At 68.8% G+C, this 227576-nt stretch carries 235 protein-coding genes, 3 tRNA genes, 5 pseudogenes and 1 riboswitch; of the genes and pseudogenes, 187 read left to right on the forward strand and 56 right to left on the reverse strand.

From position 1 onward, the window contains the following. Positions 1 to 208: hypothetical protein (locus tag K6U06_RS05545; protein WP_262320915.1), on the forward strand; the 208-nt coding region annotated here is incomplete at its 5' end. Positions 209 to 269: 61 nt separating this feature from the next. Here the strand turns inward: K6U06_RS05545 and K6U06_RS05550 are convergent. From K6U06_RS05550 to K6U06_RS05570, 5 genes are all read right to left on the reverse strand, one after another. After that, entirely contained in the window at positions 270 to 1823 is a 1554-nt protein-coding gene (locus tag K6U06_RS05550; RefSeq protein WP_262320916.1) for a hypothetical protein, read from the reverse strand. 213 nt (positions 1824 to 2036) lie between these two features. Then, positions 2037 to 3857, reverse strand: a complete 1821-nt coding sequence (locus K6U06_RS05555) for a recombinase family protein (RefSeq protein WP_262320917.1) — start codon at positions 3855 to 3857, stop codon at positions 2037 to 2039. After that, on the reverse strand, positions 3854 to 4126 hold the full coding sequence (locus K6U06_RS05560) for a hypothetical protein (protein WP_262320918.1): 273 nt from the start codon (positions 4124 to 4126) through the stop codon (positions 3854 to 3856). The genes K6U06_RS05555 and K6U06_RS05560 overlap by 4 nt, the downstream gene beginning before the upstream one ends. Beyond that, on the reverse strand, positions 4123 to 4599 hold the full coding sequence (locus K6U06_RS05565; RefSeq protein WP_262320919.1) for a helix-turn-helix domain containing protein: 477 nt from the start codon (positions 4597 to 4599) through the stop codon (positions 4123 to 4125). The genes K6U06_RS05560 and K6U06_RS05565 overlap by 4 nt, the downstream gene beginning before the upstream one ends. 157 nt (positions 4600 to 4756) lie before the next feature. After that, complete coding sequence (locus tag K6U06_RS05570) at positions 4757 to 5188, reverse strand: Y4bD/Y4pK family protein (protein WP_262320920.1); 432 nt, start codon at positions 5186 to 5188, stop codon at positions 4757 to 4759. Position 5189: 1 nt separating this feature from the next. On the opposite strand from K6U06_RS05570, the gene K6U06_RS05575 reads away from it, so the two are divergent. From K6U06_RS05575 to K6U06_RS24620, 13 genes are all read left to right on the forward strand, one after another. Beyond that, positions 5190 to 6065, forward strand: a complete 876-nt coding sequence (locus K6U06_RS05575) for an IclR family transcriptional regulator (protein ID WP_262320921.1) — start codon at positions 5190 to 5192, stop codon at positions 6063 to 6065. Continuing rightward, positions 6016 to 6924, forward strand: coding sequence for an HpcH/HpaI aldolase/citrate lyase family protein (locus tag K6U06_RS05580; protein ID WP_262320922.1), 909 nt, complete (start codon positions 6016 to 6018; stop codon positions 6922 to 6924). The genes K6U06_RS05575 and K6U06_RS05580 overlap by 50 nt, the downstream gene beginning before the upstream one ends. Then, positions 6921 to 8585, forward strand: a complete 1665-nt coding sequence (locus K6U06_RS05585; RefSeq protein WP_262320923.1) for an AMP-binding protein — start codon at positions 6921 to 6923, stop codon at positions 8583 to 8585. The genes K6U06_RS05580 and K6U06_RS05585 overlap by 4 nt, the downstream gene beginning before the upstream one ends. 136 nt (positions 8586 to 8721) lie before the next feature. Next, positions 8722 to 9981: an ABC transporter substrate-binding protein gene (locus K6U06_RS05590; protein ID WP_262320924.1), complete on the forward strand. Its 1260-nt coding sequence runs from the start codon at positions 8722 to 8724 to the stop codon at positions 9979 to 9981. A 59-nt stretch (positions 9982 to 10040) separates the two neighbouring features. Beyond that, a complete protein-coding gene (locus K6U06_RS05595; RefSeq protein WP_262320925.1) occupies positions 10041 to 11297 on the forward strand; it encodes an amidohydrolase family protein in 1257 nt (418 codons plus the stop codon). 44 nt (positions 11298 to 11341) lie between these two features. Continuing rightward, the gene (locus K6U06_RS05600; RefSeq protein ID WP_262320926.1) at positions 11342 to 12211 is read left to right on the forward strand and encodes a branched-chain amino acid ABC transporter permease; all 870 of its coding nucleotides are present in this window, start codon (positions 11342 to 11344) and stop codon (positions 12209 to 12211) included. A 64-nt stretch (positions 12212 to 12275) separates the two neighbouring features. Beyond that, a complete protein-coding gene (locus K6U06_RS05605) occupies positions 12276 to 13346 on the forward strand; it encodes a branched-chain amino acid ABC transporter permease (protein ID WP_262320927.1) in 1071 nt (356 codons plus the stop codon). Next, complete coding sequence (locus tag K6U06_RS05610; protein WP_262320928.1) at positions 13343 to 14134, forward strand: ABC transporter ATP-binding protein; 792 nt, start codon at positions 13343 to 13345, stop codon at positions 14132 to 14134. Before K6U06_RS05605 ends, K6U06_RS05610 begins: the two co-directional genes overlap by 4 nt. Then, positions 14127 to 14945: an ABC transporter ATP-binding protein gene (locus tag K6U06_RS05615; protein ID WP_262320929.1), complete on the forward strand. Its 819-nt coding sequence runs from the start codon at positions 14127 to 14129 to the stop codon at positions 14943 to 14945. The genes K6U06_RS05610 and K6U06_RS05615 overlap by 8 nt, the downstream gene beginning before the upstream one ends. Positions 14946 to 14981: 36 nt before the next feature. After that, a complete protein-coding gene (locus K6U06_RS05620) occupies positions 14982 to 16190 on the forward strand; it encodes a CaiB/BaiF CoA transferase family protein (protein ID WP_262320930.1) in 1209 nt (402 codons plus the stop codon). Between the two features lie 63 nt (positions 16191 to 16253). Beyond that, positions 16254 to 17426, forward strand: a complete 1173-nt coding sequence (locus K6U06_RS05625; RefSeq protein WP_262320931.1) for a CaiB/BaiF CoA transferase family protein — start codon at positions 16254 to 16256, stop codon at positions 17424 to 17426. Between the two features lie 38 nt (positions 17427 to 17464). Next, on the forward strand, positions 17465 to 18661 hold the full coding sequence (locus K6U06_RS05630; RefSeq protein WP_262320932.1) for a thiolase C-terminal domain-containing protein: 1197 nt from the start codon (positions 17465 to 17467) through the stop codon (positions 18659 to 18661). Next, the gene (locus K6U06_RS24620; protein ID WP_410050991.1) at positions 18658 to 19065 is read left to right on the forward strand and encodes a Zn-ribbon domain-containing OB-fold protein; all 408 of its coding nucleotides are present in this window, start codon (positions 18658 to 18660) and stop codon (positions 19063 to 19065) included. The genes K6U06_RS05630 and K6U06_RS24620 overlap by 4 nt, the downstream gene beginning before the upstream one ends. Before the next feature lie 711 nt (positions 19066 to 19776). Here K6U06_RS24620 and mobF read toward each other — a convergent pair. Continuing rightward, a complete protein-coding gene (gene mobF, locus K6U06_RS05635; RefSeq protein WP_262320933.1) occupies positions 19777 to 23427 on the reverse strand; it encodes a MobF family relaxase in 3651 nt (1216 codons plus the stop codon). A 295-nt stretch (positions 23428 to 23722) separates the two neighbouring features. Between mobF and K6U06_RS05640 the strand changes: the two genes are divergently transcribed. The 11 genes and pseudogenes from K6U06_RS05640 (at position 23723) to K6U06_RS05690 (ending at position 31299) form a co-directional block, all read left to right on the forward strand. Further along, complete coding sequence (locus tag K6U06_RS05640) at positions 23723 to 24196, forward strand: hypothetical protein (RefSeq protein WP_262320934.1); 474 nt, start codon at positions 23723 to 23725, stop codon at positions 24194 to 24196. A gap of 104 nt (positions 24197 to 24300) precedes the next feature. Continuing rightward, the gene (locus K6U06_RS05645) at positions 24301 to 24597 is read left to right on the forward strand and encodes a hypothetical protein (protein WP_262320935.1); all 297 of its coding nucleotides are present in this window, start codon (positions 24301 to 24303) and stop codon (positions 24595 to 24597) included. Further along, positions 24594 to 25091: a hypothetical protein gene (locus K6U06_RS05650; RefSeq protein WP_262320936.1), complete on the forward strand. Its 498-nt coding sequence runs from the start codon at positions 24594 to 24596 to the stop codon at positions 25089 to 25091. The genes K6U06_RS05645 and K6U06_RS05650 overlap by 4 nt, the downstream gene beginning before the upstream one ends. Beyond that, positions 25088 to 25483, forward strand: a complete 396-nt coding sequence (locus K6U06_RS05655) for a hypothetical protein (RefSeq protein WP_262320937.1) — start codon at positions 25088 to 25090, stop codon at positions 25481 to 25483. Before K6U06_RS05650 ends, K6U06_RS05655 begins: the two co-directional genes overlap by 4 nt. Continuing rightward, positions 25480 to 26337, forward strand: a complete 858-nt coding sequence (locus K6U06_RS05660; protein ID WP_262320938.1) for an AAA family ATPase — start codon at positions 25480 to 25482, stop codon at positions 26335 to 26337. Before K6U06_RS05655 ends, K6U06_RS05660 begins: the two co-directional genes overlap by 4 nt. 26 nt (positions 26338 to 26363) lie before the next feature. After that, positions 26364 to 26774: pseudogene (locus K6U06_RS05665) on the forward strand (plasmid pRiA4b ORF-3 family protein); the annotation flags it as partial. 266 nt (positions 26775 to 27040) lie between these two features. Then, entirely contained in the window at positions 27041 to 27337 is a 297-nt protein-coding gene (locus tag K6U06_RS05670) for a hypothetical protein (protein ID WP_262320939.1), read from the forward strand. After that, a complete protein-coding gene (locus K6U06_RS05675; protein WP_262320940.1) occupies positions 27298 to 28185 on the forward strand; it encodes a tyrosine-type recombinase/integrase in 888 nt (295 codons plus the stop codon). The genes K6U06_RS05670 and K6U06_RS05675 overlap by 40 nt, the downstream gene beginning before the upstream one ends. Beyond that, on the forward strand, positions 28182 to 28823 hold the full coding sequence (locus tag K6U06_RS05680; protein WP_262320941.1) for a hypothetical protein: 642 nt from the start codon (positions 28182 to 28184) through the stop codon (positions 28821 to 28823). The genes K6U06_RS05675 and K6U06_RS05680 overlap by 4 nt, the downstream gene beginning before the upstream one ends. Further along, a complete protein-coding gene (locus K6U06_RS05685) occupies positions 28793 to 30751 on the forward strand; it encodes a tyrosine-type recombinase/integrase (protein WP_262320942.1) in 1959 nt (652 codons plus the stop codon). Before K6U06_RS05680 ends, K6U06_RS05685 begins: the two co-directional genes overlap by 31 nt. Continuing rightward, positions 30748 to 31299, forward strand: a complete 552-nt coding sequence (locus K6U06_RS05690; protein ID WP_262320943.1) for a DUF6262 family protein — start codon at positions 30748 to 30750, stop codon at positions 31297 to 31299. The genes K6U06_RS05685 and K6U06_RS05690 overlap by 4 nt, the downstream gene beginning before the upstream one ends. 491 nt (positions 31300 to 31790) lie before the next feature. On the opposite strand, the gene K6U06_RS05695 is transcribed toward K6U06_RS05690, so the two are convergent. After that, on the reverse strand, positions 31791 to 32339 hold the full coding sequence (locus K6U06_RS05695; protein ID WP_262320944.1) for a hypothetical protein: 549 nt from the start codon (positions 32337 to 32339) through the stop codon (positions 31791 to 31793). An 84-nt stretch (positions 32340 to 32423) separates the two neighbouring features. After that, the gene (locus K6U06_RS05700; RefSeq protein ID WP_262320945.1) at positions 32424 to 33068 is read right to left on the reverse strand and encodes a hypothetical protein; all 645 of its coding nucleotides are present in this window, start codon (positions 33066 to 33068) and stop codon (positions 32424 to 32426) included. A gap of 152 nt (positions 33069 to 33220) precedes the next feature. On the opposite strand from K6U06_RS05700, the gene K6U06_RS05705 reads away from it, so the two are divergent. After that, a complete protein-coding gene (locus K6U06_RS05705) occupies positions 33221 to 34402 on the forward strand; it encodes a UvrD-helicase domain-containing protein (RefSeq protein ID WP_262320946.1) in 1182 nt (393 codons plus the stop codon). Between the two features lie 266 nt (positions 34403 to 34668). Further along, positions 34669 to 34816 (forward strand): annotated as a pseudogene (locus tag K6U06_RS24625) (haloacid dehalogenase); the annotation flags it as partial. Between the two features lie 49 nt (positions 34817 to 34865). Here the strand turns inward: K6U06_RS24625 and cutA are convergent. Together cutA and K6U06_RS05715 are read right to left on the reverse strand one after the other, a co-directional pair. Continuing rightward, complete coding sequence (cutA, locus tag K6U06_RS05710; RefSeq protein ID WP_262320947.1) at positions 34866 to 35204, reverse strand: divalent-cation tolerance protein CutA; 339 nt, start codon at positions 35202 to 35204, stop codon at positions 34866 to 34868. Then, positions 35201 to 35812 (reverse strand): helix-turn-helix transcriptional regulator, encoded by a 612-nt coding sequence (locus K6U06_RS05715; RefSeq protein WP_262320948.1) that lies wholly within the window; start codon positions 35810 to 35812, stop codon positions 35201 to 35203. Before K6U06_RS05715 ends, cutA begins: the two co-directional genes overlap by 4 nt. A 559-nt stretch (positions 35813 to 36371) precedes the next feature. On the opposite strand from K6U06_RS05715, the gene K6U06_RS05720 reads away from it, so the two are divergent. The 8 genes from K6U06_RS05720 (at position 36372) to K6U06_RS05755 (ending at position 45201) form a co-directional block, all read left to right on the forward strand. Further along, the gene (locus tag K6U06_RS05720; RefSeq protein ID WP_262320949.1) at positions 36372 to 36941 is read left to right on the forward strand and encodes a hypothetical protein; all 570 of its coding nucleotides are present in this window, start codon (positions 36372 to 36374) and stop codon (positions 36939 to 36941) included. 151 nt (positions 36942 to 37092) lie between these two features. After that, positions 37093 to 38145: an AAA family ATPase gene (locus tag K6U06_RS05725; protein ID WP_262320950.1), complete on the forward strand. Its 1053-nt coding sequence runs from the start codon at positions 37093 to 37095 to the stop codon at positions 38143 to 38145. Between the two features lie 347 nt (positions 38146 to 38492). Further along, positions 38493 to 39584, forward strand: a complete 1092-nt coding sequence (locus K6U06_RS05730) for a C40 family peptidase (protein WP_262320951.1) — start codon at positions 38493 to 38495, stop codon at positions 39582 to 39584. A 79-nt stretch (positions 39585 to 39663) separates the two neighbouring features. Continuing rightward, positions 39664 to 39963, forward strand: a complete 300-nt coding sequence (locus K6U06_RS05735; RefSeq protein ID WP_262320952.1) for a DUF6112 family protein — start codon at positions 39664 to 39666, stop codon at positions 39961 to 39963. A 2-nt stretch (positions 39964 to 39965) separates the two neighbouring features. Continuing rightward, on the forward strand, positions 39966 to 40787 hold the full coding sequence (locus K6U06_RS05740) for a hypothetical protein (protein ID WP_262320953.1): 822 nt from the start codon (positions 39966 to 39968) through the stop codon (positions 40785 to 40787). A gap of 33 nt (positions 40788 to 40820) precedes the next feature. Continuing rightward, positions 40821 to 42104: a hypothetical protein gene (locus tag K6U06_RS05745; protein ID WP_262320954.1), complete on the forward strand. Its 1284-nt coding sequence runs from the start codon at positions 40821 to 40823 to the stop codon at positions 42102 to 42104. An 11-nt stretch (positions 42105 to 42115) separates the two neighbouring features. After that, a complete protein-coding gene (locus K6U06_RS05750) occupies positions 42116 to 43570 on the forward strand; it encodes an SCO6880 family protein (RefSeq protein ID WP_262320955.1) in 1455 nt (484 codons plus the stop codon). Positions 43571 to 43695: 125 nt separating this feature from the next. Further along, the gene (locus K6U06_RS05755) at positions 43696 to 45201 is read left to right on the forward strand and encodes an ATP-binding protein (protein ID WP_410050995.1); all 1506 of its coding nucleotides are present in this window, start codon (positions 43696 to 43698) and stop codon (positions 45199 to 45201) included. Positions 45202 to 45321: 120 nt separating this feature from the next. On the opposite strand, the gene K6U06_RS05760 is transcribed toward K6U06_RS05755, so the two are convergent. Both K6U06_RS05760 and K6U06_RS05765 read right to left on the reverse strand, forming a co-directional pair. Then, the gene (locus K6U06_RS05760) at positions 45322 to 45642 is read right to left on the reverse strand and encodes a helix-turn-helix domain-containing protein (RefSeq protein ID WP_262320957.1); all 321 of its coding nucleotides are present in this window, start codon (positions 45640 to 45642) and stop codon (positions 45322 to 45324) included. An 11-nt stretch (positions 45643 to 45653) separates the two neighbouring features. Next, on the reverse strand, positions 45654 to 45983 hold the full coding sequence (locus K6U06_RS05765; protein ID WP_262320958.1) for a type II toxin-antitoxin system RelE/ParE family toxin: 330 nt from the start codon (positions 45981 to 45983) through the stop codon (positions 45654 to 45656). Between the two features lie 154 nt (positions 45984 to 46137). On the opposite strand from K6U06_RS05765, the gene K6U06_RS05770 reads away from it, so the two are divergent. The 11 genes from K6U06_RS05770 to K6U06_RS05820 all read left to right on the forward strand — a co-directional run bounded on the left by K6U06_RS05770 (position 46138) and on the right by K6U06_RS05820 (position 54907). Continuing rightward, a complete protein-coding gene (locus K6U06_RS05770; protein WP_262320959.1) occupies positions 46138 to 46488 on the forward strand; it encodes a hypothetical protein in 351 nt (116 codons plus the stop codon). Next, positions 46488 to 46976, forward strand: coding sequence for a hypothetical protein (locus tag K6U06_RS05775; RefSeq protein ID WP_262320960.1), 489 nt, complete (start codon positions 46488 to 46490; stop codon positions 46974 to 46976). Before K6U06_RS05770 ends, K6U06_RS05775 begins: the two co-directional genes overlap by 1 nt. Continuing rightward, complete coding sequence (locus K6U06_RS05780; protein ID WP_262320961.1) at positions 46976 to 48766, forward strand: type IV secretory system conjugative DNA transfer family protein; 1791 nt, start codon at positions 46976 to 46978, stop codon at positions 48764 to 48766. The genes K6U06_RS05775 and K6U06_RS05780 overlap by 1 nt, the downstream gene beginning before the upstream one ends. A gap of 151 nt (positions 48767 to 48917) precedes the next feature. Then, on the forward strand, positions 48918 to 49124 hold the full coding sequence (locus K6U06_RS05785) for a hypothetical protein (RefSeq protein WP_262320962.1): 207 nt from the start codon (positions 48918 to 48920) through the stop codon (positions 49122 to 49124). 118 nt (positions 49125 to 49242) lie between these two features. Then, positions 49243 to 49506, forward strand: a complete 264-nt coding sequence (locus K6U06_RS05790) for an HNH endonuclease signature motif containing protein (protein ID WP_262320963.1) — start codon at positions 49243 to 49245, stop codon at positions 49504 to 49506. Then, positions 49503 to 50060 carry a hypothetical protein gene (locus K6U06_RS05795; RefSeq protein WP_262320964.1) on the forward strand — a complete coding sequence of 186 codons (558 nt, stop codon included), beginning with the start codon at positions 49503 to 49505 and terminating at the stop codon, positions 50058 to 50060. Before K6U06_RS05790 ends, K6U06_RS05795 begins: the two co-directional genes overlap by 4 nt. An 88-nt stretch (positions 50061 to 50148) precedes the next feature. Beyond that, on the forward strand, positions 50149 to 50655 hold the full coding sequence (locus K6U06_RS05800; RefSeq protein WP_262320965.1) for a hypothetical protein: 507 nt from the start codon (positions 50149 to 50151) through the stop codon (positions 50653 to 50655). 86 nt (positions 50656 to 50741) lie between these two features. After that, positions 50742 to 51398, forward strand: a complete 657-nt coding sequence (locus K6U06_RS05805; protein ID WP_262320966.1) for a hypothetical protein — start codon at positions 50742 to 50744, stop codon at positions 51396 to 51398. A 17-nt stretch (positions 51399 to 51415) separates the two neighbouring features. Continuing rightward, on the forward strand, positions 51416 to 53047 hold the full coding sequence (locus K6U06_RS05810) for a CHC2 zinc finger domain-containing protein (RefSeq protein ID WP_262320967.1): 1632 nt from the start codon (positions 51416 to 51418) through the stop codon (positions 53045 to 53047). Beyond that, complete coding sequence (locus K6U06_RS05815; protein WP_262320968.1) at positions 53044 to 53241, forward strand: hypothetical protein; 198 nt, start codon at positions 53044 to 53046, stop codon at positions 53239 to 53241. The genes K6U06_RS05810 and K6U06_RS05815 overlap by 4 nt, the downstream gene beginning before the upstream one ends. After that, positions 53228 to 54907, forward strand: coding sequence for a recombinase family protein (locus K6U06_RS05820; RefSeq protein ID WP_262320969.1), 1680 nt, complete (start codon positions 53228 to 53230; stop codon positions 54905 to 54907). Before K6U06_RS05815 ends, K6U06_RS05820 begins: the two co-directional genes overlap by 14 nt. 399 nt (positions 54908 to 55306) lie before the next feature. Here the strand turns inward: K6U06_RS05820 and K6U06_RS05825 are convergent, their stop codons facing one another. The 7 genes from K6U06_RS05825 to K6U06_RS05855 form a co-directional block, all read right to left on the reverse strand. Continuing rightward, positions 55307 to 55627, reverse strand: a complete 321-nt coding sequence (locus K6U06_RS05825; protein WP_262320970.1) for a helix-turn-helix transcriptional regulator — start codon at positions 55625 to 55627, stop codon at positions 55307 to 55309. 7 nt (positions 55628 to 55634) lie between these two features. Further along, complete coding sequence (locus K6U06_RS05830; RefSeq protein ID WP_262320971.1) at positions 55635 to 55961, reverse strand: type II toxin-antitoxin system RelE/ParE family toxin; 327 nt, start codon at positions 55959 to 55961, stop codon at positions 55635 to 55637. 480 nt (positions 55962 to 56441) lie between these two features. Beyond that, the gene (locus K6U06_RS05835; protein ID WP_262320972.1) at positions 56442 to 57212 is read right to left on the reverse strand and encodes an SDR family NAD(P)-dependent oxidoreductase; all 771 of its coding nucleotides are present in this window, start codon (positions 57210 to 57212) and stop codon (positions 56442 to 56444) included. Beyond that, a complete protein-coding gene (locus tag K6U06_RS05840; protein ID WP_262320973.1) occupies positions 57209 to 57781 on the reverse strand; it encodes a TetR/AcrR family transcriptional regulator in 573 nt (190 codons plus the stop codon). The genes K6U06_RS05835 and K6U06_RS05840 overlap by 4 nt, the downstream gene beginning before the upstream one ends. 44 nt (positions 57782 to 57825) lie before the next feature. Next, positions 57826 to 58107 (reverse strand): acyl-CoA dehydrogenase family protein, encoded by a 282-nt coding sequence (locus K6U06_RS05845; protein WP_262320974.1) that lies wholly within the window; start codon positions 58105 to 58107, stop codon positions 57826 to 57828. Beyond that, on the reverse strand, positions 58104 to 58514 hold the full coding sequence (locus K6U06_RS05850; protein WP_262320975.1) for a Zn-ribbon domain-containing OB-fold protein: 411 nt from the start codon (positions 58512 to 58514) through the stop codon (positions 58104 to 58106). Before K6U06_RS05850 ends, K6U06_RS05845 begins: the two co-directional genes overlap by 4 nt. Before the next feature lie 15 nt (positions 58515 to 58529). Further along, positions 58530 to 59345 (reverse strand): enoyl-CoA hydratase/isomerase family protein, encoded by an 816-nt coding sequence (locus K6U06_RS05855; RefSeq protein WP_262320976.1) that lies wholly within the window; start codon positions 59343 to 59345, stop codon positions 58530 to 58532. A 619-nt stretch (positions 59346 to 59964) separates the two neighbouring features. Here K6U06_RS05855 and K6U06_RS05860 point away from each other — a divergent pair. From K6U06_RS05860 to K6U06_RS05905, 10 genes are all read left to right on the forward strand, one after another. Next, complete coding sequence (locus K6U06_RS05860; RefSeq protein WP_262320977.1) at positions 59965 to 61119, forward strand: thiolase C-terminal domain-containing protein; 1155 nt, start codon at positions 59965 to 59967, stop codon at positions 61117 to 61119. A 384-nt stretch (positions 61120 to 61503) separates the two neighbouring features. Then, positions 61504 to 62007: a MaoC family dehydratase gene (locus tag K6U06_RS05865; protein WP_262320978.1), complete on the forward strand. Its 504-nt coding sequence runs from the start codon at positions 61504 to 61506 to the stop codon at positions 62005 to 62007. 3 nt (positions 62008 to 62010) lie between these two features. Beyond that, positions 62011 to 63183 (forward strand): ATP-grasp domain-containing protein, encoded by a 1173-nt coding sequence (locus K6U06_RS05870; RefSeq protein ID WP_262320979.1) that lies wholly within the window; start codon positions 62011 to 62013, stop codon positions 63181 to 63183. Then, the gene (locus tag K6U06_RS05875; protein ID WP_262320980.1) at positions 63180 to 64064 is read left to right on the forward strand and encodes a succinate--CoA ligase subunit alpha; all 885 of its coding nucleotides are present in this window, start codon (positions 63180 to 63182) and stop codon (positions 64062 to 64064) included. The genes K6U06_RS05870 and K6U06_RS05875 overlap by 4 nt, the downstream gene beginning before the upstream one ends. After that, entirely contained in the window at positions 64061 to 64786 is a 726-nt protein-coding gene (locus K6U06_RS05880; protein ID WP_262320981.1) for an enoyl-CoA hydratase/isomerase family protein, read from the forward strand. Before K6U06_RS05875 ends, K6U06_RS05880 begins: the two co-directional genes overlap by 4 nt. A 14-nt stretch (positions 64787 to 64800) precedes the next feature. Then, positions 64801 to 66045: an ABC transporter substrate-binding protein gene (locus K6U06_RS05885; protein WP_262320982.1), complete on the forward strand. Its 1245-nt coding sequence runs from the start codon at positions 64801 to 64803 to the stop codon at positions 66043 to 66045. 14 nt (positions 66046 to 66059) lie between these two features. After that, entirely contained in the window at positions 66060 to 67994 is a 1935-nt protein-coding gene (locus tag K6U06_RS05890) for an ABC transporter permease (protein ID WP_262320983.1), read from the forward strand. Further along, positions 67991 to 68707: an ABC transporter ATP-binding protein gene (locus K6U06_RS05895; RefSeq protein WP_262320984.1), complete on the forward strand. Its 717-nt coding sequence runs from the start codon at positions 67991 to 67993 to the stop codon at positions 68705 to 68707. The genes K6U06_RS05890 and K6U06_RS05895 overlap by 4 nt, the downstream gene beginning before the upstream one ends. Beyond that, positions 68704 to 69408 carry an ABC transporter ATP-binding protein gene (locus tag K6U06_RS05900; RefSeq protein WP_262320985.1) on the forward strand — a complete coding sequence of 235 codons (705 nt, stop codon included), beginning with the start codon at positions 68704 to 68706 and terminating at the stop codon, positions 69406 to 69408. Before K6U06_RS05895 ends, K6U06_RS05900 begins: the two co-directional genes overlap by 4 nt. A gap of 42 nt (positions 69409 to 69450) precedes the next feature. Then, positions 69451 to 70617 carry an acyl-CoA dehydrogenase family protein gene (locus tag K6U06_RS05905; RefSeq protein ID WP_262320986.1) on the forward strand — a complete coding sequence of 389 codons (1167 nt, stop codon included), beginning with the start codon at positions 69451 to 69453 and terminating at the stop codon, positions 70615 to 70617. A gap of 75 nt (positions 70618 to 70692) precedes the next feature. Here the strand turns inward: K6U06_RS05905 and K6U06_RS05910 are convergent, their stop codons facing one another. Both K6U06_RS05910 and K6U06_RS05915 read right to left on the reverse strand, forming a co-directional pair. After that, positions 70693 to 70977 (reverse strand): hypothetical protein, encoded by a 285-nt coding sequence (locus K6U06_RS05910; RefSeq protein WP_262320987.1) that lies wholly within the window; start codon positions 70975 to 70977, stop codon positions 70693 to 70695. A gap of 162 nt (positions 70978 to 71139) precedes the next feature. Next, complete coding sequence (locus K6U06_RS05915; RefSeq protein WP_262320988.1) at positions 71140 to 71514, reverse strand: transposase; 375 nt, start codon at positions 71512 to 71514, stop codon at positions 71140 to 71142. A 76-nt stretch (positions 71515 to 71590) separates the two neighbouring features. Between K6U06_RS05915 and K6U06_RS05920 the strand changes: the two genes are divergently transcribed. The 9 genes from K6U06_RS05920 to K6U06_RS05960 all read left to right on the forward strand — a co-directional run bounded on the left by K6U06_RS05920 (position 71591) and on the right by K6U06_RS05960 (position 77884). Further along, a complete protein-coding gene (locus K6U06_RS05920; RefSeq protein ID WP_262320989.1) occupies positions 71591 to 72064 on the forward strand; it encodes a DUF6788 family protein in 474 nt (157 codons plus the stop codon). Between the two features lie 18 nt (positions 72065 to 72082). After that, a complete protein-coding gene (locus tag K6U06_RS05925; protein WP_262320990.1) occupies positions 72083 to 72871 on the forward strand; it encodes a CpaF/VirB11 family protein in 789 nt (262 codons plus the stop codon). Continuing rightward, positions 72868 to 73845, forward strand: coding sequence for a type II secretion system F family protein (locus K6U06_RS05930; RefSeq protein WP_262320991.1), 978 nt, complete (start codon positions 72868 to 72870; stop codon positions 73843 to 73845). The genes K6U06_RS05925 and K6U06_RS05930 overlap by 4 nt, the downstream gene beginning before the upstream one ends. A gap of 161 nt (positions 73846 to 74006) precedes the next feature. After that, on the forward strand, positions 74007 to 74744 hold the full coding sequence (locus K6U06_RS05935) for a type II secretion system F family protein (RefSeq protein WP_262320992.1): 738 nt from the start codon (positions 74007 to 74009) through the stop codon (positions 74742 to 74744). 38 nt (positions 74745 to 74782) lie between these two features. Next, the gene (locus tag K6U06_RS05940) at positions 74783 to 75031 is read left to right on the forward strand and encodes a hypothetical protein (RefSeq protein WP_262320993.1); all 249 of its coding nucleotides are present in this window, start codon (positions 74783 to 74785) and stop codon (positions 75029 to 75031) included. A gap of 17 nt (positions 75032 to 75048) precedes the next feature. Beyond that, positions 75049 to 75486, forward strand: coding sequence for a hypothetical protein (locus K6U06_RS05945; protein ID WP_262320994.1), 438 nt, complete (start codon positions 75049 to 75051; stop codon positions 75484 to 75486). Then, complete coding sequence (locus K6U06_RS05950) at positions 75483 to 76004, forward strand: hypothetical protein (protein WP_262320995.1); 522 nt, start codon at positions 75483 to 75485, stop codon at positions 76002 to 76004. The genes K6U06_RS05945 and K6U06_RS05950 overlap by 4 nt, the downstream gene beginning before the upstream one ends. Before the next feature lie 29 nt (positions 76005 to 76033). Next, complete coding sequence (locus K6U06_RS05955; RefSeq protein WP_262320996.1) at positions 76034 to 76486, forward strand: hypothetical protein; 453 nt, start codon at positions 76034 to 76036, stop codon at positions 76484 to 76486. Positions 76487 to 76516: 30 nt separating this feature from the next. Continuing rightward, a complete protein-coding gene (locus K6U06_RS05960) occupies positions 76517 to 77884 on the forward strand; it encodes a hypothetical protein (protein WP_262320997.1) in 1368 nt (455 codons plus the stop codon). A gap of 454 nt (positions 77885 to 78338) precedes the next feature. Here K6U06_RS05960 and K6U06_RS05965 read toward each other — a convergent pair whose 3' ends face one another. Next, positions 78339 to 78614 (reverse strand): hypothetical protein, encoded by a 276-nt coding sequence (locus K6U06_RS05965; RefSeq protein ID WP_262320998.1) that lies wholly within the window; start codon positions 78612 to 78614, stop codon positions 78339 to 78341. A 361-nt stretch (positions 78615 to 78975) separates the two neighbouring features. Between K6U06_RS05965 and K6U06_RS05970 the strand changes: the two genes are divergently transcribed. Both K6U06_RS05970 and K6U06_RS05975 read left to right on the forward strand, forming a co-directional pair. Continuing rightward, positions 78976 to 79131 carry a hypothetical protein gene (locus K6U06_RS05970; RefSeq protein ID WP_262320999.1) on the forward strand — a complete coding sequence of 52 codons (156 nt, stop codon included), beginning with the start codon at positions 78976 to 78978 and terminating at the stop codon, positions 79129 to 79131. A 61-nt stretch (positions 79132 to 79192) separates the two neighbouring features. Continuing rightward, positions 79193 to 79732 carry a hypothetical protein gene (locus K6U06_RS05975; RefSeq protein ID WP_262321000.1) on the forward strand — a complete coding sequence of 180 codons (540 nt, stop codon included), beginning with the start codon at positions 79193 to 79195 and terminating at the stop codon, positions 79730 to 79732. 116 nt (positions 79733 to 79848) lie between these two features. On the opposite strand, the gene K6U06_RS05980 is transcribed toward K6U06_RS05975, so the two are convergent. The 3 genes from K6U06_RS05980 to K6U06_RS05990 form a co-directional block, all read right to left on the reverse strand. Further along, positions 79849 to 81063 carry a GGDEF domain-containing protein gene (locus tag K6U06_RS05980; RefSeq protein WP_262321001.1) on the reverse strand — a complete coding sequence of 405 codons (1215 nt, stop codon included), beginning with the start codon at positions 81061 to 81063 and terminating at the stop codon, positions 79849 to 79851. Between the two features lie 400 nt (positions 81064 to 81463). Then, positions 81464 to 82597, reverse strand: coding sequence for a radical SAM family heme chaperone HemW (gene hemW / locus K6U06_RS05985; RefSeq protein WP_262321002.1), 1134 nt, complete (start codon positions 82595 to 82597; stop codon positions 81464 to 81466). 140 nt (positions 82598 to 82737) lie between these two features. Continuing rightward, positions 82738 to 83232: a transcriptional regulator gene (locus K6U06_RS05990; RefSeq protein WP_262321003.1), complete on the reverse strand. Its 495-nt coding sequence runs from the start codon at positions 83230 to 83232 to the stop codon at positions 82738 to 82740. 214 nt (positions 83233 to 83446) lie between these two features. Here K6U06_RS05990 and K6U06_RS05995 point away from each other — a divergent pair, with 214 nt between their 5' ends. From K6U06_RS05995 to nucS, 5 genes are all read left to right on the forward strand, one after another. Next, a complete protein-coding gene (locus K6U06_RS05995; RefSeq protein WP_262321004.1) occupies positions 83447 to 85834 on the forward strand; it encodes a xanthine dehydrogenase family protein molybdopterin-binding subunit in 2388 nt (795 codons plus the stop codon). A 112-nt stretch (positions 85835 to 85946) separates the two neighbouring features. Beyond that, positions 85947 to 86408 (forward strand): universal stress protein, encoded by a 462-nt coding sequence (locus tag K6U06_RS06000; RefSeq protein WP_262321005.1) that lies wholly within the window; start codon positions 85947 to 85949, stop codon positions 86406 to 86408. An 81-nt stretch (positions 86409 to 86489) separates the two neighbouring features. Next, complete coding sequence (locus tag K6U06_RS06005) at positions 86490 to 87293, forward strand: oxygenase MpaB family protein (protein WP_262321006.1); 804 nt, start codon at positions 86490 to 86492, stop codon at positions 87291 to 87293. A gap of 288 nt (positions 87294 to 87581) precedes the next feature. Further along, positions 87582 to 89288 carry an MFS transporter gene (locus tag K6U06_RS06010; RefSeq protein WP_410050996.1) on the forward strand — a complete coding sequence of 569 codons (1707 nt, stop codon included), beginning with the start codon at positions 87582 to 87584 and terminating at the stop codon, positions 89286 to 89288. A 26-nt stretch (positions 89289 to 89314) separates the two neighbouring features. After that, the gene (gene nucS / locus K6U06_RS06015; RefSeq protein WP_262321008.1) at positions 89315 to 89974 is read left to right on the forward strand and encodes an endonuclease NucS; all 660 of its coding nucleotides are present in this window, start codon (positions 89315 to 89317) and stop codon (positions 89972 to 89974) included. A 23-nt stretch (positions 89975 to 89997) separates the two neighbouring features. On the opposite strand, the gene K6U06_RS06020 is transcribed toward nucS, so the two are convergent. Together K6U06_RS06020 and K6U06_RS06025 are read right to left on the reverse strand one after the other, a co-directional pair. Next, a complete protein-coding gene (locus K6U06_RS06020; protein WP_262321009.1) occupies positions 89998 to 91296 on the reverse strand; it encodes a hypothetical protein in 1299 nt (432 codons plus the stop codon). Beyond that, positions 91293 to 92024 (reverse strand): SAF domain-containing protein, encoded by a 732-nt coding sequence (locus K6U06_RS06025; protein WP_262321010.1) that lies wholly within the window; start codon positions 92022 to 92024, stop codon positions 91293 to 91295. Before K6U06_RS06025 ends, K6U06_RS06020 begins: the two co-directional genes overlap by 4 nt. Before the next feature lie 164 nt (positions 92025 to 92188). On the opposite strand from K6U06_RS06025, the gene K6U06_RS06030 reads away from it, so the two are divergent. Then, a complete protein-coding gene (locus tag K6U06_RS06030) occupies positions 92189 to 92437 on the forward strand; it encodes a helix-turn-helix domain-containing protein (protein WP_262321011.1) in 249 nt (82 codons plus the stop codon). 60 nt (positions 92438 to 92497) lie between these two features. Here the strand turns inward: K6U06_RS06030 and K6U06_RS06035 are convergent, their stop codons facing one another. Beyond that, complete coding sequence (locus tag K6U06_RS06035; protein ID WP_262321012.1) at positions 92498 to 93079, reverse strand: hypothetical protein; 582 nt, start codon at positions 93077 to 93079, stop codon at positions 92498 to 92500. A gap of 27 nt (positions 93080 to 93106) precedes the next feature. On the opposite strand from K6U06_RS06035, the gene K6U06_RS06040 reads away from it, so the two are divergent. The 5 genes from K6U06_RS06040 to era are packed head-to-tail and all read left to right on the forward strand — an operon-like array spanning position 93107 to position 97230. Continuing rightward, positions 93107 to 93454, forward strand: a complete 348-nt coding sequence (locus tag K6U06_RS06040) for a histidine triad nucleotide-binding protein (protein ID WP_262321013.1) — start codon at positions 93107 to 93109, stop codon at positions 93452 to 93454. 11 nt (positions 93455 to 93465) lie between these two features. Continuing rightward, positions 93466 to 94527: a PhoH family protein gene (locus K6U06_RS06045; protein ID WP_410050997.1), complete on the forward strand. Its 1062-nt coding sequence runs from the start codon at positions 93466 to 93468 to the stop codon at positions 94525 to 94527. Positions 94528 to 94532: 5 nt separating this feature from the next. After that, positions 94533 to 95078, forward strand: a complete 546-nt coding sequence (ybeY, locus tag K6U06_RS06050; protein ID WP_262321015.1) for an rRNA maturation RNase YbeY — start codon at positions 94533 to 94535, stop codon at positions 95076 to 95078. Next, entirely contained in the window at positions 95075 to 96400 is a 1326-nt protein-coding gene (locus tag K6U06_RS06055) for a hemolysin family protein (protein ID WP_262321016.1), read from the forward strand. The genes ybeY and K6U06_RS06055 overlap by 4 nt, the downstream gene beginning before the upstream one ends. Further along, complete coding sequence (gene era, locus K6U06_RS06060; RefSeq protein ID WP_262321017.1) at positions 96397 to 97230, forward strand: GTPase Era; 834 nt, start codon at positions 96397 to 96399, stop codon at positions 97228 to 97230. Before K6U06_RS06055 ends, era begins: the two co-directional genes overlap by 4 nt. A gap of 389 nt (positions 97231 to 97619) precedes the next feature. Here the strand turns inward: era and K6U06_RS06065 are convergent, their stop codons facing one another. Further along, positions 97620 to 98552 carry an LLM class F420-dependent oxidoreductase gene (locus K6U06_RS06065; RefSeq protein WP_410050998.1) on the reverse strand — a complete coding sequence of 311 codons (933 nt, stop codon included), beginning with the start codon at positions 98550 to 98552 and terminating at the stop codon, positions 97620 to 97622. Between the two features lie 58 nt (positions 98553 to 98610). Between K6U06_RS06065 and K6U06_RS24500 the strand changes: the two genes are divergently transcribed. The 8 genes and pseudogenes from K6U06_RS24500 to rpoD all read left to right on the forward strand — a co-directional run bounded on the left by K6U06_RS24500 (position 98611) and on the right by rpoD (position 110094). Then, on the forward strand, positions 98611 to 100782 hold the full coding sequence (locus K6U06_RS24500) for an ATP-dependent DNA helicase (protein ID WP_316044692.1): 2172 nt from the start codon (positions 98611 to 98613) through the stop codon (positions 100780 to 100782). 50 nt (positions 100783 to 100832) lie between these two features. Continuing rightward, positions 100833 to 101570, forward strand: coding sequence for a polyprenyl diphosphate synthase (uppS, locus tag K6U06_RS06080; RefSeq protein ID WP_262321019.1), 738 nt, complete (start codon positions 100833 to 100835; stop codon positions 101568 to 101570). A 3-nt stretch (positions 101571 to 101573) separates the two neighbouring features. Continuing rightward, positions 101574 to 102347 carry a DNA repair protein RecO gene (gene recO / locus K6U06_RS06085; protein ID WP_262321020.1) on the forward strand — a complete coding sequence of 258 codons (774 nt, stop codon included), beginning with the start codon at positions 101574 to 101576 and terminating at the stop codon, positions 102345 to 102347. A 44-nt stretch (positions 102348 to 102391) separates the two neighbouring features. Further along, on the forward strand, positions 102392 to 103732 hold the full coding sequence (locus tag K6U06_RS06090) for a glycine--tRNA ligase (protein ID WP_262321021.1): 1341 nt from the start codon (positions 102392 to 102394) through the stop codon (positions 103730 to 103732). Between the two features lie 52 nt (positions 103733 to 103784). Beyond that, positions 103785 to 106466 (forward strand): pyruvate, phosphate dikinase, encoded by a 2682-nt coding sequence (gene ppdK / locus K6U06_RS06095; RefSeq protein WP_262321022.1) that lies wholly within the window; start codon positions 103785 to 103787, stop codon positions 106464 to 106466. Positions 106467 to 106486: 20 nt separating this feature from the next. Continuing rightward, the gene (gene dnaG, locus K6U06_RS06100; protein ID WP_262321023.1) at positions 106487 to 108430 is read left to right on the forward strand and encodes a DNA primase; all 1944 of its coding nucleotides are present in this window, start codon (positions 106487 to 106489) and stop codon (positions 108428 to 108430) included. Then, positions 108430 to 108618, forward strand: a pseudogene (locus K6U06_RS24630) (RNA polymerase sigma factor region1.1 domain-containing protein); the annotation flags it as partial. The gene dnaG and the pseudogene K6U06_RS24630, both read left to right, overlap by 1 nt. A gap of 417 nt (positions 108619 to 109035) precedes the next feature. Beyond that, positions 109036 to 110094 (forward strand): RNA polymerase sigma factor RpoD, encoded by a 1059-nt coding sequence (gene rpoD / locus K6U06_RS24505; RefSeq protein WP_410050999.1) that lies wholly within the window; start codon positions 109036 to 109038, stop codon positions 110092 to 110094. Positions 110095 to 110127: 33 nt separating this feature from the next. Here the strand turns inward: rpoD and K6U06_RS06115 are convergent, their stop codons facing one another. Continuing rightward, a complete protein-coding gene (locus K6U06_RS06115; RefSeq protein WP_262321024.1) occupies positions 110128 to 110427 on the reverse strand; it encodes a 4a-hydroxytetrahydrobiopterin dehydratase in 300 nt (99 codons plus the stop codon). A gap of 61 nt (positions 110428 to 110488) precedes the next feature. Between K6U06_RS06115 and K6U06_RS06120 the strand changes: the two genes are divergently transcribed. Together K6U06_RS06120 and K6U06_RS06125 are read left to right on the forward strand one after the other, a co-directional pair. Next, positions 110489 to 110564 (forward strand) — tRNA-Asn (locus K6U06_RS06120). A 77-nt stretch (positions 110565 to 110641) separates the two neighbouring features. Further along, positions 110642 to 110714 (forward strand) — tRNA-Ile (locus K6U06_RS06125). 221 nt (positions 110715 to 110935) lie between these two features. On the opposite strand, the gene K6U06_RS06130 is transcribed toward K6U06_RS06125, so the two are convergent. After that, positions 110936 to 112072 carry a sensor domain-containing diguanylate cyclase gene (locus K6U06_RS06130; protein WP_262321321.1) on the reverse strand — a complete coding sequence of 379 codons (1137 nt, stop codon included), beginning with the start codon at positions 112070 to 112072 and terminating at the stop codon, positions 110936 to 110938. Between the two features lie 427 nt (positions 112073 to 112499). Between K6U06_RS06130 and K6U06_RS06135 the strand changes: the two genes are divergently transcribed. From K6U06_RS06135 to K6U06_RS06145, 3 genes are read left to right on the forward strand one after another with little or no spacing between them, the layout of a single operon-like run. Continuing rightward, positions 112500 to 113003 carry a DUF2510 domain-containing protein gene (locus tag K6U06_RS06135; RefSeq protein ID WP_262321025.1) on the forward strand — a complete coding sequence of 168 codons (504 nt, stop codon included), beginning with the start codon at positions 112500 to 112502 and terminating at the stop codon, positions 113001 to 113003. After that, positions 113000 to 114214: a hypothetical protein gene (locus K6U06_RS06140; protein WP_262321026.1), complete on the forward strand. Its 1215-nt coding sequence runs from the start codon at positions 113000 to 113002 to the stop codon at positions 114212 to 114214. Before K6U06_RS06135 ends, K6U06_RS06140 begins: the two co-directional genes overlap by 4 nt. Continuing rightward, positions 114211 to 114825, forward strand: a complete 615-nt coding sequence (locus K6U06_RS06145; RefSeq protein ID WP_262321027.1) for a discoidin domain-containing protein — start codon at positions 114211 to 114213, stop codon at positions 114823 to 114825. Before K6U06_RS06140 ends, K6U06_RS06145 begins: the two co-directional genes overlap by 4 nt. A 42-nt stretch (positions 114826 to 114867) precedes the next feature. On the opposite strand, the gene K6U06_RS06150 is transcribed toward K6U06_RS06145, so the two are convergent. Beyond that, the gene (locus K6U06_RS06150) at positions 114868 to 115185 is read right to left on the reverse strand and encodes a DUF677 domain-containing protein (protein ID WP_262321028.1); all 318 of its coding nucleotides are present in this window, start codon (positions 115183 to 115185) and stop codon (positions 114868 to 114870) included. Between the two features lie 133 nt (positions 115186 to 115318). Further along, entirely contained in the window at positions 115319 to 115519 is a 201-nt protein-coding gene (locus K6U06_RS06155; protein ID WP_262321029.1) for a hypothetical protein, read from the reverse strand. A gap of 151 nt (positions 115520 to 115670) precedes the next feature. On the opposite strand from K6U06_RS06155, the gene K6U06_RS06160 reads away from it, so the two are divergent. Continuing rightward, positions 115671 to 117758: an alpha/beta hydrolase family protein gene (locus K6U06_RS06160; RefSeq protein WP_262321030.1), complete on the forward strand. Its 2088-nt coding sequence runs from the start codon at positions 115671 to 115673 to the stop codon at positions 117756 to 117758. A gap of 151 nt (positions 117759 to 117909) precedes the next feature. Here the strand turns inward: K6U06_RS06160 and K6U06_RS06165 are convergent, their stop codons facing one another. Further along, positions 117910 to 118779: a DMT family transporter gene (locus K6U06_RS06165; RefSeq protein ID WP_262321031.1), complete on the reverse strand. Its 870-nt coding sequence runs from the start codon at positions 118777 to 118779 to the stop codon at positions 117910 to 117912. Between the two features lie 148 nt (positions 118780 to 118927). Here K6U06_RS06165 and K6U06_RS06170 point away from each other — a divergent pair, with 148 nt between their 5' ends. Beyond that, positions 118928 to 119650 carry a hypothetical protein gene (locus K6U06_RS06170; RefSeq protein WP_262321032.1) on the forward strand — a complete coding sequence of 241 codons (723 nt, stop codon included), beginning with the start codon at positions 118928 to 118930 and terminating at the stop codon, positions 119648 to 119650. Between the two features lie 49 nt (positions 119651 to 119699). Here K6U06_RS06170 and K6U06_RS06175 read toward each other — a convergent pair whose 3' ends face one another. Then, positions 119700 to 120575 carry a phosphatase PAP2 family protein gene (locus tag K6U06_RS06175; protein WP_262321033.1) on the reverse strand — a complete coding sequence of 292 codons (876 nt, stop codon included), beginning with the start codon at positions 120573 to 120575 and terminating at the stop codon, positions 119700 to 119702. 22 nt (positions 120576 to 120597) lie between these two features. Continuing rightward, a riboswitch (TPP riboswitch) is annotated at positions 120598 to 120710 on the forward strand. On the opposite strand from K6U06_RS06175, the gene K6U06_RS06180 reads away from it, so the two are divergent. Continuing rightward, positions 120704 to 122116, forward strand: coding sequence for a purine-cytosine permease family protein (locus K6U06_RS06180; protein ID WP_262321034.1), 1413 nt, complete (start codon positions 120704 to 120706; stop codon positions 122114 to 122116). (Overlaps the previous riboswitch by 7 nt.) Next, the gene (locus K6U06_RS06185; RefSeq protein ID WP_262321035.1) at positions 122113 to 123207 is read left to right on the forward strand and encodes a phosphotransferase; all 1095 of its coding nucleotides are present in this window, start codon (positions 122113 to 122115) and stop codon (positions 123205 to 123207) included. Before K6U06_RS06180 ends, K6U06_RS06185 begins: the two co-directional genes overlap by 4 nt. A 31-nt stretch (positions 123208 to 123238) precedes the next feature. Here the strand turns inward: K6U06_RS06185 and K6U06_RS06190 are convergent, their stop codons facing one another. After that, a complete protein-coding gene (locus tag K6U06_RS06190) occupies positions 123239 to 123613 on the reverse strand; it encodes a DUF952 domain-containing protein (protein WP_262321036.1) in 375 nt (124 codons plus the stop codon). 127 nt (positions 123614 to 123740) lie between these two features. On the opposite strand from K6U06_RS06190, the gene K6U06_RS06195 reads away from it, so the two are divergent. Further along, complete coding sequence (locus tag K6U06_RS06195) at positions 123741 to 123872, forward strand: hypothetical protein (RefSeq protein WP_262321037.1); 132 nt, start codon at positions 123741 to 123743, stop codon at positions 123870 to 123872. Positions 123873 to 123896: 24 nt separating this feature from the next. Here the strand turns inward: K6U06_RS06195 and K6U06_RS06200 are convergent, their stop codons facing one another. Continuing rightward, complete coding sequence (locus K6U06_RS06200; RefSeq protein ID WP_262321038.1) at positions 123897 to 124460, reverse strand: hypothetical protein; 564 nt, start codon at positions 124458 to 124460, stop codon at positions 123897 to 123899. A 12-nt stretch (positions 124461 to 124472) separates the two neighbouring features. After that, a complete protein-coding gene (locus K6U06_RS06205; RefSeq protein ID WP_262321039.1) occupies positions 124473 to 124928 on the reverse strand; it encodes a GNAT family N-acetyltransferase in 456 nt (151 codons plus the stop codon). 23 nt (positions 124929 to 124951) lie between these two features. Here K6U06_RS06205 and K6U06_RS06210 point away from each other — a divergent pair, with 23 nt between their 5' ends. From K6U06_RS06210 to K6U06_RS06225, 4 genes are all read left to right on the forward strand, one after another. Then, complete coding sequence (locus tag K6U06_RS06210; RefSeq protein ID WP_262321040.1) at positions 124952 to 125740, forward strand: inositol monophosphatase family protein; 789 nt, start codon at positions 124952 to 124954, stop codon at positions 125738 to 125740. Positions 125741 to 125882: 142 nt separating this feature from the next. Next, positions 125883 to 126089, forward strand: coding sequence for a hypothetical protein (locus tag K6U06_RS06215; protein ID WP_262321041.1), 207 nt, complete (start codon positions 125883 to 125885; stop codon positions 126087 to 126089). A 136-nt stretch (positions 126090 to 126225) separates the two neighbouring features. After that, on the forward strand, positions 126226 to 126558 hold the full coding sequence (locus K6U06_RS06220; RefSeq protein WP_316044694.1) for a WhiB family transcriptional regulator: 333 nt from the start codon (positions 126226 to 126228) through the stop codon (positions 126556 to 126558). 63 nt (positions 126559 to 126621) lie between these two features. Continuing rightward, positions 126622 to 126694, forward strand: a tRNA-Val gene (locus K6U06_RS06225). A 1650-nt stretch (positions 126695 to 128344) separates the two neighbouring features. Here the strand turns inward: K6U06_RS06225 and K6U06_RS06230 are convergent. Continuing rightward, positions 128345 to 129418 carry a P63C domain-containing protein gene (locus tag K6U06_RS06230; protein ID WP_262321042.1) on the reverse strand — a complete coding sequence of 358 codons (1074 nt, stop codon included), beginning with the start codon at positions 129416 to 129418 and terminating at the stop codon, positions 128345 to 128347. A gap of 419 nt (positions 129419 to 129837) precedes the next feature. Between K6U06_RS06230 and K6U06_RS06235 the strand changes: the two genes are divergently transcribed. From K6U06_RS06235 to K6U06_RS06245, 3 genes are all read left to right on the forward strand, one after another. Further along, positions 129838 to 130023, forward strand: a complete 186-nt coding sequence (locus K6U06_RS06235; RefSeq protein WP_262321043.1) for a hypothetical protein — start codon at positions 129838 to 129840, stop codon at positions 130021 to 130023. Between the two features lie 87 nt (positions 130024 to 130110). Continuing rightward, positions 130111 to 130374: a hypothetical protein gene (locus tag K6U06_RS06240; RefSeq protein WP_262321044.1), complete on the forward strand. Its 264-nt coding sequence runs from the start codon at positions 130111 to 130113 to the stop codon at positions 130372 to 130374. A 384-nt stretch (positions 130375 to 130758) separates the two neighbouring features. Then, positions 130759 to 132141, forward strand: a complete 1383-nt coding sequence (locus K6U06_RS06245) for a DUF4263 domain-containing protein (RefSeq protein WP_262321045.1) — start codon at positions 130759 to 130761, stop codon at positions 132139 to 132141. A gap of 1092 nt (positions 132142 to 133233) precedes the next feature. On the opposite strand, the gene K6U06_RS24635 is transcribed toward K6U06_RS06245, so the two are convergent. From K6U06_RS24635 to K6U06_RS06260, 5 genes and pseudogenes are all read right to left on the reverse strand, one after another. Further along, complete coding sequence (locus K6U06_RS24635; protein WP_410051000.1) at positions 133234 to 133548, reverse strand: tyrosine-type recombinase/integrase; 315 nt, start codon at positions 133546 to 133548, stop codon at positions 133234 to 133236. 15 nt (positions 133549 to 133563) lie between these two features. After that, a pseudogene (locus K6U06_RS06250) lies at positions 133564 to 133858 on the reverse strand (transposase); the annotation flags it as partial. Between the two features lie 106 nt (positions 133859 to 133964). Then, a complete protein-coding gene (locus K6U06_RS06255) occupies positions 133965 to 135197 on the reverse strand; it encodes a HipA domain-containing protein (protein WP_262321046.1) in 1233 nt (410 codons plus the stop codon). Continuing rightward, on the reverse strand, positions 135184 to 135420 hold the full coding sequence (locus K6U06_RS24640; RefSeq protein ID WP_410050992.1) for a helix-turn-helix domain-containing protein: 237 nt from the start codon (positions 135418 to 135420) through the stop codon (positions 135184 to 135186). The genes K6U06_RS06255 and K6U06_RS24640 overlap by 14 nt, the downstream gene beginning before the upstream one ends. Positions 135421 to 135524: 104 nt before the next feature. Then, positions 135525 to 135893, reverse strand: coding sequence for a hypothetical protein (locus tag K6U06_RS06260; RefSeq protein WP_262321047.1), 369 nt, complete (start codon positions 135891 to 135893; stop codon positions 135525 to 135527). A gap of 297 nt (positions 135894 to 136190) precedes the next feature. On the opposite strand from K6U06_RS06260, the gene K6U06_RS06265 reads away from it, so the two are divergent. The 8 genes from K6U06_RS06265 (at position 136191) to K6U06_RS06300 (ending at position 143824) form a co-directional block, all read left to right on the forward strand. Beyond that, positions 136191 to 136976, forward strand: coding sequence for a 2-keto-4-pentenoate hydratase (locus tag K6U06_RS06265; RefSeq protein WP_262321048.1), 786 nt, complete (start codon positions 136191 to 136193; stop codon positions 136974 to 136976). Positions 136977 to 137004: 28 nt separating this feature from the next. Next, positions 137005 to 137898 (forward strand): acetaldehyde dehydrogenase (acetylating), encoded by an 894-nt coding sequence (locus K6U06_RS06270; protein WP_262321049.1) that lies wholly within the window; start codon positions 137005 to 137007, stop codon positions 137896 to 137898. Positions 137899 to 137902: 4 nt separating this feature from the next. Further along, the gene (dmpG, locus tag K6U06_RS06275) at positions 137903 to 138946 is read left to right on the forward strand and encodes a 4-hydroxy-2-oxovalerate aldolase (protein ID WP_262321050.1); all 1044 of its coding nucleotides are present in this window, start codon (positions 137903 to 137905) and stop codon (positions 138944 to 138946) included. Continuing rightward, on the forward strand, positions 138943 to 139725 hold the full coding sequence (locus K6U06_RS06280; protein WP_262321051.1) for a 2-keto-4-pentenoate hydratase: 783 nt from the start codon (positions 138943 to 138945) through the stop codon (positions 139723 to 139725). Before dmpG ends, K6U06_RS06280 begins: the two co-directional genes overlap by 4 nt. A 55-nt stretch (positions 139726 to 139780) precedes the next feature. Next, positions 139781 to 140602: a N5-glutamine methyltransferase family protein gene (locus tag K6U06_RS06285; RefSeq protein WP_262321052.1), complete on the forward strand. Its 822-nt coding sequence runs from the start codon at positions 139781 to 139783 to the stop codon at positions 140600 to 140602. Positions 140603 to 140691: 89 nt separating this feature from the next. Continuing rightward, entirely contained in the window at positions 140692 to 142107 is a 1416-nt protein-coding gene (locus K6U06_RS06290; RefSeq protein WP_410050993.1) for an aldehyde dehydrogenase family protein, read from the forward strand. 20 nt (positions 142108 to 142127) lie between these two features. Continuing rightward, a complete protein-coding gene (locus tag K6U06_RS06295) occupies positions 142128 to 143216 on the forward strand; it encodes an acyl-CoA dehydrogenase family protein (RefSeq protein WP_262321054.1) in 1089 nt (362 codons plus the stop codon). An 83-nt stretch (positions 143217 to 143299) separates the two neighbouring features. Next, entirely contained in the window at positions 143300 to 143824 is a 525-nt protein-coding gene (locus tag K6U06_RS06300; RefSeq protein WP_262321055.1) for a hypothetical protein, read from the forward strand. A 58-nt stretch (positions 143825 to 143882) separates the two neighbouring features. Here K6U06_RS06300 and K6U06_RS06305 read toward each other — a convergent pair whose 3' ends face one another. Further along, positions 143883 to 144701, reverse strand: coding sequence for a PspA/IM30 family protein (locus K6U06_RS06305; protein ID WP_262321056.1), 819 nt, complete (start codon positions 144699 to 144701; stop codon positions 143883 to 143885). Positions 144702 to 144870: 169 nt separating this feature from the next. On the opposite strand from K6U06_RS06305, the gene K6U06_RS06310 reads away from it, so the two are divergent. The 3 genes from K6U06_RS06310 (at position 144871) to K6U06_RS06320 (ending at position 148238) form a co-directional block, all read left to right on the forward strand. Beyond that, a complete protein-coding gene (locus tag K6U06_RS06310) occupies positions 144871 to 145542 on the forward strand; it encodes a DedA family protein (protein ID WP_262321057.1) in 672 nt (223 codons plus the stop codon). 72 nt (positions 145543 to 145614) lie between these two features. Then, on the forward strand, positions 145615 to 146871 hold the full coding sequence (locus tag K6U06_RS06315) for a cytochrome P450 (RefSeq protein WP_262321058.1): 1257 nt from the start codon (positions 145615 to 145617) through the stop codon (positions 146869 to 146871). A 95-nt stretch (positions 146872 to 146966) separates the two neighbouring features. Continuing rightward, entirely contained in the window at positions 146967 to 148238 is a 1272-nt protein-coding gene (locus K6U06_RS06320; protein WP_262321059.1) for an acyl-CoA dehydrogenase family protein, read from the forward strand. A gap of 396 nt (positions 148239 to 148634) precedes the next feature. On the opposite strand, the gene K6U06_RS06325 is transcribed toward K6U06_RS06320, so the two are convergent. After that, positions 148635 to 149264 (reverse strand): TetR/AcrR family transcriptional regulator, encoded by a 630-nt coding sequence (locus tag K6U06_RS06325; RefSeq protein WP_262321060.1) that lies wholly within the window; start codon positions 149262 to 149264, stop codon positions 148635 to 148637. Between the two features lie 111 nt (positions 149265 to 149375). On the opposite strand from K6U06_RS06325, the gene K6U06_RS06330 reads away from it, so the two are divergent. Both K6U06_RS06330 and K6U06_RS06335 read left to right on the forward strand, forming a co-directional pair. Then, a complete protein-coding gene (locus K6U06_RS06330; RefSeq protein WP_262321061.1) occupies positions 149376 to 150572 on the forward strand; it encodes a thiolase family protein in 1197 nt (398 codons plus the stop codon). 173 nt (positions 150573 to 150745) lie between these two features. Continuing rightward, a complete protein-coding gene (locus K6U06_RS06335; RefSeq protein WP_262321062.1) occupies positions 150746 to 152251 on the forward strand; it encodes an acetyl-CoA acetyltransferase in 1506 nt (501 codons plus the stop codon). A 27-nt stretch (positions 152252 to 152278) separates the two neighbouring features. On the opposite strand, the gene K6U06_RS06340 is transcribed toward K6U06_RS06335, so the two are convergent. After that, the gene (locus K6U06_RS06340) at positions 152279 to 153040 is read right to left on the reverse strand and encodes an SDR family NAD(P)-dependent oxidoreductase (protein WP_262321063.1); all 762 of its coding nucleotides are present in this window, start codon (positions 153038 to 153040) and stop codon (positions 152279 to 152281) included. Positions 153041 to 153277: 237 nt separating this feature from the next. Between K6U06_RS06340 and K6U06_RS06345 the strand changes: the two genes are divergently transcribed. The 5 genes from K6U06_RS06345 to ppc all read left to right on the forward strand — a co-directional run bounded on the left by K6U06_RS06345 (position 153278) and on the right by ppc (position 159849). Beyond that, entirely contained in the window at positions 153278 to 154048 is a 771-nt protein-coding gene (locus K6U06_RS06345; protein ID WP_262321064.1) for a VIT1/CCC1 transporter family protein, read from the forward strand. Positions 154049 to 154059: 11 nt separating this feature from the next. After that, positions 154060 to 155481 carry a hypothetical protein gene (locus tag K6U06_RS06350; RefSeq protein ID WP_262321065.1) on the forward strand — a complete coding sequence of 474 codons (1422 nt, stop codon included), beginning with the start codon at positions 154060 to 154062 and terminating at the stop codon, positions 155479 to 155481. Between the two features lie 45 nt (positions 155482 to 155526). Further along, positions 155527 to 156234, forward strand: a complete 708-nt coding sequence (locus tag K6U06_RS06355; protein ID WP_262321066.1) for a vWA domain-containing protein — start codon at positions 155527 to 155529, stop codon at positions 156232 to 156234. Between the two features lie 94 nt (positions 156235 to 156328). Beyond that, positions 156329 to 157069 (forward strand): protein phosphatase 2C domain-containing protein, encoded by a 741-nt coding sequence (locus K6U06_RS06360; RefSeq protein ID WP_262321067.1) that lies wholly within the window; start codon positions 156329 to 156331, stop codon positions 157067 to 157069. A 23-nt stretch (positions 157070 to 157092) separates the two neighbouring features. Continuing rightward, positions 157093 to 159849, forward strand: coding sequence for a phosphoenolpyruvate carboxylase (gene ppc / locus K6U06_RS06365; protein WP_262321068.1), 2757 nt, complete (start codon positions 157093 to 157095; stop codon positions 159847 to 159849). A gap of 12 nt (positions 159850 to 159861) precedes the next feature. On the opposite strand, the gene K6U06_RS06370 is transcribed toward ppc, so the two are convergent. Beyond that, complete coding sequence (locus K6U06_RS06370; RefSeq protein WP_262321069.1) at positions 159862 to 160986, reverse strand: putative zinc-binding metallopeptidase; 1125 nt, start codon at positions 160984 to 160986, stop codon at positions 159862 to 159864. Positions 160987 to 161026: 40 nt separating this feature from the next. Here K6U06_RS06370 and K6U06_RS06375 point away from each other — a divergent pair, with 40 nt between their 5' ends. Continuing rightward, complete coding sequence (locus tag K6U06_RS06375; protein WP_262321070.1) at positions 161027 to 162694, forward strand: CYTH and CHAD domain-containing protein; 1668 nt, start codon at positions 161027 to 161029, stop codon at positions 162692 to 162694. Positions 162695 to 162719: 25 nt separating this feature from the next. On the opposite strand, the gene K6U06_RS06380 is transcribed toward K6U06_RS06375, so the two are convergent. Next, positions 162720 to 163919 (reverse strand): acyl-CoA dehydrogenase family protein, encoded by a 1200-nt coding sequence (locus K6U06_RS06380; protein ID WP_262321071.1) that lies wholly within the window; start codon positions 163917 to 163919, stop codon positions 162720 to 162722. A 125-nt stretch (positions 163920 to 164044) separates the two neighbouring features. Here K6U06_RS06380 and K6U06_RS06385 point away from each other — a divergent pair, with 125 nt between their 5' ends. From K6U06_RS06385 to K6U06_RS06400, 4 genes are all read left to right on the forward strand, one after another. Then, entirely contained in the window at positions 164045 to 166270 is a 2226-nt protein-coding gene (locus tag K6U06_RS06385; RefSeq protein ID WP_262321072.1) for a transglycosylase domain-containing protein, read from the forward strand. A 7-nt stretch (positions 166271 to 166277) separates the two neighbouring features. After that, positions 166278 to 166997 (forward strand): zinc ribbon domain-containing protein, encoded by a 720-nt coding sequence (locus K6U06_RS06390; RefSeq protein ID WP_262321073.1) that lies wholly within the window; start codon positions 166278 to 166280, stop codon positions 166995 to 166997. A 133-nt stretch (positions 166998 to 167130) separates the two neighbouring features. Continuing rightward, positions 167131 to 168561 (forward strand): MFS transporter, encoded by a 1431-nt coding sequence (locus K6U06_RS06395; RefSeq protein ID WP_262321074.1) that lies wholly within the window; start codon positions 167131 to 167133, stop codon positions 168559 to 168561. Then, a complete protein-coding gene (locus K6U06_RS06400; protein ID WP_262321075.1) occupies positions 168494 to 169078 on the forward strand; it encodes a histidine phosphatase family protein in 585 nt (194 codons plus the stop codon). The genes K6U06_RS06395 and K6U06_RS06400 overlap by 68 nt, the downstream gene beginning before the upstream one ends. On the opposite strand, the gene K6U06_RS06405 is transcribed toward K6U06_RS06400, so the two are convergent. Continuing rightward, the gene (locus tag K6U06_RS06405) at positions 169047 to 169412 is read right to left on the reverse strand and encodes a multiprotein-bridging factor 1 family protein (RefSeq protein ID WP_262321076.1); all 366 of its coding nucleotides are present in this window, start codon (positions 169410 to 169412) and stop codon (positions 169047 to 169049) included. The two genes, K6U06_RS06400 and K6U06_RS06405, sit on opposite strands and share 32 nt — an antisense overlap. A 75-nt stretch (positions 169413 to 169487) precedes the next feature. Here K6U06_RS06405 and K6U06_RS06410 point away from each other — a divergent pair, with 75 nt between their 5' ends. The 48 genes from K6U06_RS06410 to K6U06_RS06635 all read left to right on the forward strand — a co-directional run bounded on the left by K6U06_RS06410 (position 169488) and on the right by K6U06_RS06635 (position 204753). After that, positions 169488 to 169685, forward strand: a complete 198-nt coding sequence (locus tag K6U06_RS06410) for a hypothetical protein (protein WP_262321077.1) — start codon at positions 169488 to 169490, stop codon at positions 169683 to 169685. After that, positions 169685 to 170188: a hypothetical protein gene (locus K6U06_RS06415; protein ID WP_262321078.1), complete on the forward strand. Its 504-nt coding sequence runs from the start codon at positions 169685 to 169687 to the stop codon at positions 170186 to 170188. Before K6U06_RS06410 ends, K6U06_RS06415 begins: the two co-directional genes overlap by 1 nt. After that, positions 170185 to 171129 carry a hypothetical protein gene (locus K6U06_RS06420; protein WP_262321079.1) on the forward strand — a complete coding sequence of 315 codons (945 nt, stop codon included), beginning with the start codon at positions 170185 to 170187 and terminating at the stop codon, positions 171127 to 171129. Before K6U06_RS06415 ends, K6U06_RS06420 begins: the two co-directional genes overlap by 4 nt. 292 nt (positions 171130 to 171421) lie before the next feature. After that, positions 171422 to 171730 carry a hypothetical protein gene (locus K6U06_RS06425; protein WP_262321080.1) on the forward strand — a complete coding sequence of 103 codons (309 nt, stop codon included), beginning with the start codon at positions 171422 to 171424 and terminating at the stop codon, positions 171728 to 171730. Then, the gene (locus K6U06_RS06430; protein WP_262321081.1) at positions 171727 to 172041 is read left to right on the forward strand and encodes a hypothetical protein; all 315 of its coding nucleotides are present in this window, start codon (positions 171727 to 171729) and stop codon (positions 172039 to 172041) included. The genes K6U06_RS06425 and K6U06_RS06430 overlap by 4 nt, the downstream gene beginning before the upstream one ends. 258 nt (positions 172042 to 172299) lie before the next feature. Next, positions 172300 to 172668 (forward strand): hypothetical protein, encoded by a 369-nt coding sequence (locus K6U06_RS06435; protein ID WP_262321082.1) that lies wholly within the window; start codon positions 172300 to 172302, stop codon positions 172666 to 172668. Beyond that, entirely contained in the window at positions 172665 to 172871 is a 207-nt protein-coding gene (locus K6U06_RS06440) for a hypothetical protein (RefSeq protein ID WP_262321083.1), read from the forward strand. Before K6U06_RS06435 ends, K6U06_RS06440 begins: the two co-directional genes overlap by 4 nt. Further along, positions 172868 to 174481: a ParB/RepB/Spo0J family partition protein gene (locus tag K6U06_RS06445; protein ID WP_262321084.1), complete on the forward strand. Its 1614-nt coding sequence runs from the start codon at positions 172868 to 172870 to the stop codon at positions 174479 to 174481. The genes K6U06_RS06440 and K6U06_RS06445 overlap by 4 nt, the downstream gene beginning before the upstream one ends. Then, complete coding sequence (locus tag K6U06_RS06450) at positions 174478 to 175623, forward strand: hypothetical protein (protein WP_262321085.1); 1146 nt, start codon at positions 174478 to 174480, stop codon at positions 175621 to 175623. The genes K6U06_RS06445 and K6U06_RS06450 overlap by 4 nt, the downstream gene beginning before the upstream one ends. Positions 175624 to 175661: 38 nt before the next feature. After that, on the forward strand, positions 175662 to 175838 hold the full coding sequence (locus tag K6U06_RS06455; protein ID WP_262321086.1) for a hypothetical protein: 177 nt from the start codon (positions 175662 to 175664) through the stop codon (positions 175836 to 175838). Beyond that, entirely contained in the window at positions 175835 to 175990 is a 156-nt protein-coding gene (locus K6U06_RS06460; RefSeq protein ID WP_262321087.1) for a hypothetical protein, read from the forward strand. The genes K6U06_RS06455 and K6U06_RS06460 overlap by 4 nt, the downstream gene beginning before the upstream one ends. Beyond that, positions 175987 to 176157, forward strand: coding sequence for a hypothetical protein (locus K6U06_RS06465; RefSeq protein WP_262321088.1), 171 nt, complete (start codon positions 175987 to 175989; stop codon positions 176155 to 176157). The genes K6U06_RS06460 and K6U06_RS06465 overlap by 4 nt, the downstream gene beginning before the upstream one ends. A 511-nt stretch (positions 176158 to 176668) precedes the next feature. Next, positions 176669 to 177199 (forward strand): hypothetical protein, encoded by a 531-nt coding sequence (locus K6U06_RS06470; protein ID WP_262321089.1) that lies wholly within the window; start codon positions 176669 to 176671, stop codon positions 177197 to 177199. Continuing rightward, on the forward strand, positions 177196 to 178203 hold the full coding sequence (locus K6U06_RS06475) for a hypothetical protein (RefSeq protein WP_262321090.1): 1008 nt from the start codon (positions 177196 to 177198) through the stop codon (positions 178201 to 178203). Before K6U06_RS06470 ends, K6U06_RS06475 begins: the two co-directional genes overlap by 4 nt. Beyond that, complete coding sequence (locus K6U06_RS06480) at positions 178200 to 178331, forward strand: hypothetical protein (protein ID WP_262321091.1); 132 nt, start codon at positions 178200 to 178202, stop codon at positions 178329 to 178331. The genes K6U06_RS06475 and K6U06_RS06480 overlap by 4 nt, the downstream gene beginning before the upstream one ends. Next, positions 178332 to 179138 (forward strand): hypothetical protein, encoded by an 807-nt coding sequence (locus K6U06_RS06485; protein ID WP_262321092.1) that lies wholly within the window; start codon positions 178332 to 178334, stop codon positions 179136 to 179138. Beyond that, positions 179135 to 179275 carry a hypothetical protein gene (locus K6U06_RS06490; RefSeq protein ID WP_262321093.1) on the forward strand — a complete coding sequence of 47 codons (141 nt, stop codon included), beginning with the start codon at positions 179135 to 179137 and terminating at the stop codon, positions 179273 to 179275. The genes K6U06_RS06485 and K6U06_RS06490 overlap by 4 nt, the downstream gene beginning before the upstream one ends. Next, positions 179272 to 179730: a hypothetical protein gene (locus tag K6U06_RS06495; protein WP_262321094.1), complete on the forward strand. Its 459-nt coding sequence runs from the start codon at positions 179272 to 179274 to the stop codon at positions 179728 to 179730. The genes K6U06_RS06490 and K6U06_RS06495 overlap by 4 nt, the downstream gene beginning before the upstream one ends. 2 nt (positions 179731 to 179732) lie before the next feature. Continuing rightward, complete coding sequence (locus K6U06_RS06500; RefSeq protein WP_262321095.1) at positions 179733 to 180059, forward strand: hypothetical protein; 327 nt, start codon at positions 179733 to 179735, stop codon at positions 180057 to 180059. Continuing rightward, positions 180052 to 180369, forward strand: coding sequence for a WhiB family transcriptional regulator (locus K6U06_RS06505; RefSeq protein WP_262321096.1), 318 nt, complete (start codon positions 180052 to 180054; stop codon positions 180367 to 180369). The genes K6U06_RS06500 and K6U06_RS06505 overlap by 8 nt, the downstream gene beginning before the upstream one ends. Beyond that, positions 180366 to 180764, forward strand: coding sequence for a helix-turn-helix transcriptional regulator (locus K6U06_RS06510; RefSeq protein WP_262321097.1), 399 nt, complete (start codon positions 180366 to 180368; stop codon positions 180762 to 180764). The genes K6U06_RS06505 and K6U06_RS06510 overlap by 4 nt, the downstream gene beginning before the upstream one ends. Before the next feature lie 312 nt (positions 180765 to 181076). After that, entirely contained in the window at positions 181077 to 181241 is a 165-nt protein-coding gene (locus tag K6U06_RS24645; protein ID WP_410051001.1) for an HNH endonuclease, read from the forward strand. A gap of 388 nt (positions 181242 to 181629) precedes the next feature. Further along, positions 181630 to 182118 (forward strand): phage terminase small subunit P27 family, encoded by a 489-nt coding sequence (locus tag K6U06_RS06515; RefSeq protein ID WP_262321098.1) that lies wholly within the window; start codon positions 181630 to 181632, stop codon positions 182116 to 182118. Between the two features lies 1 nt (position 182119). Next, on the forward strand, positions 182120 to 183703 hold the full coding sequence (locus K6U06_RS06520) for a terminase large subunit (protein ID WP_262321099.1): 1584 nt from the start codon (positions 182120 to 182122) through the stop codon (positions 183701 to 183703). A gap of 9 nt (positions 183704 to 183712) precedes the next feature. Beyond that, the gene (locus K6U06_RS06525) at positions 183713 to 184015 is read left to right on the forward strand and encodes a hypothetical protein (protein WP_262321100.1); all 303 of its coding nucleotides are present in this window, start codon (positions 183713 to 183715) and stop codon (positions 184013 to 184015) included. Positions 184016 to 184036: 21 nt separating this feature from the next. Further along, positions 184037 to 185413, forward strand: coding sequence for a phage portal protein (locus K6U06_RS06530; RefSeq protein WP_262321101.1), 1377 nt, complete (start codon positions 184037 to 184039; stop codon positions 185411 to 185413). Positions 185414 to 185433: 20 nt separating this feature from the next. Further along, positions 185434 to 185949: a DUF6527 family protein gene (locus tag K6U06_RS24650; protein ID WP_410051002.1), complete on the forward strand. Its 516-nt coding sequence runs from the start codon at positions 185434 to 185436 to the stop codon at positions 185947 to 185949. After that, complete coding sequence (locus tag K6U06_RS06535) at positions 185946 to 186185, forward strand: hypothetical protein (protein WP_262321102.1); 240 nt, start codon at positions 185946 to 185948, stop codon at positions 186183 to 186185. The genes K6U06_RS24650 and K6U06_RS06535 overlap by 4 nt, the downstream gene beginning before the upstream one ends. 20 nt (positions 186186 to 186205) lie before the next feature. Beyond that, positions 186206 to 187315 carry an HK97 family phage prohead protease gene (locus K6U06_RS06540; protein WP_262321103.1) on the forward strand — a complete coding sequence of 370 codons (1110 nt, stop codon included), beginning with the start codon at positions 186206 to 186208 and terminating at the stop codon, positions 187313 to 187315. A gap of 28 nt (positions 187316 to 187343) precedes the next feature. Next, positions 187344 to 188657: a phage major capsid protein gene (locus K6U06_RS06545; RefSeq protein ID WP_262321104.1), complete on the forward strand. Its 1314-nt coding sequence runs from the start codon at positions 187344 to 187346 to the stop codon at positions 188655 to 188657. 11 nt (positions 188658 to 188668) lie between these two features. Continuing rightward, positions 188669 to 188911 carry a hypothetical protein gene (locus K6U06_RS06550; RefSeq protein WP_262321105.1) on the forward strand — a complete coding sequence of 81 codons (243 nt, stop codon included), beginning with the start codon at positions 188669 to 188671 and terminating at the stop codon, positions 188909 to 188911. 93 nt (positions 188912 to 189004) lie between these two features. After that, positions 189005 to 189817, forward strand: coding sequence for a hypothetical protein (locus K6U06_RS06555; RefSeq protein WP_262321106.1), 813 nt, complete (start codon positions 189005 to 189007; stop codon positions 189815 to 189817). Positions 189818 to 189894: 77 nt separating this feature from the next. After that, on the forward strand, positions 189895 to 190299 hold the full coding sequence (locus K6U06_RS06560) for a hypothetical protein (protein ID WP_262321107.1): 405 nt from the start codon (positions 189895 to 189897) through the stop codon (positions 190297 to 190299). Then, positions 190299 to 190643 carry a hypothetical protein gene (locus K6U06_RS06565; protein WP_262321108.1) on the forward strand — a complete coding sequence of 115 codons (345 nt, stop codon included), beginning with the start codon at positions 190299 to 190301 and terminating at the stop codon, positions 190641 to 190643. Before K6U06_RS06560 ends, K6U06_RS06565 begins: the two co-directional genes overlap by 1 nt. A 2-nt stretch (positions 190644 to 190645) precedes the next feature. After that, positions 190646 to 191632, forward strand: coding sequence for a phage tail tube protein (locus K6U06_RS06570; RefSeq protein ID WP_262321109.1), 987 nt, complete (start codon positions 190646 to 190648; stop codon positions 191630 to 191632). Next, positions 191632 to 192060 (forward strand): hypothetical protein, encoded by a 429-nt coding sequence (locus tag K6U06_RS06575; RefSeq protein ID WP_262321110.1) that lies wholly within the window; start codon positions 191632 to 191634, stop codon positions 192058 to 192060. Before K6U06_RS06570 ends, K6U06_RS06575 begins: the two co-directional genes overlap by 1 nt. A 32-nt stretch (positions 192061 to 192092) precedes the next feature. Then, the gene (locus K6U06_RS06580; protein WP_262321111.1) at positions 192093 to 192275 is read left to right on the forward strand and encodes a hypothetical protein; all 183 of its coding nucleotides are present in this window, start codon (positions 192093 to 192095) and stop codon (positions 192273 to 192275) included. After that, positions 192265 to 192744, forward strand: coding sequence for a hypothetical protein (locus tag K6U06_RS06585; RefSeq protein ID WP_262321112.1), 480 nt, complete (start codon positions 192265 to 192267; stop codon positions 192742 to 192744). Before K6U06_RS06580 ends, K6U06_RS06585 begins: the two co-directional genes overlap by 11 nt. Further along, on the forward strand, positions 192741 to 196058 hold the full coding sequence (locus tag K6U06_RS06590; RefSeq protein ID WP_262321113.1) for a phage tail tape measure protein: 3318 nt from the start codon (positions 192741 to 192743) through the stop codon (positions 196056 to 196058). The genes K6U06_RS06585 and K6U06_RS06590 overlap by 4 nt, the downstream gene beginning before the upstream one ends. 20 nt (positions 196059 to 196078) lie before the next feature. Then, positions 196079 to 196447 carry a hypothetical protein gene (locus tag K6U06_RS06595; protein WP_262321114.1) on the forward strand — a complete coding sequence of 123 codons (369 nt, stop codon included), beginning with the start codon at positions 196079 to 196081 and terminating at the stop codon, positions 196445 to 196447. A 31-nt stretch (positions 196448 to 196478) separates the two neighbouring features. Next, positions 196479 to 199997, forward strand: coding sequence for a LamG domain-containing protein (locus tag K6U06_RS06600; protein ID WP_262321115.1), 3519 nt, complete (start codon positions 196479 to 196481; stop codon positions 199995 to 199997). A gap of 28 nt (positions 199998 to 200025) precedes the next feature. Beyond that, positions 200026 to 200499, forward strand: a complete 474-nt coding sequence (locus K6U06_RS06605; RefSeq protein ID WP_262321116.1) for a hypothetical protein — start codon at positions 200026 to 200028, stop codon at positions 200497 to 200499. Beyond that, positions 200499 to 200933 carry a hypothetical protein gene (locus tag K6U06_RS06610; RefSeq protein WP_262321117.1) on the forward strand — a complete coding sequence of 145 codons (435 nt, stop codon included), beginning with the start codon at positions 200499 to 200501 and terminating at the stop codon, positions 200931 to 200933. The genes K6U06_RS06605 and K6U06_RS06610 overlap by 1 nt, the downstream gene beginning before the upstream one ends. 83 nt (positions 200934 to 201016) lie before the next feature. Next, entirely contained in the window at positions 201017 to 201775 is a 759-nt protein-coding gene (locus K6U06_RS06615; RefSeq protein WP_262321118.1) for a hypothetical protein, read from the forward strand. Between the two features lie 4 nt (positions 201776 to 201779). Next, positions 201780 to 202115: a hypothetical protein gene (locus K6U06_RS06620; RefSeq protein ID WP_262321119.1), complete on the forward strand. Its 336-nt coding sequence runs from the start codon at positions 201780 to 201782 to the stop codon at positions 202113 to 202115. Further along, positions 202112 to 202426 (forward strand): hypothetical protein, encoded by a 315-nt coding sequence (locus K6U06_RS06625; protein WP_262321120.1) that lies wholly within the window; start codon positions 202112 to 202114, stop codon positions 202424 to 202426. The genes K6U06_RS06620 and K6U06_RS06625 overlap by 4 nt, the downstream gene beginning before the upstream one ends. Positions 202427 to 202456: 30 nt before the next feature. Beyond that, complete coding sequence (locus tag K6U06_RS06630) at positions 202457 to 203002, forward strand: hypothetical protein (protein WP_262321121.1); 546 nt, start codon at positions 202457 to 202459, stop codon at positions 203000 to 203002. Positions 203003 to 203010: 8 nt separating this feature from the next. Continuing rightward, the gene (locus K6U06_RS06635) at positions 203011 to 204753 is read left to right on the forward strand and encodes an SGNH/GDSL hydrolase family protein (RefSeq protein WP_262321122.1); all 1743 of its coding nucleotides are present in this window, start codon (positions 203011 to 203013) and stop codon (positions 204751 to 204753) included. A gap of 138 nt (positions 204754 to 204891) precedes the next feature. Here the strand turns inward: K6U06_RS06635 and K6U06_RS06640 are convergent, their stop codons facing one another. Together K6U06_RS06640 and K6U06_RS06645 are read right to left on the reverse strand one after the other, a co-directional pair. Continuing rightward, the gene (locus tag K6U06_RS06640) at positions 204892 to 205263 is read right to left on the reverse strand and encodes a hypothetical protein (protein ID WP_262321123.1); all 372 of its coding nucleotides are present in this window, start codon (positions 205261 to 205263) and stop codon (positions 204892 to 204894) included. Between the two features lie 120 nt (positions 205264 to 205383). Further along, positions 205384 to 206265: a tyrosine-type recombinase/integrase gene (locus tag K6U06_RS06645; RefSeq protein WP_262321124.1), complete on the reverse strand. Its 882-nt coding sequence runs from the start codon at positions 206263 to 206265 to the stop codon at positions 205384 to 205386. Positions 206266 to 206461: 196 nt separating this feature from the next. On the opposite strand from K6U06_RS06645, the gene gabT reads away from it, so the two are divergent. Further along, entirely contained in the window at positions 206462 to 207817 is a 1356-nt protein-coding gene (gabT, locus tag K6U06_RS06650; RefSeq protein WP_262321125.1) for a 4-aminobutyrate--2-oxoglutarate transaminase, read from the forward strand. A 3-nt stretch (positions 207818 to 207820) separates the two neighbouring features. Here the strand turns inward: gabT and K6U06_RS06655 are convergent, their stop codons facing one another. Next, positions 207821 to 208717: an LLM class F420-dependent oxidoreductase gene (locus tag K6U06_RS06655; RefSeq protein WP_262321126.1), complete on the reverse strand. Its 897-nt coding sequence runs from the start codon at positions 208715 to 208717 to the stop codon at positions 207821 to 207823. Between the two features lie 63 nt (positions 208718 to 208780). On the opposite strand from K6U06_RS06655, the gene K6U06_RS06660 reads away from it, so the two are divergent. Both K6U06_RS06660 and K6U06_RS06665 read left to right on the forward strand, forming a co-directional pair. After that, positions 208781 to 208972: a ferredoxin gene (locus tag K6U06_RS06660; protein ID WP_262321127.1), complete on the forward strand. Its 192-nt coding sequence runs from the start codon at positions 208781 to 208783 to the stop codon at positions 208970 to 208972. A gap of 84 nt (positions 208973 to 209056) precedes the next feature. Next, positions 209057 to 209959: a hypothetical protein gene (locus K6U06_RS06665; protein ID WP_262321128.1), complete on the forward strand. Its 903-nt coding sequence runs from the start codon at positions 209057 to 209059 to the stop codon at positions 209957 to 209959. 16 nt (positions 209960 to 209975) lie between these two features. Here the strand turns inward: K6U06_RS06665 and K6U06_RS06670 are convergent, their stop codons facing one another. Then, entirely contained in the window at positions 209976 to 211076 is a 1101-nt protein-coding gene (locus K6U06_RS06670; protein ID WP_262321129.1) for an ABC transporter substrate-binding protein, read from the reverse strand. Positions 211077 to 211145: 69 nt separating this feature from the next. Beyond that, positions 211146 to 211970, reverse strand: coding sequence for a hypothetical protein (locus tag K6U06_RS06675; protein ID WP_262321130.1), 825 nt, complete (start codon positions 211968 to 211970; stop codon positions 211146 to 211148). A 138-nt stretch (positions 211971 to 212108) separates the two neighbouring features. On the opposite strand from K6U06_RS06675, the gene K6U06_RS06680 reads away from it, so the two are divergent. From K6U06_RS06680 to K6U06_RS06725, 9 genes and pseudogenes are all read left to right on the forward strand, one after another. Next, the gene (locus tag K6U06_RS06680; protein WP_262321131.1) at positions 212109 to 212294 is read left to right on the forward strand and encodes a hypothetical protein; all 186 of its coding nucleotides are present in this window, start codon (positions 212109 to 212111) and stop codon (positions 212292 to 212294) included. A gap of 364 nt (positions 212295 to 212658) precedes the next feature. Continuing rightward, positions 212659 to 214305, forward strand: coding sequence for a putative bifunctional diguanylate cyclase/phosphodiesterase (locus K6U06_RS06685; RefSeq protein ID WP_262321132.1), 1647 nt, complete (start codon positions 212659 to 212661; stop codon positions 214303 to 214305). A gap of 140 nt (positions 214306 to 214445) precedes the next feature. After that, positions 214446 to 216701 carry a phosphoenolpyruvate synthase gene (gene ppsA / locus K6U06_RS06690; protein WP_262321133.1) on the forward strand — a complete coding sequence of 752 codons (2256 nt, stop codon included), beginning with the start codon at positions 214446 to 214448 and terminating at the stop codon, positions 216699 to 216701. 1 nt (position 216702) lies between these two features. Beyond that, the gene (locus K6U06_RS06695) at positions 216703 to 217284 is read left to right on the forward strand and encodes a 2-oxoacid:acceptor oxidoreductase family protein (RefSeq protein WP_262321134.1); all 582 of its coding nucleotides are present in this window, start codon (positions 216703 to 216705) and stop codon (positions 217282 to 217284) included. Then, a pseudogene (porA, locus tag K6U06_RS06700) lies at positions 217277 to 218472 on the forward strand (pyruvate ferredoxin oxidoreductase). Before K6U06_RS06695 ends, porA begins: the two are co-directional and overlap by 8 nt. A 1-nt stretch (position 218473) precedes the next feature. Continuing rightward, positions 218474 to 219484: a thiamine pyrophosphate-dependent enzyme gene (locus K6U06_RS06710; protein ID WP_262321137.1), complete on the forward strand. Its 1011-nt coding sequence runs from the start codon at positions 218474 to 218476 to the stop codon at positions 219482 to 219484. After that, a complete protein-coding gene (locus K6U06_RS06715; protein ID WP_262321138.1) occupies positions 219481 to 221106 on the forward strand; it encodes an NAD(P)-binding protein in 1626 nt (541 codons plus the stop codon). Before K6U06_RS06710 ends, K6U06_RS06715 begins: the two co-directional genes overlap by 4 nt. Before the next feature lie 212 nt (positions 221107 to 221318). Beyond that, on the forward strand, positions 221319 to 222350 hold the full coding sequence (locus K6U06_RS06720) for an aldo/keto reductase (protein WP_262321139.1): 1032 nt from the start codon (positions 221319 to 221321) through the stop codon (positions 222348 to 222350). A 50-nt stretch (positions 222351 to 222400) separates the two neighbouring features. Beyond that, positions 222401 to 223225, forward strand: a complete 825-nt coding sequence (locus K6U06_RS06725; RefSeq protein ID WP_262321140.1) for an NAD(P)-dependent oxidoreductase — start codon at positions 222401 to 222403, stop codon at positions 223223 to 223225. Positions 223226 to 223672: 447 nt separating this feature from the next. Here K6U06_RS06725 and K6U06_RS06730 read toward each other — a convergent pair whose 3' ends face one another. Further along, positions 223673 to 226165: a CaiB/BaiF CoA transferase family protein gene (locus tag K6U06_RS06730; RefSeq protein WP_262321141.1), complete on the reverse strand. Its 2493-nt coding sequence runs from the start codon at positions 226163 to 226165 to the stop codon at positions 223673 to 223675. A gap of 241 nt (positions 226166 to 226406) precedes the next feature. Here K6U06_RS06730 and K6U06_RS06735 point away from each other — a divergent pair, with 241 nt between their 5' ends. Further along, entirely contained in the window at positions 226407 to 227576 is a 1170-nt protein-coding gene (locus K6U06_RS06735; RefSeq protein WP_262321142.1) for an acetyl-CoA C-acyltransferase, read from the forward strand.

Here is a 227576-nt window from a genome sequence, read left to right on the forward strand (position 1 = left end):
GATCCTCGACGACGCCAGCCGAAGCCACCGCAAGTTGGACCCGGCCGAAGGGCTCCAAGACGCCCAGCTCGACACCGGCGCCCGGCTGCACATCGTCCACTCCGACATCGGTCGAGACGGGCAGGTTTCAGAACGAACTCATGCGGGAGTCGGGGGGTCGATCGAGCCGCCCGGGAGGGGGATGGAGGCGTGTTGGATGAGTGGGTGACTGTGCTACTCCTCCGCAGGATTTGCGCGGTCCGCGAGAATGTTGGAGGTGTAGAGATGGCTCAGGCAGCGGCTTGCTGAAAAGCGGCGGGAAAGTGCTGGTCGTGGACGGCGAGGGCTGCTGACATGAAACGCTGGCCGTAAGGGGTGACACGGTAGAGCCGCCGCCGGGGGACCTTGGCGACCAGCCCGTGGCCTCGGAGCTTGACGATGAGCCGGGAGGTTCGGGCGCAGCGGCGCTTGACCTCGACGTCGTCGCGTGCAGGTCGGGGGTAGAGCCGTGCTTGGAGATGAGCGTTGCGGAAGCCGTTGATCAGGTGCTCGCCGGCGAGGGCGGCGCGGAACAAGGCCAGGTCGTCGTGGCCGATCGGGTTGAGCCGGGGGTGTTGTCTTCCCCGGTTGCGTATGGGCCGGCAGTGCCGGTCGAGGACGCGGATGGCGTCGGTGTTGTAGTGAGCGGCGGCGAGGGCCTCCAGGTAGCGTTCGTTGGCGCCCCGGCCGACTTGGTAGTAGCGAGCAAGGTTGGCCACCCCCTTGCGCATCGGGCACCAGACGCGGTGCCCGTTTTTGTTCCGGAGTACCCGGAACTGGGTGGGGTCGTTGATGGTGGTCTCGACCCGAAGCACGTTGGCCTTGTCGTAACACTTGATCGAGTTGCGGGCCATGGTGTGCTTGACTCGCCACCCCTCCGGGCGCCGCCGGGCGGAGCTGGTCACCTCGCAGGCGAGCTGTGGGGTGAGCTTTCGCCCGAGGAAGCGCAGGACATCCTCCGCACTGAACGCGGAGGCGGCGTGCGCGAACAAGGTGGGCAGGACTGCTTCGAGGTCCCGGCGAGAGCGGAACGCCACGTCGGTGGCCACCTCGGCTTGGTCCACGACCCACCAGTACGGTCCGTAGCCAGCCTTGCGAAGCATCGCCAGGTGCGGGTTGACCTGGCGGGCCAGGCCATCGAGCAGGCGACTCCAGCGTCGGCTGGCCCACCGCTCGGCCAGGCGCTGCGCCAGGGACCAGCTCGCCACCGAGACGATGGCGTTGAGGTATCGGGTATGACGCACCCCTTTGGCGGCCAGCGACGTGGACAGGGCTTCGCGGCCGTTGACCCAGATCTGCACCTCGAAAGGAAGCCACCCCTGAACCCGGACGTGGCAGAACCCGAGCTCGGGGTGGACGAAGTACCAGTAGTAGTGCAGGCACTTGCGCCGGCGGCGGATGATCTCGCGGCGTTTGGTCTGCTTGTTGCGGAAGATGTCAAAGCTGCTGCACGGCTCCACCGCGGCCAGCACGCAGATCAGCCCGGCGACGACACCGTCACGGGCCATGATCGAGCGCGCCAGGTCCTCCTTGCCGTTCCCCTTGGCCTTGGTGTGGGTCTCCGCCAGGTACAGATACGGCCTGCCCGCCTGGGCAGCCGCGCCCTGGGCGTGCGCTTTCACCTGGTCCGAGAGCCGCTTCGCCCAAGTGCCGAAGTCCTTCAGCAGCACGCCGTGGCGGTCCAAGAACGCCTTCATCCCACCCTTGGGGTAGAAGCGGGTCAGGTGCCCCTTGAAGATGAGCCGGTCGAAGCCGACCAGCTTGCCAACGACAGCGTCTTGGTGCACCATCTCGAACGCGGACACGGCCCGGCCCTCCTGCGGCAACTCGGTGGAGACGACCAGAAGTTCACCGCAGAACCGGGCCGGTCCGCACCTCGCTGCGGCCTCCTCGGTGAGCCACCACCGACCCGTTCGCATAGGGCCGGCTTCGCCGGCCCGGAACCCGACCCTCGTCACCACGAGGCGGCGCCCACCCGCAGACTCCGACCGCCCCCCGCCCGTCACCCCGGTCTCGGCTCACCCCAGGCGTTCGGTTGCGGCCGGAGGCTGCGGTAGGAAGCAATCGCCTACTGGCGGCTGATACCCGGCGGCGTCGAGAGCGGCAGCGATCTGCGAGTCGGTGTGGTCGTCGATGAGGCGATCGACCTCGGTGACGACGGCGGGGTCGAGCTTGGCGAGGTCGACGATCGATCTGGGCCGGGGTAGTTGGAAGCTGCGGGTGTCGCCGCCTCGGAAGCGGACGTGGACGTCGAGCACCTGGTTTCCGAGGCACAGGGTGACGTCGTCGATGATCAGTCGGGCCATACGCTTGCGCTCGCGCGCCGGTGTCTCCGGGTCGGCCCAGAGCCGCGGGAAGTCGGTGGCCAGAGCCAGGATGGCCTGGCGTTTCTCGTCGTCGAGGAGGACGTCGGTTTTCCGTTGACGTTCGTAATGCTCCTGCGCCGTGTCCAGGGCCCGGAGCTTGTTGTTCCACTCTGCTTCCAGGGTGACGGCGACGAGACGGTTGTCGGGGTCGACGCGCAGATAGCGTCGCTGGGCCAGTTCGGCCTCGTAGCGGGCCCGTTCCACGGACTGGCGGCGGAGGCGGTCAGCCTCGTCGGCCCGCGAGGCCAGCTCGTCTTGCACCGAGAGAGCCACCTCCAAGGCCAGTGGGGTCATCGTCTCGATCAGAAGCTCTCCGATGGCCCGGTCGACATCGGCGCCCACGATCCGCTGGCACGGTGATTCCGCCCGCTTGATGCCCTCGACCTGACAGGTGTATTGGGGCACGGCTTTGCCGTGGCGCATGTAATAGCGGATCGTCATGCGTCCGCCGCAGCGACCGCAGACAGCCAAGCCCTGGAGGAGGGCCGGGCCTTCTCGTGGGGGTCCGTGACGGCGGTCGCCGCCATAGGCGGCGGAGTTGGCTCGCAGTTGGGTCAGGTTCTGTTCGTGCTCGGCCCAGGTGATGTAGCCGGGATGGGCGTCGAGGATGAGGGTGTGCCAGTCTTCGCGGGGAAGGGTCTGGCGGATCCCGTTGGGCTGGGAGGTCTTCTTGGCCCGGGTGCGCCCATAGGCGAACGCCCCGGCATAGCGGGGGTTCTTCAACACGTTGAGGGCCCGATAGTGCAGCAGCGGCCCCCAGGCCAGTTCACCCTTGTGGGCACCGGACTGAACGCGACGGGGGAAAAGCCACCCTGCCTCGCGGAAGGCCCGAACGGTGGCAGTCGCCGACGTCGTGCGCCGGAAGGTCTCGAAGAACTGGCGGACGGCTTCTTGCACGGAGACATCCGGGTCGAGCACCACACGGCCAGCGGTGTCATAGACAAGCCCGACCGGGAGGGGCACTTCCAGCTCGCCCCGGCGGGCCTTGGTCAGCTGGCCGCCGATGAGCCGGGCCCGCAGCACGTGCAGCTCCGCCTCGGACATGGTGCCCTTCATCCCCAACAGCAGCCTGTCGTTGAAGTGGCTCGGGTCATACAAGCCGTCCTCGTCGAGGATCAGCGTGTCGGCCAGCGCGCAGATCTCCAAAAGCCGGTGCCAGTCCGAGGAGTTGCGGGCGAGGCGGGAGACCTCGAGGCCCAGCACCACGCCGACCTCTCCGATGCCGACCGCGGCCACGAGACGCAGGAAGCCTGCCCGGTCGGTGTCAGCGCCGGACTGGCCGAGATCGGAGTCGATCACCACTACTTGCTCCGGCTTCCAGCCCAGTGCCACCGCCCGTTCGCGCAGCGCGTACTGACGTTTGGTCGACTCGGTGTTCTCCAGCACCTGGCGCAGGGTCGACTGGCGGACATACAGGCATGCCTGGCGGGCGAGGTGAGCGGCCGTGATCTTGTTGCGGGCCTCAAGGTTCATGACACCACCAGCGGGGTGCGACGTCCCAGCGCCATCTCGGTCAGCACGCGCACCACTTCGGCCCCGACTCCGGCCGCCACCGGTCGCTGACTGGCCGCAACGACGGGCGAGGTCGCCGGGAGCGGGCTCCAGGCCCGCATCCACGCCGGCAGGCCCTGGCTCAGCATCAGCGTCAGCCCGCGGGGCGTGTCGCAGGCAACCTGCCCGGTCACCGCTGCCCTCAGGGCCTCATAGCCGGCGCAGAGCTCGTCGGCTGGCCTGCCGCTCATAGGTTCGGGCCGCTGTGGTCTTTTGGGCGGCGGGCGAGGGCGCGTTCAACGCTTCTGGGATGCACCCGCAGCCCGAACTCGGCTTGCGCCAACTCGACAAGGTCAGCGGAGGACAGCACCGGATCAGCGGCTGCTGCCTGCGCGAGCCGCTCCACGACCGCCTCGGTCAGCTTGTGAGCCCGTCTCGGCCCGGGCCGCTTCGCCAACAGCCCGGGGAGGCCAGCGGCCTCGAAGGCCGCCTTGGCCTCATAGAACGACGGTCTGGAGAAACCGAAGGTCGTGGCCGCGTCGCTCACCGTCGATCCGTCCTGGCGGGCCCGGCGCAGCATCTCGTATTTCACCTGCACCAAATCCCGTGCGTCGAAGAACTCAGAAGCGGTGAACCCTGCGTCGCTCACAGCCTCCGGACGGGGATTGAGCGCCCTTGCCGCCCGCAGCGCCTCCTCCTTCGGATCCGGCCTCTTCTTAGCCATCGCACCTCCTGATAATCACAAACGTGTAAGGCATATTATGCCGACACTGCACGACGGCTGTCAACGACCGCCATGAGATACGCCTGCAACAGAGGAACGTTCTGGCGTGACATGGCGGCCAGAGCGGGCATCCGACCCACCACCGGCAGAATGCACCTTACATACCCGGCATAGTTCGCCTTACACCCCGGGCGCGTGTCGGCGGGCGCAGACCATCAAGCAGATCCGCCAGCGCAAGAAGATCCGCCGGGCGGAACACCGACCGCCCAGCCGACATCACCACGAACGCGTCGGGAGCTTCGACGTCGGTCCAACTCGCCGGCAGCGAGAAGACCCGCTGGTCATCGGGCTTGCGGAAGAACACCCGGTGCTCCCCCCACGTGTGGGCGAAGCCCACCATCTCGTACTCCTCGCCCACCAACGGGTGAAACGGGTGGGTGATACGGAACCGCTGCGGATCGCTGCCCTCACGAGCAGTTGACGGTGGACGATAAGCCGCGGGTCGAACGCCAGGTGCCGATTCAGCGAGCCGGGGTTTCTCAGCCGGAAATCCCTTGCGTCCGCTACATCGTGGTGTTAGGGTCCACATTGTGGCAGCGGCCGAGCAGGACGACTCCGACCCAACCCGTCGGTCTGATGACAGCGAGATGCCCAGGGAGCTTGTTGACGGTGTCTCTCGTATTCTCGTGCTTTCCAAGGCACGCGTCTTGCTCGATGCGTTTTCCCCCGCGAACTCCGAGGTTACGCTGCAGGCACTCGTGGCTCATTCAGGTTTCCCGGCGACCACGTGCCTGCGCCTTGTACGTAACCTTGTGCACGAGGGCTTTCTCGAGCGAATAGGCGACCGCTATCGGATAGGGATGAACGTCGTGCGGTGGGCCTCCTGCGCCTTGGATGGTCGGGATCTTGTGGTCGCCGCGCGCCCAGTGCTTGAGCAACTTCGAAATAAGACCGGCGAAAGCGCACACTTGTGTGTGCGGCAAGGGGACTTTCGAGTGATGGTTGCTGTGGCCGAGAGCAACCACTCTGTCCTCCGCCTCCTGCGGGTTGGCGAGGTTGTTCCACTCCACGTTGGTTCGACCGGCAAGGTCTTCCTTGCGTTTGACCAGGCGGCTCCTATGCCCGGTGCGGCAGACCTCATCGCTTACACGCCCAACACTAAACTGGATGCCCGTGATCTGGAAAGTGACATCAACAAAATCAAAGATCTCGGATATGCAGTAAGTTTTGAGGAGCGTGACATCGGTGCAGTTGGGATTACGGCGCCAGTCTTCGATCGTCAGAACGACATGGTCGGGGCTATCGGGATTTCAGGACCGATCCAACGACTCGATGTTGAGCGGGCGCACGATCTCGTACCCTTTGTTCGTGCTGCCGCCTACATGCTCTCAGAACAGCTCGGGTACGAGGGTAATCTTGGCCGCCCCACAGGAGATGAGAAGGGAAGCGCATATGTCGGAGGCTGATCCACTGGGAGGAGTTCGGAGCCTGCTTGAGACTCCAATTCTCGATGAGCACAAGTGGCAGAAGGTGCCACAGATCCCGGCTGATGGCATCCTCCTCGACATGGAGGATTCGGCCCCACCCAACCGCAAGGCAGACGCCCGCGAGAAGGTGGTCGAGTTTCTCTCAAGGCCGGACTATTTCGCAGGGCGGCCTGTACTACCTCGTGTGAACTCTCTCGAGACACCGTGGGGAGAAGAGGATCTGCGTGCCCTCGCCGGCAGTGGCGCCGAAGTCGTTCTCTATCCGAAAGTTCGTACCTCTGGCGAGGTACGTGAGGTCGAGGCCATACTGCGAGACGGTGGTTCGCGGGCGAAGCTGTTCGTCATCGTCGAGACTGCTGCAGCGGTCATCAATTTGGCGGACATCGTCGGCACGGGGGCAGTCGCAGGTCTACTTTTTGGGCCTGCGGATCTTGCCCTCGACGCTGGTTTCGCCCACTTTGCCGATGGTGACCTTTTCGAGGAGCCGTACTATTATGTCCGTTCCAAGCTGATTCTTGTCGCCGCGGCGGCCCGCATCCCCGTATTTGGGATTCCTTTCGTCCCTGACATGCGGGATCTGACGAGGGTGAAACAGGAGGTCATTCGTGCACGCCGGCAGGGGTTCACTGGGCTGGCGACCTTCTATCCGCCGCACGTCGACATCATCAATGCGGTGTTCACGCCCTCGGGTGAAGAGATCGCCGAGGCTCGCCGCATTGTGAGTATGTACGAGGCTTCGCTGGCCTCGGGCGAAGCAGCGCTCTCAGAGGGTGGACACGCCGTTCTCGTCCACGATTACGAACGATCCCGCCGGATGCTCCGGCGCGCAGACGCATGAGCCAGGCCTTTACGACCGACCGCCGCTCACTTGTCCATGACTCCCTCAATCCGTTCGCGGGTCTGGATGTCAACGGGCTCCTCGAGGCAAGGGCGAATGCGCAAGGTTCTCGCACTTGGCTCGTCTGGCGCGACTTCGGAGGCTCTCGACGCGAATGGAGCTACAGCGAGTTCCTTGAGGACGTATGTTCCGTCGCGTCGGGACTGACCGAGCGAGGTGTCGTCGAGGCGAGTCGGGTCTGCATGTTCGTCGAGAACTGCCCCGACTTCCTTATTATGTGGTTCGCAGTCATGCGGCTCGGTGCAGTGATGGTTTCAATAAATGCTCGGTACAAGGCCAGCGAGTTGGCTGATGCCATCGAGCGTGCAGAACCGGCCGTACTCCTGACGTCCCTTGCCCTAATGCCTACGGCCGTCGAAGCCTTGGCAAGGCTAAAAGGGCGCGCTCAAAGTGGCCGCCAATCCAACGGCCCTCATTTGGTCGTTGCCGACATCGCAACAAGTCCCTCGACTGGTGCCGGTTGGATGCCGGTAGAGGGCTTGTCCGCGCTGCAACAAGCTCATGGAGCCAGTGGGGCAGCGAGTGCACGGGCAGGCGTGGTTCGCTCTCTCGCACCAGCGGGCGTCCAGTTCACCTCTGGGACGACGGCTCGACCTAAGGCAGTGGTGTGGACCCAGGCGAACTATCTCTGGGGAGCGAAGGTCTCGGCCAGTCACGAGAGTCTCACCGAGAGTGACCGACATCTCGTGCATCTTCCACTGTTTCACACGAACGCTCAAATCTACTCGGTCATGGCCACGTTGTGGGCCGGTGGCAGCCTCGTCTTGGTTCCGCGCTTCTCGACGAGTCGCTTTTGGCAGGTTGCCGTCGAGGAAAGGGTCACGTGGTGTTCGATGGTGCCGTTTACCGTGAAGGCCCTGCGGCGGCAGCCGGTGCCGGATCACGCCATCCGCGCTTTCGGCAATGCCCTGCTTGTGCCGAGTTGGGATCGCTATTTTGGCGTGTCCACGGTTGCGTGGTGGGGTATGACCGAGACGGTCACACATCCCATCGTGAGCGACCCGAGTATGGAAGGGCATGCTCTCGCCATCGGCAGGCCGGCTTGTGAATATGAGATCCGAGTTTCTGATGACGAGGGTCAGTCGTTGGATCGGGGCGTCGGATCGCTAGAAGTGCGTGGAGTAAGGGGAGTATCGCTTGCTCTTGGATACCTCGACGACCCGGCAGCTACAGCGTCGGTCTGGTCCGCCGACGGGTGGATGCGTACCGGTGACCGAGTCGAGGTCCACGATGATGGGTGGCTCAGCTTTGTCGAGCGGCAGGGAGACATGTTGAAGGTGGGCGGTGAGAATGTTGCGGCACTCGAAATTGAGCGGGTTGTGGCAGCGGTGCCTGGTGTTGAGGAAGTTGCCGTCGTTGCTGCGCCGGATCCGATGTTGGACGAGATTCCGGTTGCTTTCGTCGTCGTCGATGCAGCTGTCTCACCGGCCGAATCCGAAATGATACGAGCGCGGATTCGCGAAGCGTGTTCTCAGGAGCTGTCCAGTTTCAAGGTGCCCCGAGAGATCTACCTCGTTGAGGAGATGCCTAGGGCGACGCTTGAGAAGGTCGCCAAGGCAGAGTTGCGCGAATACGCGACGCGATTGCGCGATGGTGCATGACAGTGACAGTACGGAATGGACCTTCAGGAATGTTCCGGAAGCGCCAAGTGAGGATGCCTTAGAGATACGCCATGTAGCGAGTATGTCAGTATCACTGGCGTAGTAAACTAAACATGTTCCAATCAAGGGGGGATAAGTGAATTTCAAAAAGTCATCCAAACACATCCGGCAGAACCGGGTACGGCGCTGGCAGGCGCCGCTGATTGTCGCAGTAGCTGCAGTGCTTGTCGGGGCCTGCTCTTCATCGAGCAAGAATTCGGCGTCCGGTGGTGGCGGCGTTGTGAACAAAGGGGGGAACTCTAGTGGCGACTACGTCGTCGGGGCCACGCTCGGCCTCACCGGCCCCCTCGCGGAGGTCAGTAATGGGTACCGGCAGGGCATAGCCGCGTACTTCGACTCCGTCAACAAGGCGGGCGGGATTAATGGCCACAAGGTCAAATTCATCCCCCTTGATGACAGCGATGACGTCACCACCGGGGTGGCGAACGCACGCCAGCTGGTCAACTCAGACCACGTGTCGCTAATGTACTACATCCTGAGCAACATCCAGGCTGCGAACGCCTCGTTCTTGGCGCAGAACCAGGTCGTTACGCTCAGCCAGGCGGTGGACTCTGGCATTCTGAACCCGCCGCAGCACCTGGTCTTCGCCGGCGGGGTCGTCGAGCCGGACGAGGCGGTGCCGATGCTGAGCTTTGGCGAGTCCAAGCTCCCGCATGGAGCCAAGGGCTCTAAGGCCGCCGTCATCGTCGGCGAGAGTGCCGCCCTTCAGCAGCTCGCTACGCAGTTGGGCAAGGGTGCCAAGGCCCGGGGCATGACGGTCACCAGCAGTCAAGTGGTCCCGTTCTCCAGCACGGATCTATCGAGCGAAGCTGACACGTTCGCTTCGCAGAAGCCCGACATCATCTATTCGGGCCTGATTACCACGCAGGAGGCGTCTTTTGTTAGGGCACTCCGCCAGCGCGGCTTCACCGGCCCGATCGTCCAGTACGACGGTGGATCGTCCTACCCGCTCATGAAGCAGCTTCAAGACCCCCGGCTTTACATGCTATTTTCGCTATCATTTGGCCACAATGCCGGGCCTCAGGTGGGCGCCATGACTGCCGCTGCGACGGCCGCAGGTACAACGGCCTCAGCCTATTTCTTCCCACAGGGGTACGTGCAGGCGTATATAACAGCCCAAGGGCTGAAGAAGTGTGGCTACCCGTGCCCCGGCTCGAGCTTGGCCAACGGCCTTGAGTCCCTCGGGTCCATTGACACCGGTGGCTTGACCTTCGGTCCTTGGAACTACTCGAAGACGGACCACTCGGGAATCCAGGATGTCGCCTTCTTCAGCTGGTCCGGCGCCAAGGGCGACGCTGTGCAGGACGGAGGCAACTTCAAGATTCCGAGCAACTAGATGGCGCTCGAATAGCTGTTAGACCAACCGGAACCAAATAGACATATGGAGGTGGAGTTATGACCGCTACTGCAGTATCCACAAGGGAACAGGATTCTCTGGCAGACGTGAGAATCATCGACTGCGATTCACATCTCACTGAGCCGCCGGACCTTTGGTCGTCACGGGTCGGCCCAGAGTACCGGGACAAGATTCCCGTGCAGCAGACCGTCGACGGCCACACGGGTTGGTATCTCCACGATCGGCTGTGGGCCAGCACTGGGGGAAACACGATCGCCCAGGGTCCGGCCAAGCGTCTCGGGACGCACTTGGTCCAACCCTTCTCCGACATCGATCCCTCAGCCTGGTCGGTCAAGGAACGCCTCGCCGTGATCGATGAATTGGGCATCTGGGCCCAGATCCTTTACCCCAACGGCATCGGCTTCGCATCTAACCATCTGTTCGCTATCGAGGATGAAGCGGAGCGGACGCTTATCCTGCAGGTCTACAATGATTTCTTGATGGACACCCAGTTGGAGTCTGGCGGCCGCCTGCTGCCGCAGGGCGTGGTGCCATTCTGGGACATGGACCTTACGGTCAAAGAGATGACCCGCCTAATTGACAAGGGAATGAGGGGCTTCACCCTCTCCGACAAGCCTGAGATGATTGGGCTTCCCGAGCTAGTCGACCCATACTTCGACCCGATGTGGGACCTGTTCGCAGAGTCGGGGACAGTGGCAAACTTCCACATCGGGGCCGGGAACCGCCGCGAGGATATGGAGAGCCTGCGCTCGGGCTCCCCAGCCAAGCTATCGCGAACTGACGGCGCGCCCATCCCGTATCCCGTATGGGATGTCTTCGGCCGGCAACGCCGCTTGGCCGTCGGCGCGGCCCAGCTGTACATGAGTAACGTCAGAATCATCGTCAACCTTTGTATGAGCGACATCTTCGACCGGTTCCCCAAGCTCAAGATCGTGTCCGCTGAGAGCGGGATCGGTTGGGTGCCTTTCATCCTTGAGGCGATGGAGTACCAGCTCGACGAGATGGTGACTGACCCCGATGAGGTCGGGCTTCAGAAGCTCCGCCCAGCCGAATATTTCCGGGAACACATGTATGTCATGTACTGGTTCGAGAAGGTCGGGGCGGAGAAACTGATCGAGGACATCGGAGTAGGTAACGTCCTCGTGGAGACCGATTTCCCTCACCCGACCTGCCTGTACCCGAATCCCAGGGAGCACTTCGCCAAGGTGATGTCCGAGCTTTCCCCCGAGATACAGCGGCGGGTTCTGCAGGACAACGCGGCGGAGCTATACAAGCTTGAGCTGCCGTCTACCTGACGATCAAGCCGTTATGGTCGAGTGCGGTAGGGGAGGGAGGGCTGGTGGGCCAGATACTTGTAGGTCAGCTGGTGGTTGCAGCGCTGTATGCGCTCGTGAGCGTCGGCTTCGTACTCGTATATAAGAGCAGTAAGGTGCTCAACTTCGCCCAAGGCCAGTTCGTCTTGGTCGGGGGTCTGATCGCTTACAGCCTGGCTGTTGCTTTCGGCAGCCAGGCTGCGCCGACCATTATCGTTGCTACCGTGACGTCGTTCGTTCTCGGTCCGCTCGTCTATTGGCTAATTTTGCGACCATTGCTCAATGCCGGCGCGCTGGTCTTGGTCATGCTAACCATCGCGCTATCAATAGTCATGGCTGCGGTGGCTGCCATCATCTGGGGGCCGGGGACCAAGTTCGTCCCCATCGGCGTCAGCAAGTCGACGGTACATCTCGGTGCTGGCATCACGGTCAGCTGGCTGGACGTGGGCACGATTATCGTGGCGGTCCTGGTGCTTGGCGGCCTCTCGCTGGTCTTGCACTTCACCCGTTTGGGAGTGGCGACGAGAGCCGCAGCCGAGAACCCGGCTCTCGCCGGCTACCGAGGTGTCAACGTAACGAAGGTGACTGCTCTCACGTGGGCGTTCGCATTCGCCACAGCCACCCTGGCGGGCATCTCCTTCAGCATGCGGACCGGGCTTTCCGTCAGCAACGCCGACGTGCTCGGCTTCGCTGCCTTCCCGGCGGTGATGGTCGGTGGCCTGGACAGCGTCCCGGGAGCCCTAGTGGGAGCCGTAATCCTGGCCGAGATCCAAGGGCTCGGCGTTCGATATGTGGGCGCTAACTTTGGCGACGCCATCGGTTATTTGCTCCTGCTGGCTCTTTTGATCGTGCGACCAACAGGGATCTTCGGAAGCAGGGACATTCTTCGTGTTTGATTGGCGGTTTACTAGCAGGGGGCATAGAGGACCGTGGCCGCAGCGGTTTGTGGGTCTCGCCGCGGTGGCTGCCATCCTCGTTATCTTCCCGTTCGAGGTCAGCGACCAGTATCTCTACATCGGTGACAGCGCCTTGCTCGCTGCGATCGGCGCCATCGGGCTGAACGTCCTGACCGGCAACGCCGGTCAGATGTCGATCGGCAACGCGGCATTCCTTGGTATCGGTGCCTATACGGTGATCCTGACTGAGAGCAAGCTATCGTTCCTCCCCGCCATTCTGCTCGGGGGGATCATCTCTGGTGCCGTCGGGCTAGTCATCGGCGTGCCGTCGCTCCGGCTGCGGGGTCTATACCTAGTGTTCTCGACGCTGGCCTTGCAGTACGTCGCGTACTTTGTCTTCCAGCAGTACGACCACCACTCCAACGCCTTGTCTGGACATAACATCAAGGAAGCGAAAATCGTATCGGTCGTTATAACCACCGACAAGCAATGGTACGTATTCCTGGTCATTGCCGTGGTGATCGTTGCCATTGTCACCTACAGCATCCTTGCTGGACGACCGGGACGCGCATGGGAGGCGACCCGGGCCAACGAGGCATCGGCTGCTATCATGGGCATTGACGTCAGGCGAACTAAGCTGACTGCCTTCGTGTACAGCTCGTTCTGGGTGGGCCTAAGTGGAGGAATTACAGCTTACTTCTTGAAGAATATTACCAGTGACTATTTTACGCTCTCTCTGGCAATTAGCTATGTGGCAATTATCCTCGTAGGTGGAGTGGGATCGGTAGGAGGAGCGGTTGCCGGTTCCATCGTAATCACCTTTCTGCCCACCGTCGTGACCAACGCCGGTACCGGCATCTTCGGCGCTTCCAGCGGTACCGGCTTCTTGTCCACAAATCTGTCGGCCATCGACTCTGGGGTATATGGACTGTTGGTGCTGGTGTTCATGTTCGCCGAGCCTCGGGGATTGACCGGCCTGGTGAGGCGTATCGAACGGCTTATGACCCATAAGGGCACTCAGACGCCGCCGGAGCGTTCTCAAGCCGGGACTGCGGCCGTGGGTGTCGAGGATGCGAACAGGGCTGGACTCACCGACGTAGCGGACGCCAGAGTGATCCCAGGGAGCCGGCAATGACCGACGAGACACTGCTCAGCGTCGGTGACTTGTCCGTGCGCTACCCCGGGAACGCGCTCGGGATTGGCCACATATCGCTTAGCCTGCGGCCGGGCCAGATCGTCGCGCTTGTCGGCCCCAATGGTGGCGGAAAGACTTCCACCCTCGGCGGTATCGCCGGGTTCGGGCGTCGCGGCGTGGCCCGCGCCTATTCCAAATCGATGGTCCTACGAGGCAGGAGCATCAGCCACCAGCTTCCGCTCGAGCGGGTGAAGGAGGGCGTGGTCCTCGTCCCGGAGCGCGACAAGATCTTCACCGGATTGACGGTAATGGAGCAGCTGAAGCTCTCATGGCAGCCTCGCGCAGGCAAGTTCGCCACTTGTTTGGCGTCGGCGCTTGACCTGCTCCCGGAGATCGAGCCCCATCTCAATCGGAGGGGGGGATATCTTAGTGGCGGCCAGCGCCAGATGGTCGGCCTGGCGTCGGCTCTGTGCGCGGCACCGTCGGTCCTGCTCATCGACGAGGTCACCCTCGGCCTGGCCCCCGCCTTGGTCAATCGCATGGCCGGCATCCTGCGCCGGCTCGGCGGTGGTGATATCGGCCTGCTGATCGCCGAGCAGAGCCTCGGCCTCGCCTTCGAGATTGCCGACGTCATTCATGTCCTCGACGCCGGACGAGTCGTTGCCGACGGAACCCCCGACGAACTCCGACACCGTCCCGACATCATTGACACCTACGTGGGTCGCCACGCCAGCGGCACTGCGGCGAGGAATACTATCTCGGAGAAGGCCGCCACAAGCAATGACTGATATCGCGATCGATATGGCGGCCGCAAATGCCGTGACCATCACTGACATTTCGATGCAGTTCCAGGGGCTGGTCGTGCTGGACGGGGTGAGCGCCACAGTCGAGCGGGGACAGGCGGTCGCTGTGATCGGCCCCAACGGATCCGGGAAGACGACCCTCCTCAACGTGATCAGCGGTATCTACCGACCGGTGTCGGGCACTGTGCACGTGGGCCGGGAGCTAGTCACGGGATTCAGGCCGCACCGTGTTGCTCAACTGAGGGTAGGCCGTACCTTCCAGCACCTGGAGTTACCCAAGGACCTCACCCTCCTGCGCGTCGCGTTGCTCGGCAGGCATACGGTCATCAAGAGGGGCGTCTTCTCGTACGCGCTCGGCATTCCGCATTTCAACAGCACCGAGAAGGTCAACCGCCAGGCGGCCATGGATGCGCTGAGATCGGTCGGACTCGATCACCTGGCCCAGCACCAGGTGCAGGACCTATCCTACGGGCAGGCAAAGCGGGCTGACCTGGCCAGGGCGCTTGCAGCGGATCCGACGGTCCTCCTCCTAGACGAGCCGGCCGCTGGTCTCAACGACCAGGAGCGCGAGGAGCTCCTCGCGCTCCTCCAGCGGATCCAGAAGGAACGCCAGGTCGCTCTTGTCGTCATCGAGCACGACATGTCCTTTGTAACAGGGTTGTGCAGCAAACTGGTCGTGTTGAGCAGCGGCCGCAAGATCTACGACGGCGACAGCACGCACCTACGCCAGGACCCCACGGTCATGCAAGTGCTCCTCGGCCCCGCCGCTCAAGAGTTCGGCACCACCACCATCTAGGTACGCCAGCCACCCACTGATCAGGGAGATGTATTTATGAGTCCGACCCAACGTCGGGGTCGACCGGTATTCGAGGGATTGAAAGTTGTCGAATTCGCCCACGTCATCGCAGGCCCCCTAGCGGGCACGCTCCTTGCCGACCTCGGAGCAGAGATTGTGCACGTCGAGGACCCGTCGGCTGGGGATCCCTCCCGTCAGATGGGGCCGACAAAGGACAACAAGTACCTGTGGTGGAAGGTATCCGCCCGCAACAAGCGTTCCATTACTCTCAACCTGCGCAGCCAAGCGGGGCAGGATCTAGCTAGACGGCTGGCCGCTTGGGCGGACGTGGTGATTACCAACTTCCGCGTGGGGACCCTTGAAAAGTGGGGCCTCGATTGGCCGTCCCTGCATGAAGTCAACCCGAAGCTCGTTATGTTGCAGGTGTCTGGTCACGGGACCAACACCACGGCCCGCAACATGCCAGGATTCGGCAAGGTCGGGGAATCCATGAGCGGCGTAGTTAACATCACCGGGTTCCCGGACGGCCCTCCCGTGCACACCGGGTTCTCCCATGCCGACACCGTTACCGCTCTCATGGGGGCGTACGCTATAAGCGCTGCTTTGACCATGCGCGACCGCCCCGACTTCGACGGCGAGTGGATCGACCTTGCCCTGTTCGAGAGCCTCTTTCGCCTGATCGAGTGGCAGGTCATCATCTATGACCAGTTGGGCATCGTCCCACAGCGTGCCGGCAACCAGTTGGCTGTCGCCCCTGGAGCGGTAATCAACACGTATCTCTCGTCGGACAACAAGTGGATCACGGTCACGTCAGCGACGCCCCGCTCAGTGCAGAACGTCGCGGCCCTCCTCGGGCTGCCGCTGGAGGAGTATGAGACGGTGCCCCAGCAGCTAGCCCGCCGGCGCGAGCTTGATGACGGACTGCGGGACTGGGTCTCGAAGCGGCCCGCCGAGGAATGTCTGGAGGAGATGAAGCGTCTCAGCGTCGTGGCGGCACCCATCTACGACATTGCGCAGATACTCGAGCATCCGACCATCGTCGAGCGCGAGGACGTCATCACCGTCGAGGACCGTGAACTGGGCGATGTTCGGATGCAGGCGGTCGTGCCCAAGATGATGAACCATCCCGGGAAGGTCTGGCGTACCGGTCCATTCTTAGGTGAGGACAACGACCTTGTGTACCGGGAGTACCTCCATTTGCCAGCGAAGCAGGTGGATGAGCTACGCGAGAAGGGCACTATCTAACTATGACTGGAGATGACCATGACTGACGGGGCGGCTAGCCCGGCTAAAGCTACGCTTCACGGCTTGAAGGTCTTGGAGCTGGCGCACCTTCTGGCCGGCCCGTTCGCGGGGACTCTTCTCGGAGATCTCGGAGCAGATGTCATCCATGTTGAGGCTCCTGGCACCGGCGATCCTATGCGGAACATGGGCCTCCCCAAGGGCGACGAGTACCTTTGGTGGCGAGTGACGGGCCGCAACAAGCGCTCCGTCACGCTCGATCTGCGCCAAAACGAAGGTCGGGACGTAGCCCGGAAACTCGCCGCGTGGGCAGATGTCGTGATCACCAACCTCCGGCCTGGCACTCTCGACGAGTGGGGGCTCAGCTGGGAGGACCTGCACACAGTCAAGCCGAAGCTCATCATGCTGCAGGTGTCCGGCTACGGCGCCCAGGCAACAAAGCGCAACCTCCCCGGCTACGGGAAAGTCGGCGAGGCTCGTAGCGGGATCGTCCACATAAGCGGCTTTCCTGACGGACCCCCCGTTCACGCTGGCTTCTCTCATGCCGACACCGTCACCCCCCTCATGGGGGTGTTCGGTGTCATGTGCGCGGTATACCGCAAGCTGACCGATCCCGACTTCCGCGGCGAGTGGATCGACCTTGGAATCGACGAGTCGCTTTACCGGCTCATCGAGTGGCAGGTGGTGATGTACGACCAGCTCGGAATCGTCCCCGAACGGGTGGGCAACGGCATTCCAGGCTCGCCCGGTGGGGTGGTCAACGCGTTCAAGTGTTCCGATGGCCGCTGGCTGACCGTCACCTCTGGGACCATCCCCTCGATCCAGAACATCGCCGCTCTCGTTGGAGAAAACGTGGAGGAGTTCTCCACCCGGCCGCTGATCATCAAGAACCGCGAACGGCTCGAGGCGGTCTTGGCTGATTGGGCCGCGCAGAGGACTGCGGACGAGTGCATGGAGGCCACGCTCGCCAGCGGTGTTGTGGCCACGCCGGTCCTCGACGTGTCCGACATCGTCGCTGACGAAACTTTCCAAGAGCGGGGCAATATAGTAACCGTTGACGACCCCATCCTCGGGCCGCTGCGAATGCAGGGAGTCATTCCGAGGCTTGCCAATCACACTGGGGGTATCTTCCGCCAAGCGCCTCTGGTGCCGGGGCAGGACAACGACGAGGTCTATCTGGACGTACTCGGCCTAGGTAAGGACGAGTACTCGAAACTGAAAGCTCACGATGTTATCTAGCCTCATTCATAACTGGATAGCAGGTTTAGGGGGTTCTGTTGAAGCAGGGCGAGTATAGTCACCAGGACAAGTGTGGAATCGCTGGAGTCGGTTGGACGAAGTTCTCCAAGAACTCAGGCCGTTCCGTCTTGAGCCTGGCCACGGAGGCGTCCCTCAATGCTATCCGTGACGCGGGGCTTCAACCTGACGATATCGACGGCATTGTGCGTTGCGACTTCGATGTCGTCGCCCACAATGACCTGGCCAATTCTCTCAACTTGAGCAACCTAACCTATTGGGGTTACAGCGGCGCCGGCGGCGCCGCTCCTGCCGGGATGGTGGCGCAGGCGATCGGTGCGATCCTCTCGGGACAAGCCAAGACGGTACTGGCATTCCGCTCGCTCAACGGGCGTTCCGGCTTCCGGCTCGGCAAAGGGCGGACCCAGGCGAGCTCAGGTGCCATCGGCGGCAATGGGAGCTACGAAGAGTTCTTCGTCCCCTTCGGGATGGTCTCGCCGGGCCAGGTATGGGCAATGCTCGCACAGCGGCACATGCACCAGTTTGGGACCAAGCCAGAGGATCTCGGCCATATTGCTGTCACGTCCCGGGAACGAGCCAATTCCAATCCCAACGCCCAGATGCACGGGCGCACCATGACGCTCGACGACTACCTTGCGTCGCCCATGATATCCTCACCGTTGCGCCTCGCCGATTACTGCCTTGAGACCGACGGAGCCTGTGCGCTGGTTGTGACTAGCGCCGAGCGGGCGGCGGATACAGCGAAGCCACCAGTGCTCATTCGGGCGGTCGCCCAAGGCGCGGTAACCGGCATTCAGCCCGGTATGGTAGGGCCCGTCTTGTCGCGGCCCGATCCCATGACCTTGCCGTCGGTCAACATCGCTAAGACCCTCTACGCCCGCGCCGGCCTAGGGCCGCAGGACATAGACGTGGCGCAGCTCTACGATTGTTTCACGATTACGGTCTTGGTCCAGTTCGAGGACTACGGGTTCTGCGCGCGGGGTGAGGGCGGCCCGTTTGCCGCGAGCGGAGCCATCAAAATGGGTGGTTCGCTCCCCATCAACACCTCTGGCGGGAACCTCTCCGAGGGCTACATCCACGGAATGAGCCATATTGTCGAGGGCGTCCTGCAGTTGCGGGGCGAGTCGACCTCCCAGGTTGAGGGTGCCGAGACCTGCCTGGTGACATCTGGCCTGCCCGTAGCTACCGGCGCAATGATCCTGAGGAGGGGCTCGTGAGCTATGCCGAGCGTCCGCCGCCGGTAACGACGGACTACGACACCGCCGGCTTTTGGGCTGCTGCGAGCGAGAAAAAGTTGGCAGTCCGGACCTGCTCTGACTGCGGGCAGTCACTCCATATGCCCAAGGCATACTGCCACTCGTGCGGTGGATGGGAGACTGAGTGGAAGGTGGTTCCTCCCACTGCGACGCTTTACACGTGGACCACTACGGAACGGGAACTGCGCGCCGGTTTCAAGCCCCCCTACACCATAGTCTGTGTCGAAGTCGACGAGGCCCCCGGGGTGCGCATGGTTGGGTACTTGCCCGGACGTCCGCACCTGAAGGTTGGGATGGCCATGCACGCACGCTTCGAACCGACAGCGGACGGCACTCTGCTGCCGCAGTGGTATCCTACCCCGTGAACATCGAAGCGCTCAGTTGTAGGTAGCGAGGCGTCACAAACGCGGAGGGAGGTATGCATGCAGGGGCCGACTCTCTTGATGCGGTGCTGTGCGAGAGATGAAGGATCGTTGGCCCTTCGGTGTCGATCTACGCGGTAACCATTCATCTTGTCACCTGGGGGTGGAATGCGTTCGATGGCGGGGAGCGTGTGGGCGCGTCGGGCTGGGGTGGATGGTCCAACACGGCGGCCGGTCCGTGAAGGTGGTAGACGGCTGCAATTGCGAGCGGGACGACGCCCGGCCCGTACCACCGGACGGGCCGGCCGGGAAGCGGTGGGTCGAGACGTACGTACTCGCCGTCCGCTGCGAGATCGACTTGGACGCCGACGACCGTGGTCCATTCCCACCAACCGAGCGTGTCGGAGTAGAGCCGTCCGGCGATTCGGTGGCTGGTGATGAGCCAGTCCGTGATGCGCGGCCGGGGCGGCCCGGCGCTTCGTCGTGGATGGCCGCCCCGGACTGCAACGGGCGTGTCTTCGGAGCACCTGGCGGGTAGCTGGCCCCACACCTGCTCGTGTCGCGACTCCCAGAGGACGACGCCGACAGTGTAGGGCCGGATCGGCACTTCGTGTCCGCGGTGAAGGTCGACAGCGAGGCGACGCCCGGCGTCTGCGGCCCACTGGCGTGTCGCCGTCTCCCAGCGTGCGAGTTCCCGCTTCTGCTTGCGGATGCTCATAGTTCAATTCCTTTCGACTGTTCGACAGCAGCCGTCAGCTCTTCGGGCTCGCGGTGCCTATGCTGCTGCCTGACCTGTCGGGAGATCGTCAGTGCCCGTTCGGCGGCGGCTTGCGCTCGTTTCTGATGCCCGATCTGCTCGATGCTTGACGCCCGGTCCCGCTCGTCGACGGGCGCGGCTCCGGCCAGGTTCCACCGTTCGCGGTAGGCCGCGACGACTCGCACCTGATGTATCCAGGCGGCGCGTGCGGCCGGATCGTCGGGCGGGCTTCCGAGTCGGCGCACCCACGGTGGTTTGCGTTCGACGGCCCGCTCCGCGAGTGCAGCCGCCCGCCGTTCCATCGCCTCGTCACGCTCGTGTAGGGCTTTGGCCATGTCGGGGTCGGTGACGCCTTTGGCGCGTGGGACGAGACCGGCGATGAGGTCTGCGGTGGCCTGCCGTTTCGATCCGGCGGCTTCGACGTACCGGTCGAGACGACCGTGAAGGACGGCGGCAACGTCGTCGGTGTCGGTCAGGTCGCGGGCTGCGACCAGGCGGGGAATGACCGTCTCGGGGTCGATCCCGCGGGCTTCGGCTTGGGTGAAGGCGTGAACGAGAGGGCCGTACGCTGCGCTTCCGCGGACCTGCTCGACGTGGTCTTCGTCGAGTCCGGCGTGTTCGATGAGGGTGTCCCAGCGTTCGCGTTGTGCTTCGCGGGCCAAGGTGAGGTATTCGGCGGAGAGCTGCCCGATGCTCTCGGCGGCATCCCAGGAGGAGCGGATCGTGTCGGTAGCCGACTGCTCGACACCCTCGTTGGCGAGCACCCCTGCGAGCACCTCGTGGGCGGTCTGGGGCTCGGCTACCCCGTCGTGGGAGGTTGGCGGGTCGGGGTCGTAGGCGGTGTCCACGTACAGCCAGTTGCCGGCGCGTCCGCGGCTGGCGGCGACGTAGAGGACTTCGCGGGTGGTGGTCGGCGAGATGATCGCGTGCGCGGTGTCCACGGTGCGTCCCTGCGCCCGGTGGGCGGTGGTGGCGTAGCCGAGTTCGACGTGCTCTGCGACGTAGTGGGCGGGTAGCACGACCGATCCTCCACCTCCGGCGCGCTGGACGACCATGCTCCCATCGTCGTTGGTGGCTGTGACCGTCCAGCGGTCCCCGTTCTTCACGAACCCCTTGGCGGTCGCCAACCTGCGGTCGTTTTGGCGTGTGACCACCTCGTCGCCGACCCCGGCGGTCTGCCCGTCGGCGACCGCCAGACCGTGCTCTGCTACCTTTCCGGCGGCTATCCGATCTGACCTGGCACGCCGGTTCAGGTCGGAGACCGTCGCCGAGTCGGCAGCGACCATCAAGCTGCGCTTACCGTCCTCCACATCCTGTTTCCATGCCTTATAGAGGGCGTCGAGGAGTGTTTCGCGGTCGCCTTCTTCGATCCGGTCGTGCTTCTCGTAGGCGTCGATGGCTGCTTCGGACCCGACTCGCAGCTCGACCGAAGCGGTCTTCTCCCACCCGTTGGCGAACCGGCGGACATCTGAGAGTTCGGGGGCGATGTCGTCGCGGTCGCGCGCGAGGGTGCGAAACATGCCTCCTGCGTCCACCGCCGAAAGCTGGTAGGGGTCGCCTACCAGCAGGACTTTTGCTCCGGCCCGGCCGGCGGCGTCGGTGAGTTCGTCCAGGGCGAAGGTTCCGGCGAGGGAGGCTTCGTCCACGATGACCAACTGGCCGGGCCGGAGCTGCCAGCGGCTGATGCTGTCGCGCAGCCGGCGCGCCTGTTCCAGCAGCTCATCAGGAACCGGTTTGTCGTGCGGGATAGCGTCGATCCTCGCCTGGAGAGCGGCCAACTGTTCGCCGCGCTTGCCGGTTTGGCGGTGCTCGTGCAGCCATTTGGCCGTGTTCTCGGTGTCGATGCCAAGCTCGTCGCCGAGCACCTCCGCCGCGGATGCGGAGGGGGCGAGCCCGACGACGCTGCCGTGCCCGTGCTCGGATTCCCACGCTGCCCGCAGTCCCGCCATAGTCGTGCTCTTCCCGGTCCCGGCCGGCCCGACGAGAACGTCCAGCTGGCGACCTGAGGTGGCTATCTTCTCCACCGCGACCGCCTGATCGGTGCTCATCGTGTAGTCCTTGTCGGGCAAGTTCCGCTCCACGACGGCGGCGACCGCGGCGACGGGGACAGTCGCCGCTGTGATGTCCCGCCCGGCGGTGAGGAGACGCTGTTCGGCGTCGAGAAGGCTCTCGGTCGTGTAGAGGTGATGGCCGGCGGGGCGCAGCCGCGATGTGCCGTCCTGGCGCTGGTAGCGCCGTGGGGTGTGGTGCAGCTCGGGGGCGGTGACCTGTACGACCTCGCCCAAAGCGAGGTCGGTGGCCCGTTCGATGATCGCCATCCGATCGTCGGGCGACGCGCAGCGCAGACCCTCTAACTGGCGGGCCGCCTCGGCCATGATGTTCGCCCGGCTGAACGTGGCGCGCCGTTCGGCCTGCCAGGCGACCGCCAGTTCGGCGACCTCGCTGAGCATCTCGTCGGTCAGGTCGTCGGCTCGCAGCAGCGGTAGGTCGTTGCGGTTCCGCAGCGTGCTCACCCACGCCTCCGGCCGCACGCCGATGTGGTCCATGGCCCGTTCTCGCCATTCGGCGGACATGTCGGCCAGGCTGCGATGGGTCTTGTCCTGGCGTGTCGCCAGGTTCGCCTGCTGGTTCAGGCGCATCCTTTCGACTTTGCTCGGCTCGCGGCCGTGTTCGGCGACGAACTGTGACTCGAGCCGGTCCCGGTGCTCTTCGATCATGTCCCGCCGCTGGGAGAACTCCCGTATGAGAGCCTCGGGAACGCCGGTCATCTCGTGCTTGCGCATACCTTGCCGACTGCTGCCTGGCTCCCAGCCGACACCGAGCGCCTGGGTGAGCATGTCGGCCAGGACGCCTTGGTGTATCTCGCTGATCGTGACGACCGACTTGAACAGGCCGCGGCTGTCCAATGTCCGCCACTCGCCGTCGGAGACGGACTTCGCCCGGTTCCAGACGACCACGTGGTCGTGCAGCTGCGGGTCACCTGAGCGGGTGTCGTAGTGCGTGAACGCGGCGGCGATGGTGCCTTCGATGTCCTCTTGGACGACGCCGTTCTTGCCTGAACGGGAGTGAAGTAAGTTCCGCTCCGCGTAGGCCAGGGTGTAGGCGATGGCCCGCATGTGGCAGTCGTAGATGACCGCTTTGGTGCCCTCGTCGGCCAGAGCCCAGGCGGCGGACACCGACTTGGACGGGCTGAATGTGAGGTCGAACGCGGCGACCGGCGCCCGCAGCGTGCGTCGTCGCTCGGCGGGTTCCGCGTCGGCTCGTGCCGCTTCCCGCTCTCCCGCTGGGAGCCGGGCGAGGCGCGCCTCTACGCGCTCCTTCAACGAGGATTGAAGCGGAGGGGGACGCTGCCGGCCGAGCTGGTCACCTGTGGCCGGGTTGGTTACCTCCATCAGCATCCGGTAGAGGTGCTCGTCGGTTACCTGCTGCCCGTGATCGAGCCCCAACGCCGCCAGCCCACCTCCCGCGAAACGGCCCGGCGGTGTGCCCGACTGCTCGTAATAGCGGGTTAGTGGGGAGGACTGGTCGGCCGCGCCGTCACCGCGGGCGATCGAGGAGATCAGATACTTGTAGCCCGTGCCGGCCGTCAGCCGGCGGATCGTGAGCACCCGGTGGGCACCTCCAGCGGCCCCACCTCGGGGGCCTCACCCCTAACCCCGCCGGGGTGACACTCACGGAAATCCGTATATGCGAGATAGCGAGATAGCAGGAAACTAACGGGCAGGCACGAGATAGCTGACCGGCTGTCCTCGGATGCCAGCGGTCTGGACCCCGGTAGGGGTTGGTTGTGGCTGGAGGGGCGAGATCGTGGAGGGGGTGCGTGTGGCTGCGTGGGTGTCGCAGCGCTGTGGTATGGGTTCAGGCGTGGCTGATGGGGGGGATTGCGAGGCGGCGAGGCTTAAGGTGGAGGCGCTGGTGGAGCGCGAGCAGGAGGTCCTGCTGCGTCTGGATGCCGCTTTGCGCGAGTTCTACTGGTGGCAGGACCAGGTGGCCGATCTGGCGGAGCACCGGGACCGGCTCGTCGCACGGCTTTTGCGCGAGATCGGGATCACGCCCCGCCAGCGCAAGGCCATCGAAGCACGGCGCAGGCTGACCGGCCGTGCGTCAGATGGCCGGGTCAGTCGAGAGGCCCTACGCCGCCGGCAGGTATGGATACGCAAGCAGGAGAAGGTCTTGGCCGTCGAGGACCTGTGGGGTGAGCGAATCGATGCCGCCCGGCAAGACAAGGCCGACGCACGAGAGCGATTAGCGAGCGCTGTCCGGGAAGCTCTGGACCTGTGGCGCGACCCGACGATCTTCCAGCGGCGGACCGGGTTCACCCGCCAGGAGCTATCCCTCATAGCCAGAAAGCCGCGAGGCGCAACCGCAACACGGTAGGCAAGGCAGACAGGTCATCGGCGGTGCCTGGGCGGTCCGGGCCTCCGTAACTGTCACCCCGCCTTCCTTCTAGGTGAAGCCCGACGTTCGCCTAGGAGGTAGCGATGCCCCGCCCGTCCCGCCGGAACATCCCGGCCGACCAGCTCACCCAAGCCCGAGCGCACCAAGCGGCGCTGCTCGACGCGCTCGCCCAGCGCACCCTCTACGCCTCCCGCCTCGCGTTGGCCGAGGAGAAGCGGGACAAGACGCTCGCCGAACTGGAGGCCGCCATCATCGGCGCCCGCCACGACCTGACCGTGGCCGAGTTGCGTCTGGTCGATCTCCTCGGCGTGGAAGCTGCAGCGGAGATGACTGGCACGCCGCTGGCGGACCTGCGCCGGGCAGTCAAGGAGGCCCAGTGACCGCTCCCATGTCTGGACAGCCGCGCCTGGTCGACTTCACATCTGGCTCGACGGTCCGGGTCGAACCGAGGGCCGCCGTCGGCCACAATCTGCGTTCCGCGTATGTCGAGACGTTCTGGCTGCCCGTGATCGGCCCGACCAGCATCGCCCTTGTCCGCCACCTCGGGATCCGCTTCGCCGCCCAACGCGCCGGCCTAGATCTCGACCTCGCAGAGTGCGCCGCCGCCCACGGGGTGGGCGCGCCCGTCGGGCGGAACAGCCCGATCAACCGGACCCTCAACCGGCTCGTACAGTTCGATGTGGCAGTCCTCGCCGATGACAGGCTGCTTGTCCGCACCGCCTTACCCGAGGTGTCGTTCCGTCACCTGGCAAGGTTCACGCCCTCGATGCGTGCAGCCCATTCCCGCTACCTGGCATCGACCGGCGGGGAGGGTCGGGATCTATCTTCGACGCCGGAAGTCGCCGGCGTCCGGCCCTACCTCTCGCTGCGATGACATCCGCCCAGGGCGCCACGCCGGTTTTCGACGGGCTCAGCATCACCGAGCACGCGCAACGAGTAGCCGAGTCGATCCGGGCGATCAACCACCTGTCCATGCATTCCGAGTCCACACCTGACCCGGCGGTGATCTACCGGGTAGTCATGGAGTTGCACATTGCTGCCAGCCGGCTGCCGCAGGCGTTCCAGCAGCTCGACCGTCGCCTCCGTTACCTGGCCCGCACCCGAGGCATCGACGGCTGCGACGCCGGCCGCGGCGGTATCGCACCTCTCGCCGCCTGCTTTGCCGCCGACCACGCCGACGCGCTGTCCGATGCTCTCCAGATAGCCGCCCGATACCTCGGCACCCTCTTCCTCCGCGACCAGATCGAGGAGGAGGCCGGGCGGTGACTGCGCTGAAGCCCACTCCGGAGCAGCAGGCGATCCTCGACGCTTCTGGCACGGGAGGAACCGTCGCGATATCCGCCGCGGCAGGTTCGGGGAAGACCTCGACGTTGCGGATGGTCGCCGCCACCCGACCGAAGACCCGGATGCTGTACCTGGCGTTCAACAAGGCGATCCAGCGCGAAGCGGAAAGCTCCTTCCCGTCGAACGTGACCGCCAAGACGGCTCACGCCCTCGCGTACGCCGAGTTCGGCAAGCCGATGCGCGACAGGCTGAACGGGCCTCGCATGACCGGCCGCGACAACGCCCGGGTCCTCGGCATCACCAGACCGCTCGGGTTGGACGCCGACCGGTTCTTCAAGGAACCGACGTTGGCGTCGATGGCGCTGGGGATGGTCGCCCGCTTCTGCCGGTCCGACTCGCCTGACATAACCGTCGGCCACTTCCGGGCGCCCGAAGGGCTCTCCGAGGCCGAGGGGCGGCACATCGCCGGCTACCTGCTGCCGTACGCGGCCCGGGCGTGGCAGGACCTGACCGCCGGGCCGAGAGGGAAGCTGAAGCCTTCCCATGACGTGTACCTCAAACAGTGGGCGCTCTCGGGGCCGGCCCTCACCGGTTGGGACGTGATCCTCTACGACTTTTCTTCTCGGCCTCCGAGCGTCGTCGTTGTCGGTTTGGTGCTCCCGGAAGGCGTGTGGCGTACGTCTGGGCGGGGAGTGTCGCCGACGCCGACCGGGCCAACCGTGGCGAACGGGGCGGCCCTGTCGCTGGGCGACGTCGAGCCGAGAGATTCTGGCAGCGGACAGGTGCGCTCCGCGGTGTCGGGTCCACCGATGGTTGTCCGGTGGTGGCTACGTTGAGGTAATGGGTACTTCAGTTCGACGTCGGAGGCGTCTCCTATGGCGTCGATGACGGTGCGGGTTGGGGCCCGGCGCCCAGGGACGAGCGTCGGGCCAGGCTGGACCGTGTTGCCGCCAAGGGTTCCCGGTTCGTGTACGAGTACGACTTCGGGGACGGGTGGGAGCACGACATCAAGGTGGAGGATGTTCTCGTGGCGCAGGAGGGGCAGACGTACCCCACTTGCATCGGAGGGGAGCGGGCCTGCCCGCCCGAAGACTGTGGGGGGATCTGGGGTTACGAGGAGTTCCTGGCCGCCGTCGCCGATCCGGACCCTGAGGAGCACGACAGCCTGTTGGAGTGGGCGGGGAGCGAGTTCGAACCCGACCGCTTCGATCTGGATGGCGTCAATCGGGCGCTGGCTGCCGCGCCCCGGCGCCGCAGCGCGTCACGAGTCTGAACCTCGACCGCGGCGGTCAGTACTCGTCGATTCCATTACTCGTCGAGGCGCTCCGGCGAAGGTACGCGTGGGCGGCGTCGGGTGGGGAGCCACCGGACTTCGCGGTGGCGCCCGGCGTGTGACGATCCTGAGAGTTGGCGCTGATCGGGCGTCGTGGGGTCGGCGAGCATCCCTGGCGGGCATCCCTGGCGGGCATCCCTGGCGGGCGGGCCTCGATGGGCTAGACAGCGATAGCCATGGGCTCAACGGCGTCAGACGATCTTCGGGTGCAGGTCGTCAATCACGGGGACGGGTGGCGCTCGTACCTGGTGCTTGATGGCGTCACCGGCTCGGTTCACCGTCGCGCCGACAAGTTCCTGGCACCCTACGGGGAGGGAACGCAGCGGACGTACGCCTACCATCTGGTCGACCACCTTCGCTGGCTGGCCGTCAACGGCTACCGGGAGGACGTCGTCGGCGTCGATGATCTCCGGCGGTACATGGCCCTGTGCGGCACAGAGCAGGCCGGGCCGTGGGGGTCACCGTGGGGGACAGGCCCCTCAGCGACAGCGCCCAGGGGGTGAGAGCGGCGTGCCTCAAGGGCTACTACCTCGATGTGACCGCTCGTGAGAACGTCAACGCCCCGTTGCGCGCAGCGCTGTCGGCCACCCGCTCGGTCACCGCCCGGGACCGGGACCGCTCCGTGTTGGGCCACCTGGCGACGTCGATGACCTCGAACCCGCTGTCACGAGGAGCGGTGGCGCGCCGACACCCGCGGATGCTCCCGGACGGGACACGGGAGGCGATGCTCGAGGCGGTGGGAACGGCTCGGGACCGGATGATCGTGACCTGGTTGGCCGACTCGGGCATGCGGATCGGGGAGCTGTGCGGGTTGTGGTTTTGCGATCTGCATTTGCGCAGCGATCATCGCTGCGGGGAGCGTAGGGCGCCGCACGTGCATGTGGTGAAGCGGGTCAACCCCAACAGGGCCGCGGCCAAGCGGGGATTCCCGGCGGCGGTGGTCGACGGTGTGGTCACCGGTGGGATCGTGCGGCGGGCGAGCCCGGCGATGGTCACCACCTACCACGAGTACCTGGCGGAGGACTACCACCGTTTGCGGGCGCTGGCCCAGACCGATCTGGTGCTGGTGCAGCTGGGCGGTGAGCGGGCGGGGGTGCCGCTGAGCACGCACGGGGCGCTCCAGATGATCGAGCGGGCCGGTCGGCGGGCCGGTCTGGGTCGTATCAGGCCGCACGCGTTCCGCCACTCGTGGGCGACGGCGCTGGCCGAGGCGACCGGCGGGAACATCAAGGCCGTCGCGGACGAGGGGGGCTGGGCCAGCTCGCAGACGGTGGAGGAAACCTACGCCCACCTGGCCGGGACCCCCACGTTGGAGGCCGCGCTTCGACAGGTCTGGGGAGAGCAGCTGTGAGCGCGTTGTTGCGCCCGGTCGCCTCGGTCGACGACCTGGTGCGGCTGGCCCCGCTGGACCGGTTCCGGGCGCTGATCGACGGCGAGAACTTCGCTCCTCGGTTCCGCGCCGAGCCCCTGGTGTTCGACATCGACGACCCCATCTACGGCTACGGCTGCGGCGTCGAAGGCTGCCTCGGCCACGTCACCCGGATGGCGGGGTGGTGCACGCCTCACGGGCTCGAGCGGCGGGATGTGCTGCGGGCGGGGATGGGCGAGGCGGCGTGGAGGGCCGGGGCTCTCGCGTTGCCCGACCGGGCCAGGCCGGCGCCCCGGGCCCGGCGGCCGGCCTGTCGGTTCTGTCCTGACCGTGACGCCGGCCGCGACGGCCTGTGCCTCCGCCATTCGACGTCGCGCCGGCGTGCGCTGGGGGTCGCCGGGGACGGTTGGGACGAGTCGGCCTGGGCCGCCCGCCAGGATCGTCTGCCCGGTGCGGGGGCGTGCGCGGTGGAGGCCTGTGCGGGCCGGGCCGAGCTGGCGCCGCCGTTGTGCCCCGCGCATCGCATCGCATCGCGTGGCGACGCGTCGGCTGTCCTGACGGGGCCGAATGGGAGCGGTGGCTGGCGGTCGTGCGAGACCGCCTGTCGCCGGGGGCGGTGACCCTGGTTGGCCTGTCGCCGCTGCTGGCGGCCGAGATCCGCTACGGGCTGTGGGCGCATACCAAGAGCCGGGCACCGGCGAGATGGTTCCCGATGTGCCTGCGGACATTGGTCCGCTCCTGCCTGTCGGCGGGGGCGGCCTCGCTGCTCGACTTGGACCTCGACGCCGGGGGGTGGACCCCCCAGCCCGCCGCGGTGAACCGCATCGTGCGAGAGATGCTCAAAGACGTCCAGGCCGTGCATCGCAACCGGGCCGACACCCGCCGGTTGGGCTACATCGACACCAACTATTGGGGGTTCCGGTTCGCGGACCGCCGTTCCCCGTTCGACCTGACCGCGATCACCCAGCCCTGGCTGCGCGAGCTGGCCTGGGACTACCTGGCCGCGACGTTGGACGGCCCGAGGCGTCCCCGCCGGGCGGGAACCTTCGAGCAGGCCCGCCGTTCGCTGGTGTGCTTGAGCGCCTACCTGTCCGATCGAGACCCCTACCGGGGGGAGAGGCCGGCCGCGCTGAGCGAGGCGACGGCCAGAGAATTCGTGGCCGATTTCACCGCCCGGGTGGCGGGTCACGAGCCGGTGCTGGGGGTGTTCAACGTCGACGGGTCACCGTCGCCGGCCACGACCACCACCTACGCGTTGTACATGAACGCCCTGCGCCGGGTGTTGCGTTGGGCCATGGAGACCGCCGCCGCCGAGGCGGCCGGGCTGCCCCGGGAGTTCATCGTGGCCGTCCCCGCCGGCGGGGCGGTGTCGTTCAAGAACCCACGGCCGTTCAGCGACGCGGTGCTGCGGGAGGTGAGCGACCCGGCCAACATCGCCCTGCTGGCGGCCATGGACCCCAACGACGGCGGCCTGGCCGACATGTGGTCGATCCAGGTCAGATGCGGGCGTCGGATCAGCGAGGTGATCGGGCTGCGCTTCGACTGCGTGAGCGAGCATCTGGGCCGGACCTGGATGTGGGTGGACATGACCAAGGTCGGCAAGCTCGACTACGCCACCCAGGTCCCCCGCGACGTCTACGACGTGATCGTGGCCCGCCAGGCCAAGACCGAGGAGAAGTTCCGGCTCAAGCACGGGGTGGAGCTGACCGCCGGCCAGCGGAGGACGATCGCGCTGTTCCCCAGCCGGATAGCGAACCCGAGCTTCGAGCGGTCGGTGTCGACCCAGTCGTTCACGGTGGCGTTCAAGGCGTGGCTCGAATCCGACCAGATGCGCCTGCCGGGGCACACCACCCACCAAGCCCGCCACACCCTGGCCACCAGGTTGGTCAACGCGGGGGCCAGCATGGCCCATGTCAAACGGGTCCTGGGCCACGTATCGGAGCGGATGAGCGACTCCTACGTCCTCATCGCCGGCTCCCAGGTGGAGCCGTTCCTGCAACAGGTGTGGGTCACCGGGCCCGGCAACCACAACCCGGGCCAGGTGGTGCTGACCCCGACCGCGGCGGAGACGACCACCGCCGAGCAGCTGATGATCGACCTGGCCGCGGTGCCCACCGAACACGGCCTGTGCACCTTCAAGCCGGTGGTGGGCGGCCACGACTGTCCCTTCGATCGCCAGTGCCACTCCTGCGAGCATTTCGTGTTGACCGGGGCCGACTACGGCTACTGGAGGCGCCAGGAGCAGCGATGGGCGGCGATGGCCGAGGGCGCCCCGGACCCGACCGCACGCGACTACATCTACGGGGCGTTCGAGAAGAGCTCGCAGGCTCTCGCCGGACTGGAGAAAGCCCTGCTGGCGTTGGGCCTGCTCGACCAGGCCAGGGAGCTCGACTTGCGCAGTCCCCACCAAGACTTCTTCGACCCCGTCTGGAGACAGGGCTGGCGGGCCGATGACCTGGTCCACCTCGGCGCCGCACAACCGGCAGCAGAGGCCCCTGGGAGCCCTGTCGACGGCGGCGACGGCGAAGAGGGGGCGGTCGCATCATGACCGATGTCGCGGCCACGCCCGAAGCGGAGGGGAGACCGGCGCCGCGCCAGGCCATCGACGCCCGCCGGCGAGACACGGCCATCAAGGTGACCGCGGTCGGCAAGGCCGTCAAGGCGGTGGGTCGCACCGGCGTTCCCGTCACTCGTGCGGGGGTGGCCCGCCTGGCCGGGGTGTCACGTTCGTTCACCTACGAGAACCATGATGCGGACACCATGATCACCGCGGCGCAGTCAAGGACCCAGGCCCTCGCCGGCGACCGGGACGAGAAGCTGACCGCCCAACAACAAGCGGCATGGCAGGAACGAGCCCTCAACGCCGAGGACCAGGTGCGCCACTTGCGCCGCGAGCTTGGCACGCAGCACCAACTGGTGGGCGACCTGCTCGGGCAGCTGCGAGAACCGAACGGCACATGGATCCAAGAGGACCGGGACCGGCTCCGCCAAGACAACGAGCACCTTCGCTACGAGCGGAACCAGTTCCTGCGAGACCGCGACGACCTGCACCGCAAGCTCGACGGCGCCCGAGCAAACGTTTCCCGGCTCACCTAGCAGCGCGTCACGACACTGTTCCCCGACGGCCCGGCAAGGACGGCTCCGTGATCACCCCCGCTTATGGTCGTGGCACCTGGAGGCCAGCAGGGTGAGCCGCCGGTGTCACCGCCATGGCAGGCAGGCCCGTGCCATCGGCCCCGTCCCGGGCTCTTGCGACGATGGCCGTGGCCTCGGCTGGGTTGAGTGGTGCGGCCACCGGATGTTCGTCGTCGACCACACACCCGCCGGGTTCCCGATCGGAGTCTTCGAAGACGAGATCGACCGCGACTGGATCGACGATCCCGACAGGCCGGATCGATGAGGAGTTCTCGTGACCACGAGGTCACGACCATAGCGAGGCCCCTCGGCCGGCGCTCCACCGAGCGCACCCGTGCAGGCAGGCGGACCGATGACATGGGCGTGGCCCGACTCCGACGATGCTGTCGTCGAGTCCGTCTCGCCATATCGCCCGCCGGCCCGGCCCGGTGGCGCCGGCGGGTGCCGAACGTTCAGGCAGTGATGTCGATGACGCTGACCCCATCGGCGTCCGCCTGCCATGCCGCCAACTGCTGGCCGGGCTCGCCGCTGTAAGCCATTGCCCTGGCCACCACGACCCCGCCGTAGTGGGTGGCGAGGTTCAACAGGTCGCAGTTCAGCTGCGGAGTCGACGAGCACACCCGGGTACCGTGGCGGTGCAACTCGAAGGGGACCGTCCACCGCTGAGCCCGGCGCAACTTGCTCATCGGTTCCAGGCCCCATCGGTCCCCGCAGTCCACCTCGGTGTCGAACAGCTCACCGGCGGCGAACACGATGACCCCTTCACTCCAGCCGCAACCCTCGATCAAGCCGTGCAGCTCGCCGTGCCGGGCGTTGAGCCGATCGAGAAGGTAGTCGCTGTCGGAGCCGAAACGGTGGACAGTCCAGTGCCTAAAGTGACCGAGGGCGAGGCGAACCTCGTCCTCGTCGAGATCGCTCAGCGCCTGGAAGTAGCCGGGCGTCGCCTCCCGGCGGGCGGGTTCCCGATCAATGGGGCAGCCGATCGTCTGCGTTGTGACCACCTCCCGACGATACGACCTGATCGAGCGCGGACCGGGGATGGCCCAGCGTGGTCGCCAGCGAGATCGGGCCTTGACGGCGTGCGTCTATCGGCGACGAGGCCGATGACGGTTGCTCGGCTTGCGCCGGGGCGGCGTCCCGGGGGGTGTGAACCTCCCGGTCCCACCCTTGGCCGGCACGGGGCGGGCTGGGGGGCCCAACACGGCCTCCCGTTCGGCGAGGGGGGATGCGTTGAAAGCCTGGATGAAGTCCTGCATCGCCTCCCAGTCATCGAGGCGGACACCCCGGGCGGTGGCCTCCATCAGCACACGTTTGCCCATGCTGTAGCGGACCGCGTCGGCCATGTGGAGGTGGAAGCGGGGCCCGATCTGTTCGAGGTGGTCGTAGAGGACCTCGGGATCCTCGCTCGCAGGGTCCAGCAGGCCGGTGTCGGCCAAGAAGCGGACGAACGTCGCTGCCTCAACGAGAACCTGGTCCAGTTCGCCGTCGTCGACGATCATCTTGGCCGGGTACATCTCCAGGAACACGGCGTCCAGATCGGATCGGGTCCAACGGGTCAGGTGCCGGTCGAGATAGCCCCACTTGTAATGGAGCAGTTCCTCCCCGACATCGGGAGCAAGGATGGCGCCGGAGGCGGTGGACCAGGCTGCAAACCGTTCGCGCAGCTGCAGTCGGACCTCCTCGTAGCCGGACTCGGTCTCAGGGCTGACGTCAATGGGGGCGATCGGCATAGCCATCCCCTCATCATCGCCGACGCTCCACCGCAGAACGGTGGACCCCCCTCCCGGCGCAGCTCTCCTCATGCTCTCGGCGCGGCCGAACCAGCCAATCTCCGCGCCTGCCAGCTCGCCTCGCCATGGGTAGCGAACGTCCCGTCTCCGACATGTACGCCACAGAGGAAACGGCCGCCTGCAGCAGAACTACGCTTGAGTGTCCCGCTCCGAGAAGTGAAGTCGACGAGGCTCAGGACGCGGACCCCTGCATCGCCGGCGTCGTCGAATCCCAACATCACGCGCAGTTGATCGCGGTCGGCGACTCCGCCCAGGCCATCTACGGGTGGCGCGGCGCCGGCGACTTCCTCGCCCGCGTGGACGCCCACCACCGTCTGCGGCTTACCCAGTCCTGGCGGTTCGGGGCCGCCGTAGCGGAGGAGGCGAACACCTGGCTCGGTGTCGTCGGCACCGAGCTTCGCGTCGTAGGCAACCCCAACCTCGATTCGACCCTCGGCCCGCTCGACCAACCGGACTCCGTGCTGTGTCGCTCCAACGGCGGCACCATCCAGCAACTCCTCGACGCCCACGACAAAGGCGTGAGAGTGCATCTCGTCGGCGACGGGAAGGAGATGCTCGCCCTGGCCCAGGCAGCCGAACGGATGCAGGACGGCCGGGCCGCCGCCCACCCCGAGCTGGTTGCGTTCAACACCTGGCAGGAGGTGGTGGACTACGCGGAGAACGACCCCGGCGGTAGCGACCTCGCCGTAGCTGTGCAGATGATCGAACGCTACGGTCCGTCGGAGGTGATCCGGGCGATCAACGGCACCGTCCCCGCCGACCGGGCCGAGCTACGAGTCTCGACCGCGCACAAGAGCAAGGGGCTCGAATGGGACCGGGTGCGTATCGGTTCCGACTTCCGTGAACCGCTCGACAAGGTGACCGGCCAGCCGCTGCCGATCCCAAGAGAGGACGCCATGCTCGCCTACGTGGCGGTCCCCCGGGCAAAGCTCGTGCTCGACACAGGCGGGCTCGGATGGATCCACGACCATCTCGCTGCACTGGCCAACCCCGGAGGCTGGACCGTAGGTCGAGAGCACACCCCAGCCGTCGAGGCCATCGCGGAGTCCCCCCGTCCCTCGTCGTCCCCCTCCGTCCTCCAGCGACCCCGGAACACGCCCCGGCGCCGGCGGTGCACCTGGAGGACAGCGGCGCTGGCGGTCGCGGGCCAGCCCAGCCTGTGGCACCTCCCGTCCCCTCCGTCGTGGACGACCCCGCTGCTGAGTATCTCGCAGGGTGGGGGCTTCACATGGGTGATCCGGTTCTCGTTGCCGGGGAACGCGGTGTCTACGTGATCCAGTCGGTAGCCCGCGATGGCAGCCTCACCGTCTACCGGGAGGACAAGACCGGCGGCGCCCGGAACTTCCGACCCGAATGGTGCAGCCCGGCGATCCGGCAAGGAAGAGGCGGCCAGCCGGTGAGGGTCCGCGCTGTGTCTCCGGAGGCCCGCGCCGCACGAGCCGCATGGCAGGGGGAATCGCAGCAACCGCTCCTCGACGAGCTTCCCGGCACCGGCCTCGGAGGTCTCGGAGCGCGCCTCGCCCGTTAGACTCGGCGGGCGGTGACTGTCAAGGCTGTCGTGTTCGATGTCGGCGACGTGCTCGCTGACGAGAGCCGAGAGCACGGGACGTGGGCGGACTGGCTCAGGGGTGCACGCCACACGTTCCCCGCCGTGTTCTGAGGGGGTGATCGCGTCCGGCCGCGGCTATGCTGGCTTGCGCTCAGACTCGACGGCCGGCAGTCCGCCCGGCGTGGCGCTCATGGGGTGCTGGGAGCATCTGGGCTGGTCTCCTTCCGGACCCAGTTGGCGTAGTCGGGATTTGCATCGACTATCGGTACAGCCAGAATGCAAGGGACGTCGTAGGGGTGCTCCTGCTTGATTCTGTCGATGAGGGCAGGGACGAGGTTGGCCCGGGTGTGGTAAGCGACTCGAACCTCAGGATCGTCGTGAAGTGCCCCCTCCCATCGGTAGATCGAGCGTATTGGGGTGATGTGCTGACCGCAGGCGACCAAGCGTTCCTCCACCAGCTTGCGGCTGAAGCCTTGGAGCCAGTCGGGGTTGTCCGCGGTGACGATGACTTCGACGATGTCGGTCATGATGTTGGACCTCCTTGTGCCTTGAGATCGTCCATGACGGCGAGGACTCCTTCTTCGCTGCGCGCCAGAGCGGCCCAGCCGGTGACGAGCGGGCCGTCGTAGGACAGACCGACCCATCGGCCGGTGGCGTGGATGCCGTGCTGATGGAGGACGAGGAACATGACACCCTTGGAACGGACGGCAGCCTCGGAAGCCGCGTACCAGCCCATGAGGATCTCGTTGTCCCAAAGACGCAGCTCGCCCCGCCAGAGGTAGCCACCTTCTTCCAGCGTCGTGCCCCGGGTAACAGCGACGATTTCGGCTAGGTCGCCGTGCTGGCGTATGTGGACCTGGTGGGGATTGATGACTTCCTGGCCGTCCTTCCAGGTTTGCCAGCACGCCCACCAGTCGCCCGTCATGTCGGCTCGGTGCGTGTCTTCCCCGGCCAGTTCTTCGAGCGTGATCTGCAGCGCCTTGGCGAGGGCGACCGCGATTTGGAAGCCGGGCTCGACGTCGCCCGCCTCCCAGCGGCGCACTTGCCGCCCGCTGACTCCAACTGCCTTGGCTAGGTCGTCCTGGCTCCATCCAAGTGATTCTCGTTGACGTCTAATGACTTCCGCGATCAGCATGGGGTTCCCTGTGGGACGCTATGGTCCTTGACATAGGTCACTATGGTCCGGTAGGACTTAGAGGAAAGGACTTATGTGGCCTCAGCATAGGACGCCATGGTCCCGAACGGAAGCCACCTCTGACTCCTCCTCTATCGCCTCCTCACCGAAGGAGCGCCGTGCCTACCTCGCCCAAACACAGGAGGTCGTAGCAGATGACCATCTCGTCGAGTTCCGCGGTCCTGACGGGATCTCAGGCGAGCCGCCCCCTGACTCGCGCATGAGCCTCGTCACCGAAATCCTCGGCTCCCACCCGCCTGCGTCCATCGCTGGGGTCACCTCGATACGTGCCGCCCGGTCCATCATGGGGGACCATCTGGACGAAGTTCGTTCCCACCCGTCCTTCCAGCTCGGGCTGAGCTGGGCCCTCCAGCACCTTGCGACGGGTGACCCGTACCAGGCGGCGCTGGCAATCGTCGCTCACATACCCGCCTACCAGGCCGGAAAGGTCCAGTTGGCGCAGGTTGAGGCCAGCGCGCGAGGTAACGCTCTTTTGGAACGCGACCGACGCGGTCCTCCAATGAGGAAGCCGGTCGGGAGGCCGATCGAGTGGGGCTCCGCGGTGTGCGAGGAGAGCCTGATGCGTCTGGTGTCGGGCCAGTTGGCTGATCTGACCGGCCGGCTACCGAGGCGGTGTCACCCGTCGCCGGGGGGCCGGGAGTTGGTTGTCGCGGCATGGTGCCTGGTCCATCTGCGTTGCTGTCGGCTGGGCGTCCCCGCGGAGGCGTACCTGTCCCGGATGGCCGGGCAGGCGGTCGAGACGGCCCGCAAGAAGTGGTGGCCGGCGGATATCGCCCCCCTGCTGCCGGGCATGAGCAGCGGGCAGATGTCCGCCTTGCGCAGGCTGACGATCGGTACTCCATCAAGCCTCGGCTACTTGCCGGCCTGGTATCGGTGTGCCCCCTCGTCGCTCGCCAGGGTGTCGTCGTGGGCGTGGGCGCTCATGCAGTGCGACCCGGCGAGGGGCCCGCTGCCGGACCGTACGTGTGTGGTCGGGTGGGTCCGAGCCCATCTGGCCTGCCAGCCCGACACTCTCGCCGACCTGGACGTGATCGGCCGTTCGCGTGCCGTGCTGGGGATAGCTGGTTGAGCGAGCCGGTAGCGATAGCGGACCCGCGCCCACCGCCTGTAGCGAGAAAGCGCCGCCGGTCTCCCTAACCGTCACCCCTCACCCCTTGGGTGGACGCGTGGTGCCGGCACTCCGCGACGGCCCGCGAGCACTTCTTCTGCCGAGGAGATCGATGAGCGACCTGATACCTCAAAGTGAGCCCGGCCGACCAGGCCCGGGGGCTCGTCTGCTCGCGGAAGTAGAGCGGGAGCCGGTTCGTTGGCTGTGGCCGGATCGCATCCCGTTCGGCAAGCTGACGGTGGTCGAGGGGGACCCGGCGGTGGGGAAGTCCACTCTCGTCTACGACCTGGCTGCGAGGTGCAGCTCGGGCGCCGAGTGGCCAGACGGCCAACAAGGAGGGGGTGGGGGACGGGTGGTGTTGCTCTCCGCGGAGGACGACGCCGCAGACACGATCGTCCCCCGGCTCATGGCGGCCGGCGCCGATCTCTCTCGCATCTGCCTGTGGGACCGGGCGGTGGTGTGGGACGAGGACGGGGAGCGGTCCGTTCCGATCGTGTTCCCCGACCACCTCCCCTACTTGCACGGCCAGGTCCGCAGCTTCGCCGCCCGGCTGGTGATCGTGGACGTGCTGATGGCCTACCTGTCCGCGCAGGTTGACTCGCACAAGGACCAGTCGGTGAGGGTGCTGCTGTCGCGCATGTCGGACCTCGCCGCCGCGACCGGCGCGGCCATCGTGCTGGTCCGCCATCTGAACAAGGGCGGGTCCGGTCCGGCTATCTACCGGGGCGGCGGGTCGATCGGGATCATCGGCGCGGCCCGCGCCGGCTTCCAGGTGATCGCGGACTCCGATGTCCCCGAGCGCCGCCTGTTCACCTGCGTGAAGAACAACCTGGCGACCAAGGCGCCCACCCTCGCCTATCGGCTCGAGCCGGTGGCCGGCCTGGATGTGGCCAGGGTCGTGTGGGACGACCGGCCAGACCCGCGCTCAGCAGACGAGCTGCACGCCGCCACCGCGGCCGCCCCGACGAAGTTCGCGACCGCGGCCGAGTGGCTGGACCTGTACGGGGCGACTCACGCGTGGGAGGCGCAGTCAGCCGAGGTGATCCGCGACGCCGCCGAGAACGGCATCGCTCGCGCCACGTTGTACCGGGCAGCGGAGCACGCTGGGATCGTCCGCTCGACCCGGGGCGGTTCGGGACGCTGGAGTTGGCCCCGACCCGACTGACAACCTCTCGCCTCTGCCCCTCCTTGCCGCCCCCGCTTTGACGGGGGCGGTTTTCGCGCCCTCCGACGATTGTCTCGAACTCTCGCCGCGTCCCACATGGAGCGGCATGAGACAGCAGGAGGTGCGGTCATTGTCTCAAGGCTGGGAGGTCGTTGAGATTTTCCATACACCCCCTGACCTGCGTTTTCTCAAAATCTCAAAATCTCAACGCGGTGCCCGAGGGGAGAGGCTTGAGACTTTGAGACTTTGAGATTTGGCTGTCCGCCTCGCTGCGCTGCGCCTGCCGGCCCCCGTGGGTCTCTTCCGTGTGGAGTGCTCCCTAACTGTCACGTCGCTCGCCTACGGGTGTGGAGAAGAAACTGCTTCCGCTGGGCGCTGCTGTCGCGGCGGCCGGTCTGGTGTTGGGTCTGGTCGTGCTGGCCGCCGCGTCGGGGTCTTCCTCGGCCGTGTCGGCCGCGAGCGCCGACGCGATCTTGACGGCGCTCGATCAATCGATGTGCCAGAGCGCGGCTGCGGGTGCGTCGGGGTCGTGGTCGGCCCCGGAGATGTCGAACGCCGTCAAGATCGTGTCGGTGTCGGACACCCTGTCGGGGGAGAACCCGCGGGTCGCGCAGATCGCGTTGATGACCGCGATCACCGAGTCCGGGCTGAACGACGATCCAGGCGGGATGGGCGGGGCGGTCGGGTTGTTCCAGCAGACCCCGCCGGCATGGGGGACGGACAGCCAGATTCTCGATCCTGCCTACGCGGCCGGAGCGTTCGTGAAACGGCTGCTCGCCGTGCGCGGCTGGGAGAAGCTGCCCCTGTGGCAGGCGGCGCAGGCGGTGCAGGCGTCGGGGGCGGGCGAGCCGAGCTCGCCGCTGAACCCGCTGCCGGGGCAACTCGGCGGGAACTACGAGGTCAACTGGTCGAAGGCCTTGGGCGTCTATTCGGCGGTGACCGGCGTGTTCACCGCGTCGGGCTGCGGCGCCGGCCCGACCGGCGGTGTGGCAGGTCCCGCTGGCCGTCACGGCCTTCCCGTCGGCTACCAGGTGCCTGCCGGCACCCCGAACAAAGCGAAGACCGCTATCGACTACGCCATCTCGAAGCTCGGCGACGCCTACGTGTGGGCGGCTGCCGGGCCGAACCAGTTCGACTGTTCCGGGTTGACGATGGCCGCCTGGGCGAAAGCTGGGGTGACGCTCGTGCATTACACGGTCACCCAGGAGCAGGAGGGCCGAAAGGTTCCCGCCTCGCAGATCGCGCCGGGCGACCTGGTGCTGGTCCCCGGTTCCGACCCGCCCGGGCCGGGTCTGCCCGGCCATGTCGGCATCTACCTGGGCGACTCGCTGGTGCTCTCGGCGATCGACCAGCAGTACGGGGTCGCGGTCCAGTCGTGGAAGACCTTCACCTCGGGCGGCCTCGACGCGATCGTCGATCCGAGCCGTCCGCCGGCATGAGTCAGAGCGGGTCGTGCTCCGTATCTGGCACCCGGCTCCCTTCAGGTAGAGACCCCTTTCGAGGCAAGGAGCCCATGCCATGTTTCCTACTGGTTTTCCCGGCGCTACCGGGGTGAACATCACCCCGAACGGTACCGGCCTGCCGGGCATCCCCGCCCTGTCGAAGATCGTCGGCGCGCTGATCACGATCGGCGTGATCGCTGCGGTCGCCGGGCTGCTGCTCGCCGCGATCACCTGGGCGGTAGGGAACCACTCCTCGAACCCGCAGCTCTCGTCACGTGGAAAGACCGGCGTGCTGGTAGCGGCGGTGGCCGCGGTGCTCTGCGGCGGTGCCATGGTGCTGATCAACTTCTTCTTCAACGTCGGGTCGGGGCTGTAGCCGTGCTGGGGGACCTGTGGGCATTCCACCGCCGTGCGGTGCTCTCGACCGCGGCGGGTCTCGTGGCCGTCGTGGTGCTCGTCGGGCTCGCCGCTAGCAGCTCCTCCGAGTCCAATGGGAGGGGCCCGGTGCCCTCGGCGACGACGGTGCCCGCATCGCCGGGCACGTCCCTCCCGCCGGGCACGGTGGACCCGAAGTACCACCCGACCTACATATCGGTTCCCCCGCCGTCACCGGGCTCACAGGTGCCCGAGAACCAGGTGAAGGCGCTCGAAGCCGTGAAACCTCCTGCTCCGCTCTACTCCCCCTCCATGCCGGCGCTGTCGGACACGCAGACCGTCAATGCCGAGAACTTCGCCTACGCGTTCGTGCCCCGGCTTCTCGACATCCACTTCGCGCACGAGACCCGCCAGGAGCTGGGCGAATGGACCGAGGCCGAGGCCGCGGCGTCGATGCTCCCTGGGCTGCCCGCCGCGGCGGCAGACAGCACCCTCTACGCCTCGCTATTCGTGCCTGGCCTGCCCGGAGGGGGGCGGTCCCCGATGCCGTCGCGAGCCCAGTGGGCCGCCGACGCGAAGGACGGGGTGGTGTGGCATGTCGTTTCGATGGCCGCGAGCGAGGATCCGCAGTGGGCGCAGGCCATCGCGGCGGGTTACCAGGCGCCGGACCAGTTGATGAGCATCCTCGACGTGTCAGGCGTCCTGGCCGTCCGCTCCGGCGGTCACACGACGGACCGACACTTCACGTTCCAGTTGCTGGTCGGCTCCGCGCTGCACCACCCGAACTTCGGCGCGGGCGAGGTCCTGGCCTGGAAGGCCAGCTAGATGTCGTGCGGCTGGAGCGACCCGTTCGGCTGTGTGAGTGGCGCGGTCGGCAGCGCGGCGAAGGCGGCGGCGGGGGACGCGTTCGGCGAGATCGCCAACGATTTCGCTCATACGGCCCAGCACGCCACGTCGTGGCTGTGGGGCCAACTGGATCAGGCGACCGCGGTGCAGATCGGCGGGGCGGGCTGGGGAACATACCTGGGGATCACCGTGACCTTGGCCGTTGCCATCGGGGCGGGGCTGTTTGTGATCCAGGTGATCGCCTCCGCGCTGCGCCGAGACATGGGTGGCATGGGCCGCGCCTTGCGTGGTCTGCTGGTGGCGTTCGTCGCGGGTGGCGCGGCGGTGGGAGTGACCGAGATCCTGCTCCAGGCGGCCGACGCCATCTCGAAGGGGATCATGCAGGTCGGGTTGGGCACCTCTGACTGGCAGTCTGTCGGCCACAAGTTCGCCACCCTGTCCGCGACTTCGTACGGTCCTGCGACACTGCTGCTCGCGGCGCTGTTCACGTGCGCGGCGACGGTCCTGGTGTGGCTGGCCCTGATGGTCCGCAAAGTGCTGCTGATCCTCACTGCGGTGTTCGCGCCGGTCGCGTTCGCCGGGAGCTTGTCGGACGTCACCGCCGGGTGGGTGCGGAAGTGGATCGAGTACACCGTCGCGTTGATCGCATCGAAGATCGTGCTGGTCATCGTGTTCGTGGTCGGGTTGGGGGTGCTGATGAACAACCTCGGCTCGACCGGCGACTCGGCGACCCAACAGTTGACGCAGTTGATGGCAGGCCTTCTGATCCTGACCGTCGCGGGCTTGGCGCCGTGGATGGCGGTGAAGTTCGTGCACTTCACCGGGGAGGCGTTCCACACGATCCACTCTCACAGCGGCGCCGCTACTGGCGCGGCGGCCAGCGCGGTCGCCGCGCCGCAGAAGATCCGCTCGACGGCGAATAGTTTCGGGATCAAAAGCTCGGGCGGCCAGGGCCGCCCGTACACGGCTCCTGGGAACGGGACAGCGAGCAAAGCTGGGTTGGCCGGTGCGGGGGGAGTTGCGGCGGGGGCGGCCGCTGAGGGTGCCAAGAAGGCCAAGGACGCGGCTGTGGGCCAGGTGAACACCGGCCATGCCACCACAAGGGGCCCCTCCGCGTCCCCCGGCCCGCCACCCGCCGGGGCGTCGAGGCCGGGTGCTCCGCGCCCGCCGGACGATCCTCCCGCCCCGGCCGGTGTCGGTGCGAGACCTCCCCAGCCTTCGGGCGGCGGATCGGCCGGGGCGAGCCGGAAGCCGCCGAGTCCGCCTCCAGCGGCGCCGATGGCCAGCACCTCGTGAAAGGAGACAGCATGCCTACTGTCGATTCGTCCGGTCCGGCCACGGCACGCTTCGCCCGGCGTTCCACCCGCGGGGTGCTGCTCGGTTTCTCCGCCTGGCGGCTCGGCGCCCTAGGCGTCGCCGTGCTGGTGGTACTGGCCGGGTTGCTGTCGGGGATGGGCGGGGCCGGCCTGCTCGTCGGTGTTGTGCTCGCCGGACCGTTCCTGGCGGTCGCGTTCTTCCGGGTGGGCGGCCAGCACGCGGTGGAATGGGTGCCGCCCGTCGTGGCGTTCGCCGGGCGGAAGGTGGGCGGGCAGACCGAGTACCGGGCGAAGATCGACCGGCCCCGCCCGGCGGGGACGTTGGCGTTGCCGGGCGACGCGGCGGCGCTGCGAATGTTCGCCGATCCCGCGACCGGGGTGTGCATGGTGCACGACCCGCACCGGGCGACGCTCTCCGCGGTTCTGTCGGTGTCGCACCCGGCGTACCTGCTGCTCGGCCCCGACGCCCAGCGGGGCAGGGTGGCGGCGTGGGGCAGGGTGCTGGCCGGTTTGGCCTCCTCGGGGACCTGCGCCGGCATCCAGATCACCGAGTCCACCATCCCCGACTCCGGCCGCGGTATATCCGAGTGGTACGACGAGCGCGGGGCGCACAGAGGGGGGTGGGCGGAGGAGCAGTACGAGACGCTGCTGGCCGGCAACGCCGCCGGGGCGTCAACCCATCGCACGACCATCACCGTGTCTCTCGACATGAGGAAGGCTGCACGTCAGGTCAAGGCGGCAGGGGGTGGGGTCGGCGGGGCGGCACGGGTACTCGCCGGGGACATGGCGGCGCTGGAGTTCGGGTTGCGTTCCGCCGAGCTGGCCGTCGCCGGGTGGATGGACGAGACCGCGATCGCGCACATCGTCCGCCAGGCCTACGACCCGGCCTTGGGCGGCGAGTTCCAGCCGTCCGCGCCGGGTGCGAACCTGGTTCACGCCGGTCCTCTGGCGGTCTCGGAGCAGTGGGACCGGATGCGCCACGATTCGGGCTGGTCCACCGTGTTGTGGATCAGCGAGTGGCCCCGCATCGAGGTGCCCGCCCATTTCCTGCACGCCCTGATCTTCACGCCCGGTGTGCGCAAGACGTTCTCACTGGTCGCCCGCCCGAAGTCCACCACCGACGCGCTTCGCCAGATACGGCGGGAGAAGACCGAGATGATCGCGGATGCTCACCAAAAGGCGAAGGTCGGCCAGATAGCCGACCTGTCGGATCAGCAGGAGTACGACGACGTGGTAGCCCGCGAACGTGCGCTCATCTCCGGTCACGCGGACGTGGACTTCACCGGCCTGGTCGTCGTCACCGCCGAGACCGAGGAGGAGATGGAGGCCGCGGCCCGCCAGGTCGAGCGGGCCGCCAGCCAGGCGGGATGCGAGACCCGGGTGTTGTGGGGCCGACAGTCGCAAGGGTTCAACGCGGCGTTGCCGCTGGGAAGGAGCACCCTGTGATCGGCCGCCGCCGCCACAAGCCCGCCGCCGGCACCCCGGAGTTGTGGGCGGACTTCGACGCCGAGCAGACCTGCCACGACCCCGCCCGTGTGCCGACCGAGGCACCGGCTTCGCCGGCCCCGGTCCTGCCCGCTGGTAAAGGACGCGTGCTGGGCTCCGCGGGGTTCACCCCGGCCGGGACGACCCGCAAAGAACGCACGGCCCGGATCAAAGCGGCACGGACGGCCGAGGCCGACTCGCGCCGAGCGCTGATGGGCGAACGCAAGGCCGCGGCTGACGCCGAGCAGCAGGCCAGGCGGGAGGCGAGCTACCTGCCGGCGTCGGGCGAGGCGGGGCGGCAGTCGCTGCGCGCCTGGCGGCGCCTGAAGATCGAAGCTCACCGGGCAACCTCCGAGGTGCTGTCGGTCGCGTACCCGTTCCTGGCCGAGGCCGGGCTCGGCTCGGAAGGGACCCTGATCGGCCGCGACTCGTGGTCGGGCGCGGCGTTCGTCTACGACCCTTGGGTGCTCTACGAGCGCGGGGAGGTAACGAACCCGAACGCGACGCTGGCCGGGGTGATCGGCCGGGGGAAGTCCACGCTCGCCAAGAGCCTGGCCACCCGGTCGATCGCGTTCGGGCGGCGGGTGTACGTGCCGGGCGACCCCAAAGGCGAGTGGACGGTGGTGGCCAAGGCGGTCGGCGGTACCGCTATCGAGCTCGGCACCGGCAACCGGCTGAACCCGCTGGACGAAGGCCCTCGGCCGGCGGGGATCGCCGATGGCGAGTGGCGCACCGCCGTCCGCCAGCGCCGCCTCGCTCTGCTGGTCTCGTTGACCGAGCAATCGCTCGGAAGGGCGCTGCTGCCCGTCGAGCACACCGCGTTGGGGGCGGCTTTGGATCACAGTGTCGCCGGCGCGGAAGGCCGGGGGGAGATACCGACCTTGCCGCTGGTCGTCGGAAGGCTCCTCGACCCGGCCGGCGCCCATTTGGGCTCGACCGTCGAGCAGCTCCGCGACGACGGCCGCCAGGCCGGTCACGGGCTCGGCCGTCTCGTGTTCGGGGACCTCGCCGGCCTGTTCGACGGGCCTTCCACGGTCGGCTTCGACCCGGACCTGCCGATGGTCAGCCTTGACCTGTCACACATCTCCGGCTCCGATGCGCTGATCGCTCTGGTGATGACCTGCGCGTCGGCGTGGATGGAAGCCGCCCTGGCCGACCCGGCCGGCGGTCAACGCTGGGTGATCTACGACGAGGCGTGGCGGCTGATGCGCGCCCCGGCGCTACTCGCGCGCATGCAGTCGCAGTGGAAACTGTCACGGGCGTTGGGGATCGCCAACTTGATGATAATCCACCGGCTTTCCGACCTCGACGCGGTCGGCGACGCCGGCTCGGGCGCCCGTAACCTCGCGCTCGGACTCCTCGCTGACTGCTCGACCCGGATCATCTACGCGCAGGAGCGCGGCGAGGCAGAGAAGACCGGTGCGGCTATCGGCCTGTCGCGCACCGAGATCGACCAGCTCCCCGACCTCGACCGTGGCGAAGGGCTGTGGCGGATCGGCGAACGCGCCTTCGTCGTCAGACACGACTGCACCCCCGCCGAGCTGGCCCTCTTCGACACCAACGCCAGGATGATCCGCCGGCCACCGCCATGACCTCGAACCCGACCGCAACGGCGACGCGTGCACCCTACCTTCGGCCTGGGGCTGGCGATGGCCGTCTTCGCCATCGCGGAGAACACCCGACGGGTCCCGAAGGGTTGACCGGTAGGGAGGTCAGGCGACTTGCACCCCGTCTGGGATCGTGGCCGGGGATTCCTCGGGGAAGGAGATGACCAGGTGTCGGCCGAGCGAGGCGGCGACTCGGGCGAGGGTGTCGAGCCGGTTGTTGGCTCCTCCTCCTTCTTCGAGCCGGGAGATCACCGACTGGGTGGTGCCCATGCGTTCTGCGAGCGCCCGCTGGCTCAGCCCGGCCTGGGTGCGCAGGTCGTAGATGAGCTGGCCGAGGGCGAGGTCCTGCTCGACTGTTGCCCGCGCCTCGGGGGTGGGCGCCGGCCGGCGCTTCTTGACGTCTTCCCAGCGGGAGTAGTTGGCCATGTCGTTTCCTTTCACGGGTATCTCCGGGCACACTCGTCGGCGGTCATGCGTGCTCGGGTGATTTCTGTCCGCTCGTTGTTGCGCTGCCTGCGGAAGGTTGTCAGCAGCACGGTCCGCCCGTCGCTGGTGAACCGGTAGGTGATGCGCCTGGCGGTCTGTCCGAGCGTGAAGCGAAGCTCGAACAGACCGCCACCGAGGCTGCGGGAGAGCGGCATACGGGCGGCGGGGCCGAGCGTCGCGAGCCTGTCGATCACCACGACAACTCGGTCCCGCTGGCTGTCTTGGAGACCGAGGAGCCAGGCGACCACCTCGTCGTGGACCTCCACCTCGACTGCATCCACACGAGCAGGATATCGCATAGGTGCGATCATCGCAGGAGTGCGATCAGCTTCGGTTGTGGTTTCGGTGTCCGGCCCGCCGGTTCCCTAACCGTCACCGCAGCGGCCTCCTTGTAGAGGCCCCGGCATGGCCGGGCGTGATGGAGGAGGTCCGACGATGACGAAACCGAGATGGTCGAGGACCGAAGCGGCCGAGCACCGGGCGAAGCTGGTCGCCGACGCCCAGGATGTGTTGGCGGCGGAGGTGAACGCGCTATGCCGCGGCGAGGATCCGTATGTGGCTTCGTGGGCGTCGCAGGGCGAGGATGTGGCCCGCGAGATAGCCGCCACCCAGCGCCGTGTTCGCGAGGCGACCACGGCCATCTTGGCGGTGTCGCCTGCGGCTCACGACACCGACGGGCTGGTACCCGGTGTCGAAGCGGCCGTCGAGGCCCGCCGCCAGGCCCGCCATGCCGTCGAAGAGGAGCCTGCGGTCAGCGCCGCCGCTGTCGGGCTGGGCGTGGCGTGATGGGTCGGGGCCCGGTGGTGGTGGTGGTGGCGGTGGCGGTGGGAGACCGGCTGACCGTCGCGCCCGGCGGCGCGGCCGGGCCGCACCAGCCGGGAAGCCCTTATGTTATGACGGTGTGGCTTGGGGTGATCGGCCCTACAGCGACGCTTGCCTGGTCGATGCTTGCCCGCTGCGCGACGGGGGGAGGAGGGGAGATCGACGCGTACGACTTTGCCCGCACGCTTGGGGTGGGGCACACGGGTTGCCGCAGCTCGGTGCTCAACAGGACACTCACCCGGATGGTCGGATTCCGTGCCGCCACATGGGACGGTGAAGGGGGCGTGTTGCGGGTCCGCACCGGGCTCGGTGACGTACCGCCCCGCCTGATCGCCGGGCTGTCGGTCACGGCCCGCATGGCTCATACGAGACTGTCAGAAGCGGCGTCCTCGGGCCGGGCGGACGAGATAGTTGCCGAGCTGTCGACCGGGCACGGGCTGGGAGTGGCCTGATGGCCGAGGGCGGACGGCCCGAGCCGGTCCGGGACTTGTCGCTGATCTGCTTGGCCGCGGCGATGGTGCTGGTCGGGGTGCTGTGGGCGGCCGGCGCCGCCTCGGCCGGTCTGTCGGGGCATCGCGTCCCGCACGGCCACCCGTTCGGCGAGCTGGCCGCGTTCGCTCACTTCGCGGACCCGTCCGCCGGGTGGCGGTCCCCGGTAGGACCCCCCGGCTTGTACTGGCCGGTCACTTTCCTCACCCTGTCCCTCCTTGGGTTGTTGGCCTACGGGGCGTGGAGGTTGTGGCACCCGCGAAAGCCGGACACCGCCGATGACCCCGAGCGGATCGAAGGGCTCGCGAACCGCCGCCAGGTCCGCCACGCGGCGGGCGCGAAAGCGCTGTTGCGGCGGGCTGCCACGCTGCGCCCCTCGGTCGCCCACCCCCAACCGGGCGATGTCGGCCTGCTGTTTGGCTCCAGCCGGGGGGAGGGGTGCTGGGCGAGCGTGGAGGACTCGATCACCCTGCTGGGCCCGCCCCGAGCCGGGAAGGGGTTCAACATCGTGATCCCGGCGATCCTCGACTATCCCGGCGCGGTGATCACCACCTCCACCCGCCCCGACAACCTGGCGCCGACATTCGAGGCCCGCTCAAAGGACAGGCCGGTCGCGGTGTTCGACCCCGAAGGTCTCGCGGCGGGGGTGCCGTCCGCGCTGGCCTGGTCGCCGGTGCGGGGATGCGAACGGCCGCAGACGGCGATGATCCGCGCCGCCGCGCTCACCGCGGCCGCGGGGGAGGGGGTCACGGAGGGGGGCTACTGGAAGGAACAGACCCGCCAGGCGGTGCGCTGCCTGCTTCACGCCGCCGCGATCGGAGGCCGAGGCCCCGACAGCCTGTATGAGTGGTCGCTGTCGGCCCCTGGCGCGAAAGAGGCCGTGCAGATCCTGATGAACCACCCCGCCGCTGCCCCCAAGTGGTCGATCGCTCTGGACGCGATCATCTCCTCCGACCCGAAACGCCGCGACGACATCTGGTCGATGGTCTCGAACGCGTTCAGTGCGCTCGCGGACCCGAAAGTCCTCGCCGCGGTGTCCCCCGGCCCCGACGAACATTTCGACCCGGCCCGGTTCCTCCGCGAAAAGGGCACCCTGTATCTGTTGGGCACGGCCGGGTCGAAAGAGGCTACCGGCACCGCCGGGCTGGTCTCCGCGCTGATCGAGGACGTGGTGAACGTGGCCCGCCGCCTCGCGGCCGGCTCTCCCGGCTCGCGCCTCGACCCGCCGCTCGGGCTGATCCTCGACGAGGCCGCCAACTACCCGCTGCCCAGCCTCGCCGCCCTCATGTCCGAGGGCGGCGGCACCGGGATCACCACCCTCGCCGTGCTGCAAACCTTGGCGCAGGCCCGTCACCGTTGGGGACGAGACGAAGCCCAGGCGATCTGGGACTCCAGCATCGCCAAACTGATCTTGGGTGGCGGATCGGACGCCGACGACCTCGCTGACCTGTCGCGCATGATCGGCGACCGCACGGTCCGCGAACGCTCCGAGTCGTGGGGCAACGACCGTGGAACCAGCTACAGCGAATCGGACCGCCAGCGGGCCATCTTGGACCCGGCGATGATCCGGGAGCTGCGCTTCGGGTACGGGCTGATGCTGCTGCGCTCCGCGAAGCCGATCATGCTCCGCTTGCACCCCTGGACCGGCCGGCCCGACGCCGGCGAGATCGAGACCGGCAAGGCCAGGATCGAAACCGCCATCCGCGAAACCGCCGCCCGGGAATGGGAAAACGGATCGCAGGAGGAGCCGTGACGGTGCTGCTCGGGTACGCGGTGTTCGGGTGTGCAGCGAGCAGCGAGTTTTTCTACTGGGCGTGGACGCCGACTTGGTGGCTGAGAGGGCTGGCCATGACGGCGCCGGCGGTGATGTTGCTTGCGGCCGGGTTGTGGATGGCGGTCACGTCATGTCGCTGACCCGCGCCGAGATTCTTGCCGACCCCGGCCGATACGAGCAGATAGCGCAGCGCATCTTCGAGATAGCCATCGCGCAGGGACGTTGCGCCGAGCTGCTCCTGTCGCTCTTCGCTGGGGCTGGTTGCACAATCGCCGCCGAAGGCGATCTGCGCGTCTGGTGGCCTCGCGCCGGCATGGAGGGCGGCGAGGGTGCGTGAGCCGAGGCCGGGTGTGGCCTGGTCGGGCCGCCGCGTGGCGATTCGGGCGGCCTATGGGTCCTACATGACGTCCCCGGAGTGGTTTCGCCGACGCGAACGGTGGCTGGAGGAATATCGGGTGGAGCACGAAGGAGCCGACCCGGTGTGCGTGGTATGCGGGTGCGGCTGGACGTTACGGTCCGGCGACCTTCACCACCGCAGCTACCGGCGTCTCGGCGGGGAAGACGGGCGGGACCTGATGCCGCTGTGCCGTCCCCATCATCGTGCCTTGCACGCCATGTTGGAAGCCGACCCGGGGTGGCGGCGGCTCGGGCGGCCGCAGGCGAGCGACCTGATCGCGGCGAAGCTACGGGACCGATACCGAAGAGGAGCGCAGCGGTGAGCGACGACGAGTACGAGCCGGACGTGCCCGACGACGACACTCTCGACACCGGCCCCGACGACGAAGACGACGGCACCGACGGGAAGGTTGCGCTGGCCCGACTGTACGCCGCGGACGGCCCGGCCGACATGGACGTGTTCCGCGGGCCGCTGCACTGGCCGAGCGAACCCGCCGCCGACGTCGCCGAGGACATGGCCGAGCTGCGAAAGTGGGTCGAGGAGCTCGTCGAACGCTTCGTGCACCTCGATCACACAGTGATCCCGCTGTGCTGGTGGCGCCACAACAGCCATGTCGAGGCGCTCCAGGCGTTGAAGGACCACGAACGGGTTTCCTACGCGGATTCCGCGAACGCCACCGCCGCGGTCGAATGGCATCGGGCGTTCATGGTGATCGAGTCCCGGCTCAGAGAGTGGACGGCATGGAGCGGCTGCGCCGCCGGGCACAAGGGCCCGATCCGCCAGCGCCGAGACACCAACGAGGCGGAATGGGAAGAGCACGTGGCCGAGTTGAGTGCCCGCCGGGAAGCTCAGGCACTCATGGAAGCAGCTCAGTAGCCGCTCCGCGCGGTTCCGTAACTGTCACCTCCCCCCCTTCCCTGTAGAGGCCCTGCGAGGCGTGGGGCGAGGGAAGGACGGTGCAGCGGTGGCTGTGAAGACGGCATGGCCCGTGGGGCACTCCTGCGGCCACGACGAAGACCACGACCTGTCGGAGAAGCGCCCCTCCGAGCGGGCCGGTTACGCCCGCTGGCTGGCCGGACGGGAATGTTCGGACTGCTGGAGGGCCAAGCGGGACCGACAGAACGCAAAGGACCGCGAGAAGTGGCAGGCGGAACGGCGTGCGGAGGAAACCGCCGCCGCCCAGGCGTGGGAGAGGTCGGCGGAGATGCCCGCTCTCGAGGGGGGCAGCGACAAAGCCGTCGAGTGGGGCCGGCGCGTCCGCTACCAGTTGGTGCTCGCCGCGCACGACCACGCGTTCGGCATCGGGGTGTCCGACGACGACTTCGCCGAGCAGGTCGAGACCCCGGCCCGGAAGATCACCGCAGCGTCGTGGTGGATCGACCAGCGCGACGCCGCTGGCGAGGACGTCGCCGAACTCGTGCAAGACGGGGCCACCGACCTGGCGGAGACCGGAAACGAGAACCCGTACTGATGGGCGCCTGGACAGACGAAGACCGGGCGGCCGCCCGGCCGGAGGGTTGGGACCTGTTCGATCTTGACGGGCCCGACGGACCGAGAGTGTGCCGGCTCGATGACCCCGAGGCGTGGCGTGCGACCGGTGTCACCGTCGAACAGGCCTGGGACGACGACACGGCCGTGTGGGAGCACATTCAGGCTGACAGGAGCCCGCTGCACGAGAAGGCCGTCGAGATCATCAGAACTGACAACCCCGATGAGTACCGGGCCATGCGGCGGTGGGTCTCCCGCGGCGAGCGCCCCCAACCAGCCGTCACCTCCCCCTCTGCGCCTCTTGTCCATCGCACAACCGTCGGATGGACGGCCAACGTAGGTCGCCCCGCCCGTCCGGCCGGCGGGGTAACGCTGGATGTTGGGCATCCTCCGGAGGGGACCTGGCTGGCCGGACACGCCGACACTGCTGCCGCAGTGGCATCGAAGCTCGAAGCGGTCTACGGGCCGGAAAAGGCTGCCACGCTCTTGGAGCGTGCCGGCGGCGACCGCTTCTACGCCGTGTGGCTGGAGATCGCCGATCACTGGTTGGAGAACGTTCCACCAGAGAACCGCCCGGCGAGGTTCCCCTGGCATGCAGCGTACGAGCAGGGCTGGAGGCCCCACGAGGCGGTCTCGACTGCCCGCGAACTCGGGCACTCGCCCGAAGCTCTCGAAGACTTCGGGCTGATCGACAACGCCGCCGAATGGCGCCCGGAGATCGGATAGCGGGGAGGAGCCGGCCCGTGCCCATCGACTTCCTCGCCGTCCGCTCACGCCACCGCCTCGCAGATGTGGCCCGACGTACCGGCTACCGAGTCGATGCCGCCGCCGGCGACGTGATGGTGTGTTGCCCCATGCCCGATCACGACGACCGCACGCCGTCGATGATCCTGCATCTCGACACCGACCGCTACCACTGCTTCGGCTGCGGCGCCCGAGGCGATGTCATCCAGTGGGTCCGCGACATCTACCGGGTCGGCGTCGCCGACGCGGTCCGGATGCTCGAACAGGCCGGTCCACTACCCGGCCTACCGGGCAAGGAGGTGGGGACAGGGCGCGGGCCGGTGTTGCGGGTCGGGTCGGGAGCGGACACCCCAGACCTCGCCCGAACTCCGGCCGAGCGGGTTCGAGCGGCGCTGAACACAGCGTGGCGGTACTACAGCTACGGGGCGTTGCACGACGCGGGAGTCGCCTACCTGACCGGGCGGGGTATCGACCTGGCCGCCCTGGAGCAGGAGATCGGCCACGCGGCGATCGGCCGGACCCCGTTCAGGTCAGCCGACCAACTCGTCACGCATCTGCGGGACAAGAGGGGTTTCAGCGACGACGAGCTGGTAGACGCCGGTCTCGCCCGCCGCACCCCCAGCCCCATTCCCGGCGAGCCATGGAAAGTCATCGACTTCTACCGCCGCCGTTTCGTCGTCCCTGTACGCGACGAGCAGGGACGCGTGATCGGCCTGATCGGCCGCTACGACGGCGACGCGAGAGCTGATGGGGTACCCAAGTACCTGAACCCGCCCCGGACCGTCGTCTACGACAAGGCGGAGGCCCTCTACCGGCCCTCCACCCCCCGCCTCGACGACGACGGCCAGGTAGTGGTCGTCGAGGGGACCATCGACGCACTCGCCGTGGCGGCAGCCGCCGCGAAGGCGGGGTTCTCGTCCAACTTCGCCCCGGTCAGCGAGTCCGGCACCGCCCTGTCGGACACGCAGGTGGATCGGGTGCTGGCGTTACACGATCGCGCCCCTGTGCTGGCCTGCGACGGCGACTCGGCCGGCGGCGGGGCGAACACGAAATGGGCGACGGCCCTGGCTTGCCAGGGCCGGGAGTCCGCCATCGTGGCATGGCCCGATGGGGAGGACCCCGCATCCTGGCTGGCCGAGCACGGCACCGCCGGGCTCGCCGCACTGGCGCGGAAAGGCTGCCTCGAAGCCCCGCCCGGGCAGCTCCGCCCCCGCCACTCGGGCGCGGCAGTCGCCTCCGCTCTGCTCGCCGGCAAAGAGGGGGAGAGCCTGGAGGAGCGCTGGCGGGCGGCGTTCGCACCGGCGGAGCGGATGGCACACAAGGCGGGGGAGCGGTACACGACCGCAGCGCTTGAGGCGCTCGCCCCAGTCGTGGTGAGCGCGGCTGCCGAGGGTTCCGCTGACGACCTGGGCCGGGTGAAGGACGTGATCCTTACCGTCGCCTCCTATGGCCGGCGGCTGCCGTCTGCCGCTCAGGTCCGCTACGCCGAACTGACTGCCCTGGAGATCGAACGGGCCGACCTTGGCCCGGCCGGGTGGGCGCAGCGGCAGGTCGAATCCGCGATGACCAGCGCCCAGCCCGCCAGGACGACTGGCGCTGTCGTCGGGTTGCAGACGGGGCTGGCGAGGTGAGCGTCCCGCTTGCAGGTCAGGCGGCGCAGGCGATCCGATCGTCGATCGAGTGGACGACCGATATCGATCCGCTCCGCCGCCGGGCCGTCGTCGACGCGGTCGCCGCGCTGCGAGCCGCCCATGCCATGCTATATAACAGGCCGAGCGACGAGTCCTCGGTCGGCCGGCCAAAGACGAGCGATGCCCAAGACTAGCCAGACACCCGCCCCCCGCCCTTGCCTGAGGGTGCGCGCCGCGATCTGCACCCGTGTGTCCACGGCCGAGCAGGTGAACGGGACGTCGCTCGATACCCAGATGGACGAGTGCCACTCGTACGCTCGCAGTAGGGGACTAAAGGTGGTCGGCGAGTACGTGGATGGCGGCGTGTCGGGCAAGTACGCCAACCGCCCCAGTCTGGATCGGCTCATGGCGGACTGCCGGGGCGGGCTGATCGACGTTGTGATCGTCTCCAAGCACGACCGTTTCGGCCGCTCGTTCCGCCACACCGTCGTCCTGATCGGCGAACTCGAGGAGATGGGCATCGAGTTCGTGAGCATCGCGGAACGGATTGACGACACACCGGCCGGCCGGTTCCAGCGCAACGTGCTCCTGTCGGTGTCGGAGTTCGAGCGGGAGCGAATTCTAGAGCGGACGGTCGCTGGGATCGAGCGAACAGCGCTGGAGGGGCGGTGGCCGAACGGCGGGATACCGTTCGGCTGGCGGATCTTCCGAGACGAGCGGTCGCGGTCCAAGGTGGAGATCGACCCCGTGGAGGCGGCCGTCTGGGAACGCATCGCGGAAGCGCTGATCGACCGGGGCCTGTCCACGCTCGCGTTGGCTCGCGAGCTAAACGCTGCCGGAGTCCGCACCCGGAAGGGACGCACATGGAGCGCGTCCTCGGTGAACAAGCTCGTGAGAGACGCGCACGCGCTCGACGGGAATTGGGTGTATCGGCGTGAGGGTCGGCGCTGGGCCAAGCCGGGCGACGGCCCGCCGATCCCTATTTCTCTCCCGCCGATCCTGACCGGGGAAAGGTTCGCAGCTCTTCAGGCGGCTATCGGCCGGCCCAACCGGACCCGTAAACCAGTTAAGACCCTCTCGTTGCTGTCCGGCCGTCTCGTGTCGTCTTGCGGGTCGCAAATGTGGGTCATGACCAAGCACTCGGGTGTCCGCTTCTACCGATGCCGGGCCAAGTTCGCCGCGGACGGCGGCGGCGGGGCCAGGGTTGCGAACTGCGGATGCCGCAACATCGACGCCAACGCTATTGAAGAGCACGTCTGGACGGCCGTCGCAGAAGCCCTGTCAGACCCCAGCGCGCTGGTCGGCCTCGCCGCCGACCAGGCGGCTACAGCCGCCGCTTCGGCAGGAATCTCAACCGACGACGTGGCCGCCCTCGACCGGCGGATCGCCAGGTTGGAGAAGGCGGCGTCCACGGCGCTCGCGGACGCCCTCGCCCAAGGGATTGACATGGCTGTCGCAGCGGGTGCCGTGAAGGCCATCCAAACGGGACTTACTGAGGCACGCGACCGACGCCAGCAGGTCGCCGCCTGGGCAGCCACGGCCGCCGAGCTGTCCGGCCGAGCCAAAACAATCAACGAAATCGCTACCGAAACGAACGCCGCCCTTGCTCTCCGCCCCTTCGACGACGCGCACCGCCGAGTCCTCGACGCCCTCGACGTGACGGTCTGCGCGACCGACTGGACCGTCTGCGAAGCATGCGGCGGGTCTGGTCGAGCCACAGGCGCCGGCCGCGGGCGCATCTGCGACCCCTGCGCCGGTCATGGCCACTTCCCGGTACTCGCCATACAGGGGCATCTGCCGCGGCTGGCAGGCGGCGAGGCGCTCTGGCCTGTCACGTTCGCTGGCCGCTCGTCCGCATGACGGCGGAGGGCGCCCCCACGCTATTCAGGTCACTCGCTGGTGAACCGAACACTTTTCGTGCATACCCGATGGGTACCGGGATCCCCGCCAGTCGGCGTCTGGCCCTGACCGAGTTTTCCGACGAAGCTGAACTGATCCGGGAGGTTCTGACTCGTCTCGCCCCGTCCTTCCATGTAGATCGGGAAGTTTGGGATACGCACTGCGGCGGGAAGCGCCTTCGGATCGACGCCATCCTTCGTCCGCGAGATACGGAGGGATGGAAGGACGCCGACGTCCGACAGCACCGTCGCCCGACCCGTAACCTCCGCAGCACACAGGCCAGACGTCCCCATCCGCCCGGCCTCGAACGCTGACCCCACGTTGGCACTGCCCCCTCCTACCGAGCGCAGTGCCACCCGGTCACGCGCTCTCTCGAAGCTGCACTCCCTCGGGGGTGATGGCGAGGGTGAAGCCCACGCCCAAAGCGGCGGACAGTCGGCTCAGGGTGGTCAGCGACGGCTCGTGCTCGCCGGACTCGAGGCGCGCCACATGCGGTTGGCGCATCCCGACCAGCCGGCCGAAGGCCGTCTGGGTGAGGCCATGCTCAGTCCGGTAGCGGATCACCCGGATGGCCACCTCGTTGGCGAGGCGGGTGCGATCGTATTCGGCCCGGTAGGCCGGGTCAGCCAGGTCACGCCTATGCAGCTCGGTGGCGGTGGTCAGCTCGGAAACGTTCACCATGAAATGGCTATCCCTTCAGCTCGCTCAGTCGTTGCTCGGCGGCGCTGCATGCCCGTCGAAGGCCTGGTGGGTCCTGCAGGGCTTCGGGGGTGATCGCTGCGATGACGAAGCGCTCGCCGACTTGGCGATACAGGGCTCGCCACGGGCTTCGCCCGGCGCGTGGGCGCAGTTCCCGCAAGCTTGCGACTTCCTGTACGGCACTCGTATGAGGATGACGCAGCGCCGGCCCGAGCGCCTCGGGCTTGACCACGGCGTTATGCAGCGCGGCGCGCTCAACGGCCGACAGGGCAGCTCGTTCTCTCTCGGCGCCGGGAAGGTAGACCACCAGCCACATCCGCGAAACATACCATCGATGGTATCAGAGGCCGCCCGCGGGCCGCCGCCGGTCAGCACTGGGGAGGTCCCGTTGTGGACCGGCGCGCCGCATCTCGGCGGGTTGAAGCGTCACGTAGGCCAGGACGGTCAATCAGGATCCCGGGGACCAGGCGGTTGTCAACGGAGGCGACGAACGCTTCGAGAGCGGCAGAGATGTAGGTCGACCGAGTCATGTTTCGCTCATCGACCAGGTTGTCGAGCAAGGCCGTTTGGCTCGGACTGAGATGTAGTTGGAGCCGATCGGTGTGGATACGGCGACGCCGCTCAACCCGGGTATCGGCGGGCAGGACCTGATTAGCGGAAGACCGAGCAGCGTCCATGGCATCCAGCGGTCAGGGTGGTACCTCCTCTCGGGTGCGAATCGCCCGCTTTCTCGTCACACCCCAGGCGCGACAGGTGCCGGTGCCTGCGGTGTCGGAGATCGGCACCCCGATGGAGTTCACCATCCGGCAGCGAGACCGCCGTCGACGACGATCGTTTGACCAGTCAGGTAGGAGCTTGCCGGTCCTGCGAGCAGAAGTAGCGCGCCGTCAAGATCACTTTCGACGCCCCACCGGTGCATGGCGACCCGGCGCAATACGCGCTTGTCGAATTGCGGGTTAGCGCGAAGTACGGCGACCATTTCGGTGTCGATCCAGCCTGGACACAAGGCGTTGACGGTGACGCCTTCGCTGGCCCATTCGACTGCGAGGGTTCGACTGAGTCCGTTGACGCCGGCTTTGGACGCTGTGTAGGGGGCGGCCCACGCCTCCCCGAGCAGCCCGAGCACGCTGCTGACGTTGATGATCCGGCCGTGCCGGCGGCTGAGCATGCCTGCGGCCACGGCCTGTGTCAACGCGAAGACGGAGCGTAGGTTGAGCGTGAGAATATCGTCCCAATCGCTCATGAGAAGTTGGTGGGAGGGGGCGGGTCGTGACAGGCCGGCGTTGTTGACGAGAATGTCGGCGCCGCCCCAGGCGTCGGCTACCGTAGCGGCAACCTCGACCGGACCCTCGTTGCGGTTGAGGTCTGCGGGCACGACGAGCGGCTCGTTGGCGAGCGTCGCCGCGATTTCGCGCAGTTGGCTTTCGCTGCGCGCGACCAAGGCCACCCGCGCCCCGGCGGCGTCGAGGGTTTGAGCGGCACGGGCGCCGATCCCCCGGCTGGCGCCGGTGACGATCGCTCGTTGGCCAGTGAGCCCGAACAACTCGTCTAGGAGCGCCGCTGTCACTGGGCCGGTGTGAACAACCGGAGCAAACTGCCGGACATGGTCTCGTACATTCTCTCGTAGTCCTTCGCTCGTTTGGCTCGGAACCAGACGGGAACATAGTTCATGGCACCGTGCAGACAGTGCAGCGCGGTGGCCTCGTCATCGACGGCGAACTGGCCGGTGGCGAGGCCTCGTTCGATGACGGATCTGAAGATCTGGTCATGCTCTTGCCGCAGTTGCTTAACGTGTCCGCGATGCGGTTCGGGCCAGTCCAGCGGGTACAGGAACAAGCGTGCCGCCTGACGGCGCTCACGCACCACCACCTTCAGCTGGGTGCGAATCAGGAACCTAAGCTGATCGGCCGCTGGAGCCTCGGGATCGAGGTTGACCTGAGCCATCTGCTCGTTCACTTGGATCCCGACCCAGGCGAGGCTGGCTGTGACGAGATCGTCTTTGCTGGAGAAGTAGTGATATAGGGTTGCTTTGGTGAGGTCCAGCCGCTCGGCGATGGACTCCAGATTGGTCTCGTGATAGCCCCGCTCGGCTAAAGTGTCGGCGGTGGCGGACAGGATGTCTTCGATCTTGTTCATCCGCCGGCGCGCGACCCTGCTCGGCGGGACGCCAGATGTGTCAGCTACTGGCATGTCTCATATCTCTCCAGTCCGAGTGTCATCCGACGCTCTCCGGGTAGCGCGAGCGAGTTCGGCCCGGCTCCGCCATACCCGGGGGGAATGACGGCGCCGTAGAGGCCTAGGCATCCGGTTTCGAGGAGTAACTTGCGGATCAGTTTCATGTCCTGCGGGTGCTGGTCGAGATCGTCGTTCCGGGGGATCACCTTCTCCCGGGTGAACCTGCGGGTCGTCTCGGCGAACAGAGAGTCGCTTTCGTAGTGCTTTCGGGGAACGGTGTCTGTCATGATGTCTCTAGGTCTGCGAACCGAAGCTCAGTCCATCCGGTGTGACCAACGAATTGGGCTTGCACGCGGGCGCCGATGGCCGGCGGCGACGTCAGACGACCTACGAGGCGGCCGCCGCCGTCGAGATCGACCGTGGCCACGGTGTAGGGAATTTCCGCAGCGAAGGCCGGATCGAATGCCCGGTGCACGACGATGTAGGAGAAGACCGTTCCGGTGCCGTCTGCCTGCTCCCATCGGCTGAGCGGCTCGGCGCAGTACGGACATGCGGGCGTGGAAGGAAACCGACGTCTGTGGCAGGCGGTGCATGCCTGCAGAGCGATGCGGTGCTCGTTGAGCTGCTGCCAGTAGTGGGCGCTGTCCTCGTCGGGTGAGGGTTTGGGGCCGGTGACGGGTGCGGTCGTGCTCACGAAAAACTCCTCTTCTTATCTGCCGGTGAAGGCGGGCTTACGTTTGTCGGCGAAGGCGAGCAACCCCTCGTGTGCGTCCTCGCTGGTCAGGCAGTAGCGGGCGGTGACCTCGCGCTCCAACCGCATGCCGCTGCTGATGCCGGTCCCGTCCCGCAAGGCGGTGTTGAGCACCGACTTGGCGTTCGCGACAGCCAGCGGTGACTTCTTCGCGACCTCTGCAGCGAAAGCGATGCCGGCGTCCAGTAGTTCACCGTCTGGCACCACTTGGCTGACGAGCCCCCAGTCTAGTGCCTCGGCCGGGCTGAGCAACCGGCCCGAGAAAATCAGCTCGCGGGCGCGGGCAGGCCCGACGGCACGGGGGAGCAGGGTGAGGACCCCGCCGCCGCCCATCTGCCCGAACGGCAGGTGGGCGTCGCCGATGCGGGCCGACTCCGACGCGATGGCCAGATCGCAGGAGAGCACCAGTTCGATACCGCCGGCGACCGCAATCCCGTTGACCAGCGCCATCACCGGCTTGGGGAGAAGGAAGATCCGACTGAACATGTTCTGAATGTCCTCCAGGAACTGCGGAAAATCCCGCGCGTCGCGCTGTAGGACCTGGTACTTCTTCATGTCTCCCCCGGCGCTGAAGGATCGGCCGCTGCCGGTAACGGCGATGACGCGCACGGCTGGATCGGCAGCGAGCTGGTCGAATATTCTGCCCAGGGCCTTCGCTGTGTCCCAGTCAAGCGGGTTCATCTCTGTAGGCCGGTTCAACGTCACCAGGCCCAGCGTCGCTCCGACGTCGTTCACTGGTATCTGGCGCACCAGCGTGAAATCATTGCCGGTCATAGGGTTCCTCCTTGTGGGTGAGCGGAGCTCGGCCGACCGAGGTGGGGCGGCTGGCAAAGAGGCGCGGCGGCTAGAGCGTCGCGCAACCAGCCAGGTAGCGGGGCGGGGGCGAGCGTGCGCCGCTCCCCGTCGCCACTGAACTCCGCCCACCCGTGCCACTCGACGGAATGGACGACGATCGCCGAGTCTGGCGTCCGTCGAGCGGTCATCGCCAGGCCCAACGACTTCTTGCCTGCCGAGGTCGCACCCAGTTCCAGCTCCAACTCGTCATCCAGCACCGGCGCGCGATAGTTGGCGGCTGACCCGACACAGGGGCACGTCTCGCCCTCACGCAGCATGTCGCCCAACGGCTTGCCCGAGGTCACGCAGCCAGCCGGTTGTCAAAGCTTCCATCCAAGAGTACGGCGCCGCGCAATACAAGATCCCGGCGGCGTCAACGTCGCCCATGACGACATGACGGATCGTCTACGCAACACTGTCATCACTGTCGCAGCGGTCGGCCGAAACATGAGCCTAGCCTACCAGACGTTCGGTAACCGACGTCAAGGCTGGAGTTCAATTGCCTGGTTGACGTTGGGAGTCTCGCGGTGATAACCTGCCCCCACTAGGAGGTGGTGGTATGGCAACCGAGGCTGCAGCCGCGGTCGGGGTCGGATACACGAAACTCACCAAGGCGTCCGGGAGAACCGTCCTGGATCTCGCTACGGAGGCCGCGCGAAGCTCGGCTCAGGATGCCGGCGTCCCGCTGGCGGAGATCGACGGCGTCGTCAGCTTCAGCGTGCTTGACGATTCGGTATCCAGCGAGGCCGTCGCGACCACGCTGGCGCTGCCCGAGTTGCGCTACGTGATGGACTTCCACCAGGGCGGCCAGTCGCCGTGCTTCATGATCCAGCAAGCCGCGATGGCAGTGACCCAGGGCTACGCCAAGAACGTGCTCGTGTTCCGGGCGCTCAATGGCAGGTCCGGGGTGCGGGTGGGTAGCGGGCAGTTCGCCGGTGGGGCGGCTCAGTACCGCTACCCGATCGGCTACAACGCGTATCTGATGTACATCGCCATGTGGGCCCAACGATACCTGTACGAGACCCGAACGGACCCTCGGGCCTTGGGTGAGGTCGCGGTGGCACAGCGCGCATATGCCGAGCGCAACGAACGGGCGATCCAGCGCCGGCCGCTCGACATGGACTCGTATCTAGCCTCGCCGATGGTCGCCGAACCATTTCGGGTGGCGGACTGTACCAGTGAGGTCGACGGAGCGTGCGCTGTTTTGGTGACCACCCTGGAACGTGCTCGGGATCTTCGTCACCCCCCGGCTGTGATCGCCTCAGCCGCCTATCGAGCGGGAGCGCGGCCGGGCCTGGACATCGGCGACCAGCTGCTCTACGACGACTACACCAGGAACTTCACCAGCCTTCTCCGGGAGGAACTGTACCGGCGCGCTGACATAACGGCTGGCGATGTGGATTTCGCGGAGATCTACGACTGTTTCACAGCGGTCGTGTTGATGGGGTTGGAGGGGCTAGGCTTCTGCGGCCGGGGCGAAGCTGGAGAGTTCGTGCGCTCGGGCGCGACTGGTTTGAACGGAGGGCTGCCCGTCAACACCCACGGCGGCCTGCTGGCCGAGGGGTACCTGCACGGGATGAACACCGTCGCTGAGGCCGTGCTGCAGATCCAGGGCCGATGCGGAGACAGGCAAGTGGCGCGCCACGACGTAGGAGTAGTGACCTCAGGCGCCCTCGTCGACGGTTCCGCCCTCGTTCTCACCACTGATCGCTGAAGGCAGGATGCCTGCACGACCCGACAGGGCACCGACTACTGGAACTGGCCACACCCCGCGAGAGAAAAGAACTCACCATGAACTCCATTTTCAACCGGCTCACTGATCTCTTGGGCATCGAGTTCCGATCATCCAGGAGGGCATGGGCCGGTACAAAACTAATAGCGTCGCCGCCGCCGTGTCTAGCGCTGGGGGTTCGGCACGGTGAGTAAGCCCCGGATGAAGAGCGGCATCGTCTGGCTCTGGAGCCAACAGGCCTCGCGGAATCGAATGGGTGCGGGCACTTTCGGGGAGACGCCCGACTTGGACGTTTCCGTGCAGACTCCTGAACAGTTCCGGGGGGGGCTACGGTTTTAGCACCGCCGACTGGTTTAGGATCGGCGTGTGGGATTCTCTGAGGCGAAGGACGCATTGATGACTTTACGGACCGAGTTTCCGCTATATTTTGAGGACTACGACTTGAGGACCACGGTGCAGAGCGCGGCGCGCGTCGTGACCGAGGCGGACCTCGATCAATACGTGAGATTTGCCGGTTTCGACGAGGATGTCTTCGTCTCCGAGGCCGCCGCCAATGCCTCCCTTTATCGGGGCCGGATCATCCCGGGTTCGCTGACGTTCGCCTTGGCGGAGGGTTTGCTGGTCGGCACGGGTGCTATTCGGGGTGTTGGGCTTGCGTTCCTTGGTGTCGACGCGATGCGGATCCCGCGGCCTGTCCGGCCGGGAGACACGATACGTGTGATGGCCGAGTTTAGGAACAAACGCAAGAGCAGAAAGAACCCCGGTGCGGGTATTGTGACTACGCACAATCGAGTCCTCAACCAAGGTGAAGAGACGGTCATGGAGTTTGACGTCGCACGGCTCATCAGTAGCCGGGCTCAGGCGAGCTAACTGATGAGGCTATTTGAGGCCGAGGCGAAGGCTTTGCTGCAGGAGCACGGGGTCGCGGTGCCGTTCGGTGTCTGGGTCACTGAGGAAACTCAGTTGCTTGACGCGCTGGCAACAGTCGGCCGTCCAGCGATGCTCAAGGCACAGGTACTCAGCGGGGGGCGCCACAAGGACGGCCTGATTCGGGCGCTCGCCGAGTCCGACCCGGATGCTACTGCCGTCCAATTCTTCCGCCGTGTCGTCGGTGGGCGCGATCCGTGCGCTGGTGTCCTGGTGGAGCGAAGAGTTGAGCACAGCGGCGAGATGTACCTCCTGCTGGACGTGGATGATCTGAGCGGGGATATCCGATGTTGGACGAGCGCCTCCGGCGGCGTCGACATCGAGCAAAACGCCGGTGATCTGCGTGAAGCGCATTTTCCGGCGGATGAGCCGGCCCCGCGGGAGCGTATCCTCGCCTCACTGGACCCACGCTTGGCCGCACCTGCGGCCGCGGCAGCCGCCGACGCGGCAGCCGCTCTCGTCTCGGCGATGCGCGGCTGCGACGCCGAGATCGTCGAGATCAATCCACTGGGGCTAACTAACGGTACGGCTATGGTGCTCGATGCGAAGGTCACGATCGATGACAACGCGACCTACCGGCAGCAGATACCCGCGCCCTCTCTCTCTCCGCGGGCTGCAAACGTCCGCCGTTCGGCAGACGCTCTGAGCGAACGAGCTCACGTCGCAGGGCTAACTTACCTCCCATTAGATGGAGACATTGCCCTGCTGTCGATGGGAGCCGGCTTCGGGATGGCGGTAATGGACTTGGTGGCTGAACACGGGGGAAGGCTGGCAAACTTCATTGACACCTCTGGTGGCGTGAGCGTGAACGCGGTACGGGAGCTCGCCGACATTGTTCTGTGCCGTGCGCGCGAGGTGGGCGCGCGCTCGATAATCATCAGCTTCGTCATCGCTGCGTCCTCCTTGCGCAACGTGATCGAGGGGATCGTGGCGGCACTGTCCGATCATCCTGAGCGGCCGCCTATCTTCTCGACGTTCAATGCTGGAGCGGCCGCGACCGTGTCGATGTCCTACGACGAGGCGGTCGAGTGGTTGGAGTCGGCAGGCGTCCATGTGAGTCCGGATTTGCCAGACACGGTGTCCGCCGCTGTCGCTTGCGGGTTCCAGAGCGCCCGATGAATCCTGCTCTGCTCGACTCGCTGGATAAAGATGCTCGGGTCGTGATTGCTGGGATCACCGGGCAATATGCCCGTGACCAGACACGCACGATGGTGGAGTTCGGCATGAACGTCGTGGCTGGTGCTGCGCCGGGCCGTGCCGGGCAGGTGGTGTGGGGTGTTCCGGTGTTCGACGCGCTCGCTGAGACCGCCGACCTGTGTCCCACGATCGCTATCGTCTATGTGTCGGCCGCACGGGTCGCCGCAGTGGCCCGGGAGGCGATGGATCTGGGGGTGAAACTCCTCGTGATAGCGGCCGAGGGTGTGCCGCTGCATGACACGATGCGGCTGCGCGCCGAGGCGGTGCGCCGGGGTTGTTGCATCGTCGGGCCCAACACAGTGGGACTGCTGCGCCCAGGCCGGTGTTTGGCCGGCTCCCTGGTTCCCGACTTTGCCCGGCCGGGACCGGTCTGCGTCCTGTCACGCAGCGGAACGTTGAGCATCCAGATCGTGAGCCTGCTGTCGCGTTCCGGCATTGGCCAGAGTTTGTGCGTGGCGGTCGGTGGCGACCGGGTCGTCGGATCGACCCCAGCGGAATGGTTGCAAGTGGCCGAGGCCGACCCGAGCACGCGCGCGGTTGTCTTGATCGGTGAGGTGGGCGGCCAGAAGGAGTACCAGGCAGCCGAGGTGATCGAGACTATGAGCAAGCCCGTGGTCGCCTATATAGCCGGCCGCTCCGCTCCGCAGGACACTCCGATGGGGCACGTTGGAGCCGTGGTACGCGAGTACCGCGACACAGCAGCGGCCAAAATTAGCGCCTTGGAATCCGCGGGCGCTACCGTCTCCCCCACCTTGTGGGACGTGCCTGGGATTGTCGCCGGTCTGCTTGAGGAGGCGCGGTGAGCGCCGTCGTGCAGATCGGCCGGGACGGACCCGTTGTTACCGTAACCCTCGACCGGCCACGTGCCTTGAACGCTGTCACAGCCGAGATGAAGGTGCAGTTGCTCGACGCCCTTGAGGCGATACGGCGTGACACCACCGTCGGCATAGTCGTCCTCACCGGTGCGGGCCGTGGTTTCTGCGCCGGCGCGGACCGGGACGAGCTGTTCCGGCGCAGGACCGGCACAGCCCTTGACGCACTGGCCGGCGTCGAGACGACGCAGCAAATCGTGGAACAATTGGCGCACATGAACGCTGTAACGATCGCCCGGGTGAATGGCGTGGTAGCCGGAGGGGGCTTGGGGCTCGCCCTGGCCTGCGATCTCACCGTTGCGAGCGCCGAGGCTCGGGTCGTGCTCAGCTTCCTTGATAATGGGCTCGTCCCGGATGCATCCCTGGCTGTAACGTTGCGAGCCGCGCTGGGCGCACGGGCAGCGCGGCAGCTGCTTCTCACGTACGACGAGATTTCCGCAGAGCACGCGGGGCGGCTCGGGCTCTTTGGCGACGTCGTGGCGCCTGGTGCTTTCGACGAGCGAATTCAGAGCCTTACGCACAAGCTTGGTACGCGGAGCAGCCTGGCGCTAGCGCTGACCAAGCGTCTCTATGCCGATCGCACCGATCTGCTCATGATCAGCGAAGCGCTGGCTCAAACCGTGGCGATAACTCACAAGAGGAATATTCAATGAAAAGGGGAGGACGCATGAACAAGGGAAGAGGCGCCGCTTGGATCACGGCTGCTCGCCGATCCAAGCGCCTCGCAAGCGCTGGGACGGCACTGGCCGTCACGGCCTTTGGATTGGCGGCGTGCTCGAGCTCGAAGCAGAGTTCGACTCCGAGTGGATCGTCAACTGCTAATGGCACCATCGCTTCGAGCGCTCCCATTAAGGTCGGTATCGCGAGCGTCGAGTCTGGTCCGGCTATTGCGTACAAGCAGATTATCGACGGCGAAACCTCGTACTTCGATATGATCAACGCCACCGGCGGTGTCAACGGGCATAAGATCTCCTACACGACCCTTAACACCGGTTACACGCCAAATGGGGTGTCCACGGTCGTACGTCAGTTGACATCCGAAGGCTATCCACTGGTGAGCGGGGTTGCCTCTCCGGCTATCACGGCTCTCGTCCCCTATATGCGAGCTCATCCCAATGTCGTGTGGGTGCCCTTCACCTCGGGTGACGACCTAATGCCGACATCGGCCAATATTTTTGGTGTCAGCGCTCAATACACCCGATTGGGTGCTGCAGACGCCCGCTTCCTAAGCGAGCTCGGATCCTCGAAGATCGGGGTTCTATATGAGAATGACGCCGTCGGGCAGCCCGGTGAGACAGGTGCCGCGGCTTGGCTTAAGGCACAAGGTAAGCCAACAGTAGTAACGGCCGGGTTTAGTAACACCACCAGCGACCTGTCGGCCGAGGTGGCGCGGCTCAAATCTGCAGGGGCGGACGGAGTCGTGTTTTGGGGGTTGACACCGCAGTTCATTGCATTCCTCCAGGCCGCCAGTGCGGCCAACTATCATCCAAGGGTTCAAGCCTTCTTCGGTTTGGCATCTGCAGCCGTTCTGAAGGCGGCTGGCTCTCTAGCCGACGGCGTATATTTCAGCGAGACTACTACTCCGGCCGCTAATTGCGCTGGCGGATATGAGCAGTATATGTCCACACATAACCCTACTGAGGTCAGTCCGCTTAGCGAGCAAGGCTGGACCGGCGGGGCGCTCATCGTGACCGCCATCAAAAACGCTCTCGAAAAAGGGAAGTCTGCTACCGCAACATCCCTTGAGGCGGGAATGGAGGCGATTAACAATACCACTATCGGGTGCACGCCCGGCGTCACCCTCTCGAAGGCGAATCACATAGCCACAATCAACGAGGGGGATTTGGTCGCCGCGAACGGCTCGTTAGTTCCCGCGAAGCCGTTCGTGACGCTTCCTACATTTGGCGGCTGACAGAGGTGGGGGGGGTGGTTATCAGCGGCTTGGCTACTGGCTTGCTGTATTCCTTACTCGGCGTCGCGTTATCACTGGTTTATCGCACCGGTGGGATCCTCAATCTAGCGATGGGGCCGCTCGCTTTTGTGGCGGCGCTGGTCTCCGTAGTTGAGGTGCCCGGTACGGCCGCCAACTCGTTGTGGGCGCTCGCCGCAGCAGCCGTGCTCGGAGGTGTCTTGTCGGGCCTGACGTACCTGCTCCTAGTCCGGCAAGTCGAGGCGAACGGCGGCGCCTTCCGGGCATCGGTAGCGACCCTCGGCGCCGGGCTGATCGCTTCGGCGGTGATCGCTTGGATCTGGGGTTCACAGGTGCACGCGGCACCCAACCTTGACCTTGGATCAGGCCTCACAATCGGTGGCACTTTCATTTCCCCCACAGACGTCGCTACCGGTGCCGTCGTCGGAATACTGTTCGTCGCGCTCGCGAGTGCATTGAAATTCACCCGTTTGGGCCTACATATCCGCGCCATTGGTCAGGGTCCGCTAACGTCGTCGATGTTGGGCTTGCCGGTAACGCGAATACGAACGCTTATCTGGGGAGTCGCAGGGATGTTGGCGGCATCCGCGGCATTTATTTCGGCTGGTCGATCGGGTCTGGTTGCAGGCAATGAAAACAACCTATTGGTGGCAGCACTGGCCGGTCTGGTCGTTGGGGGGTTCGATAGTTTGCTCGGTGTCGCCCTCGGCGGCATCCTGTTGGGTCTTATCGAGAACATATTGGCGTACTACGTTGCGTCCTGGCTGCAGGCCGTCTCGTTGTTAATCGTAGTGGTGGTAGTGCTCATGAGCCGGCCCAATGGATTGATAGGGCGGCACCCGGGTAACCTTTCTGAAGCCAGCCTGCCGCGTCGATCTCGGTTGGTGCGAATTGAAGATCTGCCGAGGCCCCAGCTGTCGACGTCGATCTTTGGAATGTTCATCGTGGTGGGGTTTGTGCTGTGGGTGGCAAGGGCGGGAAGTTTCAGCACCGTCGCTGGAGTCGAGGCAGCGATTCCCTTCGCGATCATGATTCTGGGCATGTATATAGTTATCGGCTTGAGTGGGCAGCTTGTACTCGGACAGGGTGCCTTTGCTGCGGGCGGGGCATATGCGGCTGGCATACTCGCTGCCCACTCTAGCCTAGGGCTAGAGGTGTCCCTTCCATTGGGCTTCGCGGTCGGTGCTTTCCTCGGTATCATGATCGGTACACCCTGTAGTCGGCTTGGAACGGTGTACTTATCAGTAGTGACCTTGGTGTTCGGGTCTGCCGTCAGCGAACTTGCCCTCCATCTTGGCGTCACCGGGGGAGCCAACGGACTCGCCTTGCCACCCCCGCGCATGTTCGGCTATACGCTAACAAGCCCGACGGGAGTGATCTCTTTAGAGCTGGTGATCTTCTTGGTCCTAGCTGGGCTTGTAGCTCTTCTTCGTCGCAGCTTCTTCGGGCTGGATCTGATCGTTGGCCGTGACGCCAGTCGTGCGGCTCAGACATCAGGTGCTCGAGTGGTGTGGAACCGTATCGCCGCCTTTTCTCTCGCTGCCGGCGTGACGGGCATCGGCGGAGTCCTGTACGCCGAGACCGTCGGCCTGATTAGTCCGGAATTGTTCGACTTCAGTTTCTCTCTCAATATTCTGGCGGCTCAGGTAGTCGGTGGAATGGACAGCATTCTCGGCTCGATAGTTGGGGGCGGATTCCTCGGTGGAGTACCACAGGCCACGTCAGGGCTAAAAGAGCTACCGAACATTATTTTTGGAGGTGCTCTGATATTGGTGCTGATGCTCGCCCCTAGTGGTCTCACGAGCCTAGTGGGCTCGGTCGCTGAACGTGTCCGACAGGTATTGCATACGCAGTACTCGACGCGGGCGGGCGGGCGAGGCGGTCGTATGCGGAAGCCGAGCAACCTTTCCAGGGCGAGCCAAGCCAAATGAGCGAGACTGTGGCCTTGCGCGGAGTATGGGCAACGTATGGGCGAGGCTGGGTGTTGCAGGACGTTACCCTCGATATTGAGAAGGGCCGTGCTGTAGCTGTGCTAGGAGCGAACGGTGCAGGCAAGACTACGTTAACCCGCGTACTAGCCGGGGTGCTGCCACCACGGCGGGGCACCCTGCTTTGCGGGGCGGAGGACATGACCCTGTGGACACCTCGGTCGCGTACTCACAAGGCGCGGATCAGCGTCGTTCCGGAAGGTCGAATGATCTTCCCAGCGCTCACGGTCCAGGAGAATCTCTTGGTGGCTCGGCGTGGCGCTAAGCATCAGGTTGCAGCCCGTATGGGTGAACTGCTCGACGCGTTCCCTCGGTTGGCCGAGCGCCGCGGACAGCTCGCTGGCTCGCTGTCGGGAGGAGAACAACAGATGCTCGCGGTTAGCCGAGCGTTAATGACGCAGCCCGACTATCTCGTGGTCGACGAGCCCTCCTTGGGGCTTGCTCCGGAAGCCGTGGCGCGCCTGTATTCAGTGCTCGCCCGTCTCCGCCACGACTACGGTATCGGCGTCGTGCTGGCGGAGCAGAACGTCAGGCTCGCTCTGCAGGTGGCCGACTTCGCCTATGTCCTGCGAGCGGGTAAAGTCGTAGCCGAAGGTCCGTGTGAACGACTACTGGACAGCGGAATCTTGCATGACGCGTATCTGGGTCTGCCGTGACGCTGCTCGACGCTAAGTCACTCACGGTGAAATTTGGCGGTGTCGCGGCGCTCAATGCGCTGAGCTTCCACGTGGACCCAGGAGAGTTCGTCGGAGTGCTCGGCGCCAACGGCAGCGGTAAATCCACGCTCCTCGACGTGTTAAGCGGCCTGCGCTCCTCCTCGGGATCCGTGACGTTTCGGGGCCGTGAACTGGCTCGGGTTCCGGCGCATGCGCGCCATCGGCTGGGTATCTCCCGGTCTTATCAGAACCTCGAACTCTCTCCGGCTCTGTCGGTGCGCGAGAGTCTGCGGGCCGGTAGCCGCGTGCGCGGGCGTCGATCCGTGGAGGAGATCGCTCGTGTGAGTGAACTGTTCTCGCTCGAAGATGTCGGGGCAGAGCGCGTGGGCGTTCTGCCCTACGGCGTCCGCAAACGGGTGGAGCTTGGTCGAGCCTTCCTGTGCCAGCCGGCCTTGGTGCTTCTCGACGAGCCGATGGCGGGACTCAACGATGCCGAGAAGGATCGAGTCGCCTCCGTTCTCAGAGAGATCGGCGCTGAGCCCGAACCGCCCGCGATCGTGCTGGTCGAGCATGACGTGTCGGTAGTAGCAGCCCTCAGCAGCCGAATCGTGGCGATCGATCTTGGGTCGGTGATCGCCGAAGGCAACCCTCGGGACGTCATCGCCGCACCAGCGGTCCAACGTGCATACCTGGGTGTGTGAGCTATCCGACCGGAGCAACGGGAAAGGTGTCAAGGAGCAGACATGGACTTCGAAGAGAGTGACCACATCAAGGAGATCCGGCGGACCGTGCGGGCCGTCTGTGCTCGCTACGATGACACGTACTGGTACCGGAGCGACTCCGAACACCGGTTCCCGTGGGAGTTCTATCAGGCCATGGCGGAAGGGGGTTGGATCGGCATCGCCATCCCGGAGGCATACGGAGGCGGCGGTGGAGGAGTACTTGAGGCGTCGGTGGTCTTGCAAGAGGTAGCCGAATCCGGCGCAGCTATGAACGGGGCTAGTGCTATCCACTTGTCCATCTTCGGCATGCATCCAGTCGTGCTACACGGTTCCGAGGAACTCAAGCAACGCTACCTCCCCCGCGTGGCGTCGGGGGAACTGCATATCGCCTTTGGCGTAACCGAACCCGACGCAGGTACCGAAACCACCGCTATCCGTACGTCGGCTGTCCGGGACGGTGACACCTATCGCGTCCGCGGCCGCAAAGTATGGACGTCGAAAGCGCTCGAGGCAGACAAGGTCCTGCTCTTGGTACGAACCACGCCGGCCGAACGGTGCACACGACGAACGGAGGGGCTTACGTTGCTGCTCGCTGATCTGAAACATCCGGCAGTCACGATCAGCCCGATTGCCAAGGCCGGTCGTAACGCCGTGGCGTCGTGCGAGACGGTTTACGATGACCTTCCAGTGTCGGTGGGCGATCGGGTCGGCGAGGAAGGACGCGGACTGCAATATCTGTTCGACGGGCTCAACGCGGAACGGGTCCTAATCGCAGTGGAGGCCATCGGAACCGGCCGGGTGGCTCTCCGACGCGCAGCTCGCTATGCCACCACGCGCGTAGTTCACGGATCGCCGATCGGTAGCAACCAGGGCGTCGCGTTCCCGCTCGCGGCCGCCTACTCCCGGTTGGAGGCGGCCGAGATGGTGGCGCGTCGCGCAGCGTGGCTGCTGGACCAGGGCCTACCCGCAGGGGCAGACGCCAACATGGCCAAGTATCTCAGTGCGGAGGCTGGATTCGAGGCGGCAGACGCTGCGATGCAGACACACGGCGGATACGGTTTCGCCGAGGAATACCAGATCGCGCGGTTCTGGCGGGAAGCACGGCTAATGAAGATCGCTCCACTCCCCCAAGAGCTTGCACTCGCTCACATCGCACAACACGTTCTCGGCCTCCCACGAACCTACTGACCGGGGTGCGCCAGTCGAGGACTTTGCGGGGCCTGCCGTTTATCTCCGCAGCCGCAAACTGCTCGACTTTCTCACCTACGCCGCCACGCCCTTCCAGGCCAGGCGGACGATGGAGATTTCCTGTGACGTGAGCGGCGCAGGGTCTACCCGTCGAAATTGCGCGGCGATGATGACGTGATGGAGCTTGGCGAACATGTCGAGGACCGACGGCTTAACCTTCTGCCGGTACCACGGGGCGAGCGCTCGGGCCGCTTCGACGTCGCCGGGGTGATGACCGACCGTCGCGTACCAGCAGATCGCCAGGGTGTTCACGACGAGCCCGAAGGGGACCGTGCGCTGCACTGCTCGCTTGAGGTCCATGTCGTAGGTGCACAGCCAGTGGATGCCGTGGTGGTCCTCGGCGTATTTGAAGGCGTGGCCAGTTCTCGATGCACCAGCGGGCCTTGAGCAGGCGGATGAGGCGGACCGGGTGGGTGAGAGTGTCGGAGGTGAGGATCTGGAAGACGACCTTGGCATTCTCGATCACCGAGATCTGCCGGGCCGGGCCGTAGCCGGCGAGCTCGACGATCTCGTCGGCCAGCAGGTAGGCGAAGCCCAGTTGTTCCCATACCCGACCTTGGCTTTGCCGATCGCCGACCCGTCGTGGAACCAGCTGGCGGCGTGGACCTCGGGCCCTCGGCGGTGGAACAGCGTGTCGTCGATGGCGACGGTGACCGCCGCATCGGCCGCCAGAAGAAGCCGCACGACGAGACGGGTGAGGACCGCATACACGTGCTCGATCGACCAGCGGGCGTGGGAGAACCGGTGCGCCCGGTGGTGGCTCCACGTCTGTGACAGTCCGGACCATACGAGCATCCGGCACACCGCCGTCTTCGACTGCGGACTCGAACTGCCCATCTCTCGGGTCGTATCCTAGAGTGTGATAACTCTAGGATACGGGAGGTGGAACACTCGCCCCGGGGAGAAGTTTGCGATGGTGAACAAGAGGACCGCTGCCCGGCTCGATGCCTACGAGCGTCGCTACCGCGAGCTCGCCCGCCAGCTCGCCGGCATCGGCTACATCGCAGCAGGCAGCATCGCCTTGTGGCCCGGTCGCTGCGGCAAGGCCAACTGCGCCTGCCACGCCGATCCGCCTCGACTACACGGTCCCTACTGGCACGTCACCCAAACGATCGACGGCAGGACGGTCAACCGCCGGCTCACCCCAGAACAAGCAGGGCTCTACAGCGAATGGATCAGCAACGACCGTCGGGCGAAGGAAATCCTCGCCCGGATGCGGGGGGTAGCTGCCAAGGCGGCCGAGCTCCTCCTAAACGAAGCGCTCGTCCAGCAGGACCGAACCGGTCCAAAGGCTCGGTTCCAAGCTCATGACCGCCAGGTACACACATTTGCCTCAGCCGGCAACTCGGCACCGTCCACGCCGCCTCGACGACCGACTTCCGCATGAGTTCGGCGCGAAACCCATGTGCTGGTCAACATCCGGAAGTTCACCGCGGTGCCGTACAAAGATCTGCGCGAGCTGGTCCAGCACTCGATGTTCGATGAGGCCACCGCCGGATTCCTCCGGGCTTGTGTCCGCTCCGGTCTCTCGACGGTCGTGGCCGGTGCTCCAGGATCGGGCAAGACCACCCTTCTCGCCTGCCTGGCCGCGGAGTTGGACCCGGCTCTGCGGGTGGTGATTGCGGAGGAGGTGTTCGAGACAGACGTCCCGTTGCCAAACGTCGCCCACATGCAGACCCGCCCGGCGCGCGCCGATCGCAAGGAGGTCGACCTGCGCCGGCTGGTGGCAGGGTTCTTGCGGATGGCGCCGGACGTGGCGATCGTTGGCGAGGTCCGAGACCGCGAGGCGCTCGCGCTCTTGCTCACCTTGTCGTCGGGGGTGCAGGGCTTCACCACCATCCACGCCGGGTCCGCCAGGCAGGCCCTGTCCCGGCTCAGGTTCATCTGCCAGCTGGCCGAGACCGGATCGGAACTCACCGTGTCAGCCCTGTCGGCGTTGGTCAGCGAAGCGGTCGACATAGTCGTCCACTGCGCCCGTCAGGGGGGCGCAGTCCGGGTGACAGAGGTACTGGCGGTCGAGGACCTCCAAGTCGGCCACGACAACGTGGCGTTCACGACCACCTCGATCTTCGCCCGGTCGCGCCACGACGCCCCCTTGACCTGGACTGGCAACCTCCCGGTACGGGCAGTGCGAGCTCTCGAGTTGGCTGGGTACGACTTGAGGGGTCTGGCTGAGGGATGGTCGTGCCGGTGATCGGCGTTGTAGCGGCAGCACTGGCCGGTTACGGAGCCTTCCTCCTCTACACCGCCACGGTTTTCGGGTGGCGGGGGCTCGGTCCCGGGCCCAAGACGGCAGGCTGGCCCCGGCGGCGAAGCGCTGAGGATTGGTTGCGCCAGGCCGGGTTGGACCAGGTCCGCCCCGGCGAGTTCGCGGCGACGATGCTGGTGCTCTTCGGTGTCGGGGCCGCCGTCGCGTTCGCGGTGTTCGGCGGGGTGCTCCCGGCGATTGTCGCCGGCGTCTTTGCCGCCAGCGCCCCGGTCGCCTCGTACCGCAACCGGCGGGCCCGCCGGCTCGTCGCTGCCCGCGACGCGTGGCCGAGGATGCTCGAGGAACTGCGCCTTCTCACCGGGTCGCTGGGTCGCTCGGTGCCCCAGGCCCTCTTCGAAGTGGGCCGGCGAGCTCCGGAGGAAATGCGCCAGGGCTTCGCTGCAGCGGAGCGGGAATGGCTGCTCTCCACCGACTTCAGCAGGACCCTGGACGTGGTGAAGGACGCGTTGGCGGACCCGACCGCAGACGTGGTGTGCGAGACGCTGATCGTGGCCCACGAGGTCGGGGGCAGCGAGATCGAACGGCGCTTGGCGGACCTCATCGAAGACCGCATCGCCGACCTACAGGGAAGGCGCGACGCAGAGGTCAAGCAGGCCGGCGTCCGCTTCGCCCGGCGCTTCGTGCTGCTCGTGCCGCTCGGGATGGCGCTCGCCGGCCTGTCGATTGGCACGGGCCGCTCGGCGTACCAAACGCCGGGTGGTCAGCTGGCGGTGGCCGCCGGCCTGCTCGGCGTCGTGGCCTGCTGGGTGTGGAGTGGGCGTCTCATGCGCCTTCCGCTCGAGCCGAGGGTCTTCGCCGACTCGTTCGCGAGGCAAGCGCCGGTGCCCTTCGCCCAGACGGATGGGGGGGAGGGTGAGGATGCTGCCCCGGCTGGGCAGGCGGCAGCAGGCCGACCGTGACGCGCGCCTTGGTCGGTGCCGGTTTGGCACTGTGGGTAGGAGCGACGCTTCTGCTGGCTGGCACTAGGTGGTTCTCCCGGCCCAGCTTGGCCGAGCGGCTGCGCCCCTTTCACACCGGAGCCGAACGCGCAGCTCGCGGTGGTGTTCTGTCCGTTGAATCCGTGCGAGACGTGATCGGGCCGCTGGCGCGCTCAATCGGCGATCGTGTCGCCGGGGCGTTCGGGGTCACTGAGCAGTTGGAGCTGCGCTTGCGCAGGGTGCACTCGCCCCTCGACGTGACCGGCTTTCGCACCCGACAGCTGGCGTGGAGCGGTGTCGGACTGCTCGGTGGGATGCTGCTCGCCGGCGCCGGCGTGCCCTTGGCATTCGGTCTCGTCTGTGTCGCGGGCGCCCCGCTGCTGGCGTTCCTGGTCGTCGAGCAGCGCCTCGCCGAGGCGTCGCAGCGATGGCAGCGCACCGTCGCCCAGGAGCTCCCGGTGATCAGCGAGCAACTGGCCATGCTGCTCAACGCCGGCTATTCGCTCGGCGCGGCGATCAGCAGGATCGCCGGGCGAGGCAAGGGCTGCTGTGCCCAGGACCTGCGGATGGTGGCCAATCGCATCCGCCAAGGCGTCGGGGAGGGGGTCGCCCTGCGGGAGTGGGCAGAGGTGGTGCGCGTCGACGGGCTGGACCGCCTCGTCGCCGTGCTGGCCCTCAACCGTGAGACCAGCGACCTCGGCCGGTTGGTCAGCACCGAGGCGCGTCAGGCCCGCCGCGACCTCCAGCGACGCACAACCGAAGTCATGGAAAAGCGCGCCCAGCAGGTCTGGGTCCCGGTCACCGTAGCGACGCTGGTGCCCGGAGTCATCCTGCTCGCGGTCCCGTTTCTGGCCGCCTTGCGCCTGTTCTCGAACGCCTGACCGTCCAGCCTGACCGACCCGCCATCGAAGGAGCCACCGTGCCTGCCACGCTCACCGCCGCCAGCCTCCACGAACCGCCGCCGATGCTCGGGCGGCGGGGGAGCTATCGCTGCCGTAGGCGTGATCAGCGTGGCGAGGGGGTGATCTCCGCAGCGATCGCGGTGCTGATCATGGCATTCATCGGTGTTGGTATGTGGGTGGCGTTCAACACCACCTTCCAGCACACCGCTAGGAACATCGACCGGCAGGTCAACACCTGCATCGGCCAGACCAGCGCCTCCTGCTGAGGGCTCGGACCGATCAGGTGTTCAGCAGCGACCCGCCGGTCGTCTCTGCTACCTGCCACCGCTTCGCGCCACGCCTTCGCGTGGGCCGCGACGAGCGGGGAACGGGGATGGTCGGCACGCTCGTCGGGTTCTTGATCTTCATGATCCTGTTGCTTGTCGCTGTCCAGGTCCTGGTTCGGCTGTACGCCACCTCGAGCCTCACCTCTGCGGCCTTCTCTGCCGCCAGGCAGGTAGCGACCGCTCCCGTGCCCGCGGCTGCGGTCGCAGATGCTCAGGCGGCGGCCGTGCACCAGCTCGGCTCGTTCGGTGCTGTGCACACGGTGTTCCGCTGGGAGGAGGTTGACGGGCAACAGATCGTGCTGCAGGTCCGGGCCCGGGCGCCGGGTTTCGTACCCCTCCTCGGTCTGGGATCGATCGTCCGGACGGTGATCGTGCGCACCGAGCGGGTGCGGTGACCGCGGGCCATGTCACCGCCCTCGCCCGGTCCCCGGCGCTGGCCACGCAGTCATCCGGCCCCGGCGATGGGTTCGTGACCTGTCGCCCCGACGACGGGTTCGTCGGCGGGGCGGAGGGACTGTTCTTCGGGTTGTTGCTGTTCGTCGTCGGTACCCTCCTCGTCGGCAACGCGTGGTCCGTGGTCGACACCAAGCTGGCGGTCGATGCGGCCAGCCGGGAAGCCACCCGCACCTACGTCGAGGCCCCCGACGCAGCGGCGGCCGATGTCGGTGCCCGGCGGGCCGCTACCGCCACCCTTCAGGGATACGGCCGAGATCCGACCCTCGGATCGGTGGTGATCGACGGCGCGCCCTTCGGGAGGTGTGTGCGGGTCACCGTCGTCGTCTCGTACCGAGCGCCGCTCGTCCAGCTGCCGGTGATCGGAGTGGCCGGTCGGGCCGAGAAGGTGAGCGCCCAGCACTCCGAGTTGGTCGACCCGTACCGCAGCGGCCTGCCGGGGGCTTCGACGTGCGGTTGAGGGAGGCGCACCTCGATGAACGAGGGAGCGTGCTGGTTCTGGTGCCCGTGGGCTTCTTGGTACTGATCCTCCTCGGTGTGCTGGCAGTCGACTCGGCGGTCGCCTTCCTCGGGCAGCGCCAACTCGCTGACGCGACGGCTGGCGCGGCGAATGACGCCGCCACCGCCGCTTTGGGAAACGCCGCGTTCTATGGGTCGGGAACGTTGGTCATCGATCCGAGCGAGGCGGCCACCGTGGTGTGCCGTTCGTTCGCTGCCCAAGGCGATAGCGATCTACACCGCGTGACCTTGAGCATCGCCGTGACGGGCCGGGTGATCAGAGTCCGCGCTCATGCGCAGATAGACGCGGTCTTCGGCCGGGTCCTCCCCGGGTTAGGTCACCGTGCTGTATCTGCCGAGGCCACGGCCGCGGCGACGACGGGCGGCACCCCTGCGCTGCTGCAGCCGTCGGGCTTTCTGCCTGTGCATTGCCCAGCCGGTTGATGTTTTCAACCATTTTGATATCCTTTCAGTGTGGAGAGCTGGCGGGAGGAGACCGAGCGGGGAGCGGTGCACGTGGCCGAGGCTGCGACCGACGCGGAGCGCTCCGCCCTCGAAGCGCGGGCTGCGGTGATGGCCCACCTCCGCCATCCCGGCATCGTTGAGCTGATCGGCGCAGGGCCCGGTCCCAACGGCCGGTGGCGGCTGCATACTCGGTGGGCGGGCGAACCGCTGAGCGGCCTCAGCGTCCCGGTGGCGCCGGCCGAACTGGCCGGGCTGGGCGCAGCGGTGGCCAACATCGTCGGGGACCTGCATGCGCTCGGCTGGGTCCACGGGGATATCCGGCTCGATCACGTGTTGCTCGACTCCGAGGGCCGACCCGTCGTTTGCGGGATGGGCTCGGCGCGTCGGAGTGAGGACCCAGCCGCTAGGGCTGTCGATGGTAGCGACCTGATCGCAATGCTGGAGGCGCTAATCCCGGCGGGCGCGTCGGGTGGAGATTGGCGGCGGGTGCGTCGGGAGCTGCGACCGTCCGGTCGCAACGCTCTCGACGTGGCAGCCATCGGCCGGCGGCTGGCGTCGCCGCGCCTGATGCCCCGCCTCCTTGTGCCGGAAGGCTGCGCTGGCGGGTCCTCCGCTGCTGTCATGGCGGCGCCCCGAGCGTCGGCCCCGGCCGCGCCGGCCCCTGCCAACTCTCGCTTGCCAATCTCGCTGCGGCTTTCCGACTCGCGACCGATCGGCCGTCGTGCCGATCAAGGAGGCCCAGGCTCCGAGGGTGACGATGCCTGCGTGGGTGAAGACGAGGCGCGCGTGGGCGAAGACGGGGTCGCTGCCCCCGGCGTCCCCGCTGCCTCTACCGGATGGTCGCGGAGAAGCGAGGGAGATCCTCCGCCCGACGTCGCGCCAACCGAGGCGGCGGACCACGCTCGTGTCCCCGCCGGCGGTTCCGGCCGTGGCTGGCGGCCGGGACGGGCTCACGCCGCCGGCGTAGCGGCAGCCATCGTGGTTGCGTTGCTTGCGACCGGCTTCGTGGCCCACCGCAGCGGCGCGGTGGGTTGTCCCGCCGTTGACGACGGCTGCCGGGCGTTGGTTCTCCCCGGCGGCGTGCTCACGACATCAAGCGGCCGTTTCGCGGTCGGGTCTGCGGGTGACCAAGTGGTACTTGGGCGCTGGGACTGTGGCCCCGTCGGGCTCCCGGCGGTGCTCGACCCGGCGACCAGCACCGTGTGGGTCTTCGACCGGTGGCCGACCCCGGGTGGCGACGTCGCGGGGCGCGCGCTCGGGCGGGTAGCTGGTGCGGTCACCCTGGCGGTCGCACCGAACTCGAGGGGCTGCGACGGCGTCAAGGTCATCCGCGAGGGACGCGCCGCGGTGGTGCTTCAGCCAAAGGAGACACCGTGATCCGCCGGCGCCTGTTGTGGTGGGCCGGGCTCATGGCCGGTTTGGGGGCATTGGCTGCGGTGGGTAGCAGTCCTGTCGGGATCGCCGTGCCGTGGCACGCGGCAGCGTTCGTCGACCGGCTCCGAGCAGACGGAGCGATGGTTGGAGCCATTGCAGTCCTGCGACTACTGGTCTTGACTGCGGGGGGTTACCTCTTCGCTGTGACCCTCCTCGCCGAGATGGCCCTCTTGCCGAGGATCGGCGGTCCGGCCCGTGTGATCCTGCGCCTCCCGGTGCCGGGCCGCAGCCTGGTAGTTCGCTCCATCGGTGTACCGGCGCTCGCTCTCGGAATAACGTTTGCCCCGACGGGGGTTGCCTCGGCGTCGCCGCCCTCCTCGCATGGGAGCGGGCCTCCGGTTGTCTCATGGGTGGGGCCGCTTCCTGGACCCGGTATGCCCGGGACGCCTGGGGAGGCCTACGACGGCGCCGCAGGATCCGCGGCGCATGCGGGCATCGCCGGCGAGGACGTTCTTCCCGCGACGGCAGCGTCCGGCGGCCCAGCGAGCTCGCGCCTGCCCGTGGGGGCACCGGCGCCGTCGGTGGCGGGAGGGTCGACGGTGTCGCCTGGGGATGCGCCGGTGCTGCGGTGGCTGCCGGCGCAACCGCCCAAAGCAGTCACGACGACGTTGCCGGTCACGACGACGGTGCCGGTCACGACGACGGTGCCGGTCACGACGACGGTGCCGGTCACGACGACGGTGCCGGTCGCTACGGGGGTTGCGGGTGTTCCGACGGCGCAGTCAGGGATAGGTGCCTTTGGGTCGCGGGTGGGGAGCTCGCCGGCTGCCGTCGACGGGCCGCCGGTTGGGGAGGACCAAGGCTTGGCGGGGGCGCCCAGCGGTCCGCCGGCCGCTGAGCCGGCGAGGACCGCAACCGGGGTCGGCGGCCAGCCACAGGCCACTGCCCCGCAGGCGCCGGCCGGCAGCGGCGGGGCGCTCCGCGGGGAAGACACCCATTCAGGCACTGCGCAAGCAGCAGGCCAGCTTGCGCCGACGCCGCCGACATACACCCTGGTGGCCGGCGATCACTTATGGAAGGTGGCGGAGGCCACCATGACCAAAGTGCTCGGCCACAGCCCTGAGGCGGAGGCCCTCGCCCGCTACTGGTGGCAGCTGGTCGAGGTCAACCGGCCCCGGCTGCCGGACCCGTCCAACCCCGACTTCGTCTTGCCGGGAATGACAGTGATCCTCCCGCCCGTCACGCCGTAGGCGGTACTGCCTTCGCCGGCGAGGACCTGCGCCCCCGGCTCACGGCGGCCAGACTGGGCGGGTGCGCGGCGCATTGTGGGTGAGGCGGCTGGCGGCAGGCGCCGCGTGCAGCTCGGCGATGGTCGGGATAGTGGGGATGGCGTCGGCTACGCCCGCCGTTGGCCAGACCGCGGTGACGACCCCGCTTTCCGTTCCGGTCCCTGCCACCCCGCAGTCGACGACCCCCCTCAGCGCTCCACCCTCGACCGAGCCGGGAACGGTTCCCTCGACAACGCCGACGTCCGCGACGGTACGAACCTCGCTCCCCCCTGCTCCCGCGCCGACCACTCCGTACCGGGCGCCGGCCAACGCCGCCGGTACCTACACGTCGACGCCGCAATCGACATCCGTGGCACCCGGCACGACCACCACGGTCGTGCCGATCAAGGGTCGGATCCCGTCGGCGCCCTCCACGGTGCCCTTCGTGACCAAAGCTCAAAGCGCCCACGTCAACCCGATTCTCGCCAAGATCTCGCTGGCTGGGTTGGCGCTTGCCCTCCTGATCATGGCCGTCCAGTTCGTGCTGACCAGGCCGGGTCGAGAGGGACGCCGAACTCTGTGAAGCAGAGGTCGGCTCCCCGGCCCAGGAGGATCGCCGACGCAGCGTCAGGCATTCAGCGTTATGACATCGCGTGACCGTGCGAGCGACTGTCGCTTCTTGAGATCGGTGGCTGCCCTTCAGTAGGCGCCGGCTTGACGTACCGGTCGGGGGACGGCGGGGGACCGCTTGGCCGAGTACATCGCTGCATCGGCGAGTCGGAGCAGCTCCTTCGCGTCTGCGGTGTTCATGGGGCAAGTGGCCATCCCGATACTCGCTGTCACGGGCATACCGTGCGCCGACAGTCCCTCGAGGGCGCTCGAGCACCGCCGCGCCAAGTCGCTGATGACGGCTTGCGACGGCGCAGAGGCAACGAGCAAAGTGAACTCGTCGCCACCGGTGCGCGCCACGAAGTCAGTGCTGCCACACGCGGCTCGGAGCCGGCTCGCTACCTCGCGGAGGATGGCGTCGCCGGCCTCGTGCCCCAGTCGGTCGTTGACCGGCTTGAAGCCGTCAAGATCGAGGATCAAGGCCCCCACAATCTCGCCTGTGCGCCTTGCGGAGAAGGCAGCGGCGAGATGCTCGTCAAGCGCACGCCGGTTCGGCAATAGCGTCAGAGGGTCGAGCATGGCCTCTCTCTTCGCGCCGTTGGCGGCTTGTCGAAACAGATGGATCGAAGCGATTCCGAGCGCGACGACGACGACCAGGGTGAGGCTCCGCTGCGCGGCGACGACGAGCACCGGCGCCAGCCCGTTGATCATGAAGGACGCAGGTCGACCACTCCCACTGGATTCCTCTACGACGACATTTCGGACTGGTGCGCCCGTCGCATATGCGATCACGATGCCGAGCAGAACGACGGTACCAAGAGCCTCCGTGGCGGAGGCGCCTCCGACGGCGAATACATACCAAATAGCGCTCGGTGAGCCCCCATGAAGGAGCGTAGAGCGGCCATTACCAATATGCAGGAATAGACATTCGCCGGACAGAATCAGAACGTCGTGGGCGAGATTAAATATGGCTTTTCTGAGGTGGCGCTTTCGAATCACGTAGCTGAGGACCGGCGCCAGCGAGCCGATTGTCACCGCAAACAGGGCTGGCCCAATGAGAACCAGGGCCATGCCGAATGGTCCCGCCAAACTGACGGCGGTTTTGTCACCGCTGGGACGCCGGCGGTGGGCGGAGATGAGCAGTCCCTTGCCGACGGCGGCACCCCCAGCAAACATCCAGAAGGCCGGGGTGACCGAGCCTGACGACTGATCGGCCGCTGTCGCGTTCACGACAAGCGCAAGAGCGGCCGCGACAACCAGCGATCCGATGTACCAGTCCAGGCGTTTGGGCGCTCGCCGCTCCAAGGTCGTGATCCTCCTCGGTCGTTAGCTCGGCATCTCGGAACGAGAGCTGAACAAAACCGTCCCGCGTGGGCTGCCATGGGCTGCGTCGCCGCCCGGTTCGGCCGGGGAGCGGGCCTAGAGCGCTGGCGAGATGCCGACCGGTCGCCGCCCGTAGGCGGCTTCGACACCCAGCTCATGGGCTTCGACGTCCAGTTCAGCACCCGGGCTGGCGGCGAACTGGACGTCGAAGCCGCTGAGCTCGGCCCTCGAGCCGCCTGCCGAACCGCCGGCCTTCGGTCTTCCGCCTTTTCCGCCGCCGCGCCGGACGCCGCCGCAGCGCCCGGATGCCGCCGCGGTGGCGCCGGGCCCCGCCGCCGCGCCGGCCCCGCCGCCCGCCGGAAGCCGCCAGGCCCCGCCGCTCCTAGCGCGAAGCCGCCGGATCTCGCAGCCGCAGGGACACCTCGTTGGCCAGCAACCGGCCGGCCGGCGTGAGCACCGCCCGCCCACCGGCGTACACAACGAGGTCTTCCAGCGCCGGATCCTCCTCAGCGGAGGGCAACGCGTCGGCCGGCACGCCGGCGGCGGTCCGCAGCGACAGCTGTAGGGCTTCTAGCGCCCGGGCTGTGGCCGGCAGGGATTCGGAGGCCGCCACCGTCGACGCCCCGGTCGACACCAGGTTGATGTAGCGGTCGGGGGTACGAACATTCCACCATCTCCGGCTCCCGCCTCCGGCTACCAATGCGTGGGAGTGGGCGGCGCACCCGATGCCGCGGTAGGGGCCCTGGGTCCAGTACAGCTGGTTGTGGCGACACTCGGCCCCCGGGCGCGACCAGTTGGACACCTCGTACCAGGAGAGGCCGGCGTCGCTTAGAACCTGATCGGCCAGCAGGTACTTGTCGGCCTGGTCGTCGGGGTCGGGCGCTCGCTGCGGGTCCTTGGCCAGCGGCGTGCCCGGCTCGACGGTGAGGCTGTAGGCGCTGACATGGGCCGGCGCCGGGTCCAACGCCAGGACCGCGGCGAGGGTCGCTTCCCAGTCGGCGATCGACTCGCCGGCGGCTCCCAAGATGAGGTCCACGCTGTAGGAGTCGCCGTAGCCGGCGTCGCCGGCGAGGGCCACGGCGCGAGTCACCGCCGCTGGGTCGTGCTCGCGACCGAGGGACGCGAGCACGTGGGGCGCCATGGACTGCACCCCGAACGACAGCCGTGTGACCCCGGCGGAGCGGTAGCAGGCCAGCAGTTCGGCGGTGACAGTCTCTGGGTTGCACTCGACGGTGACCTCCGCGCCTGGAGCTTTGGCAATCGCGGCGAGGATGGCGGCCAGCTCCTCGGCGGGCAGCAGCGAGGGGGTCCCGCCCCCGAAGAACACCGACGTCGCCGCGTCGAGCTCGCCGGCGCTGGTCGCCCGGGCGATCTCGGCGACACACGCCGCCGCGTAATCCCCCATGAGGTGATGCCGGTCGGTCCAGGTGGCGAAGGCGCAGTAGTCGCAGCGCCGGGAGCAAAACGGCACGTGCACGTACACCCCGAAGCCGGGGGAGGGGATAGGCGAGGCCACCCTCTCAGGTGTACCGGTCTCTCAGGTGTACCGGCCTCTCAGGGCCCATCAGGTCTGTCAGGTCCATTAGGTCTGTCATGTCCATCAGGTCTCCGAGGTCCATCAGGACACGCAGGGCCCGGGCGGGGCGCCACGCCGTCTCAGCGGCGGAGGCCCATGTCCTCCAGACGCCTCCGCATCAGCTCGGGGCGGGTGTCGAGCAGGCATGCCATGGCCCGAAGGTCCTCTTCGCGCACCGTTAGGACCCGGCCGTTGAAGTCCTGACGCTGCACCTGGATCATTCCCAGGTAGCGGCCGATCAGGGCGCTGTCCGCTTCGGGTGCCATGTCGAGACGGGTCAGGTCGATGGTGACCTTGGTGCCGACCTGGTCATCCTCGGGCTCGGAGGCCCCGTTCCACGCCGGCTCACCCGCGCCGTCCTTGGGTAGCAGCTGGTCCACGGGAACGTTGTAGAGCCGGGCCAAGCGCTGAAGGCGGGGAACCGAGATGGCCCGCTCGCCACGCTCGTAGGCTCCAAGCACCGAGGCCTTGAACTCTTCCCCGGAGGAGACCTCGACGGCCTGCAAGGACAACCGCTGCTGCTTGCGGACCTTGCGGAGGCGCTCTCCGACCTTCCGAGCGTAGGTCGTGGTCATCTCGTCACTCATAAGCACCCCTTCACGGTGGACCAGGTAAGTCTAGTCAACACCGTGCGTGTTCGTATCACAGAGCGTGGCAGGATTCGGCCACTGTTCGGGCGGAAGACCAGGTGTGGCCGGGGGTACCGCCGCTGCTGTGCCACGCTGTGCGGTCCTGGATGCCAGCGGTCGGGGCGCTCATGGTCGCCGTTGAGGCCGGTAGCGTGCGCCCATGCCCGGTTCGCTGCTTGGTACCCACGTCCGACGAGTCGAGGACCCGGAGCTGATGACCGGTGCCGGCACCTTTGTCGGCAACCACTCACCCGAGGGCATGGCCCACGCGGTGTTCGTCCGCTCGCCGCTGGCCCACGGCGAGGTGCGAAGCGTCGAAACCGGCGACGCCCGGCGGGCGCCGGGCGTGCTCGGCGTGTGGACCGCCGACGATCTGGGTGTTGCCCCCTTCCACGGATTCATGGTTCTCAACGAGGCGTGTGCCCGCCCACCCCTCGCCGCGGGCAAGGTCCGTTTCGTCGGTGAACCGGTTGCGGTCGTGGTGGCCGAGACTCGCGCCCAGGCGGTCGATGCAGCCGAGCTGGTAGAGGTCGACTACGAGCCGTTGCCTCCTGCGATCGATCCCGAGGACGCTTTGGCGCCGGGTGCGTCGCTCCAGTTCGAGAAGCTCGGATCCAACCTGGCGGCCGGCGTGCGCTCGACGGGTGAGGACCCGCTGACCGGTGCGTCCCGGGTGGTGCGCCTGCGCATGGTCAACCAACGCATCGCCGTGGTGCCGATGGAGGGCAACGCCATCCTCGCCGTACCCGGCGCCGACGGGGACGGCTACGACCTGACCGTCTACGTGTCCACGCAGATGCCGCACGGTTTCGCCGCCGCTCTGGCCCGGATCCTGGGTCTCGACGCGGCTCGCCTGCGCGTCATCGCTCCCCACGTGGGCGGCGGTTTCGGGGGGAAAGCGGGGGCCGCGGCAGAACACGTCGTGGTGGTGGCCACCTCCATCGCGCTCGGCCGTCCCGTCGCCTGGGTGGAGACCCGATCGGAAAACCTGCTCTCGATGCAGGGACGGGGCCAGGTGGACTACATCGAGATGGGCTTCGACGACGACGCCAAGATCACTGGGATGCGGGCGAGGGTGGTCGGCGATGCCGGCGCCTACGCCGGGTTCGGGGGCGCGCTCGCCCTCGGGCCGACGCGGATGATGGCGCAGGGTGTCTACCGGATCCCCGCGGTCGCTTACGACGTGGCGGCAGCGCTGACCAACACCACCCCGATGGGGGCGTTTCGGGGTGCAGGGCGCCCCGAAGCCGCCGCCTTCTTGGAGCGGGTGATGGACCTCGCCGCCGACGAGCTCGGGGTCGACCCCGTGGACCTGCGCCGGCGCAACCTGATCGACGGCGACGCATTCCCCTACACCACCCGCATGGGAACGACCTACGACAGTGGTGATTACGCCCGCGCCTTGGACCAGGCGGTGCGACTGGCCGGTTACGAGGAGTTGCGCGCCGAACAGTCGGCGCGGCGGGCCCGCGGTGAGCGGATCGCTCTCGGCATCGGGGTGGCCGTGTACGTCGAGGTCACCGCCGGCGGCGGCGGCAAGGAGTTCGGGGCGGTGACCATCGACGCCGATGGAGGCGCCACCATCCGGGTCGGCACGTCCGGGCACGGCCAGGGCCACGCGACGTCGTTCGCGATGATCGTCGCCGACCGCCTAGGCATCCCCATGGACCGCATCCGGTTCGTGCAGTCAGACACCGCCCTGGTGCCTCGAGGCGGCGGGACCGGCGGCTCCCGGTCCCTGCAGATCGGTGGTAATGCGGTGCGGGCCGCCGCGGAGGAAGTTTGGCTGCGGGCCCGGGATCTGGCTGCCGAGGAGCTAGAAGCCGACCCCGGAGACATCGTGGCCACCGACGACGGGCGCGTCGGAGTGGCCGGCGTGCCGGCCCGAGCGCTCACGTGGAGCGCACTGGCCGGACTGGCGGAAGGAGCCGGCGCCGGCCCGCTTGCCGCGGAGGTCGACTTCGCCCAGGCCGCAGCCACCTTCCCCTTCGGGGCGCACGTGGCGGTCGTGGAGGTGGACCTCGACACGGGGGCCGTCGTCCCGTTGCGACACGTCGCGGTGGATGACTGCGGGCGGATCCTCAACCCGATGATCGTCGCCGGCCAGCAGCACGGGGGGATCGCCCAGGGCATGGCCCAGGCGCTCTGGGAGGAGATGGTCTACGACGCCGACGGCAACCCGCTGACTGCCACCCTCGCCGACTACGGGATGCCGAGCGCCGCGGAGATGCCGTCGTTCGAGGCCAGCAACACCGAGACGCCGACGCCGCTCAACCCGCTCGGGGCGAAGGGCATCGGTGAGTCCGGGACGATCGGGTCGACCCCCGCGGTGCACAACGCGGTGGTGGACGCCCTCAGCCACCTGGGGGTGCGCCACGTCGAGATGCCCTGCACCCCAGAGCGGGTGTGGCGCGCCATCAAAGAGACCGAGGCCGCCGGCGGTCGCCAACCCGACACGTCAGTGTGGAGAGAGCCGCCGGCGTTCTTCGCCGAGCTCCCGACGCCGGACGCCGCGGGCCGACCGGAAGCCGCCGACGTCGACATCTGAGAGCGCGGGAGGCGGCCGCCGCCGCTGAAGCGGGCAAATCGGACCGGTGGGCCGCGGCGCTGTACTATCCCCGACCCAGTGCCGAGGGCACAGCACGCAAAGGGGAGTCCGCATGTACGCCACCATCGTCGTCGGGACCGACGGGTCGCCGACCGCATCCGAGGCGGTCACCCGGGCCGCCGAGCTGGCGGTGCAATCCGGGGCCAAACTGGTCATCGTCTCCGCGTATCGGCCGGTCGACCGGGCCCGGCTGGAAGCAGAGCGGGCTTCCGCTCCGGCGGACATCGCCTACGTGATCAACCCGGAGGAGGACGTGGCGGCCCACTTGGAGGCGGCCACCGAACTGGCCAATGCGGCCGGTGTCGCCGAGGTCCGCACGCTGCCGGTGGACGCCGCGCCCGCCGAGGCGCTGCTCGACGCCGCGGAGCAGGTGGGTGCCGACCTGATCGTCGTGGGGAGCCAGGGGATGGCCGGCGCAAAGCGGTTTCTCCTTGGAAGCGTCCCCAACCGGATCTCCCATCACGCACCCTGCGACGTCCTCATCGTCAAGACAGATCACGTCCTGACCCGCTGACCCCGCCCGGCCCGCTGCGGAGATGGGCCTGATGCCCAGAATGCCCCGGTTGTAGGGCTGCCGGGGTGGCAGGCTGGAGCAATGGCACCTGACATCGGCCTCTTCGGTCCAGGAAGCGTCACCTGGGACGTCCACAGCGACCCGGTCAGCCTGCTCGGGGGTATGCGGGCGCTGCTCGTCCAGGCCCTCAACCCCCTCGCCATGGCCGGCGTGGACCAACACTCGGACTACCGCCGCGACCCGTGGGGCCGACTGAAGCGCACCGCGCAGTTCGTCAGCATCGCGACCTACGGCACGACCGAGGAGGCCGAACGCATCGGCGCGCACATCCGCGCCATCCACACCCGGGTGCACGGTGTCGACACCGTCACCGGCCGGCCGTACCGGGCCGACGACCCGGAGCTGCTGGCGTGGGTCCACAACGTGCTGGTCAAGTCCCTCCTCGTGGCCAAGCAGCGCTACGGCGGTGGGCTGTCTGCCGCCGACGCCGACCGGTACGTCGCCGAGATGGTCAAGATGGCCGAGCTGGTCGGCACGCCGGTGGAGCTGGTACCCACCTCGGTGGCGGGCCTGCGGGTGTATTTCCGCAGCGCGGAGATGATCGGCTCGCCCATCAGCCGGGCTGCGGCCCGCACCGTCCTCGCCCCGCCGATCCCGGCGCGCCTGAGGCCGGTGTGGGCGGTCCTCGACGCGGCCGCCATCGGCCTGCTGCCCCGCCAGGCCCGGCGGCTCTATGGCTACCCGTGGGTCCCGTCGCCGGCGGCGAAGCCGGTCGAGGCCGCCTTCGCTGCGCTGTTCGGCACCGCCAAGCTGGTCCTGCCTCCGGCCCCTGATCGGGCGGCGGCCGAGGCTCGCCTGGCCGCCCGTGCGGCCGTGGCCGCTTAGCGCCGTCCAGGGCGGCCCAGGCCAGCCAGAGGCGGCCTTCCCCGGTCCGGGCCAAAAAATCCTTAGCCGAGGGAACAGTTTGAGCATTTCCTGACGTTGACGTTAGGGTTGGGTACGCCTCGGGGTCCCCGAGATGCCCTACGCCCGCCAGACACGAGAGCAACGAGGAAGGCCATGAGAACCAGCGAGGAAGCGCCGGGGGAGCAGGTGAGCGAGGCTGCCGCCAGGAGCGACAACCCCGACCACTACAAATGGATCGCCCTGTCCAACACCACGATCGGGATCTTGATGGTCACCATCAGCGGCTCGATCACCATCATTTCCCTCCCGGACATCTTCCGGGGGATCAAGCTGAACCCCCTCACCAGCGCCAACACGTCCTATTTGCTGTGGCTGCTCATGGGATTCCTGCTGGTCACCGCCGTGTTGGTGGTGAGCTTCGGGAGGATCGGGGACATGTACGGGCGGGTGAAGATGTACAACCTGGGCTTCGCCGTCTTCACCTTCTTCTCGATACTCCTGTCGATCACTTGGATGACGGGGACTGACGGCGCCCTGTGGTTGATCATCATGCGGATCTTCCAGGGGGTGGGCGGCGCGTTCCTCTTCGCCAACTCCAGCGCCATCCTCACCGACGCGTTCCCCGAGAATGAGCGGGGACTGGCGCTTGGGATCAACAGCGTGGCGGCCATCGCCGGGTCGTTCATCGGTCTCATTGTCGGCGGCCTGCTGTCGCCGATCAACTGGCGGCTGGTGTTCCTGGTCAGCGTTCCCTTCGGCGTGTTCGGGACCATCTGGGCGTACCTGAAGCTGGTCGATACCGGCAAGAGGTCCGAGGCGCACATCGACTGGGCCGGCAACATCTCCTTTGCCATCGGTCTCGTCTCGCTGCTCACCGGCATCGTGTATTCGATCCAGCCCTACGGCGGCCACACCATGGGCTGGACCAACCCTGGTGTCATAGCGGCCATCGCCGGCGGGGTGGTGACGCTGATCGCGTTCGGCGTGATCGAGACCCGCTCTCCCGACCCCATGTTCCGGCTGCACCTGTTCAAGATCCGGGCGTTCAGCGCCGGCAACATCGCAGGCTTGCTCGGGGCGCTGGGGCGGGGAGGGCTGCAGTTCATCCTGATCATCTGGCTGCAGGGCATCTGGCTGCCCCAGCACGGTTACAACTTCGAGCGGACGCCCCTGTGGGCGGGGATCTACATGATTCCCCTGACTGTCGGCTTCCTGGTCGCTGGGCCGATCTCGGGAATCCTGTCGGACCGCTTCGGCGCCCGGCCCTTCGCCACCGGTGGAATGATCGGCGCCGCGGTGTCCTTCGGTCTCCTCGAGGTGCTTCCCATCAACTTCGGGTACGTGTGGTTCGGGCTCATCCTGCTGATCATGGGGCTGTCGATGGGCGTCTTCGGGTCGCCCAACCGGGCCGCGGTCATGAACTCGCTGCCTCCCGACCAGCGCGGTGCGGGAGCGGGGATGATGACCACGTTCCAAAACGCGGCCACGGTGCTGTCCATCGGCGTGTTCTTCACCGTGATCATCGTCGGGCTCTCCTCCACGCTGCCGAGCCACCTCTACCAGGGCCTGACCGCCAACGGCGTGCCGCCGGCCGCCGCCCACCAGGTGGCCAGCCTTCCGCCGATCTCCAGCCTGTTCTCGGCCCTGCTCGGCTACAACCCGATCCAGCAGCTGCTCGGTCCGTCGGGCGTCCTCCACCATGTGAGCGCGGCGCAAGCGGCACACCTGACCGGCCGCAGCTTCTTTCCGCAGCTGATCTCCTCGCCGTTCGGGACAGGCCTCCATTACGCGTTCGACTTCGCCATCGTGGCGTCGCTGGTCGCCGCGGTCGCCTCGTGGCTCCGGGGCGGGAAGTACTACCACCGCCAGGAAGCGGAGCTGGTGATGGCCGAACCCCAGGCCGCCGGGAACGACGCCATGGCCACCACCGCGCGGTCGGCGGCCGCCCGCTCGGCGGGGGGTGACGAGGCGTAGGGCGGCGGTCGAGCAGAATGGCAGTGATGCGCCTCGTCATCGCCACCTGCTCGGTCGACTACACCGGCCGGCTGTCGGCCCACCTCCCGACCGCGACCCGGCTGCTCATGGTGAAGGCCGACGGGTCGGTGTCGGTCCACTCCGACGGCAAGGCGTACAAGCCTCTCAACTGGATGACGGAGCCCTGCACCCTGGTGGAGGCGCCAGGGCGGTGGGTGGTGTCCAACCCGAAGGGCGAGACGTTGACCATCACGATCGACGAGGTCCACGCCGAGGTGGCCCATGAGCTCGGGGATGACCCGGGCCTGCAAAAGGACGGGGTCGAGGCCCACCTGCAGGAGCTGCTGGCAGCCAACCCGGGTTCTCTCGAGGCCGGGCTGACCCTGGTGCGGCGGGAGTACCCCACCGACATCGGTCCCGTCGACCTCCTGTGCCGAGACCCCGAGGGGCGGGCGGTGGCGATCGAGGTCAAGCGGCGTGGGGAGATCGACGGCGTGGAGCAGCTGACCCGATACCTGGAGCGCCTGGACTTAGACGGGCGGCTCCGACCGGTCCGGGGGATCTTCGCCGCGCAACAGATCAAGCCTCAGGCCCGGGTCATCGCCGCGGCCCGGAACATCACCTGCGTGGAGGTCGACTACGACCACCTGCGGGGTCTCGACCTCGGCCGATTGACCCTCTTCTAGACCGTCCCGCGTCGGTCGGGGTGCTACGAGGCGTCGAGGTCCTCGCTGTCGGCCCAGTGACCGAGAGATCCTGGTGTTACCCGCGCCGGGGCGGCGAGGCGCGCCGCGGCGTCGGCGTGGCGGTCGATGACCGCGTGCATGGCGCCGACCACCGGCGCGACAACCCCGTCGGGGAGGGCCAGCCCGTCGCGCACCGCCTCGTCGACCTTGCGCTCCGGCACGTACACCGCGCCGTTGACCGGGCCGGCGGTCCCCGCCGCCACGGCGAGCGCCCCCGACAGTTCCGCCCGGCTCCGCGGGTGGCGCGGCGCCCGGTTGATAACCGGCACCACCCGCCGCGGGTCGACGCCGCTGGCGGTCAGCTCTGTGACCAGCCGACCGAGGGAGTGGACACCTTTCAGGCCCGGGGCGCCCACCGCGAAGACCACGTCGGCCGCGGTGGTGGTGCTCCTGGCCAGATGGTTGCGCTCCTCGACGTCCACCGATCCTCCGTCGTCCTCGCCCTCCAGGTCGCCCGTCACGTCCGCCACCGTCAGTTGGAACGCCTGGCGCAGGCCGTCGATGGCCGCGTCGGTGGCGCGGGGACGCAGCACAGACCAGGCGGATGGGCGGCGCAACCCGAGCAGCAGCTGGTAGTTCCGGGAGGGCACGTCGAAGGTCATCGCCCTCACTTCCTCCGGGGCGGGCCGCCGACGCCGGTGGGCGTCGACCAGCTCCTGGATGCCCGGACCGAGGTCCGGGGCCTCGTGGAGCACCGCCTGGTCGGCGCGCAGTGCCAGGTCGGCGAGCACCACCCGCCGGCCGTAGCGAACATCTCCGGCCGCGCCCTGGGCGATGGCGATGGCGATGGTGGACGCGCCGGTGCCTCCGCATCCGCACACCGCGACCAGCCTGCCCCTCCACTGCGGCAGCGGTTCCTCGCTGAGAATGGGCGGGAGGGTGTCGGCTCGGCTCACGGGGCGCCCGTGCGCGGCAAGAAGCTCGAGCAGCTGGTCGCGCCCGAAGTCGGGCGGGAGAGTGGCGGCCACCCCCAGCTCCGGTGACCAACGGCTGGCCCGCCCGTCTCCGACCGCGATGACCGGGGTGCGCGCCGCGTCCGCCGCGCCGATCAGGTCCCGATCGAACCCAGACACCGCGACGTCGACGAGCAGCGCCGAGTGGGGCCGCCCCGACGCCAGCCGGGCCCGGACCTCCTCGACCGACACGCACTTGATGAACTCGGCGGCGATCGCCGCCGAGGTCGCCCACTGCCCGACGTCGCGGAACCACCCGGCTCGCCCCCGGGCCAGCCCGAGCAGCACCCACCGCTCGCCGGTGCTCACCCCCCGGACCCCAAGCCGCCGCCGCTCGACGCGGCGCCCGGGCCGGCGGTGGGCTGGTCGCCGGGTGAAGCGACCACGATCGACAACGTGCCGGTGTGCGCAGCGTGGACGATGCCGGTCACCTGGGCGAGCGTCGAAACGCCGAGGGTGACCTGAGCGCCGGTCGTCCCGGCCGACAGGCTGGTGGAGGGTCGCCCCACGTCGAGGACTCGGGCTCCGGCGACCACCACCGTGGTCGGCGAGGAAGGATCCGTCCCGTCGGTCACCAGCACGTCCACGGCGGTCCCCGTCGAGAGGTCGGCGACGTCGGTGGGGGCGACATCGACGGTCACCGGGCGCAGTCCAGGTCCGTGGGACGCGGGGGCCAGGTCCCCGGCCTGCACCAGCTCGCCCGCCCGCAGTGGGGCGTCGAGGACCGCCCCGAGCAGGGCGGCAGGGTCGCGGTACGCGAGCCGTGCGGTCGTCCCGCTCGGCAGGGTCATGGTCTCGGTGCCCAGGTCGGCGGTCTGCAGGCGGGCGCCGGCGGGCAGGTCGCGAGTCGCGACGACCCAAGACTTGCCGGAGCGGGCCGTGCCGGTCAGCCAGGCGGCGAAGACGACGATCACCGCCACGGCTACGAAGAACCCGCCGGCCACGGCCCGGCCGCTCGGCAGCGGGCGGCGCCGGCCCACCCGACCCGCCGAGGGACCGGTGTCGATGCGGGTCCCGCCGCCCCTCAACGCGGTCATCGGCGCTCCTCGGCCCGCGGCGCAAACCGCCCATCATGTGCGAAGCCCCACCGAGGCGCTACGGGCCGCCGCAGCACTCGGGGGCGTGTCGTCCGCCCAAGACCCACGCATGAAATCTATCGAGAATCCACTCGTTTGTCTATGGGGGCGCTAGCCTGGGCCCTATGAGCGAGGCAATCCGGTGGATGGGCACGAAAGAGGCCTGCGAGCGCCTCGGCGTGACGCTGCGCACCCTGTACCGGTTCATCGACGAGGGCCAGCTGCCGGCCTACAAGATGGGTCGGGTCATCCGCCTGCAAGAAGCCGACATCGATTCGTTCATCGACCGCATGCGCATCGCCCCCGGAACCCTCGAGCACCTGTACCCGGAGCCGAGGACGCCGCACGAGGTCCGCGACGAGGCCACTCCCTGAGCGCAGGGACACAGACGATCCCACCAGACCGCGCCTGTCGCCCCATCGCTCGGCACGGCCCTACTGGGGAATGCAGATCTCGACCGCCGCGGTCACGACCGTCACGTGTCGCCGGCCTGCTCCCTCCAGCCGGCAGGTCAGGATCCCCTCGCCGGCAGCGGAAAGCGAACCGGCCACGCTGGCGCCGCCAGACAGCACCATCCGGACCGGGCTGAGTTCGGCCGCCAGCATGCCGAGCACATCGTCGAGCGCCACGTCCAGGGGCGCCTCGCGGTCACCGCCGGGCTCAGCGAAGCTGCTGCCACCCGCCTCGTCGAGGGGCGCCAGGCTGACTACTGCACCGAGCGCGACTAAGACCGCGGCCCGGCCGGCGACCAGGCAGAAATCACGGCCGACCCCGACCACCCGACCGGTGTAGCTCCCCGAGCGGACCGTCACCGTCACCGTCACGCCCCGCTCGGCGAGGTCGATCAGCACCCCCGTCAAGGTCGCCGCTTCGCCGGCCTGCCGGCGAAGCCACCGCTCCCGGCTGCGGGCGGCGGCGCTCTCGTCGGCGGCTCGCTCCGAAGCCCACCGGGCCAGGGCCACCCCGAACTCGGTGGGGTCCCAGCTGCCCGAAGAGGGGGGATCGTCGTCCGCCATCCCGTTCGACGGTAGCGTCGGGTCCCGATGGCCGACGACTGCCTTTTCTGCAAGATCCTCGCCGGCGAGGTGCCCTCGAGCGAGGTGCACTCCACCGGGGGGACCTACGCGTTCCGAGACATCAATCCCCAGGCGCCGACCCACGTGCTGGTCATCCCGCGCCGCCACATCGCCAACGCCGGGGACCTCGGCGCCGGGGATGGGGGCGTGCTGGCCGAGATGATCACGACCGCCCAGGCGGTGGCTGCCAGCGAGGGCATCGCCGAGTCGGGATACCGGCTGGTGTTCAACGTCGGCGACGATGCCGGCAATTTGGTGCCGCACCTGCACCTGCACGTCCTCGGCGGCCGGCCGATGGGCTGGCCGCCCGGGTGAGACCGGCCAAGATGGCCGCCCCCGACGCGTCCGAGTCGGGGGTCTCCGATGAAGTCGTCCGCAGTCCCGCCCCGACGGCGGTACCCTTGCTGGCCAGAACGCCTGTGCCCACAACTGTCACCGTCACCGTGCCCAACCACCTCATGCCGCGACTGGTGGGGCCCCTCAACGAGAACCTCCGGCTGGTCGAGGGAGCCTTCGACGGAACGAGGATCGTCGCACGCGGCAACGAGTTCACCATGGACGGCGAGGACGCGGCCGTCGCCGCCCGCCTAGTGGACGAGCTGCGCCTGCTGCTGGAGCAGGGGCAGGTGCTCGATCCGCAGGTCGTCCACCGGACCATCGACATGGTCCGGGCCGACGAGCGACCTTCCGAGGTCCTCACCGCCGAGGTGCTGCGATCGTCGCGGGGTCGGTCGGTGCGGGCCAAGACCAGCGGCCAGAAGCGCTACGCCGACGCCATCGCGGGCAACACCATCACCTTCGGCATCGGGCCGGCCGGTACCGGCAAGAGCTACCTGGCGGTGGCCCTGGCCGTCCAAGCCCTACAAGCGAAGTCCTGTGACCGGATCATCCTGACCAGGCCGGCGGTCGAGGCCGGGGAACGTCTCGGCTTTCTACCCGGCGACTTGATGGCCAAGATCGACCCGTACCTGCGCCCGCTCTACGACGCCCTGTACGACATGCTCGGCACGGAGGGGGCCCGACGCCTCCTGGAGGCCGGGACCGTGGAGGTGGCTCCACTGGCGTACATGCGCGGTCGCACCCTGAACAACAGCTTCATCATCCTCGACGAGGCACAAAACACGACCCCCGAACAGATGAAGATGTTCCTCACCCGCATCGGGTTCGGGTCCAAGGTGGTCGTCACCGGCGACGACACCCAGGTCGACCTTCCCGGCGGTCGCTCCGGGCTGATCGGACTGGAGGCGGTGCTCGGCGGCATCGAGGGCCTCGCCTTCGTGCACCTGGGCCGGCGTGACGTGGTCCGCCACCGCATCGTGCAAGACATCGTCAGCGCGTACGAGGCGGCGGCTGCCCCCGGCCAGGGCCCCCGCCCGGCAAGGATCTGAGTTTCATGGGTGTCGAGGTGTTCGCAGCCGACGAACAGCAGGACGCGCCGGTGGACACGATGCGATGGGTCCGCCTCGCGGAGGCGGTGCTGGCTGACGAGGGCGTCCGCGGCGACGCCGAGCTGTCAATGCTCTTTGTCGACGAGGAGGCCATCGCCGATCTCAACCAGCGGTTTCTCGGCAAATCCGGCCCTACCGACGTGCTGGCATTTCCCATCGACGAGGAACCAGCCGACAGTGGTCGCTCACCGGACTCGGGAGGCACCGGTCCCGGGTTCAGCTCAGACCCCGACGAGGCGCCGAGCCTGCTCGGCGACGTGGTGATCTGCCCGGCGGTGGCGTTGCGCAACGCCCCCGACCACGCCGGCACCTACGAGGACGAGCTCGCCCTCCTCGTGGTCCACGGCGTGCTGCACCTGCTCGGCATGGATCACCTCGACGACGACGAAGCCGAGCTGATGGAGGCCCGCGAGCGGGAGCTGTTGGCCCGACATCACTCGCCGGCTCCGGCGAGTGACGGCGACGGCGCAGCGGGCGCCACCGCACCGTGAACCCTCCAGGGGGGGTCCTCGCGGCCGCTTCGAGCCACCATTTCGAGGGCAGCGACATCGTGCTCGTGGTGGTCGTGGTGGTTCTCATCTTGGTGACCGGGTTTCTCGCTGCATCCGAGACGGCGATCACCCGCACCCCGCGAGTGCGCGCTCGCAGCTTCGAGGAGGAAGGCCGGCGTCACGCGGCGACGTTGCTGCGCCTCGTCGAGCACACCGAGCGGGTCCTTCCCGTTGTCCTCTTCGCCCTCGAGGTGTGCACCCTCGTTGCAGCCACCCTCGTCGGCGTAGTGGCCGAGCACGCCTTCGGTGGCCTCGGGGTCGTGCTGGCTACCGCGTTCGAAGTCGTGGTGATCTTCGTCGTCGCCGAGCTGGCCCCGAAGACGTGGGCGGTGCAGCACACCGACCGGGCCGCCCTCGGCGTAGCGCCGGTCATCCGCTTCCTGTACGCCTTCGCTCCTTTGCGTTGGGTCACCCGCGGCCTGATCGGCATATCCAACATCCTCCTGCCCGGGAAGGGCATCAAGGAGGGCCCCTACACCTCCGACGAGATGCTGCGGGCGATGGCCGACACCGCGGCCGACGAGGCGGTCATCGAAGGGAGCGAGCGGACCCTGATCCACTCGATCATCGACTTCGGGGACACAGTCGTGCGCGACGTCATGGTCCCCCGCCCAGACATGGTGGCGGTCGAGTCCCGCGCCCGGATCGAGGACGTCGTGGACATCGCCATAGCGGTCGGCTATAGCCGGATCCCGGTCTACGGGCAGGGAATCGACGACGTGCTCGGACTGGTCTTCGTCAAGGACCTCATGCGCGCCGAGCGCGACGGCAACGAGGACAACCCGGTGACCTCGATCATGCGCGAGGCACAGTTTGTGCCTGAGAGCAAGCGGGTGGCCGAGCTTCTACCCGAGATGCAAGCCGGCAACTTCCACATGGCGATGGTGGTCGACGAGTTCGGGGGCACCGCCGGCCTGGTGACCCTCGAGGACCTGCTCGAGGAGCTGGTCGGAGAGATCCACGACGAGTACGACACCGCCGAGATCGACTCGGAGCGGCTGGAGGACGGGACAGTGGTGGTCAACGCCCGCATGCCTATCGACGAGGTCAACGAGCTGCTCGACGACTCGGGCCTGCCCGAGGGAGACTGGGACACCGTCGGGGGGCTGATCTACAGCCAGCTCGGGCATGTTCCGACCGAAGGCGAGGAAGTCAACTTCGAGGGCCATCGCCTCACCGCCGAGGAGGTCTCCGGCCGGCGTATCGGCAAGGTCCGCATCTCGCCGCCGGTCGCGGCCGATCAGCCGCCGGCGGATCGATGAGGTCGGGCTTCGCCACCCTGGTGGGCCGACCCAACGTCGGCAAGTCCACCCTTCTCAACGCCATCCTCGGCCAGAAGGTGTCGATCACCTCTCCGATCGCGCAAACCACCCGCAACCAGGTGCGCGGCGTCCTCTCGAAGGCCGACGCGCAGATCGTCTTTGTTGACACGCCCGGCATCCACAAGCCCCGAACGCTGCTCGGGTCGCGCCTGAACGAGACGGCGGCAGACGCGCTCGGGGTCGACGTCACCCTCTTCGTCATCGACGCGACCGCCCCGGTCGGCAAAGGGGACCGCTTCGTCGCCGACCTGGTGACCAGCGACGCCATGTGCGTCGTCAACAAGATCGACGCGGCCGACCGGGCTGCGGTACTGACCCAGCTGTCGCGCGCCGGGGACCTCGGCCTGTCCGAGTACTTCCCCGTCTCGGCCAAGACCGGCGAGGGAGTGGCGGACCTGGTCGACGCGATCGTCGGCCGCCTCCCCGAAGGACCGGCGCTTTACCCCGACGACATGGTCACGGACGTCCCCGAGGCGTTCTGGGTCGCCGAGCTGGTGCGCGAACAGCTTCTCCACGTCACCCGCGAGGAGGTGCCCCACTCGATCGCCTGCCGGGTCACCGAGTGGGAGTGGCCCCGCATTCGCGTCGAGATCCTGGTCGAGCGGGACTCGCAGAAAGGCATCGTGATCGGCAAGAAGGGGGCCATCCTGAAAGAGGTCGGGACCAGGGTCCGAGAGCAGCTTCCTGCCGGGGCGTTCATCGAGCTGTTCGTAAAGGTCGATCGGGAGTGGCAGTCGCGGCCGAAGGCCCTGGAGCGCCTCGGGTACTGAGGTCGCAGCGGCGACCGGCCACGGGCTGGGGGACGCCCTGCCGCTACCCGGCCAGGGGCGGCCGGTATCCCGCCCACGGCTCGGAGCACAGCCGAGAGAGCAGCCGTAAGAGCAAGTGTCGCTAACCCGCACTCCAGCGCGGGTTAGCGACACTTGCTCATCGGCGGCCGGCAACATCACGCCCGCCCGCCCGCGCGCCCGCCCGCGCGCCCGCCCGGGAGACGGCCGCCTGCCCCGCCCCCCGCCGGCGGCCGTGTCCCGGCAAGCCGGCGGCCGTGTCCCGGCAACCCGTCGGCCGTGTCCCGGCAACCCGTCGGCCGTGTCCCGGCAACCCGGCAGCCGCCTGCGGGCCCGACGGCCGCCACGCCCGTCACCGCGCCGCGCGGTCCCTACGCCACGAGCGGTGCGACCTCGCGTCCGATGAGGCGGACGTGGTCCAAGTCGGCCATGTCGAGGCACTGGAGGTAGACCGTCTCGGCGCCGGCGGCTCCCCACTCTTTCAGCCGTGACGCCACCTCTTGGGGGGTCCCGCACGCGCCGTTGGCCTTCAGCTCGTCGACCTCCCGGCCGATGGCCTTCGCCCGGCGAGCGACCTCGGCGTCGTCGCGTCCGCAGCACACGACCACCGCGCACGACCGGTGGATGCTGGCGGGGTCCCGGCCGGCGGCGGTGGCCGCCTGGCTGACCGCCGCGTTGAGGGTCGCCACCTGCTCGGGTGGACTGAAGGGGGTGTTGTACTCGGCGGCGAAGCGGGCGGCCAGGGCTGGGGTCCGCTTCGGCCCGACGCCGCCGATGATGAGCGGCGGCCCTCCGGCCTGCACCGGCTTGGGGAGAGCCGGGCTGGCCTTCACCTGGTAGTGGTTTCCTTGGAAGTCGAACGTGGCGCCGAGTTCGGTCGACCACAGGCCGGCGATGATCGCCAGCTGCTCCTCCAGGCGCTCGAAGCGTTCCTTGGTCGGGGGGAAGGGGATGCCGTACGCCTCGTGTTCCTCCTTGTACCACCCGGCGCCCAGGCCTAGCTCGACGCGCCCCCCGCTCATGGCGTCGACTTGCGCGACGGCGATCGCCAGCGGTCCGGGAAGGCGGAACGTGGCCGAGGTGACCATGGTCCCGAGGCGGATGGTGGTGGTGTCGCGGGCCAGGCCGGCCAGGGTGATCCACGCGTCGGTCGGACCCGGCATGCCGTCACCGCCGCCCATCGTGAGGTAGTGGTCGGAACGGAAGAAGGCGTCGAAGCCTTCCTCCTCGGCGCAGAGGGCGACGGCGAGCTGCTGCTCGTAGGTGGCCCCCAGCTGGGGTTCGGTGAAGATCCGTAGGCGCATGTCCTCAACCATCCCCGCGACACCCGTCGCCGTCACGTCGCGGGGCTACCCTTCCTGGGTGACCGAGGTTGCCGGCGGGCCTGCGACCGACCCCACCATCGATGCCGCGCTGCGGCGGGTCACCGGCGCCCTCAGCGCCCGCGAGGACCGGCCCGCGCAACGGGTGATGGCCGCTGCGGTGGCCAAGGCGGTGACCTCGCAGCGCCACCTGATCGTGCAGGCGGGTACGGGGACCGGTAAGAGCTTGGGGTACCTGGTGCCGGCACTGGTCCTCGGCGCCAGGGTGGTGGTGTCAACCGCGACCAAAGCGCTACAGGATCAGCTGGCCACCCGGGACCTGCCGCTGCTCGAGGAGCATCTAGGAGTGCCCTTCACCTGGGCGGTGCTCAAGGGCAGGAGCAACTACCTGTGCCGCCAGCGGGCGTCGGAGATCGGCGGGGCCGGCGATCAGCTCCCGCTGGGTGCTGGCACCAGCGAGGAGGCGGCGGCTCCTGAACCCGACGTGCAGCTGACCATCGACGGCACGTCGCCGCCGGCGCCGCTCAAAGCGAAGGGGGACCGGGCCGGACCGGCGCGGGGCCTGGCCGGCGCGGCCACGCCCACCTTGGCCGGCGGGTTCGACGCCGGTCTGGGCCCGCTCGGACGGGAGATCCGCCGGCTGATCGAGTGGGGCGAGCGGGCCCAGACCGGGGACCGGGCGGACCTGCCTTGGGAGCCGAGCGTCCACGCCTGGGCGCAGGTCAGCGTCGGGGTCCGGGACTGTCCGGGAGCCGCCAAGTGCCCCTCCGGTGACGTGTGCTTCGCCGAGGCGGCGAGGGACAAGGCGTCCCAAGCCGACGTCATCGTCGTCAACACCCACCTGTACGCCACCCACCTGGCGGCGGGCGGTGGGGTGCTTCCCGCCCACGACGTGGTGGTGTTCGACGAGGCCCACGAGCTGGAGGACATCGCCTCGGCCAGCCTGGGCTTCGAGCTCACCTCCGGCCGACTCGTGGCCCTGGCCCGCACCGCCCGGCCGCTGGTGGCCGACGCCGGGGCGGCCACCGCGGTGGAGGACGCCGCCGCGATCCTGGCCGACGCTTTGAGCTCCTCGGTGGGGCGGCGTCTTCCCCAGCCGCTCCCGGCCGACCTCGCCGAGCGCCTGACGCTGGTGCGAGAGCGGGTCGCGGCGCTCGGCGCGGCGGTCCGCAAAGGCGGCCAGGCCCAGGGCGCAAGCCAGGCGCCGGGCGCAGGGCAGACGCAGGGCGCAGGCCAGGCGCCGGGGGCCGGGCAGGCCCAGGGCTCGGGCCGGCAGGCGGGGGACGACGCCCCTCGCCGGCAGCGGGCCCAACAGGCCGGCCTGGGGCTGGTCGGCGACATCGACCAGGTCCTCGCCCTGGCAGCCGGCAAGGTGGCGTGGGTAGAAGGGCCGGCGCACGCCCCGGTCCTGCGGGTCGCTCCCATCGACGTCGGAGCCACTCTCCAGGCGCTCTTGTGGCAGGACCACGCCGCTCCGACCGCGGTTTGCACGAGCGCCACCATCCCGCCGCGGCTAGGGGAGCGCATCGGGCTTGCCCCCGGGTCCTACGACGAGCTCGACGTCGGGAGCCCCTTCGACTACCCGTCGCAGTCCCTCCTGTACTGCGCGATGCACCTGCCCGACCCCCGCCAGGCCGCCTACGAGCAGGCGATGCTCGACGAGCTGGTGGCGCTCATCGAGGCCGCCGGCGGCCGGACCCTGGCGCTGTTCACGAGCTGGCGGGCCATGCAGGCGGCCGCCCAGGACATCAGGGAACGGATCCCCTGGACCGTGCTCACCCAGGCCGACTTACCCAAGACCGCGCTGGTGGAGGCTTTCGCGGCGGACGAGCAGTCATGCCTGTTCGCCACCATGGGCTTCTGGCAGGGGGTGGACGTCCCCGGACCGGCGCTGTCGCTGGTCGTGATGGACAAGCTGCCGTTCCCCCGCCCCGACGACCCGCTGCTGCAGGCCCGGCGGGACCGCCTGGGGCGGGCCGCGTTCTCGACCATCGACGTGCCGAGGGCGGCCACCTTGCTGGCGCAGGGTGCCGGCCGGCTGATCCGGGCCGCCGACGACCGAGGTGTGGTCGCGGTGCTGGACCAGCGGCTCGGCACCGCGCGCTACAAATGGGACCTGGTCCGGGCCCTCCCGCCCATGCGCCGGACCCGCAGCCTGGCCGACGTCGTCGACTTTCTGGCTCCGGTGCGGGCCCGGGCCGTCGCCACCTGAGGGACCGCCGCCGCCGGATCAGCCCGGCCCGAGAAGGTACCGTGCTCGCAATGGACCTCGACGGCCTCGACCCGCACCGCATCCCGCGGCACGTGGCCTGCGTGATGGACGGCAACGGCCGCTGGGCGACCAAGCAGGGCCTACCCCGCACCGAAGGTCACCGAGCCGGCGAGGAGGCCCTCTTCGACGCCGCCCAGGGGGCGCTCGAACTAGGCATCCCGTACTTCACGGTCTACGCCTTCTCCACCGAGAACTGGCGCCGGCCGGGGGAAGAGGTCCGGTTCCTCCTGAACGTGATCGCGGACCAGCTGCTGACCCGGCGACGCGATGACCTGCACGCCCTGGGCGTGCGGATCCGTTTCATCGGCCGGCGGGACTGGCGAGTGCCACGGTGGGTGCTCAAGCGGATGGACGAGGCGGCCCGGCTAACCGAGCGCAACACAGCCATGACCCTCACCGTGGCGTTCAACTACGGCGGGCGGGCGGAGATCGTCGACGCGGTGCGGGCCCTCGTCGAGGAGGGCGTGCCGGCTAGGAAGATCGACGAGAAGGCCATCGCCCGCCACCTCTACGACCCGAGCATCCCCGACCCGGATCTGGTCATCCGCACCTCCGGCGAGTACCGGATCTCCAACTTCTTGATCTGGGAGTTGGCCTACAGCGAGCTGGTGTTCACCGACGTGCTGTGGCCGGACTTCCGCCGGGAAAACCTGCGCGAAGCAGTCCGCGAGTTCCAGGCCAGGGACCGCCGTTTCGGCAACACCGACAGCCGGCGGGGGCCGGACTAGCCGGTGCTGTACCGGGAGGAGGCGGTGGTCCTCAGGACCTACAAGCTGGGCGAGGCGGACCGCATCGTCGTCCTGGTGACCGAGGGTCGGGGAAAGGTCCGGGCGGTGGCAAAGGGGGTGCGCAAGACCAAGAGTCGCTTCGGTGGACGCTTGGAGCCGGCCAGCCGCGTGCAACTGCAGCTCTACGAGGGCCGCCAGCTCGACACCATCACCCAGGCCGAGTCGGTGGAGGTGTATCCCGAGATCCGCACCGACCTGACCCGGATGACCGATGCCATGGCCCTCCTCGAAGCGGTCGACCAGGTCGCGCAGGAGGGAGAACCCAACCCGGCCCTCTACCGGATGCTCGTCGGGGCCCTGCGTACCCTCACCGCCGCGCCCAGCGCCCTGCTCGTCGCCGGCTTCTACTGGAAGCTGCTGGCCCTGGAGGGGGTCACCCCGATGCTCGACGCCTGCGTGCGCTGCGGCGCCGGCGGACCAGGCACCAGCGGATCAGGCAACAGCGGACCAGGCAACGGCGGTGTGGATGGAGGGCCCGTCGAGCTGGTCGCATTCGACCCCGCGGAGGGCGGCGCCTTGTGCCGGGCCTGCCGGCGGGGGCCGGTGCTCACCCCAGAGGCCCTGGACCTGATCCGGGCCATCCTCGGCGGTGACCTGGCCCGGGCGCTCACCACCCCCACCGGGCCGGCGGCCGCGGAGGTCACCGACCTGGCCACCAGGGCGCTCGAGCACCATCTGGAGCGGCGGTTGCGCGCCGCGCACATGCTCAGCCACTGAGGCCATGCCCGGGCGGTCACTGCCGGGCGGTACCCTGCGCCCCCATGGATCCCGGGACGTCCGAAAAGCGGGTTGTGGAGATGGAAGAGATCGTCAGGCTGGCCAAGGCGCGGGGCTTCATCTTCCCGTCGGCCGAGATCTACGGCGGGTTCCGCAGCACCTACGACTACGGTCCGCTCGGGGTCAACATGCTCCGCAACGTCAAGAACGCGTGGTGGCGTTCGATGGTGCAGCTGCGCCACGACGTGGTCGGCCTCGACGCCGCGATCCTCTCCAGCCCGAAGATCTGGGCCGCCTCCGGTCACCTCGAAAACTTCACTGATCCCCTCGTCGACTGCCGCAACTGCAAGGAGCGGTGGCGAGCCGATCATCTCGAGCCGGGGCCCGACGGGCGGGTCCACTGCCCCAACTGCGATTCGACCGACCTGACCGAAGCCCGCGCGTTCAACCTGATGTTCAAGACGTTCGCGGGCCCCGTCGAGGACGAGAGCAACGCCGCGTACCTGCGTCCGGAGACGGCCCAAGGCCACTTCGTCAATTTTTCCAACGTCCTGCGCACGTCACGGAAGCGGCCGCCGTTCGGCATCGCCCAGGTCGGCAAGTCGTTCCGCAACGAGATCACGCCGGGCAACTTCGTGTTCCGGACGAGGGAGTTCGAGCAGATGGAGCTCGAGTACTTCGTCCCGCCCGCCGACGCCGCCAAGTGGTTCGACTACTGGTGCAACGAGCGCTTCGAGTGGTACGTCGACCTCGGCATCCCCCGGGACATGCTCCGGTTGCGGGCCCACGACAAAGACGAGCTGTCCCACTACAGCGCCGGCACCTCCGACGTCGAGTTTCTCTTCCCGTGGGGATGGGGCGAGCTCGAGGGCATCGCCAACCGCACCGACTACGACTTGAAGGCCCACTCCGCGGCCAGCGGCGAAAAGCTCGAGTACTTCGACCAGGCGACCGGCGAGCGCTACACCCCCTACGTGATCGAGCCGGCCGCCGGCGCGACCAGGACGATGATGGCGTTCCTCATCGCCGCCTACGACACCGACGAGGTGGCCGGCGAGACCCGCACGGTGCTGCGCCTCGACCCCCGCCTGGCGCCCTACCAGGTGGCGGTGCTTCCCCTGTCGCGCAAGGAGACACTCCTGCCGACCGCGCAGGAGGTGCTCGGGCTCCTGCAGCCGGTCGCGATGTGTGACTACGACGAGACCCAGGCCATCGGCCGGCGCTACCGCCGCCAGGACGAGATCGGCACCCCTCTTTGCGTCACGGTCGACTTCGATTCCCTCGAGGACCGGGCGGTGACGGTGCGCGACCGCGACACCACCGAGCAGGTCCGGGTGCCGATCGATCGGGTCGTCGAAGAAGTCCGCGCTCGCCTGGGTGGCTGAGACCCTCGGGTAAGTAGGCTCGACGCCGAGACCACACGAGAAGGGTTCGTCGATGCCGAACGTGTACGCCTTCGACCACAAGCACCGCAAGGCTCCGATGGAGATGAAGGATCTGCTTGGTGGCAAGGGAGCCAACCTGGCGGAGATGACGTCGGTGCTGGGCCTGCCCGTGCCCGCCGGCTTCACCATCACCACCGACGCCTGCCGTGCCTACATGCACGGCGGGTGGCCCGAGGGGCTGACCGGCGAGGTGGAGCGTCACGTCCGCCGCCTGGAGAAGGCGATGGGAAAGAAGCTGGGCGACTCCAGCGACCCGCTGCTCGTGAGTGTCCGCTCCGGGGCCAAGTTCTCGATGCCGGGGATGATGGACACGGTCCTCAACCTCGGTCTCAACGATGCGTCGGTGAAGGGCCTGGCCGACCAGACCAGTGACGATCGCTTCGCGTACGACTCGTACCGCCGGTTCATCTCCATGTACGGACGGATCGTGCTCGACATCCCCGGCGAGGAGTTCGATCAGCCCTTCGAGGACGCCAAGCGGGTGACCGGCGTGGCGACCGACGCGGAGATCCCCGCCGGCGACCTGGCCGACCTGTGCGAGAAGTACAAGGAAGTCGTCGAGCGCGCCACCGGTCAGCCCTTCCCGCAGGAGCCTTCCGATCAGCTGCAGGGGGCCATCGAGGCGGTCTTCCGCTCCTGGAACGGCGCCCGGGCCCGGGCCTATCGGATCCGGGAGAAGATCGACCACGAGCTGGGCACCGCGGTCAACGTGCAGGCCATGGTGTTCGGCAACCGCAACGACAACTCCGGCACCGGCGTCGGTTTCACCCGGGACCCGGCGACGGGCGCGCAGGGCGAGTACGGCGACTTCTTGGTCAACGCCCAAGGGGAGGACGTCGTGGCGGGCATCCGCAACACGCTTCCGCTCTCGGCGCTGCAGGAGCGCTTCCCGCACGTGCACACCGAGCTGATGGAGATCTTCGCCCGCCTCGAGGCGCACTACCGGGACATGTGCGACACCGAGTTCACGATCGAGGACGGCCGGCTGTGGATGCTGCAGACCCGGGTGGGGAAGCGGACCGGGAAGGCCGCGTTCAAGATGGCCGTCGACATGACCAAGCGCCAGGACTGGAAGCCGCCGCGAGGGGTCAAGCTGACCATCGACAAGCCGGCCCCGAAGCCGTGGCAGATCTCCAAGGAGGAGGCCATCAGCCGGGTCAGCGCGGATCACGCGGACCAGCTACTCCACCCGCAGTTCGCGGTCCGGCCGAGCAACCTGTTGACCAAGGCCCTGGCCGCGTCACCGGGCGCCGCGGTCGGCAAGGTGTACTTCACCGCGGACGAAGCGGTCGCCGCCGCGGAGCGCGGCGAAGCGGTGATCCTGGTCCGCTCCGAGACCTCGCCCGAGGACGTGCACGGCATGATCGCCGCCCAGGGCATCCTCACCAGCCGGGGCGGCCTGGTCAGCCACGCCGCGGTCGTCGCCCGCGGGTGGGGCAAGCCGGCGGTGGTCGGCGCCGAGAAGGTCCGCATCACCGGCCGTAGCTTCAGCGTCGGTGACATCACCGTCGCCGAAGGCGACGTCATCTCTCTAGACGGCGGCAGCGGCGAGGTGGCCCTAGGCGAGGTGGCCCTCAGTCCCGCCGAGCCGACCGAGGAGTTCCAAAGCGTCCTCAAGTGGGCTGACAGCGTCCGCAAGGGCAAGATGGCGGTTCGGGCCAACGCCGACAACGGGCCCGACGCGGCCAACGCCCGCCGCCTCGGGGCGGAGGGCATCGGGCTGTGCCGCACCGAGCACATGTTCCTCGCCGATGACCGGCTGCCGATCGTGCGGCGCATGATCCTGGCCGAAACGCCCGAGGAGGAGGACGCCGCGCTCGAGGAGCTGCGGGAGGCCCAGAAGCTGGACTTCGTCGCGATCCTTGAAGCGATGGACAACCTCCCGGTGACCGTCCGGCTGCTCGACCCGCCGCTCCACGAGTTCCTCCCCTCCATCGAGGAGCTGGAGCTGAAGGCCGCCACCAGCGGCCTCGACGCCGAGGAGCAGAAGCTGCTCGGTGCGGCCAAGGAGTGGCGTGAGGTCAACCCGATGCTCGGCACCCGCGGCGTGCGCCTCGGAGTGATCAAGCCCGGCCTCTACGCCATGCAGGTCCGGGCCCTGATGGAGGCGGCCAAGGAGCGCCTGGCTGCCGGTGGCAAGCCCCGGGTGGAGGTCATGATCCCCCTGACCGTCACCCGTGAGGAGCTGGCCCTGGCCCGCTCGTGGGTGGCTGGCGCCGTCGAGTCCGAGACCGCAGGCTTGCGCCGCAAGCTCGACGTGACCATCGGCACCATGATCGAGACGCCGCGCGCCGCGGTGCGAGCTGACGAGATCGCCGAAGTCGCCGACTTCTTCAGTTTCGGGACCAACGATCTCACCCAGATGACCTTTGGCTTCAGCCGCGACGACGTGGAAGGCCGCATGATGGCCGCCTATCTCGAAGCCGGCCTCCTCAAGCGCAACCCGTTCGAAACCATCGACCAGCCCGGAGTCGGGCAGCTGGTCCTCGACGCGGTGGCCCGCGGCCGGGCCACCGTTCCCGGCCTCAAGATGGGCGTCTGCGGTGAGCACGGCGGGGACCCCGAGTCCATCGCGTTCTTCCGCCGGGCCGGGCTCGACTACGTGTCCTGCTCGCCGTTCCGGGTGCCGATCGCCCGGCTGGCGGCTGCCCAGGCCGTGCTCGCCGACGGGTAGCCGAGTGGGAGGCTAGGCGGGTGGGCATCGTCGACGAGGACATCGCCCGGGTCCGGGCCGCGACCGACCTGGTCGCGGTCGCGAGCGAGCACATGGCGCTGCGCAAGGTCGGTCTCCAGTGGAGCGGGCTGTGCCCGTTCCACTCGGAGAAGAGCCCCTCGTTCTCGATCAACAACGAGCTCGGGGTCTACTACTGCTTCGGGTGCCAGGCCAGCGGCGACGCCATCAGCTTCGTGCGCGAGATGGAGCACCTGGACTTCGCCGACGCGGTGGAACGCCTGGCCGCGAAGGCCGGCATCACCCTCCGCTACGACGACGCCGCCACCGGACGCAACCAGGTCCGCCGGGCCAAGATCTACGAGACCCTCGAGGCGGCCATCGCCTGGTACCACCAGCAGTTGAAGGCGTCCACCGCGCCCGACGCCAACGCGGCCCGCCGCTACCTGCGCCGCGAGCGCGGCTACGACAGTGACGTGGTCACCAAGTACCAGCTCGGTTGGGCGCCCGACGGGTGGGACCACCTGGTCAAAGCCATGCGGGTGCCGCCCCAGGCGCTCGTCGAGGCCGGTCTGGCCACGCTCAACGACCGGGGCCGCTACAACGACTTCTTCCGGGGTCGGCTGCTGTTCCCGATCTTCGATGCCAGCGGGCGGCCTTTGGGGGCCGGCGGCCGGATGCTCCCCGGCGGACGGCCGCCCAAGTACAAAAACACCGCCGGGACCGCGGTCTACGACAAAAGCCAGGTCCTCTACGGCCTCAACTGGGCCAAGCGCGACGTGGTCGAGCGCGGCCGCATCGTGATCTGCGAGGGCTACACCGACGTCATCGGGCTTCACCGCGCCGGCATCGGCGAGGCCGTCGCCACCTGCGGCACCGCCCTGGCCGACGGGCACATCAAGCTGCTGACCCGCTTCGCCCGCAAGGTGGTCCTGGCCTACGACGCCGACGGCGCCGGCCAGGCCGCGGCGGAGCACTTCTACGAGTGGGAGCGCCGCTTCGATCTCGACATCAGAGTCGCGGCCCTGCCGCCGGGCGCCGACCCCGCCGACCTGGCCCGCAGCGACCCCGACGCCCTCAAGGCGGCGATCGACGACGCCCGCCCCTACCTCGGGTTCCGCCTGGCCAGGCTGTTCGCCGCCGCCGACCTGAGCACCCCGGAGGGCCGGGCCCGGGCCGCGACCACCGCAATGGCGCTGGTCCGGGAGCACCCGAGCGACCTGGTCCAAGACCAGTACCTGATGGAGGTGGCGGACCGTTGCCGGCTCAGCCCGGACCGGCTGCGGACCATGGAGGCCGCGCCTCCAGGAGGCGAAGGCTCTGGCCGGAGCGCTGCCTCAGGGCCGGCCCCGGGAGCGGCACCGGGCGGGAGCCGCCGCGCCGGCGGGACCCCGCCGGGCCACGACCGCCGTCCGGGACCGGCCTCGTCGGCCATATCGGACGGCACCGGCGCGCCTGCGGTAGGCGGCGCGGAGCTCGAGGCGCTGCGCCTTGCCGTGCACCGCCCCGAGGAGCTGGCCGGGCGCCTCGAGCGGGTCCTTTTCGCCCACCCCCTGGCCGTCGCTGCGTTCGACGCCCTCGCCGGCGCTTCCACCCTCCACGAGGCGATCGAGTGGGCCGATCCCCAGACCGCCGGCCTGTTGCAGCGCCTGGCCGTCGAACCGCCCGAGGAGGAAACCGACGACGTCATGGTCCGCCTGGTCGAGCGGGCCGGCAAGCGGGCGCTCGACGAGCTCGGCGCGGAGATGCGCTCCGCCCCCGACCCGAGCCCGTACGCGCCGCTCACCGCCTGGCTCAAACTGGCGTTGGAGATGCTCCGCCCGCCCGAGGGCGAAGACCCGAAAGCGGCCCAAGGTGCCGAAGTCGCACTGGTAGATTGGCTCGTGGCCCGTAGCCAGCCGGAGACCGATCCGGGGACTGTCGACCCGGACCCGTCGCCGGCACCCACCGAGCAGCAGGCGTCATGATGAACGAGTCGATAGCTGCGCCGTTCACGACCGAAGGTGCCCCGACGGTGGATTTCGCAGCTCTGCTGCTCCTCGGACGCGAGCGCGGTTATCTGACACCCGACGACGTGATGGCCGTCCTCGAGTCAGTCGAGCTCACCCCCGCCCTCATCGACGCGGTCGTCGGCCGGGTCAAAGCCGAGGGGATCGAGTGGCGCGACGACCACGTGCTCGCCGACCACGAAGGCCTGGGGCTGGGGCAGGGAGCCGACGCGGCCGTCGACCCCGACCCGCTCTTCGACGCCGACGACGATGACGTGCTCGTCGACGATGACGTGCTCGTGGACGGTGAGGTGCTTGTCGACGATGACGTGCTCGTCGACGACGACGTGCTGCCCGTTGAGGATGCAGGCGACGACGATGTTCTCGTCGAGCTCGGTGAGCTAGACGGGGTGGATGGGGGACCCGTCGTCGGGCCAGGGGTCGGAGCGGGACGCCCGCCGTCGGGTCTAGGGAGCTTCGCTGCCCTGCCCCCGGACGCCCGGGCGCGTGACGCCGCCGAGCTGCTCGGTGGTGCGGCCGTCCTCGACAGCGAGGCGGTCGCCGTCCAGGCCGACGGCGGCCTCATCGTGCCTCCCGGTGTCGACATCAACGACGACTCGACATCGGCAGCGCTGGCTCGGCTGGTCGGCCCGACATCGTTCCGTCACCGTGGGCGCCTGTCGGTCGCAGATCTACGCGTCGATCTCGACGCCTTCTCCGGGGGCAGCTCCGACCCGGTCCGCATGTACCTCAAGGAGATCGGGCGGGTCCCGCTGCTCACCGGCGCCGAGGAGGTCGTGCTGGCCCGCTGTGTCGAGGCCGGCCTGGCGGCGACGCAGCGGATCATGGCCCGGGCCGAGGCCGGCGAGCACGACCGCCAAGCGCTGCTCCGCGACCGCCGGCTGGCCAGCGAGGGCGTCGCCGCGAAGCGCATCTTGGTCGAGGCCAACCTCCGCTTGGTCGTCTCCATCGCCAAGCGGTACCGCAACCGAGGAATGGCCCTCCTGGACCTCATCCAAGAGGGCAACCTCGGCCTGATGCGGGCGGTCGACAAGTTCGACTACACGAAGGGCTTCAAGTTCTCCACCTACGCCACATGGTGGATCCGCCAGGCGATCACCCGGGCCATCGCCGACCAGGCTCGCACCATCCGTATCCCGGTCCACATGGTGGAGACCATCAACAAGGTGGTGCGGGTCCAGCGTCAGCTGCTCCAGGACTTCGGCCGTGAGCCGACGATGGAGGAGGTCGCCGCCCGCACCGAGCTGTCAGCTGCCCGGGTCCGCGAGATCCTCAGGGTCAGCCAGGAGACGGTCTCACTCGAGCAGCCGATGGGCGACGACGACTTCAGCCTGTCGGACCTGATCGAGGACGAGTCGGCCATCGCCCCCTCCGACGCGGCCACCCGGGCCATGCTCAACGAGGCGGTCAACCTGGCTCTCTCCGAGCTCTCCGAGCGCGAGCAGCGCGTCGTGCGCCTGCGTTTCGGTCTCGACGACGGGCAGATGCGCACTCTCGAGGAGGTCGGCAAGGAATTCGGGGTCACCCGCGAGCGGATCCGCCAGATCGAGTCGAAGACGCTGGCCAAGCTGCGCCACCCGCTGCGCAGCGGCCACCTGCGCGACTACCTCGACGGCGAGTAGGTCGCCGGCCCGAAGCGAGGTCCCGCCTTGCGATCAGTCGCCGGCGACGAGGGCGTCGATGCGCTTGGCCTGATCGATGTCCAGCTTGGTGACGCCCCCGGCGTCGTGGGTGCGCAAGGTGAAGGTGACGGTGCGCCACCGGATGTCGATGTCGGGATGGTGGTTCATCTCTTCGGCGATGTCGGCCACCGCCCTGACCAGATCGATCGCAGCGGGGAAGCTGTCGGTCTCGATGGTCCGGGTGATGCCTTCGAGGTCGCCCTCCCATCCGTCGAGAGCGGCGACGGCGTGGGCCAGGTCGGCGGCTGGCAGCGGTACGGGACGGTCGGGCACGGCTCCATTCCTACTGGTGGGCGGACCCCTCTGGGGGGATGGTAGATTGTCCCTCCGGCAATCCGGGGTAGCTCAATCGGCAGAGCAAATGACTGTTAATCATTAGGTTGAGAGTTCGAGTCTCTCCCCCGGAGCCATCCGCCTCCCCGCCACCGGCGGCCAGCAGCGCCGTCGGCAGGCCCGAGACCGACCGGCCGCTTCGGTAGGCTGCGGCGGGCTCGTAGCTCAGTGGTCAGAGCGCGGGACTCATAATCCCTTGGTCGCGGGTTCGATCCCCGCCGGGCCCACCGAGGAAATCCCTGGTCAGACTTCGAGACCCTGGGCCTTGGCTGCCGGCGATGTCGATGTAGTCGCGGTCGATTTGGTCGCTCGCTTCGCCACGGCTGAACAGCGCACGACTTTCGCAGCCAGGTCTGCTCACTCAGGACTGGGCCGACAACCATCTGGGCCGCGTGACCCCAAACCGGGCCCAGCTCCCGAATGGCTCAAACGTGGCCCAAACGAAGGGCTACGAAGAGCGTCGCGACGTCGGGCTGCTGGCGATCGCCAGGCGGTCCCGGCCCTTGCGCTTCGCCTCGTAGAGGGCGACGTCCGCCCGGGCGACCAGATCCTCCGGACTGTCGCCGAGCGTCCAGGCGGTCACGCCGACCGAGCAAGTCTGAGGGTGCGGCGTGGCTACCCGCAGGCGCTCGAGCAATTGTGTGGCGGCGCCGATCCCGCAGCCCGGGAGCAGCACGGCGAACTCCTCGCCTCCATAGCGGGCCAAGACGTCGGTGGACCGCAGCGTGCTTCGCCAAGCCTCCGCCGCCTTGCGGAGCATGGCGTCGCCCGAGGTGTGGCCGTAGCGGTCGTTGAAGCGTTTGAACTCGTCTAGGTCTATGACCGCCAGCGACAGGGCCTGGTCGCCAGCCGAGGCCCGGTCGAACGCTTCGGCGAGCGCCTCTTCCCACGCTCGCCGGTTCGGCAGGCCGGTCAGGGCGTCGGTCCTGGCCAGCGCACCTTCCTCGCGCAGTTGTTCGTGCCGCTGCTGCTCGAGCTCCTTTCGCACGGTGATGTCGCGGGCCACTGCGTACTTGCGCCGGCCGTCTGACCGAGCAGACCACAGCAGCCACCTCCACGAACCGTCCTTGGCCAGGTACCGATTCTCGAAGTTGGACACCGTGCCGGGAGCCTTCTCCAAGGCCCCGGCGTGGATCTCGGTGGCGGCTAGGTCATCGGGGTGGATCAGTTCCCGGAACGGTCGGGCCATGAGCTCGGCTCGGGTCCACCCGAACGTGTGCTCCCATTGTTCGCTGAGCCGGGTGAAGTAGCCGTCGAGGCTGGCTTCGACCAAAAGGTCGTTCGACATCGCGAACCACGACCGGTCCGCGGCCCTGGCCTGCCAGCCTGACCGGCGGGCGGCAGCCAACCAGCCAGGAATGGCGAGTGCCACCGCGAGCGTCAGGTAGCCGAGCGGGCCGAGCGCGTTGGGACCTCGAGTCGCCCACGTCGCCGCCAGGGCCAGACCCAGGACCGTGGCGCCCACCGCCCCCCACCGACCGAGGGACCACCCGGTGGCGGTGACCGGCAACAGGTAAAGCACGGCGACGGCCTCGGGGTCGGGGCGGCCCCCGACTAGGCCCAGCGCGGTGACGCCGACGAACATCGCCACCGCTGCCCCCAGGGGTGCAGCTGTCCCCAGAGCCGCCTCGAAGCTCCCGAGGTACTTCCTTGCGTCGCGCCGGCCCCGGCGTCCGATCGCCCATCGGCGAGGTCGGCGAACGGCAGCGAGAACGGCCCGCCTCCGAGTCGACGAGTTGGAGTGCATTCCCCCTATCATCGACCAATAGCGCCTTAAAGTTGAGCGCACCCACGCCGGTGTCGGCCCCGCGGCGAAGGGATGTGGGCCATCCGGGACTGAGATCCCCTACAGTCCTTCCCTGGGGCCGGGGTGTGGCCGGCACGAGCAGCGGGGCTGGATCGACGTGCGACGACACTTCCGATGGCGGGGCGGGAGCCACTTTGAGGGCGCGGATCGGCGACGGTACCTCCTGTGCACGGCCGGCGGGGCGCTACTGGCGGTGTCCACCGCGATGCCCTGGGTACAGGTGGTGTTCCTCGGCAATTTGAACCTATTTCGCCTGAGTTCGGTCACCCACCTCTTCGGCTACCTGCCGATAACCATGGTCGCAGCCGGCGCGCTTCTCGCCGTGGCTGGCTACTTCGGCGTCGGCATCCGGCTCCTAGGTTGGATGGCCTTGGTGGTCGTCGTTGCGACTCTGACCGCGGGCGGCCGCGACTTCTACGAGTTGTACCGGTCGGTCCGCCACCTGAGAGGCCTGGCCAGCTTCGGGGTTGGCGCTTACGCGGCGGCAGCCGGGCTGGTCTGCCTCGGAATCCTGGTGGTACGCACCGTGCAGGCACGCCGGGCCGACCCCGCAACGGGCAGCGTCACCCGCCGGCGCCCGACCCCGGCAAGCGAAGCGCCGGCGGACCGCTCTCCGGGATGGAAACCGGATCCTTGGGGAGTCGGAGGTTGCCGTCGCTACTGGGACGGGGCCTCGTGGACGTCGGACACCTCGGCTCGTCCGTCGTGAGCCAACCGGGCGAATCCCCGGCCCGGACCGCCTCGCAGGCGGCTTCCGCCGCGGTGGTCGACCGGACCTCGGCCGGCGACTGCCCTTCGCCCGCTCCGCCGGATCCCTCCCGCCGGGCCTCGGGCCGGCTGGTCGGCCTGGACGCGGTTCGCGGGGGGATGCTGCTGGTCAGTGTGGGCGTCGACTCGTGGGTCAACGTGCCCGCCTGGTTCGACCACGCGGGGTGGATCGGGATCCACCCGATGGACTGGATCTTCCCCGTGTTTGTGACGCTGTCAGGCTGCGGCCTGGCGTTCGCGAACGCTCGACGGGTCCGAGTGAAGCCCGCCATCCGGCGGATCGTGATCCTCTGCGTGGTCGGCCTCGTCTACAACTACATCATCTCGTCGGGGGCGCCGTTCCGCTTCTCGACCCTGCGGTACCCGGGCGTGCTTCAGCTCTACGCCGGCGTGGTGACCGGCATCGTGCTGCTGCACATGGTCCTCAAGGGGTGGAAGTCGTGGGCCTGGGCGACCGCCGTGATGGCGTGCAGCTACACGCTGTTGCTGGCGGCGTGGTCCGCGCACTGCGGCGGGCGGCTGACCACGTCATGCAACCCGTCTCACGTGATCGATTATGCGGTCTTCGGTCCTGGTCACCTTTATGTGGCCGGGACACTCGGCTACGACCCCGAGGGAGTGCCGTCCATCTTGGGCGCGTTGGTGGTGGCAAGCATGGGGGCGACTATCGGGCACCTGATCCTCGAGTACCGCCGGCGGGGGCCGGTGGAGGTCGCGCTGGCTGGCGGTGCGGTGCTGATCGCGGCCCTCGGCTTTGCACAAGCCCTCGATCTGATCGTGCCCGCCTTCAAGAAGCAGTGGACGCCCCCGTTCGACCTCCTGCTCGCGACCGCGGCGGGCGTCTTGTTGCTCGCCGGTCACCTGGTGTTCGACCGCCGCCGGGCGTCGGGCACCACCGCTCCCGACGCCCGGTTCCCGGTGTGGGTGCTCGTCGCGCTGGGACGCAACAGTCTTTTCGTTTACTTCGGCTCTCATGCGCTGACCGCGTGGCTCGGCGCGCACACCTCGGGCGGCAGACCACTGCTCGTCCACCTCGAGCAAGCCATTGCGGTAGGCGGGCACCCGCAGGCGACCCTGACCGTCGCCCTCGAGGCGCTGTGGATAGGTCTCGCCGCGGTCCTCCACTGGCGGAAGATCTACCTGCGCCCGTGACCACCGAGCCGAAGGGCAGCGGCGGAGTGCGTCGCCGCAGCGCGCCGGCGCTGGCCGGAGCGTTGTGCGTCACGTTGCTGATCGCGGCCGCCGTCCTGTCCCGGGTGACAGCCACCTGGTCGGCGGCGGTGCCGGTGTGTCAGACGATGTCGGCTCAGGGTTCCAGCACGTGGAGCAGCGCGTGGCGTTCCAGCAACGCACGGGACCGCAACCGTCGCACGGCCTGGGCCAGTGCCGGCCATCCGAGCCCCGAAGCGACGGAGTGGCTGGCGTTCGGGTTCGGCCCCGGGACCGTCGACTCGGTGCAGCTGACGGTCCCCAAGCCGAGCGGGCGCCCGGCGTCGTGGCCGGGCACTCTCACCGTCGATTACTCCACAGGGGCGGCTTGGGTGCCGGCCCCCCTGGTAGGCGGCCACCAGGGCACGGTCTCGGTGTCGCGCGCCGAAACGGCGACACTCTCGTTGCCCCTCGCCCACCCGGTGCTCGCCAACGGATTCTTGATCACCGCGACGAACTTGCCGAGGATGGAGGCCTCCAGCGAATACGCGCTCCAGCTGGCGGAGGTGTCTGTCTCCTGCGCCAAACCCGGCAGCTGGTCGTGGCTCCGGTAGCGTCGACCGCCGGCTCGCGAACAGCGCTCGACGGGGTGCTGCTCAGGGCTCCCTGGTCAGGTCAATGACGTCGTCGGCGAGCGATCCGCCGTCCCGGATGACCGAAGCGTTGGTGGCGTTCAGGCGGTCCAGGGCCACCTCCAGCTCACGGAAGAGCACCGCCAGCTGCGCCGCCGGACCGGCCAGCGACGGGTACTCGTCGGCCATGCGGGCGGCGAAGTCCTCGTAGCGATCCGCCAGGCCGGAACAATGGCTGCTCTCTTCGTCCAACTCCGTCACCGTGTGGGTGAGCCGGTCGACCGACTTCGAAAGCTCGATTCCCTTGGTCCGCAGCCGGGTCGACGCCTCAGAGGAGTCCATGGGATCCATGATCACCGCTGCGAGACGTCACCGCCAGGCTTTCTTCCGGGACTTCCCGGGCCTGACTCTGCGTGGGCGGCCCCTCACCGATGCGGGTCTCGCGGCCCGGAGCCGGGCGTGGCCGCCAGGGGAGTCAGCGGTAGCGGTCCTTGGTGTCACCGCCGACCTCGTTGCGGGCGGTCGGGCCTCCGTGGCCTGACGCCCGCCCGAGCGGAGCACCGTCCTCGGCGGCCTCCGGAGCGATCTCGTCGTCGACCGCCCTGGTGGCCTCGGCCGGAACCTTGTCGCGGTCTTCGGGCTCCACTGGCGTGAGTTGGTCGCGATCCTTGGGCATAGGGGGTCGTACCCGCCGGCGGCCCCGCTATGCCGGGGTCGTGCGGGCCCCGCCGCCCGCGACCAGGAGCCGCGCCGGCGCGACGGGCGGGGAGATCGGGCGGCCCTTGAACTCGCTCGCTCCGCGCCGTCGGGCCGGGCAGGATGTCTGCATGGCGGACGAGACCACCCCAACCAAAGAGCGCGACGCCAGCGGTGCCGCTGGCGCGTTCAGCGACCCCCGCCGCTACGTGGCCATACCTCGCCTGTCGGGTCTGGCCGCGTCCGGGCCCGGAGACCGACTGGTCGGATCCATCGCCCACCTCGACTCGGCGGGTGGGCGCCACGTGTCGGCGATCTGGGAGCTCGACCCGGCCGGCGGGCAGCTGGCGCGCCGGCTGACCCGCTCCGACAAGGGGGAACGCTCCCCGGCGTTCGCGTCGGACGGGTCGATCCTGTTCATCTCCGACCGCCCCCGCCCGGGCGGCACGGACGATGACGCGTCGGCGCTTTGGCGTCTACCCGACGGAGGCGGCGAACCCTGGGTCGTCGCGGCGCGGCCCGGCGCGGTCACCGCCGTCGCCGCGGCACGCGACCAGCCCGTCGTCGTGTTCGCCGCCAAGGTCGCGCCCGGCGGGCGAGACGACCCCGCCGACGAGGCGTGGCACAAAGACCGCTCCGACCGGAAGATCACCGCGATCCTCCACGAGACTCTGCCCGTGCGGCAGTGGGACCACGAGATCGGCCCCGAGGAGGTGCACTACTTCGCCGGCGTCTTGCGACCGGTCGGCGCGGGCGGCGCAGGCGCCGACGCCAGCGCCGGTCACACCGACACTGACACCGGCCTCGTCGAGGTCCGGGACCTGACCCCCGACGCCGGCCAGGCCCTCCAAGACGCCAGACCGGTGCTGAGCGCCGACGGAACGACCGTCGTCACGTCCTGGCAGACCTCCCTGCCGGAGGGACGGGTCCGGGTGGATGTCGTTGCCATCGAGGTTGCCACCGGCGCCCGGACGGTGGTGGCATCCGCTCCCGACGCCTACTGGTACTACGAGAGCCCGACCATCTCGCCCGACGGGCGGGTTGCCTGCCTCGCCCAGTCACGCGGCAAGCCCGACGAGCCCTACCTGACCCAGGTCGCAGTCGTCGACCGCGCCGGCGGGTCCCCGCGCCACCTGGACCTCGGAGACCTCTGGCCGGCGGAGGTCACGTGGAGCTTCGACGGGCGCACCCTCGTGGTGGCTGGCGATCGAGCCGGCCACCACCCTCTGTGCCTGGTCGACCCGGACACCTCCGAAGTGCACGTCGTCCAAGCCGGCGGGAGCTGGACGCACCCGGTGCCCGTCGCCGACGGAGGGATGTTCGTGCTGCAGTCGGGGATCGGAATGCCGCCGCGCCCGGTCCGTCTCGACGCCAGCGGCAACGCTCAGGCCGTCCAGGCGCCCGGGTCGGTGCCGGTCCCGGGGAGGATCGAGGAGCTGAGCGCGACCGCGGAGGACCGCACGAACCTGCGGGCGTGGCTGGTGCTGCCCGATGGGGCGTCCGCCACCGAGCCCGCGCCGCTGGTGCTCTGGGTCCACGGAGGCCCTTACGGCTCCTGGAACGACTGGAGCTGGCGCTGGAACCCGTGGCTGATGGCCGCCCGGGGGTGGGCGGTGCTCCTCCCGGACCCGGCCCTGTCGACCGGCTACGGGCTGCCGTTCCTGCAGCGCGGCTGGCGGCAGTGGGGAGGCAACCCCTTCGGTGACCTGATGGCGCTGACCGACGCAGCCGAGCAACGCGACGACATCGACGAGAGCCGGACCGCAGCGATGGGCGGCTCGTACGGCGGCTACATGGCCAACTGGATCGCCGGCCACACCGGCCGGTTCAAGGCGATCGTCAGCCACGCCAGCATCTGGTCGCTCGAAGGGTTCCAGCCCACCACCGACCTGCCCTCCGCGTGGTCCGACCAGTGGGGCCGCCCCGCCGAGGACCCGGAGTTCTACCGGCGGTGGTCACCGGATGCCTACGTCGAGGCGATCACGTCGCCGATGCTGGTGATCCACGGAGTAAACGACTACCGCTGCCCGGTGAGCGAATCGGTGCGGCTGTGGACCGACCTGGTGGAGCACGGCAAGGTCGCCAAGTACCTGTCGTTCCCCGACGAGAACCACTGGATCCTCCAGCCGGGGGACGCCACCGTCTGGTACGAGACGGTGTTCGCGTTCCTCGACCACCACGTGCTCGGCCGGCCATGGGAGCGTCCGTCGCCGTTGTGAGCCGCAGCGCGGACCGCGGCTGCGAGGAGGTGGGGAAAGAGGAGCGGACCAGGAACAGTCATCGCCGCGAGGTTCCGCCGGCGCGACGCAGCGGTCCGCCGCTTCGCGATAGCCCCGGAACAGCCGAACCGCACTTCGATGAGGACCGGCGCTACCCCTCAGCTTGTGCGGCACGCCGGCTCAACGCGGCGGTGGCGACGAGCACCGCGGCCAGCGTGAGCACCTCCAGCGACGTGGCCGTGAGCCCGGTGCGGAACCGTTCGTCGAACACCGCGGTGCCGATGACCACGCTCATCAACGGGTTCGCCGTGTTGATGGCAGGGAGGCTGGCGATCATCGGACCGGCCCGGTAGGACAGCTGGCTCAGGAGGAGGGCCGCGGCGCCGACGACGATGAGCGAGTAGAAGTCCCAGCTGACCAGCAGCGGGACCACCCCCTTGGCCAGTACGTCGGTCGATACCTTGATCAGCGCCGCGCTACCGGCCAAAGCGATGCCCGCGGCGATGCCGAGGAGCATGGCGGTCCGTTCCTGCGGCGCCCGGCGGGCCAGGACCACGCACACCGCGATGGACGCCGCACCGGTCGCGAAGGTAGCGAGGGCCGGGACCGTGTCGATGCCGTGGTAGCCCTGGCGGGCCGGGGTGGCCGTAACCAAGAACAAGACCAGCGCCCCGACCAGCACCACCGCCCACCGCAGGTCGCTGCGACGAAGCGGCGGCCCGCCCACCCACCGGCTGGCCGGGAGCGCGAACAGCACCCCTGCGATGAGCAGCGGCTGGACCAGCGTGAGCGGACCCTCGTGCAGGGCCAGAGCGTGCAGTCCGAGACCGGTGCCGAGAAGCGCCGTGCCGAGCATCCAGCGCCGCGACGTGACGCTGCGTCGAGCGAACGTGGTGACGGCGCGGAGGTCTAGACCGCCGAGATGCTCGCTCGCGGTAGCGACCCGGTACTGCAGCGCGGTGCCGGCAGCGAAGAGCGCGGCGGCGCCCAGACCGCTGACGGCAGCCACGGAGGTGCTCACGACCGGTCACTATGGCCCGTCGACCTGAGGGGATGGTGAACGGCCGGGCGGACGGCGATGGCATCGGCTTCACGGTCCCTTCAGGGAAGCGGGTCACTATTCGCCCGCCCGGCCGGTCCCGATGGCCGGCTCGAGCAGGGAGCGAGCGGTGACCAACCAGCGAGACGCCGGCAGGATGAGCGGTCCAGTCCCGCCGGCGCGCCGCGGGCCGTCGCCGGTGCTGCAAGGACCGTCGCGGGCCGGTGCGTCACCGGGACGGGGCAAGGCCCGCCTGAGACGGGATCGCGGCGTCGAGGCCAACGCCCGCCTGATCGGCGCGACCGGATTGGTGCTGCTGATCATGCTCTTCGCCGAGGGCGTCACCATCGTCGGCATCGGGTCCCACCTGTCGTGGCACGTCGCCATCGGCCTGGCCCTGATCCCGCCCGTCGCTTTGAAGCTGGGCGCCACGTCGTGGCGCTTCGCCCGCTACTACCTCCACGACGCCCGCTACCGGGAAGCCGGCCCTCCGGTCCCGCTGCTGCGGGCGCTCGGCCCGGTAGTCGTGGTCACCACCGTTGCGGTGCTCACCACCGGCGTTTTGGCGTGGCGTGAGGGGCCTGACGCCCACGGGATGATCACCCTCCACAAGCTGAGCTTCGTCGCCTGGTTCGCGGCCATGGCCGTCCACGTGCTGGCCCACACGCTGCGGGCCACCCGCCTCACGCTGGCTGACTTCGGCACCCGCCGGCAGCGGGCCGCGGCGGTCTACGGCCCGCTGCGGCAGGGTCTGGTGGCCGGCAGCTTGGTGGCGGGCGTGGCCCTTGGAGCCGTGTACTTCCACCTTCCCGCCGACTGGGCGGCGTGGACCCACCGCGTCGGCTTCCACTGAGCCTTCAGGGTCGGAGCCTTCAGGGTCGGAGCCTCCGGGTCGGCGCTGGTTACCGGCCGGCCGCGTCCACGACCTGATCGCCGGCCCCGTTGGGCTCGACCACCCCGGCCAGGTCTTCGTCGGCTGAGTTGAGGATCCGGGCCGCGCTCGCCGCCGGCGGCCGGTACGCCACCCGCACCGCCGCGCCGGCCAGGAGGCACAGCGCGGCGGCCACCGCTGCGTCGGCCCAGTAGTGGTTGCCGGTCGCAACCACGGTGAAGACCGTCAGCAGGGGGTATCCGACGACCAGCCAGCGCATCCTGCTGCGGGAGGCGTAGAGCACGCCGCCGGCGACGACGAGCGCCCACGCGACGTGCAGCGACGGCATGGCCGAGAGCTGATCGATGCCGGGCGCGCCACCCGCGTAGTCGGACGGCCCGACCAGGGCGCCGGTGTCGACCACACCCAGGCTCGGGATCAGCCGGGGCGGGGCGACGGGCAGGAGCTGGATCAGCAGGCTCGCGCCGGTAACCAGCGCCACCACGGTCCGCACCTGCGGGTAGCGCTCACGGTGACGGACAAACAGCCACACCAGCAGCAGACCCAGGGCCGGAACGTGAGCCTGGGCGTAGAACACGTTCAGCCAGTGCACGACACCCCGGTGGCCGAGGACCAGGCGCTGCAGCGATCGCTCGCTCGGCAACCCGAGGGTGCGCTCAGCCGCCCAGATGCGCCGGCCCCGGCCGAGCGCCAGCGCGGCGCGCCCGAGAGACCACCGCCCGGCGTACTGCCACATCGCGTAGAGCACCAGGACCAGTGTCAACTCCTTGGCCCACGGGTGGACGAGGCGCGCCACGCGACGGCGACGGTGCCGCGACACGCTCCACGCGACGCCGGTGACCGCGGCCATCTCCGCGGCGTCCTCCCACGGCAGCCACTGCAGCATCGCGCCACGCTAACGTCGCAGTGCAACCACACGCGGGAGCTCGGGCGCACCGGGCTGAGAGGGCGACAGGAGCGTCGCCGACCGCTCGAACCTGACCGGATAATGCCGGCGTAGGGACGGGAGACACGATGGCCGTCGAGATCGAAGCCGGGGACCTCCCCGACGGGCCGAGGGACCGCGTCACGGCCGTAGGCTCGATCGTCACCGTCGCAGGCGACCGGCACTCCGAGGCGCCGGCGACGCTGCTCGAGCCGGTACCCCAACCGCTCGGCTTCACCGACCAGCTCGGCTTGTGGGGCAACCTCGGCGTCAGCCTGCTCGGTTTCACCGGAGCCATCTTCGTCCTCCAGCCCTACGGGACCGGCACGCCCGAGCTGTCGATCGTGGCCGCGGTGGTCGCCACGGTGGTCGGCACCCTGCTTGGAACGCTGGCCGTAGCCGCGGCCGGGGTGCCCGGCGCCCGGACCGGGGCACCGGCGATGGTCCTGCTCCGGGGGTTGTTCGGCGCCCGGCTCTCGTACCTGCCGACGGTCCTCAACGTCGTCCAGTGCCTCGGGTGGGGGATATTCGAGCTGGTCACCATCGCCACCGCGGCCCACACGGTGGCGCCCGGCCTGCCGCACTGGGCAGCGGTGCTCATCGCCGGGGCGGCGACGACCGCCCTCACCCTGCGCCCGCTCGGCGCGGTCCGGGTCCTTCGCAAGTACGTGACGGTGGCGGTGGTCGTGGTGGTGGCGTACCTGTTCGTCGAGCTGGCCCGCCACCCGTTGCCTTCGCTCACCAGGGGCAGCTGGTCGGGGTTTTGGGTGGCGATGGACTCGACGGTGGCGGTCGCGGTGTCGTTCGTGCCCCTCGCCGCCGACTACACCCGCCACGCCCGCAGCGAACGCACAGCCTTCGCCGGCACCCTGATCGGTTACAGCGTGACCCAGGTCGCGTGCTACCTGCTCGGCCTGCTGGCCCTGGTCACCGTGGCCCGGACCCCCGACGACATCTACGGCGCGTTCATCGCCGTGCCGCTCGGGACGGTGGCGTTCGCGGTGCTCGCCGCCCGGGAACTCGATCAGTCCTTCGCCAACGTCTACTCGACCGCGGTGTCGCTACAGAACTTCCGCCCGGGCTGGGACCGGCGCATCCTCTCCGTCACCCTGGGTGTGGTCACCACCGTGGCCGCCTTGTGGTTCCACATCGCCGACTACCAGAACTTCCTGTCGCTGATCGGGTCGGTGTTCGTGCCGATGTTCGGGGTGTTGGTGGTCGACTTTTTCGTGGTCAGCCGGGACCGCTGGGACCTGTCGGAGGGCTCGCCGGCCAGGTGGGCCCGCCTGGTGCCGTGGGCCCTCGGGTTCGTGACCTACCAGCTGATCAACCCCGGCTACGTCTCCTGGTGGGTGTCGGGATGGGCCGCGGTCAACCGGGCGCTGGGCTTCACCCCCGCAGGGTGGATGAGCGCGTCGCTTTGCTCCCTGGCCGTGTCGATGGCCGCCACCCTGCTGCTCGGCGGCGTGGAACGCATCGCCGGCGCGCTCCGCCGGGGATGACCGCCACCGCCCACGGGATGGGGCGCGAGCCGGTCGATCCGGACTGGCCGCCGATCACCGAGGACGAGGCCCGGGCGGTGCTCGACGCGTGGGGCATGGAGAGCCGAGGGGTGGCGTGGCGATCGCCGCGCCCGTTCTCGGCCGCCGCGCTGGTCGACGTGACCGGCGGGGAGGCGGTGTTCGTCAAGCGCCATCACCGCCTGGTCCGTTCCTCGGACGCGCTGGCCGTCGAGCACGCCTTCGCCCGCCATCTCCTAGCTGGAGGCCAGCCCGTCGCGGAGGTCATCGACCGTCCTGGCGGCACTACGACCCTCGGCGCGGGGGAGTGGACCTACGAGGTGCAGCGGCGGGCGCCGGGTGACGACCGCTACCGGGACGCCCTGGCCTGGACCCCCTACCGAGACGCCGGCGACGCCCGGGGTAGCGGGGCGGCGCTGGCCCGCTTCCACGCCGCCGCTGCCGGCTGGGATCACCCGGGGGTACCGGCCGGGGTGCTGACCGGCGGGAGTCGCATCGCCACCGACCCCGACCCGATGTCGGCCGTCGCTCGCCTGGTGGGCTCCCGGCCGGGACTGGCGGCGTGGTTGGCGGGCCGCGACTGGGAGGCCCAGCTCGGCCCGTTGCTGGAGCCGTGGGAGGCGCCCCCCTCCGGGTCGGGGTGGGGGCACGGCGACTGGCACGCCACCAACCTCATGTGGTCGGGTTCGGAGGTGGCCGGGATCGTCGACGTCGGGCTGGCCGGACCGACCGGAGCCGAGTTCGACACCGCCGTCGCGATCGAGCGAGCCGTGGTCGGCTGGCTGGACCTGGCCGAGGGCCGCCCGGTGCCGGTCGACTGGGGCGGGGTGGCCGCGCTGCTCGACGGGTACCTCGCGACCCGCCCGCTCGACTTGCCCGGCGTGGCCCGGGCCCTGCCCCTGGCCCACGTCGACTTCGCGCTGTCCGAGGTGGAGTACTTCGCGGCGGTGGTCGGCGATCCGGTCAACGCGGAGCTGGCGTGGGACGGATACCTCTGCGGCCACCTGGCGTGGTGGGCCGGTCCGGGCGGGCGCCGGCTGATCGATGAGGTGCAAGCGGGCGCGACGCGCTGACCCGCGACGGTCACGCCGCAGGTCCACCGGCCTAGCGCGAACCAGCCTCGAAGCCCAGTCCGGGCGGGACCACGACCACACCGTCGGCGCCGAGGGGGAGCGGCGTGACCGCGACGGCGGCGGCCGGGTCGAGCGGCCCGTAGAGGTGAGGGAAGGTGTCGTCGCCGACGGGTTCTTCGCGCACCTCCGGCGCCAGGCGGGCCGGGTCGAGGGTGACCAGCACGACATCGCGGCGGTTTCGGTAGAAGCGGGCCGCGGTGGCGGCGATCTGGCGGCCCCGGCTCAGGTGGATGAACCCTTCCTCCTCGAGCGTCCGCCCCACGGTGGACATCGTGTAGCTGCCCGCTGCCACGGCCGCGTCCCAGTCGGCGGCCAGGGCCAGGTGGTAGAGGGGTTCCGGTTCCACCCGATGACAGTAGCGACCGGCCCATTTTCCATTACCATTACGACCGCGTTCTATGGTCGGTAAACCCCCAAGTCCTCGGGGAGACCGTCCTCCACCCCATCCGCGGGGGGGAGGTGAGTCTCCCGTCATGTTGACCGCCTCCATCGAGGCCACCTCGGCGACGCCGGTCGTGGCCGTCGCGCTGGCGCTGGCCCTAGCTGCCGTGCTCGGCGTGTTCCTCGTGTCGTTCCTGATGTACCGGCGCTCCGGCCGTCGCTGAACCTGCGAAGGCCGACCGGAGGGGTCAGGCCTCGCTAAGCCAGGCCGGCGCCCGCTCGAGCAGGTACTGGCTGACCGCCAACGCCCGGTCCAAGGTGTCGCAGAGCAGCTCCTCGCCACCGAGGATGCGGGCCAGGGAGATCTGCTGGCGGGCGACGATGGTGATCCGCCGCTCCGCCGGGTCGGTCGCCGACGCGTAGCTATCGATGGCCGAGGACTCGAGAGGCAGCTCGATGCCCCCGATTCCGGCCAGGTCGATGGCCAGGCGCAGGAGGTCGGGACCGTGGGGGAGCGGCGGGAGTGCCCAGGTGAAGGTGAGCGGGAAGTGGAAGTCGTCGGGAGGCTCCGCGTCCTCCGGCAGGTCGACGACCGCGTCCTCGAACGACAACAGCACCCTCGGGTCGACCTCGAGCGCCAGGTGCAAGTCGAGGGGGCCGTTGCAGCCCTCCTCCGGGTGGAGGTCCACCTCCCACGCCTGGCGCAGCGAATAGGTCTCCACGAAGTGGCGCTCGTCGTGGACATGGAACCCATGGTCGACGGCGTGATCTTTGATCTCCGCCACGTACCCCGCAACATCGATGACAGCCACAGCGACTCGATGCTATCCGGCGGAGCCCGGCAGCCAGCGGTAGCGGGTCCAACCCTCGACCGGCTTGGCGCCGAGACCGTCGTAGAAGTCGATCGCCCCGCGGTTCCAGTCGAGGACCGCCCACTCGACCCGACCGTCGGTCCGGGCGGCCAGCGCGTCGAGCAGCTCGCGGGCCAAACCGGCCCGTCGGTGGGCGGGGCGCACGAACAGGTCCTCCAGCCACACACCCGGACGCCCGACCCACGTCGAGTAGGTCCGGAACCAAAGCGCCATGCCCGCGACCGTTCCGGGGTCCCCGGCCGGGTGGGCGATCAACACGTGGGCCGCGGGATCGGGGCCGAACACGTGGCGGCGGAGGTCCTCGGGGTCGAGATCCACCTCGTCGCCCGACTCCTCGAAGTCGGCGAGCTCCTTCACCATGGCGCAGATCTCGTCCAGGTCGTCTTCGGTGGCGTTGCGCACGGGCATCGGCAGCACGGTACCGTCCAGGTGTGACCGCAGGCGGACGAGTGACCACTGACGCCTCCGTCCTAGAGGTGCTCCACGAGGTGGCCTCCGCGGTCAAGGCCAGCCTTGAAGGCCTCGGGGACTGGGGACTGGCCGGGACCAGGGAAGGCCAGTACAAGAGCGACCTGGTGGCGGACCAGGCGGCCCTCGAGGTCATCGACGCCGCCGGTTTCGGCGCGGTGTCGGAGGAGTCCGGGGCTCACCACCCGGACCGGGACGTGATCGTGGTCCTCGACCCCGTCGACGGTTCGACCAACGCCAGCCGCGGCCTGCCGTGGTGGGCGACGAGCGCCTGCGCCCTCGACCGGCACGGGCCGCTGGCCGCGGTGGTGGTCAACCAGGCCACCGGCACCCGCTTCGCGGCGATCCGCGGCGGAGGGGCCACCCGAGACGGGGTGCCCATCGCTCCGAGCGGGGCCACCGACATCGGCGCCTCCATCGTGGCTTTCTCCGGCTACCCGGGGACGTACTTGGGGTGGTCGCAGTTCCGTTCCCTCGGCGCCGCGGCCCTCGACCTGTGCGCGGTGGCGTGCGGGTCGCTCGACGCGTTCGTCGACTGCGGCGGCACATCCCTGGCGCCTTGGGACTACCTCGGCGGCATGCTGATCTGTCAGGAGTCAGGCGCCGCGGTGGGGGAGGCGTTCGGGCGTGACCTGGTGGTGAGGGAGTTCGGTCCCCGACGCACCGCGGTCGCGGCGGCCACCCCCGAGCTGCTGGCCACGGTCGTCGCTGCCCGCGTGTCGCTCTCCGAAGGGCCGCCACCAGCGGACTGAGACCCGAGCGCAGGAACGTTCGTTCCAGCCGCCGGAAATCCCGTAATTCTGTTGACGGGACGAACCGGACGTGCTGGGATACGTCGAGCCGGGGGGTCGTCCTCTGGCCGCCGTCCGGGCGTAGAGCAGGGAGGAGGACGAGATGGGCACCAAGATCGACCCGCGCATCGTCGCCCTGGCTCCCGCGCGCTCAGTTTCGGGCTGGACGGGCGTCTACGGGGGTACCGGTGCGACCGGGTTCACCACCGGGTCCGCGCGTCCGCGCGTGCAGGACACGAAGCTCCACATGGTGGCGGCCGACGCCATCAACGTGTGGCCTTCGAGCCTCTCGGGACCATGTTCTGGATAGCACCAGACATGCTCCGATTGACGGGCTCGAAGGCCGCCGGGAAATTCCCGGCGGCCTTTCTTATTGCCAAACGACCGACCGACGAGGACCAGCAACCACCACACGCACCCGTGCAACGACTGAAAGGGAAGGCGACATGTTCGCCCCGCAACTGATCGACGAACTGATGGACGCGCTGAGTAAAGCCTCGTCGCTGCAGTGGGACGAGGCCCGCTGCCGCGACGAGACCGGGGCCGCCACGGGCCTGTTCTTCTCCGACCAGATCCCCGACATCAACCGGGCCAAGGCCATCTGCGCCGGCTGCCCGGTGGCCGAGCCCTGCCTGCAGGGAGCCCTCGAGCGCCAGGAACCCTGGGGTGTTTGGGGCGGCCATCTCTTCGCCAACGGCAAGATCCTGGCCCAGAAGCGCAAGCGGGGCAGGCCACCGAAGAACCGTCCGGCCGAGGAGAGCATCCAGCTCACGGCCTGACTGAGGCCGGGAACCGGCCGGATCGGCTGAGCCCCGGGATTGGCCACTACCATTGGCCGTCCCGGGCGCTTAGCTCAGTTGGTAGAGCGCCGCCCTTACAAGGCGGTAGTCGGGGGTTCAAATCCCTCAGCGCCCACGTTGCAAACCTGCAGGTCAGAGGCCACTTCTTGTGCTCGGATGGAGTTGGATGAGTCGGAGAACAGTTGATGGTTCATGCAACTGTGGTCACGATGAGGGCCGAAACGTGACCATTAATGGTCACGACCGGCCACGGGACTGCGGGATCTGACCTCGAGTAGCAGCCGGCGTTCGTCGTCGTCTGCTCGCGTCGATTGCCCGGGCGCGCGTCCTCAGCCACGTGAGAGCTTCCTGCGGGCTGTCTGGGGCAAGTCTGTGATCACGAGCTAGTAGTTCCAACGAGGCGCATCCGAGGGCGCTGACCGAGACGCTGAGTTCACGGGCAAGATCTTCAATCCTGGAAGCCACCGCCGGGTCGATCCTGAAGACCCATCGCTTGAGAGACGGGTGGTGGTCCGCCGTGTCGTCGAGCACCTTGTCTTACCTGTGCGCTGCTCTGTCGCGGACTAAGAACACCAGGGAGCTTGCTGGCGAGAAACCGACTCCTGTCGTGGTTGGTGGGAGCGGGTCCCCATGGGGCATCCTCCGCTGGCCCGTCCGGCGCACCCGCTGCTCGAATGACCCCAGCCCCGCGAGTTGAACCGTTTGTCCCATTGCCAGCGCCTCGCGAACAGTTGCGATAACGCCGTAGACGGCAACCCCGGGGTCGCCCACATTGGCTGCCGCCAGGATCGCCACCAAGCCGTCCTGATCTAGATGGCTCCTACGGGCCACTTCGGCGGCAACCACCTCCTCGATGAGAAGGCGCTCTGCCTTCGTCAAGAGCACTGACGGTCGCCCTGGGCGCCGGGGAGAATGCATCGACGTGAACCTAGCTACACATAGGACCACATAGCAATAACTTTCCTACTAGCCACTAGCTCGTGACTGACGACCGCGCCACGTTGTATGCCTCGGTTTCTCGGGAGAGCTACACTGCCTGGCGGGATCTCGCTGCCGAGCACGGCGTGACCTTGGCCGCGTTGGTCGACGCCCTCGGTCCGCGACTTCGGGAGACGCCCGGGCCGGACCTGCCTCAACTGTTCGTAGGCGCGATCGAGGAAGCGCGGGCTATCTCGGCTCAACGTCGCAGCCGACGTCGGCCGGAAGGCGTTTGAGCGCCACCCACCCTCGAGCGAACGAGGGGAACCCGGCAACCCGCCACCGTCAAGACGTCAGTCGCGGGATGGCAGGTCAGACCCGCGCGGTAGCTTGCCGCCCCTTTCACCCCGACCGAAGTGACGGTGCCTACTAGAGCACCCAGCGCAGCGCGGCGGCGCAGCCGGCAGGGTTCACCGGGAATCTCTCTACCCCCGACAGCGCGCTGACCCCACCCAAGATGGCAGCATAGGGCCGTCCGCTTGGGGTGGTTGGTCCGTTCCGATTTGCGGACCTTCGAGCGGCCAGCTCCCGGCTCGGCTGGCGGTCTGTAGAGCGGTGGCATGCCAAACGTTCACGCATGCCAGCGACATCAACCAGGTAGCCGCCTTGGTGGTGGCGAAGGCCACTGGCACCGAAGAACCGACAGCTGACGAGGGACGGCGGGAAGGACCCGCAGCGGTCGCCTTGGGCCGGAAGGGCGGCCTCCGGGGCGGGAAGGCCCGGGCGGAGAAGATGACGCGGGAGCAACGTTCTGAGGCGGCACGAAAGGCCGACTGCTGGCCGGTGGTCAAGCCGTAGCTGACTCTTCACCCTCGTCGGGTGTCTCGGATGACAGCGGCACCACAAAGGGCAATCTCGGCTGAATCGGCGGAAACGCACGTTCAAATAGGCTCTCAAACTCCGTTTTGTTGCTGGAAATGCGGAGCAGAGTAGTTATTGTTGAGATCTGTTTGTCAAGGTGGGGATTGCCAGTATCGGCAGTCAAAAATTGGTGGAACCGCTTAGATCTATTTCCATGCTCATTCCGTGGATTGAGTCTTCGCAGCTCATCAAGAACCCCCGGCGGCAGTTGCTCATAGATGTACTTGTTCACGAGATGCCCAACGTATGGAGTTCGCTTCGCAGTTCCGGGGCGATACTCCCACCCTTGCAACCTGTAGATCTCGCGAAAGAATTCATCGGGGAACATCTTCGTCCACGGCCGAAGCTCGGCCTGGACGTAACGGGCGAGGATCTGTTGTAGCTCGTTGCGTGCCCGTGTCTCTTGGTAGCCGGTCGCCTCGTCGACCAGGGCCACGATGCCCAGCATCGCCAGCCCACGGACAAGGACTTCAGCCGACGCAGCCGTGTGCCGTTGGCTGGGGACGAGGACTCTCTCTCTGCGAGCCTGTAGGTAGACATCACAGACCATCGGAAGAAGCTCTGCTTGATATCCCCATGCGCGCCCACCTGGTGATACTGGTCGATAAGCGATGGGCGTCGACTTTTCAAGTATGGCGGGTGTGATGAACCTCTGCAGGTTGGCGGCCGAGAGAAAAGGAGGCCGTTTGTCACCTTCCACCCCCCGTCGCGATTTCTCGCTATGCCGGCCCAGCGCAACCAGCATGGTTGCCTGGCTCAGTACCCTTGTGCCGTCTTCTAGCACGGCGCAAGCAATGCTCTGATCTCCAATCTGCAATTCGCCTTCGTGGGTCGCAACATGAAGGTCGCTACCCCATCGGGCAAGCGCTGCGTTCCTCGCAATCTCTTTCCGCTCGTCCTCGGTTAGTCGTTCGGCGCGAGCCTTGCCACCCTTGCTAGCGCCCTGCCGAGACAGTGCGCCGGCGGCGCTGGTTAGGTCTGGCGATTTATCAGGGGCCATCCGATTCTCCTTGCGATGCTTGCTCGGGCAAGGTTACGGTAGCAGGTCACGACACCGCCCGTCTTGGCTAGGAAGAAAGATGCAGGTCAGAGGCCCTGCAGAGCGCTGTTGCCGGCCAACTTGGCCAGGCATGCATGGGCGGGCAAGCAGGGCCGCCCCACGCCTGTGCGAGGGCATGTCGATTCGGGCGACGGTGCGGGTGACCGGGTCCGCCAAGGGCACGATCACCAATGTCCTGCTCGACCTAGGCGTCGCCTGCTCCACCTATCAGGACGTAGCGCTGACGAACCTGTCCTCCAACCGGGTGGAAACCCGACGAGATCGGGTCGTTCGTCGGCGCCAAGGAACGCCACGTCACCGAAGATCACGAATACGGCGACCTGTGAACGTGGGCCGCCATCGACGCCGAGACCAAGCTCATGGTGTCCTGGTTTGTTGGTGAGGGCACCACACAGGACTGCTACGTGTTCCTGTCCGGCGTGCGCTCTCGCTTGCCGCCGGGCCGTCGAATCCAGCTCACCACCGACGGCTTCGCGTCCTACCCGCCGCTCGTGGACGCCTTGTGGGGGAACAACATCGACTACGCCATCGTGGTCAAGGACTAAGGCGCTCAGGGCGGCGACCGCCGTTACAGCCCGGCGGTCTGCACCAGTATCGGGGGAGCGAAAGGTCTGCGGCGACCCCGACTCCGCATGGTGTCCACCAGCTACGTGGAGTGGGCCAACCTCACCATGCGGATGGGCATGCGCCGCTTCACCTGGCTCACTAACGCCTTCTCCCAGAAGGTCGAGACCCACGCCGCTGCCGCCTCTCTCCACTTCATGCACTACAACTTCACTCGGCCCCACGAGACGCTGACCAGGCGCTATGACCGCCCCACCACACCAGCCATGTCAGCCGGCGTCGCCACCTACGCGTGGAGCGACAAGCAGATCGCCGGTCTGCTTGGCCGCTAACTTCCGCGAGTGGTCAGGACGCACTATCGCTCAAACTGACGGACTACTCGCCTGGGGGTGTCAACCTGCCGGCAATGACCTGTCTGCCTGCGATGGCCACAGCCAAACGCATGCACTGACTAGCAAGGATGTAAAGGCCGACCTCTTGTGTAGGTCAGGGAGATCAGGCCCACGGCACCGGTTGGTGCCGGGAACTCGTGGGCTCCGGCTGACAGATCCTCCGTGAGACAACCGAGGTTCGCAGGTCACACCGGACTCGAGCACCCGACCCTACGGTCACGCCAGCGTCACCACCGGTGCTAAGGGCACCACCCACCTACCACCCATCCTGCCTGCCGAATCGCGGGCCCTCGTCGGTATCGCTTTGGACATTCGTTATGTTCGATGGCGCAGATGCGGGAGTTGTGTGCAAGGCTCGACGCCGTGTCGGAGAACAGTGTCGAGCGGATCCACAGCTATCTCGGTGCGTATGTCGCTCACTACCGGTCAGCCTATGGGCGCCTGACGTCGAGACCGCCTCGTGGTGCTGGTTATCCGCCACGACCCCAGCTATCTACGTACCTAGACGACTCTCCGGTCGAGTGCCTCCTCGGCACGAACGGCTGGGCGATTGTGGACAGTGCCGGTATTCCGCGGAATGAGGCATGGCATATCGCCGGCGGCCCCGCGATGATGATTGACTACCAACCTACAGTGGTCCCTGACTCGATCCGTAAACTTTTAGCGGAGCAGGGTATCCTTGGGGGCAACATTGGGATATACCGGATAGTTAGTCCCAAGAAACTACCAATTGAAGTGTGGACAGGAAACTTTCCCGCTCCGCTGGAGGACGTGCAAGCTAACTGCTCTGGTAAGCCCGTGCGAGTTAAGCGTTACAATATTTCATTAGAGGACCTTTTGTCGCGCCTCACCTTCGGCGTCCTAAGCGTCCTGGACTTCCACATCCCTGACGAAGCCTCCCCCTTCTGGATGACTAGGAAATTGCGCAATATTGGATTTACGACTGCCGACCGCAATTACCGCCACTTCTTTCGTTACATAGAGGTAGGAAGACATCTAGATGTCGCAGCTTGGGATCCCAGGTCAACGGCGGCAAGGGTCAGCCTCGACATTCGATGGGACTATGGCGGGGACCTTCAAGACAGTGGCGGGTCCATCACGTTCCTTGGTTCTGCCGACCCACCCAACTTGGACAAGACCCTTGTAGCGCTTGCTGAAGCAATCACGAACCTCGAACGGCTGCTAAACGAGGACCGAGTCGATTCTGAGGATGTGTATCACCAATTCTTGTATGAAAATCCCATATTGATTGACGTGTATGGGTTGGTGGCGTCGAAGCCTCGCTTCCAATATCCAGGGGGACATTCGCCAATCGGCAAGGAGTATGTCGAACCCGATTTTCTCGTTCAGTACCCGGATGACACCTATCGGCTGATCGAATTGGAGCGTCCAGGTAAGCGTCCAGATACGTCCCGAGGAGAAACGCGCGCCCAGCTAACGCAGGCGGCCTTCCAGATCGGGGAGTGGAAGGATTACATAGCGCGGCATGCGAGCCTACTGAATGATGTCTACCCTGGATTGGTCGCAGGAAACTTTCGGACGGCAATCATTCTGGGCAGGGACAGCGCTATTGCGTTGCCGCGAGAGTCGAAGCGATATTTGAGCCTTGTTCGTCAGCAACTCGCCGTCGATGAGATCTTCACTTATGACGCCCTTCTCGATCGCGCCAAGATTGCATATGGGCACCTGTCCGCTCTGACTGTCTGACGTTGAGGTGCTGGCGAGATATCTGGACAAAGGCCAACAGCAGCAGACCGACGTCGGCGGCCCCCGTGCTTGATGGTGGTGTGATAGGCGAAGCCTGCTCAAGCCCACGCTGAGTGGTGCTGACGGCCTCGGCTGCCGGCTGCACGATGGAGCTTGGTGGCGGGTCGGTTACCTGGCGGTCAGACGAAGTATCTTCGCTCGGGTCCACGGGCGGGTCACGACGATCGGCGGGCGGTGCTCGGCGGCGTTTACGGGAAGCCGCCGAGGAAGTGGTCCCGTTGCATCCGCGAAGTCGCCAATAACGTCTGTGGCAGACGTCCGGGGCTTTTCATGCTGTCCGTGTCAGTCCTCGTCCTCCGCTCGTCATCCTGGAGGACGACGCACCGCCTCATCCGCGACGGTAGGCCCTATGTGCCCATCGAGGCGGCCAGGGAGTGTGGCCACGGGCGGGACAGGATCCCTCCGCGGACGTGGCGAAGGCGTTGCCGGTGATCGTAGGGTCCAGTCCAGCGACCGTGCTGCTCCCCGTGGTGGTCGTGCCGTCATTGTCGACCGACACCGTCTCGAGCAGTGCAGGGTGATCGCCCGGCCGCTCTCGCCACCAACCACAGCACAGAAGTTCTCTGATCTCGTGCACCTGAACCTCCCTGGAGCTCATCGCCCCGTTCGTGGGCTGCTGTCGGGTCAGGGTGCGACTTACCTTTCCTTCCGACGGCCCGCTGCTGATGGCGGCGGACGAGGAGGTAACCAGGACTTCCGGGGCTCTCGACCCCCCGGATCGAGAGGAGTACTCGTTGACTGCATGCCCGTTTGCTGCATGGACTTGTCCCGGTGCCGTGACCAAAACGTGACCACGCATAAGGCCTGGTAGCGGCACTGCGTACGCAGTTCTCGGCTTCCAAGTGCGGTAGAAGCCCCCGCCATCAAGCCCACGTGAGCCGCCTGAGCTGCTGTTATGCGGTCGCCGGTTGAATACCCATCGAGATAATCTTCACCCCCTAGACGTGCTTACAAGGCGGTGGTCGGGGGTTCGAGTCCCTCAGCGCCCACTCACAAACCCCCAGCTCAGAGGGGTTTCGTCCCCTGGGTACGTCAGCCGGGGGCTGCCGCCGAAGGGCGCATCGCGCGTCTATCGCGCGGACGGAGGCGTTCGCTGACGGCCTCGGCGGCAGCGCGGTCGGCTTCCGCGGTAGCCCTGGCGTAGATCTGCAGGGTCAGCACCGGCGTCGAATGGCCGCGCCGGCTCTGGACCGTCTTGATGTCGAGGCCGGGCGCAACGAGGGCGGTCGCCGCGTTCGAGCGGAGATCGTGGAAGCGCAGTCCGTCGAGGCCTGCCGCTCGGGTGGCTGGTACCCAGATCCGGTACCGCCAGTTGTTGTACTGCAGCGGGGTACTGTAAGTGGACAGTTACACCGTTGTAGTTACACTCCCCGGACCGGTGTTGCCTGAGATCACCGTCTTGGTTCGGTTGCCGTTGCGGATATTCTCTGCGCCGGTCCCGGCCGGGTCATGCTTGGCGTAGCCGAGATGATCGGTCATCTCCTCGCCCAAGGCCATCTCGATCACCGACTTCGTCAACGACTTGAGCAGCCCGTCAGGCGGTCAGCGACAGGCCCTTCTCCTTGGCCACGCGGACCAGCTCGACCGCGGCCTGCTGCTCCGCGGTCACCTCCGCCGGCGGCTTGCGCTTAGCCATCTCGTCCAGTGTTGCAGTCATGTCTGCACCCTCCTCGCCGAGCTCTCCGCTCAGCGTTTCAGGCCAGAAACACCGTTAGGTGGACATCCCCCACTAGGTGTCCGACCCAGTGGGGGATGCCCATGGGCTAGCCAGGCTTTGTAGAAAGGAGCGCTTGGAGGCGGGTGCGGATAACCACGCTGAGCGCCTCGGGTGCGCCTTCGGCATCGAGTGCGGCCAGGAGGTGCTCGGCGGTGGCGGTGGCGGCCCTGCGGGCTGTTTGGGGAGCGAGCCGCCATCGGACTGCCTCGGCGACAATGTCGTCGAGGGTGACGGCTGAGAGCTTGGTCTTGTGGTTGATGTACATGGCGGCCCGGTCGGGCAGCTTCGGCCACAGCACGGTGGGGACGGTGTCGTAGAGGGGAGCGAGGCAGACGCTTCCTGGGGTGTCGTGCAGCAGGCTGAGGTTCTTGCCGTGAGCGTCCCCGTTGCCTATGGCCACCGTGAACGTGACCACGGCCACAAGCCGTTCCAGTTCGCTGAGCGGTTCGGCGGCCCAGCGATCGAGAAGTGCCGCCACTTCGACCAGGGCGGGGCCGCCCGCCGCCTCGTATTTGCCCTTCCCGCGGTTGGCATCAGGGTCGCGGCCGAGGGCTTGGCAGGCGTCCTCTTGGTGGACCCGCGCCACTGTCCCGTCGGCTTCGACGCGCCGGTCGAAGCGGGACACGATGATGCAGGGGAGTTCTGCGATGGTCGCGAGGGTGACATCGACGCTGGTCAGTCCGACGGTGCGGGCCAGGCGCAGGCAGGCGGCTTCCATGGTGACCAGGCCCGGGTAGCGGCGGTCCTCGATCTTGAGGATGTGGGTCGAGGGTCTGCCGGCGACGGGCCGGCCCCAGCCGTCGCCGTCAGCGATGAGCAGCAGCTTGTTCTGTAGGCCAGCGATGGACAGTTCGCTGTCGTGGTGGACGCCGAGGGGATGGTCTTCGAGGTTGGCGACCTCTTCAGCCAGGCTGACCTGATCGTAGGGCTCGAGGCGGCCCGGGCGGTCCTCCGGCTCAGTGGGCGAGATCACGGTGGCGCCGGCGACGTCGCGGCCGTAGCGCGCGAGCAGGCCGAAGATGTCGATGGTCGAGACCTTCGCCTGGGCGGCGAGAGCCTGCAGGTGCTGGCCTTCGGGGAGCATCCCCTTGAAGTAGACGCCGGCCTTCTGCCGTCTGTCGGTGAGGGGCAGGGAGCACGACAGCACGGGGGTGTTGCGCGGCCATTGCCGCAGGGCCTCCTTGCTGTAGCGGAGGGTGACGTCGCCGGGACCGGAGGTGGTCAGTTCGGCTACCCGGAATCCGTGCAGCCAGACGCCGAGCGGCTCAGGCCGGGCCATTGCCACCATCGAAGGTGATCGTGACGGTGGCTCCGAGCCGGCGAGTCAGCCTGAGGAGATGATCAAGGACGGGGGTCGAACGGCCAGCTTCGAGCTTGGCCAACCAAGGGCGCGACAACCCTCCCTGCTCCGCCAGCTCACTCTGGGTCAGGCCATGAGCGTGCCGGAGCTCGGCTATGGCCCGGCCGAAATCCCCTCCCGAGCGTACGATCCACGTCTGCATCCACACCCTCCAGGTGTATGTGCCTCATCAGGCACATCCTCAGCATACCTCAATTGTGCCTCCTCGGGCACACTTAGCACTCATCTCAGATTGTGCCCGGAGGGTCACATCGGGTTGCCACTGGTGAACCACAACTTGCGCCTTTGACCGGGTCGTCGAGCCGGGGGTCCTGCCGTCAGCTCCGGTCGTGGGCTGAGGGTCTCGTCGAGCAGGAAGGCTGGGACGAGGTGCTGGTCGTCCCCGTCGATGACGAACAGCTGCCGACGCGGACACCACTCGGCGATCAACTGGGAAGCCCAGGCCACCGTGACGCGGCGCCCGGCGGCCAGCTGCTCCACCGTGATAGAGCCACCGGCGCGTAGGTCGGCATGGAGCCGCTCACGACGCCGGGCGGTTTCAACCGCAGCGAGCTCAGGATCGGGGAGTTCGTCCATGCACCGCACGTCCTCCCGCATCACCCCGCCGTCGTGCAAAGCACGACCGGACCAGCCCGGCACAGTGGGTGGAATGAGCCGGTAGTCGCGAGGGCCCAAGCAGTGAAATCACGGGGCCGACCTCGCTTGCACGGCTTCTGCCTTCAGACTTCGCAAGAGCCGAGCAGGGGTCGGTTGCACGGCTACAACACCCGGCCACCCACCGTGGTCATCCGGCCCCGGAAGTGCGGATCCAACAGGGGCGATCCCCGGTCCCGTCCCGCTGAGCGGAACCGCATGGTTGACCCCCCTTCACCGGAACCGAAGGATGGAGCGAGGTACCAGGAGGGAGAGCAGATGGCCGACGCGGGCCGGTGGCAAGGCGCGGCCGATGCGCTGTGGGATGCGCAGCGGGACGGCAAGCCCATCGAACCGCTGAGCGATGACTGGCCGGACTTCGGCGTCGACGACGCGTACCAAGTGCAGCTGGTGAACATCGAGCGGCGCTTGGCGGCCGGCGGTGTCGTCCGGGGCCACAAGGTCGGGTTGTCTTCCCGGGCCATGCAGCAGATGCTCGGCGTCCACGAGCCCGACTACGGCCACCTCCTCGACGACATGTTCTTCTACGAGCACGACCCCATCGACACCGGACGGTTCATCCAGCCCCGCGCCGAGATCGAGGTCGCGGTGGTGCTACGTACCGGCCTGGCGGGTCCCGGCGTAACCGTGGCCGACGTGCTCCGGGCCGTGGACTTCCTCCTACCGTCGATCGAGATCGTCGACTCGAGAGTGGTCGACTGGCGGATCCGGATCCAAGACACGATCGCCGACAACGCCTCATCGGCAGGTGTCGTGCTCGGCGGTCGCCCCACCAGCCTCAGCGGGCTGGACCCGGCCCTGATCGGCGCCTTGCTGCGCAAGAACGGAGAGATTGTCGAGACCGGCTGCAGCGGCGCGGTTCTCGGCAACCCGATAACCGCGGTGGCGTGGCTGGCCAACAAGGTGGCCGCCTTCGGAGTGACCCTCGAAGCCGGCCAGATCGTGATGCCCGGCGCTTGCACCCGGATGGTCGAGGTCGCGCCCGGCGACGTCATCCGCGCCGAGTTCGACGTGCTCGGCGACGTGACCGCCCGCTTCTGCTGACCCACCCGCTCGACACCACGGAGGTCCCATGACAAACAAGGTCACCGCCGCCATCGTCGGTCCCGGCAACATCGGGACCGACCTGCTCTACAAACTCCTGCGCTCCGAGGTCATCGAGCCCCGCTACATGGTCGGGGTCGACCCGGACTCAGCCGGCCTGCGCCTGGCCGCCGACCTCGGGCTGGAGGCCTCCAGTGACGGCGTCGACTGGCTCCTCGCCCGGCCGGAGCCGCCGGCGCTGGTCTTCGAGGCCACCAGCGCCTACGTCCATGTCCGCAACGCGCCCCGCTACGAGGAGGCCGGGATTCGAGCCATCGACCTGACGCCAGCGGCCCGAGGGCCCTACGTGGTGCCCCCGGTGAACCTCCACGAGCACATCGGCGCCATGAACCTCAATATGGTCACCTGTGGCGGCCAGGCCACCATCCCGATGGTGCACGCGGTGAGCCGGGTCGCCCCGGTCGACTACGCCGAGATCGTCGCCACTGTCGCCTCCGCTTCGGCCGGGCCCGGGACCCGCAACAACATCGACGAGTTCACCCGGACCACATCCAGGGCGGTAGAGGTCCTCGGGGGTGCAGGTCGCGGGAAGGCCATCATCATCCTCAACCCGGCCGATCCTCCGCTGATCATGCGGGACACCATCTACTGCTCGCTCGACCCGGCGACCGACCGGGGCAAAGTCGCCCAGTCGGTGCGCGACATGGTTGTCGAGGTCCAGGGCTATGTGCCCGGCTACCGGCTGCGCGGCGAGCCGCAGTTCGACGACAGCGACGGATCCCTAAGAGTGGCGATCTTCATCGAGGTCGAGGGAGCCGGGGACTTCCTGCCGCCGTACTCCGGCAACTTGGACATCATGACCGCCGCCGCGACCAAGACCGGTGAGGAGCTGGCCTCGGCCCTCCTCGGCGCGAGGAGCTGACCGCATGCCCTACTCCGACACCCTCGACATCCGACTCACCGACACCAGCCTCCGTGACGGGTCCCACGCCAAGCGCCACCAGTTCACCGTCGACCAGGTGCGCTCCACTGTGAGCGCCCTCGACGCGGTCGGCATGCCTGTGATCGAGGTCAGCCACGGCGACGGGCTGGGCGGATCGTCCTACAACTACGGGCTGTCACTCACCGACGAGATGGCCCTCATCGACACCGCAGTGCAAACCGCCACCCGGGCCAAGATCGCCGCGTTGATGCTGCCCGGGTTGGGCACCAAGGACGACATCAAGATGGCCGCGGACCTGGGCCTGTCGATCATCCGCGTCGCCACCCACTGCACCGAGGCCGACATCTCGATCCAGCACTTCGGGCTGGCCAGGGAGTTGCAGCTCGAGACGGTCGGGTTCTTGATGATGGCGCACAGCCAGCCCCCAGAGGTCCTGGCCGCGCAGGCCCGCATCATGGCCGACGCCGGTTGCCAGTGCGTTTATGTCGTCGACTCCGCTGGTGCGATGATCCTCGAGGACGCCGGCCGGAGGGTCGAAGCGGTGCGCGCCGAGCTGGGCGACGACGCCCAGGTCGGCTTCCACGCCCACGAGAACCTGGGGCTGTCGGTGGCCAACACTGTCAGCGCGGTTCGGGCCGGAGCGCTTCAGATAGACGGTTCGACCCGTTCCTTCGGCGCCGGCGCCGGCAACACGCCCCTCGAGTGCTTCGTCGCCGTCGCGGAGCGACTCGGGATCCGAACCGGGATCGACGTCCTCGGACTGCTCGACGTGGCCGAGGACGTAGTGCGCCCGATCATGGACGCCGAGTGCGTCAAGGATCGCCTGGCGATCATCATGGGATACGCGGGCGTCTACTCGTCGTTCCTCAAGCACGCCTACCGGGCGGCGGACCGCTACGACGTCAGCGGCGCGGAGATCCTCCTCGAGTGCGGCCGCCAGCACCTCGTCGGCGGCCAGGAGGACCAGATCATCCACATCGCCGCGACGCTGGCCGAGGCTGGTCCGCTGGCGGAAGCCGCCCGGTGAGCGAGGACCTCGTCGGCGCCTGCGCAGACATCCTCGACGCCGCCGTCGCTCGCCGCGCCGCCATCCCCCGGTTGAGTGAGGCGTACCCGGAGTTGACCGTCGAGGACGCCTACCGGGTCCAAGACGAGCGCACCCGCCGGCGGGCGGACCGGGGAGACCCGGTCATCGGCGTCAAGCTCGGGCTCACCTCGCGGGCCAAGCAATCCCAGATGCAGCTCGACCAGCCCGTCTACGGCCGGATCTTCGCCAGCACCGTCCACCCGGCCGAAACCCCAGTACGCACCGGCACCCTCATCCACCCCAGGGTCGAGCCGGAGATCGTGTTCGTCATGGGCGAACGCCTAGAAGGCCCAGGGGTAACCGCCGCCGACGTCATGGCGGCCACCGAGGGAATCTGCTGTGGGCTGGAGATCCTCGACTCCCGCTTCGCCGACTTCTCGTTCGCCGCGCCGGACGTGATCGCCGACAACACCTCCGAGGCGGGAGTGGTGCTCGGGCCGCGGGTCCTCGACCCGTCATCGCTCGACCTGCGCCTCCTCGGCTTGATCCTCGAACAAGACGGCGACCCCTCGATGACCGCCGCCGGCGCGGCGTGTCTAGGGCATCCGGCCGAGGCGGTCGCCCTCCTCGCCAACTGGCTGGCAGGTCGCTCCGAAGCGGTGGAGGCTGGCTGGCTGGTCTTCTCCGGTGGGCTTACACCGTCGGTCCCGTTGGAGCCCGGCCACTCCGTCGCGGCAACCTTCGCCCACCTCGGATCGGTGAGCGTCCGCGCCGTCTGACCGGAGCGGCGAAAAGGTACGGTCGAACTCGCTGGCGGATGGCTACCGTGCCCCGATGACCGACTCCCAGCCCGTGGCCTTTCCCCCGGCGCTCGCGGACCTGGCGGCGGTGACCGAGAGGCTGGCCGCGGCCGGCTGCGTGGCCGCCGACGAGGAGGCCGGCGAGCTGCTCACCGCCGCTGGCGGCGACCCCGGGCGGCTGGAGGCGCTCGTCTCCCGGCGGGAGGGAGGCGAGCCGCTGGCGTGGATCACCGGGTGGGTGGCCTTTGGGCCCACCCGGGTACAGGTCGAGGCCGGCGTGTACGTCCCCCGGGCCCAGACCGCAGCGTTGGCAGAGCGGGCCGCGAAGCTGTTGCCGCCCAACGGCCTGGCAGTCGATCTGTGCACCGGTTCGGGGGCCATCGCCGTCGCGATCGGCAACTCCCGGCCGGACGCTCGGGTGGTGGGGACCGACATCGATCCGCTGGCGTGCCGGTGCGCTGCGGCCAACGGCGTCGAGGTGTACGAGGGCCACCTCGCTGATCCTCTGCCCGCCGCCGTCGCCGGAGCCTGCGACGTGGTGGTCGGAGTCGTGCCCTACGTCCCCACCGACGCCATCGAATACCTGCCCCGTGACGCCCGCGACCACGAACCGCGCCTGGCCCTCGACGGGGGCCCCTCCGGCGTGCGCCTGCTCGTCGCGGCCGTCCGCGCCGCGGGAGCGCTGCTGCGCCCCGGCGGCACGTTGCTGCTGGAGCTGGGCGGCGACCAGGACCGCGAGCTGGCCGAGCCGCTCGCGGCGGCGGGCTTCGGGACGGCCCGCCGCCACGTCGACGAGGACGGAGACCTGCGCGGCCTAGAGGCCCGCCGGCTCACCGGCCGTGGTCGCCGACGGTGACGGACCGTCGCAAGGCGTGCTGTCGTCACCTACGCTGAATCCGACGGTACGGACCGACGACCCCGATACCGACCTTCCGGAGGGACCCAATGGAACCGTTGAGCGCACCGACCAGCCCGCCCGCCGATGCCATCCCGGCCACCGCAGACGTGGCGGCCGTCGTCGCTGGCCTGCGCAAGACCTTCTCGACCGGCCGCACCCGCGACCTCGAGTGGAGGCTCGAGCAGCTCCGCAACATCGAGCGGCTGGTAGCCGAACGGGAGCAGGAGCTCGCCGCGGCGCTGGCCGCCGACCTCGGACGGCCCCCGGTGGACGCCTGGCTTGGGGACGTGGCCCCGGTGGCGGCCGAGGCCAGGTACGCCCGCAAGCACCTCAAGGGATGGACCCGCCCTACCCGCACCGGCCTGCCGCTGTCGATGCGGCCAGGCAAGGCGTTCTACCGTTACGAGCCGCTCGGCACGGTGCTGGTCATCGGGCCTTGGAACTACCCCGTCTACCTGACCCTCGGACCGCTGATCGGGGCCGTCGCGGCGGGGAACTGCACGGTCATCAAACCGTCGGAGCACGCCCCGGCGGTGTCGGCGGCTCTGGCCCGCCTCGTCCCCGAGTACCTCGACAGCGACGCCGTCGCAGTGCTGCAAGGCGACGCATCAGCGACCCAGGCCCTGCTCGCGCAGGGGGTGGACCACGCCTTCTTCACCGGCGGCCCGGAGATCGGCAAGCTGGTCATGGCGGCCGCCGCCCCGCACCTCACCCCGGTCACTTTGGAGCTGGGCGGCAAGAGCCCCACCGTCGTCACCCGCTCGGCTGACATCGACGTGGCGGCCCGCCGGATCGCATGGACCAAGCTGCTCAACTCCGGCCAGACCTGCGTCGCCCCGGACTACGTCCTAGTCGACGCCGCGGTGCGCGACGAGCTGGTGGACAAGGTGGGGCGCAGCGCCGAGCAGTTCGCCGGCGGCTCCCTCGGCAAGCTCCCGATCGTCAACCGGCGCCAGTACAACCGTCTGGCCGGACTGCTCGGCGACGCAGGCGGCCAGGTGGCACTCGGCGGTGGTCTCGACGCCGACCGGGGGGCCATCGAACCGACGATCGTCGTCGACCCCGACGTCGCCGCGCCGCTCATGACCGAGGAGATATTCGGCCCGATCCTCCCGGTGGTCACCATCAACTCCCTGAGCGAAGGCATCGACTTCGTGGTCAGCCGCCCCAAGCCGCTCGCCGCCTACCTGTTCAGCAACGACAAGACCGAGCAGCGCCGGTTCGTCGACGAGGTCAGCGCCGGGGGGATCGTCATCAACCACGCAGCGATGCACGTCCTCGCCCCCAACCTGCCCTTCGGCGGGGTAGGCACGAGCGGCATGGGCGCCTACCACGGGCGCTGGGGGTTCGAGACGTTCAGCCACCGCAAGTCGGTGCTGGTCAAACCGGCCCGTCCCGACCTCAAGCTGCCGTACCCGCCGTACTCGGCCCGGGCCGAGAAGCTCCTGCGCCGGTTCTTCTAGGCCGGGCGGGCGGCGGGCAGGTGGACCTCGACGCGTTCCGGCGCTCGGCCCGGCAGTGGCTGGCGTCTGAGGCCACCGACGCCCCGCCCGACTACGGCGCCATCGTCCCCGAGCAGTGGGCCGACGCCGGCCGCCGGTGGCAGCGACACGTCCACGACAGCGGGTTCGCCGGTATCCACTGGCCGGTCCGCTTCGGCGGGCGGGGTCTCTCCCCGGCCCACACGTCGGTGTGGGTGGAGGAGTGCGCCCGGGCCGGGGTGCCTCCTTACCTCAACATGGTCGGTTTGGTCCTGACCGCCGAGGCCCTCCTCGCGTTCGGAACCGAACGCCAGCAGTCCGCCCACCTGCCCGCACTGGCCAGCGGTGCCGCCCTGTGGTGCCAGATGTTCTCCGAACCCGACGCCGGCAGCGACTTGGCCCATCTGCGGACGGTGGCCATCCGCGACGGGGAGGGGTGGCGCCTCGAGGGGCAGAAGGTGTGGACATCAAACGCCCACTTCGCGGACTGGGCGATCTGCCTGGCTCGCACCGACTTGGAGGCACCGGCTCACCGAGGCCTGTCGTTGTTCCTCCTCGACGTGCACAGCCCGGGCGTGACAGTCCTGCCGCTGCGGCAGATGACCGGCCAGCGGGAGTTCGCGCAGGTCGTGCTCGACGGGGTGGCCGTTCCGTCCGAAGCGCTCCTCGGCGACGTGAACGGCGGGTGGCGCGTCACGATGTCCACGCTCGGCCACGAGCGCGACCACGTCGGCGGCCTGGTCATCTCCATGAACCACCAGATCGCCGAGACCGTCCGCTACCTCGACGAAGCGACCCCGGTAGCCAAAGACCGCGCCGTGCGGCTGTGGACCCGCGGCCGCGCCCTCGGCCATCTCGGCCAGCAGCGGGCCCGGCTCGGGGACGCCGGCGCCTCCCTGATGAAGCTCGGGGTGACCGGACTTGGCCTCGAGCACGCCGACCTGACCGCGGCCCTAGCCGGCCCCGCCGCCACCGTGTCGGGCCCGGCTGCGTCCCGTGTCGGGGCGGCGCCGGCGCTGGGCATCGCTGGTGGAACCACGGAAGTGCAAAAGTCGATCATCGCCGAGCGGCTGCTCGGGCTGCCCCGGTGAAGCGAGACCGTCGAGGTCTGCCGCAACGTTCACCCTGACGCCCCCTACCATGCTGGGTACGTCCCCACAGGAGGCTGCAGCAAATGTTCCGTCACCACGCCGACCGCCCCGATCCCGCGCTCCAAGCCGCCAGGGCAGAGGCCGAGTCGCTGCTCGGTCGGCTGAGCCACGACGTGTCGACGCTCGACGACGGCGGTGATCCCACCAACCGCCAGGCCCTGGCCGACGCGGCCGAGCGTTACAACACCGCCGGCGCCCAGATGGGCGAGGCGACAACGGTGGGCGAGATAAACGTGGTGCGCAACATCGCCATCGAGGGCCTCCATTCCACCAGGCTGGTCCGCACCCGACTAGGCCTCGACCCCGGCCCGGAGCCGGCCGCCATCCCAGTCACCCCGCCGCCGGCCGAACTCCCACAGCAACCGGCGTGGGGCGGCCGCAGGAGCGGCAACGGGCTGGGCGGAGCGCTCGGCGCTGGACTGGCCGGAGGTCTGCTCGGGATGCTCGGCGGCGAAGTCCTCGGTGAGGTCTTCGACGGCGACCAAGGCGGTGGCGACTGGGGCGGAGGCGGCGGATGGGGCGGCGACAACGACGGCGGGGGCTGGTAGGACCACCAAGCTCCCGGCGGGCCCCCGCAGCCTGGTTCGGGGGCTGGGCGCCCCCCGGTCAGGGCTTGCTGGTTGCGCCGCTGTCGTCGGCGACGGCCGCTTCCTCGTCGGCTGAACCGGCGCCGTCAGACCCGGTGCTGGCAGCACCCGCCCCGAGCTGACCGGGCTCGCTACTGGTCCCAAGCGCAGAAGGCTGCGCCGTGCCGGCGCTCAACTCGGCCAGGATCGCGTCCGCCTCGCTGGTCAGCTCCGCGTGGTGGACGTGCATCTCCTGCACTTCGGGACTGGCGCTCGACAGCTCCGTCTGGGCCTGGGCTTCGGCGAACTGGCCGGCGACCTTCTGGCGGATCTCGTCGAAGCTCGGTGCGTTGCCTTCCCCGGTCAGGTCGCTGAGCTGCTTCATGCTCGACGCCATCTCCTGCTGCATCCGGGTCTGATCGATCTGGGCCCGGATGGTCGAGCGCTCATTGACCTTCTGCTGGAGCTGGAACGCCGACTCCGACACGGCCTGGCGGGCGTCGGCGGCGGCTGCCTCCAGTTGCGGGATCTGAGCGCTCAGCCCCTGGATCTGGTCCCGCAGCCCCGCGATCTTCGTAGCGAAGGTCCGAGCCGCGTCGAGGTTCCCCTGCTGCTGCGCGGCCATCGCCGACTTGGTGTAGCGGGCCTCCTGAGTCGACAGCTCCGCGAGGCGCATCTTGGCCAGCTTGTCCTGGGCGATGACGTGGCTGGCCGCCGCCTCCAGATCCCGGTGGTGAGCTTGCAGCTCGCTGATGGCCTGCTCCAGCTGCACCTTCGGGTCGGCATGGGCGTCGAGGGTGGTCTGGGCCTTCGCTTGGGCGTAGCTGTTCGCCCGCTTGAACATCTTGCCCCACGACATGAGGGTGCTCCTTTTGCATCGGCCCCGGCTCGGCTGCCGAGGCTGCCACCGGCGGATCGGTCTTGGGCACCAGCATCGCGCCGCCGGCGTGACTTCTCACGCCGATCCGCGGCGGTACGCTCCAGGGGCCCTCCCGCGTCGCGGTCGCGCCGCTGCGGGCTTCCCCCCCATGAGCTTGAGCACGGCCGACCTGGCCACCCACCTGGTCTCGGACCTCGGCTACTGGGGTCTGTCCGCGGGTCTGTTCCTGGACAGCTTCGGTGTCCCGGTCCCATCCGAGGTCCTGATCCCTCTGGCTGTCGTCGGAGCAGCACAGGGACACCTCGACTTGTGGGCGGTTGCCGTGGTGGCGGTCGTCGCGCAGGTCGCGGGCGCGACGGTGAGCTATGTGATCGGTCGGCGCGGCGGGGTGCCCGCAGTCCGTCGGTTCGGGCGTTACGTGCTGCTCTCCCCGCAGCACCTAGAGCGCGCCGAGCGAGTGTTTGCCCGCTACGGCGGGTGGATCGCCGCGGTGGGGCGGTGCCTGCCGGTGGTCAGAGGCCTGATCGGCTTCCCGGCCGGTGCAGCCCACATGCCGCTCGGGCGGTTCGTGGCCTGGACCGCGGTCGGCTCGGTCGCGTGGACCGGGGTCCTGGTGGGGCTCGGGGAGCTACTCAGCACCAACCTGGGGCTCATCGACCGAGTGTTCAACCAGGTGTCCGTCGCCTTCGTGGTGGCTCTGGTCGCCGCGGCCGTTCTCTACGTCAGGCGCGCACGGCGCAGGCGGCCGGCGCCCGTCGAGGAGACGCCGAGCGAGACCGAGGCCCGTGCGGCCGCCGCGGCACCTCGCTGTCCCCGCTGAGGAAGTGAGACTAGAGTATCGTTTCGTCGCAGGGCCTTTGAGAGGGAAGAGGCCCCGACGAGGAGGACTGCTGTGACCGTGATCGAAGGGGTCGACATCGACCTGTCTGCGCCCGAGTTCTGGAGCCTGCCGTGGGCGGAGCGCGAGCGCGGCTACCAGTTGCTTCGCCAGCACCAACCCCTCGCGTTCTTCGAGGAGCCCGACCAGATCCCCGGCCTCGACCAGCCGAAAGGCCCCGGCTACCGGGCGGTGGTCCGCCACGCCGACGTGCTCGAGGTGTCGCGACGGCCGGCCACGTTCTGCTCCGGGCAGGGCGCCACGAGTGTCATCGACATGCCGGCTGATCTCAACGAGTTCTACGGGTCGCTGATCAGCATGGACGACCCCCGCCACGCCCGGCTCCGGCGGATCGTCTCGGGCGCGTTCACGCCGCGCATGCTCCAGCGGATCCTTGATCAGGTGGAGCACACCGCGGCCGAGGTCCTCGACGGCATCGACCGGTCCTCCGTCGACCTGGTGGCTGACATCGCCGCTCCTTTTCCCCTCCTCGTCATCCTCGACATGATGGGCGTGCCGCGAAGCGAGCGGGGAATGATCCTTGAATCGGCCAACGCCATCCTGTCGGGCGGCGATCCCGACTTCCTGCCGCCGGGCAAGGACTTCCTGACCGCCATCCTCGAGGCCGGCATGAACCTCTCGGCGCTGATGGAACCCCTCGCCGCCGCCCGCCGCGACGTGCCGACCGACGACTTGGTATCAGCGCTCATCCACGCCGACGTCGAGGGAGAGCCGATCACCGATCAGGAGGTGGTGTCGTTCTTCATCCTGCTGCTCGTCGCGGGCAGCGAGACCACCCGCACGGCCGTCTCCCATGGCGTGTGGGCGTTCGCCGAGCACCCCGAGCAGCGGCAGATCTGGGTGGACGACTTCGACGCTGTCGCCCCGACCGCGGTCGACGAGATCGTCCGTTGGGCGACCCCGGTCATCTCCATGCGCCGCACCGTCACCGAGGACGTGACCCTGGCCGGCACCGATCTCCACGCCGGCGACAAGCTGCTTCTCATGTATGCCGCGGCCAACCGCGACGAGGCGGTGTTCGACAACCCGCACACATTCGACGTCCGCCGCAGCCCCAACCCTCACGTCGGCTTCGGCGGCCCCGGTCCCCATTTCTGCCTCGGCGCTCACCTGGCCCGCCGGGAGATCACCGTCATGTTCCGGGAGCTGTTCCGCCGCTACCCCGACCTGACCGTCACCGACGCGCCGGCCCAGCTGCAGTCGGCGTTCATCAACGGCATCAAGCGGCTGCCCGTCGACCTCGGTCGCTGACCGGCCGATCTGGCTGGCGCGCCCCTCCCGGGCGTCCTGTTGGTCTGGTTGTCCCGCCCACCCGGGCGGCCCCGCTCGCAGTAAGGAGACTCACCATGTATGCCTGGTCCGAAGAGCACGAGATGATGCGCAGCGCGGTGCGCCAGTTCGTCGAGAAGGAGGTCGCCCCCCACCAGGAGGCGCTCGAGCACGGCGACATGCCTCCCTACGACATCCTGCGCAAGATGTTCGCGACCTTCGGCCTCGACACCGCGGCCAGGGAAAGCTTCGAGCGCAGGATGGAACGCGAAGCCAACGCCTCGACATCCGGCGGGTCAGACTCCGAGAGCTCCCACGCCAGTGGCTCGGACTCGGGGGGCGGGCGCGACGCTGCCATGAGCCTCATCCCAACCATCGAGCTGTGCCGTTACTGCCCGGGGATGGTCACCGCTCTTGGAGTGTCCGTCGGCCTCACCGCAGCGGCGATAGCGAGCAAGGGCACCCCCGCGCAGAAGCGGCGCTGGGTCCCGGACCTGCTCAGCTTGAAGACCATCGGCTCCTGGGCCATCACCGAGCCAGGGTCGGGATCCGATGCTTTCGGCTCGATGCGCTCCACGGCCCGCCGCGACGGCGACGAGTACCTCCTGAACGGGTCGAAGACGTTCATCACCAACGGTCCCTTTGCCGACACGATCGTGTTCATCTGCAAGCTGGACGAGGGCGCCAGCGCCGGCGGGGTTTCGTCGGATCAAGAGCGCAAGGACCGCAAGGTCCTGTCGTTCGTCCTCGACCGTGGCATGCCCGGCCTCGAGCAGTCCCCTCCGCTTCGCAAGATGGGGATGCACTCGTCGCCGACCGGGCAGCTGTTCCTCACTGATGTCCGCGTCGGGCGGGACCGGCTGATCGGCGAGACCGAGGAAGTCAGTGGCGGCGGGCGCGACGGCGCCAAGGTCACCTTCGCCCAGGAGCGGGCCGGAGTGGCGGCCATGGCGCTCGGGATCATCGAACAGTGCCTCGAGCTGTCGGTGGCCTACGCCAAAGACCGTGAGCAGTTCGGCCAGCCGATCGGCCAGTTCCAACTGATCCAGGAGAAGCTGGCCCGCATGGAGGTGGCTCGGCTCAACACCCAGAACCTGGTCTACCGCTACATCGAGATGACCGAGGCCGGCCGTCCCCTGACCCTGGCCGAAGCCTCGGCCATGAAGCTCTACACGGCCCGGGCTGCGTCGGAGGTGGCGATGGAGGCCGTGCAGCTCTTTGGCGGCAACGGCTACATGGCCGAGTTCCGCGTCGAGCAGCTGGCCCGGGATGCGAAGGTTCTCCAGATCTACGCCGGCACCGACGAGATCCAGATCACCCACATCGCCAAGGACCTTCTCAGGCGGTAAGGGGCGCGGGCTGCCGGCGGGTAGGGATCGGCTGGGGCGACGGGGGCCGGCGGGGAGCTGCCGCTGGAACGTGGCGGTCGGGGGGAGAGGTCCGCGGGTTGGTCGGGGGTCGCCTCCAGATGGATCCCGCGACACACCTGCGTCTTAAGGGCGAGGTCTGACGCGGTTTGCCTGGCCTTTTCCGGGGATAGCCGCGTCAAATGGCCGCCCTCCGGCCTAGGTCTGTCGCGGGAAACCCGCCGACCGCCGGCCGCCTGGCTCGCCACCCGGGCCGCCCGGCCCGCCAGCCGCACCCAGCGGCAGAGCACCCCCCAGCCAGCGGCAGAGCACCCCCCAGCCAGCGGCAGAGCACCCCCCAGCCAGCGCCGGAAGCCACCCGCCGGCCGGCGGATGGCGTCACCCCTCGGCGAGCATCCCGGTGAAGAGCAGCTGCAGCGTCTCGGTGCTGCGCCGGCGCATCGTCTCGGGCGTCCCCAGCCAGGTGGCCGTTGCGCTGCAGAGCGCGGCGATGACCACCCAGGCGATGAAGTCGGGGTTGGGCTTGGCCACCACCTCGCCCCTCGTCTGGCCGGTGCGGATGATCGAGGACACCAGCACGTGGAGCTCCGGCTGGCTGGCGCCGGCGCCGGCCGCCAGGCTCACCGTGTGGATGTACTCCTCGGCCATCTCGCGCAGCCCCGCTCCGGACGAGGACCAGGCGTCGCTGATCGTGAGCTGCACCTCGCGCAGCGCTTCGGCGGTGCTCGGCGATGCCAGCCGCTCGACCCGGGAACGGGCCTCGCCGGCGAGGCGGAGGTTGAACTCCTCCAGCAGGCCGGACTTGGTGCCGTAGAGCCGGAAGAACGTGGCCCGCCCCACGTCGGCCCGCGCGCAGATGTCCTCGACGGTCACCGCCGAGTATCCCCGCTCCGCGAACAGCTCCAGCGCGGCGTCGTAGATCCGGCTGCGGTTGGTCTGCTTGGTCTGCTCGCGGCGGGACAGCTGGGTCGCGTTGGCGCCAGGCTCCAGTCCGGGGTCAACGGTCATCGTGGCCGCGATGGTAGACACCCAGCGCCGGACGTGACGGCGAAACTGAGATGTCAGTATCATTTGGTCTGTTCGCCCACACGGGGTTGAAGTGCAGACAGGAGCTCGGACATGACCACTGCGGTAATCGTTGACGCGGTACGCACGCCCGGCGGCAAGCGCAACGGCAAGCTCTCGGGGTGGCACCCCGTTGATCTGGCCGCCGAGACGCTCAAGGCGCTGGTCGAGCGCAACGACCTCGACCCCGCGCTCGTCGAGGACGTGATTATGGGCTGCGTCATGCAGGTCGGGGCCCAGGGCCTCAACGTGGCCCGCAACGCCGCTTTGGCCGCCGGTTTCCCTGAGGACGTCGTCGGCACGACGATCGACCGCCAGTGCGGATCGTCGCAGCAGGCTGCGCACTTCGCGGCCCAGGGCGTGATGGCCGGTGCCTATGACGTCGTCATCGCCGCCGGCGTCGAGGTCATGAGCGTGGTCCCGATGGGAGCGTCGGCGATGGTCCCCAACGTGGGCGTCCCCTTCGGTCCGCGGGTCGGTTTGCGCTACGAGCCCGTCGGCGGCTTGGTGCCGCAGGGGATCTCGGCGGAGATGATCGCCGACAGGTGGAACCTCTCACGCGAGGACCTCGACGCGTTCGGTGCTCTCAGCCAGGAGCGTGGCCAGGTGGCCACCGCCGAAGGGCGCTTCGAGCGGGAGATCCTGCCGGTCAAGAGCCGCCTGAAGGACAAGGAGACGGGCAACGTCATCGAGTCAGACGACCTCCTCACCGCGGATGAGGGCCTTCGCCCCGGGACCACCGTCGAGACGCTCGCCAACCTGAAGCCGGCGTTCAAGGCAGACGGCAAGGTGACCGCCGGCAACAGCTCGCAGATCACCGACGGAGCGTCCGCCGCTTTGATCATGAGCGAGGAGCGCGCCGCCGCCCTCGGCCTCACGCCCCGCGCCCGGTTCCACAGCTTCGCCCTGGCCGGTGTCGACCCGGTGACCATGCTGACCGGTCCCATCCCCGCCACCACCAAGATCCTCGAGAAGTCCAAGCTCACCCTGGACGACATCGACCTCGTCGAGATCAATGAGGCGTTCGCCTCCGTCGTCTTGGCGTGGGAGAAGGAACACCACCCGGACATGGCCAAGGTCAACGTCAACGGTGGTGCCATCGCCCTCGGCCACCCGCTCGGCGCCTCCGGGACCAAGCTGCTGGCCACGCTGCTCTGCGAGCTGGAGCGCACCGGCGGTCGTTACGGGCTGCAGACGATGTGCGAGGGCGGTGGCATGGCCAACGCCACCATCATCGAGCGACTCGGCTGACCTCCCGGGGCGTCCCGGCCGCGGTGGACCGCCGCGGCCGGGACACCCCACGCCGCCGCCCGCCTGCGGCGTATCAGGCGCCCGCCCGCGGCGTACTAGGCGCCCGCCCGCGGCGCCCGGCGCGCCAGCCCGGAATACCGCAACGACTCTGACTCAACTCGTAAGGTCCGCTCGTGAACCTCGACCCCCGCACTCCCGTCATCGTCGGTGTCGGCCAGATCAGCCAGCCTGAGCTGCCCGCACCCGAGCCGGTGGCCCTCATCGCAGAGGCCGCCCGCCTGGCCGGTGACGACGCCGCCGCCCCCAGCCTCCTCGGGTCGCTCGACTCGATCCGGATCGTCAACCTGCTCAGCCGGGCGTACCCCGATCCAGCGGCCCTCGTCGCCGGCCTGCTCGGAGCGACTCCCCGAGAGACGGTCGCCACCACCGCTGGCGGCAACACCCCGCAGGTGCTGCTCAACCGGACAGCCGAGGACATCATGGCCGGACGGCTCGACGTGGCGCTCATCGGCGGCGCCGAGTCCTGGCGGACCCGCTCGTGGTACAAGGCCCGTGGAGAAAAGGCGCCGTGGTCTCAGCAGGACGCGGCCACCACACCCACGGTGACTGTGGGCGAGGAGCTGGTCCTCGCCGCCGCCGAGGAGTTAGCGCTCGGCCTCGGCGCGCCGGTGCAGTTCTATCCCATGTTCGAGACGGCGCTGATGGTGTCGGCGGCCGCTGCGGGCACCAAGCCCGACGATCACCTCTCCGGCGCGGCCGCACTTTGGGCCCGGTTCTCCGCGGTGGCGGCGACCAACCCGTATGCCGCCCTGCCCGCGGCCCTCACCGCCAGCCAGATCGCGACGCCGACCCCCGACAATCGCTACATCGGCTGGCCGTACACCAAGCGGATGAACTCCAACAACAACGTCGATCAGGCCGCGGTGGTGATGATGTGCTCGGTGGAGGCCGCGGTCGCAGCCGGCGTGCCACGGGACCGCTGGGTGTTCCTCCACGCCGGTTCCCGCGCCAGCGACCAGGTGGACGTCATCCGCCGTGACCGCCTGGACGCATCGCCGGCGATCCGAGCCGTCGGGCGCGACACACTGGCGCTGGCCGGTATTGGAGTGGACGACCTGGAGCTGGTGGACCTCTACTCCTGCTTCCCCTCCGCGGTGCAAGTGGCGGCCCGCGAGCTTGGCCTGGACCTGCAACGGGACTTGACCGTCACTGGCGGCCTCACATTCGCCGGCGGCCCGTGGAACAACTACGTCACCCACGGCATCGCCACCATGGTGGAGCGGCTGCGGGCCCGGCCCGACGCGTACGGTCTCTGCACCGCCAATGGCGGCAACCTGACCAAGCACGCCGCCGGCGTCTACGCCGCGTTCCCGCCGGCGACGCCGCCGCGCTTCGGGCACCCCCAGGAACAGGTGGACGCCACGCCCAGGCGCGCTGTCGCCCCCCGGGGGTGGCAGGGGAGCGGCCGCCTGGAGGCCTGGACGGTGATGCACGACCGAGCCGGCCAGCCCGAGGTCGCGTTCGCGTACGGGCTGACCGGGGACGGGGCGCGCTTGGTCGGCGCCAGCCGCGACTCGGACCTGCTCGCGGCGCTGGCCGGCGGCACGGCGATGTCGTCGCTCTCCTCCGTCGGGCCTCCGGTCGCGGTGTGGGACGGCGACGGCGGCTTCGCCCTGTAGCCGTCGCCGCCGGGCAGGCCCGAAGCGTCAGCCGATGACCAGCCCTCCGTCGACGGGGATCGTCGCCCCGGAGATGTAGCCGGCCGCGTCCGAAGCCAGGAACACGACCGCAGCCGCCAGCTCCTCTGGGTCGCCGACGCGTCCGGCGGCGACGGTGCCGATCCGGCTGTCCAGGTAGCCGGCAGGGTACTGCTCGGTCATCTCGGAGGGGAAGAAGCCGGGGGCGACGCTGTTGACCCGGATTCCCTTCCTGGCGGTCCACTGCGACGCCAGGTCCCTGGTCAACCCGTCCAGACCGGCCTTCGACGCGCTGTACGCGGCCTGGGGCAACCCGGCGGTCACCAGGCCGAGGACGCTCGAGACATTGATGATGCTGCTGCCTCGACCCATCCGCCGGGCCGCCGCCTGGGCCATCCAGTAGGCGCCGTTCAAGTTGACGTCGATCACCGACCGGAACTGCTCGGGGGTCTCCCGCGACGCCGGCACCGCCGTGCCGATGCCGGCGTTGTTGACCAGGATGTCCACCCGGCCGAAGGCCTCTTCGGCGGCGTGGGCCAGGGCTTCGCAGTCTTCCGGCCGGCTGACATCGGTAGCGGCGGTCACCACCCGACGCCCGGCGGCCTCCACCAGGGCGGCAGTGTCGGCCAGGCGATCGACGCGCCGGGCTCCGATGGCCACGTCCGCGCCGGCCTCGGCCAGGGCCTTGGCGAAGGCCACCCCGAGTCCCGACGACGCACCGGTGACAATGGCAACCCGCCCATCGAGGCGGAAAAGGTCAAGTACAGCCACTAGATCTCCCTCTCCCCGCCGGTCGTGCACCGCCGGCGATGACGTCGGGCGAACCCTACCGTCGAGCCCGCCGCGCCGCCGCCTCAGCGCGCTGTCCGCCGGCGCGGCGACGGACCGGGCGCCCGGTCGCTGGATGCAGGGTGGGTTCGGCGGGCGGCGGTTGTTCGGCTCACCGAAGGGAACACATCGGGAGATCGAAGTGGGTGAAGCCGCTCCCGGTGGGGGATGCTGGAGGGCATGGCTACTGTCACCGGCGAAGCGGTGCGCACAGGACCGTTCGGCCTGCTGCGACGGTTCACCAGCGGGCCGACCCCCGCCCCCCATCGCCACCGCGACGTGCAAGGCGGGGCGTTTCGTGCCTCGGTCCTCGGCGCCGGTGACGGGCTGATCACCAACGTGTCGCTGGTCCTCGGTGTTGCGGGCGGCAACTCGGCCGGCGGCGCAGTACGCCTGGCGGGGATCGCCGGGATGCTCGCCGGTGCGTGCTCGATGGCCGCCGGCGAGCTGGTGTCGGTCCGGGCCCAGCAGGAGCTGGTGGAGCGGGAGATCGCCGTCGAGCGCGCGGAGCTGGCGGAGGAGCCCGAAGCCGAGCAGCGAGAGCTGGCCGCCATGTACCGGGCCCGGGGGGTCACCCCCGACGACGCCGAGATCGTCGCTCGGATCCTCTCGTCCAACCCGGCCGTCGCCCTCGACACCCACACCCGCTTGGAGCTCGGCGTGGACCCCAACCAACAGGGGCAGGCCGGGCGGGCCGCCGTCGCGTCTTTCCTGTCCTTCGGGATCGGCGCCCTGCTGCCGTTGCTGCCCTGGTTTTTCACTCACGGCACCCCGGCCGTGTTGGCGTCGATCGCCATCGGAGCGGTGGTGGCGGTGGTGCTCGGCGCCGCGATCGGGTCCTTCAGCGGCCGGGGCAAGACCCGCGTCGCCCTCCGGCAGCTGGCTGCCGCGATCGTCTCCGCCGGCATCACGTTCGGTGTCGGCGCCCTCTTTGGGGTGGGGACGAGCTGAGCGCTGCCGTCTTGGAGCTGTCCCGCTCCGAGCTGCGCGTCGGGGCCCTGCTCGCCGAGGGCGGCGAGGGGAAGGTCTTCGAGCTGCCCGACCGTCCCGGCACCCTGCTGAAGCAGTATCCCCGCCCGGTCGACGCCGACGGGCTTCGCCGCCTGGTGGCCTGGGCCGGTCCGGGCGGTCCGCTGGCTCCGGGCATGGCCGCCCGCGTCCGAAGCGCCACCGCGTGGCCGCAGGCGGTCGTGCTGGACGGCCCGGACCGGGCCGCCGGCCTGCTGATGGCCCGAGCACCCCGCCGGTTCTCCCTCCGCCACCGCGACGGCGTAGCCCGCCTGGCGACGCTGAGCTACCTCACCGCCGATCCGGTCAGGCGGGCCGCTGCCTACGGCTTGATGCTTCCAGGGCAGGGCGACCCGGCCCGCATCGGTCTGGTCTACGCCCTGGCCCGGGTCCTCGAGGCGTTGGAGAGCGCCGACCCGCCTGTCGGCCACGGGGACCTGTCGGCGAAGAACGTGCTGTGGTCCACCCGCCGCGGTCCGGAGGTGTTCTTGCTCGACTGCGACAACGGCGAGCGCTTCGGGCCCGACGGCGCTCCGCTCGGCGCTCCCGGCCGCCGGCGGGCGATGACCCCCAACTGGGACGATCCGACCGTCCCCGCCGGCCAGAACCCCGGCCTCGAGGCGGACCGCTACTCGCTGGCGTTGATCTTTTTGCGCATCGTCGGCGCCGGGCACTTCCCCGTCCAGAAGCGCCAGAAGGCCGGGGAGGCCGTCGACATCGAGTTGGACCTTCCCGCAGCGGTGCTGCGCAGCCCGGTCATGGCGCCTGACGCCCCGGTGTGGGCTCTGCTCGGACGCAGCCTCTCCGCCGCCGACCCGGAGGGTCGCCCTCCCGCCTCCACCTGGGCGGCCGCCCTCCACGACGTGCTGGCCGGGCTGGGAGCAACCTCTGTCATCGAAGCGGTGCACGCCGCTCAGGGGAGCTCGGCGCCCTCCCTGCCGGCGCAGCCCGTCGCCGGTCCAGCCGCCCCGGACGTCACCGTCCGTCCCCATCCCATCCGGCCTCGCGCCCAGGTTTGGACCTCCAGCCACGCCGGTGGGAGGTCGCCCGCCGCTCTCGCCGCCCCGCGGCCGTCGGGCCGGGCGGTACCGACCGCGACCGGCTCCGGGTACGCGCCGGCCGGGACGCCGGGGCTGCCTCCGCCCGGGTCGCCGGTCGTCCACCCGCCTCTCCCTGCCCAGGCGAAGGTCGCCCTCCGGCAGGCTTTCGCGGCGTGGAAGTCGTTGCACGCATGGGCCGGAGCGGCGCTCTCGACGCCCGGTCGGCGAGGGGCCGGCGTTCGGCGGGCCGCGGTTTGCGCGGTGGTCGACTTCGTCGTCGCCTGCGTCGGCCTGCTGCTTTTCGCCATGATCGTCAGCCCGTTTCTCGGGATCTGATCCGCCTTGGGTGTTCGCCGCGACCTTGAGTACCGTGAGGAGTACATGAGCAGCGATGCCGTCGGCGTTGAAGAGCGATACGCCGTCTTTCCCTTCTATTTGTGCCTCGACGTCTCCGCTTCGATGGCCGGCGACCCGATCGACAGCGTCAACCGGCAGATGCCGCTGCTGCGCGCCAGCGTCGGGGAGGACCCCGCGGTAGCGGAGGTCATCCGCTTCGCCGTGGTGACCTTCTCCGACGTGGCTCGCACGGTGCTCCCCCTCTCGGACCTGAGCCTTGTAGAGGCCATCCCGGAGGTCCGGCCCGAGGGGCGAACCTCCTACGGTGCGGCCTTCGAGCACCTGCGCCACACCATCGAATCCGATTACCAGGCCGGCCGGGCCGCCGGCGACCGGTGGTACCGGCCGGCGGTGGTGTTCATCTCCGACGGGCGACCCACCGACGACGAGGCGCGCTGGCACGCCGCCCACGCGGCCCTGGTCGACCCGGGCTGGAAACGCCGGCCCAACATCCTGGCGTTCGGGTTCGGTCAGGCCGATCCTGCGGTGCTGTCGGCGGTCGTGGAGGGCAAGGCCAACCGGGCGTTCATCGCCGACGAGGGCGCCGTGCCGGCCACCGTGGTGCCCGAACTGATGAAGGGCCTCATCTCGTCGATCGTCAGCTCGTCCGCCAGCGTCTACAGCGGAGAGGCTCAGCTCAGCCCGCCCGAAGTCCCGGGCATGACCCCCATCGCGGTCGATCAGCTCGACTGAAGGGCCCCTCGGCCGCCCGGTCTGGGGTCGGCCCTCGCCGGCGTCGAGCGCGACTTGGGCGCTTCGCCGAGCGGCGAGCGCTTCCACCGCGGCGGTGCGCGCCGACGGCGGGGACAGCGGCAGCTGGATCGTGCGCGCCGCGTCGCTCAGCGGCACCCGGCACCGCCTGGCAGGCGCCGGTCCCGACGACGCCTACGCGTGGGGCGCCGCCGGCGAGATGCTGGTCGTAGCGGTCGCTGACGGCGTCAGCAACCGCCCCGGGTCGGCCGCGTCGGCCGCGGCCGCGGTGGAGGCTGCGGTCGAGGCCGCGATCGACGCCGACCGCGACGAGCGTCTTGGCGTCCTCGAGCACGCCGTGGCGGCCGCCAGCGACGCGACCAGGCGATGCGGGGACGGAGCGACGACCCTGGTGATCGCCGTCCTGGACGCTTCGACGCCCGCGATCCTGGCCCGAGTGGGCGATTCCAGCGCTTTCGTGCTCACCGGCGGGGCGTGGACCGAGGTCTGGGCGCCCGACCCTGACGCCGGGTCGATCCGCACCGCCACGGCGGCACTGCCCGCCGACCGGCCGTCGCCTGAGCCGGCCCAGGTGTGGCTGGGGCCCGGCGACGTGCTGGTCCTGGTGACCGACGGCGTCGCCGACCCCATCCGGGACGGTCCGACCACGGTGGCGCCGGGACTGGCCGCCGCGTTGGCCGCGCCGCCCGAGCCCCTCGAGCTGGCTCGCCTGGTGGACTTCTCGCGCCAAGGGGTCCACGACGACCGGACGCTGATAGCGGTGTGGCCGGCGGCGGGCGGCTCGCAGGCCGTCGCGGAGGACGGTCCAGCGGCCTGACCGGCGTCGGTGATACTGGAGCGGTGGAGCACCCATCTACCGACCCGTCGGCCTCCGCCGACATCCGCCTTCTCGGACGCCTGCTCGGTGAGGTCATCCGCGAACAGGCCGGGCCTGAGACCCTCGACCTGGTGGAGGCAGTCCGCAGGGCCGCGACCGGGGAGCGGCGCGGAACATCCGCCGCCGGACAGCTCGTCCCGCTGCTCGGCGACGTCGCCGACGCGTGGATCCTCCCGCTCGTCCGGGCGTTCAGCTACTTCTCGCTGCTGGCCAACGTGGCGGAGGACGTCGCCGCCAACCGCGCCGCTCGGCTGAGCCGGCGCAAGGAGGGGGAGGCGGCGGGACCGGGCACGCTGCGCCACGCGTTTGCTCACCTCGATGACGGCAGCCGGTCCCGGGCGGAGGTGGCCGCCGTCGCGGCCAGCGTCACGGTGACGCCGGTCCTCACCGCCCACCCCACCGAGGTCCGCCGCCGCACCGCCTTGGACCGGACCCGCGCCATCGCCCGCCTCCTCGAAGAGCGCGACCGCGGAGGAATGGACGACATCGACGCGGTCGAGTGGGAGGAGGCGCTTCGCGTCGAGATCCTGGCGCTGTGGCAGACGGCGATCCTCCGGCCGTCCCGGCTGCGGGTGCGCGACGAGATCAACCAGGCCCTCCACTACTTCGACGCGTCGCTGTTCGCGGAGATCCCCAAGCTGCAGGCCGACTACGAGCGGGCGGTGGCGGAGGTCACCGCCGGCGAGGTGGCCGCGGTCGAGCCGGTGGTCCGGATGGGGTCGTGGATCGGCGGCGACCGCGACGGCAACCCGTTCGTGACCGCCGAGGTGCTGGCCTACGCCACCGAGCGGCAGGCTTCGGCCGCCTTCGCCCATCACCTCGCCGCGTTGCGCCGGCTGGCCATCGAGCTGTCCATGTCGGGCCATCTGGTCCGGGCGACCCCCGCGGTTGAGGCGCTGGCAGACAGTTCAGGCGACACCTCGCCGTTCCGTTCCAACGAGCCGTACCGGCGGGCCATGAACGGCTGCTACGCCCGCCTGGCCGCGTCGGCTCTGGCTGCTCTGGGGACCATCCCCGAGGCCGAGCCAAGAGCCCGTCTAGAGCCCTATGGGTCCCCGGCAGAGCTGGTCGCTGACCTCCGCTCCGTCGAAGCGTCGCTGGCGTTGCACGGCGCGGGCGCCCTGGCCCGGGCCCGGGTGGCCCCGGTCCGGCGTTCGGTCGAGGTGTTCGGCTTCCACCTGACGAGCATGGACCTGCGGCAGAACTCCGACGTCCACGAGGTGGTCATCGCGGAGCTGCTGGCGCGCGCCGGGGAGACGCAGGCATACCTGGATCTCGACGAGCCGGCGCGGGTGGCGTTGCTGACCGCCGAGCTGACCCGGGCCCGGCCCCTAGTCTCGCCTTTTGTCACCTACTCGGAGCAGGCGACCGGTGAGCTGGCCATCCTCGCCGAGGCGGCCGGCGCCGTGCGCCGGCTGGGGCAGCCGGCGGTGGCCACCTACGTCATCTCCAAGGCGGAGTCGGTGAGCGACGTGCTCGAGGTCGCGGTGCTCTGCAAAGAGGTCGGCCTGTGCGTCCCGGCCTCGGACGGCGCCGGGCTCCGGCTGGGGCCCTCCATCGTGCCTCTGTTCGAGACCATCGACGACTTGGCCAACGCCGGCGCCACCATCGAGGCGCTGCTCGGCCTGCCGTTGTGGCGCGACGCGGTGCTCGCCGCCGGCGGTTGCCAGGAGGTCATGGTCGGCTACTCGGACTCCAACAAAGACGGCGGATACCTGGCGTCCAACTGGGCGCTGCACCGAGCCGAGATGGACCTGGTGGCGGTCACCCGAGCGGCCGGGGTCCGCCTGCGGATCTTTCACGGGCGCGGAGGGGCGGTCGGCCGGGGCGGCGGCCCCGCCTACGACGCCATCGTCGCCCAGCCCCCCGGCAGCGTGCAGGGTTCGCTGCGCATCACCGAGCAGGGAGAGGTCATCGCCGCGCAGTACTCCGACCCTCCGCACGCCCGGCGGGGACTCGAGGCGCTGGTGTCGGCGGCACTGGACGCCACCGCCGCTGATCCCGACGCCCTCGGCGCCGACCGGGCCCGCTTCCACCAGGTGGCCTCGGATCTAGCGGCCCGCTCGATGATCGAGTACCGGAGCCTGGTCTACGAGACCCCCGGCTTCGTGGAGTGGTTCCGCACCGCGACCCCGGTGCGCGAGATCGCAGAGCTCAACATCGGCAGCCGCCCCGCGTCGCGCAAGCCGTCGGAGCGGGTGGAGGACCTGCGGGCCATTCCGTGGGTGTTCTCCTGGAGCCAGAGCCGCTTGATGGTCCCGGGGTGGTACGGGGCGGGGACCGCCCTGTCGGAGTTTCTCGCCGGCGGCCCGGAGCGACTCGAGGAACTGCAGGCGATGCAGGCCCGGTGGGGGTTCTGGCGCTCGGTCCTGTCCAACATGGCCATGGTCCTCGCCAAGACCGACCTCGCCATCGCCGCCCGGTACTCGGCGCTGGTCCCCGACCCGTCGCTGCGCGAGGCGGTGTGGTCGCGGCTGCGGGCGGAACACCAGCGCAGCGTCACCGCCCTGCTCAGCATCTACGGAGGCGACGACCTGCTCTTCGACAGCCCCGACCTGGCCCAAGGCCTGCGCAACCGCATCCCCTATCTCGACCCGTTGAACCACCTCCAGGTGGAGCTGCTTCGCCGCTGGCGGGCCGGGGACCGTTCCCGGGTGGTCGAAAAAGGGATCCAGCTGACCCTCAACGGCCTGGCCACCGGCCTGCGTAACAGCGGGTAGCCGACCGCCCGGTCAGGCCCCGACGGCCTCTCCGGGCAGGACCATCGTGGCGGGAGGCGGGACCGACGCGTGGCCGGTGGTCTCCTGGATCCGCCCGTGCACGTAGGTCAGCTTGTCGATCACTGCCGGGGCCAGCACGAAGGGGTACAGGTCGTCGCGGCCCATGCTGCGGTTGACCGCGTTGAGGGCGTAGGTGAGCGGCAGCCAGTCGGCGATGACCGAGTCGAACCCCTCCGACTCCGGCTCGTCGGGCAGCGGGATGCTCGCGAGCGACGGGTTGCGCCGGCCGGTGCGCTCATCGAGGGGACCGGCGACGAGCAAACCGAACGAGGCGGCGGTCTGGAGGGTGTCTCGGATGTGGAGAGTGTGGGCGAAGGTCTCGGCCCAGTCTTCCCACGGGTGCATCGTGGCGTATTCGCTCACGCAGCGCGCCGCCCAATCGGCCGGCGCACCCTTGTCGTAGTGGCGGTCGATGGCCTGCTTGTAGTCCGCCCGCTCGTCACCGAAGAGAGCCCGGAACGGCTCGAGGTGGTCGGCGTCTTCGACCAGCACCATCCAGTAGTAGTGGCCCACCTCGTGGCGGAAGTGGCCGAGCAGCGTCCGGTACGGCTCGCCCAGGTACTGGCGGGTCTTCTCGCGGTAGGCGTCGTCGGACTCGGCCAGGTCCAAGGTGATCAGGCCGGCATCGTGACCGGTGGTGACCGGCGCCGAGCGGCTGGAGAGGAGGTCGAAGGCCAGCCCTCGCTCGGGGTCCTCGTCGCGAGACACGATCGGCAGGCCGATCTCCGCCAGCTGGAACACCAAGCGGCGCTTGGCGGCCTCAGCCTTGGCGAACGCCGCCAGCCCCTCGACGTCGCGATCCGCCGGCCGGGTGCGGGTCAAAGCGCAGCTGCGGCAGAGCGCCGGGCCGTCGGAAGCGACGCCAGGGACCAGCCAGTTGCACGCCGCCACGTCATGGTTGGCGCAGCGCTTTAGGGGAGCGCCGGTGCCGAGCTCGATCAGTCCCGCCCCATCCCGGCGCAGCGCCACCATCTCCGCTCGATCCGGGACGAACCCCAGCCCGGTCCCGCAGCTCAAGCAGCTGTTGTTCTCGAAGAAGATGAGCTGCCGGCAGACCGGGCAAGTGAAAGCTCGCACCGGTCCAGTGTGGCGGTTGGCTGGCTTCTAGGCTGGCTCGATGGCCAAACGCAGCGTCGAGTCCGAAGTGAAACTCGAGGCGGGCGCCGGGTTCGTCACCCCCGATCTCGGCGGTCTGGGTGGCGGCGTGGTCGCCGTCTCGCTGCCTGAGCAACGGCTCACGGCCACCTACGTCGACACCCCCGACCTCCGGCTCATGCGCTCCGGGGTCACCTTGCGTCACCGCCACGAAGTCGCGCCGGGCCAGCCGCTGGTGTCGGAGTGGACCCTCAAGCTCCCGTTGCCGGGCGACGGGCCGATGCTGGTACGCCGGGAGCTGCGCTGGCCCGGTCCGGTCGAGGACCTGCCTGCCGAGGCCGGCGCGTTGGTGCGGGCGTGGCAGCGCAGCACCCCCCTCGACGTCGTCGCCCGGCTCGTCACCATCCGCCAGCGCACCGCGCTGCGAGCACCCGACGGTGAGGTGCTGGCCGAGATGGACGACGACGTGGTGTCGGTCATGGACGGCCCGCGCCTGACCGCCCGGTTCAGGGAGATCGAGCTAGAGGTCACCGGCCGGGACGCTCCCGGCCTGGTGAAAGAGGTGGTCGGCCGCCTGGAGCGCGCCGGCGCCCGACGCGGGGACGACCGCCCCAAGGTCGTGCGAGCGCTAGGCGCGCCGGCGTCAGCCCCGCCCGACGTCGCCGCCGTCGCGCTCGGCCGGCAAGCGACGGTGGCGGAGGTCGTGCGTGCCGCGCTGGCTGACGGCTACCTCCGCATCGTGCGCCACCACGCCGGGGTCCATCTCGACGAGGACATCGAAGACGTCCACCAGGCGCGTGTCGCCACGCGGCGCCTCCGGTCGGACCTGCGCTTCCTTCGCCACTCAATGGACAGGGAGTGGGTGCGGGCGACCCGGGAGGAGCTCGGGTGGCTGGCCGCGTCCCTCGGCGCGGTCCGCGACGCCGACGTCCTCGCCGAGCGACTACGAGACCACGGGGCGTCCCTCCCCGACGACGACTCCCCGGCAGTCGCCGAGCTGCTGGCGATCCTCGCCGCGGAGCGGGCCGCCGCGTTGCGCAAGCTGGTGGAGGCGGTGGACTCTCCCCGCTACGTCGCGCTCCTCGACCGTCTGGCCGCGGCGGTCGCCGACCCGCCGATGGCCTCCCCGGCCACCCCCGACCCGACCGCAGCCAGTGAGGTCGCCGGCATGCCCGAACCGGCGGCTCCCGAGTCGGCCGGGGTCCTGCCTCCCGCCGACGACCTCGACCTGTCGGCGGAGAGCCCGCCCCTCGAGGAGGTCCCGGCGCCCGGCGACGTCCGGGCCCGCTCCATGCTGGCGCCGGCTGTCGCCCGCCCCATGCGGCACCTGAAGGCCGCGGTGGACGCCCTCGACAAACGGCCCTCCGACGACCAGCTCCACCAGGTCCGCATCGCCGCGAAGCGGCTCCGGTATGCGTGCGAGACCGCCGCGCCGGTATCCGGCAAGGACGCCTGGGCGCTCGGCCGGGCCGCCGCCGACTTGCAGACGGTGCTCGGCGACTTTCACGACACCGTGGTCGCCGCGGCGTGGCTGCGACGCGTCGGGGCGCACGCGACGCCACCAGTGGCGCTGGCCGCCGGCCAGCTCATAGCCCGGGAGCACGCCGACGGGCAGGCGCTCCGCTCGTCATGGGGCCGGGCGTGGAAGCGGCTGTCGAAGAAGAAGCTGGTGGCCTGGCTCCATCGCTGACGCTATGGGAGCCAGGCCGGGGTCCTCAGCTGCGGGGGATCTCCGACCAGGGGCGACCCTTGTCGGCTCGGGGTTCACCGGGCAACCCGAGGACCCGCTCGCCCAAGATGTTGCGCATGATCTCCGACGTGCCGCCCTCGATCGAGTTGGCCCGGGACCGCAAGAAGTAGCGGGCCGGGATCGCCCCGACACCGCCGGCGCCCTCGGGCCGGCGCATCTCGTAGGTGTCGTAGAGCATGCCCTCCGCTCCGAGCAGGTCGACGCAGAACTCGTAGACCCGCTTGTTCAGTTCGGCGAAGTGCAGCTTGGAGGTCGAACCCTCGGGGCCGGGGGTCCCAGCGACGGCGTTGGCGGCCGCTCGCATGCTGGTCATCCGCAACGCCTCCGCCTCGACCCACAACGCGGCCAGCCGGTCCCGGTTGACCGCCGAGTGGACCGGCGCTTTCTCCCACAGCGACAGCGCGAGGGCGATGGCCCCCGAGCCGCGCCCGGCGACGGACCCGCCGATCGACACCCGCTCGTTCATCAGGGTGGTGATGGCGCCGCCCCACCCGGCGCCCACGTCGCTCAGGCGCTCGCTGTCAGGGATACGGACGTCGGTGAAGTAGACCTCGTTGAACTCGGCGTCGCCGGTCATCTGGCGCAGCGGCCGGACCTCGACGCCCGGCGCGTGCATGTCGACCACGAAGTACGTCATGCCCTTGTGCTTCTCGGCTTCGGGGTCGCTGCGGGCGAGGAGCATCCCGTAGCTCGCGGTGTGGGCCAACGTGGTCCAGACCTTCTGCCCGTTGACGACCCACTCCTCGCCGTCCTTCACGGCCCTGGTGGCCAGGCTGGCGACGTCCGAGCCAGCGCCGGGCTCGGAGAAAAGCTGGCACCAAACGTGCTCGCAGGTGAACAGCGGCCGGAGGTACCGGGCCTTTTGGTCTTCTGAGCCGTGGGCGAGGATGGTCGGCGCGGCCATGCCGTACCCGATGGCGTTGCGGGCGACCAAGTTGGGGGCGCCCGCGGCGCGCAGGCGCTCGTTGACGAGCGGCTGGAGCTTGCGCGACAACCCCAGGCCGCCGTACCCCTCCGGGAAGTGCACCCAGGCCAGGCCGGCGTCGAACTGGGCGCCGAGGAACTCCCGCTCCGACATCGACGACGGGTCGTGCCCGGCGAGGAGCTGCTCGATCCGGTCGATCACCAACTGCTCGTCAGCCGCCACCCTGGTGGTCACGCTCATGTCCCTCACCCTCCTGCTTGCCGGGCCCACGCCCACTGCTGGCGCCCGCAGCGTAGTCCCCGAGGCGCTCGGCGCCGCAGAGGTGCCCGGCCCGCCCACAGCCCCGCAGGTACGATCGTGGTCTCGTGGGCCGGCTCGTTCGCATCTTCCTCGTCATCGCCTCGGCTGCAGTAGTGCTCGCCGGCACGTTGACCGGACTCGTCGTGCTCGGCCAAGGCCTCCTCGGGCATGCGTCGAGCTCCCAGGCCGATCCTCTCCTGCCGATCGGTACTTCGACCCTGGAGGGCTCGACCGTTTACGCCGACGACGGGACGACGGTGCTCGCCACCCTGCGGGGCCCGGAGATCCGCCGGCCGGTGAAGCTCTCCCAGGTCTCCAAGACGCTGATCAAGGCGGTGCTCGACACCGAGGACGCCCGCTTCTACATCCACGGCGGCTTTGACATCCCCTCCACCCTCCGGGCGTTGGCCTCGGACTCGTCGGGCGGCGGGCTGCAAGGCGGCTCGACCATCACCCAGCAGCTGGTCAAGCAGACGTACCTGAGCCCCGCCCGCAAGGTGTCACGCAAGATCAAAGAGGCGGTCCTCGCGGAGCGGTTGCAGCAGAAGTACACCAAGGACCAGATCCTCGAGGCGTACCTGAACATCATCTACCTCGGCAACAGCGCCTACGGGGTGCAGGCGGCGGCCAACGTGTACTTCAACGAGGACGTCAGCCAGGTCAACATCCCTCAAGCCGCGCTGTTGGCCGGCCTCATCCAGAACCCGAGCGGCTACGACCCGCTCCAACAGCCGCTGCTGGCCCGCACCCGGCGCGCCGAGGTGCTGGCCCGGATGGTCCACTACAAGGACATAACCCAGGCGCAAGCAGACGCGGCCAACGCCACCGCGCTGCCGACGGCGGTGACCAAGCCCCCCGCTTCGACCGATCTCACGACCAACTACTACGTGCGCGAGGTGGTCAACGAGCTGCTCGGCGCCAACAGCCCGATCGGCGGCAACTACAACGAGCGTTACCAGGCCCTCTTCGAGGGCGGCTTGAAGATCTATACCGACTACGACCCGAAGCTGCAAAACCTGGCAGAGACGGCCGTCGCCCGGGACACGCCGACCAACAACGGCGGGTTCGAGCAGGCCATGGTCGTGATCGACCCGGCGACCGGGAAGGTCAAGGCGATGGTCGGGGGGAGCGCGACCGGCAGCTCCGCCCAGTACAACGTCATCACCGAGGGCACCCGCCAGCCGGGCTCCGGCTTCAAGCTGTTCACGCTCATCGCCGCCCTCGAAGCGGGGTACTCGCCGCTCGACACCATCGACGCCACCGCGCCGTGCGCCATCGCCTTCCCCGGCAACCTCGGTTTCGTGCCGCCCCAAGACGGCGGTCCCCCCGGCGGCAAGGCGGCCACCAACGACGAGGGTGACGGAAGCGGTGGCACGGTCACCCTGGTCAAGGCCACGGCGCAGTCCCTCAACTGCGGTTTCTTGCGTCTCGGCCACGAGGTGGGCCTCCCGGCCATCGCCGCGGTGGCCAAGGAGATGGGCATCACCACCCCGCTGGGGGCCGGCGCCCATCCGACCAGCTCGGCCAGCCTGGTGCCGTCGATGATCCTCGGCAGCATCGGCGTCCACCCCATCGACATCGCGTCGGCGTACGCCACGGTGGCCGCCGGCGGCGTCTACCACCGGCCGACCTTCATCGACCACATCACCGACAAGTCCGGCAACCTCATGTACACGGGCGAGGCGCCCGCCAAGCGGCTGTTCTCCGCCCAGATCGCCGCGGAAGCCGAGTTGTGCCTCAACGCGGTGGTCAGCTCCGGGACCGGCTCCAGCGCCGCGCTCTACAACCGGCCCGTGGCCGGCAAGACCGGTACTACGTCGGGCCCGACCGACGCCTGGTTCAACGGCTTCGTGCCCCAGCTCGAAGCGACGGTGTGGATGGGCAACCCCAACAACACCAACCGCCTCATCGTCAACGGCGCCCAGGTCTACGGCGGGATGTACCCGACCCGGACCTGGCACGACTTCATGTACCAGGCGCTGGCCGACGTGCCGGTAGCCCAGTTCTTCCCGGTCGACTACGGAGCCCTCCCGCAGACGAAGTACATCACCTCGCCGCAGCTCGCCATCGACGACAAGAGCGCCCACGGGGGCTATTACAACCCCAACCAGTACAACCCCAACCAGCAGAGCTACAACAACAACAACAGCGGCGGCTACTACACGACGCCGGCCACTACCGGGGCCGTCGCCACGACGGTGACCACGACGCCTCCGGCCACCGCTCCCAGCCCGCCGCCCACCGCTCCGGCCGCCACCACCGCCACCACCAAACCGCCGAAGAAGGGGTAGTCCCGCCGTGCCCGCACCTCAGCTCGAGGCCCTCCTCGAGGTGCAGCGCCTCGACACCGCCATCGACCAGCACCGCCACCGGCTCTCCCACCTGCCCGAGGCCGCCGCGATCGCTGGCATCGACGCCGAGATCGCGGCGGTGTCGCGCCGTCGAAGCACCACCGTCCCCGCCCGCGACGAGGTCGCCGCCCGCCAGGCGTCGCTGGAGGCGGACCTGGCCGCCGCCGAGGAGCGGTCCCGTGCGGTGAGCGCCCGCATGTACTCCGGGACGGTGTCGGCGTCGCGCGACCTGCAAGCCATGGCCGCCGACATCGAGGCGCTGAAGGTCAGGGCGTCGGACTTGGAAGACCGGATCCTGGCGGTACTCGACGAGCGCGAGCCGCTCGACGCGTCGATCGCCGCCGACGACGAGGAGCTGGCGGCCCTGGCGGAGCGGCGCGCCGCGGCGGAAACCGCCCTCGGCGCCGCCTCGGGAGGCGTCCAAGAGGAACTGGGGCAGCTGGTGGAGCAGCGGGCGCACGCGATTCAGGCGGTGCCCGGGGATCTGCTGGCCGACTACGAGCGGATAAGGGCCCGCAGCGGGGGGATCGGCGCAGCCCGGCTGATCGGCGCCCGCTGCGACGGCTGCCACCTGACGATGCCCTCGATGGAGCTGGACAAGATCCGCCACGCCCCGCCTGACGCCGTCGTGCACTGCGACGAGTGCGGGCGGATCCTCATCCACTAGCCCGCTCCCCGCTCCCCGCGCCCCGCTCCCGTGCCAGCGACGGCGGCGCGGCGCGCCGCGGCCCTGCTGCGTTCCGTCTGCGCCTGATACAATTTGTTAGCGCAGCTAACAACATTGGAGCCCGCAGACACGCATGGCCTCGCCGCACCTCCCCGCCGCAGTGCAGCGCACTTTCTCCTCCCTGAGGGTGCGCAACTACCGCTACTACTTCGCGGGCCAGAGCGTGTCGATGATCGGGACCTGGATGCAGAGCACGACCCAGGCGTGGCTGGTGCTCCAGCTCACCGGCTCTGGGACCGACCTCGGATTGGTCGTCGCCCTCCAGACGCTGCCGATCCTTCTCTTCGGCCCGATCGGCGGCACCATCGCGGACCGCTTCGGCAAATACCGGATCCTGTTTTGGACGCAGGGGTTGGCCGGGGTGCAGGCGCTGGCGCTCGCCGTATTGGATCTCACCGGCCACCTGCAGCTGTGGGAGATCTACGTGATTGCCTGCTCGCTCGGGTTCGTCAACATGGTCGACAACCCGACCCGCCAGACCTTCATCGTCGAGATGGTCGGACGCGACGAGCTGACCAACGCGGTGACGCTCAACTCGGTGATGGTCAACGTGGCCCGAGCCGTCGGCCCGGCGATCGGAGGGATCCTGATCGCCACGGTGGGAAGCGGCTGGTGCTTCCTCGTCAACGCGATCTCCTTCGTGTTCGTGCTCGGCGGCCTGCGGGCCATCCACCAAGACGAGCTGACGCCGGCGCCGATCGCGGCCCGGGCCAAAGGCCAATTGCGGGAGGGGTTCCGCTACGTCGCCCGCACCCCGGTCCTGCGAGACGCGCTGCTCATGATGGCGGTCATCGGCTGCCTGGCCTACGAGTTCCAAGTCACCCTGCCGCTGATGGCCCACGACGTGTTCCACGGCGGCTCGACCCTCTACGGCCTGCTCAACTCCGCTCAGGGCATCGGCGCGGTCATCGGCGGACTGGCGGTTGCCGGCCGGCCGAGGACCGGGTCGCGCCGGCTGCTCCAAGTCGCCACCGTGTTCGGCGCGGTGATGGTGTTGGCGGCCCTGGCGCCGACCCCGGCGTTCGAGATCATCGCCTTGCTCCTCGTGGGCGGGGCGTCGGTGAGCTTCTTGGCTCTAGGCAACAGCACCTTGCAGCTCAACGCCGACCCGTCCATGCGGGGCCGGGTGATGTCGCTCTGGTCGGTCGCCTTCCTCGGCTCGACGCCGGTCGGTGGGCCGGTGGTGGGGATCGTGGCGGGCGCCCTCGGCGCCCGGTTCGGCCTGGGGCTGGGTGCGGTGGCCATCGCCGGAGCGGTCGCGTTCGGGTGGCGCAGCCTGCGCCGGCGGGACCCCGCGGTGGCTCCCGATGGCGGGGCGGCAGACCTCCGCCCAGCGGTCACCAGCGCGCCCGGTTCGGGATCACCGGCCGAGGGGCCGGCGGCGGAGGCGGCGGTCGCCGACCTGGCGACGGGCGCACCCGGTACGGTGGCTGACCGTGCTGATCCTCGTGCGCCACGGCCGGACAGCCCACAATGCCTCCCGTCGCCTACTCGGGCGACTTGACCTGCCGCTCGACGCGCTCGGGGAACGTCAGGCTCAGGCTCTGGGCTCGGTACCGGCGCTGAAGGGCGCGGTCAGGGTGGTGTGCAGCCCCCTGCAGCGGGCCCGCCAGACCGCCGACGCGTTCGGCTTGCCGGTCACCGTCGACGAGCGGTGGGTCGAGGTCGACTACGGCGTCTACGACGGTGTGCCCCTCGACGCGGTGCCGCCATCCGTGTGGTCCAACTTCCGCAATGACCTGGCGTGGGCGCCGGAGGGAGGGGAGTCCCTGGTCGCGGTGACCGACCGGGTCCGGGCGGCCTGCGAGGACCTGTGGGACGAGGCCAGGGAACACGACGTCATCGTCCTCAGCCACGTGTCGCCGATCAAGGCCGCGGTCTTGTGGTCGCTCGGAGCGGCTCCCGAAGCCCTCTGGCGGATGTTCGTCGAGGTCGCGTCGGTCAGTCGCATCGGGGCCGGGCCCGACGGGCGCCCGCTGCTGCGCAGCTTCAACGAGACCCACCACCGGCCGCACCGGTAGCGCTCATCCCCGGCGGCCCGAAGAATCCGTCGTGATGGTCACCAAGAAGGCCAAGTAGCTGGCCCACCGTGGCGGCGGCATAGGGCGAGAGGTCTGCGAGCTTGACGTCGTAGGCCGTGGCCAGCGCCGCGAGCAGCACCGGGTTCGCCTTCTTCTCGGAGTATCGGCCGGTCTCGTATTGGCGGATGGTCTCGTCGGTCACCCACATTTGCTGGGGCAGAAGGTGACTGATCTTGATCATGACGTCCTTCAGGCTCATGTCGCTCGCGTCGCGCGCCTTGCGAAGGCGTGCCGCGAAGGCCTGCTTCTGAGCGTCGATCATCGTCGGTGCCATGGCAAACATATTGCCACACGGTTAGGCGGCTGGCAACCCTTGACGTCCGCCCAGTGACCTGCCAATAATGTTGGCGTGTCGAGACAGGGAATCTTCCAGATCCTGGACAGGCTCGTCGGCGGTGACCTGGCTGAGCGGCTGGCCAGATGGCGCGACGAGGGACTCTCCTTCGACGCGATGGCGATCCGCCTCCACGACGAGCACCAGGTGGACGTCACCGGCGAAACCATCCGTCGGTGGGTTCGAGACACCGAGCACGAGGCGGTCGGGTGATGGCCACCGTCGTGGAGATGCTGGGCGAGGCGTGCGCCCACGCCGATCCCTTCACCACCGACCAGGAGATCGCCCAGGCGGTCCTGGCCGACCTAGGCGGTGTCTCCCGGCGAGCTGCTGAGGCTCTCCTCCCGCTCGTATCGAATGCTGTCTGCACCTGCCGGCGGCAACTCGCCGCGGCGGCCGAGGCCCGCGCGTTCCGGTCGGAGCGGGTCGCTTCCCGTTCGGGCAGGGAGGTCGTTGTCTCGGCGGGCGGCTACGAGCCGGATATCACGGCGCTCCGCCAGGTGCTGGCCGTGTCGTTCAAGGTCGCCGGTGAGACGGTGCTGTGGGGCGCGGCGACACTTGCCCAGCACCGCGATCGGATCACTGAGCAGCGGGCCCGGGCGGACGGGATCGAGCAGGACATCGCCCGGCACGAGCAGGCGATCGCGTTGATCGAGCGGGCGGGCGTGTCGTGCCTGGCCGAGGTTCTCGATGCTAAGGCTCAGGTGGCGGCGTGACCGCCCCCGACGACTTCGACCCCGGCCAAGAGCGTCACGAAAACCAATCGCGCCACGCCGGGGTCGATCTTTCCGAGTACCGCACTCTCAAGGTGTGGGCCGAGATGTTCCACGACGCCCAACAGGCCCGCATCCGCAGCGCCAACCGGATCAGCAACGCCCCGGTGTTCCCCGACCTGTTCGCCAGCGAGTTGGCCGAGGCCGAGAAGACCGAGCACCGGATCCGGCTGGCGCTCCGCCGCCAGTACCGCCGCGCGGCGCCGGCCGGGGTGATCGCCTGGCAGAAGGAGTCGAAGGGGATCGGCGAGGACATCCTCGCCCGACTCCTCGGCCACCTCGGCCACCCCCGGGTAGCGACACCCTCGCACTGGGAAGGATCGGGCGACGAGCGGAAGCTGGTACCTGACCCGCCTTTCGCCCGCACGGTCGGGGAGTTGTGGCAGTTCTGCGGCCACGGCCGCCCGGGCCGTCCGTCGAAGGGCATGTCAGCCGAGGAGCTGTTCGCTCTCGGCAACCCGCAGCTCAAAATGTTGGTTCACGTTCTCGCCGAGTGCGCTATTAAGCAGCCCGGCCGCTCTCTCGCCTGCGCCCAAGCGTCAGTCGACCCCCATGATCGCTCCGGCGCAGGCGACCTTCTCGACCCCGGCCAGCGCAGGCCCGATGCCCACATGTCCTCCGCCGGGGTCGACCCTTCGACCACACCCCCCATTGAACGTCCGACACCTACCGGAGGCTCGGGGGTGTGGCCGTACCGTCAGGTCTACGAGCAGCGCCGCACGGCGACCGTAGACCGCGCCCACCAGGCGCCGTGCGTCCGGTGCGGCCCGTCCGGCCATCCCGCCGCTGCCGGCACGCCGTGGAGCGCCGGCCATCAGCACGCTGACGCGCTTCGGATCGTCGGCAAGGAGATCCTGCGTGACATCTGGAAGGCGGCGGAATGATCACGAAATGGCGCCGCAGATCACGGGGTACTGATTCCGGAATCGATTCCGGAGCGGCTACTCCTGATAAGCACAATTATCCGCAATTCAGATCGCCTGGAGAGGCGGTAACGGACACCGTTGTTCACCCGAAGGAAACCATCACAGCCGCCGGCTTCTGCGGTCGCGTTTCCTCCGCCTCTCCAGCCGAGCCCGCCGGCCAACCTCGCGAGCGCTCCGTCCCGTGCCGAGAGTGCTACATCCGCAAGACCTGGCGTCCCGACGCCCTCTGCGGAAGATGCGGGGGCACGGCATGAGCAACCCGAAGGACGATTTGCGGCACGGTCACCGCTTGACCATGACCCTCAGCGACGAGGGCTACGTCCAGGCCACGATGATCTGCCCACACGGCGACCAGCGCCCCGAGAACGCTCCCTGCTTCGACGTGTACAGCGGCTCTTGCTGGGTGTCTGACGCCTTCAACGAGTTCGGCATGGACTGCTTCAAGGGAACGGTCAAGCTTCCCGACCTGCTCGTTGAATGGGAAGGCTGGTCGGGCGAGGACCTACTTGTCATGCCCGACGAGAGTGCCCCATCTGGCAGTTCGGGGGAGACGCCGTGAGGACCGTCGATCTCGGCGCCGGTCTCGTCGACATCATCGACGAGGACGCCGACCCGGACCCGGCCCCGGACCCGGCCGCAGTCTGCAGGCTCGACGTCATCGTCGCCCCCGACGGCTCCCGCTGGCCGACACGCTGCGGCTGCGACGCCCACCCACACCGCGGCCACGACGCCACTCCGCTCCCCGCCGCAGCGACCGACGACACCGACCTGGTCGAGAAGCTCCGTCGGGCCGGGCACGGCGACCACACCGCCAAGATGATCGCTCGCGACCGGCACGCCTACCCCGACCTCATCCGGGCCCTCCCGTGATCGCCAGCCTCGTTCTCGCCGCCGCCATCCCCGCCGCCGCGGCTGTCGGCTGGCGGATCGGCGCACCCGCCCACCTTCACGCACGCCGCCGACGCGCGGCCGCAGCGATGGCCGAGCCCGCCAAGACGGAACCCCCCGCCGTTGACGCCGGCTCGGCCATCGGTACGACCACCCGGCCGGCCCACACCGATCGGCAGCGCCCTCACGCTGCCCGACCGGCATCCGCCTGACCACCTCACGCCGCAAGGAGGCGCCGAGATGACCAACACCACAACCGTACCGTCCGCCGACCAAACCGACGAGGACCCACTCGCCGACAGGCCCGTCCTCGTCCAATCATCCCTCTGGGTTACCAGAGGATCGCCGATCAAGGTCAGCGGCTCCGTCGGCACCCGCCACACCGGCCTCCGAGTCGGCGAAGGCCCCGTCTCGTTCACCGTGCTGTCCGGCGCCGGCGACACCCGCCTCACCGAGCTGATGCACCTGGAAGTGTTCCTCGTCAAAGCGTTGGGTCACGTCCGGGTCGCGTTGCGTGACGAGGCCGACCACGTCGAGGACCAGGCCCGCCGAGCCCGGCACGTCGAGATCACCGACCGCGACGACGAGTCCTCGGTACGCGCGTCATGAGCCGCCGCGGGCCGTCCCCGATCGAGATCACCATCACCCGCTACGGGCCCGGGAAGTACAACCTCTCGCAGCTCTCCCTGTTCGGCCACGGCCGTCACGCCGTGTACATCCGGGGCAACCGGTACTCGCTGGCGTCAGCGCAGGACCGGACGACCATCGCCGCCTACGAGGAGCGGCAGCCCGCTGCGGAGGCGTCACGGTGAGCGCCGTCGAGATCCTCGACTCGACCCTCGACCGGCCGCTCCCCAACCTCGGACACGACGGCGACCAAGGCACCTGCGACCCGAGCATCCTCCGACCCGCCAGCGACAACCCGCGCCGCCAGCTCGGCGACCTCGCCGGCCTCCGCCAGTCCGTCGAAGCGCAAGGGATCATCGAGCCGCTCGTCGTCACCCCCGACGGGCTCATCGTCGCCGGCCACCGCCGGCACGCTGTCGCCGTCGAACTCGAACTCGACGACGTACCGATCATCGTCCGGGACCTCGACGACGCCGGCCGGGTCGAAGCGATGATCGCCGAGAACATCGTCCGGGAAGGCCTCACCCCGCTCGAGGAAGCCGCCGGCTACCAGCGGCTCGTCGAGCTCGGCCGCAGCCAACGGCAGCTCGCCGCCCAGTTCGACGTCTCCCAGGGCCACGTCTCGAAGCGCCTCGCTCTGCTCAAGCTCCCCGAACCGGCCCGGGCTGCTGTCGATTCCGGTGGCATCACCCTCGAGCAGGGACTCGCCGTCGCGAAGCTCCCCGACGAGCGGATCGCCTCCCTGTTCCGCGGCGGCCAGGTCCCCGCCGGCTGGCTGATCGACCAGGCGGTCGAGGACCAGCGGGTCATCGGCCGCCGCGCGAAAGCGGCCGCCGATCTCGAAGCGGCCGGCGTGCGGGTCCTTCCCCACAACCCCCGGCCGATGACGTGGCTTCCTGTCGTCGGATCACCCCGCTATGGCGAGCCGGTCTTCCTGTCCGCCATCCCGTGGATCGACCCGAAAGAGCACGCCGACGAACCGTGCCACGCCGGGTACGTCCACCACGTCGGTACCGGCAGCAGCGTGTCGCTCGTGTGCACCGACATCGCCCGCCACCCGCAGCCCGCAACCGACGAGCCGGTCGGGCCAGCCGACTGCACCCGGCCCGAGCCCGCCGGCGACGACGTCACCATGCAAGTCGACGACCGCCGAGCCCGACTCGACGCGCTCCACGCCCGCCGCTCCGAACGCGACTCGTTCGTCCAGCACCTCATCCACGAGATGGCAGTCCCGCTCGAGGAGATCATCCACCTCGCCGTCGCCGTGCTCCCCGCCGTGTCCGACTACGGCGACGGGCGCGCCATGGCCCACGTCGGGCTCGACGAACGCGAGACCTACCCGGCCAGCTACTCCCTCTGGCACCGGTACACCCAGGACGGCTCCGCCAACCAGGCCCGGGCACTGCTCGCCATCGCAGCCTCCGGCGCCGAGGACCTCATGCCGCGCGGGGACTACCCCACCGACGACCCCGAGATCCTCGTCTGCCGCGCGTGGCTCGGCTTCCTCGCCGAGCACGGCTGGGAACTCGACGACACCGAACAGGCCCTCCTCGAGCGGCGCACCGACGCCGAAACCCAACAGGCAGACGAGGCGCCGGTCGCCGCGCCCGAGGTGACCATCGTCAGGCCGCCCCGCACCAAGACGTGGAAAGTCACCTGCTCGGAATGCGGCGAAGTCGCCTCCAAACAGACCACCGAAGCCTTCGCCAGCGAACGCCGCACAGCGCACCTCCAAGAGGTCCACGGCATCCCCGACGACCGCCAAACCCAGCTACAGGGGGGGGGCTCTGAATGAGCCAAGACATCGAACGTCACCAGCCCACCAGCACCCAGCTGGCACGCGCCGAAGACGAACGCCACTGGGACTTCCTCGAGCGCCGAGCGGTCGCCTTCTCCAAGGCAGGGAAGATGGTCCCCGAAGCGCTCCGTGGCGACCCGGACGCCGCCATGGCCGCCGTGCTCACCCTCGACGCCTACCGGGCGCCGATCACCGTCCTCGCGGTCAACCAGCTCCACTTCTTCGACGGCAAACCCGAACCGTCAGCCCAGCTGTACGCCGGTCTCCTCGGCGCCCACGGCTACGAGCTCGAGTGGCCCGAACTCACCGGCGAGATCGCCACCGGCCGGATCCGCCGGCACGGCGAGGACTGGAAGCCGCCCATCTCCTGGACCATCGACCAGGCCCGCGGCGCCGGCCTCCTCGACCGGTGGGTCGAGCACTGGGTCAAGTTCCGGCGACGCGACGGATCCGACGGCAACAAGCTCGAGAAGTTCGTCCTCGACCAGCCCGGCGTCACGCCACCCGACTGGGTCGCCGACGAGCTCCGCTACGGCCGGGTCAAGCGCATGGAGAACTGGTGGCGCTACCCCGACGACATGCTCGCCTCCAAAGTCATCCGCCGCCTCGTCAAGCGGTACGCCCCACACATCACCCTCGGCCTCGCAGCCCCGGGCGATGACGAGATCTCCTCGCCGGCAGCGCCGGCCGCCTACCCCCCCCAGGCGGCCCGCAACGACGCTGCTGTGCCAACGCCAGCCTCGGCTGCCGGCGAGGAGCACCACCACCACCACGACGACGACGACATCACCGATGCCGAGATCGTCCCCGACCCCTCGCCGGCGGAGACCACGGCAACGGCACCCGCCGGCGAGGAAACCCCCGACGGCGAGCTCGTCGACAGCGGCTGGCTGCAACGGTTCGCTATCCGCTGCGCCGAGGCTGCCACCGGCCACCCGGCCGCCGACGTGCGCCACGCCATCGCCCGCACCGTCACGAAAGGCCGCACCGACAGCTCGAAGGGCATCCTCGCCGGCGACGAAGCCGACCGGGCCATGAAGTGGGCTGCCGCTGTCAGCGGCGGCCGGGCCCGCCTCGAGCCGTTCCCGCTCGGCGACGGCTACGTCGTCGTCCCGCACCAGGCGGACCCGCAGCCGTGACCGTCCGCCTCCAGCCATCGAAACCCGACGCTCACGTCGTGCGCACCCTCATCGACCGGTGCATCCGGTCCGTCGCCCGAGGCCTCGCCGCGACCGGCCACATCGTGTGCACGGACTGCGAGCACCTCGCCGTGCACACCCCCGACAGCGTCCACCCTGACATCACCTGGTGCTCGACGTGCCGCGGCGCCTGCCAAGCCAAGGCGCCCCGGTGACCGGCACTGTCGTCCCGTGCGGGCATCTTCCGCTCGTCGACGGGCTCCGAGCGATCCCCGGCCACACCCACCGCTGCGACCGCCACGACCACGACACCCGGCCCGGGCCGCACCTGTGCACCTGCGGCGAACAGTGGGAGAACCGGCCATGAGCCACCGCACCCGCACCCGCCTCGCCGACGAGACCCAACACTGGCTCGACGACGGCGGTCCCGGCCCGGCAGCGGGGGCGTGTGCGCAGCGTGCCTCGTCGCTCTCGGGCGTGGCCGTGCTCGCCTGCTGGGCGCTCGCCGTCTACGGCACAGGGGTCCAGCCGTGACCGACACCAGCGGTAGCCACAATGGCGATGTTGAGTACGACCCCAACCTCTCTAACGTCACGATCAGCGGGTACGACGCCGAGGAATGCCGTTCATACTCCTATCGTCTGACGTGGCGAGAGCTGGCTCGTAAGCGGGAGACTGAGCTAGCCGAGGCGAAGAAGTGGGGGGAGATTTGTGCCGACCTTGATCGGTGCGAGCACGGCAGGCACGAAGGTGACGTTTGCTCCGGGTGCGGCGGTCTTAGCCACGGGAACCGACTGGCTGGTCACGCTCCCATCGGTCACACCATCGATGGACGCCACATCTTCGTGCCCCTCCGTAACAGGAAGCACAACCCCGACGAGTGGATCGTTCGTGGCCCATGCCGTGACCCGGAGCAGGTTGGAACACCGTGCCCGATCAATGCCATCACCGCAACCTGCCCGTGGTGCGGCGAAGACCTAGACCCACAGCTAGGGGAGCATCGATGTGTTCGGCACCCTCAACAGGGCAGTTGTGGCGACACGCCGTGACCGACGTCGACGACGACCGCAACTGGCGGCTCAAAAGCTCGACCGGGCCGCTACCCGCGCCCCTCGAGCGAATCAAGGAAGGCTGGTACGGCAGCCGCGTCCTCGGCGGCCTCGCCGAAGTCACCGTCGGCTGCATGGTCTGGGCCCACGCCGACGGCGACCTCGCCAAGATCCGTCTCGATCCCAACGGCGAACCGCGCGGCGGCATCGTCCTCGCCATCTACCCCGCCATCGACTACGCCTGGCTCCGAGAGACCGGCGAGCCCGTCGAACGGAAGCACTACCGCTGCTTCAACCCCCGGACCGGCTGGCCCAAAGTCCCGGCCGACCGCGCGTTCGTCACGCTCACCGAAGTCCAGATCGTCGCCGAAGGCTGCGAAGCCACATACCCGCCGGCGATCGCCGACACCATCCGCCGGTTCGACCAGCACCTCGCCGCCCAGCACGGGCCGCTCACCGCCGACCAAGCCCAACTACAGATCGACGCCGCCCACCTCGCGGCCGTACTCATGGGGGACCGCACATGACCCAACCCGACACCGGCATCCACCTCACCATCGAGATCGGCGACCGCTGCGCCGCCACGACGCTGCTCGAGTTCCTCTCCGACCTTGAGGCGCGCCGGCCAGGCATCGAGATCCGCCGGAGCGGCGGCGGCTATCTCCACGCCCACATCGCCGACGCGACGATCGTCCGGTGCGCTCCGCAGGAGCAGCCCCGCTCCGACCTGCTCGACGAGATCGACCTTTCGGACGTGACCATCCCGGCCGACACCACAGAGCTCACCGTTGCCAGCATCCAAGCCAGCCAGGAGCCAGACGACACCGAACGCCCGGCCCACGGCCACGACGATATCGACAGCATCATCTTCCCCGACTTCCAATTCGCAGCCCAGATCCCCGGCGCCATCGTCCAACGCGACGCCGTCATCCGCGCCGACGGCAAGCCATGGGAATGCACCTGCGGCAAAACCACCCGCACCATCGGCCAGATGCGCTCCCACCGCCTCGGCATCCGCGCCACCAGTGACACCAGCGACCACGCACTCATCCCACCGCCAGCACCGCCAGCACCGCCTGCGCCGCCGGCCGGCGCAGAAACCACCACCCTCCGACGCGGCCAGACCAAGAACCGCCCATGCCGTTGGTGCGCGCGCTATTTCACTCCCCAAGGCCTCCCCGGCCACGAACGGTGGTGCGCCACCCAGACCCAACCAGCGCAACCAGCTCCAGCGCCAGAACGCCACCTCGCTCCCGTCACCACCCCGCCACCGGCAGCTGCCGCGTCGGCGGCGCCGGCCGGCGTGAGCCAAGCCGACCCCGACGACGAGAACCCATGGGGCTGCTCCTGCGAATGGTCCTTCCCCGACCGCGCCGCCATGGCCGAACACCGCCGCCTCGCCCTCGACCCCAAGAACCACCGCATCATCCGCTCGCCCGCCACAGCCATCGTCGACCCAGCCGTCCGCCACATGTACCAAGAAGACGAAGCCCGCCGAGCAGCCGGCGCCTACATGGACGAACTCGCATGAGCCGCGGCTCGCTCCTCGGGTGGCCACCCCACGACCTATTCGTCGCCTTCCTAGCCGCCGAGACCGCCCTCATCGTCGCAGCCAACCGCCTCTGGAACCGGCACGCCCGCCGCCGGCGGAGGTCCTGAATGGGCATCTACCTCGACGACCGCTTCACCGAGCACCCGAAGTTCGTTGCCGCCGGCAGCGAAGCCATGGGCCTGTGGGTCGCCGCGCTCGCCTACGTCAACCGCAACAAAGCAGACGGGCTCATCCACAAAAACCAGATCCCTCGCCTCACCGACTTCAAGCGGCCCATGAAGATCGCCGAGCGCCTGGTCGACGTCGGTCTCTGGTACGACCGCGGCGACCACTACGAGTTCCACGACTACAAGGAGCGGAACGAGGCGCAGATCGCACGCCGGGAGAAGGCCTCGAAGGCCGCCCGGACCCGATGGCACGGGCACAGCTCCAGCAGCCCTCCGAGCAATGCTCGGAGCATGCTTGAGCATTGCTCAAGCAATGCTGTACCACACACCACAAACCCCACTGGTGTAACTAACCAAGCTCTCTCAGAACCACCGCGGTCGAAAACCGACACCGAGGGAGACCAACTCATCGCAGCCGCCATCGACATCCTCGCCAGACGAGACCTCGCCAACACCACCGCCGCCGTCCACGACCAGCAAGCCTGGCTCGCCACAGCACGCCAACGACGCCACAACCAGCACGTACGCCAAATCCGGGCCGCGCTCACTGAGCAAACCGACTGGACCGCCGACCAGCTCGCCGCCTGGGTCGACCCCGACATCCCCGGCCTACCCGTCCGCCACGACCTCGCCGAACCGCCAGCACCAGCCTCGTACGAGCGGCCAGCATGCGACCTCTGCCACGGCACCGGCATGCGCCTCGACGACGCCGGCGACGCCCACCGCTGCGACCACCCGGCCGCATGACCCCAGCCGAGGAACGCGAAGCCGAACGCACCGAACGGATCCGCCGCTGGCGGATCGTCGCCCGAGCCATCGCCACCGGCCAAGCACCCGCAGGAACCACACCCGACGACTACGACTGGACCGACGACCCCACATGACCGTCATCAACCCCTCCGCCATCGTCGACGCCATCCAAGCCGACATCGCCACCCACACCACCCTCACACCAGCCACCCTCCGCTCCTACGCCGAACCGACCGTCGTCCCACCCGACAGCTGCAGCCTCCTCGCCGTCTGGTGCGAGAACACCGAATACACCCTCCTCACCGGCGCCGCCGGCCTCGTCGCCTACAGGCGCACCCACACCATCCAGATCGGCTGGTACGACACCATCCCCGAAGAAGCCGACACTGGCGGCACAGGCGACCCTGCCGAAGTCCAGGCCCTCGCCGCGACCGCCGAGCAGATCGTCGCCCGGGCCATCGAATGGACATCCGGCCTGCCCGGGTTCGACCCGGACCTCGTCGTCACGCTCACCGCCCGCAAGCTCGAACCGCAGGCAGGCACGATCTGGCGCGCGCTCGTCACCGTCCTCGCCGAGCAGGATGCTTGACCATGAGTTCACCAACGGGCGATATGGACGACATGACGATTGTCCCCGGCACGTTCGTCTCGATCGGGGTCTTCGGTCAGGGCATGCTGGGCAACACCCGCATGCTCGGACACTCTCTCAGCGAGGGCTGGTACCCCTGCGAGCATCCCGAGCGGCCCACCGACGATCGGGTGTTCTGGCACTACCAGGACGGCAACGGGAACCACACACCCTGCCACGGGTGCCGCATCGCAGCCGAAGCGCTTCTGCGACGCAACCCTGGTCACCCGAGCATCGAGTGGCTCGTCGACCGCCTGCAGTCCGCCAGTTCGGAACCGCCTGGTGTCTGACCCGGTCGAAGTGCTCGAGATGCTCCGCCGGCCCGACTGGCACCACGAAGCAGCCTGCGCCGGCCGCAGCAACCTCATGTACTCCAACCGACCCGAAGACCAACCAGCCGCCCTCGCACTCTGCCACACCTGCCCAGTCCGACCACGCTGCCTCGCCGACGCACTCGCACACCAAGAACGAGACGGCATCTGGGGCGGCTTCACCGACCTCGAACGACGCACCATCACCACCAGCCTCGAAAAAGGCGAGAAGTTGTATCAGGTCGTAACACGCATTCTCTCTAGCCGCAGACGACACTCCAACCCGTGACCGAACGGCTGCTCACCACCGCCGAAACCTGCAACCAACTCCGCGTCAGCCGCATGACCCTCTGGCGCCTCACCCAAGCAGGCCACGTCACACCCATCCGCATCAGCGCCCGCGCCAACCGATACCGCCAAACCGAGATCGACGCCTACCTCGAACAGCAACCAGACGACGCCGCCACCATCGCCCAAGCACTCGCACTCATCAGCCAACAACACGAAGAAGACAAACGGCCGCTCTGCCCCGAATGCGGCAAACGGCGCATCACCCGCGGTGCAGCGTTCTGCAAATGGTGCCTCCAACAGCGAGACGCCGAACTGCTCGACAAGATCACCTGGTGGGAAAAGCATGGCAACGACTGGCGCAACCAACGACGACAGGAGACCACAGATGCCTAACGACATCGAGACCGCATCCGACCTGCACGAGCAACTCGCTGCCGGGTCATCTGATCATCACCACGTCAGACGGACACGAGACCAGAGCAACCGATGTCCAAGTCGTGCTCGGTGGTGTCATCGGCAACATCACCGCCCTCATCGTCGACGACCACACCGTCATCCCCTGGACAGGCATCTCACACATCCACCGCATTCCAGCGGCTGAGCGCCACGATGCCTAGTCGCAACGGCCAGCGCAGGTACCGGCACACCAACCGGTGGCGCACCACCCAACGCCAAGCCATCCTCAAACGAGACGGCTACTGCCGCATGTGCGGACACCCAGGCGACGACGGCAAAGGACGCGGCCTCATGCAAGCCCACCTCGTGCCACACAGCGAAGGCGGCGACGACAACGCCAACAACATCGTCCTTCTATGTCGCACCTGTCATGCCAAGTACGACGCCGGCCAACGTCACAGGAGCCATCCATGAAGGAAACCGAAACGGTCAACAACACCACGACGACATTCGACTCAGACGACGAAGACGCGCGCAGATACCCCCCCGTACGATTTTCCTCGCGGAAAATTTCCACACCCCCGCTTAGCCCCACGCGAACGGCCGCGAAATTGGCACCTTTCGGAGCCGATTCCGCCGGCATCGGGGAGGGCTCGACGCCGGTCGAGGAGGGTGGCCCTCCAGTTGGAAGCCGGTCAACGGGGGAAGCGGGGGGATGCCGGCACTCCTGGACGGCGACCGCTGAAGTCTGGAGCGTTGCCGGGTGCATCGACGTGTGCGCCCTGTGTGGCGCGCAGCGTCTCCATTGCTTCCTAGATGGATGCCCCTGGCCGGCCTGTGGATGCGATCGACGGGTCGGACTGTGAGGGGCCGGAAGCCGAAGCCGACGGCCCTGAAGGTGTTGCAGGGCAACCCGGGGAAGCGGCCGGTCAACCGGAACGAGCCGAAGCCGACGCCGACGGCGCCGTTGTGCCCGACGTGGCTGTCTGCGGAGGGGAAGGCGGAGTGGCGTCGGGTGGTGCCGGAGCTGGACCGGATCGGGATGTTGACGAAGGTCGACCGTGCGGCGCTGGCCACCTACTGCGAGGCGTGGGCGACGTTCATGTCGGCGCAGCGCCTGGTGCACGAGCACGGCCTGGTCCTGCTCAAGTACAAGGACCTCGAGACCCTCGACGGCACGAAGATCTATGTGACCGTGGCCAAGAACCCGGCGGCGCAGATGGCCCGGGACGCGGCCGGGCTGATCCGCCAGTTCTCGGCCGAGTTCGGCCTGACCCCGTCGGCGCGCACCCGGATCGATCTGCCCGAGCCCGACGAGGGCACGGACCCGATGGCCAACATCTTCTCGTGACGTGGAGGTCCGGTTCGACGAGGCCCGCGCTGACAGGGTCCAGACCTTCTTCGAGAAGGGGCTCGTGCACACGAAGGGCCGGTGGGCGAGGTCCCCTTTCATTCTGGAGCCGTGGCAGCTCGACGAGATCATCCGGCCGCTGTTCGGCACGGTCCGCTATGACGACCAGCTGCAGGCGTGGGTGCGGGCGTACACGCTGGCGTGGATCGAGCTGGCCAGGAAGAACGGCAAGTCCGAGCTGGTGGCCGGCGCCGGCCTGTACCTCCTCACCGCTGACGGCGAGGAGGAGGCCGAGGTGTACGGCGCGGCGTGCGACAAGGACCAGGCCGGCATCGTGTACCAGGTCGCGAAGCGGATGGTGGAGCTGTCCCCGGCCCTGTCCCGGCTCGTCGCGCAGAAGAAGCTCGAGGTGATCGACTCGAAGAAGCGGATCGTTTACAAGCCGACCGGCAGCTTCTACCAGGTGGTCGCCGCGGACGGGGGCGGGAACCTCGGCTCGAACCCGCACGGTGTGCTCTTCGATGAGATCATCACCCAGCCGAACCGTGAGCTGTGGGACGCCCTGAAGACCGGGATGGGCACGCGCGACCAGCCGCTGATGCTGGCGGCCACGACGGCGGGGAACGACCCGTCGTCGATGGCTGCCGACGAGCATCTCCACTCGGAGCGGGTCCTGGCCGACCAGTCGGTCGACCCGGCCCGGTTCGTGTACATGCGGAACACGCCGCCGGACGCCGACTGGCGGGACGAGGCCGGCTGGCAGCACGCCAACCCGGGCCTCGGGTCGTTCCTCCGCATCCAGATCTTGCGGGACGAGGCGAAGGAGGCGGAGCAGTCACCGGCGAAGCAGAACGCCTTCCGCCAGTTCCGGCTCAACCAGTGGGTACGCCAGACGACCCGCTGGCTGGACCTGCAGCTGTGGGACGAGAACGCCGGCCTGGTGGTACCGGAGCAGCTCGCCGGTTTGGAGTGCTACGGCGGCCTGGACATGGCGTCGACGTCTGACTTCGCGGCGTGGGTGCTGTTCTTCCCGGACGCGATCCGGGAGGCGGACGGCACGAAGGACGCGGTCCTGGCCCGCTTCTGGCTGCCGGAGGCGGCGATCTCGAAGCGGAAGGATCACATGCGGTCGCAGTTCGAGGCGTGGGCCCGGGAGGGGTTCATGGTGGCCACCGCCGGCGACGTGATCGACGAGGACGCGATCCGGGCGCAGATCGACCGGGATATGGGCATGTTCCGGGTGGCCGGCGTCGGCTACGACCGGTGGGGAGCGAACAGCGTGGTTGCGTGGATGAAGGCCCGGATGGGCGAGAAGCGCTGCCAGGGGGTCGCTCAGACGGCTACGGCGCTGAACGCCCCGTCGAAGGAGCTGGAGCGGCTGCTCGGGTTGCGCCGGCTCCGCCACGGCGGCCATCCGGTGCTCCGGTGGATGGCCGACAATGTGCAGGCGACGCGCGACGGCTCCGGGAACGTGAAACCGGACCGCGCTAAGTCGAAGGAGAAGATCGACGGCATTGCTGCGCTGGTGGACGCGCTGTCGGTCGGTATGGCCAAGCCGTCCGCTGACTTCGCGTTCGTACTTTAAGGAGACCCTGTGACAATCCCCACGATCCTCGCTCTCTCGGCGCTCGGACTGGTTCTCACCGTCGCTCTGCTCATCCTGACGGTGCGCTCCGCCCCTGTAGAGCCGCCGGCGGATTGGTTGGCCCGGGCTACGAGCCGCCGGTTGGTGGTGCATACGTCGGATGACCGGTCGATCGAGGGGACCGTGGCCTCGGTGGGAGCGGATGGGGTGGTGCTGTCCGCCGCGCGGCTGCTCGGGGCGAAGGAGATCGACATGGCCGGCGACGTGTGGATCCCGCGTAGCAAGGTCGTGTTCGTCCAGGCCGTCCACTAGCTAGCCGGGATACTCGCCGGCGTGCACGTCCTCGCCGCCAACGGAGACCGCGTCGACGTCTCGCAGCGGTCCTGGCCGCTCGCCGGGACCGTCTTCCAAAGCGAGTACACCCAAAGCTGGGCGGGGCTGCGCATGTCGGCGTTGCCGACCGGCGAGTCCCGGATCCTGTCGCTCCGGCGGATCTACAAGGGCAACCCGTGGGTGTGGACCGCGGTGAACACGATCGCCAACGGGCTCGCGTCGTTCCCTATCCGGGTGACCGGCTGGGGGCCGAACGGCCAGCGGGTCCCGGTCCGCGGCGATCTCCCGCAGACCCGGCCCGGGCCCCGCTCGGCCGGCCAGCAGCTCGACTGGCGGTTGAACCATCCGGCGCCGATGATCTCCCGCCGGCGGACGGTGCGCCGCGTGTTCGTCGATAAGTTGGTCTACGGGAACGCGTTGATCACGAAGGAACCGGACGGCGCCGGCGGCGTCGCCGGGCTGTGGAACGTGCCGTGGCGGCGGATCAGCGTGATCGCCGGGACCGACGTCCCGATCCTCGGCTACCGGCTCCTCAACCCGGCGGCGAACAAGGTGTGGGGGATCGACGACGTCATCCAGTTCGGTGAGGGCGACCCGGAGGGCCCGCTCGCCCCGTCGCCGCTCGAGTCGCTGCAATGGACCATCGCTCTGATGGACGCCCTGTCCCGGCATCTGGTGGCGTTCTTCCAGAACCAGGCGCGGCCCAGCGGCGTCCTCGAGATGGAGCAGATGCCGTCCGACAAGGACTTGGCGATGCTCCGCGAGCAGATCATGCAGCTGTACTCGGGGTCGGAGAACGCCGGGAAGCCGCTGATCACGTCCGGGCATTGGGTGCCGATGACCGGCGACGCCGGCTACAAGGACCTCGTCGAGCTGGCCCACCTGTCGCGCGAGGAGGTCGCTGCCGCCTACCAGATCCCTCCGCCGGTGATGGGCATCCTGGACGGGGCGATCAAAGCGAACGTGGAGGAGCTCCGCGAGCAGTTCTTGCGGGATGTGCTCGCCCCTCACGGGTCGGAGTTCACCGACGAGGTCGTGGCCCAGCTGATCGACCCGTCGCCGCAGTGGGCTGGGCTCGGCTGCGGGTTCGACATGAGCGAGCGGCTCCTGCCCGACATCGAGGCCCTGGCCGTGGCGTTCAAGGAGCTGAAGCGGATCTACACGATCAACGAGCTTCGCCGGATGGTCGGCCAGCCCGACCTCGAGTTCGAGTGGGCGAACCAGCCGTGGATGGAGCCCGGGTCACTGCCGGCCGGTCTCGCCCCGCAGGGAGCGACGATCAACCCTGACGGCCCGGCCGGCGCCGGCGCCGAGGCCGGCGACGAGGTCGACGGAGCGGTACTCGGCGATGACGAGTTCGACGAGCAGGCGGCGTGACGGTTCGACGAGCAGGCGGCGTGACGGGGTGGCGCCGGTCGAGCCGTTCGAGTCGTGGCCTACGGATCGAGGTCGGGTTGCTGCGGATCCGCGACAGGGGTGCTCACCGATGCCACCACCTGCGCCGCTGCGGCCGCAGGCCGGGAGAAGGCCGCTCTCGAGGCAGCTCTCACTCATGTAGTCGCCGAGCGGGGCGCCGGTTCTCGCGGCGCAGGTCATCTCTCAAGCATTGGTGCGCCAGTGACGGCCGCCACGGCACGCACCTGTGGCTGTGGTGTCCCGGCTGCGACGAGAGAGACCCGGGCCACGCAGGAGCGCACGCCGTCGAGGTGGCGCCAGCCGGCCCGGAGCCCCGCTGGCAGTGGGACGGCAACCTTGAGCGTCCGACCCTGACGCCCTCGATCCTTTGCCTCGGATTGATCCGCTGCCATTCCTTCGTCCGGGCCGGGCAATGGCAGTTCCTCGCCGACTGCGAGCACTCCCTCGCCGGACGCAGCGTTCCGCTGCCTCCGCTACCTGACTGGCTGCTGGGATGATCGTGGAGGCGGTCGACGCTGCCCGCTGGTGGGGGCCTGCCGGCTGGCTGTACCGCAACTGCGCCGGGAACCTCGCAGCGTCAGCGGTGTGGGGACCTGTCGGGTTCGGGCTCGGCGCCTTGTGGGCGCACCGCAAGATCGTGGTCCCGGCCCGGACCCACCGCTCGGAGACGGCACGCCTGCACGCGAAGGTCGACGCTGTCCTCGACCATCACGGGATCGAGCCGCCTGTCTAGCACCGGCCGATTCTGGCGGCATGAGCCAGAAGCGTCGGCTGCGAATGAAGGTGCGGGCCACCCCGGACGAGGGGGCGGGCACGTTCCACGCGCTCGTGTCGGCCTACAACCTGGAGTACGACGTCGGCTGGGGGTGGACCGAGATGATCCTCCCCGGCGCGTTCACGGCGTCGATCGCGTCGCACCCGACGATCCCCATTTTTTATGAACATGCGTGGGCGGACGGTCCGCTCGGGGTCGGTACCCCGGTCGAGACGGACACCGGCTGCGAGGTCACTGGCCGCCTGTACCTGGGGATGGCCGAACGGATCGACGTGATCTACCAGGCGATGCTCGACGAGGCCCTCGAGGAGTGGTCGGTCGCCTTCTGGCCGCAGACGATCGTCCAGGACCAGGAGAACCGGTACTGCGACCAGATCGCCCAGGGCGACCTCGCCGAGGCGTCGGTCTGCGTCCGGGGAGCGAACCCTGGCACCGAGACCATCGACCTGCGGTCGCAGCCGGCGTGGATCGACGGGACCGCCGTCGAGCGCGAGAAGGAAGTCGTCCGCATGCGCAAGATGTTCAACGTCCCCGACCTGCGCCGCCGCGCGGCCGGCGCCGGCGGCTACGAGCCGGCCGCCTACCGGCAGGACGACGACGAGCTCGTCGTCTGCCCCGAGTGCTCGAAGCGGAACGACTCCGACGCCGGCTGGTGCGACCAGTGCGGCTTCAACCTCCACGACGTCGGCTGGCGGCCGGCGGTGTACCACCCTGACGACGACGAGACCGTCGCGTGCCCGCAGTGCGGGCTGATGAACGACGTGGACGCCTCCTGGTGCGACCAGTGCGGGTTCGAGCTGGCCGGCGCCGACGGCGTCGAGGTCCGGGCCCGGTCCGCGGGGCACTCCCACAAGCACTCGCACTCGGACGGCACGACCCACGCCCACGAGCACACCCATTCCGGCGGGAACTACGACCACGGCCAGGACGCCGCCGACCCGGACAACGAGGTCGCGCACACCCACTCGCACCCTGCGGACGACAGCGAGAAGGAACGGGCCCGGGTGTACGAGCTGTGGGCGCGTGACGGCGGCTGGGACGACATCCGGGGCTTCCGCTCTAGCCGGACCGGAACCTCTGGGGCATGACCGCTTCGGTGACTTGGAGGATCTGACGATGCCCGCACTGCTCGAGAAGCAGGTCGAGGAACTCCGCGACGAGATCAAGCGCGCTGAGACCGAGGCCGCCCGTCTCCGCACGGAGGCGGACAAGATCCGAGACGACGCGGTGGCCGACGGGAAGAACCCGCTGACCGACGACTCGCTGTTCGCGGAGTACGACGCCCGCACCAAGGAGTCCGACTCCAACCGGCAGCGGGCCCTCGACTTGCGGGCGCGCCTCGAGGGCGTCCTCGGCCGCGCCGCCGGCCACGAGCCGGGCTCGGCCGACACCCGGCCGCTCAACCGGCAGGAGCGCCGCGCGTTCGCGAAGATCGCCGAGCGGTACCTCCAGTCCGACACCTACCAGGCGCTGCTGCGCTCCGGGTCGCTGAAGTCGGGGAACGCCCACATCATGTCCGACCCGGTCGAGGTCCTGGACCGGTCCGAGCTGATGTCCGACCTGCGGCAGCGGACCACGGTCTCTGTCGGCGACGCCGGCGCTGTCGTGCCGATCGACCAGCAGGTGTGGCCGCCCATCGAGATCCCCGTCCGCCAGCCGCGGCTGCTCGACATGATCTCGATGACCACGACCGACTCGGACATGGTCAACTTCGTGCAGCAGACCGTCCGGTCCGACGTCGCGACCCCGGTCCCGTACGGCACGCCGGCGCCGGAAGCCGACTACGAGTTCGCTCTGCGCCAGGCGTCGGTGAAGCGGATGCCGCAGTTCATCCCGGCCACGAAGGACGTCCTCGCAGACCAGGGCCAGCTCCAAGGTCTGCTCCAGGACCAGCTGATGATGGGTGTCCGGCTCGGGATCGAGGCGCAGTTCCTCGCCGGGACCGGCTCCGGGTTCACCGACCAGACCTTCCAGGGGATCGTCAACACGTCCGGGATCGGGGTCGTCACCTACCAGGACGCCGGCCACGCCAGCGAGTACGAGCTCGACGCGATCCACCGGGCGATCACGACCATCCGTCTCACCCTGTTTGCAGACCCGACCGCGATCGGGATCCACCCGACCAGCTACGAGGCTGTCGTGCTCCGCAAGGACAGCTACGGCCGGTACCTTTACCCGGTCGGCACCGAGACCAACACGATCTGGGGCCTGCAGCCGGTCATCAGCCCGGTGTTCACGGTCGGCCAGCCGGTCGTCGGCGACTACAAGACCGGCGCCCGCATGTGGCTTCGTGAGGGCCTGTCGGTCACCGCCTCCACCGAACACCTCGATTTCTTCACTCGCGGCATGGTGGCCATCCTGGCCGAGCTGCGGGCAGCCTTCGCGGTGGTCCAACCCCGCGCGTTCTGCCTCGTCAACAACCTGACCTGATCGGAGACCTGATGCCCGAAGAGATGCATGTAGCGAAGCTGAAGTCGGGGGCCACGATCGTGGTAGCCCGGGCCGGCCAGCCGATCCCGTCCGCCGACGTGCTCCGCAAGGAGCTGGGGATCGTCGACGCTTCGATCGTCGTCCCGATCTCGCAGTCCGACGCCCGGCCCGCGACCGACGAAGAGAAGGCTGCCGCTGCGGCCTCGTTCGACCCGGCGGCGCGGACCGCGAAGCGGCCGGCTCCCGGGGCCTGATAGGTGCGGGCCGCCTTGGGGCGGCCCGCCACCGTCCGGCTCCATCTGACGGACGACGGCGGGGAGCCGCTGACTCCTGACGCTGCGCCGACGGTGACCGTCACGGCCGGTGACGGCACCACGGTGCTGTACTCGGCGCAGACTGGGACGGCGGTGGCCGGCGAGATCGGCCAGTACACCTGGGTGCTGCCCGCCCAGACGCAATGCGACCAGCTGACGGCGACGTGGACGTCGGTCGTCGGCGGGGTGGCGTACCTGACCCCGGTCGAGGTCAACGTGGTCGGCCAGCGGCTGATCGAGCCGTGGCAGCTCCGTAAGGACTACTCGAAGCTGTCGGCGCTCGACACGGAGGACCTCCTGGAGCTGCTCGAGCAGGCCGAGGACCTGTTCACGGATGTGCTCGGGTTCCCGCCGGCGTTGGAGGGGGCGCGCGTCGAGTGGGATGTGCTGCGCGGCACGATCAACGACGCTCTCTACATTGCTGGCACGGTGAACGGTCTGCCGTACGGGTGGGGCGCCGGGAAGATGCTGGTCCCTGAGGTCCGCAAACCGTGGCAGGTGTATGCCGGCAGCATCAACGGCGTGGCGTTGGACCCGACGGCCGACGTGCCGATGATCAAGGTCGAGCAGGGGGCGCTGGTGTGGGCGGACTACCGGCCGTGGATCTCGGGCCGGTACACGCTGTGGGTCGCCCACGGCGACCCTGTCCCGCCCCGCGATCTGCGACGGGCGTGCGGGAAGTACGTGAACCATCTGGCGTCGACGTCGACTTATCCCGATCGGGCGTCTCAAGTTGTAACAGAGGGGGCGACGATCAACTTTGCGTTGCCGACCCCTGACCGGCCGACCGGGATCCCCGAGATAGACGCCGTGCTGGTCCGCTACCGGCTCGACTCGGTCGTCTGACCGTCCGCTGGCGGTCTTGCTCTAGCCGGAGCGGACCTTGGTGTCGATGATCACGACCGCCATCGAAAGGACCCCCTGTGGCTGACGATCTGAGTTCCGCCCAGCCCGCACCACGCGGTGTCGACCTCGTCGCTGCCGCCGCCGGCGGCTTCATCCGTGGCCGGTCCACTCCCGCCACGGCGACGATCACCGCGACCGGCGTCACTGCCGGCGTCGAGGTCGCCGGCCAGGCCGCTCTCCGTCTCGATCTGGTCGTGTCCGCAGCGTCGGGTACCAGCCCGTCTGACACGATCACGATCCAGACGTCCTTCGACAACGGGGCGACCGACGCGTGGCGGACCGTGGCAGCGTTCCCGGCGGTCACCGCTGCGGGCACGACCCGCCAGGTCTTCACCGGCCTCGACCGGTGGGTGCGCGCGTCGCATGTCGTGACCGGCACCACCCCCAGCCTCACCTACAGCCTGTCGGGCGAGGGCGTCTGATGGCCGGCGAGCTCGGCGTCTACCAGATCGCCCAGGACGTCAAGGTCCTCCTCGGCGACTTCGAGGACTACCTCGAGCTGAAGGCCGGCGAGTTCTCGCCGTCCACGCCGGCCGAGGCCGCCGCCGCCCAGCACCTGACGACCTTGTCGCATCAGCCGGAAGGCGCCGACACGTCGCAGCCGATGGCGGTCCTCGTCACGCCGGCCGCCCCGGCGGAGGCCCCGGCCGCCGAGGCCCCGGCCGCGCCGCCCGGGGCCGTCCCGGCTCCGTCGCCCGTCCCGTCGCCGCCGGTTGCCGCCGAGCCGCCGGCCGGTCCGCCTGCTCCTGACCAGCCGGCGGTCTGACCGTGACCGCGTCGCTGATCCAACGGAGGCTGTCGAAGGCCGGCCTGGCCAAGCAGACCGCCAAGGGCACCGCCGCGACCGCAGCCTCCTACGGGTACGGCATCGGGTCGGGCAGCCTGTTCAAGCTCGCGCTCACCGAGAACGAGATCCCGCTCACCTGGTCGAACCGGGACATCCTCGGGTTCGACCGGGCCGGCGTCAAGCCGTCCCAGTCGACCGAGACGGTGGCCACCCCCGACCTCCTCGGCCTGCTGCTCCTCGGCGTGCTCGGCGCCGACGCTGTCACCGGGTCGGCCGCCCCGTACACGCACACGATCACCCCGGCCGCGGTGCTGCCCTACATGACGGCGTTCGGGTCGTTCGGGACCGCCGACTGGGTCACGGTCGCCGACAGCAAGGTGTCGTCCGTCGAGCTGTCGTGGGAGGAAGCCGGCCGCGTCACCGTCAAGGCCGACATCATGGGGTGCACGCCGGCGTTCCTCGCCGCGGCGTACACCGAGACCACCAACGAGGTGATCTCGGAGGTCGGGTTCTTCACTGCCGGCGGCGGCGTCTTCCAGGTCGGCGGCACTCCGGTGCAGTGCTCCGGCGGGTCGATCAAGTTCGACACGCACATCGACCAGCCGATCACCGCCGCCAACGTGCTGCCCACCGACGTCGTCGAGGGCAAGCTCGAGGTGACCTGGTCGCTCAAGTTGCTGCCGACCGACACGAGCATCTTCCGTGAGGTGTATTTCGGGTCCGGTGCTGCGGGGGCCCTGTCGGGGATCGCTTCGTTCCCTGACCTCGCTGCCTTGTCCGCCCAGTTCGTGGGTCCGACGTCGACGTCGCTGACGATCTCGTCACCGAAGGCCAGGATCGAGGTCGAGTTCCCGGAGTCCAACCCGGACGGCGGCCCGGCCGAGATCACCGTGAAGGGCACGTCGACGCTGCCGGCGACGGGCGCGTCGGTGACCGCCGCGCTGCTCAACTCGGTCCCCTCCTACTGATGGCGGTTGTCCGGTTCACGCTGAACGACGGCACCGTCATCGACGGGAACGGGAGCGCACCGTGGACTGTCCGCGAGCAGATCGACTGGGAGCGGCACTTCAAGTGCTCGTTCGCGACGGTCTTCCAGGCGATCGGCGCCGAGGCCGGGAACATCGCTGCCCGGGCCCGGGAGGATGCCGACCTGTCGGAGATCCCCGCCGCGCATTTCCGGGTCGAGTGGCTCCTGTGGTTCGCGTGGCATCGGCTGCGCCCCCAGGTAGCGGGCCGCTTTGAGACGTTCATCGACAGTCAGCTCGCCGACTACGACTTCCTCGACCCTGCGGACGAGGACGCTCCGGCCGTCGAGCCGGGCCCGGCGCCGGACGGGAGCCTGGACCCTACCGGGACGGAACCCGCCTCCACCCTGGCACCGTCGCCGGCGCTGTAGTCGCCGCCGGTTCAGCAGCCGCGTTCGCAGCGATGCTCTGGACGGTCCACGGCCTGGCGCTCGCCGATGTCCTCGACTGCCCGCCGCCGGTCCTCGACCAGGTCGTCGCTGGCATCTGGAAGGCGCACGAGGCCCGGGAGGCGCAAGCCCAGGCGCAGGACGCTCGGGCCGGGGCGATGATGCACCGGATCGTGGACGGCCTCCATGCCAGTTGAGCTGATCGGGTTCCGGGAGCTGCTCGGCGAGCTCGCCACTGCCAAAGGGAAGTCGCGGCGGTCGGTGGCCACCGGGCTCGCGGTCGCAGCGAAGACGATCGCCGACAAGGCCAACCAGTACGCGCCTCGCGGGAAGACCGGGAACCTGTCGGCCAACGGCCGCCCGTACTACACGACGATCTCGGCCGGGGTCGCTTACACGCTGATCTACGCCCCGGTCCAGGAGTTCGCTGTCGACTGGACGCGCCGCTCCCGAGGCCACGGCGGCGGCCCAGCGACCCGCGGCGAGAAGAAGGCCCGGGCGAACGGCGCCGGCGGGGCCGGCACGAACGAGGTGCACTACACGAAGCTGGGGTCGCCTCCCCGGTTCGCTTGGCGTGCGCTCCAGGAGCTGCAGGACGGCCTAATCCTCGACGTCTACGACCAGGTCATCGGCGACCTGCGCTGCAACGGGTGGTTCAACCGGTGAGCAAGACGCTGAAGGCCGTGTTCCTGGTCGACTCGACCGGGGTGGCGCGCGGTGTCGACCAGGCGAAGGCGAAGATCTCCGAGCTGGAGAAGTCGTCGACGTCGATGGGCGACTCGTTCGACAAGCAGACGTCGCGGGTCGGGAAGGCGTTCTCTGGGCTCGGGAACGCGATGGCGACCTTCGGGGTCCCGTTCTCGGGGTCGATCAGCAAGATCGGCACCGATCTGGACAAGGCGAAGTCGCACGCGTCGGGCTATGGCCAGGTGCTATCCGATGTCGGGAAGGTCGCGGGTGGGGTCGCGGTCGCTGGGATGGTCGGGTTCGCTGCGGAGTCGGTGAAGATGGCCGGCGACTTCCAGCAGCAGATGAGCAAGCTGATCACCTCCGGCGGGGAGCTGCAGTCGAACCTCGCCGGCGACTTCTCGGGCGTCGAGAAGCTGATGGCGTCGACGGGCACCTCGAGCCAGCAGCTGGCTGCCGGCCTGTACACGATCAACTCGGCCGGGTTCCACGGCGCGGACGGCCTCAACGTGCTGAAGGCGGCGGCGCAGGGAGCGAAGACCGAGAACGCTGATGTGGCGACGGTCACCGACGGCCTGACGACCATGCTCAACGACTATGGGCTGAAGGCGTCTGCCGCGGCCGAGGTGACGTCGAAGATGGTGATGGCGACGTCGCTCGGGAAGACGACCTTCCAGGATCTCGCCGGGAGCCTGCACACGGTGTCGCCGGCGGCGCAGGCCGCCGGGCTGTCCTTGAACGAGGTTCTCGGCGCGATGGCGACGATGACAGCGAAGGGGACCCCGGCCGCTGACGCCGCGACCTATCTGCGTCAGACGATCCTGCAGCTGTCGAACCCGTCGAAGGTCGCCGCTGGTGAGATGCAGGGCCTCGGCCTGTCCGCGTATGACGTGAGCTCGAAGCTCGGCCAGCGGGGCCTGACCGGCACTCTCGACCTGTTGACGAAGGCGATCGCGGCGCATGTGCAGGGCGGCGCGGTGATGATCGACAACCTGAAGCAGGCGGCGGCGGCCGGGTCCGGGTGGGCGTCGAAGTTGCAGCAGATGACCCCGGCCGAGCAGGACCAGATCAAGAGCCTGGCCGGCATGGGCGTCGCCGCGGCCCAAGCCAAAGCCCAGTTGGACACGCTCTCGGCGTCGGGCGTGAAGTCGACGTCGTCGGCTGGGAGCCTCACATCGGCCACGAACAGCCAGACGGCCGCACAGACCCGCCTCGCTGCCGCTCAGGCCCGGCTGGGCGCCCTGCAGCAGCAGTACGGGGTGACCGACACCAACACGGCCACCGCAGCCCAGTCCCGTCTCGCGGCGGCGCAGGCCCGGCTGGTTGCCTTGCAGGACCAGCTGGCCGGCAAGACGAAGGTGACGGCCTCCGAGCAGAACCGGTTGGCGTCAGCCGAGCAGGCTGTCGCCGCGGCCCAGGCGAAGGCCGGCACGTCGTCCGGGATGACCGCAGCCCAGCAGAACAGTCTGGCGGCAGCGCAACGCGCGGTCGATGCTGCGCAGACGGCCGTGGCCGCGTCGGGGGCGAAGGTCGCGGACGCCCAGTCGAAGGGGACGTCATCGACCGCGGCGTTGCAGGCCCAGATCAAGCAGTACGACGCCGCGGTGGCGACGCTGCCGCCGGCGGCCAGGAAGGTCCTCGACGGGCTCGTAGCGAACCAGCAGGGCTACCAGGACCTGAACTCGACGATCGCGAAGCTGCCACCGGCGCAGCAGACCGCCGTAGCGGCCCTGGCCAAGATGACCGGCGGCACGAAGAGCATGCAAGCAGCGCTCGAGCTGACCGGCGTCTCGGCCTACACGTTCCAAGCCAACGTGAAGAAGGTGGCCGGCGCGACGACCGAGGCCGGCGGGAACGTGGCTGGCTGGGCGACGGTCCAGAAGAACTTCAATCAGAAGCTCGCGGAGTCGAAGCAGACCGTGAACGAGCTGGCGATCCGGTTCGGGAGCATGCTGATCCCCTACCTCGAGAAGGCCATGTCCGCCACGAAGGACGTGGTGGTCTGGTTCGAGAAGCACAAGTCCGCGGCGGAGGCCCTCGCCGGGGTGATCGGCGGGGTCTTGGCGGTGGCGTTCACCGCGTTCACGGTCAACAAGATCGCCGGGATGATCAGAGGCGTCCGGTCGGCGGCGGGGGAGCTGCGGACCCTCGAGCAGACGACGGTGAAGGTCGCTCAGACGCTGCTCGAGAAGTTCGGGATCATCCAGTCGTCGGCGGAGACGTCGTCGGAGGGTGTCGGCCAGGCCGCCGAGCAGCAGGCGGCCCGGGCGAGCACCGCAGCGGAACAGCAGGCTGCCCAGGTGGAGCAGGCAGCCCAGCAGCAGGCGGCCGGCGTGGAGGCAGCCCAGACCGGCCAGCAGACAGCCGTGGAGACGTCCGCGGCCAGCCAGGCCACCGCGGTGGAGTCGTCGGCGGCGACTCAGGCGACGATGGCCCAAACGTCGGCGGAGACCCAGGCTGCCGGCGTGGAAGCGGCGGTGACCGGCATGGCCACGACCGCCGAGACGACCGTCGCGGGGATGGAGACCACGGTCACCGGGTCGGCGGCGGCGATGAGCACCGGTGTGTCGTCGGAGATAGCGGGGATGGCCACGGCTGTCGATGGCGAGGTCGCTGCGATGGCCACCACGGTCGATACGGAGATAGCCGGGATGGCGACGACCGCCGAGGGTGAGGCGGCCGGGATGGCTGCGACGGTCGAGGCCGACTCGGCCGCGGCTATGTCGTCCGAGGCCGGGATGGGCGGCATGGGCGGCGGGATGGGGATGCTCGGCGCGGCCGGCGGGGCGCTCGGCGGCGGGATGATGGCCTACCAGGGCTACCAAGGCAAGGGCGCTATGTCCGATGTCAGCCTGATCGGCGGCAGCGCCCTGGCTGGAGCAGCGATCGGGTCGGTGATCCCCGGCCTCGGGACGCTCGCCGGAGCGGGGATCGGTGCTGGGATCGGCGGCGGGATCGACCTGTACAAGCACTTCTTCAAGGCCGCGACCGGCGGGATCGTGACGCATCCGATGGTCGGTCTGGTCGGCGAGGCCGGCCCGGAAGCGATCATCCCGATGGGCGACCCCAACGCGTTCGCCCAGTTCGTCGGCGCCAACGCCTCCGCGCTGCCGCCGCTCGGCGGCGGGGCGATGCCGGCAGCATCAGCAGCGGCCGGCGCAGGGTCGACAACGACGATCCAGATCACGGTGATGGGGAACGTCGCGTCCGAGCAGGACCTCGTGAACGCCGTCTGGCAGGGCCTCCTCCAGAAGCAGCAGATCAACGGTGTCCTCTTCGCGAACGTCCCCTAGCAGGAGACGACACTCGGCCCATGTCCCAAGTCCCTGCTGCTGCTCTCGCCGCGGCACAGGCCGCGATCGTCACGGCCGGCACCACCTACTACCTGTCGTTGAACACGGCCGACCCGGGGGCTACCGGGGCGAACGAGGGGACCGGGCTGACCCGCCAGGCGATCACGTTCGGGTCCCCGACCTCGGCCACGCCATCGGTCCAGTCGTCGACCGACAGCCAGTCCTTCCCCGGCATGCCCGGCGGCGCTACCTACGGCTATTTCTCGGTGTGGACCGCAGCGACCGGCGGCTCGTTCGTCAGGGGCGGCCAGCTGAACACGGCGATCACCCCGGCCGCCCAGTCGTCGGTGACGGTCGCTACCGGCCAAATCTACTTCCAGGCGGCGTGACGCCAGCCGGGCGTCCGGCGCGGCGGATCCTGTGACCTCTTACGTAGCCGGCTCCGAGGCGCTCGACAACCAGAGCGCCGGCGGTGTCAGCATTCCCCTCCCCGCTGGGGCGACCACCGGCACGCTGCTCGTAGCGCTCATCTACTCGTCGGGTGTCACCGGCGCCGGGGACGGGCACGCCCCGTCCGGATGGTCTGGCAGCGGCGGGGTCGGCGTCGACAGCGACGAGCTGTACGTTTGGTGGAAGGTGGCCGCCTCGGGCGACACCGGGCCGTTCCTGTTCGGCGGCGGCTCCATGTCCGGCGGCGTGATCCTCGCCTACTCGGGGGCCGGGAGCGTCGAGCAGATCGACGTGGTCGACAGCTCCGGCGGCTCGCTCACCACGGCCGTCGCCCCGTCGGTCACCCCCACCGGCGCGACCGACACCTGGGTCGTCGCCTTCGCAGACCCCAACAACCAGACGTGGTCGACACCGGCCGGGATGACCGCCCGAGAAGCCGTCCCCGCCACCCTCCCGCTGTCCACGTTCGATCTGCCCCTGACCGGCACGTCGCCGACCGGAACGGCCTCGAGCTCGCCGTCGGGATCCGGGACAGCGTGGATGGCAGCTTCGGTCCTCGTCGCGTCGAACACGATCTCGACCTCCGGTTCCGGGTCGATCACGCTGACCGGGATGGCGACGCCGGTAGCGCCGCCCGTTCCCACCTCCGGGTCGGGGGACATCGTCTTCGAGGGGAACGGCCAGGCGTACACGCCTCCGTCCTACCCGGTCTCAGGGTCGAGTGGCATCACCTTCAGCGGTGTCGGAGCGGCGGCGGTCATCGCCCCGGTACCGGCCGTCCGGCCGACCCTCGTAGTCAAGGTGGCGTTCGGGTCGAACCCGAACGACGAGACCCTCGTCTGGACCGACATCAGCCGGTGGGCCCGGAAACTGAAGACGATGCGAGGCCGCACCCGCCTGCTGCGCTCCCAAGCCCAGTTCGAGGCCGGCACGCTGTCAGGGGAGCTCGACAACCGCGACCGTCGCTTCGATCCGACCAACACGGCAGGCCCCTACTACCCGGACGTGCAGCCGGAGAAGATGATCCAGGTCGGCGCCGAGTGGGAAGGCCACTACCAGCCGATCTGGACCGGGCTCGTCGACGACTGGCCGCAGCAGTGGCCCGGGTTCTCCGAAGGCAACATCCAGCTCGTAGCGACCGACCTGTTCAAGAGCCTGGCCATCAAACGGGTCCTGTCGGCCGGCTACTCGCAGGCCGTGACCCTGAACGCCCCGACCGGCTGGTGGCGTTGCGGGGAGCCGCCGCCGGTCGAGGGCACGACCGTCCAGACCACCGTCGCCGGCGACAGCTCAGGCAACAACCATCCGGCCGTCTACAGCGGGACGGTCACGCTCGGGACGTCCGGCGCGCTGGTCACCGACCCCAACACGGCGATCTCAGTCTCCGGGAAAGGGTGGGTGCTGCTCCCGCAGGCCGCGAACATCGCTGCGAACGGGCCGGCGACCGTCGAGCTGTGGATGCGCGCGACGGCTGCCCCCGCAGCGGACCAGATGCTGTGGCAGCAGGCCGGCGGGTCGAGCGACACCAACGACATCGCCAGTCTCTACGTCACCACCGGCGGCCGGGTCCAGTTCGACATGTACTCCGGGTCCGCTCAGATCGTGTCCCCGGTCGGGGTCGGCCCCGATGTCTGCGACGGGCTGTGGCATCACATCGTCGCAGTGATCGAAGGCGGAGTCCAGCTGTACGTCGACGGCGTCGACATCGGCGACGCCCTCCTCTACGGAACCTGGTCGTGGACGCCCACCAACATGGTCGCGGCGTTCGGCGGCAGCCTGTACACCGGCAGCGGCAGCTACTACCCGGGCGGCACGACCCCCGCGACGGGCCCGCAGTTCCACGGCGACCTCGACGAGCTCGCCGTCTATCCGACCGCGCTGACCGCCGCGGCGGTCACCGCCCACTACCAGGGGGCAGCGTTCCCGGCCGAAACGACCGGCCAGCGAGTCAACCGGGTCCTCGACGTCCTCGGCCAGCCCACCTCGCGCCGCCGCGTCGACGCCGGCCGCACCTTCTGCCAGATCGAGAAGACCAACGAGAACCAGACCAAAGCGCTGCTCTACCTGCAGCGCTGCGAGCAGACCGAGCAAGGCCAGTTTTACGTCGGCGCGGACGGAGCGACCGTCTTTGAGGACCGCTACCACAGGTACAACAACCCGGGCGCCGATCCCGTAGCGACGGTCGGCGACGGCGGCGCAGCGTTCCCGGTCCCGGCCAGCCTGTATCCGCCCGTCGCGTATGACACCCCGACCGCGTGGTGGAAGCTCGCCGACCCTGCGGGGTCGGCCACCGCGGCCGACTCGTCGCTCGTCTCGTACGGCCCGGACGCCGGCGGCCACACCGGGACTGTGACCGGCGGGGTCACGTTCGGGCCGACCGGCCCCGACGGCGTCGCCGGCCACGCAGCCCTCTTCGACGGCACCTCCGGCTACATCGGTATCGACGGCAGCCTGTTCAACCCGGGAGCCGACCCGGACGGCGTGCTCAGTGTCGAAGCGTGGATCAAGACCACATCGACCGAAGCACCCGTCTTCTACGCCGCCGCGCCCGCCGTCAGCGGGTACAGCTACCTCGCCTACATCGAGATGGCGGTCGTCTCCGGTCAAGCCCAGTTCTTCCTGAGCGACCCGCAGACCGGGAACAGCGAAGGCGTCGGGTTCGTCGGCCCGACCATCAACGACGGCCAGTGGCACCACCTGGTCGGCACCCAGCAGCCGGCCGTGTCACCCGTGGGCGACACGCTGTGGCAGCTGTATGTCGACGGGGCGCTCGTCGGGTCCCACACCGGCACCTACGCCTACCCGGCGGGCTACCAGTCGCCCGGCTACCTCGGCTACAACCCCCTCCAGAACGGGGGCGCCGGCCGGTACCTGGCCGGGAGCCTGGCCGACGTCGTCGTCTACCGGTTCTCGGCGCTCGACCCCGGCCGGATCCTCGACCACTTCGATGCGGCGTCACCGTCGACGGAACTGCCCTACAGCATGGGCGGTGTCGTGGTGCACTTCGACCGGATGGAGCTGTACAACGAGATCCCCGCGACCCGTCAGGGCGGCAACACTCAGGTGGCCATCAACCAGGACTCGGTCACGAAGTACGCCGACCGGACGATGATCGGCGGCCTCTTCGACCTGCTCATGGCCGACGACGCCGACGCCCTCTACTGCGCCCAATGGATCCTCGCCGACACCGCCTACCCGCAGCTGCGCGTCGGCCAGCTCCGGTTCGATCCGAACACCGACCGCAGGCTGTGGAACCTGGTGCTCGGCTACGACATCGGCACGGTGATCACGGTCAACAAGCATCGGATCCCCGGCGGCGGCCCGGGCATCTCTGTCAACTGCAGGATCGAGGGCGTCGAGCACCAGATCGACCCTCCGAACAACTGGACTGTCGTCTGGCACCTGTCGCTGCAAGGCACGCTGCCGTGGTGCATCCTCGACGACCCGGTGATGGGCGTCCTCGACTCCGGCGCCCGCTGGGGATGGTAGGTCTAGCCGACCAGCACGCTTCGCTGCGATGACGTTGCTACCGGCGGACACCCGTCCGCTCATGGTCTGCGCTGAGGACCGCTACCAGCCGGACCCGGCCGGGCCGGCCGCCACCGCCGCCGAGGCGGTCGTCGACCGATTCTGGCGGCATCAGATCGGCGTCCCGGGGAACATGCGGAACGTGCCGAAAGGCCCGTGGCCGACCGGTACCCACCTCGAGATGACCGCGGCCGCCTACGTGAACCACGGCCGGTGGATGGTCGACTGCCCGCACGGCTGCGGGTCGGCTCAGTACGCGTCGCACGCCGACCGGCGCATGTTCTGCGTCGAGTGCTCCTCCGGCGGCACCGGCCTGTGGATCACCGTGTCGTGGCCCTCCCCGGCTGACGTCGCCGCGATCGAAGCGGCGCTCTCCTGCCGACTGGTCCCGAACCGCAACTGGCGGCCCGGCGAAACCGTCGAGCAGCTCCACGCCCAGAACGCCTTCAACGGTGCGGCCTGATGGCCTGGACTAGCCCCCGCACGTGGGCGGTCGGGGACCCGGCGACCTCAGCCGACCTGAACACCTATGTGAGGGACAACACCGCCTACCTGTTCTCGGCGATCGGAGGCGCAGGCGGCGGCGGCGGGATGGTCGTGCTGTACGCCAACGGCGCCTCGACCGGCGCGGGGATCCCGTCGGGGAGTATCGGGGTCATCCTGCACCTCGACCAGGTCGTCGTCACGATGGGTTCCACCGGCGGCGCGATCACGTTCCCGATCGTCCCGTTCTCGTCGTGGGCGCAGATCATCCCGGTCAACGTCGGCACGATCGCCGGGTCGATCTACGAGATCGTCCCGTCGACCACCGGCTTCACATTCCACGTCCTCGACACGGCCGGCGCCGACATGACCTCCGGGAACGTGGGCATCGGCTACATCGCCTTCGGGCAGTAGCCAGACCGGCTGGTCTAGCCGGGCTGCACCATTCGGGCTATGGCGACCATGCTTGACGGCGGCGGCCCGACGGGGATCCAGCCATGCCCCTGACGATCGCTGACTATTCGGAGTTCCAGGGCGTCGTGCGCCCGGACGGGCAGCAGGTCGTGATCGTCCGGGCACACAACGGATGGAGGCCCGACAACGACTTCGTGGCGAACCGGGCGGCTGCCCACGCCGCTGGCTGCGCAGCGGTCGGCCTCTACCAGTACCTGGTGGCTGGCCGTGACGCCGCGCAGCAGGCCGCCGAGCTGTGCGACTTGATCGGCACGCTGGCGCCTAACGAGTGGCTGATCTGTGACCTCGAGGAGGGCCAGGGCGACGAGCAGCCCCGCTGGCAGGCGTGGGATCTCGTTGTGGTCGCCCGCTTCGGCCGCCCCGGATGGCTGTACTCGGGCGAGGCGTTCGCCGCCGCCCACGACCTCCACCCGGATTGGGATGCCGCCTACCAGCCCGGCGAACCGCCGCAGCCGCACAAGCTGTGGCAGGACACCGACGCATACCCTTGGCCGTGGGGCCGCTCGGACGCATCGGTCTACGACGGCAGCCTGGCCCAGTTCCTCGTCGATACCGGCATCACCACCACCCCGGCCACCTCGGCTGGGCTCAACCCTCCGGAGGTACCCGAAGTGCTGCTCATCCGCGACCCCCAGTCCGGGGCGTGCTACCTGACCAACGGGGTCGCCAAGACCTACATCGGCGACCCGGCCGACCTGGCTGCCCTCACCGCCAAGATGGGGGACCCGGTGGAGCTGACCGCCGGCTTCATCGCCAGCTTGCAGGGTGCTGGCCCCGTCTGACCGCGTGAGCTACGACCACATCATCGGGATCTTGGCGGCGACCCTCTCGGTCGTGCTCGCTGTCGGCGTGATCTCCCGCTGGGCGTGGAAACGCACCAAGGCCACCGCCGCCGTCGCAGCGGTCAACGCGCGCAGATTCGTCGAGGACATCGCCACCGAACGGATCGGCGCCCCGCTCGCGATGGAGATGTCCCGCCTGTCCCGCGCGATCGAAGCCCAAAACGACGAGTGCCGCACCGACCGCGCGTTTCTCCACGTCCGGATGCAAGGCCTCGACCGCGAGGTCGGCTACCTGCGAGGGATGGCCAACGCCAGCGAACACCAGGAAGGATCGCCGTGACCGTCTTCTCCCGGCCGCTGCTACGCCGCGCCGACCCGCAGTACCCGTTCCCCGGCCTGTACGGATGGCTGGCCACCGCCACGGTCGTGGTCGGCTTCGATTTGTGGGCGGCCCGCACCCGGCGGCCGACGATGTCCCGCACGCTCGGCCACTACCTGTCGCAGCCGATCCTGGGCCCGGTCCTGGCCGGGAGCTGGGCCGGTCTCGCCTACCACCTCCTCGTCGAGGAACGCCTCGTCGCCCTGGACCGCGCCTTGATCAACGCCCGGTCGGTCGCGGAGATCACGACCCCGCCGTCCGAGGTGCAGTAGCCCGCTCTAGCCCGGTCGGACGCTAGGCGCATGGCCACAGACGCTCCTGTCATCCCCGTCGACGCTCTGAGCGCCGAGATCGGTCCCCCTCTTTCCCTGACCGCCGACACTGGCACACCGACCTGGCTCACCCACGCCCTGACCGTGCTCCTGCCGGTCGTCGCTGTCGTGCTCGCCGTCTGGCAGCCCGGCAACGTCAAGCTCTCCGCCGCATCTCAGGCCGCTGTCATCGTCGGCGGCCTGGTCCTCGCAGCGGCGCTCCACGCCGTGCACCTCATCACCAGGAACGGCCTGTCGAAGGCCGGGCTGACCAAGACCATCACCGAGGAAGAGCAGTGGGTCAAGGCGAACATCGACACCCTCAAGTCGGTGGCCACCCAAGCCAAGCCGCTTCTCGACTCGATCCCCGGCGGCCCGGCCGCTCTCGCCACGATGCAATCCGACCTGGCCGACGTGAAGGCCCGGGTCGGGCAGGTCCCGCAGACGGACCGAGCGGCGATCGCCGAGGTCGTGAAGGAGCTCGTCATCCCCAACGTCCTCGCCGCGTCGCCCGCGGCAGCTCCGCCGGCCAGCTGACCTAAGTCGTGGCGACCTACACGGTCCTCGAAGCCGTCACCTGGTCGGGTGTCTGGAATGACCTGGCGATCACGTTGGAGTTCTCGGCCGGGGCGATCACCCCGAACGAGCAGCAGCAGTACGCGCTCGACTACTTCCTGGTCCCCAACGGCCAAGCCCAGAACCCGTACGGCGAGACCGGCCCGTGGGCCCGGTCGCCGGCCCCGCCGGCCGTCGCCCCGTCCGGGTCGACGCCGGTAGCCGACGGCGCAGGCGGCCTCACCTGGCAGGACCTGAATGGTGCTTATGGTCCCGCCGGTTCGCCGTCGGCTCTGGCCGCTCTCGCCACGCCGGGACAGACGCAACCGAACCTCGGTGCGCTCCGACCGGCGCAAGCAGCGCTCGCTGATCGAGCGTCGGCGCCAGCCAACATCCTCGCCATCGGTGACTCGATCACCGAGGGTGTGGGAGCGTCCGTCGTAGGCAACCGCTGGCTCAACCGGCTGATGACCTCCCTCCAATCCGGGCTGCCGTCGGGCGCTGTCGGCGGCTTCGGATACATCCCCGCCTACTACAACGACGTCGCCGAAGGCGCCGTCGAAGTGTGGACGTTCTCGGGCACCACCACCCCGACGCAGCAAGGCGACTACGGCCTCGGGATGCGAGCAATGCTCATCGACACCACCGACACTGGCACGGCCACCATCACCTGCTCATCCATTGGGCTTGTGTTCACACCAGCGATGGGCGCCGCCTGCACCGTCAGCGTGGTAGTCGACGGCGGTGCCCCCCAGACGTCGACCATCGCCGCTGGCACCATCTCCCAAGTGTTCACGCCGACCGTCGACGGCGACGGCCCCCACACGTTCACCGTCGGGCTCACCGCCGGCAACGCCGTTTTCGAGGGATGTTACGTCTACAACGGTGACGAATCGAAAGGCGTGCGAGTCTTCGACGGCGCCAAGTCCGGTATGCAGACCAGCGACTTCCTCGCCCAGGTGTCCACTGCTGGCCCGGCTTGGATCAACACTGCCGCCGACGTGGTGCTCATCGCGCTCGGGACCAACGATTGGCGCAGCGGGATGACGGCAGCGACCTTCCAAGCCAACCTCGACTCGCTGATCTCCGATGTGGCCGCCCAGATCAACAAGCCGGCCACCTATATCCTGGTCGCTTTCCCGCAGCCGGGCGCGCCCGGCCAGAACGGGCAGACCGCCACATGGGCGCAGTTCCTCGCCGCCTACTACGCCGCGGCGGCAGCACGCACCGACACGGTTGTCTGCGACCTCGGACAGCGCATGTATTCCTACTACGTCGAAGGATCGGACCCTCTCGGCTTGTGGTGGCCGACAGACGGGCTCTACGTCCACCCTTCCGACAAGGGGCACGCACTGGTCGGCGCGATCCTCTCCTCGTTCATCGCCGGAGAACTTCTCGGCGCCCGCGAAGGGATGCCGGTCGGAGGCGACGCGGCCTGGATCGCTCCGACGCTCGTAAACGCATGGGCGAACCTGGGAAACGGGTTCGGGCCTGTCGGCTACCGCAAAGACTCGAACGGTTTTGTCCATTTGAGAGGGGCGGTCAACTCGGGGACAGCAGGCGCGATCTTCACGCTGCCAGTCGGCTACCGCCCCGGATCGTCGCTCATCTGCCCTGTGGTCAGCAATGACCTGTTCGGCGAGGTGCGGATCGTCAGCGGCGTCGTGACAGCCCAGGTCTACAGCAGCACCTACGTGTCACTCGACGGGATCTCGTTTCTAGCCGAGGCGTAGACGTACTCCTAATGGCGGTTGGAGCCACTCGCTTGTCGCGCCGCATGGTGGCATGATGGGGGGCACGGCCATAGAGGTACCTGCACGGCATCGCCATCGGGCCCGGTGAGCATCCCCGGGCCCGAGCCGTCAGGCGGTCTAGTCGCCCTCGGCCGAGCACTCTCCGGACAGCTTCGTCAGCTGCAGGCCCAGCTGGGCCGGGCTCCCGCCGCCCGAGGTGACGTCGTTCACCTGCTTCGCTGCCGTGAGAGCGTCCTGGCCGATCTGCTGTTCGGTAGCCGTGGCGCTCCCACCAGCGTTGAGCGGCACGACCGCCGAGAGCATGTCGCCGTTGGCGTCGAGGATCGCCTGCGAGTTCGGGGAGCTGCTCGACCCCTGCGCCTGCAGCTTCGCCACGTCAGTGCACACCCGCTTCGTCGCGGCCGTCGGCGATGCCGAGGTCGACCCTCCGCACGCCGCGGCCACGACCAGGACCCCGGCCAGCGCCACGCCCATCATCCCCCGATTCATGAGCGGGAGCGTAGCCGTGCCAGGATGGGCGAGGAGCCCTCAGCGGGGCCGCCAGCTGCGGGTGATAGCGCACCCGTGCTGGCGGCCCCACTCAGGCCCCACCCGGTGATTCTGGCGTCATCACGCGGCGGACCGGTAGTCCCGGCCCTCCATCGCCTCGCGGAGCTGGCCGAGCGACGCACGCCGGAGGTAGATCTGCGTCGTGGTCAGGCTCCGATGGCCGAGCATCTCCTGCACGACTCGCAGGTCGTGGCAGGCGTCCAGGACATCCGACGCCGCCGTGTGGCGAAGGGCGTGAGCCGAGCGGCCGTCGTTCCGGCCGGACTTGATCCCGGCCTCCTCGATCCACTCGCCGACGATCCGCCCGATGTACTGGGCGGTCAACGCCCGCGACGCGACCTGCGTCGACCGGAGCAGCGGGCCGGCCGGCGCCGGGCACTCGAGCAGGTAGGCGTCGAGCGCTGCCGCCGTGGCGGCCGGCGCCGGCAGCATCCGCTCGTGGCCGCCTTTCCCGACGATCAGCAGGGTCCGGTCGCGCGGGTCGTAGTCCGACACCTGAAGCCGGGACACCTCGACACAGCGAAGCCCGGCATCGATCATGAGCCGGACGATCGCTACCGCCCGCCGGTCCGGGAGCACCTCCAGGAGGGACGCCACCTGGTCGCGGGTGAACGCCCGGGGAACGCTGCGCACCGCCGGGAGCTTCACGTGGGACGTCGGGTCGGTCGGGATGACACCGCGGTCTCGCAGCCACCGGCAGAAGCAGCGGACGGTGCTCAGGTTGAGCCGCCGGGTTCCCGGCGCATACCCAGCGATCGACGTCAACCACTCGTCGATGACCTCGCTGTCGAGAGCGCTAGCCGGGCGGTCGCCCAGGGCGACGGTCAGACGCACGAGTCGCCAACCGATCCGACGGCCGGTGTCAGCCGTGAACCGGCCGGCGGCCGCGCCGCGCTGGGTGTACTCGGCGATCAATAGGGGCAGCGACATGGATTCGTTCATACCGAGAAGAATCGGCAGCGGGGGCAGAAAGGCTAAGCCGCGACGTCGGAGTGCAGGGGCATGACGGCCGCGATCCGGGTGGCATTCCAACGAGACCCACCACCGGCCCGCCGACTGACGCGGGACGGGCGTACGCTCGGTCCTACGCCGTCGTCGGGCCGCCCGGGCGCGGCGACCTGTCCCCAGCGAGGTCCCGATGGTCACCACTCCAGACGCGCTCGTCGCCGAAGTCGCCCAGCAACGACGGCTGGTGACCCCGATCCCCGGCCCCCGCTCGCAGGAGCTGGCTGCCCGCCGCTCGGCGGCGGTCGCCCCCGGCGTGTCCTCCACGCTGCCGGTCTACGTGGAGCGCGGCGGGGGAGCCGTGCTCGTGGACGTCGACGGCAACTCGTTCATCGATCTCGGTTCGGGCATAGCGGTGACCAGCGTCGGCCACGCCCTGCCGGCGGTGGTCGACGCGATCGCCCGCCAGGCCGCCCGCTTCACCCACACCTGCTTCATGGTCGGGCCCTACGAGGGCTACGTGGAGGTATGCGAGCAGCTCAACACCCGCACCCCAGGGGACCACGCCAAGCTGTCCGCGCTGTTCAACTCCGGCGCCGAGGCGGTGGAGAACGCAGTGAAGGTCGCCCGCCACGCCACTGGCCGCCAGGCCGTAATCGTGTTCGACCACGCCTACCACGGTCGGACCAACCTGACGATGGCGCTCACCGCGAAGGCCGCCCCGTACAAGCAGGGATTCGGGCCGTTCGCCCCCGAGGTGTACCGGGTTCCGATGTCCTACCCGCTGCGGGATCCTGAGGGGATGACCGGCGCGCAGGCCGCCGAGCGGGCGCTGGCCACGGCCGACAAGCAGGTCGGCGCCGACACCATCGCCGCGGTGCTCGTCGAGCCGATCCAGGGCGAGGGGGGCTTCGTCGTGCCGGCTCCCGGCTTCCTCCCGGCCATCGCCGAGTGGTGCGCGGCGAGAGGCGTGGTGTTCATCGCCGACGAGGTGCAGACAGGCTTCTGCCGCACCGGTGACTGGTTCGCCTGCGACGACGAGGGCGTCGTGCCGGACCTGGTCACCACCGCGAAGGGAATCGGCGCCGGCATGCCCCTGGCCGGGGTCACCGGTAGGGCCGAGCTGATGGCCCACGTCCACAGCGGCGGCCTGGGCGGCACCTACGGCGGCAATCCCGTCGCCTGCGCCGCCGCGCTGGCCAGCATCGAGACGATGCAGTCGGGGGACCTGGCCGGGGCGGCTCGCCGCATCGGCGCCGCGGTGGCCGGGGTCCTCGGAGACCTGGCCGCCCGCCACCCCGGCGTCGCCGACGTGCGGGGCCGGGGGGCCATGCAGGCCATCGAGCTGGTGAAGCCCGGGACGCTCGAACCGGACCCGGCGGCGGCCGCGGCCATCGCCGCGGGCTGCCACCGCGAGGGCGTCGTCGTGTTGACCTGCGGCACGTGGGGCAACGTCATCCGACTGCTCCCGCCGCTGGTCATCGGCGACGAGCTGCTCGGCGAGGGCCTGTCGGTCCTCGCGGCCACGGCCGATGAGGTGCTGGCCTAGCCGCTACCTGGCGACTCCGAGCAGCGCCGGCGCCAGCTCCCGCCACTGGGCCACGGGCACACCGCGGGGCTCGGGGTCGAGGGCCTGGACACAAACGTGATCGGCACCGGCGTCGAGCTGCGCCCGGACCCGGGAGGTGACGGTGTCCATGTCCCCCCACGCCACGATGGCGTCGATGAGCCGGTCGCTGCCCCCGTTCTCGAAGTCGGCATCGTCGAACCCGTGGCGGCGTAAGTTGTTCGCGTAGTTCGGGAGGCGGACGTAGGTGGCGGTGTGCTTGCGGGCGATGTCTCGCGCGGTGGTCGGGTCGGACTCCAGCAGCACCGCCTGCTCCACGCAGAGGAGCGGTCCGCTGCCGAGGATGGCGCGAGCGGACACCGTGTGCTCGGGCGGCACGAAGTAGCTGTGCGCCCCCTGGGTCTTTTCGGCTGCCAGCTGGAGCATCTTCGGGCCCAACGCGGCCAGCACCCGACGCAGCGGCGTGGACGGCCGGAACGACGTGTAAGGCGACGCGTCCATCGCGTCGAGGTAGGCCGACATAGCAGCCAGCGGCTTGCTGTAATCGTGGCCACGGAGCCCTTCGACCAGGGTGTGGTGGCTGACGCCCAGCCCGAGCAGCACTCGGTCGGGGAACGCTTCGGTCAGGCCGCGGAGGCCGCCGGTCATGGTGATCGGGTCTCGGGCGTAGATGCTGGCGATGCCGCTGGCGCCGAGCATCCTCGTCGTGGCCGACAGCAACAGGCCGAGCTGAAGGATCACGTCGCGCCCGGCCACCTCCGGTATCCAGATGGCGCCGTAGCCGAGCGACTCCAGCTCGGCGGCCAACTCCTGGGACTGGCTGGCGGGAACCAGTTCAAGCTGTCCGGTCCATACACCGATGCGCGGCAGATCGAAGCTCATGGGCCCACCGTATGCGGGCCGCTAGGGTGAACCCAGCCCGAGCTCCAGGAGGGGATTGCCACAATGAAGGTTGTCGTCGACTTCGACCTGTGTGAGAGCAACGCGCTGTGCATGGAGGCCGCGCCCGAGGTGTTCGAGGTGCGCGACGACGACTTCCTTTACGTGCTCCAGGAAGAGCCGCCCGAGGAGCTGCGCTCGAAGGTCGAGGAAGCCGCGTCGCGCTGCCCCAAGGGCGCCATCAAGATCGAGGGCTGAGCCGCGGCGCCGGTCGGGCCGGTACCCGGGCGCGACGCCCGGAGCGAAGCCGAGAGGGTCACCGACGGTCGCTACGACCCGAGGGTGCTCGAACCGTCAGGGCCCGAGGCCCGCGACGACCCGTTCCTTGCCCCCGACCCGGTGGCCGCCGGGGTTCGAGGGGCCCGTCCGATCGTCTCGCCGCTCGGCACCGGCGACCTCACGTGGGACGCCTTCTGCGACGAGAACCCCGACCTGGTGCCGTGGTGCCGGGCCCGGTGGCTCGCGGCGCTGGCGCCGCTGCCCGCCCCGCCGGCCGGTCTGACCGAGTCGGTCCACGGCCTGCACCAGCTCGCCCAGCACGTGCTCGCGCCGTGGCGCTACCAGGCTCACCGCCGGATCGGGCTTCGCTGGACCCTGGGCGGGTTCGGGACGCCGTTCGTCCACGTTGACCGTCAATCCCGGGTGACCGACGGGTTGCTGGTGCGCCAGTCCGGCGACGTGGCAGAGGGGATGACGCCCAGCACCCTCGGTGAGGCCGCGGCGTGGCTCGGAGGTCCCCTCGGGGCCCCGCCGGAGTCGTTCACGCCGGCGAGTCCGGCCGACCCGGAGGAGCCGCTGACCGTGCGGCCGGACGCCGCAGCCTGGGTGGGGGAGTGGTTCGGGTTCGCGACGAGGGTCCTCGAGGAGGTCCGCGTCGGCGAGCCCGACTACGGACGCCGCCGGGTGCAGCTGTGGCCCGAGCACTTCGACGTGTCGGTGGAGCTGGGCGCCGGGCCCGCCGGGGGTACCTTCGGGGCGTCGCCGGGTGACGCCGACCACGACGGCCCGTACCTGTACGTAACAGAGTGGGAGAAAGGGCGCTTGGCGGCCAGCGAGTGGCGCGACCCGGCGTTCCCTGGGGTGTCGCTGCCCGTCGCCGATCTGCTCGCAGCGCGAGAACAGACGGACGCCGCGGTGGCATTCTTCGAGCACCACCGGATGCTGCTCGAGCGGGGCCCCGGGTAGCTTCCCCGCCGGCGGTTCAAGGCGCAGGCCAAACCACGGTAGACCCGGACTCCACCGCCGCCACATACTGCCCGGCGACCACCGTCTCGAGGTCCGGCGCCTTGGGGATCAGCTTGTCCGCCAGCAGCAGGTCGAGCTCCGGCTGGAACTGGGCGGTGGTCTCCGCCCCCACCCCTCGCCCAGCGAGCAGATGGCCGTCGACCAGCCCGCTCTCGACGTTCCAGCGGTTGCGTTCGGCGGTGGCGTCGAACCCGCTCTGCGACAATTTCGCCTCGTTGGCCAAGCAGCTCGCCACGTTGGTGTGGCACCACTGGTAGGCGTGGAAGGTCGCCCGCAGGAAATCCTCGATGGCCGTCGGGTGGGCCTTGGCGAAGGAGGGGGCGGCGATCAGCGAGTTGAACGTGCCGCTGATGCCGTAGGCGTCAGGGTCCCACTCCCTGACGTTGTAACCGTCCCTCCGCAGGGTCGGCACCTCGCTGGACTTGTATCCGGTGAGGGCCTGGACTTGGCCTCGGGGCAGGACCGTCGGGTCGTAGCCGACCCCGACCTCTTTGATCTTCTTCACGTCGACGCCCAGCTTCTGGAGCATCGCCGTGAGCTCCGGCGGCATCACGTTTTTGTAGCCGAGGGTCTTGCCTTCCAGCTGGTGCAGGTCAGTGACCGACGCCATCGTGATCAAGGTGATGGCAGGGACGTTGCCGTAGGTGGCTATCGCCTCGACGGGGATCCCGGCGGCCACAGCACTCAACACGTCGGACGCCCCGCCCACCTCGGCGACCGCGGTCTGCCCGGACGCTACCGTCTGCGCTGCGGTGCTCGGGTTGCCGTTGCCCGGATGAAGCTCCACGCTGAGGCAGAGGTCCTTGTACCAGCCGTTGGCCGCCGCGGCGGCCACGTCGACGGTGCCGACCGTCGCGCTCCACTCAAACCCGCTCAGGTAGTTGAGGGTCCCCGCCGCCTGGTTCTGGCTGCAACGGGCGTGGCCGATCAGCTTCGGGGCGGACACGGTGGTCGATACCGGCGCAGAGCCTGAGGAGCTGGTCCCGCAGCCGGCCACGGCCACGGCGACGGCCGTGGCGATGGCGAGAAGACCGGAGCGGGTCAGGGGGGACGGCATGGGGCACCGTACCCGGCCGGGGCCGGGCGGCAGCAGACGCCGGCTGGAACCTGCCGGCTGGAGCGGTGGCTAGAGGATGTTGACCGCTCGGGCGACGACGAGAGCCAGCGTCGCGAGCGCTATCGCCGACTGCCCGAGGAACATCATTTTCGTCCACACGGCCAGGGGCATCGTGTCGGTCGGGCTGAACGCGGTGGCGTTGGTGTAGGACACGTAGAGGTAGTCGAAGAACATCGGCCTCCAGTCCTCTGGCGCCAGGTGGTCCTGGGTCATCTGCGGGAAGAGCAGGTCCGGGTAGGGGCGCAGCGCCGCGGCCCGGGCGACTGGCCCGCCCCGATCCCACTCCCAGTACCAGAGCGCAAACACGATGATGTTGGTCAGGTAGATGCTGGTGCCCGACGCCAGCAGAGGTCCCGCGACCTTGCCCTCCGTGCCGTTGATGATCCCCCGGATCAGCTCGAATGACGACCACCCGTTGGCGAGGGACGTGAGGGCGATCAGTGCGATGCTGGCTCCCCGCAGCGCCCGGCTGCGCCGGTCGATGTGCCGGGGGTTGGCCGCGGTCAACCCGACCACCAGCGCGGCCTCCAAGCCGGGCAGCAGCCACTCGGGGCCAATGGTGAGCCGCTGGGGCAGCGCGACTTGAAGCAGGATGGCCACCACCAAGGCGGTGGCGACCGGCCAGCGTTCTTCTCCCGCCGCGGGGCGGCTCCACCCGGGAGCGAGCCGCCCTCCGGGGCGGGGTCGCATCGCTCGAGCATCGCCTTCGATGATCCGCTCCAGGCTCTCGAGGTGCTCCCGGAGGGCGGACACCGCGTGGGTTATCTCGTGCGGGGCGGGCACGGGAGGTGGCCGCTCCCGGTCGCCGCCTGTCGGGTCGGGCACGTCGGTCATGCCCTACATTGCCCGATCCGGTCCTCGTGCGGGCTCGGATCGCATCCTGGCCGCAACCCGAAAAGTCCGACGCGTGGTCAAGGAGGCCAGTCCGGCGGCCGACACCCGAAGGGGAATAGTCGAACAGGAGAGACCTCGATGTCGGCATCGGCGACAGCCAGCAGCCTCCTCGGGCCCCCGGCCACCGCTGGCCGGTCCCCGACCGGGTGCACGGCGGATGGCTGCGCTTCGGTCGCTCCGGTGGTGTTAGACGGCCACCGCTGGTGCACCGAGCACGGGATCATCGTGCTCAACCAGACACCGTCCCTGCTCGACGAGTTGTGACCGGTGCGGGGGGCGCGCATCGGACGAGGCAAGCGATCGTCGCCCGAGAGGTTGCGGGCCAAGGGGATTAACCTGGGGCAAGCGCCAGCTGACAGCAGCGACGGGCTGGGCCGGAGGGGGGTGCGCGTGGCTGAGGGCGACGATGCCGGCCGGATCGCCGGGCCAGGGTCTGACGCCGACGACGAGGCTCACGGCGTCGCTCTGGCCCAGGGGCGCATACTCCGCGGAATCGCGCAGGGATGGCACCTCTCCGAGACGTTGACGGAGATCTGCACGATGATCGAACGGCACGTTCCCGGCGGTCGCTGTTCGATCGTCCTCGTAGACCACAACGAAGGCACGCTGCACCACGCTGCACCACGCGGTGGCGCCGGGCCTGCCCGGCTTCTACGTGAACGCCATCGACGGGGCGCCGATCGGTCCTTCGGCCGGGAGTTGCGGCACGGCCATCTTCACCCGGGCCGCTACGTGGGCGGTCAACATCTGCAGCGACCATCGGTGGGACCCTTGGCGGGAGGTGGCCCTGGCCGCGGGACTGCGCGCCTGCTACTCGTGCCCGATCTTCGATGCCGGAGGCGTCGTGTTGGGCAGCTTTGCGCTGTACTGGGCGGAGGCTCACCAGCCCGGACCGGAGGACCGCCGGAGGGTGGAGATGGGCACCGCCCTGGCGGCCATCGCCATCGAGCGGGCGCAGACCGAAGCGGCGATGGCGCACGCCGCCAAGCACGACGGCCTGACCGGCCTGCCCAACCGGGCCTTCTTCCTCAGCCAGCTGCGGGAGGCGCTGTCGGGGCCCGGTGGCGGGCACGGCGTCGCGGTCTTGTTCATGGATCTCGACCGGTTCAAGGTGGTAAACGACTCGTTCGGGCACGCGGAGGGCGATCGTCTGCTGGTCGCGGTCGCCGATCGGTTGCGTGCCATCACACGGGACGGCGAGACGGTGGCCCGCTTCGGCGGCGACGAGTTCACGCTGCTGTGCCACGTCGGAGCCGATCCTGGCCACGCGCAGGTCGTCGCAGCCCGGGTCGCTGAGGCGTTGAGCCGCCCGTTCCCCGTCGGCCCTCGGCAGTTCCACGTGTCGGTGAGCATCGGCGTCGCGTTCGGAGACGAGGGACGGGCCCCGGAGGACATCGTCCGCAACGCGGACCTGGCGATGTACCGCAGCAAGCAGCGAGGCCGGAGCCGGATCGAGACCTTCGACTCCAGCCTGCTGCTCGGGAGCCGTCAGCGCTATGACGACGAGGCCGCCCTGCGCCGGTCCATCGACGCCGACGACGTCACGCTGCACTACCAGCTGATAGCGAACCTGGTGACGGGCCGCCCCACCGGCATGGAGGCCCTTCTCCGGTGGCGGCGCAGTTCCGGGGAGATGGTCGCTCCTCCGGTGATCGTGGCCATCGCCGAGGAGGTCGGCCTGATCGACCAGCTCGGGCTGCAGATCCTGGCCACCGCGCTCGACCAGCTCGTCGCCCTGCGGGCTGCCGGGCTGGTCGGACCGGCCTTCTCCGTGAGCGTCAACGTGGCGGCCGCGCAGCTGGCCGACAAGTCCCTGCCAGAAGCGGTCCTCGACGCCCTCCGGGTCCGCGGGTTGCATCCGGCTCACCTGCGCTTGGAGCTGACCGAGTCCCATCAGCTCGGCGAGGACCCGGAGACAGGAACGGCGCTGGCCCGGCTCAACGAGATGGGGATCCCAGTGGTGATCGACGACTTCGGAACCGGCTACTCATCGATCTCCCGTCTGCGGGAGCTCCCGGTCAAGGGCCTAAAAGTCGACCGGTCCTTCGTGGCGGCTGTCGGCACCGACCACGGTCGGGCCCGCCAGCTGCTGACCGGGATACTGGCCATCGGGCGGGCGTTGGAGCTCCCGGTCGTCGCCGAGGGCGTTGAGACCCCCGAGCAGCTCCAGCTGCTGCGCGACCTGGACTGCGGGGAGGCACAAGGGTTCTTTCTGGCCCGGCCCCAAGGCGGCGCCGATCTCAACCTCCTCCTCGCCACCCATCCCTCCTGGTGAGCACCGGAACCGCCGCGTAGGGCAAGAAGGCCCGTATCACCCGACTTCCGCGGGCCAATCGATGACCTTGGACCCTGGCAGCAGGGCCCCGCCCCCCAGGACCATCGGGGGGTGGGTTCTCACCCGGAAACGAGTGGACGATGACATCGATCGCATGGTTCAAGGAACTGCACCGGTCCGACACTGTCCTGGCGGGCGGGAAGGGTGCCAACCTGGGCGAGCTGCAGCAAGGCGGATTCCCCGTTCCGGATGGCTTCGTCATCACCGCCGAGGCCTACCTGCAAGCGATGGACGCCGCGGGCGTGCGCAACCGGCTGGCGGAACTGGTCGCGAGCGTCGACAGCGACGACCGCGATGCGGTCGCCTCCACATCCGCCGAGCTGCGGCGGATCGTCAAAGAGTCGCCGCTGCCGTCGTCTCTGGCTTCCGAAGTCCTGGACGCCTACCACCAGCTCGGTCCCGACGCGTTGGTCGCGGTCCGCTCGTCGGCGACGACGGAGGATATGGGCGGCGCGTCGTTCGCCGGGATGAACCAGACCTTCACGAATGTGCGGGGAGACGAAGCCCTGCTGGCCCGAGTCAGGGACTGCTGGGTGTCCACGTTCGGGGACCGGGTCATCACCTACCGCGGCGCGCAGGGGGTCGTCGCGGAGCCGGCGGTCGCGGTCGTTGTTCAAGAGATGCTTCATCCCGACGCGTCGGGCGTGATGTTCACCGCCGACCCGTCGACAGGCGACCGCACTCGGATCGTCATCGAGGCCGCGTTCGGTCAGGGCGAGGTCGTCGTCGGAGGTCAGGTCCAGCCCGACACCTACGTCGTGTCGAAGGCCGGACCGGCGCTGATCGAGGTGCACGTCGGGCGAAAGACCCACAAAATCATCCGGGGGGCGGACGGCGACGAGCGCGTCGAGCTGTCACCCGCGCAGGCCGCGGCGCGGGTGCTGACCGACGACGAGATCTTGGAGTTGGCCCGCCTGGGCGCCCGGGTGGAAGAGCACTACGGCGAGCCGCAGGACATCGAGTTCGCGATCGACGGCGCCCGGACCTGGCTCGTCCAGAGCCGGCCGATCACCACGCTGGTCGAGCCGGCCGCCGAGACCGGCGCAACCCTCGTGTCCGGGCTGGGGGCCGCGCCGGGAACGGCCGTCGGGCGGGTGCGGGTCCTCGCCGTCCCAGCCGACGGCGCCCAGCTGCAGGCAGGGGAGATCCTCGTCGCACCGATGACCAACCCCGACTGGGTTCCGACCATCCGCCGCGCCGCGGCGGTGGTGACCGACGGGGGCGGCATGACCTGCCACGCAGCCATCGTCGCCCGCGAGCTCGGCGTGCCGTGCGTGGTCGGTGCCCGCAACGCCACCACGGTGCTGCGCACCGGCGAGGTGGTGACCGTTGACGGCCGCCGGGGTCGGGTAGTCGAGGGTCCTCCGCCGGGCGCGGGCACCGTCGCAACCGGCGCGGTTGCCCCTTTGATGGCCGCCCCCGCCGGCGCCGACGTGACCGCCACCCGGCTCTACGTCAACTTGGCTGTAGCCGCCCACGCCGAGGAGGTGGCCGCTATGCCGGTGGACGGAGTCGGCTTGCTGCGGGCCGAGTTCATGGTCGCCGAAGCGCTCGAAGGCGTCCATCCGAGGAAGCTTCTGGCGGAGGGGCGACAGTCGGAGTTCGTGAGCCGCATGGCCGGATCCCTCGCTCGCATCACCCGGGCCTTCGATCCTCGCCCGGTGATCTACCGCACGATTGATTTCCGTACCAATGAGTTCCGCGGGCTCGAAGGGGGAGCCGCGTACGAAACGGAGGAAGCCAACCCGATGATCGGGTACCGGGGGTGCTTCCGCTACGTGCGGGAGCCCGATCTGTTCCGCCTTGAGCTCGACGTCTTGGCCCGGGTTCGGGAGGAGACCCCCAACCTCCATCTCATGATCCCCTTCGTGCGGACCCGATGGGAACTGGAGACCTGCATGGATCTCATCGACGCCAGCCCGCTCGGCCGCCAGCGCGGGCTCCAGCGGTGGGTGATGGCCGAGGTTCCCTCCGTCGCCTACCGGATCCCCGAGTACGCCGCGCTCGGCGTCGACGGCGTGTCGATCGGATCCAACGACTTGACCCAGCTCGTCCTCGGCGTCGACCGCGACTCGGAGGTATGCGCGGAGCTTTTCGACGAGTCTGACGCGGCCGTGCTCGACGCCATCGAGCGGATCATCTCCGCGTGCCGTGCCGCCGGGATCACCAGCTCCCTTTGCGGTCAGGCCCCCTCCAACCGACCGGACTTCGCCGAGAGGCTGGTCCGCTACGGCATCACGTCGGTCTCGGTGAACCCCGACGCGGTGGACCGGACCCGGGCGTCGATCGCCCGGGCCGAACGCCAACTGATCCTCGACGCGCTCCGGAGCCGCTGACATGTTCCAGGTACGGATCCACGGGCGGGGCGGACAGGGCGCGGTCACCGCGGCGGAGATCCTCTCGGTCGCCGCGTTCCTCGACGGCCACCACGCGCAGGCGTTCCCTAGCTTCGGCTCTGAACGAATGGGGGCGCCGGTCGTGGCGTTCTGCCGGATCGACCAGCGTCCGATCCGCAGCCATGACCCGGTCGTGGCCGCCGACGGGATCGTCGTCCAAGACGCCACCCTCCTCCACGAGGTCGACCTGTTCGCAGGCCTCCAACCGGACGGTTTCGTGCTCATCAACAGCGCCCGCAGCGCTGAAGACCTCGGCGTCGCGGACCTCGCGGTCGGCATGCCCCCTGGCCACCTCCTGACTCTGCCCGCCACGTCGCTGGCTTTGGAGCGCACCGGCCGGGCCGTCGCCAACACCGCGCTCCTCGGCGGCCTGGCCGCCCTGAGCGGGGTGGTGTCGCTGGCGTCGATCACCGAGGCGATCCGCCGCCGGTTCCCCGGCGAGGCCGGACGGGCCAACGCCGCCCTGGCCGGAGACGCGGCCGGTTACGTGGACACCCTGAAGGAGGAGCTGAGTCGTGCGTGAGCAGATCGAGGGTTCGCAGGCGATCGCCCGGGTGGTGGGCATGTGCCGGCCCCAGGTCGTGTGCGCCTACCCCATCACCCCTCAGACCCACATCGTCGAGAGCCTCGGCTTGCAGGTCAAGCGCGGCGACATCACCGGCTGCGAGTTCATCAACGTCGAGTCGGAGTTCGCTGCCCTGTCAGTGCTGATCGGTGCCTCCGCCGCCGGGAGCCGCACTTACACCGCCACTGCCAGCCAAGGTCTGCTGTACATGACCGAGGCGGTCTACAACGCAGCGGGGATGGGCTTGCCGATCGTCATGACGGTGGCCAACCGGGCGGTCGGCGCCCCGATCAACATCTGGAACGACCACAGCGACTCGATGGCCCTCCGCGACTCCGGCTGGGTTCAGTTGCACGCCGCCGACAACCAGGAGGCCGTCGACCTCCACATCCAGGCGTTCCGTCTCGCCGAGCAGCTGTCGGTGCCCGTGATGGTCTGCGTCGACGGCTTCGCCCTCACCCACGCCGTGGAGGAGATCGACATCCCGGGCCAGGACCAAGTGGACGCCTTCCTGCCGCCGTTCGTGGCCCGCCAACGCCTCGACCCCGCCGCCCCGCTAACCATCGGTTCGATGGTCGGTCCCGACGCGTTCACCGAGGTCCGCTACTTGGCCCACCAGCGCCTCCGGCGGGCCACCGACTTGGTGCCGGCGATCGCCGCAGAGTTCGCCGGCGTGTTCGGACGGTCCCGGCCCGGTCTGCTCGAGACCTACCGTGCCGAGGGCGCCGAGACGCTGGTGGTCGCCCAGGGCTCGGTGACCGGGACGCTCTTCGACGTCATCGACGATCTGCGCGATTCGGGGGTGCCGATCGGAGCCGTGGTGGTCACCGCCTACCGACCGTTCCCCGCGGTCCTCTCGCCGACGTGCTGCAGGGGGCCACTCGAGTGGTCGTCGTGGACCGGGCGGTGGCGACGGGGACCGGCGGGTTCTTGGCGGCCGACGTCCGCCCGGCTGTGCGACCGGGCGCCTCGTGCGCGTCGGTCATCGCCGGGCTCGGTGGCCGACCCGTGACCGGCGGGGCTCTGCGCCGCTGTTTGGACGACGCAGTCGCCGGACGGCTCGGTGACGAGACATTCCTCGACTTGAAGGAGGACTTGGTGGCCGATGAGCTCTCGGACACGCTGGCGATTGGACGGAGCCGCTGACATGCCGTCCACCCCGGTCCGCTTCTACCAGGTCGGCAGCTTCGCTGCCGGCAACCGGCTCCTCGACCCGTCCCTTCGGACCGTCCAGTCCGAGCAGGGCCGCACCAACTCGCTGACCTCCGGCCATCGGGCGTGCCAGGGCTGCGGCGAGGCGCTCGGGGCGCGCTACGTCCTCGACGCGGCGATGCGCGCCAGCGCCGGTCAGCTGGTGGTCGTCAACGCCACCGGCTGCCTGGAGGTCTTCTCCACGCCCTACCCGGAGAGTTCCTGGCAGGTGCCCTGGCTGCATTCCCTCTTCGCCAACGCTCCCGCCGCGGCGAGCGGAGTGGCCGCCGCCCTGCACGCGCAGGGTCGCGACAGCGTGCGGGTCCTGGCCCAAGGCGGCGACGGTGCGACGTTCGACATCGGCCTCGGCTGCCTGTCAGGCATGTTCGAGCGCAACGACGACGTCCTCTACGTCTGCTACGACAACGAGGCGTACATGAACACCGGCGTGCAGCGTTCCGCCGCCACACCGCCCGCGGCGCGCACCGCGACCACCGAGGCGGTCGGTCCGGAACCGGGCAACAGCTTCGGCAGGGGCAAGGACATGCCGCGGGTCGCCATGGCCCACGGCATCCCCTACGTCGCGACCGCGACCGTCGCCGACCTCCACGACATCGAGGAGAAGGTCACCGCGGCGATGGCCGTGCGCGGCGCTCGATACCTCCACGTGCTGGTCCCCTGCCCCCTCGGGTGGGGAGCGCCGCCCGACCAGACGGTGCGCCTGGCGCGCCAGGCCAAGGAGAGCGGTCTGTTCCCGGTGTTCACCGCCCGCGACGGCGAGGTGACGGAGGTGTCGCCGATCCGCCACCGCATCCCCGTCGACGGGTATCTCCGGGCGCAGCGCCGCTACCGCCACCTCTTCGAACCCGAGGAGCGCACCGAGGACATCGCCCGGATCCAGGCGATGGCCGACGCCAACATCGCCCGCTACGGGCTGCTCGACCCGCCACAAAGGGGCCCCCAGTGACCAAGCCGTTTGCCATCACCCTCGAGGTCGGTTCCAGCCTGCGCAACCGGACCGGTAACTGGCGCACCGAGCGGCCGGTGTATGTGGAGCGGCTCCCGCCCTGCAACGCCGGGTGCCCCTCCGGGGAGGACATCCAGGGCTGGCTGTACCGTGCCGAGGAGGGCGACTACGAAGCGGCGTGGCGCATCCTCGTCGAGGCCAACCCGCTGCCTGCGATCATGGGTCGGGTCTGCTTCCGGCCCTGCGAGACCGCCTGCAACCGCGGCCAGCTCGACGAGGCGGTGGGGATCAACGCGGTGGAACGCCACCTCGGGGACGAGGCGTTGCGTCGAGGATGGCGCCTGCCGGAGGCCGGGGCCGACACCGGGCGAAGAGTGCTGGTCGTCGGCGCCGGCCCCTGTGGCCTCTCCGCCGCCTACCAGCTGAGGCGCCTCGGCCACGCCGTCACCGTCGTCGACGCCGAGCCCCATCCCGGAGGGATGATGCGAACCGGGATCCCCGCCTACCGCCTGCCCCGCCAAGTGCTGGCGGCGGAAGTCGAACGCATCATGGAGCTCGGCGTCGACCTGCAGCTCGGCACCCGGGTGGGCGACGTGGACGCCGCGCTGCGAGACGGAGGGTACGACGCAGCGCTGGTGGCCGTCGGCGCCCAGCTCAGCCGGCGAGCGGAGATCCCCGCCGGCGACACCGCCCGGATCATCTCCGCCCTCAGCCTGCTGCGCAGCGTCGAGGAGGGCGGACCGTTGGAGGTCGGGCGCAAGGTGGCGGTGTACGGCGGTGGCGACACCGCGTTCGACGCGGCCCGCACCGCCCGCCGCCTCGGCGCCACCGACGCGGTCGTCGTCTACCGCCGCACGAGAGACCGGGCACCGGCCCACGACGTCGAGATGGAGGAGGCCGAGGCGGAGGGCGTCCAGATCAGATGGCTGTCCACCGTCCGGCGCGCCGACGGCGGACGGCTGGTGCTGGAACGGATGCGCCTCGACGACCGCGGTACGCCGCAACCCACCGGGGAGCTCGACGAGCTGGACGCGGACTGCCTGGTCCTGGCGGTCGGCCAGGACACCGACCTGTCGCTGCTCGACGCCGCCGACGGGGTCACCGTCAGCGGCGGGGGCGTAGACGTGGCCGCCGACTTGATGACCGGGCACCCCGGGATCTTCGCCGGCGGTGACGCCGTTGCCGGCGAACGTTCCGTCGCGACCGCCGTCGGCCACGGCGCACGCGCGGCGAGGCGGATCGACCGCTGGCTCGCCGGAGAGGTCTGGCAGCCGCCGGCGCCTCGTGAGCCCGCCACGTTCGACCGGATAAACGCCTGGTACTACTCCGACGCGCCGCACGCGGTCAGGCCCCTGCTCGACGCCGCCCGCCGGCGCAGCACCTTCGACGAGGTGGTCGGAGGCCTCGACGAGTCGACCGCCCTGTACGAAGCCCGTCGCTGCCTGTCGTGCGGCAACTGCCTCGAGTGCGACAACTGCTACGGGGTGTGCCCGGACAACGCCGTTGTGAAACTCGGGCCCGGCGAGCGCTACGCCATCAACTACGACTACTGCAAAGGGTGCGGGCTGTGCGTGGCCGAGTGCCCGTGCGGGGCGATGGCCATGATCCCGGAGACGACCTGAGCTGCGAGCTTGGTCGAGGTAGGCGTCACAAGAACAGCACCGTGGTGTTCCCGGCTGCCTCATGAACACCATCTTCGAGCTGCGGTCCCCACGGCCCGCGAGCGAGGCGCTCCCACGCAGGTCCCGGCCGCGGCAATCATGGGTCTCGCCCTCCCCCGTAGGCCAGCTAGTCTCAGCTTCGGCCCGCGAACTCGGTTCAAAGTGTGGAGCACATGCGATATGTAAAGCTCGGACGGACCGGTGTCGAGGTCAGCGCGCAGTGCCTCGGGACGATGATGTTCGGTCCCATGGGCAACCCGGATCCGGTCCAGTGCCAGGAGATGGTGCACACTGCGCTCGAGGCCGGGATCAACTTCGTCGATACCGCGGACGTGTACTCGCGCGGTCAGAGTGAAGAGATACTCGGTGCCGCCCTGAAGGGGCGCCGTGACGACGTCGTCGTGGCGACCAAGTGCTACAACGCGATGAGCAAGGAGCGGAACCACCGCGGCAGCTCGCGTCGATGGATCACCAAGGCCGTGGAGGACAGCCTGCGGCGCTTGCAGACCGATCACATCGACCTTTACCAGGTCCACCGGCTGGACTGGGGTACCGACCTCGACGAGACCCTCGGCGCTCTGAGCGACCTGGTCCGGGCCGGGAAGGTGCTCTACATCGGGTCCTCGTCGTATCCCGCTGAATGGATCGTGGAGGCCCAGGCCGTGGCGGCTGCCAATCACCACCAGCGCTACGTCACCGAGCAGCCGCAGTACTCGATCTTCGCCCGTTCTACCGAAGCCGCGGTACTGCCGACATGTCTACGTCACGGGATCGGCGTGCTGCCGTGGAGCCCGCTGGCCGGAGGCTGGCTGACCGGGAAGTACCGACGTGACGCCCCGGCACCCGAGGGCGCCAGGTTCTCCCCGGGCGGCCTGTTCAACCGGCGCCGGGGCGGCACCGTCGAACTGGCTGAAGATCCACGCCTGGGCCTGGTCGAGGCGCTGGTGGCGGTGGCCGACAAGGCCGGAATCACGATGACGCAGCTCAGCCTGGCGTTCGTCGCGGCCCATCCCGCCGTGACGTCCACCATCATCGGCCCGAAGACCCCCGAGCAGTTGCAGGACCTGCTCGGCGCGGCTGATGTCGTGCTCGACGACGCAACCCTCGACGCCATCGATGCCATCATCCCGCCGGGCATCGACGCCCCTGAGACCGAGCACTACGTCGAGAACCCGGGGTTGGCGGTGGAAGCCCGGCGGCGCTGACCGTGTCCGAGGTCGGGGATTCACCGCTGTATGGGACCCAACAGGCCCGTGTGACCGATCTCCGCGTGGGCTTCATCGGTGCCGGGCAGATGGGGATGCCGATGGTCGAACGCATTCACGGCGCCGGGCTAGACGTGTCTGTGTTCGCCCGTCGAGCGGAAGTGGTCGAGGCCCTCACCGCAGCCGGCATCCCGCATGCTGCCTCGATACCGGAGCTGGCAGCGTCGGTCGACGTCTTGTGCATATGCACGTTCAGCGACGCCCAACTCCGAGAGGTCGCTCTTGGCCCTCAGGGCGCCATCGCCAGCCTCTTGCCCGGAGCGGTTCTGGTCAACCACACAACAGGAAGTCCTGCGCTCGCCGAGGAGATGCAGGCGTCCATGCCGGCGGGCGTCGGGCTGGTGGACGCCCCAGTGAGCGGCTCATCCGACCAGATCCGGGCCGGGCAGCTGACGGTGCTCGCCGGCGCCGACCCGGGGTGCCTGGAGGCGGCCCGTCCGGTGATGGCGACCTACGCATCGACCATCCTTCACGCCGGAGGCGTCGGCGATGCCCAGCGCGTCAAGCTGGTCAACAACCTGGTGTTCACCGTGCACCTACGTATCGCAGCACTTGCAGCCGGAATCGGGCAGGGTCTTGGCATCGGACCGGAGGCCCTATCCCGGGCCCTCCGCCACTGCTCCGGCACCAGCCTGCCCATCTCGATGCTGGAGCTGCGACCCGTGGATGCGCTGGTCGCCGGAGCGAGGCCGTTCCTCAGGAAGGACGTGGGCACGGTGCGGGACGTAGCCGCCGAGCTCGGCGTCGACCTCGGCATGCTTGGTGAGCTGGCGTCGTGGGTCGACGGCCCGGACGGCGTCGACGACCTGGATTGACGAGTTAGCCGGCCGGCGGCGCGCCCTGCGGATCGTCCCCGTCAGAGGGCTATTCGCACAGACACGTCGTGGTACCGGCCCAGGGGGCAGCTGTGACGTCCCCCGACCGAGAGGTCGTTTGGGTGCCGTTGCGACTTCGGGGGAGGTTCCTCGCCACGGAGGTGCCGCGCTGTGGGTTCGCGACACCCCACGACCGTCACCTCTCGGCGAACCGGCTTCCCGGTCGCGGTGCTGCAGTGGTGACCTCGCGTTTCGAGCCGCTGGTGCAGGTCCTGGCGGAGGAAGGTGGTCGCCAAGGGCTCCATGCGAGCTTGGCGTCCGGCGAAGGTGATGCCACCGGGATCGCTGGATCCTCGGCGGGGGCGGGGTCGTGCGTCCGTCGCTCGCTGCGCCTCTTTGCGCCGGCTCACCGCCGGGGCCACTCGTATCGGGCGAACGTGCATGCCTTCAAACCCCGATGATGCGCCGGCTCCGCAGCTCGTCGATCTGATCCGGCCCGTAGCCGAGCTCGGTGAGCACGGTGGCAGTGTGCTGACCTGTGAGGCAGCCTCCGGCGGCCACACCCGGTGACTCCGACATCGTGACGAGCGGCGTGAGCCGGGGATGGTCGTCAAGCGTCGGATGCCAGGCGCTGGTGACCAGGCCGCAGAGCGCGCCGACACTTCCGTCGTCCATGAAGTTGGCCTCGACGGGCCCGGGTGCTACTGCAGAACAGGCGACGTCGACCGTACCCAGTGCGTCTTCCCAATCGGAGGCGCTCCGGGTGACCATGACCCTCGCGATGTCTTCGGCGAGTTCGGTGTCGTTGTCGCCGCGAGACCGCTCGGTGGCGAAGCGGCGGTCGGCACCCAGTCGCCCATCCGGCGTGAGAATCGGGGCCAGCGCATCCCATTCCCGCTCGGATGGCGCCGCCAGGAACACCCAGCCGTCTGAGGCCCGGTAGAGCCGGTAGAGGGCGCTGAGCCCGTGCAGCCCGGCATCGGCCGTGGGCGCGTCGGGGGCACCGTCGAACGAGACGGTCTCATCGCACAGGGCGTGGGTGACGGTGTCGAGCATCGTCGTAGTGAGTTCTGGGCACATGCCGGATCGCCGGCGTACCAACAGGCCTAGGACCAGTGCGGTGCCTACCGTGACCGAAGCCAGGCCGTCACAGTTGCCGACTCCCATCACAGCTTGGGCCAGAGGCATGGCCGAGCGCTTCACCTCGTCCAGCGTGAGCCCGTCCCCCTCGGGGATCGTGGTTCCGGCGTTGCGCCACGCGAGGCCGCCCGCAGCGCCGATGGTCGGCGCGTAGGCAGGCCGGTGGCCGTTAGGCCCCCCGGTGCCGTAGCCGGGAGCGTTCAGATAGACCAGATCGGGGTTGTGGCGCCGGAGAGCAAGCCCGTCGACTTCTAGGCGTTCGGCGACCCCTGCCCGGAAGGACTGCAGCACGATGTCGGCTCCGGCGGCCAGCTCGTACACGATCTTGCGGCCCTCGGATGTCGTGATGTCGACGGCCAAGCTTTCCTTGCCTTGCAGGGCTTTGACGCCTGCGATCTCAGGGAAGGGGAGCATGTTGCGCATCGGGTCGCCGTCGAGCTGCTCGACCTTGATCACGCGCGCTCCGAGCTCGGCTAGGAGCGTCGCTCCGAACGGTGCGGCGTAGTACGTGCCGAGTTCGAGGAGGGTGATTCCTTCGAGCGGCGGACGCCGGCCGGTGCGGTCGCTCCCGCTGGGCTCTCGCACTGGCCTGGTAGTCGCAGCTGGCAGCTCCCCGCTCCGGGCGGCATCCCGGAGCCGGTCGAGCACTCCGTCGCGGTCGGCATCGAGGCCGGGCGCCGAGGCGGCGAGAGGCGCCAGACCGGTCGCGATCTTGACGATGCGACCCGGCTGGCGGATGTCCCCGCGCGCGTGGTCATGGATGGTGACGGGCGTGCCGTTCCACTCCACCTGGGGATGGTCGAGCACCTCCGATCCGTGGCGGAACCGCTCTGCCCACACGTCGGGATGCTCATCGAAGACGGCGATCCACTCTGCGAGGGTCTTCGAGCGGACCGCCATCAAGAGACGTTCCCAGAACTCCACGCGGGTGTCGACATCGGCGAAGTCGGGAGCGCTCATCCATTTCGAGTCGGTGAACATCCAGTCGAGGTCGAAGGCCTGCATCATCGCCCGGAAGAGCCTCTCGGCGGTCTGGGAGAATTGCACCCAGTGCCCGTCCTTGGTGAGGGCGATGAGTAGTCGAAACGAGAGACCACTGGTCGGTACTCCGGCGACAGACACCGGGACCTGCACGAACGCACTGCCATAACGGGTACCGATCACCCGTGAGAACCAGTTGAACGTGTCGTGGACGGAGAGGCCCTGGACGAGCGTGGTCTCGACCCGCTGCCCGAGCCCGCTCTGCTCCCGCTCGTAGAGGGCGGCGAGTACTCCCTGGGTGAGGAGCTGGGCTGCGGGGAACGCACAGTACGGGGCCGAGGGGAAGGAGGGTCCCGGCCGCGACGACATCTCGCTCAGCGAGGACATCGCCCCCATCTTGGCCATGACGGTTCCCTCGTAGCCCTTGACGCGAGAGAGGGGGCCGGTGCGGCCGAACCCGGTGACGGACCCGTACACGAGGCGAGGGTTGACTGAGAAGAGCTCCGCGTAGCCCAGGCCGAGACGCTCCGCTGTTCCGGGACGAAAGGTCTCGATGACCACGTCCGCTTCTGACGCCAGGCCGATGGCAGAGGCGAGGTCACCGTGATCATGCAGGTCCAGAACGATGCTCTTCTTGCCGCGACCGAGGAACGGGTATGACGGCGCGCTGCGCATTCGGCTGCCCCCGGGTCGCTCCACCTGGATGACCTCGGCCCCGAAGTCAGCGAACAGCTGCGTCGCGTGTGCCCCGGTCGGCGCGTCGGAGAAGTCGACGACCGTCAGCCCAGCGAGCGGTAGAAGCCCCCCTGCACCGTTCATGCAGAAAAGGGTAATCGAGTTTCGACGAACCGGCTGCTAATCCACTGGCGGATTGATTGGGTGCGCCGGCCGGCGCTCTGGTGCAGCTCGGAGTGCCGACGTGCGGCCGGGGGTCGTGTCGTGCCACCGTACTCGACCAGGTAGTCAAGTAGCCCTAGCCTCCGAGGCGATCAGCTCGCTAGACTTGACGGTATTGTCAGCAGGGCGCATCGGCGTCTGTTCACCTAGCTCTGGAGGGGTTTTGCCCGAGGTCCTGATTCTCGATGCGGTGCGCACGGCGATCGGAAAGCGCAACGGCACCCTCGCCCGGTCCCACGCCAACGACGTGCTCGGCGCGGTCCAGAAGGCCATCGTGGACCGGACGGGAATCGACCCACTGGTCGTGGACCAGGTCGTCGGAGGGTGCGTGCAGCAGGTCGGCGCCCAGAGCGCCAATGTCGCTCGTAACGCCTGGCTGGCCATGCGCCTACCCCAGGAGGTCCCGGCAGCCACGGTCAACTCCCAGTGCGGGTCCTCCCAGGAGGCCAACATGGTCGCCCATGCCCTGGTGGGCAGCGGACTGGCCGGGGTCGCCATTTCCTGCGGTGTGGAGATGATGTCGTCGGTGCCCTTCGGTGCCATGGCCGTCGAGGGCAAGTACGGCATGCCTCGGGAGGGAACCTATGCGGAGGTCTACGAGCCGACCACCCAGTTCGAAGGCGCCGAGCGCATCGCGTCCAAGTGGGCCATCACCCGGGAGCAGGCCGATGCGCTCGGCTGCGAGTCGCAGCGGCGGGCGGCTCAGGCCTGGGCCGAGGACCGCTTCGCCGGCCAGATCGCCCCTCTTGAGGTCACCTCCTACGGCGAGGATGGCAAGCCCACCGGCACGGTGACCTTCGAGCGCGACGAGTGCCTCCGGCCCACGACGATGGAGGGCCTCGCCAAGCTGAAGACCAATGCCCCCGACGGCATTCACACCGCCGGTACCTCATCGCAGATCTGCGATGGCGCCGGGGCTCTGCTCCTGGCCACGCCCGAGCGGGCTGCTGCTCTGGGGTTGAAGGCCCGAGGCCGCATCGTGGACTCGGTGCTGGTCGGATGCGACCCCGAGCTAATGCTCGAGGGCCCGATCCCCGCCACCGACAAGCTGCTGGCACGCACCGGACTGTCGATGGACGACATCGACGTGTTCGAGATCAATGAGGCCTTCGCCTCCGTCGTGCTGGCCTGGCAACAGGAGACCGGTGCCGACATGACCAAGGTCAACCCCAACGGCGGGGCCATCGCGGTCGGCCATCCCCTCGGTGGTTCCGGTGTCATTCTGCTGACCCGGGCCCTCAACGAGTTGGAGCGCAGCGGGGGTCGCTATGCCCTCATCTCCATGTGCTGCGGTGGAGGTCTGGGCACCGGCACTATTATCGAACGGATCTGA

It is taken from the genome of Acidiferrimicrobium sp. IK (genome assembly GCF_025499425.1).
Classification (GTDB): domain Bacteria; phylum Actinomycetota; class Acidimicrobiia; order Acidimicrobiales; family Palsa-688; genus Acidiferrimicrobium.

Bases quoted from the DNA above. Each gene is read 5' to 3' on its own strand.
- K6U06_RS05555 (WP_262320917.1), bottom strand. From the start codon at position 3,857: ATGAACCTTGAGGCCCGCAACAAGATCACGGCCGCTCACCTCGCCCGC.
- K6U06_RS05560 (WP_262320918.1), bottom strand. From the start codon at position 4,126: ATGAGCGGCAGGCCAGCCGACGAGCTCTGCGCCGGCTATGAGGCCCTG.
- K6U06_RS05565 (WP_262320919.1), bottom strand. From the start codon at position 4,599: ATGGCTAAGAAGAGGCCGGATCCGAAGGAGGAGGCGCTGCGGGCGGCA.
- K6U06_RS05570 (WP_262320920.1), bottom strand. From the start codon at position 5,188: ATGTGGACCCTAACACCACGATGTAGCGGACGCAAGGGATTTCCGGCT.
- K6U06_RS05585 (WP_262320923.1), top strand. From the start codon at position 6,921: ATGAGCCAGGCCTTTACGACCGACCGCCGCTCACTTGTCCATGACTCC.
- K6U06_RS05595 (WP_262320925.1), top strand. From the start codon at position 10,041: ATGACCGCTACTGCAGTATCCACAAGGGAACAGGATTCTCTGGCAGAC.
- K6U06_RS05610 (WP_262320928.1), top strand. From the start codon at position 13,343: ATGACCGACGAGACACTGCTCAGCGTCGGTGACTTGTCCGTGCGCTAC.
- K6U06_RS05615 (WP_262320929.1), top strand. From the start codon at position 14,127: ATGACTGATATCGCGATCGATATGGCGGCCGCAAATGCCGTGACCATC.
- K6U06_RS05620 (WP_262320930.1), top strand. From the start codon at position 14,982: ATGAGTCCGACCCAACGTCGGGGTCGACCGGTATTCGAGGGATTGAAA.
- K6U06_RS05645 (WP_262320935.1), top strand. From the start codon at position 24,301: ATGCCCCGCCCGTCCCGCCGGAACATCCCGGCCGACCAGCTCACCCAA.
- K6U06_RS05655 (WP_262320937.1), top strand. From the start codon at position 25,088: ATGACATCCGCCCAGGGCGCCACGCCGGTTTTCGACGGGCTCAGCATC.
- K6U06_RS05690 (WP_262320943.1), top strand. From the start codon at position 30,748: ATGACCGATGTCGCGGCCACGCCCGAAGCGGAGGGGAGACCGGCGCCG.
- K6U06_RS05700 (WP_262320945.1), bottom strand. From the start codon at position 33,068: ATGCCGATCGCCCCCATTGACGTCAGCCCTGAGACCGAGTCCGGCTAC.
- K6U06_RS05705 (WP_262320946.1), top strand. From the start codon at position 33,221: ATGTACGCCACAGAGGAAACGGCCGCCTGCAGCAGAACTACGCTTGAG.
- cutA (WP_262320947.1), bottom strand. From the start codon at position 35,204: ATGACCGACATCGTCGAAGTCATCGTCACCGCGGACAACCCCGACTGG.
- K6U06_RS05715 (WP_262320948.1), bottom strand. From the start codon at position 35,812: ATGCTGATCGCGGAAGTCATTAGACGTCAACGAGAATCACTTGGATGG.
- K6U06_RS05720 (WP_262320949.1), top strand. From the start codon at position 36,372: ATGAGGAAGCCGGTCGGGAGGCCGATCGAGTGGGGCTCCGCGGTGTGC.
- K6U06_RS05725 (WP_262320950.1), top strand. From the start codon at position 37,093: ATGAGCGACCTGATACCTCAAAGTGAGCCCGGCCGACCAGGCCCGGGG.
- K6U06_RS05735 (WP_262320952.1), top strand. From the start codon at position 39,664: ATGTTTCCTACTGGTTTTCCCGGCGCTACCGGGGTGAACATCACCCCG.
- K6U06_RS05750 (WP_262320955.1), top strand. From the start codon at position 42,116: ATGCCTACTGTCGATTCGTCCGGTCCGGCCACGGCACGCTTCGCCCGG.
- K6U06_RS05760 (WP_262320957.1), bottom strand. From the start codon at position 45,642: ATGGCCAACTACTCCCGCTGGGAAGACGTCAAGAAGCGCCGGCCGGCG.
- K6U06_RS05770 (WP_262320959.1), top strand. From the start codon at position 46,138: ATGACGAAACCGAGATGGTCGAGGACCGAAGCGGCCGAGCACCGGGCG.
- K6U06_RS05775 (WP_262320960.1), top strand. From the start codon at position 46,488: ATGGGTCGGGGCCCGGTGGTGGTGGTGGTGGCGGTGGCGGTGGGAGAC.
- K6U06_RS05780 (WP_262320961.1), top strand. From the start codon at position 46,976: ATGGCCGAGGGCGGACGGCCCGAGCCGGTCCGGGACTTGTCGCTGATC.
- K6U06_RS05785 (WP_262320962.1), top strand. From the start codon at position 48,918: ATGTCGCTGACCCGCGCCGAGATTCTTGCCGACCCCGGCCGATACGAG.
- K6U06_RS05820 (WP_262320969.1), top strand. From the start codon at position 53,228: ATGCCCAAGACTAGCCAGACACCCGCCCCCCGCCCTTGCCTGAGGGTG.
- K6U06_RS05825 (WP_262320970.1), bottom strand. From the start codon at position 55,627: ATGGTGAACGTTTCCGAGCTGACCACCGCCACCGAGCTGCATAGGCGT.
- K6U06_RS05830 (WP_262320971.1), bottom strand. From the start codon at position 55,961: ATGTGGCTGGTGGTCTACCTTCCCGGCGCCGAGAGAGAACGAGCTGCC.
- K6U06_RS05840 (WP_262320973.1), bottom strand. From the start codon at position 57,781: ATGAACAAGATCGAAGACATCCTGTCCGCCACCGCCGACACTTTAGCC.
- K6U06_RS05845 (WP_262320974.1), bottom strand. From the start codon at position 58,107: ATGACAGACACCGTTCCCCGAAAGCACTACGAAAGCGACTCTCTGTTC.
- K6U06_RS05855 (WP_262320976.1), bottom strand. From the start codon at position 59,345: ATGACCGGCAATGATTTCACGCTGGTGCGCCAGATACCAGTGAACGAC.
- K6U06_RS05860 (WP_262320977.1), top strand. From the start codon at position 59,965: ATGGCAACCGAGGCTGCAGCCGCGGTCGGGGTCGGATACACGAAACTC.
- K6U06_RS05870 (WP_262320979.1), top strand. From the start codon at position 62,011: ATGAGGCTATTTGAGGCCGAGGCGAAGGCTTTGCTGCAGGAGCACGGG.
- K6U06_RS05875 (WP_262320980.1), top strand. From the start codon at position 63,180: ATGAATCCTGCTCTGCTCGACTCGCTGGATAAAGATGCTCGGGTCGTG.
- K6U06_RS05885 (WP_262320982.1), top strand. From the start codon at position 64,801: ATGAACAAGGGAAGAGGCGCCGCTTGGATCACGGCTGCTCGCCGATCC.
- K6U06_RS05895 (WP_262320984.1), top strand. From the start codon at position 67,991: ATGAGCGAGACTGTGGCCTTGCGCGGAGTATGGGCAACGTATGGGCGA.
- K6U06_RS05905 (WP_262320986.1), top strand. From the start codon at position 69,451: ATGGACTTCGAAGAGAGTGACCACATCAAGGAGATCCGGCGGACCGTG.
- K6U06_RS05910 (WP_262320987.1), bottom strand. From the start codon at position 70,977: ATGGACCTCAAGCGAGCAGTGCAGCGCACGGTCCCCTTCGGGCTCGTC.
- K6U06_RS05915 (WP_262320988.1), bottom strand. From the start codon at position 71,514: ATGGGCAGTTCGAGTCCGCAGTCGAAGACGGCGGTGTGCCGGATGCTC.
- K6U06_RS05920 (WP_262320989.1), top strand. From the start codon at position 71,591: ATGGTGAACAAGAGGACCGCTGCCCGGCTCGATGCCTACGAGCGTCGC.
- K6U06_RS05970 (WP_262320999.1), top strand. From the start codon at position 78,976: ATGACCAAAGTGCTCGGCCACAGCCCTGAGGCGGAGGCCCTCGCCCGC.
- K6U06_RS05990 (WP_262321003.1), bottom strand. From the start codon at position 83,232: ATGACCACGACCTACGCTCGGAAGGTCGGAGAGCGCCTCCGCAAGGTC.
- K6U06_RS05995 (WP_262321004.1), top strand. From the start codon at position 83,447: ATGCCCGGTTCGCTGCTTGGTACCCACGTCCGACGAGTCGAGGACCCG.
- K6U06_RS06000 (WP_262321005.1), top strand. From the start codon at position 85,947: ATGTACGCCACCATCGTCGTCGGGACCGACGGGTCGCCGACCGCATCC.
- K6U06_RS06005 (WP_262321006.1), top strand. From the start codon at position 86,490: ATGGCACCTGACATCGGCCTCTTCGGTCCAGGAAGCGTCACCTGGGAC.
- K6U06_RS06010 (WP_410050996.1), top strand. From the start codon at position 87,582: ATGGTCACCATCAGCGGCTCGATCACCATCATTTCCCTCCCGGACATC.
- nucS (WP_262321008.1), top strand. From the start codon at position 89,315: ATGCGCCTCGTCATCGCCACCTGCTCGGTCGACTACACCGGCCGGCTG.
- K6U06_RS06025 (WP_262321010.1), bottom strand. From the start codon at position 92,024: ATGACCGCGTTGAGGGGCGGCGGGACCCGCATCGACACCGGTCCCTCG.
- K6U06_RS06030 (WP_262321011.1), top strand. From the start codon at position 92,189: ATGAGCGAGGCAATCCGGTGGATGGGCACGAAAGAGGCCTGCGAGCGC.
- K6U06_RS06035 (WP_262321012.1), bottom strand. From the start codon at position 93,079: ATGGCGGACGACGATCCCCCCTCTTCGGGCAGCTGGGACCCCACCGAG.
- K6U06_RS06040 (WP_262321013.1), top strand. From the start codon at position 93,107: ATGGCCGACGACTGCCTTTTCTGCAAGATCCTCGCCGGCGAGGTGCCC.
- K6U06_RS06045 (WP_410050997.1), top strand. From the start codon at position 93,466: ATGGCCGCCCCCGACGCGTCCGAGTCGGGGGTCTCCGATGAAGTCGTC.
- ybeY (WP_262321015.1), top strand. From the start codon at position 94,533: ATGGGTGTCGAGGTGTTCGCAGCCGACGAACAGCAGGACGCGCCGGTG.
- era (WP_262321017.1), top strand. From the start codon at position 96,397: ATGAGGTCGGGCTTCGCCACCCTGGTGGGCCGACCCAACGTCGGCAAG.
- K6U06_RS06065 (WP_410050998.1), bottom strand. From the start codon at position 98,552: ATGCGCCTACGGATCTTCACCGAACCCCAGCTGGGGGCCACCTACGAG.
- uppS (WP_262321019.1), top strand. From the start codon at position 100,833: ATGGACCTCGACGGCCTCGACCCGCACCGCATCCCGCGGCACGTGGCC.
- K6U06_RS06090 (WP_262321021.1), top strand. From the start codon at position 102,392: ATGGATCCCGGGACGTCCGAAAAGCGGGTTGTGGAGATGGAAGAGATC.
- ppdK (WP_262321022.1), top strand. From the start codon at position 103,785: ATGCCGAACGTGTACGCCTTCGACCACAAGCACCGCAAGGCTCCGATG.
- K6U06_RS06130 (WP_262321321.1), bottom strand. From the start codon at position 112,072: ATGTTCGTCGGCGTCACCGCGCTGGGCCTAGTCGGGGGCCGCCCCGAC.
- K6U06_RS06135 (WP_262321025.1), top strand. From the start codon at position 112,500: ATGCCCTGGGTACAGGTGGTGTTCCTCGGCAATTTGAACCTATTTCGC.
- K6U06_RS06150 (WP_262321028.1), bottom strand. From the start codon at position 115,185: ATGGACTCCTCTGAGGCGTCGACCCGGCTGCGGACCAAGGGAATCGAG.
- K6U06_RS06155 (WP_262321029.1), bottom strand. From the start codon at position 115,519: ATGCCCAAGGATCGCGACCAACTCACGCCAGTGGAGCCCGAAGACCGC.
- K6U06_RS06160 (WP_262321030.1), top strand. From the start codon at position 115,671: ATGGCGGACGAGACCACCCCAACCAAAGAGCGCGACGCCAGCGGTGCC.
- K6U06_RS06175 (WP_262321033.1), bottom strand. From the start codon at position 120,575: ATGCTGCAGTGGCTGCCGTGGGAGGACGCCGCGGAGATGGCCGCGGTC.
- K6U06_RS06180 (WP_262321034.1), top strand. From the start codon at position 120,704: ATGGCCGTCGAGATCGAAGCCGGGGACCTCCCCGACGGGCCGAGGGAC.
- K6U06_RS06185 (WP_262321035.1), top strand. From the start codon at position 122,113: ATGACCGCCACCGCCCACGGGATGGGGCGCGAGCCGGTCGATCCGGAC.
- K6U06_RS06195 (WP_262321037.1), top strand. From the start codon at position 123,741: ATGTTGACCGCCTCCATCGAGGCCACCTCGGCGACGCCGGTCGTGGCC.
- K6U06_RS06205 (WP_262321039.1), bottom strand. From the start codon at position 124,928: ATGCCCGTGCGCAACGCCACCGAAGACGACCTGGACGAGATCTGCGCC.
- K6U06_RS06215 (WP_262321041.1), top strand. From the start codon at position 125,883: ATGGGCACCAAGATCGACCCGCGCATCGTCGCCCTGGCTCCCGCGCGC.
- K6U06_RS06220 (WP_316044694.1), top strand. From the start codon at position 126,226: ATGTTCGCCCCGCAACTGATCGACGAACTGATGGACGCGCTGAGTAAA.
- K6U06_RS06230 (WP_262321042.1), bottom strand. From the start codon at position 129,418: ATGGCCCCTGATAAATCGCCAGACCTAACCAGCGCCGCCGGCGCACTG.
- K6U06_RS06235 (WP_262321043.1), top strand. From the start codon at position 129,838: ATGGTGTCCTGGTTTGTTGGTGAGGGCACCACACAGGACTGCTACGTG.
- K6U06_RS06240 (WP_262321044.1), top strand. From the start codon at position 130,111: ATGGTGTCCACCAGCTACGTGGAGTGGGCCAACCTCACCATGCGGATG.
- K6U06_RS06245 (WP_262321045.1), top strand. From the start codon at position 130,759: ATGGCGCAGATGCGGGAGTTGTGTGCAAGGCTCGACGCCGTGTCGGAG.
- K6U06_RS06255 (WP_262321046.1), bottom strand. From the start codon at position 135,197: ATGGCCCGGCCTGAGCCGCTCGGCGTCTGGCTGCACGGATTCCGGGTA.
- K6U06_RS24640 (WP_410050992.1), bottom strand. From the start codon at position 135,420: ATGCAGACGTGGATCGTACGCTCGGGAGGGGATTTCGGCCGGGCCATA.
- K6U06_RS06265 (WP_262321048.1), top strand. From the start codon at position 136,191: ATGGCCGACGCGGGCCGGTGGCAAGGCGCGGCCGATGCGCTGTGGGAT.
- K6U06_RS06270 (WP_262321049.1), top strand. From the start codon at position 137,005: ATGACAAACAAGGTCACCGCCGCCATCGTCGGTCCCGGCAACATCGGG.
- dmpG (WP_262321050.1), top strand. From the start codon at position 137,903: ATGCCCTACTCCGACACCCTCGACATCCGACTCACCGACACCAGCCTC.
- K6U06_RS06285 (WP_262321052.1), top strand. From the start codon at position 139,781: ATGACCGACTCCCAGCCCGTGGCCTTTCCCCCGGCGCTCGCGGACCTG.
- K6U06_RS06290 (WP_410050993.1), top strand. From the start codon at position 140,692: ATGGAACCGTTGAGCGCACCGACCAGCCCGCCCGCCGATGCCATCCCG.
- K6U06_RS06300 (WP_262321055.1), top strand. From the start codon at position 143,300: ATGTTCCGTCACCACGCCGACCGCCCCGATCCCGCGCTCCAAGCCGCC.
- K6U06_RS06305 (WP_262321056.1), bottom strand. From the start codon at position 144,701: ATGTCGTGGGGCAAGATGTTCAAGCGGGCGAACAGCTACGCCCAAGCG.
- K6U06_RS06310 (WP_262321057.1), top strand. From the start codon at position 144,871: ATGAGCTTGAGCACGGCCGACCTGGCCACCCACCTGGTCTCGGACCTC.
- K6U06_RS06320 (WP_262321059.1), top strand. From the start codon at position 146,967: ATGTATGCCTGGTCCGAAGAGCACGAGATGATGCGCAGCGCGGTGCGC.
- K6U06_RS06325 (WP_262321060.1), bottom strand. From the start codon at position 149,264: ATGACCGTTGACCCCGGACTGGAGCCTGGCGCCAACGCGACCCAGCTG.
- K6U06_RS06330 (WP_262321061.1), top strand. From the start codon at position 149,376: ATGACCACTGCGGTAATCGTTGACGCGGTACGCACGCCCGGCGGCAAG.
- K6U06_RS06345 (WP_262321064.1), top strand. From the start codon at position 153,278: ATGGCTACTGTCACCGGCGAAGCGGTGCGCACAGGACCGTTCGGCCTG.
- K6U06_RS06355 (WP_262321066.1), top strand. From the start codon at position 155,527: ATGAGCAGCGATGCCGTCGGCGTTGAAGAGCGATACGCCGTCTTTCCC.
- K6U06_RS06375 (WP_262321070.1), top strand. From the start codon at position 161,027: ATGGCCAAACGCAGCGTCGAGTCCGAAGTGAAACTCGAGGCGGGCGCC.
- K6U06_RS06380 (WP_262321071.1), bottom strand. From the start codon at position 163,919: ATGAGCGTGACCACCAGGGTGGCGGCTGACGAGCAGTTGGTGATCGAC.
- K6U06_RS06395 (WP_262321074.1), top strand. From the start codon at position 167,131: ATGGCCTCGCCGCACCTCCCCGCCGCAGTGCAGCGCACTTTCTCCTCC.
- K6U06_RS06405 (WP_262321076.1), bottom strand. From the start codon at position 169,412: ATGGCACCGACGATGATCGACGCTCAGAAGCAGGCCTTCGCGGCACGC.
- K6U06_RS06415 (WP_262321078.1), top strand. From the start codon at position 169,685: ATGGCCACCGTCGTGGAGATGCTGGGCGAGGCGTGCGCCCACGCCGAT.
- K6U06_RS06425 (WP_262321080.1), top strand. From the start codon at position 171,422: ATGAGCAACCCGAAGGACGATTTGCGGCACGGTCACCGCTTGACCATG.
- K6U06_RS06435 (WP_262321082.1), top strand. From the start codon at position 172,300: ATGACCAACACCACAACCGTACCGTCCGCCGACCAAACCGACGAGGAC.
- K6U06_RS06440 (WP_262321083.1), top strand. From the start codon at position 172,665: ATGAGCCGCCGCGGGCCGTCCCCGATCGAGATCACCATCACCCGCTAC.
- K6U06_RS06450 (WP_262321085.1), top strand. From the start codon at position 174,478: ATGAGCCAAGACATCGAACGTCACCAGCCCACCAGCACCCAGCTGGCA.
- K6U06_RS06465 (WP_262321088.1), top strand. From the start codon at position 175,987: ATGAGCCACCGCACCCGCACCCGCCTCGCCGACGAGACCCAACACTGG.
- K6U06_RS06475 (WP_262321090.1), top strand. From the start codon at position 177,196: ATGACCCAACCCGACACCGGCATCCACCTCACCATCGAGATCGGCGAC.
- K6U06_RS06480 (WP_262321091.1), top strand. From the start codon at position 178,200: ATGAGCCGCGGCTCGCTCCTCGGGTGGCCACCCCACGACCTATTCGTC.
- K6U06_RS06485 (WP_262321092.1), top strand. From the start codon at position 178,332: ATGGGCATCTACCTCGACGACCGCTTCACCGAGCACCCGAAGTTCGTT.
- K6U06_RS06490 (WP_262321093.1), top strand. From the start codon at position 179,135: ATGACCCCAGCCGAGGAACGCGAAGCCGAACGCACCGAACGGATCCGC.
- K6U06_RS06495 (WP_262321094.1), top strand. From the start codon at position 179,272: ATGACCGTCATCAACCCCTCCGCCATCGTCGACGCCATCCAAGCCGAC.
- K6U06_RS06500 (WP_262321095.1), top strand. From the start codon at position 179,733: ATGAGTTCACCAACGGGCGATATGGACGACATGACGATTGTCCCCGGC.
- K6U06_RS24645 (WP_410051001.1), top strand. From the start codon at position 181,077: ATGTGCGGACACCCAGGCGACGACGGCAAAGGACGCGGCCTCATGCAA.
- K6U06_RS06535 (WP_262321102.1), top strand. From the start codon at position 185,946: ATGATCGTGGAGGCGGTCGACGCTGCCCGCTGGTGGGGGCCTGCCGGC.
- K6U06_RS06540 (WP_262321103.1), top strand. From the start codon at position 186,206: ATGAGCCAGAAGCGTCGGCTGCGAATGAAGGTGCGGGCCACCCCGGAC.
- K6U06_RS06545 (WP_262321104.1), top strand. From the start codon at position 187,344: ATGCCCGCACTGCTCGAGAAGCAGGTCGAGGAACTCCGCGACGAGATC.
- K6U06_RS06550 (WP_262321105.1), top strand. From the start codon at position 188,669: ATGCCCGAAGAGATGCATGTAGCGAAGCTGAAGTCGGGGGCCACGATC.
- K6U06_RS06565 (WP_262321108.1), top strand. From the start codon at position 190,299: ATGGCCGGCGAGCTCGGCGTCTACCAGATCGCCCAGGACGTCAAGGTC.
- K6U06_RS06575 (WP_262321110.1), top strand. From the start codon at position 191,632: ATGGCGGTTGTCCGGTTCACGCTGAACGACGGCACCGTCATCGACGGG.
- K6U06_RS06580 (WP_262321111.1), top strand. From the start codon at position 192,093: ATGCTCTGGACGGTCCACGGCCTGGCGCTCGCCGATGTCCTCGACTGC.
- K6U06_RS06585 (WP_262321112.1), top strand. From the start codon at position 192,265: ATGCCAGTTGAGCTGATCGGGTTCCGGGAGCTGCTCGGCGAGCTCGCC.
- K6U06_RS06595 (WP_262321114.1), top strand. From the start codon at position 196,079: ATGTCCCAAGTCCCTGCTGCTGCTCTCGCCGCGGCACAGGCCGCGATC.
- K6U06_RS06605 (WP_262321116.1), top strand. From the start codon at position 200,026: ATGACGTTGCTACCGGCGGACACCCGTCCGCTCATGGTCTGCGCTGAG.
- K6U06_RS06610 (WP_262321117.1), top strand. From the start codon at position 200,499: ATGGCCTGGACTAGCCCCCGCACGTGGGCGGTCGGGGACCCGGCGACC.
- K6U06_RS06615 (WP_262321118.1), top strand. From the start codon at position 201,017: ATGCCCCTGACGATCGCTGACTATTCGGAGTTCCAGGGCGTCGTGCGC.
- K6U06_RS06630 (WP_262321121.1), top strand. From the start codon at position 202,457: ATGGCCACAGACGCTCCTGTCATCCCCGTCGACGCTCTGAGCGCCGAG.
- K6U06_RS06640 (WP_262321123.1), bottom strand. From the start codon at position 205,263: ATGAATCGGGGGATGATGGGCGTGGCGCTGGCCGGGGTCCTGGTCGTG.
- K6U06_RS06645 (WP_262321124.1), bottom strand. From the start codon at position 206,265: ATGAACGAATCCATGTCGCTGCCCCTATTGATCGCCGAGTACACCCAG.
- gabT (WP_262321125.1), top strand. From the start codon at position 206,462: ATGGTCACCACTCCAGACGCGCTCGTCGCCGAAGTCGCCCAGCAACGA.
- K6U06_RS06655 (WP_262321126.1), bottom strand. From the start codon at position 208,717: ATGAGCTTCGATCTGCCGCGCATCGGTGTATGGACCGGACAGCTTGAA.
- K6U06_RS06660 (WP_262321127.1), top strand. From the start codon at position 208,781: ATGAAGGTTGTCGTCGACTTCGACCTGTGTGAGAGCAACGCGCTGTGC.
- K6U06_RS06670 (WP_262321129.1), bottom strand. From the start codon at position 211,076: ATGCCGTCCCCCCTGACCCGCTCCGGTCTTCTCGCCATCGCCACGGCC.
- K6U06_RS06675 (WP_262321130.1), bottom strand. From the start codon at position 211,970: ATGACCGACGTGCCCGACCCGACAGGCGGCGACCGGGAGCGGCCACCT.
- K6U06_RS06680 (WP_262321131.1), top strand. From the start codon at position 212,109: ATGTCGGCATCGGCGACAGCCAGCAGCCTCCTCGGGCCCCCGGCCACC.
- ppsA (WP_262321133.1), top strand. From the start codon at position 214,446: ATGACATCGATCGCATGGTTCAAGGAACTGCACCGGTCCGACACTGTC.
- K6U06_RS06695 (WP_262321134.1), top strand. From the start codon at position 216,703: ATGTTCCAGGTACGGATCCACGGGCGGGGCGGACAGGGCGCGGTCACC.
- K6U06_RS06710 (WP_262321137.1), top strand. From the start codon at position 218,474: ATGCCGTCCACCCCGGTCCGCTTCTACCAGGTCGGCAGCTTCGCTGCC.
- K6U06_RS06720 (WP_262321139.1), top strand. From the start codon at position 221,319: ATGCGATATGTAAAGCTCGGACGGACCGGTGTCGAGGTCAGCGCGCAG.
- K6U06_RS06730 (WP_262321141.1), bottom strand. From the start codon at position 226,165: ATGAACGGTGCAGGGGGGCTTCTACCGCTCGCTGGGCTGACGGTCGTC.